This window comes from Streptomyces sp. 3330 (genome assembly GCF_031456635.1).
Classification (GTDB): domain Bacteria; phylum Actinomycetota; class Actinomycetes; order Streptomycetales; family Streptomycetaceae; genus Streptomyces.
Genome location: NZ_JAVDVA010000018.1, coordinates 1 through 216,472, shown reverse-complemented (window position 1 = coordinate 216,472; position 216,472 = coordinate 1). Strand labels below are relative to the sequence as shown.

Annotated in this window: 192 protein-coding genes, 1 tRNA gene, 1 rRNA gene and 3 pseudogenes; 79 read left to right on the top strand and 118 right to left on the bottom strand. The window is 72.5% G+C overall.

Annotated elements, in window-relative coordinates; translation table 11 throughout:
* Positions 1-77: 77 nt before the first annotated feature.
* From J2X68_RS27925 to J2X68_RS27870, 12 genes are all read right to left on the bottom strand, one after another.
* Positions 78-2,930, bottom strand: coding sequence for a DEAD/DEAH box helicase (locus J2X68_RS27925; RefSeq protein WP_310435328.1), 2,853 nt, complete (start codon positions 2,928-2,930; stop codon positions 78-80).
* A gap of 63 nt (positions 2,931-2,993) precedes the next feature.
* Positions 2,994-3,884 carry a diacylglycerol kinase gene (locus J2X68_RS27920; RefSeq protein WP_310435327.1) on the bottom strand — a complete coding sequence of 297 codons (891 nt, stop codon included), beginning with the start codon at positions 3,882-3,884 and terminating at the stop codon, positions 2,994-2,996.
* Between the two features lie 31 nt (positions 3,885-3,915).
* Complete coding sequence (gene tatC / locus J2X68_RS27915; protein WP_310435326.1) at positions 3,916-4,875, bottom strand: twin-arginine translocase subunit TatC; 960 nt, start codon at positions 4,873-4,875, stop codon at positions 3,916-3,918.
* Between the two features lie 47 nt (positions 4,876-4,922).
* Positions 4,923-5,210 (bottom strand): Sec-independent protein translocase subunit TatA, encoded by a 288-nt coding sequence (tatA, locus tag J2X68_RS27910; RefSeq protein ID WP_310435325.1) that lies wholly within the window; start codon positions 5,208-5,210, stop codon positions 4,923-4,925.
* 283 nt (positions 5,211-5,493) lie between these two features.
* Complete coding sequence (locus J2X68_RS27905) at positions 5,494-5,688, bottom strand: hypothetical protein (RefSeq protein WP_310435324.1); 195 nt, start codon at positions 5,686-5,688, stop codon at positions 5,494-5,496.
* 19 nt (positions 5,689-5,707) lie between these two features.
* Positions 5,708-5,998, bottom strand: coding sequence for a hypothetical protein (locus J2X68_RS27900; protein WP_310435323.1), 291 nt, complete (start codon positions 5,996-5,998; stop codon positions 5,708-5,710).
* Positions 5,995-7,074, bottom strand: coding sequence for a WYL domain-containing protein (locus J2X68_RS27895; protein WP_310435322.1), 1,080 nt, complete (start codon positions 7,072-7,074; stop codon positions 5,995-5,997). The genes J2X68_RS27900 and J2X68_RS27895 overlap by 4 nt, the downstream gene beginning before the upstream one ends.
* A gap of 18 nt (positions 7,075-7,092) precedes the next feature.
* Positions 7,093-8,070, bottom strand: coding sequence for a WYL domain-containing protein (locus J2X68_RS27890; protein ID WP_310435321.1), 978 nt, complete (start codon positions 8,068-8,070; stop codon positions 7,093-7,095).
* 130 nt (positions 8,071-8,200) lie between these two features.
* A complete protein-coding gene (locus tag J2X68_RS27885) occupies positions 8,201-8,572 on the bottom strand; it encodes an FKBP-type peptidyl-prolyl cis-trans isomerase (RefSeq protein WP_020128331.1) in 372 nt (123 codons plus the stop codon).
* A 62-nt stretch (positions 8,573-8,634) separates the two neighbouring features.
* Positions 8,635-9,630, bottom strand: coding sequence for an FKBP-type peptidyl-prolyl cis-trans isomerase (locus J2X68_RS27880; RefSeq protein WP_310435320.1), 996 nt, complete (start codon positions 9,628-9,630; stop codon positions 8,635-8,637).
* Between the two features lie 135 nt (positions 9,631-9,765).
* A complete protein-coding gene (gene pafA, locus J2X68_RS27875) occupies positions 9,766-11,127 on the bottom strand; it encodes a Pup--protein ligase (protein WP_057607036.1) in 1,362 nt (453 codons plus the stop codon).
* A 9-nt stretch (positions 11,128-11,136) separates the two neighbouring features.
* On the bottom strand, positions 11,137-12,396 hold the full coding sequence (locus tag J2X68_RS27870; RefSeq protein ID WP_310435319.1) for an MFS transporter: 1,260 nt from the start codon (positions 12,394-12,396) through the stop codon (positions 11,137-11,139).
* A 120-nt stretch (positions 12,397-12,516) separates the two neighbouring features.
* Here J2X68_RS27870 and J2X68_RS27865 point away from each other — a divergent pair, with 120 nt between their 5' ends.
* Positions 12,517-13,533, top strand: coding sequence for a LacI family DNA-binding transcriptional regulator (locus J2X68_RS27865; protein WP_310435318.1), 1,017 nt, complete (start codon positions 12,517-12,519; stop codon positions 13,531-13,533).
* A 58-nt stretch (positions 13,534-13,591) separates the two neighbouring features.
* Here the strand turns inward: J2X68_RS27865 and prcA are convergent, their stop codons facing one another.
* The 6 genes and pseudogenes from prcA to arc all read right to left on the bottom strand — a co-directional run bounded on the left by prcA (position 13,592) and on the right by arc (position 19,435).
* The gene (gene prcA, locus J2X68_RS27860) at positions 13,592-14,329 is read right to left on the bottom strand and encodes a proteasome subunit alpha (protein WP_310435317.1); all 738 of its coding nucleotides are present in this window, start codon (positions 14,327-14,329) and stop codon (positions 13,592-13,594) included.
* Between the two features lie 63 nt (positions 14,330-14,392).
* A complete protein-coding gene (gene prcB / locus J2X68_RS27855; RefSeq protein WP_310435316.1) occupies positions 14,393-15,238 on the bottom strand; it encodes a proteasome subunit beta in 846 nt (281 codons plus the stop codon).
* Positions 15,190-15,369, bottom strand: a pseudogene (locus J2X68_RS27850) (endonuclease domain-containing protein); the annotation flags it as partial. The pseudogene J2X68_RS27850 and the gene prcB, both read right to left, overlap by 49 nt.
* A 146-nt stretch (positions 15,370-15,515) precedes the next feature.
* The gene (locus J2X68_RS27845; RefSeq protein WP_020128324.1) at positions 15,516-15,734 is read right to left on the bottom strand and encodes a ubiquitin-like protein Pup; all 219 of its coding nucleotides are present in this window, start codon (positions 15,732-15,734) and stop codon (positions 15,516-15,518) included.
* A 188-nt stretch (positions 15,735-15,922) separates the two neighbouring features.
* On the bottom strand, positions 15,923-17,434 hold the full coding sequence (gene dop, locus J2X68_RS27840) for a depupylase/deamidase Dop (RefSeq protein WP_310435315.1): 1,512 nt from the start codon (positions 17,432-17,434) through the stop codon (positions 15,923-15,925).
* A gap of 234 nt (positions 17,435-17,668) precedes the next feature.
* Positions 17,669-19,435 carry a proteasome ATPase gene (gene arc, locus J2X68_RS27835; RefSeq protein WP_020665692.1) on the bottom strand — a complete coding sequence of 589 codons (1,767 nt, stop codon included), beginning with the start codon at positions 19,433-19,435 and terminating at the stop codon, positions 17,669-17,671.
* 243 nt (positions 19,436-19,678) lie between these two features.
* Here arc and J2X68_RS27830 point away from each other — a divergent pair, with 243 nt between their 5' ends.
* Positions 19,679-19,984, top strand: a complete 306-nt coding sequence (locus J2X68_RS27830) for a ferredoxin (RefSeq protein WP_310435314.1) — start codon at positions 19,679-19,681, stop codon at positions 19,982-19,984.
* Between the two features lie 56 nt (positions 19,985-20,040).
* Here the strand turns inward: J2X68_RS27830 and J2X68_RS27825 are convergent, their stop codons facing one another.
* The 3 genes from J2X68_RS27825 to J2X68_RS27815 form a co-directional block, all read right to left on the bottom strand.
* A complete protein-coding gene (locus tag J2X68_RS27825) occupies positions 20,041-20,619 on the bottom strand; it encodes a hypothetical protein (RefSeq protein WP_310435313.1) in 579 nt (192 codons plus the stop codon).
* Positions 20,620-20,891: 272 nt separating this feature from the next.
* Complete coding sequence (locus tag J2X68_RS27820) at positions 20,892-21,794, bottom strand: tRNA (adenine-N1)-methyltransferase (RefSeq protein ID WP_046261810.1); 903 nt, start codon at positions 21,792-21,794, stop codon at positions 20,892-20,894.
* Positions 21,795-21,846: 52 nt separating this feature from the next.
* Positions 21,847-23,442, bottom strand: coding sequence for a site-2 protease family protein (locus J2X68_RS27815; RefSeq protein ID WP_310435312.1), 1,596 nt, complete (start codon positions 23,440-23,442; stop codon positions 21,847-21,849).
* Between the two features lie 187 nt (positions 23,443-23,629).
* Here J2X68_RS27815 and J2X68_RS27810 point away from each other — a divergent pair, with 187 nt between their 5' ends.
* Positions 23,630-24,679 (top strand): RecB family exonuclease, encoded by a 1,050-nt coding sequence (locus J2X68_RS27810; protein WP_310435311.1) that lies wholly within the window; start codon positions 23,630-23,632, stop codon positions 24,677-24,679.
* Positions 24,680-24,693: 14 nt separating this feature from the next.
* Entirely contained in the window at positions 24,694-25,365 is a 672-nt protein-coding gene (locus J2X68_RS27805) for a response regulator transcription factor (RefSeq protein ID WP_020128315.1), read from the top strand.
* 109 nt (positions 25,366-25,474) lie between these two features.
* Here J2X68_RS27805 and J2X68_RS27800 read toward each other — a convergent pair whose 3' ends face one another.
* The 4 genes from J2X68_RS27800 to metH all read right to left on the bottom strand — a co-directional run bounded on the left by J2X68_RS27800 (position 25,475) and on the right by metH (position 33,538).
* A complete protein-coding gene (locus J2X68_RS27800; RefSeq protein WP_310435310.1) occupies positions 25,475-27,058 on the bottom strand; it encodes an ABC transporter substrate-binding protein in 1,584 nt (527 codons plus the stop codon).
* 66 nt (positions 27,059-27,124) lie between these two features.
* Positions 27,125-28,732 carry an ABC transporter substrate-binding protein gene (locus tag J2X68_RS27795; RefSeq protein WP_310435309.1) on the bottom strand — a complete coding sequence of 536 codons (1,608 nt, stop codon included), beginning with the start codon at positions 28,730-28,732 and terminating at the stop codon, positions 27,125-27,127.
* A 477-nt stretch (positions 28,733-29,209) separates the two neighbouring features.
* The gene (locus J2X68_RS27790; RefSeq protein WP_310435308.1) at positions 29,210-29,908 is read right to left on the bottom strand and encodes an HAD family phosphatase; all 699 of its coding nucleotides are present in this window, start codon (positions 29,906-29,908) and stop codon (positions 29,210-29,212) included.
* A gap of 111 nt (positions 29,909-30,019) precedes the next feature.
* On the bottom strand, positions 30,020-33,538 hold the full coding sequence (metH, locus tag J2X68_RS27785; protein WP_310435307.1) for a methionine synthase: 3,519 nt from the start codon (positions 33,536-33,538) through the stop codon (positions 30,020-30,022).
* Between the two features lie 373 nt (positions 33,539-33,911).
* Between metH and J2X68_RS27780 the strand changes: the two genes are divergently transcribed.
* The 5 genes from J2X68_RS27780 (at position 33,912) to J2X68_RS27760 (ending at position 39,867) form a co-directional block, all read left to right on the top strand.
* Positions 33,912-34,676 (top strand): IclR family transcriptional regulator, encoded by a 765-nt coding sequence (locus J2X68_RS27780; RefSeq protein ID WP_057602149.1) that lies wholly within the window; start codon positions 33,912-33,914, stop codon positions 34,674-34,676.
* A 411-nt stretch (positions 34,677-35,087) separates the two neighbouring features.
* The gene (locus tag J2X68_RS27775) at positions 35,088-35,882 is read left to right on the top strand and encodes an MIP/aquaporin family protein (protein WP_310435306.1); all 795 of its coding nucleotides are present in this window, start codon (positions 35,088-35,090) and stop codon (positions 35,880-35,882) included.
* A 74-nt stretch (positions 35,883-35,956) separates the two neighbouring features.
* Positions 35,957-37,495: a glycerol kinase GlpK gene (gene glpK, locus J2X68_RS27770; RefSeq protein ID WP_310435305.1), complete on the top strand. Its 1,539-nt coding sequence runs from the start codon at positions 35,957-35,959 to the stop codon at positions 37,493-37,495.
* Between the two features lie 9 nt (positions 37,496-37,504).
* Positions 37,505-39,121, top strand: a complete 1,617-nt coding sequence (locus J2X68_RS27765; RefSeq protein ID WP_310435304.1) for a glycerol-3-phosphate dehydrogenase/oxidase — start codon at positions 37,505-37,507, stop codon at positions 39,119-39,121.
* Positions 39,122-39,306: 185 nt separating this feature from the next.
* On the top strand, positions 39,307-39,867 hold the full coding sequence (locus tag J2X68_RS27760; protein WP_310435303.1) for an SMI1/KNR4 family protein: 561 nt from the start codon (positions 39,307-39,309) through the stop codon (positions 39,865-39,867).
* Between the two features lie 16 nt (positions 39,868-39,883).
* Here the strand turns inward: J2X68_RS27760 and mtnK are convergent, their stop codons facing one another.
* From mtnK to J2X68_RS27740, 4 genes are read right to left on the bottom strand one after another with little or no spacing between them, the layout of a single operon-like run.
* Entirely contained in the window at positions 39,884-41,056 is a 1,173-nt protein-coding gene (gene mtnK, locus J2X68_RS27755; RefSeq protein WP_310435302.1) for an S-methyl-5-thioribose kinase, read from the bottom strand.
* A gap of 14 nt (positions 41,057-41,070) precedes the next feature.
* Complete coding sequence (locus tag J2X68_RS27750) at positions 41,071-42,117, bottom strand: ABC transporter permease (RefSeq protein ID WP_310435301.1); 1,047 nt, start codon at positions 42,115-42,117, stop codon at positions 41,071-41,073.
* Between the two features lie 37 nt (positions 42,118-42,154).
* A complete protein-coding gene (locus tag J2X68_RS27745) occupies positions 42,155-43,690 on the bottom strand; it encodes a sugar ABC transporter ATP-binding protein (RefSeq protein WP_310435300.1) in 1,536 nt (511 codons plus the stop codon).
* Complete coding sequence (locus tag J2X68_RS27740; protein WP_310435299.1) at positions 43,677-44,774, bottom strand: substrate-binding domain-containing protein; 1,098 nt, start codon at positions 44,772-44,774, stop codon at positions 43,677-43,679. The genes J2X68_RS27745 and J2X68_RS27740 overlap by 14 nt, the downstream gene beginning before the upstream one ends.
* A gap of 543 nt (positions 44,775-45,317) precedes the next feature.
* Between J2X68_RS27740 and J2X68_RS27735 the strand changes: the two genes are divergently transcribed.
* The 3 genes from J2X68_RS27735 to mtnB are packed head-to-tail and all read left to right on the top strand — an operon-like array spanning position 45,318 to position 47,253.
* Complete coding sequence (locus tag J2X68_RS27735) at positions 45,318-45,917, top strand: cupin domain-containing protein (protein ID WP_310435298.1); 600 nt, start codon at positions 45,318-45,320, stop codon at positions 45,915-45,917.
* Complete coding sequence (gene mtnC / locus J2X68_RS27730) at positions 45,914-46,648, top strand: acireductone synthase (RefSeq protein WP_310435297.1); 735 nt, start codon at positions 45,914-45,916, stop codon at positions 46,646-46,648. The genes J2X68_RS27735 and mtnC overlap by 4 nt, the downstream gene beginning before the upstream one ends.
* A complete protein-coding gene (mtnB, locus tag J2X68_RS27725) occupies positions 46,645-47,253 on the top strand; it encodes a methylthioribulose 1-phosphate dehydratase (RefSeq protein WP_310435296.1) in 609 nt (202 codons plus the stop codon). Before mtnC ends, mtnB begins: the two co-directional genes overlap by 4 nt.
* Positions 47,254-47,331: 78 nt before the next feature.
* Here the strand turns inward: mtnB and mtnA are convergent, their stop codons facing one another.
* Complete coding sequence (gene mtnA, locus J2X68_RS27720; protein ID WP_310435295.1) at positions 47,332-48,363, bottom strand: S-methyl-5-thioribose-1-phosphate isomerase; 1,032 nt, start codon at positions 48,361-48,363, stop codon at positions 47,332-47,334.
* 377 nt (positions 48,364-48,740) lie between these two features.
* Between mtnA and J2X68_RS27715 the strand changes: the two genes are divergently transcribed.
* The 8 genes from J2X68_RS27715 (at position 48,741) to J2X68_RS27680 (ending at position 57,193) form a co-directional block, all read left to right on the top strand.
* Positions 48,741-49,796 carry a BMP family ABC transporter substrate-binding protein gene (locus J2X68_RS27715; protein WP_310435294.1) on the top strand — a complete coding sequence of 352 codons (1,056 nt, stop codon included), beginning with the start codon at positions 48,741-48,743 and terminating at the stop codon, positions 49,794-49,796.
* On the top strand, positions 49,777-51,339 hold the full coding sequence (locus J2X68_RS27710) for an ABC transporter ATP-binding protein (protein ID WP_310435293.1): 1,563 nt from the start codon (positions 49,777-49,779) through the stop codon (positions 51,337-51,339). Before J2X68_RS27715 ends, J2X68_RS27710 begins: the two co-directional genes overlap by 20 nt.
* Positions 51,336-52,382, top strand: coding sequence for an ABC transporter permease subunit (locus J2X68_RS27705; RefSeq protein WP_310435292.1), 1,047 nt, complete (start codon positions 51,336-51,338; stop codon positions 52,380-52,382). The genes J2X68_RS27710 and J2X68_RS27705 overlap by 4 nt, the downstream gene beginning before the upstream one ends.
* Positions 52,382-53,248 carry an ABC transporter permease gene (locus J2X68_RS27700; RefSeq protein ID WP_082412605.1) on the top strand — a complete coding sequence of 289 codons (867 nt, stop codon included), beginning with the start codon at positions 52,382-52,384 and terminating at the stop codon, positions 53,246-53,248. Before J2X68_RS27705 ends, J2X68_RS27700 begins: the two co-directional genes overlap by 1 nt.
* The gene (locus J2X68_RS27695; RefSeq protein ID WP_310435291.1) at positions 53,245-54,003 is read left to right on the top strand and encodes a nucleoside phosphorylase; all 759 of its coding nucleotides are present in this window, start codon (positions 53,245-53,247) and stop codon (positions 54,001-54,003) included. Before J2X68_RS27700 ends, J2X68_RS27695 begins: the two co-directional genes overlap by 4 nt.
* Positions 54,000-55,295 (top strand): amidohydrolase, encoded by a 1,296-nt coding sequence (locus J2X68_RS27690; protein WP_310435290.1) that lies wholly within the window; start codon positions 54,000-54,002, stop codon positions 55,293-55,295. The genes J2X68_RS27695 and J2X68_RS27690 overlap by 4 nt, the downstream gene beginning before the upstream one ends.
* Positions 55,296-55,396: 101 nt before the next feature.
* Positions 55,397-56,068: a FadR/GntR family transcriptional regulator gene (locus J2X68_RS27685; RefSeq protein WP_310435289.1), complete on the top strand. Its 672-nt coding sequence runs from the start codon at positions 55,397-55,399 to the stop codon at positions 56,066-56,068.
* 189 nt (positions 56,069-56,257) lie between these two features.
* Positions 56,258-57,193: a PAC2 family protein gene (locus J2X68_RS27680; protein ID WP_057602131.1), complete on the top strand. Its 936-nt coding sequence runs from the start codon at positions 56,258-56,260 to the stop codon at positions 57,191-57,193.
* Positions 57,194-57,273: 80 nt separating this feature from the next.
* On the opposite strand, the gene mshC is transcribed toward J2X68_RS27680, so the two are convergent.
* From mshC to J2X68_RS27660, 4 genes are all read right to left on the bottom strand, one after another.
* Entirely contained in the window at positions 57,274-58,503 is a 1,230-nt protein-coding gene (gene mshC, locus J2X68_RS27675) for a cysteine--1-D-myo-inosityl 2-amino-2-deoxy-alpha-D-glucopyranoside ligase (protein ID WP_310435288.1), read from the bottom strand.
* Between the two features lie 155 nt (positions 58,504-58,658).
* Positions 58,659-59,492 carry an SCO1664 family protein gene (locus J2X68_RS27670; RefSeq protein WP_310435287.1) on the bottom strand — a complete coding sequence of 278 codons (834 nt, stop codon included), beginning with the start codon at positions 59,490-59,492 and terminating at the stop codon, positions 58,659-58,661.
* Entirely contained in the window at positions 59,456-60,046 is a 591-nt protein-coding gene (locus J2X68_RS27665) for a DUF3090 domain-containing protein (RefSeq protein WP_310435286.1), read from the bottom strand. The genes J2X68_RS27670 and J2X68_RS27665 overlap by 37 nt, the downstream gene beginning before the upstream one ends.
* 111 nt (positions 60,047-60,157) lie before the next feature.
* On the bottom strand, positions 60,158-60,844 hold the full coding sequence (locus J2X68_RS27660; protein WP_310435285.1) for a histidine phosphatase family protein: 687 nt from the start codon (positions 60,842-60,844) through the stop codon (positions 60,158-60,160).
* Positions 60,845-60,906: 62 nt separating this feature from the next.
* Between J2X68_RS27660 and corA the strand changes: the two genes are divergently transcribed.
* Positions 60,907-61,902, top strand: coding sequence for a magnesium/cobalt transporter CorA (gene corA, locus J2X68_RS27655; protein WP_310435337.1), 996 nt, complete (start codon positions 60,907-60,909; stop codon positions 61,900-61,902).
* Positions 61,903-61,936: 34 nt separating this feature from the next.
* Here corA and J2X68_RS27650 read toward each other — a convergent pair whose 3' ends face one another.
* Together J2X68_RS27650 and J2X68_RS27645 are read right to left on the bottom strand one after the other, a co-directional pair.
* Positions 61,937-62,725 (bottom strand): ferritin-like domain-containing protein, encoded by a 789-nt coding sequence (locus tag J2X68_RS27650; RefSeq protein WP_310435284.1) that lies wholly within the window; start codon positions 62,723-62,725, stop codon positions 61,937-61,939.
* 373 nt (positions 62,726-63,098) lie between these two features.
* Positions 63,099-64,154, bottom strand: coding sequence for an LLM class F420-dependent oxidoreductase (locus tag J2X68_RS27645; RefSeq protein ID WP_310435283.1), 1,056 nt, complete (start codon positions 64,152-64,154; stop codon positions 63,099-63,101).
* Between the two features lie 199 nt (positions 64,155-64,353).
* Between J2X68_RS27645 and J2X68_RS27640 the strand changes: the two genes are divergently transcribed.
* A complete protein-coding gene (locus tag J2X68_RS27640) occupies positions 64,354-65,340 on the top strand; it encodes an aldo/keto reductase (protein ID WP_310435282.1) in 987 nt (328 codons plus the stop codon).
* Positions 65,337-67,688 carry an ATP-dependent RecD-like DNA helicase gene (locus J2X68_RS27635; protein ID WP_310435281.1) on the top strand — a complete coding sequence of 784 codons (2,352 nt, stop codon included), beginning with the start codon at positions 65,337-65,339 and terminating at the stop codon, positions 67,686-67,688. Before J2X68_RS27640 ends, J2X68_RS27635 begins: the two co-directional genes overlap by 4 nt.
* Positions 67,689-67,813: 125 nt before the next feature.
* Here J2X68_RS27635 and J2X68_RS27630 read toward each other — a convergent pair whose 3' ends face one another.
* The gene (locus J2X68_RS27630; protein WP_310435280.1) at positions 67,814-68,500 is read right to left on the bottom strand and encodes a hypothetical protein; all 687 of its coding nucleotides are present in this window, start codon (positions 68,498-68,500) and stop codon (positions 67,814-67,816) included.
* A gap of 47 nt (positions 68,501-68,547) precedes the next feature.
* On the opposite strand from J2X68_RS27630, the gene J2X68_RS27625 reads away from it, so the two are divergent.
* Positions 68,548-68,736 carry a DUF5703 family protein gene (locus J2X68_RS27625; RefSeq protein ID WP_005485166.1) on the top strand — a complete coding sequence of 63 codons (189 nt, stop codon included), beginning with the start codon at positions 68,548-68,550 and terminating at the stop codon, positions 68,734-68,736.
* A gap of 69 nt (positions 68,737-68,805) precedes the next feature.
* Here the strand turns inward: J2X68_RS27625 and J2X68_RS27620 are convergent, their stop codons facing one another.
* The 3 genes from J2X68_RS27620 to J2X68_RS27610 form a co-directional block, all read right to left on the bottom strand.
* Positions 68,806-69,669 carry a chaplin gene (locus J2X68_RS27620; protein WP_310435279.1) on the bottom strand — a complete coding sequence of 288 codons (864 nt, stop codon included), beginning with the start codon at positions 69,667-69,669 and terminating at the stop codon, positions 68,806-68,808.
* Between the two features lie 188 nt (positions 69,670-69,857).
* Entirely contained in the window at positions 69,858-70,091 is a 234-nt protein-coding gene (gene chpH / locus J2X68_RS27615; protein ID WP_028806602.1) for a chaplin ChpH, read from the bottom strand.
* 177 nt (positions 70,092-70,268) lie between these two features.
* Positions 70,269-71,597 (bottom strand): M20/M25/M40 family metallo-hydrolase, encoded by a 1,329-nt coding sequence (locus tag J2X68_RS27610; RefSeq protein WP_310435278.1) that lies wholly within the window; start codon positions 71,595-71,597, stop codon positions 70,269-70,271.
* A gap of 206 nt (positions 71,598-71,803) precedes the next feature.
* On the opposite strand from J2X68_RS27610, the gene J2X68_RS27605 reads away from it, so the two are divergent.
* Both J2X68_RS27605 and J2X68_RS27600 read left to right on the top strand, forming a co-directional pair.
* Positions 71,804-71,888 (top strand) — tRNA-Leu (locus J2X68_RS27605).
* 279 nt (positions 71,889-72,167) lie between these two features.
* Complete coding sequence (locus tag J2X68_RS27600; protein WP_310435277.1) at positions 72,168-74,948, top strand: SpoIIE family protein phosphatase; 2,781 nt, start codon at positions 72,168-72,170, stop codon at positions 74,946-74,948.
* 52 nt (positions 74,949-75,000) lie between these two features.
* Here the strand turns inward: J2X68_RS27600 and J2X68_RS27595 are convergent, their stop codons facing one another.
* On the bottom strand, positions 75,001-75,900 hold the full coding sequence (locus J2X68_RS27595; RefSeq protein WP_310435276.1) for an ABC transporter substrate-binding protein: 900 nt from the start codon (positions 75,898-75,900) through the stop codon (positions 75,001-75,003).
* 410 nt (positions 75,901-76,310) lie between these two features.
* Between J2X68_RS27595 and J2X68_RS27590 the strand changes: the two genes are divergently transcribed.
* The 3 genes from J2X68_RS27590 (at position 76,311) to J2X68_RS27580 (ending at position 82,171) form a co-directional block, all read left to right on the top strand.
* A complete protein-coding gene (locus J2X68_RS27590) occupies positions 76,311-80,177 on the top strand; it encodes a Pls/PosA family non-ribosomal peptide synthetase (RefSeq protein WP_310435275.1) in 3,867 nt (1,288 codons plus the stop codon).
* A 77-nt stretch (positions 80,178-80,254) separates the two neighbouring features.
* Positions 80,255-81,607 (top strand): M1 family metallopeptidase, encoded by a 1,353-nt coding sequence (locus J2X68_RS27585; RefSeq protein WP_310435274.1) that lies wholly within the window; start codon positions 80,255-80,257, stop codon positions 81,605-81,607.
* 120 nt (positions 81,608-81,727) lie between these two features.
* Positions 81,728-82,171: a YchJ family metal-binding protein gene (locus J2X68_RS27580; protein WP_310435273.1), complete on the top strand. Its 444-nt coding sequence runs from the start codon at positions 81,728-81,730 to the stop codon at positions 82,169-82,171.
* A 7-nt stretch (positions 82,172-82,178) separates the two neighbouring features.
* Here J2X68_RS27580 and J2X68_RS27575 read toward each other — a convergent pair whose 3' ends face one another.
* Positions 82,179-82,880 carry a FadR/GntR family transcriptional regulator gene (locus J2X68_RS27575; RefSeq protein ID WP_310435272.1) on the bottom strand — a complete coding sequence of 234 codons (702 nt, stop codon included), beginning with the start codon at positions 82,878-82,880 and terminating at the stop codon, positions 82,179-82,181.
* A gap of 140 nt (positions 82,881-83,020) precedes the next feature.
* Between J2X68_RS27575 and J2X68_RS27570 the strand changes: the two genes are divergently transcribed.
* Both J2X68_RS27570 and J2X68_RS27565 read left to right on the top strand, forming a co-directional pair.
* Positions 83,021-83,536 carry a gluconokinase gene (locus tag J2X68_RS27570; RefSeq protein ID WP_310435271.1) on the top strand — a complete coding sequence of 172 codons (516 nt, stop codon included), beginning with the start codon at positions 83,021-83,023 and terminating at the stop codon, positions 83,534-83,536.
* Between the two features lie 47 nt (positions 83,537-83,583).
* Entirely contained in the window at positions 83,584-84,981 is a 1,398-nt protein-coding gene (locus tag J2X68_RS27565; protein ID WP_310435270.1) for a gluconate:H+ symporter, read from the top strand.
* 93 nt (positions 84,982-85,074) lie between these two features.
* On the opposite strand, the gene J2X68_RS27560 is transcribed toward J2X68_RS27565, so the two are convergent.
* The 3 genes from J2X68_RS27560 to J2X68_RS27550 form a co-directional block, all read right to left on the bottom strand.
* Positions 85,075-85,698 carry a cytochrome b/b6 domain-containing protein gene (locus J2X68_RS27560; protein WP_310435269.1) on the bottom strand — a complete coding sequence of 208 codons (624 nt, stop codon included), beginning with the start codon at positions 85,696-85,698 and terminating at the stop codon, positions 85,075-85,077.
* Positions 85,682-86,452 carry a molybdopterin-dependent oxidoreductase gene (locus tag J2X68_RS27555; protein ID WP_310435268.1) on the bottom strand — a complete coding sequence of 257 codons (771 nt, stop codon included), beginning with the start codon at positions 86,450-86,452 and terminating at the stop codon, positions 85,682-85,684. The genes J2X68_RS27560 and J2X68_RS27555 overlap by 17 nt, the downstream gene beginning before the upstream one ends.
* A gap of 74 nt (positions 86,453-86,526) precedes the next feature.
* The gene (locus J2X68_RS27550; protein WP_310435267.1) at positions 86,527-87,477 is read right to left on the bottom strand and encodes a hypothetical protein; all 951 of its coding nucleotides are present in this window, start codon (positions 87,475-87,477) and stop codon (positions 86,527-86,529) included.
* 403 nt (positions 87,478-87,880) lie between these two features.
* Between J2X68_RS27550 and J2X68_RS27545 the strand changes: the two genes are divergently transcribed.
* From J2X68_RS27545 to J2X68_RS27530, 4 genes are all read left to right on the top strand, one after another.
* Positions 87,881-88,774 (top strand): DMT family transporter, encoded by an 894-nt coding sequence (locus tag J2X68_RS27545; protein ID WP_310435266.1) that lies wholly within the window; start codon positions 87,881-87,883, stop codon positions 88,772-88,774.
* Positions 88,775-88,812: 38 nt separating this feature from the next.
* Entirely contained in the window at positions 88,813-89,328 is a 516-nt protein-coding gene (locus tag J2X68_RS27540) for an NUDIX domain-containing protein (protein WP_310435265.1), read from the top strand.
* A gap of 68 nt (positions 89,329-89,396) precedes the next feature.
* The gene (locus J2X68_RS27535; RefSeq protein WP_310435264.1) at positions 89,397-89,789 is read left to right on the top strand and encodes a DUF202 domain-containing protein; all 393 of its coding nucleotides are present in this window, start codon (positions 89,397-89,399) and stop codon (positions 89,787-89,789) included.
* Entirely contained in the window at positions 89,786-90,112 is a 327-nt protein-coding gene (locus tag J2X68_RS27530; protein WP_310435263.1) for a DUF202 domain-containing protein, read from the top strand. The genes J2X68_RS27535 and J2X68_RS27530 overlap by 4 nt, the downstream gene beginning before the upstream one ends.
* A gap of 25 nt (positions 90,113-90,137) precedes the next feature.
* Here the strand turns inward: J2X68_RS27530 and J2X68_RS27525 are convergent, their stop codons facing one another.
* Positions 90,138-91,106 (bottom strand): NADP-dependent oxidoreductase, encoded by a 969-nt coding sequence (locus J2X68_RS27525; RefSeq protein WP_310435262.1) that lies wholly within the window; start codon positions 91,104-91,106, stop codon positions 90,138-90,140.
* A 114-nt stretch (positions 91,107-91,220) separates the two neighbouring features.
* Between J2X68_RS27525 and J2X68_RS27520 the strand changes: the two genes are divergently transcribed.
* The 3 genes from J2X68_RS27520 to J2X68_RS27510 all read left to right on the top strand — a co-directional run bounded on the left by J2X68_RS27520 (position 91,221) and on the right by J2X68_RS27510 (position 93,966).
* Positions 91,221-91,517, top strand: coding sequence for a hypothetical protein (locus J2X68_RS27520; RefSeq protein ID WP_310435261.1), 297 nt, complete (start codon positions 91,221-91,223; stop codon positions 91,515-91,517).
* Positions 91,518-91,702: 185 nt separating this feature from the next.
* Positions 91,703-92,734 carry a phosphotransferase family protein gene (locus J2X68_RS27515; RefSeq protein ID WP_310435260.1) on the top strand — a complete coding sequence of 344 codons (1,032 nt, stop codon included), beginning with the start codon at positions 91,703-91,705 and terminating at the stop codon, positions 92,732-92,734.
* 5 nt (positions 92,735-92,739) lie between these two features.
* Positions 92,740-93,966 carry an acyl-CoA dehydrogenase family protein gene (locus J2X68_RS27510; protein WP_310435259.1) on the top strand — a complete coding sequence of 409 codons (1,227 nt, stop codon included), beginning with the start codon at positions 92,740-92,742 and terminating at the stop codon, positions 93,964-93,966.
* Positions 93,967-94,026: 60 nt separating this feature from the next.
* On the opposite strand, the gene J2X68_RS27505 is transcribed toward J2X68_RS27510, so the two are convergent.
* The 3 genes from J2X68_RS27505 to J2X68_RS27495 form a co-directional block, all read right to left on the bottom strand.
* On the bottom strand, positions 94,027-94,620 hold the full coding sequence (locus J2X68_RS27505; RefSeq protein WP_310435258.1) for a TetR/AcrR family transcriptional regulator: 594 nt from the start codon (positions 94,618-94,620) through the stop codon (positions 94,027-94,029).
* Positions 94,621-94,695: 75 nt separating this feature from the next.
* Entirely contained in the window at positions 94,696-96,369 is a 1,674-nt protein-coding gene (locus J2X68_RS27500; protein WP_310435257.1) for an AMP-binding protein, read from the bottom strand.
* Positions 96,366-97,130: an SDR family oxidoreductase gene (locus tag J2X68_RS27495; RefSeq protein WP_310435256.1), complete on the bottom strand. Its 765-nt coding sequence runs from the start codon at positions 97,128-97,130 to the stop codon at positions 96,366-96,368. Before J2X68_RS27495 ends, J2X68_RS27500 begins: the two co-directional genes overlap by 4 nt.
* Positions 97,131-97,353: 223 nt before the next feature.
* On the opposite strand from J2X68_RS27495, the gene J2X68_RS27490 reads away from it, so the two are divergent.
* Positions 97,354-98,673, top strand: coding sequence for a serine-threonine protein kinase (locus J2X68_RS27490; RefSeq protein WP_310435255.1), 1,320 nt, complete (start codon positions 97,354-97,356; stop codon positions 98,671-98,673).
* Here the strand turns inward: J2X68_RS27490 and J2X68_RS27485 are convergent.
* On the bottom strand, positions 98,657-101,443 hold the full coding sequence (locus J2X68_RS27485; protein WP_310435254.1) for a penicillin acylase family protein: 2,787 nt from the start codon (positions 101,441-101,443) through the stop codon (positions 98,657-98,659). The genes J2X68_RS27490 and J2X68_RS27485 overlap by 17 nt on opposite strands.
* Positions 101,444-101,653: 210 nt before the next feature.
* On the opposite strand from J2X68_RS27485, the gene J2X68_RS27480 reads away from it, so the two are divergent.
* The 3 genes from J2X68_RS27480 (at position 101,654) to J2X68_RS27470 (ending at position 104,393) form a co-directional block, all read left to right on the top strand.
* Complete coding sequence (locus tag J2X68_RS27480; RefSeq protein WP_310435253.1) at positions 101,654-102,256, top strand: hypothetical protein; 603 nt, start codon at positions 101,654-101,656, stop codon at positions 102,254-102,256.
* Positions 102,257-102,489: 233 nt separating this feature from the next.
* Positions 102,490-103,200 (top strand): 3-keto-5-aminohexanoate cleavage protein, encoded by a 711-nt coding sequence (locus tag J2X68_RS27475; RefSeq protein WP_310435252.1) that lies wholly within the window; start codon positions 102,490-102,492, stop codon positions 103,198-103,200.
* Between the two features lie 125 nt (positions 103,201-103,325).
* On the top strand, positions 103,326-104,393 hold the full coding sequence (locus J2X68_RS27470) for an RNA ligase (ATP) (RefSeq protein WP_310435251.1): 1,068 nt from the start codon (positions 103,326-103,328) through the stop codon (positions 104,391-104,393).
* A gap of 73 nt (positions 104,394-104,466) precedes the next feature.
* Here the strand turns inward: J2X68_RS27470 and soxR are convergent, their stop codons facing one another.
* Complete coding sequence (gene soxR, locus J2X68_RS27465; RefSeq protein ID WP_310435250.1) at positions 104,467-105,060, bottom strand: redox-sensitive transcriptional activator SoxR; 594 nt, start codon at positions 105,058-105,060, stop codon at positions 104,467-104,469.
* Between the two features lie 130 nt (positions 105,061-105,190).
* Between soxR and J2X68_RS27460 the strand changes: the two genes are divergently transcribed.
* A complete protein-coding gene (locus J2X68_RS27460) occupies positions 105,191-105,652 on the top strand; it encodes a MaoC family dehydratase (RefSeq protein ID WP_310435249.1) in 462 nt (153 codons plus the stop codon).
* Positions 105,653-105,659: 7 nt separating this feature from the next.
* Here the strand turns inward: J2X68_RS27460 and J2X68_RS27455 are convergent, their stop codons facing one another.
* The 3 genes from J2X68_RS27455 to J2X68_RS27445 all read right to left on the bottom strand — a co-directional run bounded on the left by J2X68_RS27455 (position 105,660) and on the right by J2X68_RS27445 (position 107,868).
* Positions 105,660-106,286, bottom strand: a complete 627-nt coding sequence (locus tag J2X68_RS27455; protein WP_310435248.1) for a TetR/AcrR family transcriptional regulator — start codon at positions 106,284-106,286, stop codon at positions 105,660-105,662.
* A 72-nt stretch (positions 106,287-106,358) separates the two neighbouring features.
* Positions 106,359-106,646: a YiaA/YiaB family inner membrane protein gene (locus tag J2X68_RS27450; protein WP_020128241.1), complete on the bottom strand. Its 288-nt coding sequence runs from the start codon at positions 106,644-106,646 to the stop codon at positions 106,359-106,361.
* A gap of 70 nt (positions 106,647-106,716) precedes the next feature.
* The gene (locus tag J2X68_RS27445) at positions 106,717-107,868 is read right to left on the bottom strand and encodes an acyl-CoA dehydrogenase family protein (protein ID WP_310435336.1); all 1,152 of its coding nucleotides are present in this window, start codon (positions 107,866-107,868) and stop codon (positions 106,717-106,719) included.
* A gap of 100 nt (positions 107,869-107,968) precedes the next feature.
* Between J2X68_RS27445 and J2X68_RS27440 the strand changes: the two genes are divergently transcribed.
* The 3 genes from J2X68_RS27440 (at position 107,969) to J2X68_RS27430 (ending at position 110,741) form a co-directional block, all read left to right on the top strand.
* On the top strand, positions 107,969-108,601 hold the full coding sequence (locus tag J2X68_RS27440) for a TetR/AcrR family transcriptional regulator (RefSeq protein ID WP_310435247.1): 633 nt from the start codon (positions 107,969-107,971) through the stop codon (positions 108,599-108,601).
* Between the two features lie 101 nt (positions 108,602-108,702).
* Complete coding sequence (locus J2X68_RS27435) at positions 108,703-109,527, top strand: winged helix-turn-helix domain-containing protein (protein WP_310435246.1); 825 nt, start codon at positions 108,703-108,705, stop codon at positions 109,525-109,527.
* A gap of 194 nt (positions 109,528-109,721) precedes the next feature.
* The gene (locus J2X68_RS27430) at positions 109,722-110,741 is read left to right on the top strand and encodes a DMT family transporter (RefSeq protein ID WP_399040956.1); all 1,020 of its coding nucleotides are present in this window, start codon (positions 109,722-109,724) and stop codon (positions 110,739-110,741) included.
* A gap of 22 nt (positions 110,742-110,763) precedes the next feature.
* Here the strand turns inward: J2X68_RS27430 and J2X68_RS27425 are convergent, their stop codons facing one another.
* From J2X68_RS27425 to J2X68_RS27380, 10 genes are all read right to left on the bottom strand, one after another.
* Positions 110,764-111,846, bottom strand: coding sequence for a Zn-dependent alcohol dehydrogenase (locus J2X68_RS27425; RefSeq protein WP_310435245.1), 1,083 nt, complete (start codon positions 111,844-111,846; stop codon positions 110,764-110,766).
* A gap of 15 nt (positions 111,847-111,861) precedes the next feature.
* Complete coding sequence (locus tag J2X68_RS27420) at positions 111,862-113,250, bottom strand: aldehyde dehydrogenase family protein (RefSeq protein ID WP_310435244.1); 1,389 nt, start codon at positions 113,248-113,250, stop codon at positions 111,862-111,864.
* Between the two features lie 131 nt (positions 113,251-113,381).
* On the bottom strand, positions 113,382-114,719 hold the full coding sequence (locus tag J2X68_RS27415) for an ABC transporter ATP-binding protein (protein ID WP_310435243.1): 1,338 nt from the start codon (positions 114,717-114,719) through the stop codon (positions 113,382-113,384).
* A 246-nt stretch (positions 114,720-114,965) separates the two neighbouring features.
* Positions 114,966-115,682, bottom strand: coding sequence for a class F sortase (locus J2X68_RS27410; protein WP_310435242.1), 717 nt, complete (start codon positions 115,680-115,682; stop codon positions 114,966-114,968).
* Positions 115,669-116,445 (bottom strand): hypothetical protein, encoded by a 777-nt coding sequence (locus J2X68_RS27405; protein ID WP_310435241.1) that lies wholly within the window; start codon positions 116,443-116,445, stop codon positions 115,669-115,671. The genes J2X68_RS27410 and J2X68_RS27405 overlap by 14 nt, the downstream gene beginning before the upstream one ends.
* Positions 116,446-116,548: 103 nt before the next feature.
* Complete coding sequence (locus tag J2X68_RS27400) at positions 116,549-117,784, bottom strand: MFS transporter (RefSeq protein ID WP_310435334.1); 1,236 nt, start codon at positions 117,782-117,784, stop codon at positions 116,549-116,551.
* A gap of 19 nt (positions 117,785-117,803) precedes the next feature.
* Positions 117,804-119,222, bottom strand: a complete 1,419-nt coding sequence (locus J2X68_RS27395; RefSeq protein WP_310435240.1) for a citrate:proton symporter — start codon at positions 119,220-119,222, stop codon at positions 117,804-117,806.
* 141 nt (positions 119,223-119,363) lie between these two features.
* Positions 119,364-121,601: a molybdopterin oxidoreductase family protein gene (locus tag J2X68_RS27390; protein ID WP_310435239.1), complete on the bottom strand. Its 2,238-nt coding sequence runs from the start codon at positions 121,599-121,601 to the stop codon at positions 119,364-119,366.
* Between the two features lie 79 nt (positions 121,602-121,680).
* Positions 121,681-122,298: a TetR/AcrR family transcriptional regulator gene (locus tag J2X68_RS27385; RefSeq protein ID WP_310435238.1), complete on the bottom strand. Its 618-nt coding sequence runs from the start codon at positions 122,296-122,298 to the stop codon at positions 121,681-121,683.
* A gap of 93 nt (positions 122,299-122,391) precedes the next feature.
* Complete coding sequence (locus tag J2X68_RS27380; RefSeq protein ID WP_310435237.1) at positions 122,392-122,913, bottom strand: hypothetical protein; 522 nt, start codon at positions 122,911-122,913, stop codon at positions 122,392-122,394.
* Positions 122,914-123,089: 176 nt separating this feature from the next.
* Between J2X68_RS27380 and hmgA the strand changes: the two genes are divergently transcribed.
* From hmgA to J2X68_RS27360, 4 genes are read left to right on the top strand one after another with little or no spacing between them, the layout of a single operon-like run.
* On the top strand, positions 123,090-124,430 hold the full coding sequence (gene hmgA, locus J2X68_RS27375; RefSeq protein ID WP_310435236.1) for a homogentisate 1,2-dioxygenase: 1,341 nt from the start codon (positions 123,090-123,092) through the stop codon (positions 124,428-124,430).
* Positions 124,431-124,456: 26 nt separating this feature from the next.
* Positions 124,457-125,206 (top strand): GntR family transcriptional regulator, encoded by a 750-nt coding sequence (locus J2X68_RS27370; RefSeq protein ID WP_310435235.1) that lies wholly within the window; start codon positions 124,457-124,459, stop codon positions 125,204-125,206.
* 25 nt (positions 125,207-125,231) lie between these two features.
* Complete coding sequence (locus tag J2X68_RS27365) at positions 125,232-126,377, top strand: type ISP restriction/modification enzyme (protein WP_310435333.1); 1,146 nt, start codon at positions 125,232-125,234, stop codon at positions 126,375-126,377.
* A gap of 10 nt (positions 126,378-126,387) precedes the next feature.
* Positions 126,388-127,596 (top strand): CaiB/BaiF CoA-transferase family protein, encoded by a 1,209-nt coding sequence (locus J2X68_RS27360; RefSeq protein ID WP_310435234.1) that lies wholly within the window; start codon positions 126,388-126,390, stop codon positions 127,594-127,596.
* A gap of 35 nt (positions 127,597-127,631) precedes the next feature.
* Here the strand turns inward: J2X68_RS27360 and J2X68_RS27355 are convergent, their stop codons facing one another.
* From J2X68_RS27355 to J2X68_RS27345, 3 genes are all read right to left on the bottom strand, one after another.
* Entirely contained in the window at positions 127,632-127,913 is a 282-nt protein-coding gene (locus tag J2X68_RS27355; protein ID WP_310435233.1) for a hypothetical protein, read from the bottom strand.
* Positions 127,914-128,039: 126 nt separating this feature from the next.
* Positions 128,040-128,858 carry an anti-sigma factor gene (locus J2X68_RS27350; protein ID WP_310435232.1) on the bottom strand — a complete coding sequence of 273 codons (819 nt, stop codon included), beginning with the start codon at positions 128,856-128,858 and terminating at the stop codon, positions 128,040-128,042.
* Positions 128,855-129,397 carry a sigma-70 family RNA polymerase sigma factor gene (locus tag J2X68_RS27345; protein WP_062647091.1) on the bottom strand — a complete coding sequence of 181 codons (543 nt, stop codon included), beginning with the start codon at positions 129,395-129,397 and terminating at the stop codon, positions 128,855-128,857. Before J2X68_RS27345 ends, J2X68_RS27350 begins: the two co-directional genes overlap by 4 nt.
* A gap of 210 nt (positions 129,398-129,607) precedes the next feature.
* Here J2X68_RS27345 and J2X68_RS27340 point away from each other — a divergent pair, with 210 nt between their 5' ends.
* The 4 genes from J2X68_RS27340 to J2X68_RS27325 all read left to right on the top strand — a co-directional run bounded on the left by J2X68_RS27340 (position 129,608) and on the right by J2X68_RS27325 (position 136,426).
* Positions 129,608-131,116, top strand: a complete 1,509-nt coding sequence (locus J2X68_RS27340; protein WP_310435231.1) for a DUF4331 domain-containing protein — start codon at positions 129,608-129,610, stop codon at positions 131,114-131,116.
* 175 nt (positions 131,117-131,291) lie between these two features.
* Complete coding sequence (locus J2X68_RS27335) at positions 131,292-133,013, top strand: tetratricopeptide repeat protein (RefSeq protein WP_310435230.1); 1,722 nt, start codon at positions 131,292-131,294, stop codon at positions 133,011-133,013.
* Complete coding sequence (locus J2X68_RS27330) at positions 133,010-134,740, top strand: nickel transporter (RefSeq protein WP_310435229.1); 1,731 nt, start codon at positions 133,010-133,012, stop codon at positions 134,738-134,740. Before J2X68_RS27335 ends, J2X68_RS27330 begins: the two co-directional genes overlap by 4 nt.
* A 60-nt stretch (positions 134,741-134,800) precedes the next feature.
* The gene (locus tag J2X68_RS27325) at positions 134,801-136,426 is read left to right on the top strand and encodes a serine/threonine-protein kinase (protein ID WP_310435228.1); all 1,626 of its coding nucleotides are present in this window, start codon (positions 134,801-134,803) and stop codon (positions 136,424-136,426) included.
* A gap of 22 nt (positions 136,427-136,448) precedes the next feature.
* Here J2X68_RS27325 and J2X68_RS27320 read toward each other — a convergent pair whose 3' ends face one another.
* The gene (locus J2X68_RS27320; RefSeq protein ID WP_310435227.1) at positions 136,449-137,255 is read right to left on the bottom strand and encodes an SGNH/GDSL hydrolase family protein; all 807 of its coding nucleotides are present in this window, start codon (positions 137,253-137,255) and stop codon (positions 136,449-136,451) included.
* A 168-nt stretch (positions 137,256-137,423) separates the two neighbouring features.
* Between J2X68_RS27320 and J2X68_RS27315 the strand changes: the two genes are divergently transcribed.
* The 6 genes from J2X68_RS27315 to J2X68_RS27290 all read left to right on the top strand — a co-directional run bounded on the left by J2X68_RS27315 (position 137,424) and on the right by J2X68_RS27290 (position 142,707).
* Entirely contained in the window at positions 137,424-137,567 is a 144-nt protein-coding gene (locus J2X68_RS27315; protein ID WP_310435339.1) for a hypothetical protein, read from the top strand.
* Between the two features lie 497 nt (positions 137,568-138,064).
* A complete protein-coding gene (locus J2X68_RS27310) occupies positions 138,065-138,895 on the top strand; it encodes a glycosyltransferase family 2 protein (protein WP_310435226.1) in 831 nt (276 codons plus the stop codon).
* Positions 138,892-139,890, top strand: a complete 999-nt coding sequence (locus tag J2X68_RS27305; protein WP_310435225.1) for a glycosyltransferase family 2 protein — start codon at positions 138,892-138,894, stop codon at positions 139,888-139,890. Before J2X68_RS27310 ends, J2X68_RS27305 begins: the two co-directional genes overlap by 4 nt.
* Positions 139,887-140,672: a polysaccharide deacetylase family protein gene (locus J2X68_RS27300; protein WP_310435224.1), complete on the top strand. Its 786-nt coding sequence runs from the start codon at positions 139,887-139,889 to the stop codon at positions 140,670-140,672. Before J2X68_RS27305 ends, J2X68_RS27300 begins: the two co-directional genes overlap by 4 nt.
* Before the next feature lie 144 nt (positions 140,673-140,816).
* Positions 140,817-141,911, top strand: a complete 1,095-nt coding sequence (locus J2X68_RS27295; protein ID WP_310435223.1) for a DUF5925 domain-containing protein — start codon at positions 140,817-140,819, stop codon at positions 141,909-141,911.
* A gap of 16 nt (positions 141,912-141,927) precedes the next feature.
* Positions 141,928-142,707, top strand: a complete 780-nt coding sequence (locus J2X68_RS27290) for a DUF72 domain-containing protein (protein WP_310435222.1) — start codon at positions 141,928-141,930, stop codon at positions 142,705-142,707.
* Between the two features lie 165 nt (positions 142,708-142,872).
* On the opposite strand, the gene J2X68_RS27285 is transcribed toward J2X68_RS27290, so the two are convergent.
* Positions 142,873-143,241, bottom strand: a complete 369-nt coding sequence (locus tag J2X68_RS27285; RefSeq protein ID WP_310435221.1) for a GntR family transcriptional regulator — start codon at positions 143,239-143,241, stop codon at positions 142,873-142,875.
* Between the two features lie 95 nt (positions 143,242-143,336).
* Here J2X68_RS27285 and J2X68_RS27280 point away from each other — a divergent pair, with 95 nt between their 5' ends.
* Together J2X68_RS27280 and J2X68_RS27275 are read left to right on the top strand one after the other, a co-directional pair.
* Positions 143,337-144,266: a GNAT family N-acetyltransferase gene (locus J2X68_RS27280; protein ID WP_310435220.1), complete on the top strand. Its 930-nt coding sequence runs from the start codon at positions 143,337-143,339 to the stop codon at positions 144,264-144,266.
* Complete coding sequence (locus J2X68_RS27275; protein ID WP_310435219.1) at positions 144,247-144,750, top strand: DUF402 domain-containing protein; 504 nt, start codon at positions 144,247-144,249, stop codon at positions 144,748-144,750. Before J2X68_RS27280 ends, J2X68_RS27275 begins: the two co-directional genes overlap by 20 nt.
* An 86-nt stretch (positions 144,751-144,836) precedes the next feature.
* Here J2X68_RS27275 and J2X68_RS27270 read toward each other — a convergent pair whose 3' ends face one another.
* Positions 144,837-145,451 (bottom strand): class I SAM-dependent methyltransferase, encoded by a 615-nt coding sequence (locus J2X68_RS27270; RefSeq protein ID WP_310435218.1) that lies wholly within the window; start codon positions 145,449-145,451, stop codon positions 144,837-144,839.
* A gap of 140 nt (positions 145,452-145,591) precedes the next feature.
* Here J2X68_RS27270 and J2X68_RS27265 point away from each other — a divergent pair, with 140 nt between their 5' ends.
* The gene (locus J2X68_RS27265) at positions 145,592-145,726 is read left to right on the top strand and encodes a hypothetical protein (protein ID WP_107085289.1); all 135 of its coding nucleotides are present in this window, start codon (positions 145,592-145,594) and stop codon (positions 145,724-145,726) included.
* Positions 145,727-145,738: 12 nt separating this feature from the next.
* Here the strand turns inward: J2X68_RS27265 and J2X68_RS27260 are convergent, their stop codons facing one another.
* Complete coding sequence (locus tag J2X68_RS27260; protein ID WP_310435217.1) at positions 145,739-146,200, bottom strand: GNAT family N-acetyltransferase; 462 nt, start codon at positions 146,198-146,200, stop codon at positions 145,739-145,741.
* A gap of 152 nt (positions 146,201-146,352) precedes the next feature.
* Here J2X68_RS27260 and J2X68_RS27255 point away from each other — a divergent pair, with 152 nt between their 5' ends.
* Positions 146,353-147,399: a lytic polysaccharide monooxygenase gene (locus J2X68_RS27255; protein WP_310435216.1), complete on the top strand. Its 1,047-nt coding sequence runs from the start codon at positions 146,353-146,355 to the stop codon at positions 147,397-147,399.
* A 73-nt stretch (positions 147,400-147,472) separates the two neighbouring features.
* Here the strand turns inward: J2X68_RS27255 and J2X68_RS27250 are convergent, their stop codons facing one another.
* Positions 147,473-148,372, bottom strand: coding sequence for an alpha/beta fold hydrolase (locus tag J2X68_RS27250; RefSeq protein WP_310435215.1), 900 nt, complete (start codon positions 148,370-148,372; stop codon positions 147,473-147,475).
* A 174-nt stretch (positions 148,373-148,546) separates the two neighbouring features.
* Positions 148,547-148,990: a MarR family winged helix-turn-helix transcriptional regulator gene (locus J2X68_RS27245; RefSeq protein ID WP_310435214.1), complete on the bottom strand. Its 444-nt coding sequence runs from the start codon at positions 148,988-148,990 to the stop codon at positions 148,547-148,549.
* Between the two features lie 135 nt (positions 148,991-149,125).
* On the opposite strand from J2X68_RS27245, the gene J2X68_RS27240 reads away from it, so the two are divergent.
* On the top strand, positions 149,126-149,500 hold the full coding sequence (locus J2X68_RS27240) for a cupin domain-containing protein (RefSeq protein ID WP_310435213.1): 375 nt from the start codon (positions 149,126-149,128) through the stop codon (positions 149,498-149,500).
* Between the two features lie 21 nt (positions 149,501-149,521).
* Here the strand turns inward: J2X68_RS27240 and J2X68_RS27235 are convergent, their stop codons facing one another.
* Entirely contained in the window at positions 149,522-150,490 is a 969-nt protein-coding gene (locus J2X68_RS27235) for a DNA polymerase thumb domain-containing protein (protein ID WP_310435212.1), read from the bottom strand.
* A complete protein-coding gene (locus J2X68_RS27230; RefSeq protein ID WP_310435211.1) occupies positions 150,487-154,086 on the bottom strand; it encodes a DNA polymerase III subunit alpha in 3,600 nt (1,199 codons plus the stop codon). Before J2X68_RS27230 ends, J2X68_RS27235 begins: the two co-directional genes overlap by 4 nt.
* 138 nt (positions 154,087-154,224) lie before the next feature.
* Here J2X68_RS27230 and J2X68_RS27225 point away from each other — a divergent pair, with 138 nt between their 5' ends.
* The gene (locus J2X68_RS27225; protein WP_310435210.1) at positions 154,225-155,292 is read left to right on the top strand and encodes a DUF3533 domain-containing protein; all 1,068 of its coding nucleotides are present in this window, start codon (positions 154,225-154,227) and stop codon (positions 155,290-155,292) included.
* Between the two features lie 118 nt (positions 155,293-155,410).
* Here the strand turns inward: J2X68_RS27225 and J2X68_RS27220 are convergent, their stop codons facing one another.
* From J2X68_RS27220 to J2X68_RS27185, 8 genes and pseudogenes are all read right to left on the bottom strand, one after another.
* Positions 155,411-156,493: a S1 family peptidase gene (locus J2X68_RS27220; RefSeq protein WP_310435209.1), complete on the bottom strand. Its 1,083-nt coding sequence runs from the start codon at positions 156,491-156,493 to the stop codon at positions 155,411-155,413.
* Positions 156,494-156,739: 246 nt separating this feature from the next.
* Entirely contained in the window at positions 156,740-157,588 is an 849-nt protein-coding gene (locus J2X68_RS27215) for a slipin family protein (RefSeq protein ID WP_310435208.1), read from the bottom strand.
* 199 nt (positions 157,589-157,787) lie between these two features.
* On the bottom strand, positions 157,788-158,699 hold the full coding sequence (locus J2X68_RS27210; RefSeq protein WP_310435207.1) for a S1 family peptidase: 912 nt from the start codon (positions 158,697-158,699) through the stop codon (positions 157,788-157,790).
* A 1,068-nt stretch (positions 158,700-159,767) separates the two neighbouring features.
* Positions 159,768-160,009: pseudogene (locus J2X68_RS27205) on the bottom strand (F420-dependent methylene-tetrahydromethanopterin reductase); the annotation flags it as partial.
* Positions 160,010-160,212: 203 nt separating this feature from the next.
* The gene (locus J2X68_RS27200) at positions 160,213-161,286 is read right to left on the bottom strand and encodes an LLM class flavin-dependent oxidoreductase (RefSeq protein WP_310435206.1); all 1,074 of its coding nucleotides are present in this window, start codon (positions 161,284-161,286) and stop codon (positions 160,213-160,215) included.
* A gap of 43 nt (positions 161,287-161,329) precedes the next feature.
* Positions 161,330-163,114 carry an FAD/NAD(P)-binding protein gene (locus J2X68_RS27195; protein ID WP_310435205.1) on the bottom strand — a complete coding sequence of 595 codons (1,785 nt, stop codon included), beginning with the start codon at positions 163,112-163,114 and terminating at the stop codon, positions 161,330-161,332.
* 407 nt (positions 163,115-163,521) lie between these two features.
* A complete protein-coding gene (locus J2X68_RS27190) occupies positions 163,522-163,812 on the bottom strand; it encodes a hypothetical protein (protein ID WP_310435204.1) in 291 nt (96 codons plus the stop codon).
* 179 nt (positions 163,813-163,991) lie between these two features.
* Positions 163,992-165,209 carry a DUF5685 family protein gene (locus J2X68_RS27185; RefSeq protein ID WP_310435203.1) on the bottom strand — a complete coding sequence of 406 codons (1,218 nt, stop codon included), beginning with the start codon at positions 165,207-165,209 and terminating at the stop codon, positions 163,992-163,994.
* A gap of 311 nt (positions 165,210-165,520) precedes the next feature.
* Here J2X68_RS27185 and J2X68_RS27180 point away from each other — a divergent pair, with 311 nt between their 5' ends.
* Entirely contained in the window at positions 165,521-165,958 is a 438-nt protein-coding gene (locus J2X68_RS27180) for a cell division protein SepF (RefSeq protein ID WP_310435202.1), read from the top strand.
* A gap of 41 nt (positions 165,959-165,999) precedes the next feature.
* Here J2X68_RS27180 and J2X68_RS27175 read toward each other — a convergent pair whose 3' ends face one another.
* Positions 166,000-167,190 carry an acyl-CoA dehydrogenase family protein gene (locus tag J2X68_RS27175; protein ID WP_310435201.1) on the bottom strand — a complete coding sequence of 397 codons (1,191 nt, stop codon included), beginning with the start codon at positions 167,188-167,190 and terminating at the stop codon, positions 166,000-166,002.
* Between the two features lie 168 nt (positions 167,191-167,358).
* On the bottom strand, positions 167,359-168,960 hold the full coding sequence (locus tag J2X68_RS27170) for an MFS transporter (RefSeq protein WP_310435200.1): 1,602 nt from the start codon (positions 168,958-168,960) through the stop codon (positions 167,359-167,361).
* A 328-nt stretch (positions 168,961-169,288) separates the two neighbouring features.
* On the opposite strand from J2X68_RS27170, the gene J2X68_RS27165 reads away from it, so the two are divergent.
* Positions 169,289-170,485: a glycosyltransferase family 39 protein gene (locus J2X68_RS27165; RefSeq protein WP_310435199.1), complete on the top strand. Its 1,197-nt coding sequence runs from the start codon at positions 169,289-169,291 to the stop codon at positions 170,483-170,485.
* A 205-nt stretch (positions 170,486-170,690) separates the two neighbouring features.
* Positions 170,691-171,731, top strand: coding sequence for a phosphatase PAP2 family protein (locus J2X68_RS27160; RefSeq protein ID WP_310435198.1), 1,041 nt, complete (start codon positions 170,691-170,693; stop codon positions 171,729-171,731).
* Positions 171,732-171,846: 115 nt separating this feature from the next.
* Here J2X68_RS27160 and J2X68_RS27155 read toward each other — a convergent pair whose 3' ends face one another.
* The gene (locus J2X68_RS27155; RefSeq protein WP_310435197.1) at positions 171,847-172,062 is read right to left on the bottom strand and encodes an I78 family peptidase inhibitor; all 216 of its coding nucleotides are present in this window, start codon (positions 172,060-172,062) and stop codon (positions 171,847-171,849) included.
* A 359-nt stretch (positions 172,063-172,421) separates the two neighbouring features.
* On the opposite strand from J2X68_RS27155, the pseudogene J2X68_RS27150 reads away from it, so the two are divergent.
* Positions 172,422-173,954 (top strand): annotated as a pseudogene (locus J2X68_RS27150) (cbb3-type cytochrome c oxidase subunit I); the annotation flags it as partial.
* Positions 173,955-173,994: 40 nt separating this feature from the next.
* Here the strand turns inward: J2X68_RS27150 and J2X68_RS27145 are convergent.
* Both J2X68_RS27145 and J2X68_RS27140 read right to left on the bottom strand, forming a co-directional pair.
* A complete protein-coding gene (locus J2X68_RS27145; RefSeq protein ID WP_310435196.1) occupies positions 173,995-175,035 on the bottom strand; it encodes a YafY family protein in 1,041 nt (346 codons plus the stop codon).
* An 82-nt stretch (positions 175,036-175,117) separates the two neighbouring features.
* The gene (locus J2X68_RS27140; protein ID WP_310435195.1) at positions 175,118-175,825 is read right to left on the bottom strand and encodes a transglycosylase family protein; all 708 of its coding nucleotides are present in this window, start codon (positions 175,823-175,825) and stop codon (positions 175,118-175,120) included.
* A gap of 538 nt (positions 175,826-176,363) precedes the next feature.
* Here J2X68_RS27140 and J2X68_RS27135 point away from each other — a divergent pair.
* Entirely contained in the window at positions 176,364-177,146 is a 783-nt protein-coding gene (locus tag J2X68_RS27135) for a hypothetical protein (protein WP_310435194.1), read from the top strand.
* Positions 177,147-177,273: 127 nt separating this feature from the next.
* Complete coding sequence (locus J2X68_RS27130) at positions 177,274-177,675, top strand: hypothetical protein (RefSeq protein ID WP_310435193.1); 402 nt, start codon at positions 177,274-177,276, stop codon at positions 177,673-177,675.
* A gap of 64 nt (positions 177,676-177,739) precedes the next feature.
* Here J2X68_RS27130 and der read toward each other — a convergent pair whose 3' ends face one another.
* The 5 genes from der to aroH form a co-directional block, all read right to left on the bottom strand.
* Positions 177,740-179,224, bottom strand: coding sequence for a ribosome biogenesis GTPase Der (gene der / locus J2X68_RS27125; RefSeq protein ID WP_310435192.1), 1,485 nt, complete (start codon positions 179,222-179,224; stop codon positions 177,740-177,742).
* Between the two features lie 88 nt (positions 179,225-179,312).
* Positions 179,313-180,005: a lysophospholipid acyltransferase family protein gene (locus J2X68_RS27120; RefSeq protein WP_310435191.1), complete on the bottom strand. Its 693-nt coding sequence runs from the start codon at positions 180,003-180,005 to the stop codon at positions 179,313-179,315.
* Positions 179,963-180,649: a (d)CMP kinase gene (gene cmk, locus J2X68_RS27115; protein WP_310435190.1), complete on the bottom strand. Its 687-nt coding sequence runs from the start codon at positions 180,647-180,649 to the stop codon at positions 179,963-179,965. The genes J2X68_RS27120 and cmk overlap by 43 nt, the downstream gene beginning before the upstream one ends.
* 131 nt (positions 180,650-180,780) lie before the next feature.
* The gene (locus J2X68_RS27110; protein ID WP_310435189.1) at positions 180,781-181,866 is read right to left on the bottom strand and encodes a prephenate dehydrogenase; all 1,086 of its coding nucleotides are present in this window, start codon (positions 181,864-181,866) and stop codon (positions 180,781-180,783) included.
* Complete coding sequence (gene aroH, locus J2X68_RS27105; RefSeq protein WP_310435188.1) at positions 181,863-182,225, bottom strand: chorismate mutase; 363 nt, start codon at positions 182,223-182,225, stop codon at positions 181,863-181,865. Before aroH ends, J2X68_RS27110 begins: the two co-directional genes overlap by 4 nt.
* A gap of 192 nt (positions 182,226-182,417) precedes the next feature.
* Between aroH and J2X68_RS27100 the strand changes: the two genes are divergently transcribed.
* From J2X68_RS27100 to J2X68_RS27090, 3 genes are read left to right on the top strand one after another with little or no spacing between them, the layout of a single operon-like run.
* Positions 182,418-183,077 (top strand): hypothetical protein, encoded by a 660-nt coding sequence (locus J2X68_RS27100; RefSeq protein WP_310435187.1) that lies wholly within the window; start codon positions 182,418-182,420, stop codon positions 183,075-183,077.
* A gap of 22 nt (positions 183,078-183,099) precedes the next feature.
* Entirely contained in the window at positions 183,100-183,684 is a 585-nt protein-coding gene (locus J2X68_RS27095) for a DUF6529 family protein (RefSeq protein ID WP_310435186.1), read from the top strand.
* Positions 183,681-184,100, top strand: a complete 420-nt coding sequence (locus tag J2X68_RS27090) for a Rieske (2Fe-2S) protein (protein ID WP_310435185.1) — start codon at positions 183,681-183,683, stop codon at positions 184,098-184,100. Before J2X68_RS27095 ends, J2X68_RS27090 begins: the two co-directional genes overlap by 4 nt.
* A 12-nt stretch (positions 184,101-184,112) precedes the next feature.
* Here the strand turns inward: J2X68_RS27090 and J2X68_RS27085 are convergent, their stop codons facing one another.
* The 11 genes from J2X68_RS27085 to J2X68_RS27035 form a co-directional block, all read right to left on the bottom strand.
* The gene (locus tag J2X68_RS27085) at positions 184,113-185,135 is read right to left on the bottom strand and encodes an ADP-ribosylglycohydrolase family protein (protein ID WP_310435184.1); all 1,023 of its coding nucleotides are present in this window, start codon (positions 185,133-185,135) and stop codon (positions 184,113-184,115) included.
* A complete protein-coding gene (locus J2X68_RS27080; RefSeq protein WP_310435332.1) occupies positions 185,132-185,851 on the bottom strand; it encodes an NUDIX domain-containing protein in 720 nt (239 codons plus the stop codon). Before J2X68_RS27080 ends, J2X68_RS27085 begins: the two co-directional genes overlap by 4 nt.
* Positions 185,852-185,947: 96 nt before the next feature.
* A complete protein-coding gene (locus J2X68_RS27075) occupies positions 185,948-187,108 on the bottom strand; it encodes a pseudouridine synthase (RefSeq protein WP_399040932.1) in 1,161 nt (386 codons plus the stop codon).
* Positions 187,105-187,677: an SMC-Scp complex subunit ScpB gene (gene scpB, locus J2X68_RS27070; RefSeq protein WP_399040993.1), complete on the bottom strand. Its 573-nt coding sequence runs from the start codon at positions 187,675-187,677 to the stop codon at positions 187,105-187,107. Before scpB ends, J2X68_RS27075 begins: the two co-directional genes overlap by 4 nt.
* A gap of 53 nt (positions 187,678-187,730) precedes the next feature.
* The gene (locus J2X68_RS27065; protein ID WP_310435181.1) at positions 187,731-188,966 is read right to left on the bottom strand and encodes a segregation/condensation protein A; all 1,236 of its coding nucleotides are present in this window, start codon (positions 188,964-188,966) and stop codon (positions 187,731-187,733) included.
* An 18-nt stretch (positions 188,967-188,984) separates the two neighbouring features.
* Complete coding sequence (locus tag J2X68_RS27060; protein ID WP_310435180.1) at positions 188,985-189,506, bottom strand: hypothetical protein; 522 nt, start codon at positions 189,504-189,506, stop codon at positions 188,985-188,987.
* A 41-nt stretch (positions 189,507-189,547) separates the two neighbouring features.
* Positions 189,548-190,684, bottom strand: coding sequence for a ParA family protein (locus J2X68_RS27055; protein ID WP_310435179.1), 1,137 nt, complete (start codon positions 190,682-190,684; stop codon positions 189,548-189,550).
* A gap of 415 nt (positions 190,685-191,099) precedes the next feature.
* Complete coding sequence (ald, locus tag J2X68_RS27050; RefSeq protein WP_310435178.1) at positions 191,100-192,224, bottom strand: alanine dehydrogenase; 1,125 nt, start codon at positions 192,222-192,224, stop codon at positions 191,100-191,102.
* Between the two features lie 136 nt (positions 192,225-192,360).
* Positions 192,361-194,601, bottom strand: a complete 2,241-nt coding sequence (locus J2X68_RS27045; RefSeq protein WP_310435177.1) for a tetratricopeptide repeat protein — start codon at positions 194,599-194,601, stop codon at positions 192,361-192,363.
* A gap of 294 nt (positions 194,602-194,895) precedes the next feature.
* Positions 194,896-195,522, bottom strand: coding sequence for an NUDIX hydrolase (locus J2X68_RS27040; RefSeq protein WP_310435176.1), 627 nt, complete (start codon positions 195,520-195,522; stop codon positions 194,896-194,898).
* A gap of 92 nt (positions 195,523-195,614) precedes the next feature.
* Entirely contained in the window at positions 195,615-197,279 is a 1,665-nt protein-coding gene (locus J2X68_RS27035) for a CTP synthase (RefSeq protein ID WP_310435175.1), read from the bottom strand.
* A 469-nt stretch (positions 197,280-197,748) separates the two neighbouring features.
* Between J2X68_RS27035 and J2X68_RS27030 the strand changes: the two genes are divergently transcribed.
* On the top strand, positions 197,749-199,551 hold the full coding sequence (locus tag J2X68_RS27030) for a glycoside hydrolase family 15 protein (RefSeq protein WP_310435331.1): 1,803 nt from the start codon (positions 197,749-197,751) through the stop codon (positions 199,549-199,551).
* 393 nt (positions 199,552-199,944) lie between these two features.
* Positions 199,945-201,588: a PucR family transcriptional regulator gene (locus J2X68_RS27025; protein ID WP_310435174.1), complete on the top strand. Its 1,644-nt coding sequence runs from the start codon at positions 199,945-199,947 to the stop codon at positions 201,586-201,588.
* 3 nt (positions 201,589-201,591) lie between these two features.
* Here J2X68_RS27025 and J2X68_RS27020 read toward each other — a convergent pair whose 3' ends face one another.
* The 7 genes from J2X68_RS27020 to J2X68_RS26995 all read right to left on the bottom strand — a co-directional run bounded on the left by J2X68_RS27020 (position 201,592) and on the right by J2X68_RS26995 (position 207,923).
* A complete protein-coding gene (locus tag J2X68_RS27020) occupies positions 201,592-202,719 on the bottom strand; it encodes a glycosyltransferase family 4 protein (protein ID WP_310435173.1) in 1,128 nt (375 codons plus the stop codon).
* A 209-nt stretch (positions 202,720-202,928) separates the two neighbouring features.
* Complete coding sequence (locus tag J2X68_RS40335; RefSeq protein WP_399040926.1) at positions 202,929-203,270, bottom strand: hypothetical protein; 342 nt, start codon at positions 203,268-203,270, stop codon at positions 202,929-202,931.
* 32 nt (positions 203,271-203,302) lie between these two features.
* Positions 203,303-203,686, bottom strand: coding sequence for a hypothetical protein (locus J2X68_RS40330; RefSeq protein ID WP_399040924.1), 384 nt, complete (start codon positions 203,684-203,686; stop codon positions 203,303-203,305).
* A 282-nt stretch (positions 203,687-203,968) separates the two neighbouring features.
* Positions 203,969-205,687, bottom strand: coding sequence for a DNA repair protein RecN (gene recN / locus J2X68_RS27010; RefSeq protein ID WP_310435330.1), 1,719 nt, complete (start codon positions 205,685-205,687; stop codon positions 203,969-203,971).
* A gap of 157 nt (positions 205,688-205,844) precedes the next feature.
* Complete coding sequence (locus J2X68_RS27005) at positions 205,845-206,750, bottom strand: NAD kinase (RefSeq protein WP_310435172.1); 906 nt, start codon at positions 206,748-206,750, stop codon at positions 205,845-205,847.
* Positions 206,747-207,562 carry a TlyA family RNA methyltransferase gene (locus J2X68_RS27000; RefSeq protein ID WP_310435171.1) on the bottom strand — a complete coding sequence of 272 codons (816 nt, stop codon included), beginning with the start codon at positions 207,560-207,562 and terminating at the stop codon, positions 206,747-206,749. The genes J2X68_RS27005 and J2X68_RS27000 overlap by 4 nt, the downstream gene beginning before the upstream one ends.
* Before the next feature lie 55 nt (positions 207,563-207,617).
* On the bottom strand, positions 207,618-207,923 hold the full coding sequence (locus tag J2X68_RS26995) for a hypothetical protein (RefSeq protein WP_310435170.1): 306 nt from the start codon (positions 207,921-207,923) through the stop codon (positions 207,618-207,620).
* Between the two features lie 42 nt (positions 207,924-207,965).
* Between J2X68_RS26995 and J2X68_RS26990 the strand changes: the two genes are divergently transcribed.
* Entirely contained in the window at positions 207,966-208,313 is a 348-nt protein-coding gene (locus J2X68_RS26990; RefSeq protein ID WP_310435169.1) for an alkyl sulfatase C-terminal domain-containing protein, read from the top strand.
* On the opposite strand, the gene J2X68_RS26985 is transcribed toward J2X68_RS26990, so the two are convergent.
* From J2X68_RS26985 to J2X68_RS26970, 4 genes are all read right to left on the bottom strand, one after another.
* Positions 208,297-209,181: an ABC transporter ATP-binding protein gene (locus J2X68_RS26985; RefSeq protein WP_310435168.1), complete on the bottom strand. Its 885-nt coding sequence runs from the start codon at positions 209,179-209,181 to the stop codon at positions 208,297-208,299. The two genes, J2X68_RS26990 and J2X68_RS26985, sit on opposite strands and share 17 nt — an antisense overlap.
* On the bottom strand, positions 209,178-210,239 hold the full coding sequence (locus tag J2X68_RS26980; protein WP_310435167.1) for an iron chelate uptake ABC transporter family permease subunit: 1,062 nt from the start codon (positions 210,237-210,239) through the stop codon (positions 209,178-209,180). Before J2X68_RS26980 ends, J2X68_RS26985 begins: the two co-directional genes overlap by 4 nt.
* Positions 210,236-211,279 (bottom strand): iron chelate uptake ABC transporter family permease subunit, encoded by a 1,044-nt coding sequence (locus J2X68_RS26975; RefSeq protein ID WP_310435166.1) that lies wholly within the window; start codon positions 211,277-211,279, stop codon positions 210,236-210,238. The genes J2X68_RS26980 and J2X68_RS26975 overlap by 4 nt, the downstream gene beginning before the upstream one ends.
* A 117-nt stretch (positions 211,280-211,396) precedes the next feature.
* On the bottom strand, positions 211,397-212,425 hold the full coding sequence (locus J2X68_RS26970) for an HAD hydrolase-like protein (RefSeq protein ID WP_310435165.1): 1,029 nt from the start codon (positions 212,423-212,425) through the stop codon (positions 211,397-211,399).
* A 73-nt stretch (positions 212,426-212,498) separates the two neighbouring features.
* On the opposite strand from J2X68_RS26970, the gene J2X68_RS26965 reads away from it, so the two are divergent.
* Positions 212,499-213,782: a DUF1015 domain-containing protein gene (locus tag J2X68_RS26965; RefSeq protein ID WP_310435164.1), complete on the top strand. Its 1,284-nt coding sequence runs from the start codon at positions 212,499-212,501 to the stop codon at positions 213,780-213,782.
* 68 nt (positions 213,783-213,850) lie between these two features.
* Here the strand turns inward: J2X68_RS26965 and J2X68_RS26960 are convergent, their stop codons facing one another.
* The 3 genes from J2X68_RS26960 to rrf all read right to left on the bottom strand — a co-directional run bounded on the left by J2X68_RS26960 (position 213,851) and on the right by rrf (position 216,298).
* A complete protein-coding gene (locus J2X68_RS26960) occupies positions 213,851-214,693 on the bottom strand; it encodes a tetratricopeptide repeat protein (RefSeq protein WP_310435329.1) in 843 nt (280 codons plus the stop codon).
* On the bottom strand, positions 214,585-215,982 hold the full coding sequence (locus J2X68_RS26955; RefSeq protein WP_310435338.1) for a hypothetical protein: 1,398 nt from the start codon (positions 215,980-215,982) through the stop codon (positions 214,585-214,587). The genes J2X68_RS26960 and J2X68_RS26955 overlap by 109 nt, the downstream gene beginning before the upstream one ends.
* A 199-nt stretch (positions 215,983-216,181) precedes the next feature.
* Positions 216,182-216,298 (bottom strand): 5S ribosomal RNA (gene rrf, locus J2X68_RS26950).
* Positions 216,299-216,472 lie beyond the last annotated feature (174 nt).

Genomic DNA, 216,472 nt, shown 5'->3' with positions numbered 1-216,472 from the left:
GGCGGCGCGCCGCGCGTCCGCGCGCGGGCGGGGGGCCGCGGCCACGCGGCGCCCCGGCCCGCACCCCCCGGACGCGATCAGCCCACCGACGAGTAGGCGACCACACCCCGGAGCAGCTCGTCGACGGCCTTGCGCGCGGCCTTGGCCACCGTCGACCCCTCCGCGGCGGAAGCAGCGGAGATCTGCCCCAGCACGTCGATGACCTGCTTGCACCAGCGCACGAAGTCGCCGGCGGGCATCTCCGCCTCGCGCAGCACCTCGTCGAGGCCCTTGCCGGAGGCCCACATGTAGGCCGACCAGGCGAAGCCGAGATCGGGCTCACGCTGGCCCACCCCCTCGGTCTGGCTGATCCGGAAGTCCTCCTCCAGAGCGTCCAGCCGTCCCCAGATGCGCACCATCTCGCCGAGCGCGGCCTTCGCCTTGCCCGAGGGCAGCTTCGGCGCCATGGCGTCGTCCCCGGCGCGCGACTCGTAGACCAACGCCGAGACACACGCGGCCAGTTCGGCGGGGGCCAGCCCCTCCCACACTCCCGCGCGCAGGCATTCGCTCGCCAGCAGGTCGAGTTCGCCGTAGAGCCGGGCGAGCCGCTTGCCGTGCTCGGTGACCTCGTTGCCCCGGAGGTAGTCGAGCTCGGTCAGGAGCGCCACGATCCGGTCGAAGGTACGGGCGATCGTGTTGGTGCGCCCCTCGATGCGACGCTCCAGCTGCGAGGTGTCCCGCAGCAGCCGGTGGTAGCGCTCGGCCCAGCGGGCGTGGTCCTCACGGTCGGCGCAGCCATGGCAGGGATGCGCGCGGATCGCCGTGCGCAGCCGGGCGATCTCCCGGTCGTCGGCGGCCTGCGAACGCTGCTTGCGGGCCCGCTCCGGCGGGATGTGCCCGGCCTTGGTGCGCAGCGCCGAGGCGAGATCGCGGCGCGACTGCGGCGAGCGCGGGTTGAACGACTTCGGGATCCGCATCCGGTCCAGCGCCTCGACCGGCACCGGGAAGTCCATCGAGGCCAGCCGCTTGACCTGCCGCTCGGCGGTGAGGACCAGCGGACGCGGCCCGTCGTGCTGCTCGAAGCCGCGATGGCCGTTGGCCCGGCCGGCGGGCAGGCCCGGGTCGAGCACCAGCGCCAGTCCGGCGTACTTGCCGGTGGGCACGTGGATGACGTCCCCCGGCTTGAGCTTCTCCAGCGCCACGGCGGCCTCGGCGCGCCGCTGGCTCGCCCCCTGCTTGGCCAGTTCGGTCTCGCGGTCCTTGAGGTCGCGGCGCAGCCCCGCGTACTCGTCGAAGTCACCGAGGTGGCAGGTCATGGAGGCCCGGTAGCCCTCCAGCCCCTCCTCGTTGCGCTGCACCTGCCGGGAGATCCCGACCACCGACCGGTCCGCCTGGAACTGCGCGAACGAGGTCTCCAGCAGTTCGCGCGAGCGGTGCCGCCCGAACTGCTCGACCAGGTTGACGGCCATGTTGTACGACGGCTTGAAGCTGGAGCGCAGCGGATACGTGCGGGTGCCCGCGAGCCCGGCGAGGTGCTCGGGGCTCATCGCGCGCTGCCACAGCACGACGGCGTGACCCTCGACGTCGATGCCCCGTCGGCCCGCGCGGCCGGTGAGCTGGGTGTACTCGCCGGGAGTGATGTCGGCGTGCTGCTCGCCGTTCCACTTGACGAGCTTCTCCAGCACCACCGAGCGGGCGGGCATGTTGATGCCGAGGGCGAGCGTCTCGGTCGCGAAGACGGCCTTGACCAGGCCGCGCACGAAGAGCTCCTCGACGACCTCCTTGAAGGTCGGCAGCATGCCCGCGTGGTGGGCGGCGATGCCGCGCTCCAGTCCCTCGAGCCACTCGTAGTAGCCGAGGACGTGCAGGTCCTCGTGGGGGATGGCGGCGGTGCGCTCCTCCACCAGGGCGCGCACCTCGGCCCGCGCCTCCTCGTCGTTCAGCCGCAGCCCGGCGTACAGGCACTGCTGGACGGCGGCCTCGCAGGCGGCACGGCTGAAGATGAAGGTGATGGCGGGCAGCAGCCCCGCGGCGTCGAGCCGCTCGATGACCTCCGGCCGCCCCGGCGTCCACACCCGCGACCGCTGCCTGCGCTCCCGCTCGCGGTCGGCCTCGCGCATGTTCCGGCCCCGCTTGCGGTCCTGGTACGAGGGCCGGCTCGCCTCCATACGGGCCAGCCGCGTGAGGTCGGGGTTGACGGCTCTGCGCTGGCCCTCGCCCTCCTCGAACAGGTCGTACATCCGCCGCCCGGCGAGCACGTGCTGGAACAGCGGCACGGGCCGGTGTTCGGAGACGATCACCTCGGTGTCGCCGCGCACGGTGTCCAGCCAGTCGCCGAACTCCTCGGCGTTGGACACGGTGGCCGACAGCGAGACCAGGGTGACCGACTCGGGCAGGTGGATGATCACCTCTTCCCACACGGCGCCCCGGAAGCGGTCGGAGAGGTAGTGCACCTCGTCCATCACCACGTACCCGAGGCCGAGGAGGGTCTGCGAACCGGCGTACAGCATGTTCCGCAGCACCTCGGTGGTCATCACGACCACCGGGGCATCGGAGTTGACGCTGTTGTCGCCGGTCAGCAGGCCGACCTTGTCGCTGCCGTAGCGTCGGCACAGGTCGGAGTACTTCTGGTTCGACAGCGCCTTGATGGGCGTCGTGTAGAAGCACTTCTTGCCCTGCTGGAGGGCGAGGTGGACGGCGAACTCGCCCACGATCGTCTTGCCCGAGCCGGTGGGAGCGGCCACCAGGACGCCCTTGCCCGCTTCGAGTGCCCGGCAGGCCTCGATCTGGAAGGGGTCGAGGCCGAAGTCGTACATCTCGCGGAAGGACGCGAACGCGGTGGCCTGCTCGACAGCGCGCTTGCGTGCTGCCGCGTACCGCTCGGCCGGTGAGAGATCCTCTGTCATCGTGCTTTCGAGCGTACCGGGCCGCACTGACAACAGGACGATCATTATCCGGATCCGGTCCGGACAAACCTCCGTACGCCCAGCTCACAGGGGCACGGGCGGCACGTTTCAGGGGCCGATGACCCGCACCGCGCCCGGCACGCACCGCGCGGTGAGCGGCAGTTCCCCGAGCCGCTCCCCGTCCGCGTAGCCCGAGACGCCCTCGGCGAGGATCTCGACCTTCGCCGCGCGCAGCACGGTGACCTTCGGATGATCGACGTGCGTCCCCCGGTACACCTTCGGGAACACCCGTAGCAGCGTCGTCCGGCTGCAGTCCCCGACGACCGTGACGTCGAACAGTCCGTCGGTGAGGTCGGCGCCGGGGCAGATCCGCATACCGCCGCCGTAGGACGACCCGTTGCCGACGGCGACGAGGGTGGCCTCGACCTCCCGGACCACTCCGTCGTCGAGGGTGATGCGGTACGGGAACGGGCGGAACGCCGCCAGTTCGGCCAGCATCGCGAGGTCGTACCTGGCGCGTCCGACAGGCCATCGCATGCGGTTGCCCCGGTCGTTGACCCGGGAGTCGAAGCCGGAGGCGAGGACCGTGCCGAACCAGCGGTCTCCCACCCGGCCGAGGTCGACGTCGCGGATCCGGGCGCCCTTGAGGGCGTCGGCGACCAGCCGGGCCGCGGCCGCCGGATCGCGGACGGGCAGACCGAGGGCGCGGGCGAAGTCGTTGCCGGTGCCGGCGGCGATCAGGCCGAGCGGGGTGCGGGTGCCGGCGACGGCCTGGAGCGCGAGGTGGGCCAGTCCGTCACCGCCGACGGCGATCAGGGCGCCGGTACCGGCGGCGACGGCGGCACGCGCGCGGGCGAGGGCGTCCCCGGCGTGCGCGCCGAGGACCGTGTCGACCGTGTAGCCGGCCGCCCGCAACGCGGAAGCGGCCGGCGGCGCGGCGTGAGCGCCCCGGCCGCGGCCCGCGGCGGGATGGACGAAGAGGGTGATCTCGCTGGTCACGGGGATGACCTTAGGAGCTCTCCGACGTCTGTCAGGTCACGTCGTCATAACCGTTCACGCGCTCCGTGCTCGCCTGTTCCGGCAGCGCGCGGCTCGCGGTCACCGGCTCGACCGCGTCGACGGCCTCGGGCGTGAGGTCCAGCTCGGAGGCCTCGTCGTCGGCTGGGCCCAGGGCGTCGCGGCGGCGCCTGCGCCGGTCGTTCAGCAGGGAGAAGGCGGTGGCGCCGAAGTACAGGATCCAGATCGGTCCGGCGAGCGCCAGCATCGAGATGGGGTCGGTGCTGGGCGTGGCCACGGCGGCGAACACCGTGATGCCGATGATCATGGCCCGCCACCAGCCGAGCATGCGCCTGCCGGTGACCATGCCGGTGAGGTTGAGGAAGACCAGCAGCAGCGGCAGCTCGAAGGAGAGGCCGAAGACGACCACCATGCGCGTGACGAGCTGGAGCAGGTCGTCCAGCGGCAGCAGGTTGCTGACGCCGCCCGGCGTGAAGTCGATCAGCACCTTCGCGGTGGTCGGCAGCACCCGGTAGGCGAAGTAGCCGCCGCCCAGGAACAGCGGGGCGCCCATGCCGACGAACGCGTAGGCGTACTTGCGCTCGTGGTTGTGCAGGCCGGGGGCGATGAAGGCCCACAGCTGGTAGAGCCAGACCGGCGAGGCGAAGACGATCCCGGCCATCAGGGAGACCTGCAGGGCCAGCGTGAACGGCGCGAGCAGACCGTTGATCGTGATGCTCGCACACTTGTTCGTGGCGTCGCCGGAGTTGAGCTGGCCCGCGATCTCCTCGAAAGTCTTCCCGCAGCCGACCGAGTCGAGGATCGGCTTGGTGAGGAAGTTGATGATGTCGTTGTAGAAGAAGGCGGCTACGACCGTCACGACGACGATGGCCAGCATCGCCTTCGCGAGCCGGTTGCGGAGCTCACGAAGGTGATCCGCGAGGGGCATCCGCCCCTCGGGGTCCTTCTCCTGTTTGCGGGCAGGCTTCAGCAACCCACGTTCCCATCTCGTGCGGCGGGCCGGAGGTCACCGGCCCTGCGTCAGCGCTTGGTCGTGTCCGTCGGCTCGGTGACCGGACGCGAGCTGGTCACGTCGCCGGGGGCGGCCTGGATGGTGCGCTGAGCCGGGGGCTGCTCGCCGTCGTTCGGCGGGCCGGCCGGGGTGGCCGTGCCGCTGCCGTCTTCCTTCATCGCCTTCGCCTCGCTCTTGAGGATGCGAGCGGACTTGCCGAGCGAGCGCGCCATGTCGGGAAGCTTCTTGGCGCCGAACAGCAGGATGACGACGACGAGGATGAGAATGATCTCGGGGGCGCCGAGCCTTCCGAACATAAGTCTTTACCTTCTCACCGAGGCTGCGGGGGTGGGATGCCGTCCGATCGGTCGGACACCTGTCCGAACGATCGTGATGACAGCGATCGTAACGCTCAGGGGTAAACGTGAGGCAATCCCCGTGCGTACTCCCGGTCCGCGGTCCGGGCCTCGTTCTCCGATCCGCGACCAGCAGCGTACCTGTCCTCCCCGCCGGGGCGGGAGGGCGAAGTGGCCCAAAACGCATTCGGAGCAGGACTCACAGGGCGCCCACAGCACCGGGCGGGAGTCTCCACAGCGACCGTCACAGCGTGTCCACAGCGCGGGCCGCGCTCGCCGCGGCCCGTTCCAGATCCTGGGCCGCCCGGTCGATGCGGCGCGCGGACTCCGCGACCTGCCGCCCCAGAAGCCGCGCCTCCGAGAACACCCGTACGGCGAACACCGCGAGGACGGCGAGACCTGCGAAACCCATGACAACCGCGAACATCGGCCAGAACATGGGGCGAGCCTAGACCGTCCTACGGGGTGTGCAGCCGCAGGGTCCTGACCCCGCCGCCGGTGAGCAGCTCGACGATCCGCTCGCCGGCCGGCTTGCGCACGGCGGCACCGCAGTCGGGGCAGGTGAAGGAGTAGAAGGTGGTCCGGCTGGACGCGCCGATCGCCAGTCGCAGGGCACTCGCGGCCAGCTCGAAGGCGCCTCGGCAGTCGGGGCACCCGGCCCGGAAACGCACCGGACCCGCACTGCGCATCCCGGCGAACGCGGAGGCCACGGAGATGCCCCGCACACCGGACGCCGTCGACTCGTTCACAGCCCCTGCTCCCGCCCGTCGAACCGACTCCCACCCCGCTGTCCCGGCTGCTCGCCGCGGACCGCGGGCGGCCCGTCGGCCGCGCCGCGCGCCTCGAGCCCGTCGTACGCCGCGAGCGCCTCACGGGCGGCCAGGCGGGCGCTGTCGGCGAGCTCCGGCGGCGACACGATCCGGCCGTCACGGCCGAGCCGCAGCGCCAGCCGCCTGAGCGAGGCGGGTTCGGGCGTACGCAGAGTGATACGCAGTCCGCCGTCGGAAAGCTCATCGGCGCTGTCGTGCGGGTAGTACTCGGCGACCCAGCGGCCGCCCGGGCCGACCTCGACGACGACCTCCGGGTCCTCGGCGGCCGGCTGCACGAGCCCCTCCGACAGGTCCCGGAGCTCGATCTCGGGCGGCGCCGACGGCTCGTCGAGGATCTTGATCTCGGCGACCCGGTCCAGCCGGAAGGTGCGCCGCGCCTCCGAGCGGCGGCACCAGGCCTCCACGTACGTGTGCCCGACGCTGACCAGCCGGATGGGGTCGATCTCGCGCTCGGTGACCTGGTCGCGCGCGGGCGAGTAGTAGCGGATCCACAGCCGGCGCCGCTCGGAGATCGCCCGGTCGACGTCCGCGAAGACCCCGCCCTCCGACTCGAACGTCACCGACAGCCGCGCGCTCGCGCCCGCCGCCTCACCGGCCGCGGCCTCCACCTTGGCCGTCGCCCGCAGCAGCGCCTGCCGGTCGCCCTCCCGCAGACCCGGCAGCGTGGACACCGCCCGGGCCGCCACCAGCAGCGCGGTCGCCTCGTCGGCGGCCAGCCGCAGCGGTTCGGCGGCCTCCGCGCCGAGCGCGGCCGGGTTGTGCCACCAGATGCGCTCCCCGTCGGTGTCGATGTCGAGGAGGTCGCCGCCGCGGAAGCTGGTGCCGCACATGGGCAGCACGTCGAGGTCCGAGACCAGCTCGTCCTCGGTGATGCCGAACGCGCGCGCCACGTCCTCGATCCGCGCGCCGGGGCGCTCCCTGAGATACGTCACCAGGGAGAGCATCCGCCGCGTCTGGTCGATGGCGTTCGTCGGCCTGACCGGTTTGCCTGCCACTGTGTTGCTCGCTCCCCCTCAGCCCTTGGCCACGGCCCGTAGCCGGTCCACGACGTCCGCGCGCAGCTCGGCGGGATCGAGGACCACCACGTCCGGCCCGAACTCCACCAGCCAGGCGTCCAGCCCGTGCCCGTACGGAATCTCCAACTCGTCCCAGCCGTCGCCGAGTTCCCGCACCGCGGTGGCCTTCGCCCGCAAGGGGTACCCGGCGTCCGTCCGCAGCCGGATCAGCGCGCTGCGGTCGGCGGTCTCCCCCGCCCAGCTCGCGACCGTCTCACGGACGGTGACCACGTCGGGGACCGGCACGGTGAAGCTCGTCCCCCGCGAGCGCACCTTTCCGGTGATCCGTGAGAGCCGGAAGACCCGCTCGGCGCCCCGGTCGCGGTCGAATCCGGCCAGGTACCAGTGGCCGCGCCAGCACTCCAGCGCCCACGGCTCGACGTGCCGGGGCTCCGGGTGCGCGGCGGTGGCCTTGCGGTAGTCGAACATGACGGGCCGACGGTCGCGGCAGGCCAGCATCAGCGGCTCGAACGCGGCCTCGTGCACGGGGATCCTGGGCTCCAGGGCGCCGTGTGCCTCGTACGGGTCGACGTCCTCGGGGAGCCCCGCCGCGCGCAGCTTCTGCAGGGCTCCGCTCGCCGCGCCGGCCAGCCGCGCCTGCTGCCACACCTTGGCGGCCAGGCCCAGCGCCGCGGCCTCCTCGGCGTCCAGCGTGATGGGCGGCAGCCGGTTGCTGTCGCGGCGGGCGAGGTAGCCGATCTCGCCGTCCAGGCTCTCCACGGTCTCGATGACCAGGCCGAGCTCGCGAAGATCGTCCTTGTCCCGCTCGAACATCCGGTTGAAGGAGTCGTCCGAGCCCGTCCCGCCGTTGCCCGGCCGGAAGGTCTCGACATACGCCTCGATGGAGTCGCGCAGCTCACGCTTGCTGAGCGGCCGGCGCGTCCCGAGCAGACACAGCGCCAGGTTCATCAGCCGCTCGGCCTTGGCAATGGCCATCGACGCCCTTCGCCTCCCCTATGGTGCTTACGATCGACGACCGTACCGCCCCGCGGCTCCCGGGCAAAAGCCGAGGGCCCATGCCCGGGCGGGCATGGACCCCAGGTGATCAACACCGGTCGTACGACGGTCAGACCCCGAGCAGGTCCACGACGAAGATCAGCGTCTCGCCGGGCTTGATCGCCGGGGTGGGGCTCTGGTTGCCGTAGGCGAGGTGGGCCGGGATGGTCAGCTGGCGACGGCCGCCGACCTTCATGCCCTGCACGCCCTGGTCCCAGCCCTTGATGACGCGTCCGCCGCCGAGCGGGAAGCGGAACGGCGTCCCGCGGTTCCAGCTGGCGTCGAACTCCTCACCGGTGCTGAAGGCGACACCGACGTAGTGGACGCTGACGTTGTGGCCGGCCTGGGCGACCTCGCCGTCACCCTCCCAGATGTCCTTGATCTCGAGGTCCGCCGGGGGCTCGCCGCCGGGGAAGTCGATCTCGGGCTTGTCAATGCTCACGTCACTGGCTCCTGCATGTCTCACGGAAAGGCAACACGGACAGTCTTACACCTTCGCCGGCCTCACACCTTGGCGATGATGTCCACCGAGAACACCATGGTCGAGTCCTTCTCGATCCCGCTGCCGCTCGGCGGGCTGTCGCCGTAACCCAGCGACGGCGGCACGACGATGACGACCCGGCTGCCCACCTTCTTGCCGGTCAGGCCCTGCGCCCAGCCCTTGACCACCTGCTGGAGCGAGAACGAGGTCAGCGAACTGCGGCTGTACGAGGAGTCGAACTCCTTGCCCGTGTCCCAGACGACGCCCTTGTACTGCACCAGCACGGTGTCGTCCGCCGCGAGCTTCGGGCCGTCACCCTCGATCACGTAGTTCGACACCAGCTCGGTCGGCGGGTCCGACTTGGGGATCTCGATCGAGGGCGCCTTGCCGTCGGTGTTCGTCCCCACCTTCGGCACGGCGGCGTCGTCCTGCGGCACGTCCTTGCCCTTGGCCGAGCTCTTCGCGTTGAAGGTGTCCTGGATGTCGAAGACGAACACCAGCGTGTCGGTGCCCTTGATGCCCGTGTCCGCGTCGCCGTCCTTGCCGAAGGCCCAGGTCGGCGGCACCGAGAAGAGCACCCGGCTGCCGGTCTTCTTGCCCGTCAGCGCATAGCGCCAGCCGTCGATGGTGCCGCCCTGCGCGAGCTGGGTGAACAGCGGCTTCTTGGTGTCGTAGGTGTTGAGGAGGACCTTCGCGCTGTCCCAGATCTGGCCGAGACAGTTCGCCTGGATGTAGTCGTTCTCCGCGACGGTCTTGCCGCTGCCCGCGATCACCGTCTTCACGGCCAGCTGGTCCGAGGGCTCACCGGTGCCCTTGGCGACCGTCGGCTTCTGGTCGAACTTCACGCCCGCCGTGATGGCCGGCAGCGGGCCGTCGACGATCTTCGGTGGGGGCGTGGCCCCGGCGGAGGACGACGCGCTGTCGCTCGCCTTGCTCGAGTCGGACTTGTCGTCGCCGCAGGCGGCGAGAGTGACCAGTCCCGCGGGTACGGCGGCAAGGATGAGTGAGCGTCGGCGCACGATGAAGCCTCGTAATCGGTCGATCTTCTGATGGCGTGCGCGCTACCTTAGCGACGTTTGTCGACGTGCGAAGGGCGCCGTACGGGAACGTACGGCGCCCGTGTCGCGTTCCGCACCGCGTGCGGAACGCGACACTCACATTCCGGCGATCAGTTTCTCCACCCGGTCGTCCACCGACCGGAACGGGTCCTTGCACAACACGGTGCGCTGCGCCTGGTCGTTGAGCTTCAGGTGGACCCAGTCCACCGTGAAGTCCCGGCGCTGCTCCTGCGCGCGGCGGATGAAGTCGCCGCGCAACCGCGCCCGGGTGGTCTGCGGCGGCACCGACTTGCCCTCGAAGATCTTCAAGTCGTTGCAGATCCGCGCCGCTTGGCCTTTTCGCTCCAACAGGTAGTACAGACCACGACGACGGTGGATGTCGTGATAAGCGAGGTCTATCTGCGCCACCCGCGGATGCGACATCGTCATGTTGTGCTTGGCCCGGTACCGCTCGATGAGCTTGTACTTCATCACCCAGTCGATCTCGGTGCCGATCCGGTCGAGGTCCTCCGCCTCGATCGCGTCCAGCGTGCGGCCCCACAGCTCCAGGACCTGGTCGACGGTACCGGTGCGCACACCCCGGCGCTCGACGAAGTCCACGGCCTTCTCGTAGTACTCCCGCTGCACCTCCAGCGCGGAGGCCTCCCGGCCGCTGGCCAGCCGCACCTTGCGCCGGCCCGTGATGTCGTGGCTGACCTCGCGGATCGCCCGGATCGGGTTCTCCAGTGTCAGGTCCCGCATCACCGTGCCCGCCTCGATCATGCGCAGCACCAGGTCGGTGGCGCCGACCTTCAGCAGCATGGTCGTCTCGGACATGTTGGAGTCGCCGACGATGACGTGCAGACGGCGGTAGCGCTCGGCGTCCGCGTGCGGCTCGTCGCGCGTGTTGATGATGGGCCGCGAGCGGGTCGTCGCGGAGGAGACGCCCTCCCAGATGTGCTCGGCCCGCTGGCTGACGCAGTAGACGGCCCCGCGGGGCGTCTGCAGCACCTTGCCCGCGCCGCACAGCAGCTGGCGGGTCACCAGGAACGGGATCAGGATGTCCGCGAGCCGGGAGAACTCCCCGTGCCGGGCCACCAGGTAGTTCTCGTGGCAACCATAAGAGTTGCCCGCCGAGTCCGTGTTGTTCTTGAAGAGGTAGACGTCGCCCGCGATTCCTTCCTCGTGCAGGCGTCGCTCCGCGTCCACCAGGAGTCCTTCGAGAATGCGCTCGCCGGCCTTGTCGTGGGTGACCAACTCGGTCACGTTGTCACATTCCGGTGTCGCGTATTCCGGATGCGATCCCACGTCGAGATAGAGGCGGGCGCCGTTCCGCAGAAAGACATTGCTGCTTCGGCCCCATGACACGACACGGCGGAAGAGGTACCGCGCCACCTCGTCGGGAGACAGCCGACGCTGTCCCCTGAACGTACATGTGACGCCGTACTCGTTCTCCAGCCCGAAAATGCGGCGGTCCATGAGTGAACATTACGCCCGATCCCCTGAACTGAAACGGGGTTCGGCAGCACGGTTTGGATCATTTTCCGATGAAGCCGCAACGACCGCACTTCCGGCGGGAACGGCAAGTACCCGCCCTGTGGCCAGCAAAACCATCAGCGATACGGCGCCCGCGACAGCCGGCACCGTGAATCCCCACAGCGCGCCGCCGGCCTCGACGACCGGACCCGCCAGGCCCGTTCCCACCGACGCGCCGACCGTGAACGTGGTCACCAGCCAGGAGAACGCCTCCGTCACCGTCCCGCGCGGCGCGTGCCGGTCGACGATGACGAAGGCGCAGGCGATGGCGGGCGCCAGGAACACACCCGCGAGCGCCGTCAGCGCCACCATGGCCACCGCACCGGGCATCAGCGTCAGGGGCAGGTAACACACCGCCAGAAGCGCCACCAGCCCGCGCAGTCGCCGCTCCGGCGTCCCCGCCCACTGGCGCGCCCCGTACACCACGCCGCCGAGCAGCGCGCCGAGCCCGAGCGCGGCCATCAGCCAGCCGTACACCGCGTCACCGCCGTGATCGTCCGCGTACGGCACGGAGGCCACCGTGATGGAACCGAGCGCCACGCCGATGAACAGGAACGCCCCGAGGAGCGCCAGCAGGCCGGGCGACCGCAGCGCGCCCAGCCAGTGCGCCTCACGCGGGGCGGACCGCCACGCGCGCGAGGGCGGCGACATCACGACCGACAGGGCGCCCAGCACCCCGACCGCGTTCAGCGCCAGCAGGGCGCCCTGCGCCGACCACAGCGACACGCACAGGGTCACCAGCAGCGGCCCGACGGTGAACATCACCTCCTGCGCCACCGCGTCCATCGCGTACGCCGTGTGCACCTGGTCCTCGCGGCGCAGCACCGCCGGCCACAACGCCCGCAGGCCGCCCTCCAGGGGCGGTGTGAAGAGTCCGGCGGCCGCCACCGCCAGGTACGCGAGCGAGGGCGGGTCCACGCCCACGAAGGCGAAGACGGCCATGGCGAGGGCGGAGCCGAGCGCCGCGGGCAGCTGGACCCCGGGCTGTCCGTGCCGGTCGACCAGCCGCCCCAGCAGCGGCTGCCCGACGGCGTTGGCGACGCCGTAGACGGCCGCCAGCGCGCCCGCGAGGCTGTAGGTGCCGCCCTCCGCGCGCACGAACAGCACGATCGCGATGGCGGCCGTGGCGTTCGGCAGCCGGCCGACGAGCGTGCCCGTCAGCAGCCGGGCGGCGTGCTTCGCCCTGAGGATCTCCAGGTATCCCGCGGCCAATGTCCCGCCTCCGTCGGCTAGCCCGAGGCAATGGACCACCTCAAGGTTTTACGTATAACGTCTCTCGTCATACGTACCATGTGCGCTGTTCGCCAGTCCAGACGAAGGAGCAGGCCCACGGTGGCACGAGGTAGCACGCGCCCGACGAGCCGTGACGTCGCCCGGGCCGCGGGGGTCTCCCAGGCCGCCGTCTCCCTCGTCCTCGGCGACAAGTGGCGCGGCCGCGTCGCCGAGACCACCGCGGAACGCGTACGGGAGGCGGCCCGCGAACTCGGCTACCGGCCCAATCTCGCCGCCCGCAACCTGCGCCTGGGCCGCACCCGCACCGTGCTGCTCGTGGTCCCCGCGCTCACCACGGAGTTCTTCGCCGGCGTCTACACCGGCGCGGCGCGGGTCGCGGCCGAGCACGGCTTCGGGGTGGTCCTCTACCCCTCCCCCGAGGGCGTCGGTCCCGCCCGTGACCCCTTCGCCTCGGCCCAGGCCGCCCTCGACGGCGTCCTCGCCTCCTCGATGGCCGCCGACGCGCTCACCGCCATCCGCGGCGACCAGCTCCCCCTGGTGATGCTGGACAGCGACCCCTCGGGAAGCCTCGGCGCCGCCACGGTCAACCTCGACATCGCCGACGGCGTCCGCCAGGTCGCCGACCATCTGCTGGGCCTCGGCCACCGCCGCTTCCTGCACCTCGCGGCCGACATCCCGTCCTGGACCTTCGAGGTCCGCGCGCGTGAACTCGCCGCCCGGGTCGGCGCGGCGGCCGGGACCTCGCTGCGCACCGCCGCCGCCCCGATCTCCATCGACGGCGCCCTGGCCGCCGCGGCGGCGGCCCTGAGCGCTCCGGGACCCCGGCCCACCGCCGTCGTGTGCGACGACGACAAGCTCGCGGCCGGCGTCTACAAGGCCCTGCGGCGGCTCGGCCTGCGCGTCCCCGACGACGTGTCCGTCACCGGCCTGGACGACCTCGCCCTGGCCACCGCGCTGGACCCCGAGCTGACGACGGTACGACTGGACGCCGAGCTGTTCGGCGAGCGAGGCATGCGGGCCCTCCTCGCCGTCCTGGAGGGCCGCGCACCGGACGCCGGGGACATCCCCGTCGAACTGGTCGTGCGGGCCTCCACGGGGCCGCCGAACGCCTCCTGAGACGCCCTGCGCCCCGGCCGAGGCATCGACCGGGGCGCACAAGGGTGAGGGGGCGGGGCTACTCCTCCTCGGCGCTCTCCGCCTCGGTGGTCGCGCCGTCCGTCTCCAGCAGCCGGGCCAGCTGACGGCCGACGATCCGCTTGAACTTGCGCGACTGCGGCCGCGTGCGGTCCAGCACGGCCACCTCCAGACGCTCGGCGGGGATCTCCCGCTCCGTGCCGTTGGTGTCGCGCGACAGGGCCTGGACGGCCAGCTTCAGCGCCTCGGCCAGACTCATGCCGTCCCGGTGGCGCTGGTCCAGGTAGCTGCTGATCTGCTCGGCGTTGCCGCCGACCGCCACCGAGCCGTGCTCGTCGACGATCGAGCCGTCGTGCGGCAGCCGGTAGATCTGGTCCCCGTCCGGCGTGGCCCCGACCTCGGCCACCACCAGCTCCACCTCGTAGGGCTTCTCGCCCGCCGAGGAGAAGATCGTGCCCAGTGTCTGGGCGTACACGTTGGCCAGACCGCGGGCGGTCACGTCGTCCCGGTCATAGGTGTAACCACGCAGGTCGGCGTACCGGACGCCGCCGATCCGGAGGTTCTCGTACTCGTTGTACTTGCCGGCGGCCGCGAAGCCGATCCGGTCGTAGATCTCGCTGAACTTGTGCAGCGCGCGGGACGGATTCTCGCCGACGAACACGATGCCGTCGGCGTACTGGATCACAACGAGGCTGCGGCCGCGCGCGATGCCCTTGCGGGCGTACTCGGCGCGGTCGGCCATCGCCTGCTGGGGTGAGACATAGAACGGCGTCGACACCGGTTATCCGTCCCTTTCTGTCGAAGTCACGGGGATCACCTGGGATGAGAACGGGGCCGCCGGCTACAGCAGGGCGGCGCGCGGGCCGTCCGGCTGCTCCAGGCGACGCGCCAGGATCGAGCGGGCGATCTCCGACGACTCCTCGTCGGTGAGCCGGCGGAAGCCGTCCTCGGTGATCACGGTGACGATGGGGTAGATCCGGCGCGCGACATCGGGACCACCGGTCGCCGAGTCGTCGTCCGCCGCGTCGTAGAGGGCCTGGACCACCAGGGTCGTGGCCTCTTCCTCGGTCAGGTTGTTGTGGAAGAGCTTCTTCATCGCCCCGCGCGCGAAGATCGAGCCGGAGCCGGTGGCGGCGTAGTTGTGCTCCTCGGAGCGGCCGCCCGTGACGTCGTAGGAGAAGATCCGGCCGCGGTCCCGGTCCACGTCGAACCCGGCGAACAGGGGCACGACCGCCAGGCCCTGCATGGCCATGCCCAGGTTGGAGCGGATCATGGTCGACAGCCGGTTCGCCTTGCCCTCGAGGGAGAGCTGCGCGCCCTCGACCTTCTCGAAGTGCTCCAGCTCCAGCTGGAACAGTTTCACCATCTCGACGGCCAGACCGGCGGTGCCGGCGATTCCGACGGCCGAGTACTCGTCAGCCGGGAAGACCTTCTCGATGTCCCGCTGCGCGATGACGTTGCCCATCGTGGCGCGACGGTCACCGGCGAGCACGACACCACCGGGGAACGTCACGGCGACGATCGTCGTGCCGTGCGGCGCGTCGATCACACCCTGTGTCGGGGGCAGCTGCCGCATGCCGGGCAGCAGCTCCGGCTGGTGGTCGGAGAGAAAGTCCATGAAGGACGAGGACCCGGGCGTCAGGAAGGCAGCCGGTAGACGCCCGGTGCTACGAGTGTTGGCTTCCACGCGTTTCCTTCCAGATATTCGGCTGCTCGGTACACGGCTGCGGGGTCATCCCTCAACAGGCCGAGGCCGGAATTGCAGTTGAAGCACGGTATGCCACGGACCCTACCCGCCGGATGACGGTGATCAACCTGCGTGGCCGACGCTGCCGCCGCAAGGCCTCAGAGCGTGGCCGCCGACAGGAGGAGGCTGCGCGCGGCTTGATCGTCGGACCGCGCGCAGCGCTGCACACCCTCTTCGCTTCTCAACCCACGATCCCCCGATACCTTCGGATCGAAGGCTACTCGCCACCCTTCTGAACGAAGCTGCGAACGAAGTCCTCGGCGTTCTCCTCGAGGACGTCGTCGATCTCGTCCAGAACGGAGTCCACGTCGTCGCTCAGCTTCTCCTGGCGCTCCTTGAGGTCCTCCGATGCCTGCGCCTCGGGCGCCTGCTCCTCGACCTCCTCCGTGGAGCGCGTCGCCTTCTGCTGGCCGCCGCCGGTGTCCTTGGTCGCCATAACCCTCACCCCGCTCTTTCGCCCGACATGGTCGACAGGTCGGCATTCCTGCCGATCGGTGATGATCAGACCCTACAAGCCGGGTCCGACATCGGCCCCGCAGTTTCCACAACGTACGGGGGCCACCTCGATGATTCCCTCACGGGAGGCTTTCCACCCCGCCGGAGAGGTTGCGTCCGGGTGGTCGTTCAGCCGCCCGAGAGCACCTTGACCAGGTCTTCCGCCGTGCGGCAGCGGTCCAGGAGCGCCTTGACGTGATTTCGCGTTCCGCGAAGAGGTTCGAGGGTTGGGACGCGCTGGAGCGAGTCCCGGCCCGGCAGGTCGAAGATCACCGAGTCCCAGGAGGCCGCCGCGACGTCGTCGGCGTACTGCTCCAGGCAGCGGCCGCGGAAGTACGCGCGGGTGTCCTCCGGGGGCTTCGTGACGGCCCGCTCGACCTCGCTCTCGTCCAGCAGGCGCTTCATGCGGCCACGGGCCGCGAGACGGTTGTAGAGGCCCTTGTCGGCCCGTACGTCGGCGTACTGGAGGTCGACGAGGTGCAGACGGGCGGCGTCCCAGTCGAGGCCGTCACGGCGCCGGTAGCCCTCCATGAGCTCCCGCTTGGCGACCCAGTCCAGTTCGCCGGCGAGGCTCATGGGGTCGTTCTCCAGGCGGTTCAGGGTGTCCTCCCAGCGCGCGAGGACGTCCTTCGTCTGGTCGTCGGCGTCCGCGCCGAACCGCTCCTCCACGTACTTGCGCGACAGCTCGAAGTACTCCATCTGCAGCTGGACCGCGGTGAGCGTGCGGCCGCTGCGCAGGGTGACCAGCCGCTTCAGCGTCGGGTCGTGGGAGACCTGGTGGAGGGTGCGGACCGGCTGGTCGACCGCCAGGTCCACGGCGATGAAGCCGTCCTCGATCATCGACAGGACCAGGGCCGTCGTGCCCAGCTTCAGATACGTCGAGATCTCGGAGAGGTTCGCGTCGCCGATGATCACATGCAGGCGCCGGTACTTCTCCGCGTCCGCGTGCGGCTCGTCGCGCGTGTTGATGATCGGGCGCTTCAGCGTCGTCTCCAGGCCGACCTCGACCTCGAAGTAGTCGGCGCGCTGGCTGAGCTGGAAGCCGTGCTCGTGGCCGTCCTGGCCGACGCCCACGCGACCCGCGCCGGTGACCACCTGGCGCGAGACGAAGAAGGGCGTCAGGTGGCGCACGATGTCCGAGAAGGCGGTCTCCCGCTTCATCAGGTAGTTCTCGTGCGTGCCGTAGGAGGCGCCCTTGTTGTCGGTGTTGTTCTTGTAGAGGTGGATGGGCTGCGCGCCGGGCAGTGCGGCGGCACGCTCGGCGGCCTCGGCCATGATCCGCTCGCCGGCCTTGTCCCAGAGGACGGCGTCGCGGGGGTTGGTGACCTCGGGCGAGCTGTACTCGGGGTGCGCGTGGTCGACGTAGAGCCGCGCCCCGTTGGTGAGGATGACGTTGGCGAGGCCGATGTCCTCGTCGGTGAGCTGGCTGGAGTCGGCGACCTCGCGGGCGAGGTCGAAACCGCGCGCGTCCCGCAGCGGGTTCTCCTCCTCGAAGTCCCAGCGGGCCCGGCGGGCCCGGTGCATCGCCGCCGCGTAGGCGTTGACGATCTGGGACGAGGTGAGCATGGCATTGGCGTTGGGGTGGCCGGGGACGGAGATGCCGTACTCCGTCTCGATGCCCATTACTCGCCGTACGGTCATGCGGCCCTCCTTGCCCGGCGGCACCCTCGGTCGTGGGCGCCGCTCAGATACCGGTGGTGCTCCGGCGCGTGTGCGGTGCCCGTCCCCGCACTGCGCGACCCGGCGGTACGGAAGAGCCTAGAACGCCTCCGCGCTGGTGGGGAGATCATTTGCGTCATTGCCTTGCTCCAGCCGTGGCCCGGAAAAGCAGTCGGCTGCGGGTACCCGTGGTGGGCACCCGCAGCCGCCCTGGTCCTACAGGTACTGTCCGGTGTTCGCCACCGTGTCGATGGAGCGTCCGGTGTCCGCGCCCTGCTTTCCGGTGATGAGGGTACGGATGTAGACGATCCGTTCGCCCTTCTTTCCGGAGATCCGGGCCCAGTCGTCGGGGTTGGTGGTGTTCGGCAGGTCCTCGTTCTCCTTGAACTCGTCCACGCACGCCTGGAGGAGATGGGAGACCCGAAGGCCCTTCTGGTTGTGGTCGAGGAAGTCCTTGATCGCCATCTTCTTGGCGCGGCCGACGATGTTCTCGATCATCGCGCCGGAGTTGAAGTCCTTGAAGTAGAGGACTTCCTTGTCACCGTTGGCGTAGGTGACCTCCAGGAAGCGGTTCTCCTCGGATTCGGCGTACATGTGTTCCACGGCCGTCTGGATCATGCTCTGGACGGTGGTGGTCCGGTCGCCTCCGTGTTCGCCCACGTCCTCGGCGTGCAGGGGAAGGCGTTCGGTGAGGTACTTCTGGAAGATGTCCTTGGCCGCTTCGGCGTCCGGTCGCTCGATCTTGATCTTCACGTCGAGACGGCCGGGGCGCAGGATCGCGGGGTCGATCATGTCCTCACGGTTGGAGGCGCCGATGACGACCACGTTCTGCAGGCCTTCGACACCGTCGATCTCGGCGAGGAGCTGCGGGACGATGGTGTTCTCCACGTCCGAGCTCACGCCGGAGCCGCGGGTGCGGAAGAGGGACTCCATCTCGTCGAAGAAGACGATGACGGGGGTGCCCTCGGAGGCCTTCTCCCTCGCACGCTGGAAGACCAGGCGGATCTGCCGCTCGGTCTCGCCGACGTACTTGTTGAGGAGCTCGGGACCCTTGATGTTGAGGAAGAAGCTCTTGCCGGTGGCCTGGCCGGTGACCTCGGCGACCTTCTTGGCCAGCGAGTTGGCGACGGCCTTGGCGATGAGCGTCTTGCCGCATCCGGGAGGTCCGTAGAGCAGGACGCCCTTGGGCGGGCGCAGCTCGTGCTCCTTGAAGAGGTCGGGGTAGAGGTACGGGAGCTCCACGGCGTCGCGGATCATCTCGATCTGCCCGCCGAGCCCGCCGATCTGCTCGTAGCCGATGTCGGGAACCTCTTCGAGGACGAGTTCCTCGACCTCGCTCTTGGGAACGACCTCATAGACGTAGCCGGAGCGCGGTTCGAGCAGCAGGGCGTCGCCGGGGCGGATGACGACGTCGAGCAGCGGCTCGGCGAGCCGGACCACCCGTTCCTCGTCGGTGTGCCCCTGCACGAGGGCGCGTACGCCGTCCTCCAGGATCTCCTTGAGGGTGACGATGTCGCCGACGCTCTCGTACTCCATGGCCTCGACCACGTTGAGCGCTTCGTTCAGCATCACTTCCTGGCCGCGCCGGAGCTCTTCGAGCTCGACGCTGGGGCTGACGTTCACCCGGAGCTTGCGGCCCCCGGTGAAGATGTCGGCCGTGCCGTCCTCGTTCGCCGTGAGGAAGACACCGAAGCCGGCCGGCGGCTGGGCGAGCCGGTCGACTTCTTCCTTGAGGGCCACGATCTGGTCGCGGGCCTCACGGAGTGTGTTCGCGAGTCGCTCGTTCTGGGCGGACACGCCGGCCAGGTTTGTCTGTAGCTCGACGATCCGCTCTTCGAGAATCCTCGTGTGCCGCGGAGAGTCGGCGAGCTTGCGTCGCAGGACGGCGATCTCCTGCTCAAGGTAGGCAATCTGCCCGGACGGGTCGTCGGACCCTCGTCCCGGGCGGATGCCGCGGTTCATGTCGTCGTCGTGGGCTGCCACGGTCCTCACCTCCTCCAAGGGGAGCTGGACGCTTCCAGACCCTACCTGGGTGGGTGTCGATTGAAACCCCTAGATCACAAAGACTGTCGGGGTGTGTCCGATCTTCACCCTTGCGCTCTCCCTCACGCCAGGGGAATACCCACCGAACACGGTCCGGAAGCCGCCGAGGGTAGGGTCGAAGTGTTCAACACCCGTCAGAGCCTGCATGGTTCCCTTGCGGCTCGACAGTAAACGGCAGGAGATATGGGCGTGCAGCAGGAGGCCGGTGTCGGCAGCGAGGACCTCGAGGTCTGGATCGACCAGGATCTCTGTACCGGCGACGGGATCTGCGCCCAGTACGCGCCGGAGGTGTTCGAGCTGGACATCGACGGTCTGGCCTACGTCAAGGGCGCCGACGACGAACTGCTCCAGGCCAAGGGGGCCACGACCCCGGTGCCGTTGCCGCTGTTGACGGACGTGGTGGACTCGGCGCGGGAGTGCCCGGGCGACTGCATCCACGTGCGACGCGTTTCGGACAGCGTCGAGGTCTACGGTCCGGACGCGGAGTGACCCGCCGGACGCGGAATGTGAAGACTGTCTGATTTCTCACAGCTCGGCGGTCCGGATCAGACGCTGTGCGCGCCCGCCGGGGTCGAGCGGACGAACCTGTCGTCCTTCCACTGCCACTTGGCGCTCTCCTTCACGTCGGGGCAGCAACTGGGCACGTCGGCCGTGGAGTAGCCGAGGAACGTGGCGAGGACGGCTCCGTCGGCGACGGAGAGGCTCGTGACGGTGTTGCGGGCCTTGGGGTCGACCAGGGTCGCGACCACGCGCGCGCGCGTGCTGTCTGCGCCCTGGGTGAGCACGTACACGCCGTCGGGCGGGGTTCCCATGGGGGCGTCGCAGTGGACCACCGCGACGGTCTCCGGGACGCCGTCGCCGTCGAGGTCCCCGCTCGCCTTCTTGACCACGAGAGCCTGCACGGGGCCGCATGCGAGCGGGAAGTCGACGCCGGCGGTGCCGGGGGCCGCGGTGGTGGCGGGAGTGGGCGCGGCGGCCGGGCCCGCCGCCTGGGCGGCGGTCGCGGGTCCGGGCTGCAGGAGCGAGGAGAGGGCGACGACGCCGGCAACGGCGGCCGCGGTCGCGACCCAGTGGATCGGCCGGGTGTGGGTGTGTGCCAGTTCCGGGAGGACGGATTGCTGCACTGGCAGTGTCTCCTGTGGTGGCTGTGCCGGTGGGGCTGGGGGATCGGCCAGCATCGTGCCACACGTCACAGGCCGGGGGAACGGCGGGGTCCGGGATATCGGACGCGCCGTCCGGGGCCGCGCCCCACGGCGGCGGGCCGTGCCGACCGGCGCCGGACCGGCGGGCGAGGGTGTCCGGCCGCCGCCAACGACGAGGCGCCCCGACCGAGTTCCGGGTGGGTCCGGGAACTCGGTCGGGGCGCCTTGCCGTTGAACGGTGTGCTGGGGCGGCGTCAGCGGCCGCTGCCTCCGTCGGCATTGGGACCGGTGTAGTCCTCGCCGTAGGCGCCCTTGGCGGGGCGGCGGCGGCGCATCGGCGGCTCGACGCCGTCGGCGAGGCGACGGGCGGTGAGCAGGAAGCCGGTGTGACCGATCATCCGGTGGTCCGGGCGGACCGCCAGGCCCTCCACGTGCCAGTTGCGGATCATCGATTCCCAGGAGGTCGGCTCGTTGAAGGAGCCGATCTCGCGGATGGACTCGACGGTGCGCGCGAGCTGGGTGGTGGTGGCCACGTAGCAGCACAGGATGCCGCCGGGCACGAGCGCCTTGGAGACGGCCTCCAGGCACTCCCAGGGGGCGAGCATGTCGAGGATGACGCGGTCGACGTCGGTGTCGGACAGGTTGTCCTGGAGGTCGCCGACGGTGAGCTGCCAGGCGGGGTGCGGGCCGCCGAAGTAGCGCTCCACGTTCTGCTGGGCGATCTCGGCGAAGTCCTCGCGGCGCTCGTAGCTGTGCAGCATGCCCTGGTCGCCGATGGCGCGCAGCAGGAAGCTGCTGAGCGAGCCGGAGCCGACGCCGGCTTCGACGACGCGGGCGCCGGGGAAGATGTCGGCGAAGGCGAGGATCTGCCCCGCGTCCTTCGGGTAGACGACGGCAGCCCCGCGGGGCATGGACAGGACGTAGTCGGGGAGCAGGGGGCGCAGCGCGAGGTAGGCGACGTTCCCGGTGGTGCGGACAACGCTGCCCTCGGGAGCACCGATCAGTTCGTCGTGCGGGAAGGAACCCTTGTGGGTGTGGAAGTTCTTCCCGGCCTCGAGCGTGAACGTGTAGTGGCGGCCCTTGGGGTCGGTCAGCTGAACCTGGTCCCCGACCTTGAAGGGCCCGCGCCTGCGGGCGGCACCGGTCGGTTCGGACATGTGAACAGCCTACCGGGGTTTGCCGGGGCCGCCGACCACGGGGACGACCCGGCTAGGAGGGCCTGGCCATGGCCTTGACGAAGGCGCGCTCGACGTCGGCGGCGGACAGGACGCCGAAGATCTCGCCGGTCTCCTCGACCACGAGGTACTCGGTGGCGGGGGTGGCCCGCAGGACGTCGAGGAGGTCCTCCCCGGCCAGCTCGGCGGAGACCCGCATGCCCTCGGTGAGGTCCTGGGCGAGGCCGCTGACGGCGACCCAGGGGCGGCGGTGTTCGGGCACCCCGACGATGGCGGCCTCGCGGACGAGGGAGAGGGGTTCGCCATGGGCGTCGACGACGACGAGGGCGCGGGCGCCGGCGTCGTTGGCGCGGCGCAGGGCCTCGGAGAGCGGGGTGTGGGTCTCGACCGGGACGGCACGCCGGGTGAGGGTGCGGGCGCGCAGCTCGGGGAGGTGTTCGCGCAGACGGGCCATGCGCAGGCTGTTGCCGGCGCCGGTCCAGATGATCGCGGCGAGGATGGCCGCGAGGAGGGCGTCGGTGACGGTGTCCATGCCGACGCTGTCCTCGGCGCTGGAGCCGAGGGCGCCGGACTGGGTGAGCAGCGGCAGGCCGATGAGGACGGAGACGGCGAGGGCGCGGCCGACCCAGGCGGCGGCGATGGTGCCGTTCATGGGCTTGCCGGTGAGCTTCCAGACGACGGCACGGAGCATGCGGCCGCCGTCGAGCGGGAGGCCGGGCAGCAGGTTGAAGATCGCCACGATGAGGTTGGAGATCATCAGCCCGGCCAGCAGGACGCCCGGGACGGTGCCGGGCTCCACGGGCTGCAGGGCGAGGTAGAAGACACCGGCGAGGACCAGGGAGAGCAGCGGGCCGACGAAGGCGAGCCAGAATTCCCGGCCGGGGGTCTCGGCCTCCTTCTCGATCTCGGAGACGCCGCCGAAGAACTGGAGCTGGATGCGGCGGACCGGGAGCTTGAAGCGGAGGGCGGCGATGGTGTGCGCGAGTTCGTGGATGAGCACGGAGGCGTAGAAGGCGACCGCGAAGAAGAGGGAGACGAGGTAGCGCAGGGCGCCGAGTTCGGGGAGCACGCGGTCGAGCTGGTTGCCGAAGACCCAGGTGATGAGGGCGGCGACGAGGAACCAGCTGGGCGCCACGTAGACGGGGACGCCGAAGGGACGGCCCATGAGGAGGCCGCCGCGCGGCTGCTCCGGGGGGCGCTGGGGCGGCGGGCCCTTGGGAAGCGTGGGGGTGAGAGCGGGAGGCACCGGTTGCCCGGTCGCGGCCCCGCTCGTCGCGGCCCCGGCGGTCGTCCCGGATTCGCCCCCCGCCTCGGACCCGGTTCCGGCACCGGCACCGGTCCCGGCCCCGCTCTCGGTCTCGTGGTGCTCGTCCGCGTGCGCACCGGTCGCGCGGTGGTCGTCACCGGGTGCCGAGGGCGTCTGCGGTGCGCCGCCGTCGGCCTCGGCTTCGGCGGGTGCGGCCTCGCCCGGCGGCGTCGCCTCGGGCCCGGTCGGCTCGGGTTCCGTGCCGGGGGTGCCGGGGCCCGGGGTTTTCGCGAGGTCGGTGGCCGGGGACGCAGGTGTCGCGGGGTGCTCGGCCGACTCTTCGTTGTCCGGCCGCGGCCGCCCGGTCCCGCCGCTTTCCACCACGGTGTCCCCTCGTCGAAGCGTCTCCCGCTCGTACAGGGCGGAAGGGTCTCGGACCGATGGTATGCGGCGGTCGTGACGTGTTCCGCCCCGGCACCCCCCCGCGTTTCCCCGGTCGTCGCCGGTGTTCGGGGCGAGCCGGGGTCCGCGGACCGGGTCACTGTCAGTGGCGGGCCGTAAGGTCTGGGGTATGGAGAGCAGCAACGAGGGTGTCGCCCGGGCGGGCGACGGCGGTGCCGTGGAGGTTCCGGCACACACGGAGGCGAGCGCGTCGGTGCCGGTCGCTCCGGAGGCGGTCGTCGCCGAGCCGGTCGAGGCGATCGGCCCCGAGGCGGTGGAGGCGGTCGCCCCCGGAGGGGTGGCGACGGCCGTCGGGGCCAAGGCGCCCGCCTCGCTGTCGCCCTCGCGGGCCGGTGACTTCATGCAGTGCCCGCTGCTGTACCGGTTCCGGGTGATCGACCGGCTGCCGGAGAAGCCGAGCCCGGCGGCCACGAAGGGCACGCTGGTGCACGCGGTCCTGGAGCGGCTGTTCGACGCGCCGGCGGCCGAGCGGACCGCGCCGCGGGCCAAGTCGCTGATCCCGGGCCAGTGGGACCGGCTGCGGGAGACACGGCCGGAGGTCGTGGAGCTGTTCGCCGACGATCCGGAGGGCGAGCGGCTGGCCGGCTGGCTGGTGGAGGCGGAGCGGCTGGTCGAGCGGTGGTTCACGCTGGAGGATCCGACACGGCTGGAGCCTGCGGAGCGGGAACTGTTCGTCGAGGCGGAGCTGGACTCGGGGCTGCGGCTGCGCGGGATCATCGACCGGGTCGACGTCGCGCCCACGGGCGAGGTGCGGATCGTCGACTACAAGACCGGCAAGGCGCCCCGGCCCGAGTACGCCGAGGGCGCGCTGTTCCAGATGAAGTTCTACGCCCTGGTGGTGTGGCGGCTGAAGAACGTCGTCCCCCGCCGCCTTCAGCTGGTGTACCTGGGCAGTGGTGACGTGCTGACCTACGACCCGGTCCTGGCCGATCTGGAGCGGGTGGAGCGCAAGTTGCTCGCCCTGTGGGACGCCATCCGGCTGGCGACGGAGACGGGTGAGTGGCGGCCGCGGCCGACCAAGCTGTGCGGCTGGTGCGATCACCAGGCCCACTGCCCGGAGTTCGGCGGCACTCCCCCGCCGTATCCGCTCCCCGTGACACTGCCCGTGAGGGCGGCGGAGTCCGCGGACGGGGCTCAGGGCAGAATGGGGCCGGGCTAAAGAAGGAGACATACGTGGCCATCCGCGTCCTACTGGTCGATGACCAGCCGCTGCTGCGTACCGGCTTCCGGATGATCCTGGAAGCCGAGCAGGATCTCGCGGTCGTCGGCGAGGCCGGAGACGGCCTCCAGGCCCTCGACCAGGTGCGGGCGTTGCAGCCCGATGTGGTGCTGATGGACATCCGCATGCCGCGGATGGACGGGGTGGAGGCGACCCGGCAGATCACCGGGCCGGGGCGGGACGGACCGGCGAAGGTGCTGGTGCTGACCACCTTCGACCTCGACGAGTACGTGGTGGAGGCGCTGCGGGCCGGCGCGAGCGGGTTCCTGCTGAAGGACGCGCCCGCCAACGAACTGGTGCAGGCGATCCGGGTGGTGGCCTCGGGTGAGGCCATGCTGGCGCCGAGCATCACGCGCCGGCTGCTCGACAAGTACGCCACGCATCTGCCCTCCGGCGACGAGCCGGTGCCGGACACCCTGCACACGCTCACCGACCGTGAGGTGGAGGTGCTCAAGCTGGTGGCGCGCGGGCTGTCGAACGCCGAGATCGCCGCCGACCTCTTCGTCAGCGAGACCACCGTGAAGACGCACGTGGGTCACGTGCTGAACAAGCTGGGGCTGCGCGACCGGGTCCAGGCGGCGGTGTACGCGTACGAGAGCGGTCTGGTGCGCCCCGGCGCGCAGTAGCGCGGAGGAACCGCGGGAGCCGCAGGAACCGCGGTGGCCGCGGGATGTGAAGGAGCGAAGGCGCCCCCCCGGCCGGGGGGCGCCTTCGTCGCGTGCGGCTGTCAGGGCGTCAGCTCTTGCTGAGTTCCCAGAAGCGGAACACCGTGGAGGCGTCCAGGCAGCTCTCCAGGCCGTAGACGTTCTCGCCGACGACCGCGTACTGCTTGGCCTGCCAGAGCGGCAGGACGGGCACCTGCTTGGCGACGATGTCCTGGATCTCGGCGTAGTCCGCGTCGGTGGCGGTGCGGTCGCTCTGCGCGGCGGTGCGCGGGACCAGCGTGCCGGTGATGGCCGTGTCGGCGTAGTGGTTGCCCAGCACGTTGCCCTTGCCGAAGAACGGCGAGGTGAAGTTGTCGGCGTCCGGGTAGTCGGGCACCCAGCCCTTGACGTACACGCCGTACTTGCCGGCGGCGACGTCCTTCTCGTACTGGCCGTAGGCGACGGAGCGCACGTCGGCGTCGAACAGTCCGCTGGCGTTCAACTGGGCGGCGATCGCCTTGAGTTCCTGGTCGGTGGCCGGGCCGTAGCGGGTCGGCGTGGACCAGAGGGTGAGCTTCACCTTGCCGGTGATGCCCTCGTCGGCGAGCGCCGCGGCGGCCGCGGCCCGGGAGGGGCGGGCGCCGTAGCGGTCGAAGAACGCGGTGTTGTGGCCCGCGATACCGGCCGGGACGATCGAGTAGAGGGGTTCGGCGGTGCCCTCGTAGACGTCCTTGATCAGGGCTTCGCGGTCGATGAGATGGGCGATGGCCCGGCGGACGCCGAGCTTCCCGGCGACCGGGTCGTCCATGTTGAAGACGAGGTGCTGGACCTCGGCGCTGCTGCCCTCGACGACCTCGGCGCCACCGTCGGCGGTGCTCTGCTGGATGTCGGAGACGTCGGCGGCGGTGAGGCCCCGGTAGGCGATGTCGATCTCGTTCGCGAGCAGGGCCTGCTTCAGGGCCTTCTGGTCGCCGCTGAAGAACTTGAGGGTGACGCCGGTGTTCTGGGCCTCGCCCGCGCTGCCCCGGTAGTTCTCGTTGACGGAGAACACGGCCTCGTCGTCGCCGAAGGAGTCCAGCTTGTAGGGGCCGGAGCCCACGGCGGCGCCGTCGGCGCGCAGGCTGTCGGCGTCGTACTCGGCGTGGTCGACGATGGAGCCGGCGCCCGAGGCGATCTTGCTGGGGAAGGTGGCGTCGGGGACCCCGAGCCGGAAGACGACCGTCTTGGCGTCCGGTGTCTCTACCTTGTCGAGCGTGGGGAACATGACGGCCGGGCCGGCGGCGTCGTTGATCTTCAGCATGCGGTCGAAGGAGAACTTGACGTCCTCGGAGGTGAGCGCGTCGCCGTTGCTGAACTTCAGCCCGTCCTTCAGCGTGCACGTGTAGACCTGGGTCCGCGTGTCCGTGAAGGAGCATTCCCGCGCCGCGTCCGGCTCGGGTTCCGTGCCGCCCTTGGGGAAGCTCAGCAGGGACTGGAAGACGTTGTTGAACAACAGCCAGGATCCCGGGTCGTAGCCCGAGGCCGGGTCCGTGGCCAGGACGTCGTCGGACATCCCGAGGACCACGGAGGAGGCGTCACCCGCGGAGCCGCCGCTCTGGGTGCCGCAGCCGGTCAACAGGCCGGAGGCCAGTCCCGCCACGATCGGCAGGACTGGCCACTGGTTACGCACGTTCACAAAATGCCTTGTCGTCGGTTCTCTGCACACCGGGGCCGCCGTCCCGGGCCCCGGAAGGGGGGTGCGTCAGTTGCTCACGCCGCGGCCGAGCTCCCAGAGCTGCAGGGTCGCGGAGGAGTTCAGCACGTAGGCCGTGCCGGTGACGTCGTTGTTCGCGGCCACGTACTGCTTGCCCTGCCACAGCGGCAGGACCGGGACGTCCTTGGCGACGATGTCCTGGATCTTGGTCAGGTCCTTGGCGGCGCTGAGGCGGTCGGCCTCGCGGCGGGAGGACGGGATCAGGTCGTCGATGATGTCCGCGTTGGAGTACGGGGACTTGAGGAAGTTGTCCTTGTCGAGGAACGGGGCGACGAAGTTGTCGGCGTCGGGGAAGTCGGGGAACCAGCCCATCCCGTAGACCGCGTACTCGCCCTTGCGCTCGGCCGGGACGAACGCGTCCCAGGCGGTGCCCTTGATGGTGACGTCGAACAGGCCGCTGGCGTTGAGCTGCTTCTGCAGCACCTCGAACTCCTGCTTGGTGGCCGGGCCGTAGTGGTCGGTCGTGTAGTTCAGCGTCAGCTTCACCGGGGTGGTGATGTCCGAGTCCTCCAACAGCGCCTTGGCCTTGGCGACGCTCGGGTCGCCGTAGGTGTTGAAGAACGAGTTGGAGTGCGCGGTGAGCGTGGCCGGGACCAGCGAGTAGAGGGGCTCGGCCTGGGAGCCGTACACCTCGGAGACGAGCTCGCTGCGGTTGATGATCTGGGCCATCGCCTGGCGCACGGCCTTGGACTTGACCGCCGGGTCGGTGGTGTCGAAGGCCAGGTAGCGGATCTCGAGGCCGTTGAGTTCGACGAGGCTGATGTCGCTGGTCGCGGAGGCCTCGGAGAGCTTCTGGATCTGCTCCGGCGACATGGTGCGGGTCATCAGGTCGATGTCGCCCTTTTCGAGGGCGGTGCCCATGTCGTCGGCGTTCTCGTACGAGACCATGTCGACCTGGTCGTTGTTCACCGTCAGAGTCCCCTTGTAGTGGGGGTTCTTGGTGAAGACCGCCTTCGTCATCTCGTCGCCGTCGGTCTCGGCCTTGAGGGTGTAGGGGCCGGAGCCGTCGATCGAGAAGCCGTCGCGCAGCTTGTCCTTCTCGTAGTCGTCGGGGTTGACGATGCCGGCGACCGGAGTCGACAGCTTGAAGGGGAAAGTGGCGTCGGCGGTCTTGAGGTGGAAGATGACTTCGTTGTCACCCTGCGTCTCGATGGTGTCGATCGTGGACAGCAGGGCGAACACACCGGAGTCGGCCTTGATGGTGCGGGCGCGCTCGATGGAGAACTTGACGTCCTCGGCGGTGACCGCGTCGCCGTTCGCGAACTTGAGGCCGCTGCGCAGCTTGCAGGCGTAGCGCTCGTTGCCGGTGTCGGTGAAGCCGCAGCTCTGGGCCGCCTCCGGGACGGGCTCGCCCTCGCCCTTGGGCTGGATCATCAGCGTCTGCACGGTCTGGCGCAGGATGTTCCAGGTGCCGACGTCGTAGGAGTACGCCGGGTCGAGGGGCGCCGGAGCGTCCTTGGTGACGGTGAACCGGTCCGTGGTGCCCATGACGATGGCGTCCCCACTGCCGCTACCACTGTCGGACCCGCCGCAGGCGGCGAGTACGGGCGCGAGCAGACTTACCACGGCCGGCAGCACCAAAGTCTTGCGGTTCATGCTCGAGTTTCTCCAGAGCTGTCGAGTCCGTGTACCCGGCATGCAGGGGTGTCGCGGCGGATCACGGGGTTAGGGCGAGGTTCTCGCGATGAGATTAGTCCGCACCGGCACGAGGGTTGACGGTCACCGGAGTTGAAACTCCATCACGCTGTGAAACCGGCCGCGGACGCACTGAACAACCCTCAGCGGAAGGATTCGTACAGCCGCCCATCAATCGGGACACAAAGACCCGCGGAAGCCCTCCCCGGCAGGGCTTCATGCACACAGAGAGTCAACTGTCGACCCCCGGACAGGTGGGGAACGTCACACGCCGCACAGGGTTCGGACGGGGTGGAATTCGGCCGCCGCCGAGGACTGGCCGAAGATCGGAATTTCACCGCGCACGCGCGCCGAAATTCCTGGCTATCGGCGGTGCACGCTGGGTGAACGCCTATCGCATTTCCGTCATCGGGCGATCACCAATGTTCGAGATGCCGATCATCGGAGCGGCATCAGGTCCCGCAGAAATGCGAGGTCGACCTGTTCCAGCGAGGGGACGACGGTACGGCCGCGGGACGGCGTGATCGGCGCCACGGAGGGCACCGCGACCACGTGACAGCCCGCCGCCTCGGCCGAGGCCACCCCGGTCGCGGTGTCCTCGATGACGGCGCACCGGGCGGGGTCCGCGCCGAGCCCGGCGGCCGCGAACAGATAGGGGTCGGGGTAGGGCTTGGTCCGCGGGACCTCGTCGCCGGCCACGCTCAGGCGGAAGTTCTCGGCGCCGAGCGAGATCAGGACGCGGTCGATGATGCGCCGGTGGGAGGCGGAGACGAGGGCCGTGGGCACCTCGTGCTCGGCCAGTTCGGCGAGGAGCCGGGCGGCGCCCGGCATCAGGGGCAGAGCCCGGGTGATGCGGTCCTCGAACCCCTCGTTGAGCAGGACGGTGAGCGCGGCGAGGTCGATGTCGGCCCCGGTCGCCTCGATCAGGAATCCGGCGCTGCGGCTCATCGGCCCGCCGACCACGACATGGCGCCACGAGTCGTCGAGGGTGTGGCCCAGACCGGCGAAGACCTCCACCTCGACGTCCCACCAGAAGCCCTCGGTGTCCACCAGGGTGCCGTCCATGTCGAGCAGCACGGCCTCCAGGGCGGAGCCCTCGGCCGTACGGGTTACTGGCGCGGGAACCGTACTGGTCATCCACATACCTCCTGGAGGGACGAGCAGGCCGGTTCCCGCTGCGGGGAACCGGCCTTCGGTGGACCGACCAGTGTACGACTTATCCGATCAGTGTGCTCGGTGGCACACGCGTCACCGTGCGTTGAAGTACTTCGCCTCGGGGTGGTGGATCACGATGGCGTCCGTGGACTGCTCGGGGTGGAGCTGGAACTCCTCCGACAGGTGGACGCCGATCCGCTCGGGCTCGAGCATCTCGGCGATCTTGGCGCGGTCCTCCAGGTCGGGGCAGGCGCCGTAGCCGAGCGAGAAGCGGGCGCCGCGGTACTTCAGGGCGAACATGTCCTCGACGTCGGCCGGGTCCTCGCCCGCGAAGCCGAGTTCGGAACGCACGCGCGCGTGCCAGTACTCGGCGAGGGCCTCGGCGAGCTGCACGGACAGGCCGTGCAGTTCGAGGTAGTCGCGGTAGGAGTTCGACTCGAAGAGCCGCGCGGTCTCCTCGCCGATGCGGGAGCCGACGGTGACGACCTGGAAGCCGACGACGTCCGTCTCCCCCGACTCCTCCGGGCGGAAGAAGTCGGCCAGGCACAGCCGGCGGCCGCGGCGCTGGCGGGGGAAGGTGAAGCGGGTGCGTTCGTTGCCCCGTTCGTCCAGGATGATCAGGTCGTCGTCCTTGGACACGCACGGGAAGTAGCCGTAGACGACGGCCGCCTCGAGGAGGTTGTCGGTCTGGAGCTTGTCCAGCAGGCCGCGCAGCCGGGGCCGGCCCTCGGTCTCGACGAGTTCCTCGTAGCTCGGGCCCTCGCCGGTGCGGGCCTGCTTCAGGCCCCACTGGCCCTTGAAGAGGGCGCCTTCGTCGAGCCAGGAGGCGTACTCCTTGAGCTGGATGCCCTTGATGACGCGGGTGCCCTCGAACGGCGGCTTCGGGACGGGGTTGTCGGTGGCGACGTCGGAACGGACGTGGCCCTCCTCCGGGCGCTCCTCCGTCTCGACGACGGTGGCGCTCGGGCGGACCCGGCGCTGCTTCAGCTCCGGCAGCACGGCCCCGGGCACCCCGCGCTTGACGCCGATCAGGGCGTCCATCAGGCGCAGCCCCTCGAAGGCGTCGCGGGCGTAGCGGACCTCGCCCTGGTAGATCTCGTGCAGGTCCTGCTCGACGTAGGCCCTGGTCAGGGCGGCGCCGCCGAGGATCACCGGGTAGTCGGCCGCCAGCTTGCGCTGGTTCAGCTCCTCCAGGTTCTCCTTCATGATCACCGTGGACTTGACCAGCAGACCCGACATGCCGATGACGTCGGCCTTGTGCTCGACGGCGGCGTCCAGGATCGCGGAGACCGGCTGCTTGATGCCGAGGTTGACGACGTTGTAGCCGTTGTTGGACAGGATGATGTCGACGAGGTTCTTGCCGATGTCGTGGACGTCGCCGCGCACGGTGGCCAGCACGATGGTGCCCTTGCCCTCGGCGTCCGACTTCTCCATGTGCGGTTCGAGGTAGGCGACGGCGGTCTTCATGACCTCGGCGGACTGGAGCACGAACGGCAGCTGCATCTGGCCGGAACCGAACAGTTCGCCGACCACCTTCATGCCGTCCAGGAGCGTGTCGTTGACGATGTCGAGGGCCGGGCGGGTCTCGAGGGCCTCGGCGAGGTCGGCGTCCAGGCCGTTCTTCTCGCCGTCGATGATCCGGCGCTTGAGGCGCTCGTCCAGCGGCAGCGCGGCCAGTTCCTCGGCCTTGCCGGCCTTGAGGGACTTGGTGGTGGCGCCCTCGAACAGCGCCATCAGCTTCTGGAGGGGGTCGTAGCCCTCGGCGCGCCGGTCGTAGATCAGGTCGAGGGCGGTGTTGACCTCTTCCTCGCTGAAGCGGGCGATCGGCAGGATCTTCGACGCGTGCACGATCGCCGAGTCCAGGCCCGCCTTCACGCACTCGTCGAGGAAGACCGAGTTGAGCAGGATGCGCGCGGCCGGGTTCAGGCCGAAGGAGATGTTGGACAGGCCCAGCGTGGTCTGCACGTCGGGGCGGCGGCGCTTGAGTTCGCGGATCGCCCCGATGGTGGCGATGCCGTCCTGCCGGGACTCCTCCTGGCCGGTGCAGATGGTGAAGGTCAGGGTGTCGATGAGGATGTCCGACTCCTGGATGCCCCAGTTCGTCGTCAGGTCGTCGATGAGCCGCTCGGCGATGGCGACCTTCGTCTCGACGGTGCGGGCCTGGCCCTCCTCGTCGATGGTCAGCGCGATCAGCGCGGCGCCGTGCTCCCGGGCCAGCTCGGTGACCTTGGCGAAGCGGGACTCGGGGCCGTCGCCGTCCTCGTAGTTCACCGAGTTGATGACCGCGCGGCCGCCGAGCCGCTCCAGCCCCGCCCGGATGACCGGGACCTCGGTGGAGTCCAGGACGATGGGCAGCGTGGAGGCGGTGGCGAAGCGGCCGGCCAGCTCGTCCATGTCGGCGACGCCGTCGCGGCCCACGTAGTCGACGCACAGGTCGAGCATGTGCGCGCCCTCGCGGATCTGGTCGCGGGCCATCTCCACGCAGTCGTCCCACCGGCCCTCCAGCATGGCCTCGCGGAACTTCTTGGAGCCGTTGGCGTTGGTGCGCTCGCCGATCGCCATGTAGGCGGTGTCCTGGCGGAACGGGACGGTCTGGTAGAGCGAGGCGGCGCCGGGCTCGGGGCGCGGGTCACGCTCGGCGGGCGAGGTCCCGCTGACCCGCTCCACGAGCCGGCGCAGGTGCTCGGGCGTCGTGCCGCAGCAGCCGCCGACCAGGTTCAGCCCGTAGTCGCGCACGAAGGTGTCCTGGGCGTCGGCCAGGCCCTCGGCGTCGAGCGGGAAGTGGGCGCCGTCCTTGGTGAGGATCGGCAGACCGGCGTTGGGCATGCACAGCAGCGGGGTGCGGGAGTGGCGGGCCAGGTAGCGCAGGTGCTCGCTCATCTCGGCGGGGCCCGTCGAGCAGTTCAGGCCGATCATGTCGATGCCGAGGGGCTCCAGGGCGGTCAGGGCCGCGCCGATCTCGGAGCCGAGCAGCATGGTGCCGGTCGTCTCGAACGCCATCGAGACCAGCAGCGGCACCTCGACACCGGTCGCCTCCATGGCGCGCCGGGCGCCGAGGACGGAGGACTTCGTCTGGAGCAGGTCCTGCGTGGTCTCCACGATCAGGGCGTCCGCGCCGCCGGCCAGCAGTCCCTCCGCGTTGGCCTGGAAGCCGTCGCGCAGGGTGCCGTAGGCGATGTGGCCGAGGGTGGGCAGCTTGGTACCGGGGCCGATCGAGCCCAGTACCCAGCGGGTGCGTCCGTCGCGGGCGGCGAAGGCGTCGGCGGTCTCGCGGGCGATCCGGGCGCCCGCCTCGGACAGCTCGAACACACGCTCGGGGATGTCGTACTCGGCCATGGCCGAGTGGTTTGCGCCGAACGTGTTGGTCTCGACGCAGTCCACGCCCGCGGCGAAGTACTCCTCGTGCACGGAGCGGACGATGTCCGGCCGGGTGACGTTGAGGATCTCGTTGCAGCCCTCGAGGTTCTCGAAGTCCTCGAGGGTGGGCTCCTGGGCCTGGAGCATGGTGCCCATGGCTCCGTCGGCCACCACCACACGGGTGGCCAGGGCCTCTCGGAGCGCGGACACACGGGTCCGGCTGTCGGCGGAAGGGGTCGGCGGCACAGAGGCCATGAAAGGGCTCCCTCAGATGCGACGGCTGTCGGCTTTGCGTCACCTCAGGATGCGGGCAGGAAGGCTTCCCGGGACGAGCGCACGCCGTCAGGGTAGCCGGGACGGAGGCCTTATGGTCAGGGGCGTCCACGGGACGGACGGGCGCGGCGGCCTTTCACCGGCCGGTCACGAGCCGTACCCGAGCCGGGCACGACCGGGGCGCGAGCGGAGCACGAGCGTGCGACGGCCGCGTCACTCCGTGGAGGCGAATGGCGTAACACGTATCGACCGAACATTAGCGAGAGGTCGGCATGGACCGGTAGTGTTCGACATTGCCGAACGGTGGCAGAAGATGCCGTGCGTGGACGGTTCAGGGGACGGAGGCAGGGCGGCGATGGCTCGGAACATCCAGTCGGTCGAACGTGCGGCCGCGATGCTACGGCTGCTCGCCGGTGGCGAGCGGCGCCTGGGCCTGTCGGACATCGCCTCGTCCACGGGCCTGGCCAAGGCCACCGCCCACGGCATCCTGCGCACCCTCCAGCAGGAGGGCTTCGTCGAGCAGGACGACGCCTCCGGGCGGTATCAGCTCGGCGCGGAGCTGCTGCGCCTGGGCACCACCTACCTGGACGTGCACGAACTGCGCGCGCGTGCCCTCGTCTGGACGGACGACCTGGCCCGCTCCAGCGGCGAGAGCGTCCACCTGGGGGTGCTGCACCAGCAGGGCGTGCTGATCGTGCACCACGTCTTCCGGCCCGACGACAGCCGGCAGGTGCTGGAGATCGGGGCCATGCAGCCGCTGCACTCCACGGCCCTGGGCAAGGTGCTGTCGGCCTACGACCCGGTGGCGCACAGCGAGGTCCTGGAGGCCGAGCGCAAGCCGTTCACGGACCGCACGGTGTGCGAGACGGAGGCCTTCGAGCGGGTCCTCGACCTGACCCGCGCGCGGGGATACGCGGCCGACGTCGAGGAGACCTGGGAGGGCGTCGCCTCCATCGCCGCGCCCATCCACGACCGGCGGCGCATGCCCGTGGGCGCGGTCGGCATCACCGGCGCGGTGGAGCGGCTCGGCCGGGACGGCGAAGTGCGCCCCGAGCTGATCGCCGCGGTGCGGGACTGCGCCCGCGCGGTCTCGCGCGACCTGGGCGCAGGGCGTTTCTGAGCGTCCCGCCGCCCGGCCGGACGTCCGCCCCGCCGCTCGACCCACCGCTTCGCAGCACACGAGAGCAGGCCGGGACGTCCTACGACGTTCCGGCCTTCGTCATGCGCCTGGACAACCATATGAAAGCCAAGCGAAACGGTCAAAAAGGGCGAGTACGTCCGCACCGACGCGAAGATCGATAACTCGCGGCGATCAATAACGATCGCACTTTCGATAACAACACTCTTGACGCACACGTAACAGCGCGGCAAGACTCCCGTCCACCGGTCGACATTGTCGAACACCTAACGGCAATACGCGCTAGAGTGTGACAACGCCAAAGGCCGGCATCGCTCTCACCCCCGAGGGCGCTCGAACCCCCGGCGGGACCCGGGGTTCGGCTTCCCTGGACGAAGGACAAAGGAGTCGCGGGTGTCCAGCTCCGACATCTTCATCGGCGAGACCATCGGTACCGCCATACTCATCCTGCTCGGCGGTGGCGTCTGCGCCGCCGTCACGCTGAAGGCCTCCAAGGCCCGTAACGCCGGCTGGCTCGCCATCACCTTCGGGTGGGGTTTCGCCGTTCTGACGGCTGTCTACACCTCGGCGCCCCTGTCGGGCGCCCACCTCAACCCGGCGGTCACCCTCGCACTCGCGATCAAGGACGACGACTGGAGCAACGTTCCGGTCTACTGGGCCGGGCAGCTGCTCGGTGCCGCCATCGGCGCCACCCTGGTCTGGGTCGCCTACTACGGCCAGTTCCACGCGCACCTCACCGACAGGGAGATCGTCGGCGAGCCGGCGGCGGAGACCGCGAAGGCCAAGTCGGTCGAGGCGCGGGAGCCGGCCGCGGGCCCGGTCCTGGGCGTCTTCTCCACCGGCCCGGAGGTCCGGGTCGTCTGGCAGAACCTCGCCACGGAGATCATCGGCACCATCGTGCTCGTCCTCGCCGTGCTCACGCAGGGCCTGAACGACAAGGGCAACGGCCTCGGCACCCTGGGCGCCCTGATCACCGCGCTGGTGGTCGTCTCGATCGGTCTGTCCCTCGGCGGCCCGACCGGCTACGCGATCAACCCGGCCCGTGACCTCGGCCCGCGCATCGTGCACGCCCTCCTGCCCCTGCCCAACAAGGGCGGCTCCGACTGGAGCTACGCCTGGATCCCGGTGGTCGGTCCGCTGATCGGCGGCGCGATCGCTGCGGGTATCTACAACGTCGCTTTTGCTTGAGTGCACCAGCCACACCGCGTAGTCAGCAGCGCCGTACAGACAGCCCCCTCACCACGGAAACCCAGGAGCACACCGTGACCGACGCGCACACCGCCGGCCCCTTCATCGCCGCCATCGACCAGGGCACCACGTCCTCGCGCTGCATCGTCTTCGACCGGGACGGCCGCATCGTCTCCGTCGACCAGAAGGAGCACGAGCAGATCTTCCCCAAGCCGGGCTGGGTGGAGCACAACGCCACCGAGATCTGGACCAACGTCGAGGAGGTCGTCGCCGGGGCCGTCGCGAAGGCCGGCATCACCCGCGACGACATCAAGGCGATCGGCATCACCAACCAGCGTGAGACCACGCTGCTGTGGGACAAGAACACCGGTCAGCCCGTCCACAACGCCCTCGTCTGGCAGGACACCCGCACCGACGCCCTCTGCAAGGAACTCGGCCGCAACGTCGGCCAGGACCGCTTCCGCCGCGAGACGGGCCTTCCCCTCGCCTCGTACTTCGCCGGTCCGAAGGCCCGCTGGCTGCTCGACAACGTCGACGGCCTGCGGGAGCGCGCCGAGGCGGGCGACATCCTCTTCGGCACCATGGACACCTGGGTCATCTGGAACCTGACGGGCGGTGTGAACGGCGGCAAGCACGTCACCGACGTCACCAACGCCTCCCGCACCATGCTGATGAACCTGCACACCATGCAGTGGGACGAGAAGATCGCCGAGTCCATCGGCGTCCCGCTGGCGATGCTGCCGGAGATCCGCTCCTCCGCCGAGGTCTACGGCGAGATCACCGGCGGCAAGCTGGGCGACCTGCTCGGCGGCATCCCCGTCGCCTCCGCGCTCGGCGACCAGCAGGCGGCCCTGTTCGGCCAGACCTGCTTCGCGGAGGGCGAGGCCAAGTCGACCTACGGCACCGGCACCTTCCTGCTGATGAACACCGGTGAGAAGCCGGTCAATTCCTACAACGGCCTGCTGACCACGGTCGGTTACCGCATCGGCGACCAGAAGGCGGTCTACGCCCTCGAAGGGTCGATCGCCGTCACCGGTTCGCTGGTGCAGTGGATGCGCGACCAGATGGGCCTGATCTCCACCGCCGCCGAGATCGAGACCCTCGCGCTCTCGGTCGAGGACAACGGCGGCGCCTACTTCGTGCCGGCCTTCTCCGGTCTGTTCGCCCCGTACTGGCGCTCCGACGCCCGCGGTGTGATCGCCGGCCTCACCCGGTACGTCACCAAGGCGCACCTCGCGCGCGCCGTCCTGGAGGCCACGGCCTGGCAGACCCGTGAGATCACCGACGCCATGACGAAGGACTCCGGCGTCGAACTCGCGGCGATCAAGGTCGACGGCGGCATGACCTCCAACAACCTGCTGATGCAGACGCTCTCGGACTTCGCGGACGCCCCCGTGGTGCGCCCGATGGTCGCCGAGACCACCTGCCTCGGCGCCGCCTACGCCGCCGGCCTCGCCGTCGGCTTCTGGACCAGCACCGACGAACTGCGCGCCAACTGGCGCCGGGCCGCCGAGTGGACCCCCCGCATGGACGCGGAGACCCGCGACCGTGAGTACAAGAGCTGGCTCAAGGCCGTCGAGCGGACCATGGGCTGGCTCGAGGACGAGGAGTAAGAACCCCACATGACCAGTCAGACCACCCTGCAGTCCGTGCCTGCCCTGGGGACGCACCCGGCGTCCGGCTCGAACCCGAGCCGCGCCGAGACCCGGGAGCAGCTCTCCAAGGCGTCGTTCGACCTTCTCGTCATCGGCGGCGGCATCCTGGGCATCTCGACCGCCTGGCACGCCGCGCAGTCCGGGCTCAGGGTGGCTCTGGTCGACGCCGGCGACTTCGCCGGCGCCACCTCCTCCGCCTCCTCCAAGCTCCTCCACGGCGGTCTGCGCTACCTGCAGACCGGCGCGGTGAAGCTGGTGGCGGAGAACCACTTCGAGCGCCGTGCGGTCTCCCGTCAGGTGGCTCCCCACCTGGCGAACCCGCTCACGTTCTACCTCCCCGTGTACAAGGGCGGGCCGCACGGCGCGGCGAAGCTCGGGGCGGGCGTCTTCGCCTACTCCGCGCTGTCGGCGTTCGGCGACGGCGTCGGTCACCTCCTGTCCCCGGCCAAGGCCGCGCAGGACGTGCCCGAGCTGCGCACGGACAACCTCAAGGCCGTGGCCGTGTACGGCGACGACCAGATGAACGACGCGCGCATGGCGCTGATGACGGTCCGCGCGGCCGTCGAGGCGGGCGCCGTCGTCCTGAACCACGCCGAGGTCTCCGGGCTGCGCTTCACCCGGGGCCGGGTCACCGGCGCCGAGCTGCGCGACCGGCTCTCCGGTGACGAGTTCGGCGTGAGCGCCCGGCTGGTGCTCAACGCGACCGGCCCGTGGGTCGACCACCTGCGCAGGATGGAGGACCCGAACGCGGCTCCGTCCATCCGCCTGTCGAAGGGCGCCCACCTGGTGCTGAAGCGCACCGCGCCCTGGAAGGCCGCGCTCGCGACCCCCATCGACAAGTACCGCATCACCTTCGCCCTCCCCTGGGAGGACATGCTGCTGCTCGGCACCACCGACGAGGAGTTCGAGGGCGACCCGGCGGACGTGGCGGTCACCGAGAAGGACACCGCCCAGATACTCGACGAGGCCGCGTTCTCCATCCGCGACCAGCAGCTGGACCGGGATCTGATCACCTACGCCTTCGCGGGTCTGCGCGTGCTGCCGGGCGGTCCCGGCGACACGGCCAAGGCCAAGCGCGAGACGGTGGTGACCGAGGGCCGGGGCGGCATGCTGTCCGTCGCCGGCGGCAAGTGGACGACCTTCCGGCACATCGGCCGTACGGTCATGCAGAAGCTGGAGGCGCTGCCCGGCCACCCGCTGGGCGACGACTTCGAGCCGATCTCCTCGCTGCCGAAGAAGCTGCCGCTGCCCGGCGTCGCCAACCCGCGCGCGGTGGCCCACCGGCTGCTGGTCGACAACCCGGCGCCGGGTCCGCGCATGGCGGCCGACACCGCGCGGCACCTCGCCACCCACTACGGCTCGCTGGCCTTCGACATCGCGCGGCTGGCCAACGACAACCCCGAGCTGGGCGAGCGCGTCCACCCGGAAGCCCCCGAGATCTGGGCCCAGGTCGTCTACGCCCGGGACAACGAGTGGGCGGAGACGGCGGACGACGTGCTGCGCCGTCGTACGACGCTGACGATCCGCGGTCTCGCCACGGACGACGTCCGCGGCAAGGTGCAGGACCTGCTCGACAAGAAGTAGGTCCGGCCCGCCGGGCGAAGACCCTCCGCCGGCCCGCTCCCCTGACCGGGGCCGGCGTCAGGGACGGCCCCTCCGTACCGGGGCCGGAACCGGGAAGGGGCGGCTCCACCCCTATGGAGCCGCCCCTTTCGCCTGCCCGCGGACCGCGCGGTCCGGCTGTCGGCGGCGGATGTTTTCATGGGGGCGTGAACACCGAACAGGCGGACCCCGCCGAGGCTGCGGCCCTGCGCGCGGCCTTCGCCGTGGCCGACGGCGGGCAGTCCGCGCTCGGCTGGGAGGCGGTGCGCGCCTTCGAGGCGGAGCACGGGGTGGTGCTGCCGGAGCCGTACCGCACGTTCGTGGCCGAGGTGTCCGGCGGGTCGTCCCAGGGCCCGCCGGCGTACGGACTCCTGGAGCCGGCCGCGTTGCCCTCGGACTGGCCCGACGACGGCGCGGAGCGCGACCTGGCCGCGCCGTTCCCGCTCACGGCGGCATGGCTGTGGGAGGAGGACGAGGGGCCGTGGGAGGACCCCGAGGCCGTCATCGACCAGGTGTTCCGCCACGGCTCCGTCGTGCTGGGGACCGACGGGTGCGCCATGAACTGGCATCTCGTCGTCACCGGCCCCCGGCGAGGCCGGATATGGCGGGTGACCGACGTGGGCGCCATGCCGTTCGACGCGGAGTCCGGCCACACGACCTGCGCGCCCGGCTTCGCGGGCTGGGTGGCGCACTGGGCGGCCGGCAAGGAGTGGTTCGACGCCGCCTGAGGCCGCCCGAGGCCGGTCAGCCGAGCGACTCCACGAGCGCCCGTACCGCGTCGACGTCCGTCATCTCCTCGCGCCGCACGATCAGTTCGCGCCCCAGCAGCAGGGCGCGCCGGGAGGCGGGCACCGGGTCCGGGAGGGTCGTCAGGTCGGTCAGGTGGGCGAAGCCGATGATGCGGCGGACGATCTCCGTGCCCGCGTAGCCGACGGCGTCGGTCCGGAGGCGGCGCAGGAAGCGGTCGAGGTAGGCGTCGTCGAAGAAGGCGTCGACACGGGTCGGCCACAGCCGGCGGAACTCGGCCTCGAACGCCTCCCAGGAGAGGCGGACCTGGTCGGCGTGGTCGGACAGCGTGCCCAGGGCGCGTGCCCGTTCCTCGGAGACCAGCACGTTCGCCCAGTAGAGGCCGAGGTCGTAGCCGATGGGGCCGACGAAGGAGAACTCGGGGTCGAACACCCGTACCACGGGCGCGCCTTCACGCCTGCCGACCATCACGCTGCCGGTGTGCAGGTCGCCGTGGAGGAGCGCCTGGGCGCAGGTCATGAAGGTGTGGCGGAGGTCGGCGACCTCGGTGCGCAGCCGGGTGTCGGCGCGGAAGGCCGTGGCCAGGTCGTCGAGGCCGGGGTGCCAGTGGTTGTGTGCGTGCTCGACGTACGGCTCGGACAGCACGACGTCCTCGGTGATCTTGCACAGCTCCGGGCTGACGGAGGCCGCGATCAGCGCCTTGCGTTCGGCGGACGGCATGCCGAAGTCGCTCGTGGCGAAGGAGAACTGGGCGACGAACTCACCGATCCTCGCCGAGGTGTGCGGGCCGTAGGCCGCGCCGTCGTTGAGCAGCGTGCGCAGCACCTCGAGGTCGGACATGTCCTCCATGACGAGGGCGTGGTTCTCGGGGTCGTAGCCGTGCACCGCCGGGATCTTGTCCGGGGCCACCCGCGCGACCTGCGCGTAGGCGCGGGCCTCGGCGTCGGCGCGGTCGGGGTTCATCGGCCAGGAGGGCCCGGCGACACGGACCCAGGGCAGGGCCTGCTTGACGGCGAGACTGCGGGCGCCGTCGGCGGAGGAGGCCAGGAACACCCGGTTCATGTTGCCGTCCGACACCTCCCGGACCCGGATGTCCGCGAGGTCCTGCCAGTGGCCCCGCTCGACCAGGTAGGCGGGGATGTCGTCGGGCTCCAGGATGCGGTACCCCATGGTCGTGAACTCCCTTATGCGGTGCGGCGCTTGGACAGGGTGAAGCTGAAGACCAGGGCGAGGATCAGCACCGCGCCCTCGACGACGTCCTGCGTGTAGTACGGCAGGCCCTTGATGGTGAGGCCGGTGGTGATGATGCCGATGAGCACCGCGCCGAGGGCGGTGCCCCAGACGTTCGGCCGGCCGCGGCCCAGCACGGAGGTTCCGACGAGCGCCACCGCCACCGCCTCCAGCAGCTGGGAGGTGCCGGCCGACACGTCGCCCTGGCCGATCCTGGACGCCAGGATGAGGCCGCCCACCGAGGCGAGGACGCCGGAGATGACGTAGGCCAGGGCGCGGTAGGCGCCGACCCGGATGCCGGCCAGCCGGGCGGCCTCGGGGTTGGCTCCGATGGCGTAGAGGACGCGGCCCCAGCGGGTGCGGGCGAGGAAGACCCAGGCGGCGATCGTCAGACCGCCGAAGATCAGCACGGAGATCGGGATGCCGAGGACGGTGCCGCGGTCGATCTTCAGGAAGCCGTCGGTGAACCTGCCGGGCGCGGTCGATCCGTCGGACATCGTCATGCCCGGGGTGATCGACTGCCCGTCGACGAGGATCAGTTTGCTGCCCTGGATGACGAACATGGTGCCGAGCGTGGCGAGCATGTCGGGGATCTTCAGCACGACGATCAGCAGGGCGTTGAGGAGACCGGCGAGAGCGCCCGCCACCAGCACCGCGAGGATCGCGACCGTGCCGACCTGGTTGAAGACGACCATCGTCTGGGCGGCGACGGAGACGCCCAGTCCGGCGACGGCCCCGACGGACATGTCCATTCCGCCGACGGCCATGGTGAGCGTGACACCGAGACCGAGGATGGCGGCGACGGAGACGTACCGCAGGGTGTCGAGCAGGGTGGCCGACTCGCGGAAGGAGCCCTCGCTCAGCGCGAAGTACAGGAACAGGGCGACCGTCACGAAGACGAAGCCGTACTTGATCACGGCGTTCTGGACGCGGACCGGGGTGCCGGTCGCCGGCCGGATCGCCGCCTGGGCGGGGACCTCGGTGCTCTGGGTGGTGGTCATGGGGTGATTCCTGGGCCTTCGTGGGGGCGGGCCGGCGTCAGACGGACGCCGAGATGGTCTGGATCACGCGGTCGCGTTCCGCGTCTTCGCCGTAGGCGTCGAGGTGGACCTCACCGGCCGCGAGGACGACGACCCGGTCGGCCACCTCCAGGACCTCGTCGACGTCGGCGGACAGGACGAGGACGGCCGCGCCCTCGGCGGCGAGGGCACGGGCCCGGCGGCCGATGTCGCGCCGGGCGCCGATGTCCACGCCTCGGAACGGTTCGTCCAGGATGAGGACACGCGGGGTGCGGGCGAGCCAGCGGCCGACGACGACCTTCTGCTGGTTGCCGCCGGACAGTTCCTCGACGGTGCTGTGTTCGTCGCGGGCGACGACACCGAGGGCGTCGATCGTCGCGCGGCCCAGGGCGTCCTCCTTCGGCCGGTTCACGAGACCGGCCCGGGAGAAGGACGTGAGGAACGGCAGCGAGATGTTCCGCGCGACCGACCAGCCGGGCACCAGGGCGTCGGCGTGCCGGTCCTCGGGGACGAGGTGGACGCCGGCGCGGATGGCGTCGGAGGGGCGGCGGGGCGCGTAGGCCGTGCCGTCCAGTTCGACGGATCCGGTGGTGAAGAGCTCCGCGCCGAACAGGCCGCGGGCCAGCTCGGTCTTGCCCGCGCCCAGCAGGCCCACGACGCCGGTGACCTCACCGGCGCGCAGGTCGAGGTCGAGCGGGGAGCGGCCCTCGAAGAGGCGGACGCCGCGCAGCGACAGGGCGACCTCCCCCTCGGCCCCTTCCCTGACGGGCCGGGCGGTGGTGACCTCCTGAGGCTGGGCCAGCATCGCGCGCAGGGCCGCGTCCCAGTCGAAGGGCCGGGCCTGGTCCTCGGTGAGCAGACCGTCGCGCAGGACGACCAGCCGGTCGGCGAGCGCGTCGATCTCGCCGAGCCGGTGGGACACGTAGAGCACGGCGATGCCGTCCGCGCGCAGCCGCTCGACGAGCGCGAACAGCCGCTGCGCCTCGGCCGCGGAGAGCGCGGAGGTCGGTTCGTCGAGGACGAGCAGCCGGGGGCGGGTCGCCAGCGCGCGGGCCAGGATCAGCAACTGCCGGTCCGAGATGCCGAGTTCGCCGACGTCCTGCTTGAGCACCGGGTCGCTCCAGTCCAGGCCGAGGCCGGCCTGGATCTCGCGGGCTCTGGCGAGCGTGCGGCGGCCGCTCAGGAACGGGTTGCCGCGTTGTTGCGCGAGCTCCTCGAAGACCAGGTTCTCGGCGACCGTGAGGCCGGGCACGATGCCCTCGCCGATGCGCTGGTGGACCGTCTGGATGCCGAGCTGACGGGCGGCCAGCGGCGAGGCCAGGGCGACCGGCGTGCCGTCGACGCGCACCTCTCCCCCGTGGCCGGTGTGGACGCCCGAGAGGATCTTGATCAGCGTGGACTTGCCGGCGCCGTTCGCGCCGAGCAGCGCGACCACGCTGCCCGCTGCGATGTCCAGCGTCACGGAGGCGAGGACCGTCCTGCCGCCGAAGGCCATGCTGACGTCGGTGAGGCCGACCGCCGGGACGGCCTGCGAGCCGGACTCAGTGGGCGACATTCGAGATCCAGTCGGCGGTGGAGACCTGCGACAGGTTCAGCGCGGGCAGGGCCTCCCGCAGCTGGTCCATGTTCGCGATCTTCTTCTCGCGCAGGAAGTCCTGCGTGATGGCGACGGCCGGGAACTCGACGGAGGTCTTGTTCAGCTGACCGGCCAGCTCCAGCGCCGTGGTGCGGACGACGGCCGCGCCGACGGCGGACGGGTCGGTGCCCGCGGTGGCGACCCAGGGGCTGCCGGCGGCGGTCATCTGCTGGATGTCGGCGTTGGAGACGTCCGCGCCGAAGACCTTCACCTTGTCCTGGAGCTTCTTGTTCTGCACGGCGAGCACGGCGCCCTTGGCGAGCTCGTCGTAGGGCGCGAAGACGCCGGCCACGTCGGAGTGCTGGGTGAGCGCGGCGGAGACGAGGGGAACGTTGTCGGTGGCCGTGGAGTCGGTGACCTTGCCGACCTTGAACTGCTGCTTCCAGGCCTGGGCGGTGACCGTGGACCTCCAGACGGAGTCGCGCTTGTCGAGGGCGGCGTAGCCGGCGACGTTGACGTAGCCGACCTCGGCGTTCTCGCCGACCTCCTCGGCCATCACGTCGAGCACCGCCCGGGCCATGCTCGCGTCGTCCTGCTTGGTGGAGACGACACCCTCGGTGGCGGTCTCGACGTCGTAGACGACGACCTTGACGCCCTTCTTCACCGCCTTGTCGATCTCCGGCTGGATGGTCGCCGGGAAGCCGTGGTCGATGATGATCGCCTTCGCCCCGGAGTTGATCGCCGAGGACAGGTCGGTGGCCTGCTTGGCGTTGTCCGCCTGGGCGTCGTACACGGTCAGGTCGATGCCGAGCGCCTTGGCCTGGGCCTTCGCGCCGTTGCCCCACTGCTCGAAGTAGTCGCCGGCGCCGCTCTGCCGGACCAGGGCCACCTTGACCGCGCCCGCGCTGAAGGGGGCGGGCTTCTCGCCGGTGGCGGCGGAGGCCGGGGCGGCGGAGTCGCCGGTGTTCTTCGAGGCGTCCGTGGACTGCGCGCAGCCGGAGAGGACCAGGGCGCAGACGGAGGCCAGCGAGAGCGCGGCGAGCGGCAGACGGGCACGGGACATGAGGGGCTCCAGGTGCGGGGTGACGCAGAGGGGTGGGGCGCGGGAGAGGTGAAGCAGGGATGCGTGAGCCCGGAGCGAAGGACGGGAACAGGCCACCGCACGCGGCGGGGAGCGCCCCGGGAACGGGGGCGCGTCGGAGCTCCGGGAGGGGTCAGCGACAGCTGGCCGTGGTCGACCGGAGCAAGTCCACGTACAGCCGCCGCACGAGCAGCAGCGTCTTCATACGCAGATCATGAGAACGTTTCCAGCCACCCGTCAAAGGCATGGACTCCGTATCTCGATATTCGAGACAACGATTACGTCACAGGCAGGGGACGTGCTGCCGGGAGTTACCATCACGGAACCGGCATCCCACCCGGCACAGTGAGGCCCCGATGGCGAGACATCGCGCGAACGCGCTGCGCATGCCCTGTATGCGGCGCTGTCCCGGCGCGCCGTGTCGCGGCTGAGCGACCGCCCCCGCCGCCGCCTCTCCCCCTTCTCCGCCCCGTCCGATCCGTCTCGGTATCCGGACATCCCTTCCAGAATCCTGGAGTTGCTTCCATGACGCTGCTGACGACCTGGTCCGAGTCCGGCCCGGAGACCCTGGTCCGCCGCACCTCCGACCCCGTCGAGATCGCCGCGGCCCTCGCGCCGCTGGGCGTGCGCTACGAACAGTGGCCGGTCCGCGCGGACGTGCCGTTCGACGCCGAGAGCGAGACGGTGTTCGCGGCGTACGGCCCGGAGATCGAGAAGCTGAACGCGGAGGAGGGCTTCACCACCGTCGACGTCCTCGGTCTGCACCCCGGCGACGACCCGGAGTTCCCGGCGAAGGCGAAGGCGGCCCGCGAGAAGTTCCTCCAGGAGCACACCCACGACGACGATGACGAGGTCCGCTTCTTCGTCTCCGGCTCGGGCATCTTCTACCTGCACGTGAACGGCGAGGTGCACGCGGTCTTCTGCGAGAAGGGCGACCTGCTGGGCGTGCCGCGCGGCACCACCCACTGGTTCGACATGGGCACGAAGCCGTCGTTCACGGCGATCCGCTTCTTCCACGAGGAGGACGGCTGGATCGGCAGCTTCACCGGCTCCACCATCGCCGGCCGCTTCCCGGACTACGACACGATCGCGGCCGGCTACGAGGCCGACCGGGCCGCCGCGTGAGCGTGCCGGGCCCGGCGTACGACGTGGACGCCGTGGTGCTCGACATCGAGGGCACCACGAGCGCCACGGGCTTCGTGGTGGACGTGCTGTACCCGTACTCGCGCGCCCGCTTCGCCGAGCTGCTCACCGAGCGGGCCGGGGAGCCCGCGGTGGCACGGGCGATCGCGCAGGTGCGGGAGCTGACGGGCGAGCCCGGCGCCGACGCGGCCGCCATCGAGAAGACGCTGAACTCCTGGCTCGACGAGGACCGCAAGGCGACCCCGCTCAAGAGCCTCCAGGGCGTCATCTGGTCCGAGGGCTTCGCCCGCGGCGACCTCGTCTCGCACTTCTACGACGACGTCGTGCCGCGGCTGCGCGCCTGGCACGCGGCGGGGCTGCGGCTCTACGTCTACTCGTCGGGGTCGGTGTCCGCCCAGCGGGCGTGGTTCGCCAACAGCCCCGCGGGCGACCTCACCGCCCTCGTCTCCGGTCTGTACGACACCGAGAACGCCGGCCCCAAGCAGGAGCCGGAGTCGTACCGCCGTATCGCCGGGGAGACCGGGGTGCCGGCCGACCGGCTGCTCTTCCTCTCCGACCGGCCGGGGGAGCTGGACGCGGCCCGCGAGGCCGGCTGGCACGCGGTCGGGATCCGGCGGCCGGGAGAGCCGTATTTCCAGCAGGGCGTCGGCGACCACGCGCAGGCGGGGACGTTCGGCGAGATCACCGTCAGCAACTCCGGGAGCACCTCATGACCGCCGACCTCACCGCACTCGACCTGGAGGAGGCGGGGGCGGTCCTCGCCGCGGAGTCCGCCCGGTTCGCCTCCTTCGGCTGGATGCGCGGCACCTCCGGCAACCTGTCGGTGGTGCTCTCCCGCGACCCGCTGCGGCTCGCTGTCACCGCGAGCGGCCACGACAAGGGCGAACTGACGCCCGCGGACGTGGTGCTGGTCGACGGGGACGGCGCCGCCGTGCGCGGGGGCAAGCCGTCCGCCGAGGCCGAGCTGCACGCGCGCGTGGCCGCGCTGACCGGCGCGGGCGCGGTCGTGCACGTGCACACCGTGGCCTCCGTGGCGCTCGGCCACCGGCACCCCGGCGGGATCGTCTTCAAGGACCTGGAGATGCTCAAGGGCGTCGGCCAGCCCGCGCACGACATCGAGGTGACGCTGCCGGTCATCGCCAACAGCCAGGACATGAAGGTCCTCGGCGACCGGCTGGAGGCCGCCCGCGAACCCCGGATGCCGGCGGTGGTCGTGGCCGGGCACGGCCTGTACGTGTGGGGCGACACCCCGCGCCAGGCCCGTCACCACACCGAGGTCGTGGAGTGGCTCCTGGAGCTGGAGCTGACGCGGCGCTGACCGCGCAGGACGCGCGGCACGCGCAGGGCCGCGGTCAGCCGACCGTGGCCTTCGGCGTGCCCGGCGCCGCCGGTCCGCTCAGCGCAGCCGGTCCCCGGGCAACTCCCCGGCGGAGACCTCCAGCACGCCCCGCTCGGTCACCAGGCCCGTCACCAGCCGGCCCGGCGTGACGTCGAACGCGGGGTTGTGGCCGCGCGACTCGGCGGGCGCCGTCCGGATCCCGGCCCACTCCAGCACCTCGTCCTCGCCGCGGAGTTCGATGTGCACGGCCCCGCCGTCGGGCGTCGAGAGATCGACCGTGGTGGTCGGCGCCGCCACCAGGAACGGGATGCCCGCGTCGGCGCAGGCGAGGGCGACCCCCACGGTGCCGACCTTGTTGGCGGTGTCGCCGTTGGCCGCGATGCGGTCGGCGCCCACGATCGCCGCGTCGACCTCGCCGCGCAGGATGGTGCCCGCGGCGGCCCCGTCGGCCTGGACGAAGTGCGGTATGCCCTCCTGGACCAGCTCCCAGGCGGTCAGGCGGGAGCCCTGGAGCAACGGGCGGGTCTCGTCGGCGTAGACGACCTCGAGGCGTCCGCGCGCGTGCAGTTCGCGGATGACGCCGAGGGCGGTGCCCCAGCCGGCGGTGGCCAGCGCGCCGGTGTTGCAGTGCGTCAGGATCCGCAGCGGGCGGTCTCCGCCGACCCGCTTCAGCAGCCAGTCCGCGCCGAAGGCGCCCATCGCCCGGTTCGCCTCGACGTCCTCGCGCTGCACCGCGGCCGCCTCCGCCAGGACCGCGTCGAGACCCTCGTCGAAGCGGGTCATGACCCGGTCCACGCACACCATGAGGTTCACGGCGGTCGGGCGGGCCTCGCGGACGCGGGCGACGGCCGCGCGCGTCTCGCTCTCCGTCCAGCCCTCGCGCACGCCCTGGAGCAGCGCGATCGCCACGCCGTACGCGCCCGCCGCGCCGATCGCGGGGGCGCCGCGCACGACCAGCCGCTGGATGGCGTCGACCAGAGTGTCCACATCGTGGACATCGGCGGTCACGGTGCGTTGCGGGAGAGCGGTCTGATCGATCAGCGCGAGGCCGGTTCCGGTCCACTCGACGGCGCGCAGTTCCTGGGACATAACGGGACGCTCCTGGTGTTCCAATGGTGTTCGACACCGTACATGACCTGGAAGAACCGCCGAGTGGCGGTGAGCGAACCAGAGTTCGAGACACCTCGGCGGATGTCCGGAAACGAGTGTTAGAGTCCAGCACCTGCATCCGCAGGGCGATACCAGCATCCCGCAGAACGAGACGAAGGGGGAACGCATGCCGCTGCTCACCAGGCGCCGCTTCCTCGACTTCGGCCGCTGCGCCGGCGACGGCTGTCGCGGCTGAGTCCGTCCCTCGGCCCTCCCTCGCGGCCTCTGCCGCACCGAGCACCGTCGCTCACCTCACCCCGCCGTGCGCGCACCTCAGCATCGTGATGCGCCTCTCGGCACACCCGGAAGGTTCCCCGATGCCCCGCAGACACCGCCGCTCCGTGCAGCTCGCCGCCCTCGCGACCGGCACCGTGCTCCTCGCCACCGCCTGCAACGCCGCCGCGCAGAAGGACGACCCGGCCGCGAGCGCGAGCGGCGGCAGCGGCACGTCCTTCACCCTCGTCACCCCCGACGCCGTCGGCCAGAACGAGTTCCTCAAGCTCGCGGTGACCGGCATCAAGAGCGCGGCCGAGAAGCACGACGGGACCCAGAAGGTCTACGAGTCCACCGACACCGCCTCCCAGCAGCAGAACGTGCAGGCCGCGGTGGACGCGAAGCCGGACGTCATCGTCCTCGTCGGCTTCGAGTTCGCCGACCTCGTCGCCCAGCAGGCCGAGAAGAACCCGGGCCAGCAGTTCCTGATCATCGACGCGTGCACCACCAAAACCTTCAAGAACGTCAGCTGCGCGGTCTTCCGTGAGCACGAGGGCGTCTACCTCGCCGGCGCCGAGGCGGGCCTGCTCAGCAAGTCCGGCAAGGTCGGCGCGGTCGACGTGCTCGACACCCCCCAGTTCCGCCGCTACAGCGACCCGTTCGCGGCCGGCGCCGAGAAGGTCGCCGCCAAGACGGAGACGTCGACCCGCTTCGTCGGCGGCCAGTCCCCCTTCGACGACTCGGCCCGCGCCAAGGAGCAGGCGAACACCCTGCTCGCCAAGGGCTACGACCAGATCATGGCGGCCGCGGCGGCGGGCAACTACGGCGTCTTCGAGGCGGCGAAGGCCAAGGGCGCGTTCGCGTACGGCGTCGACGTCAACCAGTGCGCCTCGGCGCCCGGCACGGTCGTCGACAACGTGATCAAGCGCACGGACATCGCCGTGGAGAAGGGCGTCGAGTCGGTCCTCGGCGGCGCGACCGGCACCACCGTCTCGTACGGCCTCAAGGAAGGCGGCATCAGTCTGACCGGCCTGGAGGACGGCGTGGACACCTCGAAGTGCGTGATCGCCGACCACAAGGACGTCCTGACGAAGGTCGAGGCGCTGCGCGACCAGATCGTCGCGGGAGAGCTGAAGGTCGATGACCCGGCCGCCGGCTGAACCCGGGGGCGGCGCCGGGACCGGCGTCGCCGTCGAGCTCCGGGGGATCACCAAGCGGTTCCCCGGCACGCTCGCCAACGACGCCGTCGACCTGACCGTCCGTCACGGTGAGATCCACGCCCTGATGGGCGAGAACGGCGCGGGCAAGTCCACGCTGATGTCGGTCCTCTACGGCATGGAGCGCGCCGACGCCGGGTCGATCCGGATCGACGGGCGGGAGGTGCGCTTCACGAGCCCCTCCGACGCCATGGCGGCGGGGCTCGGCATGGTCCACCAGAGCTTCAAACTGTTCGACTCGCTGACGGTCGCCGAGAACGTCGTCTACGCGGCCGAACCGCGCCGCTTCGGCCTGGTGGACCGGGCCGCGGCCCGCAGCCGGGTGCGTGAACTGGCCGAGGAGCACGGGCTGGCCGTGGACCCGGACGCCCGGGTGGGCGACCTGCCGGTCGGGCTGCGCCAGCGCGTGGAGATCCTCAAGCTGCTGCACCGGGGCGCCCGTACGCTCATCCTCGACGAGCCGACCGCCGTGCTCACGCCGGCCGAGGCGGACGCCCTGTTCGGCGTCCTCAAGTCGCTCACCGCGCAGGGCCGCGCGGTCGTCCTCGTGACCCACAAGCTGCGCGAGGTGCTGGAGGGCAGTGACCGGGTGACGGTCCTGCGGGACGGCCGGGTCGCCGCCCGGCTGGTCACCTCCGACACGACGGCCGGCGAGATCGCCGCCGCGATGACCGGCCGCGCGGTGGAGCTGGACCGCGTCCACGCGCCGGGGACGCCCGGCGCGGCGGTGCTGCGGGTCACCGGGTTCCGCACGGATTCCGTCCACGATGTGGACCTGACCGTATGCGCCGGTGAGATCGTCGGTATCGCGGGCGTCGCCGGGAACGGCCAGAGCGAGCTGGTCGAGGCGCTGGCCGGGCTGCGCCCGGTCGCCGCCGGACAGGTCACGCTCCAGGGCGAGGACATCACGCACGCCTCCGCCACCGAGCGGCGCGCGAAGGGGCTCGCCTACGTCCCCGAGGACCGGCACGCGGTCGGCACGGCCCCCGCCGCCTCCGTCGCGGACAACCTGGCGATGGGCCACCACCGCACCACCCTGTCCACCCGGGGCCTGCTGCCGCCCGCGGCCGTCCGCGCCCACGCCCGGCACCTCGTCGAGCGCTTCGGCATCAAGGCGGCGACCACCGGGACGCCCGCCTCCGCGCTGTCCGGCGGCAACCTGCAGAAGCTGCTCATCGGCCGCGAACTCGCCCATGAGGCACCGCTGTTGCTGGTCGAGCAGCCGACCCGCGGAGTCGACATCGGCGCCATCCAGAACATCCACGACCAGCTGATCGCCTACCGCGACGCCGGTCACGCCGTCCTCCTCGTCTCGGCCGAACTGAGCGAGATCCGCGGCCTCGCGGACCGGGTGCTCGTCATGTACGAGGGCCGGGTCGCCGCCTCGTACACCAAGGGGGAGGCGGACGAACGGACGCTGGGCCTCGCCATGGCGGGCGCCCCGGTGCAGGCCACCGAAACGAACCCCGTGAACCCACTGACATGACACGCATATCCGGAGCCCTGCGCTCTCCCCTCACCTTCTCCGTCCTCGCGGGCCTGGTCATCGGCGCGCTGTTCCTGCTCGGCACCGGCGCGGACCCGGTCACCGCGTACCGGGCCGTCGTGACCGGCGCGCTCGGCGCCGACGGCATCGGTTCGACCCTGACCACCGGCACCAGCGTGCTCGGTCTGGCGCTCGCGCTCGCGATCCCGCTGCGCGCCGGGCTGATCAACCTCGGCGGCGACGGGCAGATGGTCCTCGGCGGGATCACGGCCGCGGTGACGGGTCTCTACGCGCCGCTGCCCGCCCCGCTCACCGTGGCCCTGGCCCTGCTGGCCGGCCTGGCCGCGGGCGCCGGGTACGCCGTGCTCGCCGCGCTGTGCGAGAACCATCTCGGGGTCCCGCTGCTGGTCAGCAGTCTGCTGCTCAGCTACCCGGCGGTGTCGCTCGCCTCCTACCTGGCGCGCTATCCGCTCAAGGAGCCGGGCTCCAGCCTGCCCCAGACCCGTGCGCTGCCGGACGGCGTGGCGCTGCCCGCGTTCGGCGACTCCACGGTCACCCTCGGGCTCGTCCTCGTCGCGATCGCCGCCGCCGCGTACTGGTTCGCCGACCGGCGCACCGCCGTCGGCTACGAGATCCGCATGACGGGCCTCAACCCCCGCTTCTCCGCGTACGCGGGCGTCGAACGCCGGGGTCTGACCCTGCGGTTGATGGCGCTCTCCGGGGGCCTCGCCGGACTCGTGGGCGCCATCGGGGTGCTGAGCTTCCCCTACCGCTTCGTGGACGGCTCGCTCACCGCCCCCGGCTACACCTGGACCGGACTCACGGCGGCCCTGCTCGCCGCCGCCGCTCCGCTGGGCACGGTGGTCGCCGCGTTCTTCTTCGCCGTCCTCCAGGTCGGCGGTCTGGCGATGGAGCGCACCACCGAGGTGCCCCGCGAACTGACCCAGGTGCTCCAGGCCATCGTGATCGTGTTCCTCGCCGCCCGGCTGCGCTTCCCCGGCCGCTGGTTCGGCCGCCGCAGCCGGGAAAGCGAGGCGGTGTGATGTTCCTCGACTCCGATCTCCTCATGTCGGCGCTGCGCGCGCTGACCCCGATCCTGCTGGCCGCCCTCGGCGGCGCCCTGTGCGAGCGCGCCGGGGTCTTCAACATCGGCCTCGAGGGCATGATGCTGATGGGCTGCTTCACCTCCGTGGCGACCAGCTGGTTCACCGGCAGCCCCTGGCTCGGCGTCCTGGCGGCGGCCCTCGCGGCGGCCGCGTACTCGCTGATCCTGGCCGTGGGCGCGGTCACCCTGCGCGGTGACGCGGTGGTCCTCGGCATCGCCATGAACCTGCTGGCCGTCGGCCTGACCAGCTTCCTGCTGCGCACGGTCTTCGGCGTGCAGGGCACCTTCGACGATCCCTCCCTCGCCGGGCTGCCGCTGATCGGCGGCTTCACCCCGCTCGCGTACCTGTCGTGGGCGGCGGTCGCGGTCGCCGCCCTGCTGCTCTCGCGGCATGTGTGGGGGCTCCGGCTGCGCGGGGTCGGCGAGGCGCCGGACGCGGCGGCCACCCTCGGGGTGAGCCCGGCGAAGTACCAGTACGGCGCGATCCTGCTGTCGGGAGTGCTGTGCGGACTCGCGGGCGCGCAGCTCGCCCTCGGCAACGTCACGTTGTTCACGGAGAACATGACGGCGGGCCGTGGTTGGATCGCTGTCGTGGCCGTCATGCTGGGCCGCGCCGCGCCCCTGGGCGTCCTGCTCGCCGCGCTGCTGTTCGGGCTCGCCGAAGCGGCCGGGTTCCGCCTCCAGGGTCTCGGCCTGCCGCAGCAGGCGACGGACGCCGCGCCGTACGTCGTCACCCTCGGCGCCCTGTTCCTCACGACGGCCCGCCGCCGTCGCCGCCCCCGTACCACCGGAGCCGTCCAATGACGCAGGACCTGCTGCCCGTCACCCGCATCCCGCGCACCGGTCTCCCGGCGCACGCCGTGGTCGTCGGCGACCCGGCCCGCGCCGCGGCCGTCGCCGCGCTCCTCGACGGCGCCGAGGAGGTCTCGTACCACCGCGAGTACCGGGTCTTCAGCGGCAGCTGGAAGGGCGTGCCGGTGGTCGTCGCCTCGCACGGCGTGGGCGCGCCCGGCGCGATCCTGCTGTTCCAGGAGCTGGCGGACGCCGGCGTGCGCACCTTCCTGCGGTTCGGCACGGCGGGCGCGATGAAGGCGGGCATCGGGGACGGCGACCTGGTGATCGCGGAGGCCGCCGTGCGCGACGACGGCGTCACCCATCAGCTGCTGCCCCCGGAATACCCGGCGGTGTCGGCGCCCGAGGCGGTCCTCGCCCTCCAGCGCGCCGCCCGCGGGGCCGGCGCCCCGCACCACCGGGGCCTGGTGTGGACCCGGGCCGCCTTCCAGCCGGGCCCGCTCCCGCTCTTCTCCTACGCCGGCGCCGGACTCGCCGCCATCGAGATGGAGCTGTCCGCGCTGCTGGTCACGGCCTCGCTGCGCGGCCTGGTCGCGGGCGGTGTGCTGGTGATCGACGGGGCGAACGCCGACGAACTCGTCGACGAGCAGGCGACCGGCGGCTACGACCCGCACCGGGAGGTCGTCGCGGCCGGCGTCGAGCGGGGCGCGGTCGTGTCCCTCGAAGCGCTGCGGCTGCTCGCCGGGGCGGAAGGTGCGCGGGCGTGAGCATCGACCTGCTGGTGCACGGCGGTGACGTCCTGACGATGGACGACGCCGCGACGGTCGTCCCGGACGGAGCGGTCGCGGTCCACGAGGGCGGCGTCCTCGCCGTGGGACCGGCCCACGAGCTGCGCGAGCGCTACACCGCCGCCGAGGAGATCGACGCCGCCGGCTGTCTCGTCCTCCCCGGGCTGATCAACGCGCACACCCACCTCGCGATGACGCTGCTGCGCGGCCGCGCCGACGACGTCACCCTCCAGGGCTTCCTGGAGCGGGTGCTGAAGTGGGAGGCGGAGCTGCTGGCGCCGGAGAACGTGGCGGCGGCGGTGCGGCTGGCGGTCGCCGAGAGCCTGCGGGCCGGAGTGACCTCGGCGCTGGACATGTACTGGTTCCACGAGGCGGCCGAGCGGGCGGCCCGTGAGGCGGGCTGGCGGCTGCACACCGGGCCGACCTTCATGGACGTGCCCGGGCCGCCGGACGGCATCGCGTACGAGGAGCGGCTCGGGTGGGCGCGGCGCGACCTCGCGGCGCGCGGGCCCGCCCGGCCCGGCCACCGGCCGGTCGTCTTCGCGCACTCGGCGTACACCCTCTCCCCCGGGCAGCTCACCGAAGTCTTCGCGCTGGCACGGGAGTTCGGGGCGCTGGTGCACATCCACGCGGCCGAGAACGCCACCGAGGTCGCCACCGTCGAGGTGCAGCACGGCAAGCGGCCGGTGGAGCTGCTGGACTCCCTCGGGCTGCTCGGCCCCGATGTGCTGCTCGCGCACGCGGTCGACCTCACCGGGCTCGAGATCGCGGCACTGGCCCGCACCGGCACGGCGGTCGCCCACTGCCCGGTGTCCAACCTGAAGCTGGGCTGCGGCATCGCGCCCGTGCCCCGGCTGCTGAGCGCGGGCGTGAGGGTCGGGCTGGGCACGGACGGCGCGGTCAGCTCCAACTCGCTGGACGTGCTCGGGGCCGTACGGCAGGCGGCGCTGGTGCACAAGGCGGCGGGCGATCCGACGGCGGTCGGCGCCCGGCAGGCCGTACGGATGGCGACGATCGAGGGCGCGCGGGCGCTCGGGCTCGGTGAGCAGCTCGGCTCGCTGGAGGCGGGCAAGCGGGCCGACCTGATCGTCGTCGACCTGGACGCGCCGCATCTGCGGCCGCGCCACGACCCGTGGTCGACGCTGGCGTACGCGGCGCACTCGTCGGACGTGCGGGACACGGTCGTCGACGGGCGGGTGCTGATGCGCGATCGCCGGCTGACCACGCTCGACGAGCGGGCGGTGATCGCAGACCTGGAGGCACTGCTCTGATCTGCCCCCATAATGACGCTGAGACATCCGATGTCTGACCCGGTCCGCGGGTCGGACGTCGGGATCCGATGTCTGGGCGACGAACGACAGGGAGGCCGGTCATGGCAGTCACCGACGAGGCGATCGAGAAGATCAAGGGCATGATCGTCTCGGGTGCGCTGCGCCCCGGCGACCGGCTGCCCAAGGAGAGCGAGCTGGCCGCCGAACTGGGTCTGTCCCGCAACTCCCTGCGGGAGGCGGTGCGCGCCCTGTCGCTGATCCGGATCCTGGACGTGCGGCAGGGTGACGGCACCTACGTCACCAGCCTCGATCCGCAACTGCTCCTGGAGGCGCTGAGTTTCGTCGTCGACTTCCACCGCGACGACACCGTCCTGGAGTTCCTGGCCGTGCGCCGCATCCTGGAGCCGGCCGCCACCGCGATGGCCGCCCTGCGGATCAGCGAGCAGCAACTGGACGCGCTCGACGCCCAGTTGGACAAGCTCGGGGCCGAGCCGTCGGTGGAGGAACTGGTCGCGGGCGACCTGGAGTTCCACCGGGGCATCGTGCAGAGCGTCGGCAACTCGGTGCTGTGCTCGCTGCTCGACGGACTGTCCGGGCCCACCACCCGGGCCCGTATCTGGCGCGGCCTGACGCAGGAGGACGCGGTGGCCGGCACGCTGCGCGAGCACCGGGCGATCCTGGCGGCCCTGCGCGACCGGGACGCGGAGGCGGCGCGGTCGTGGGCCACGGTGCACATCGCGAGCGTGGAGCAGTGGCTGCGCTCGACGCTGTGAGTCCGCGGCGCCCGACCCTGTGCGCCACCTGTGGGTCGATGCCGTGAGTCGGGTCCGGCCGGGGGTGTCCGGGGGTGGCGAACGGGGCAGTGATCCGTTCACTCCCCCGTGCAAGGGGGCTGCGAGCGCTCCCGCGGAACGCCGTAAGGTTGGGTGGTCAAGCGAGGGCACGTCGGAAGGAGGCGCTGGGTGATCGAGCTCGAGGGGGTTCCCGAGCTGATCGACCCGGTCATGGTGGCCGCGTTCGAGGGCTGGAACGATGCCGGCGACGCCGCCTCCACCGCGGTCGGGCACCTGGAGCGGGAGTGGAAGGGCGAGGTGTTCGCGGCGCTGGACGCCGAGGACTACTACGACTTCCAGGTGAACCGCCCCACGGTGTGGATGGACGCCGGCGTGCGCAAGATCACGTGGCCGACGACAAGGTTGTCGGTCGTCCGGGTCGGCGGCGACAAGCCACGCGATCTCGTGCTCGTGCGCGGCATCGAACCGTCCATGCGCTGGCGCTCGTTCTGCAACGAGCTGCTGGGTTTCGCGCACGAGTTGGGCGTGGAGCTGGTGGTCATCCTGGGCGCCCTGCTCGGTGACACCCCGCACACCCGACCGGTCCCGATCAGCGGGACCACGTCCGACGCGGACCTGGCGCAGCGGATGGACCTGGAGGAGACCAAGTACGAGGGCCCCACGGGCATCGTCGGCGTTCTCCAGGAGGCGTGCACGCATGCGGGGGTGCCCGCGGTGAGCCTCTGGGCGGCCGTGCCGCACTACGTCTCGCAGCCGCCGAACCCGAAGGCGACGCTGGCCCTCCTCAACCGCCTGGAGGACCTGATCGACGTGCGCATCCCGCTGGGCGAGCTGCCCGAGGACGCGCGGGCCTGGCAGGTGGGCGTGGACCAGCTGGCCGCGGAGGACAGCGAGGTCGCCGAGTACGTGCAGACGCTGGAGGAGGCGCGGGACACCGCGGAGCTGCCGGAGGCGTCGGGTGAGGCGATCGCCCGCGAGTTCGAGCGCTATCTGCGGCGCCGGGACGGCGGCGGCCCGCCGGACCCCGGGGAGCGGACCCGGCCCCCGAAGCCGCCGAAGCCGAGCGGCGACGCCTCCGACGACAGCGATTCCTCGGAGGACTAGGACGGCGGGACAGAGGAGCGAGAGGGGCGGTGCGCCGAAGCGCACCGCCCCTCGTCGTGCCCGTGCACGGACGCCCTCGGCTAGAGCGCCACGCCCAGCAGCGCGTCCACGGCCCGTGAGACGACCCCGGGGGCCCCGATGTCCGTACCGCCCTGCTCCTGCTGGAGCGCCGCCCAGCGGTCGACGGCGGCGAGCGCGGCCGGGGCGTCGAGGTCGTTGCCGAGCGCCTCGCGGATCTCCTCGACGAGCGCCTCGGCGGGCGGCCCGTCGGGCCGGGAGACGGCGGCGCGCCAGCGCCCGAGCCGGGCCTCGGCGTCCGCCAGGACCTGGTCGGTCCACTCCCAGTCGGCCCGGTAGTGATGGGCGAGGAGGGTGAGCCGGATGGCGGCGGGGTCGACGCCGTCCTGGCGCAGCTTCGAGACGAAGACGAGGTTGCCCCGGGACTTGGACATCTTCTCGCCGTCCAGGGCGACCATGCCCGCGTGGACGTACGCCTGCGCCATGGGGAACTCGCCGGTCAGCACCTGGGCGTGCGAGGCGCCCATCTCGTGGTGCGGGAAGGCCAGGTCGGAGCCGCCGCCCTGCACGTCGAAGCCCATCCCGAGGTGGTCCAGGGCGATGGCCACGCACTCGATGTGCCAGCCCGGCCGGCCGCGGCCGAGCGAGCCGCCGTCCCAGCTGGGCTCACCCTCGCGGGCCGCCATCCAGAGCATCGGGTCGAGCGGGTTCTTCTTGCCGGGGCGGTCGGGGTCGCCGCCGCGTTCGGCGGAGAGCAGCCGCATGGCGGCCGCGTCCAGGCCCGAGACCCGGCCGAAGTTCGGGTCGGACTCGACGGAGAAGTAGATGTCGCCGTCGAGCTCGTAGGCGGCGCCGGCGTCCCGCAGCCGCTCGACGAGCGGGACGATGCCGGGTATCGCCTCGACGGCGCCTATGTAGTGCCGCGGCGGCAGCATCCGCAGGGCGGTCATGTCCTCGCGGAAGAGCGCCGTCTCCTTCTCGGCGAGGGCGACCCAGTCGACGCCGTCGCGTTCGGCCCGCTCCAGGAGCGGGTCGTCGACGTCGGTGACGTTCTGGACGTAGTGAACCTGCCGCTTGGTGTCGAGCCACACGCGCTGAACGAGGTCGAACGCGTTGTAGGTCGCCGCGTGACCGATGTGGGTCGCGTCGTACGGCGTGATGCCGCAGACGTAGATACGGGCGACGGGACCGGGGTCGAGGGAGACCGGGCCGCCGGTCGCGGTGTCGTGGATCCTCAGGTCGCGGCCCTGACCAGGCAGGGCGGGGACCTCGGAAGCGGGCCAGGCATGCATGTCATGAGCCTAACCGGACGGAAGTTGCGTATACGAACCGGAGCAGGCCAGATGGCCGGGAAGGCCCTCTTGTGCGATTCCGTCCGGCATGCGTCCCGGCGTGCGGGCGCCGGCCGGCCCGGGGGGGGGCGGACGGCCAGACCCGGGCCGGCCGGTCAGACGGGGGGCCAGGGGATGGCGGGCCAGTCGCCGCTCGGCTCCGGGTGCTTCCCGCTCGCCAGCAGCGCGTCGGCACGCGCGCGCGTGGCGTCGACCTCGGCGGGGGTGATGAGCCCGGCCAGGGTGACCGCCAGCCGCCCGCCGGGCTCCAGCGCGCCTCTGAGGGCCTTGAGCACGTCGACGGCCTCCCCGGTCAGGGGCTCGCCCGCCCAGCCCCACAGGAGCGTGCGCAGCTTGTTCTCGGCGTTGAAGGTGACCCCGTGGTCGATGCCGTACAGCCGGCCGTCGGCGGTGGGCAGCAGGTGGCCGCCCTTGCGGTCGGCGTTGTTGATCACCGCGTCGAGGACGGCGAGCCGGCGCAGCCGTTCGTCGTCGGCGTGCACGAGCAGCGCGGTACGGCCCTCGCCGGCCTCGGCGAAGCCGATCGCCCTCCAGCCGGGCCCGGGCTCCTCCGCGTCCACCAGGGCGAGCAGCTCCGTCTCCGGGGCCGTCTCGATCCACAGCTGGCACATGCCCTCGCCGTACGGCCCCTCCCGCAGCACGGTGGGCGGCACCAGGCCCCAGCCGGTGGCCTCGGAGACCTCGTAGGCGGCGACCTCGCGCTGGGCGAGGGTGCCGTCGGGGAAGTCCCACAGCGGCCGCTCCCCGGCGACCGGCTTGTAGACGCAGGCGGCCTCGCGGCCCTCGTACGCGACGGTGCAGTACAGGGCCGCGTTGGAGGCGTCGCGGATGCGGCCGCGGACGGTGAGCTCGCCGCGCGCGAGGAGTGCGGCGGCGGCCGGGTCGGTGGTCGTCACGCCCCCCGGCGGTATCCGTTCTGGCGCGGACATACGTGTCCTTCCGGATCGAGCGGCAGGCTGCACAGCGGGCACGGCGGACGGCCCGCGTTGACGACGTCGAGGGCGCGCTTGGCGAAGGCCCGGGCCTGTGCGCCGGTGAGCCGGACCCGCAGCATCGGGGGCCCGTTCTCCTCGTCCTGCAGGAGCTTCTCCTCGGCCTCGGCGAGGTCCTCCTCGGAGTCCGCCTCGAGCTCCACGAGGGCCTGCGCCTCGACGATCATGCGCTGTTCCTCGCCGTCCCAGGCGAGGGCCATGGTGCCGACCCGGAACTCCTCCTCGATCGGCGTGTCGAGGGGGGCCGTGTCGGTGTTCTCGGCGGGCGACATCGCGGGCACGGGCGCGCTGCCGCCGCTCCGGCGCACGACCTCGTCCAGCAGTTCGTCCATGCGCTCGGCGAGCGCGGCGACCTGGGTCTTCTCCAGGGCCACGCTGGTCACTCGGGAGCCGGCGGTGGCCTGGAGGAAGAAGGTACGGCGCCCGGGCAGTCCGACCGTACCGGCCACGAAGCGGTCCGGGGGGTCGTAGAGGAACACCTGACGGGACACGTCCTGTCTCCATGGGAATCGTGGGTCATCGTGGGCCGGGGAACGCGTGGGGGAACGTCCCTGCGGGTACGCGCGCGTTTGCGGACCGCTTCACCCTACTGCGGCCGACGATCACGGTGCGCCCGCACCACCCCCGACCGTCGCGTCCCCGGCCGGCGGCTCCTCGCGCGGGGCGAGCGACGCGAAGTCGCCCGTGTCGCCGAGGCGCACGAGAAAGGGGCGCAGCCGGGTGTAACGGATCGCGGTGACGGAACACGGTTCCACAGAGATCCGCTGGAAGAGGTCGAGATGAAGCCCGAGGGCGTCCGCCACGAGCGACTTGATGATGTCGCCGTGCGAGCACATCAGATAGACGGCGTCGGCGCCGTGGTCGCGTTCCACGCGCGCGTTCCACTCGCGCACCGCCTCGGCGGCGCGGGTCTGCATGGCCCGCATGGACTCGCCGCCGGGGAACGCGGCGGCGGAAGGGTGCGCCTGCACGACCTCCATCAGGGGTTCGTCCATCAGTTCGGCGAGCTTGCGTCCGGACCAGTCGCCGTAGTGGCACTCCCCGATCCGCTCGTCGGTGTGGGCGCGCAGGCCGGGGCGGGCGGCGAGGAGCGGCCGGATCGTCTCCTGGCAGCGCTGGAGGGGACTGGCGACGACCTCGGCGATCGGCAGCGCTTCGAGCCGCCCGGGCAGGGCGGCGGCCTGCGCGGCCCCGCGCTCGTCGAGGGCTACGCCCGGCGTCCAGCCGGCGAGCAGTCCGGAGGTGTTGGCGGTGGACCGGCCGTGCCGGACGAGGATCAACGTGGGCATGCCGCCCAGGGTAGGCGCACGCGGGCGTGCGCCGGTGAGGGTGCGAAGGGAGGATGCGCCGAGTGATCGTCGACTGCGCGGTCTATCGCGACGGGCGCCGCACGGAGGGCCCGGAGGACTTCTCGGACGCGCTGGCCGAGGCACGGGCCGCGGGCGGTTTCGTGTGGATCGGGCTCCACGAGCCGACCGAGAAGGAGTTCGACCACGTCACGCAGGAGTTCGGGCTGCATCCGCTCGCCGTCGAGGACGCCCTGAAAGCGCACCAGCGGCCGAAGCTGGAGATCTACGACGACTCGCTCTTCCTGGTGTTCAAGCCGGTGGTCTACGAACAGGAGAGCGACGCCGTCTCCTCCGGTGAGGTGATGGTCTTCCTCGGCGACGGCTTCGTGGTGAGCGTCCGGCACGGCGAGGGCTCCCCGCTGGCCGCCGTGCGGCGCCGGATCGAGCACGAGCCGGAACTGCTCGCCAAGGGCCCCACGGCGGTGGTGTACGCGATCGCCGACGCCACGGTGGACCACTACCTGGACGTGGCGACGGAACTCCAGACGGACCTGGAGGAGCTGGAGGCGGAGGTGTTCTCGCCGGACGGCGGCGGCTCGCGGCACACCGCGTCGCGGATCTACCGGTTCAAGCGGCAGATCCTGGAGTTCCGCCGGGCCACCGGCCCGCTGGCTCCTCCGCTGTCCCGACTGGCCCGCACGAGCGCGTCCGCCCCGGGCGTGCCCTTCATCGACGACCGGGCGCGGCCCTTCTTCCGCGACGTCAACGACCACCTGATGCGGGTGAACGAGTCCGTCGAGGGGCTGGACCGGCTGGTCACGGACATCCTCTCGGCCCACCTGGCGCAGATGAGCGTCCGGCAGAACGACGACATGCGGAAGATCTCGGCGTGGGCGGCGATGGCCGCGGTCCCCACGATGATCGCGGGGATCTACGGGATGAACTTCGAGCACATGCCGGAGCTGCGGTGGGTGTGGTCGTACCCGGCGGTGATCGCGCTGATGGCCGTGCTCGAAGTGCTGCTGTACCGGTTGTTCAAGCACCGGGGATGGCTCTAGGGGCCGGTTCCCGGACCCGTCCCGCGCCCTGCTCTCAGGCGAACTCGGGAGCCGGGACCGCCGGACCGCCGAGCGCGTCGCGGCGCTCGGGCATCTCCAGGGTGACCATCCGACGCCAGCCCGCGAACCGCTCCCAGGCGTACACGGCGCGGACGCCGGCCGCGAGGAGCGCCGCCCGGCCCTTCGACCAGCCGAGGATGTCCCCCATGTGGGCCATGACGGCCAGGCTCACGTCGCGGTAGATCCGGATCTCGGCGAGCGCACACGCGCGCAGGGTCCGGTGGATGGCGCGGCCGTGTCCCGCGCGGGCGAGGCGGAGCAGTTCCTCGTGGCAGTAGGCGAGGTGGTTGTCCTCGTCGTCGGAGATCATCCTCACCGCGCGGCCGAGGTCGGGATGGTCGGCGAAGTGCCTGCGCAGCAGTTCCATCTGCTCGGAGGCCCGCTGTTCGGTGACCCGGCTGTGCGCGAGGTAGGTGACGATGTCGTGCACGGTCAGCGGGTGGTCGGCCCGGAGCCGGTCGTGCGCGAGGCCGATGCCGGCCTGCTCCAGGAGCATCGTGTAGTCCGTGTCGCGCGGGACGGGCACGGGGGTCAGTCCGCGCTTGCGCATCAGGGCGTTGAAGATCCGCCCGTGCTTGTCCTCGTCGGCGCCGTGCCGGGCGATCTTGGGAGCGAGGTGGCGTTCGCTCTGCGGGACGAGCGCGGCGATCCGGCCGTTCTCCCAGCCGCCCTGCGACTCGCCGCCTGCGGCGATGGAACAGAAGAGAGCGAAGGATTCGTCGTTGTCGATGATCTCCTGGAACAGACTCTTGGCCGAAAGCATCGTGGGGGCACCTCTCCGCATCGCGCAGGATTCCGCAGCATTCCGCAAGGAACGAGTCAAATGCGGCACGCGGGGCGGTGCAACAGCTGTGTCGGACAACTGCGCCGAAAGAGGGATGCCCGGAGTCGGTCCTGAGGCGTAACCGCGCGCCGGGTGGCGCGTTGTTCCGCATGACGGCCGTGGCGGGGAAGACCCCCGAGCCCCCACCACGGCCGCTGTCATTCCCGGAATCCCGGCCCGGAGATCCCCCGTCCCGGCCTCAGGTCCCGGTCGGCCTCCGGTCCCGGCCGACCACCACCCGGTCCCGGCCGACCACCACCCGGTCCGGGCCGCCCATCCGGACCCGCCGGACCGACCCGACCGGCCGGACCGGCTAGCCCAGGCCGGCCAGCTCGGCGGCCTGCACGCCGGCCCGCAGCGAGGCGAGGCGCTCGTCGAGGGTGAAGCCCGCCGGGGCGAGGGTGAGCGTGGTGACGCCGGCCGCCGCGTAGGCCTTCATCCGGTCGGCGATCCGCTCCACCGAGCCCAGCAGCGTGGTCCGGTCGATCAGCTCGTGCGGCACGGCCGCCGCGGCGCCCTGCTTGTCGCCGGAGAGGTACTTGTCCTGGATCTCGTCGGCGGCGGCCTCGTAGCCCATGCGGCGCGCGAGCTGGTTGTAGAAGTTCTGCTTGCGGCTGCCCATGCCGCCGACGTACAGCGCGGTGTAGGGCCGGAAGGTGTCGGCGAGCCGCTCGACGTCCTTGTCGTCGCCGAGGGCCAGCGGCAGGGTCGGACAGACGTCGAAGCCCTCCAGGGTCTTGCCCGCCTTCTCGCGCCCGGCCCGCAGGTGCTTGATCGCGGTGTCCTCGAGGTGCTCGGCGGACGGGAAGATGAGCAGGGCGCCGTCGGCGATCTCGCCGGTCTGCTCCAGGTTCTTCGGACCGATGGCGGCGATGTACAGCGGGATGTGCTCGCGCTCCGGGTGCACGGTCAGCTTGATCGGCTTGCCCGGGCCGCCCGGCAGCGGCAGCGTCCAGTGCTCGCCGTCGTACGACAGCCGCTCGCGCGTCATCGCCTTGCGGACGATCTCCACGTACTCGCGGGTGCGGGACAGCGGCTTGTCGAACTTGACGCCGTACCAGCCCTCGGAGACCTGTGGTCCCGACACGCCGAGGCCGAGGCGGAAACGGCCGCCGGAGAGCGAGTCGAGGGTGGCGGCGGTCATCGCGGTCATCGCCGGCTGGCGGGCCGGGATCTGGAAGATCGCCGAACCGACGTCGATGCGCTCGGTCTGCGCGGCCACCCAGGTGAGCACGGTGGCCGCGTCGGAGCCGTAGGCCTCGGCGGCCCAGCAGACGGCGTAGCCGAGGCGGTCGGCCTCCTGGGCGACGGCGAGGTTGTCGCCGTCCATTCCGGCACCCCAGTAGCCGAGGTTGATCCCGAGCTGCATGGCCGATCCCCTTACTGATCAGTAACGACGCTGTTGCGGAGACCATAGCGCGGGCGCCGCGGGGCCGGGAGTGCGGTGTGGCGAGGGTCGCGGCGGACGGATCCGGGGTCCCGGCCTGCGGAACTCGGTTCCGCGTCCCGGAAATTCGGTTATCCACAGGCAACCCACCGCCCAGTTATGGCCAGTAATCTCGGCGTTCATGGAGCAGAGGCATCTCGGCCGCACCGGCCTGCGTGTGTCCCGCATCGGGCTCGGCACCCTGACCTGGGGCCGCGACACCGACGAGCACGACGCCGCGGACGTCCTGAAGACGTTCTGGGAGGCGGGCGGGACCCTCGTCGACACGGCCGACGTGTACGGCGACGGGGACGCCGAATATCTGCTGGGACGCCTGCTGGAGGGCCTGGTTCCGCGCCGGGACCTGATCATCTCGACCAAGGCGGGCAGCGTCCCCGACCCGGACCGCCGCTACGACGGTTCCCGGGGGCACCTCCTCGCCGCCCTGGACGCCTCACTGGCCCGGCTGGGCACGGATCACGTCGACCTGTGGCAGGTACACGCCTTCGACCCCGACACCCCGCTGGAGGAGACCCTCCAGGCCCTCGACATCGCTGTCGCGAGCGGCCGCGCCCGCTACGCCGGGGTCTCCAACTTCTGCGGCTGGCAGCTCGCCAAGGCGGCCACCTGGCAGCTCGCCGCGCCGGGGGCGCGGACCCGGCTCGCGGCGACACAGATGGAGTACTCGCTGCTGCAGCGCGGTGTCGAGCGCGAGGTGCTGCCGGCCGCCCTGGATCTGGGCATCGGCCTGCTGCCCTCCTCTCCGCTGGGCCGCGGCGTCCTCACCGGCAAGTACCGGGGCGACGCCCTGCCGCCGGACTCGCGCGGCGCCTCGGACCACTTCGGGCTCTTCGTCGAGCCCTATCTCGACGACACCGCGAGCCGCATCGTGGACGCCGTCTCGACCGCCGCGGACGGCCTGGCCGTGACCCCGCTCCAGGTCGCCCTCGCCTGGGTCCGCGACCGGCCGGGGGTGGCCGCCCCGATCGTCGGCGCGCGCAACGCGCAGCAGCTCACGGCCGCATTGTCAGTGGAGGCCCTTAGTCTTCCTGACGAGATCTGCCGGGCCCTCGACGACGTGTCGGCGCCCGTGCACCGCTATCCCGATCACGACTGGAGCACGCTGTGAGCACGGAGTCGGTTCCCCCGGAGAGCACCGAGAACGCCGGACCGGCGACACCGGAGGCCGCCGCGGAGCCCGGGACCCCGGACGACACCGCGACGGCACAGCCCGGGCCGGCGGCCGACAGCGCTTCGACGAGCGACGACGAGACCCCTGCCGCACGCGAGGACGCGGACGGCGCGCGCGACTGCGAGCAGCCGGCCGCCGTGAAGGCGGCCGCGGCAGCCGAAGCAGGCACGGAGGCCCGAACAGAAGCAGAAGCAGGAGCAGAGGACGGCAAGGCCGACGCCGCCGAGGCGGCCGCGCAGCTCTCCGAGGCGCAGGCCGAGCTCGCCGCGCAGAAGCTGGAGCGGGAGCGCATCGAGCGGCGCCGGGCCGAGAAGGCGGAGCCCATCGAGAGCGGGACCAAGCTGAGCGGGAAGGCCGCCGACCTGCTCGCGGCGGTGCGTGCGGTGGAGGGCGGGGCGAAGCCCCCGGCCACGGTGTTCGCCGATCCGGCGCCCGCCCCGCGCCGTCCCGCGCCGGAGCAGGTCCGCCGACCCCAGCCGGCCCCCGTACCGGCGGCGGCCGCCGCACCGGCCCCCGCGGCGCAAGCCGTCGAGGGCGTGCGGCGCGTGCTCGGCGCCGGTGGCGCGCCGGAGACGCTCGCGCCGCAGGCCGCCGCCACGCTGGGCGAGGGCGCCGAGGATCTGCTGCGCGAGGACCCGTGGCAGCTGCTGCGCGTCCCCGGTGTGCGTCCCGAGCAGGCCGACGGGTTCGCGCGGGCGCTGCTCGGACCGGAGTGCGCGCCCGACGACGAGCGACGCGGGCGCGCGGTGACGGTCTGGCTGCTCGAGCAGGCCGCCGTGGCCGGGCACACCGCCCTGGAGCTGCCGACGCTCACCGCCGCTCTCGTCCGGCAGGCGGTGCCGGACGCCGAGGCGGCCGTGCAGAGCGCGCTGGCCGAGGGCGAGGCGCTCGTGTTCCAGGACGCCCTGGACTCCGTGGACGCCGCCCGGACCGGTCGGCCCGAGGGGACGGCCGAGAACGGCGGGCAGGAGAGCGGGGAGGACGGCGAGGAGTCCCGGCCGGTCCGGGTCCTGGTGGGCCTGGAGCGGTACGCGCTGGCGGAGGAGAGCCTTGCCGACGCGCTGGCCCGGGTGGTCAACTCGCCGGCCAAGGAGGCCTCCGCGCGATGGGAGCCGGTGACGGCCGACGCGTCCGGCAGCACCGCCGAGCTGCTGCGCGCCGTCGCCGGACACGGCCTGGTGCTGCACACCGGCGGCGAGGCGTCCCGCGCCGAACCGGCGGCGCTGCTCACCGCGGCCCTGGCCGTGGGCCTGCGCGCGGTCGCGGCCTGCCACGCGCCGGACAGCCGGCGGCGGTTCGCGGCGCTCCTCGGCGAGCGGGCGGCGGACGGCGCCGTCGTCACCGTCCCGGGGCTGCTGGCCGGCACCGAGGGTCCCGGGCGGGACGCGGACGGTGCCTTCGCCCTCGATCTGCTGGTCGTGCTCGACGCGCCGCAACTGGACGTGGAGAGCGCCGCGTTGCTGGCGGAGTCGCTGCCGGACGGGGCGCGGCTGGTGCTCAGCGGTGATCCGGCGGTGCTCTGGTCGGCGGGCCCGGGCCGGGTCTTCGCCGATCTGCTCGCGGCGCGCGCGTGTCCGCAGGTCGCCTCGCGCACGCCCGACCCGGGGCCGATCGGCGAGCTCGTCTCCGGCGTCGGCATCGGCGAGCTGAACCAGGTCGACGCGCCCGGCAAGGAGATCGTGATCGTGCCGGTCCGGGAGGCGGGCGAGGCCGTGCACCGGACCGTGCAGCTCGTCGCCGACTCGGTGCCGCGGGCCTTCGGGATCACCCCCGAGGAGACGGTGGCGATCACCCCGGGCCACGGCGGTGCGGCCGGTACACGCGCGCTCAACGCCGCCCTCAAGGAACGGCTCAATCCCGGCCCCGGCCGCTTCGGCGGCTTCGACCCCGGCGACCGGGTCGCCTACGCGCCCGCCCCGGGCCGCACGATGCCCGGCCGGGTGGTGACGGCCGACGCGGAGGGGCTGCACCTGTCCTGCGCCGACGGTCCGGTGGTCGTGCCGAGGGACCGGGTGGAGCAGGCCGTGCGGCACGGGTGGGCGCTGACCGCGCACCAGGCCGTGGGCAGCCGGTGGCCCGCGGCGGTCGTGGTCCTGCCGGGCGACGCCGCGCAGGTTCTCTCACGCCCCTGGGTGTACACGGCGTTCGGCCGGGCGGAGCGCCATCTGTCCGTGGTGCACGGCGTCGAGCAGGCTCTGCCGAAGGCCGTCGCCGAGGTGCCGGCGAAGCCCCGCACGACCCGCCTGCCGGCGCTGCTGCGCACGCAGCTCCCGGCGGCCGAGTAGCGCGGACGGCGGCGGTCCCGAGGGGGTTCCCCCGGGACCGCCGCCGTGCGTCGGCCTCGCAGGCTCCGCTTCCCGCGTCCTCCCGTGCGCCGCCCACCGGTGGCGGCCGGCGGTCGGCGGTGCGCTCAGCGGTCCGCGTCGAGCGGCTCCAGTTCCTCGTCCTCGATGTCGTCCACGAGGTCCTCGTCGTCGGCGTCGTCACCGTCGTCGAGGTCGTCGAAGACCGAGCTCACGTCGAAGCGGCAGATCACCCGGCCGGGATCGGCCTGCTCGAACGGCGCCTCCAGCCACTCGCCCGGCTCGGCCTGTTCGTCGGCAGCCAGCACCCACAGCGTGGAGTCGCCCTCCTCCAGGCCGAACTCCTTGTGCCGGGAGGCGATCTCGTCCGGCTCGAACTCGCCGAAGAGGATGCCCAGCGCCCCGTGCACCGTGTCCGAGACGGCCCCGCCCGCTCCCTCGTCGTCCGCCGCCTCGATCCGCTGGGCCTGCGCCAGCAGCCGCGGCGGCTCCGCGACGGCGTAGTCGCGGCGGATCAGCACGCTCAGGGCGTTCGGCTCCTCGGGACCCGCGTACGGCGGCAGGGAGTCCTCGGCGCCGGGGATCTCGAAGGGCGTGACCTCGTCGTACCGGTCGTAGAGCAGTTCGTCGTAGACCTCGGCGGCCGCGGCCAGCTCGTTGAACGCCTCGTAGACAGCCGGGTCGTCCTCCCCCGTCCTGCGTTCGACCGCGGCCAGGTGGCGGTCGAGCGCGGTCTTGACCGCCTCGGCGGCGGCGCGTACCTCGGCAGCGGTGGGCTGCGCAGCATCAGACATAGTGCAGACGCTATCCGTACCGGACCCCAGACCGCACAATAGATGCGATGCCGGAATACGAATTTGTCGACGTCTACGTACCGCGCGGGGTCTCCCGCAAGGACGCGACCCGACTGCTGACCGACCATGCCGAGTACGGACACTGGGAGTTGGACCGCCTGAGCCTGCTGCGCGACGGCAGCCGCCGGGTGCGGCTGCGCCGGCGGATCATCCGCCAGGTGCGGGCCACGTGGTGAGGTGAGACGACAGAAACGGAGCGGGCCCCGCCGAGGCGGGGCCCGCTCCGTCGTGGGCTCACCCGGGGCTCACGCGGAGGCGCGCGCCTTGCGGTAGAGCACCGCGCCCGCGAGCAGCGCGCCCGCGCCGGCCGGCAGGACCAGGCCCATCGGCAGCTCGCTGCCGGTGTGCGCGAGCTGCGCGGCGGGACGGTGGACGGCTGAGGCGCCGACCGGGGTCACGTGGTTCGAGGTGGACGGCACACCCCCGGGGCGGGACGGGCTGGAGTGGCCGCCGGGCTTGCCGGGGACGTGCTCGGAGGGCTTGCCCGGCGTCTCGTGGCCGCGGGAGGGAGGCGTGCGGACGCCGTTGCCGCTGTCGTTGGCGCAGTCGTTGCCGAAGGACGGGTTGAGGATCCCGACGACGTCGATGCTGTTGCCGCACACGTTGACCGGCACGTCGATCGGTGCCTGGACGTGGTTGCCGGAGCCGACACCGGGCGATCCGCCGGTGTGCCCGCCCGCGTGCGCGCCCCCGGAGCCGCCGTGCGCGCCGGAGCCGCCATGGCCGCCGCCGTGGTTCCCGCCGTGGCCTCCACCGTGGCTTCCGCCCCGGCCGCCACCGCTGCCCTGGTGGTCGCCGTAGCCACCGCCGTGGTGGCCGGAACCGCCGCCGCGCTGGTCGCCGTAGCCGCCCGACCGCGCGCCGCCGCCCTTGTTGGCGCAGGAGTTGCCGAAGGTCGGGTTGAGCGCCCCGACGACGTCGACGGTGTTGCCGCAGACGTTCACCGGAACGTTGACCGGTGCCTGCACCGAGTTGCCCGACAGGACGCCGGGCGAGTCCGTGGCGGCGCCGTTCGCGCCGGAGTCGGCATGGGCGTAGCCGCCCGCGGCGGCGATCACCCCCGTCGCCGCCGCCACGGTCATAAGGCTTTTGCGGGTGACCTGTCGCATTGCTGAATCCCTGCTTTCGATCTCGTCATTCGTCCCGAATTCGCTGGCATCATGGCAGCTGTTCGATTCATTTCGGGATCTTCGACTTCTTCGGCTTTTCCTTCGGAGAAAGACCGGTCGGCCCCGGAGCGCATGGCGCGCGCTCCGGGGCCGACGGTACGGACGGACGACCCCTCAGCGGGTCGACGTCACTTGTTGATGCAGGTGTTGCCGAAGGCGGGGTTCAGCAGCCCGATCACCGAGATCGTGTTGCCGCAGACGTTCACCGGGACGTGCACGGGCACCTGGATCACGTTGCCGGAGGCGACACCCGGGGAGTGCACGGCAGCACCCTGGGCACCCGCATCGGCAACAGCCAGACCCGCGCCCGCGAGAACCAGCCCACCAGTGGCAGCCGCAGCAGCGACGACCTTCTTGATCATTATTCCTCCTTGTTGGCAATGCGATCCCAAGCAGCGGATCGCATCACCAGTAACGAGGGGGAATTAATGAGGCTACGCGCTTATCGGCGCATTCACTCTTCCCAGTCGCGCCCGTACAGGCGGCCGATTTTCTTCGCCCGTTCTCCGCCCGAGGAAATCGCGTTCCACCGGGACGATTCAGGACGCGTCGATGAACCGGTCGAGCACGCGCACCCCGAACCGGAGCCCGTCCACCGGGACCCGCTCGTCGACGCCGTGGAACATCCCGGCGAAGTCCAGCTCCGGCGGCAGCTTGAGCGGGGCGAAGCCGAAGCCGCGGATGCCGAGGTCGTCGAAGGACTTGGCGTCGGTGCCGCCGGACAGCATGTAGGGGATGGCCTTGGCGGTCGGGTCCTCGGCGAGCAGCGCGGACTGCATCGCCTCGACCAGCGGCCCGTCGAAGGAGGTCTCCAGCGCCTTGTCGGAGTGCACGTCCTCGCGGCGCACCTTCGGGCCGAGGATCCGGTCCAGGTCGGCGAGGAACTCGTCCTCGTGCCCGGGCAGGAAGCGCCCGTCGACGTGTGCGGTGGCCTCGCCCGGGATGACGTTGACCTTGTAGCCGGCGCCCAGCTGGGTCGGGTTGGCCGTGTTGCTCAGGGTCGCGCCGATCAGCTTGGCGATCCCGCCCAGCCGGGCCAGGGTCGTCTGCATGTCCTCCGGGTCCAGCGGGGTGCCGAGCGCGTCGCCGAGCTCGTCGAGGAAGGCGCGGGTCGTCTTGGTGACCCGTACCGGGAAGGTGTGCCGGCCGAGCCGGGCGACCGCCTCGGAGAGCTCGGTGATGGCGTTGTCCCGGTGGATCATCGAGCCGTGTCCGGCGGTCCCGGCCACGGTCAGCTTCATCCAGTGCATGCCCTTCTCGGCCGTCTGGACGAGGTAGAGCCGCCGCTCCTCGCTCACGGTGAACGAGAACCCGCCCACCTCGCTGATCGCCTCGGTGACGCCGTCGAACAGGTCGGGGTGGTTGTCGACGAGGTGCCGGGCGCCGTAGGTGCCGCCCGCCTCCTCGTCGGCGAGGAACGCGAGCACGATGTCGCGGGGCGGCCTGCGCCCGGAACGCAGCCGGTCGCGGACGACCGCCAGCGTCATCGCGTCCATGTCCTTCATGTCGACCGCGCCCCGGCCCCACACACATCCGTCGGCGACCTCGCCGGAGAAGGGGTGGTGGGTCCAGTCGACCGCGTTGGCCGGCACGACGTCGAGGTGACCGTGGATGAGCAGCGCGGGCCTCGACGAGTCCTCGCCCTCGATGCGGGCCACCGTGGAGGCGCGGCCCGGGTGCGACTCGAAGATCTTCGGTTCGAGCCCCACTTCGGCGAGCTTCTCGGCGACCCACTCGGCCGCCTTGCGTTCACCCGGACCCGAGTGGTCGCCGTAGTTGCTGGTGTCGATCCGGATCAGCTCGCGGCAGAGGTCCACGACCTCGTCCTCGCCGGTGACGCTCCTGGCCGTGCCGTCGGTCGCGCTCACGCTGGTTCCTCCCGCTGTCACTGCTGGTGGGTCCCCCTCATCCTCCCTCTCCCCCGCTCCCGGCCCAAGGCCGGTCCCGGCCCGTCACACGCCGTTCACGCGGGATGCGGCATCCGGCGGGGCGACCGCCCGTGATCGGGCACCCCGGAAAGCCTGGTAATGTTTACGACGTCGCCGCGGGGGAAACCCCGCACGACATACACCTTGTCCGGGTGGCGGAATGGCAGACGCGCTAGCTTGAGGTGCTAGTGCCCTTTATCGGGCGTGGGGGTTCAAGTCCCCCCTCGGACACAGAAGAACCGGGTCGGGGCCTTCGCGAGATCGCCTTCGACACGTTCACCGAGTGCCGGTGAGTCGGAAGACTCACCGGCACTTCGTCGTTCCCGGGGCCTTCGAGTGCCGCAGCCGGGTCCCGGCGGGGACGGCTCCCCGGCTGCCGCGACGCCGACCCGACCGCGCCGACCCGACCGCGCGGGCCCGACCGCGCAGATCCGATCGCGCAAGTCCGACCGTGCAGGTCCGGGCCCGTCCTGGGCCGCGCCCGCCGGGCCGGTCACTGATACTGGGGAAATGGGCAAACTAGGGCAACAGGCCCCAGCGAGCCGACGGACCGACCGCGTGCCACCGGAGGGCGGGCCGCAGAAGGCCGGCCCGAAGGCCCGTCACCACGCGGCCGGCCGACGTCTGCTGTCGTTGCGGAAACCGCGCAGCGTCGCCGGTCAGGTCTTCCTGCTGCAACTGGTGGTCGTCCTGCTGCTCATCGCCACGGCCGTGGTGGTGCTGGTGCTCCAGGACCGCAACCGCGCGATCCAGGAAGCCGGCGACCGGTCGCTGGTGGCGGCCGAGTCGTTCGCGAACGCCCCGGGCACCGCCGAGGCGATGCAGAGCGACGACCCGACGGCGGCGCTCCAGCCGCATGCCGAGGCGGTGCGCAAGAGGACCGGCGTCGACTACGTCGTGGCGCTGAGCCCGTACGGCTTCCGGTGGACCCACCCGGACCCGGACCAGATCGGGAAGCACGTCTCCACCTCGTACGGCCAGGCGCTCGAGGGCGAGCCCCACCAGACCACGTTCGACAGCAGCCTGGGGAAGGCGGTCGACTCGACGGTGGCCGTCTTCGACGAGAAGGGGACCGCGGTCGGTCTCGTCACCGTGGGAGTCACGGTGGACAAGGTGACCAGTGTCGTACAGCACCAGCTGCCGGTGATCTTCGCCGCCGGCGGTGTCGCGCTGCTGCTGGCCGCGGGCGGTTCGGCCCTGGTCAGCGGGCGGCTGCGGCGCCAGACCCGGGGCTTGGGGCCGGTGGAGATGACCCGCATGTACGAGCACCACGACGCGGTGCTGCACGCGGTCCGCGAAGGCGTGCTCATCCTGGACGGCGACGGACGGCTGCTGCTCGTCAACGACGAGGCGCGCCGGCTGCTCGCCCTGCCGCCGGAGGCCGAGGGCACGCCGGTCACCGGACTCGGGCTGAGCCCGGCGCTGGCCGGGCTGCTGGCCTCGGGCCGGGCCGCCACGGACAAGGTCTTCCTGGCCGGGGACATCCTGCTCGCGGTCAGCCTGCGGCAGGTGGGCTCGCAGGGGGGCTGCGTGGCCACCCTGCGCGACACCACGGAGCTGCGCGCCCTCGCGGGCCGGGCGGACGTGGCGGGCGGGCGTCTGCAACTGCTCTACGAGGCCAGCACACGGATCGGCACCACCCTCGACATGGAGCGCACCGCCGAGGAACTGACCGAGGTGGCGGTCCCGCGCTTCGCCGACTTCGCCACCGTCGAGTTGCTGGAGCCCGTGCTGGGAGGAGGCGAACCGACGGGGGCGAGCGGGGAGATGCGCCGCGTCGCGGCCGCGGGCATCCGGGACGACGTGCCGCTGTACCCCGTCGGGAGGCGCATGCACTACGCGCCCGGCAACCCCGTGGCCACCGGCATGACCACCGGCCGGCCGATCCTGGTGGCAGACCTCTCGCTGGCCGACGGATGGCGCGTCCAGAACCCGGAGCGGGCCCGGAGGGTCATCGAATTCGGCATCCGCTCCATGATCTCGGTACCGCTCCAGGCCCGCGGCCAATTGCTGGGCGTCGTGGAGTTCTGGCGTTCGGAGCAGGACCCCTTCGAGCCGGACGACCTGTCCCCCGCCGAGGAGCTCGCCGCCCGGGCGGCCGTGTGCATCGACAACGCGCGGCGCTACACCCGCGAGCACACCACGGCCGTCACCCTCCAGCGCAGCCTGCTGCCCGGCACGCTCCCCGAGCTGTCCGCGCTGGAGGTCGGGCACCGGTACCTGCCCGCCCAGGCGGGCGTGGGCGGCGACTGGTACGACGTCATCCCGCTGCCGGGGGCCCGGGTGGCACTGGTGGTCGGCGACGTCGTCGGACACGGTCTGCACGCCGCCGCGACGATGGGCCGGCTGAGGACCGCGGTGCACAACTTCGCCGCCCTCGACCTGCCGCCGGACGAGCTTCTCGCGCACCTGGACGATCTGATCGCGCGGATCGACCAGGACGCGGCGGCCGAGGGCAACACCGAGGCCGTCACCGGGGCCACCTGCCTGTACGCGGTCTACGATCCGGTCTCCGGGCGGTGTGTTCTCGCCCGGGCGGGCCATCCCGGTCCGGCGCTGGTCTCTCCCGACGGCTCCGTGACCTTCCCCGACATCCCCGTCGCCCCGCCGCTCGGCGTGGGAGGAGGTCTGCCGGTCGAGACGGCCGTGCTCCGGCTCCCGGCCGACAGCCGGCTGGTCCTCTACACGGACGGCCTGGTCGAGTCCCGCGGCCGTGACATCGACACCGGGCTCGGCATGCTGCGGCAGGCGCTCTCCCGTACGGACGGCACCACCCCGGACGACACCTGCCGCGCGGTGCTCGACGCGATGCTGCGCACCAGGTCGAGCGACGACGTCGCCCTGCTCGTCGCGCGCACCCGGCTGCTCGACCCGGAGCAGGTCGGGGAATGGGAGGTGCCCGACGATCCCGCGGCCGTCTCCCGGATCCGCGCCGAGGCCACCCGCAAGCTGGAATCCTGGGGGCTCGGCGAGAACGCCTTCACGACCGAGCTGATCCTGAGCGAACTCGTCACGAACGCCATCCGGTACGGAGCGAGCCCCATCAGTCTGCGGCTGCTGCGCGACCGCGACAGTCTGATCTGCGAGGTCGCCGACGGCACCAGCACCTCTCCGCACCTGCGCCGCGCGGCCTTCACCGACGAGGGGGGCCGGGGGCTGTTCCTCGTCGCGCAGATGTCCCGCCGCTGGGGGACCCGGTACACCGACCGAGGCAAGATCATCTGGGCCGAGCAGGCGCTCGGCGCCGGAGCCGCCGGAGATCTGAGCGATCTGCTGGCGGCGGAGCTGTGAAGCGGCACGGGAGCCGGTCCGCCGACGGGGGGCCGGCGCGCGCCCGGTGCGTTCAGGAGCCGCCGCCGACCGTGAAGTACGGGATCTTGGCCGGGTCCTGGCCGAAAGCGGCCCCGAGATAGACGGCCGAGAGCTTGGTGAGTGTTCCGTCGTCGATCAGCTGCCTGATGATCCGGTCCAGCTCGTCCTCGTCGGGCGACCCCTTCGGATACAGGGCGCCGTACCCCTGGTCGGTCCTGTACTGGCCCACGAGCCGCACCTTGCCCTCGCGCTTCTGGGGGTAGGCCAGCAGGATCGTCGTGTCGTGGACGACCGCGTCGATCCGTCCCTGCTCCAGCGCCGTCACCATCTCCGGGTCGTTGGGGTAGGCGGTGACGGGCTTGGCCGGTTCGAGGCGCTTCTCGACGAACTCCTCGCCCGTGGTGCCCTCGGCCACCCCGATGCGCACGTCACGGATGTCCGCTTCGCCGATCTTCTCGTCGTCCCTGATCAGCACGCCCAGGGTCGAGGAGAGGTAGGGCGGGGAGAAATCGGCGACCTTGCTCCGTTCCGGGGTGATCGTGATCTGTGCGAGGGCCAGGTCGAAGTCCTTGGTCCGGCCGGACACGACCTCCGGGAAGGGGGCGTTCTCGACCTTCACCCGGTCGAGCCCCGACCGGTAGGCGATGTTGGCGGCCATGCAGTACTCGTAGCCGCTCTTGATGGAGTCCGGCGTGGCGCCGTTCCACCAGCCGGGCGCGGGCAGGGTCGTCTTGACGGTGAGGGCGCCCGCCGTCTCGGGCGAGATGTGGAACTCCCCGTAGTGTCCCGAGACCGGGCAGTCGCCGTAGTGGACGTTCGGCGCCTGCGACCCGCCCTGGTCGCAGGCCGACGTCGCGACGATGAGCGCCAGGCCGACGGACAGAGAGCCGATCGCTGCCGCGGCGCGCATCATGACCTCCGGTAGGGGCATGCTCCTTGATTCACCATAAATCACCACAGACCATACGACTGCCGGAGCCACGGGGAGGACTCCGGGGCGCGGGTCGGGCCACCCGTCCTCCCGCCGCGCCGGAACGCCCCGGCCGGGAGCGCGAGCCGTCTCCGGGCGCGCGCACCGCAAACCGGGACATCAGGTCGGCGAAGGCGTCCTTCCCTCCGATGTGGGGCAAGTCTCGCCGCCGCGCGAAGCCTCCAGGTCAGAGCGGTGCTGTTGATCTTCCTCGGCCCCCTGGACGGCCTCCCCGAGTGGCCGGGCCCCCACGGCGAACCTAGCGTCGTACTAAAATTTCCGGCTTGTTACGGAGCTGGACGGACAACCCCAGGCAGACCTGCGGGCCCGCCGGCGCCCCGGAGGCTTCCGGGATCGAGACGCGAGGACCGATGGCAGCCATCGACGAGAGCAGCGCTCTCGGCCTGCTCGACGAAGAAATCCGCGCACAGCTCGGCGACACCGCCCGCTTCTCCGGCGGCCCCGCCGCCTCTCCCCGCACCCTCGTCGACGTCTTCGACGCGTCCGTGCGGTCGTTCCCGGACGAACTCGCCCTGGACGACGGCAGCACGCCCCTGACCTACCGCGCCCTCGCCGTCGAGGTGGAGAACCTCCGGCGCGGGCTCGCCGCCGCCGGGGTCGGGCTCGGCGACCGGGTCGGGGTCCGCGTCCCGTCCGGCACCAACGACCTCTACGTGGCGATCCTCGCCGTCCTCGCCGTCGGCGCGGCCTACGTGCCGGTGGACGCGGAGGACCCGGACGAGCGGGCCGAGCTGGTCTTCGGGGAGGCGCAGGTGCGGGCCGTCCTCGGCGCCCGGCACGAGATCACCGTCCACGGCACCCCCGCCTCGGCCGCCGGGCGACCGGGCACGGAGCACGACGCCTGGATCATCTTCACGTCCGGCTCCACCGGCAAGCCCAAGGGCGTCGCCGTCAGTCACCGCAGCGCCGCCGCCTTCGTGGACGCCGAGGCCGCCCTGTTCCTCACCGAGGAGCCGATCGGGCCGGGCGACCGGGTCATGGCCGGACTCTCCGTGGCCTTCGACGCCTCCTGCGAGGAGATGTGGCTGGCCTGGCGCTACGGGGCCTGTCTGGTGCCCGTGCCCCGCTCCCAGGTCCGCAGCGGCGCCGACCTGGGGCCCTGGCTGGTCGAGCAGGAGATCACGGTCGTCTCCACGGTGCCCACGCTGGCCGCGCTGTGGGAGCCGGAGACCCTCAACGACGTACGGCTGCTGATCTTCGGCGGTGAGGCCTGCCCGCCGGAGCTGGTGCAGCGGCTGGTGACGGAGGGGCGGGAGGTCTGGAACACGTACGGACCGACCGAGGCCACCGTCGTCGCCTGCGCCTCCCTGATGTCCGGCGCGGAGCCGATCCGGATCGGGCTGCCGCTCAGGGGCTGGGAGCTGGCCGTCGTGGACGAGGCCGGGGAGCCCGTGCCGCTGGGCGGCAGCGGCCAGCTGGTGATCGGCGGGGTCGGGCTCGCGCGGTATCTCGACGCCGAGAAGGACGCGGAGAAGTACGCGCCGCTGAAGTCGCTGGGCTGGGAGCGGGCGTACCGCAGCGGCGACCTCGTGCGCGCCGACGCCGAGGGGCTCGTCTTCCTCGGGCGGGCCGACGAGCAGATCAAGCTCGGCGGACGGCGGATCGAGCTGGGCGAGGTGGACGCGGCGCTCCAGGCGCTGCCGGGTGTCGCGGGGGCCGCCGCCGCCGTACGGACCGCCCGCGGCGGCAACCAGCTGCTGGTCGGGTACGTCGTGACGCAGGACGGCTGGGACCGGGCGGCGGCCGTGCGGCGGCTGCGCGCCGAGCTGCCCGCCGCCCTGGTGCCGCTGCTCGCGCCGGTGGACGACCTGCCGACCCGCACCTCGGGCAAGGTCGACCGCAACGCCCTGCCCTGGCCCCTGGCGGGCGTGGAGCCGGGCGGCCCGGCCGAGCAGCTGTACGGCACCGAGGCCTGGCTGGCCGAGCAGTGGACCGAGGTCCTCGGCGTCCCCGTGGGCGGCGCCCGCGACGACTTCTTCGCGATCGGCGGCAGCAGCCTCGCCGCCGCCCAGCTGACGACACGGCTGCGCACCCGCTACCCCAGCGCCGCCGTCCTCGACATCTACCAGCAGCCCACCCTGCGCAAGCTGGCCCGGCATCTGGAGAGATCGGCGCAGGACGACGGGGCGACCCGCGTCGTCGCCCCGGTGCCCGCGCGCGCCGGAGTGGTCCAGACGCTGCTGCTCGTCCCGCTGTTCACCCTGCTGGGGCTGCGCTGGACGGTGCCACTGGCCGCGCTCGGCAACCTGCTGCCCGGCTACGCCTGGCTGCCGACCGCCCCCTGGTGGCTGGTCGGCTCGGCCGCCCTGCTGCTGTTCAGCCCGCCCGGACGGCTCGCGATCGCCGCGGGCGGGGCGCGGCTGCTGCTGCGCGGTGTGCGGCCGGGACGCCACGCGCGCGGTGGCGGCGTCCATCTGCGGCTGTGGACGGCGGAGCGGCTGGCCGAGTTCAGCGGGGCGACCTCGCTGACCGGGGCCTGGCTGGAGCGCTACGCGCGAGCCCTCGGGGCCAAGGTCGGGCCGGAGGTGGACCTGCACTCGCTCCCGCCGGTGACCGGCATGCTGAAGCTGGGCCGGGGTGCGGCCGTGGAGTCGGAGGTGGACCTGTCCGGCTGGTGGCTGGACGGGGACCGGCTGGAGCTCGGGACGGTCAAGGTGGGCGCGCACGCCGTCGTCGGCACGCGCAGCATGCTCTTCCCCGGCGCCCGGGTCGGCAAGCGGGCCGAGGTCGCGCCGGGGTCGGCGGTCACCGGTCAGATTCCCACCGGTCAGCGGTGGGCGGGCGCGCCCGCGGCCAAACTGGGCAAGGCCAAGCACAACTGGCCCAAGGAGCGGCCGGCGCGCGGCGCGTCCTGGCGTGTGCTGTACGGCCTCTCCGGCTCCGCGCTGACCGCCCTGCCGGTGCTGGCGGCCGGGGCGGCCCTGCTCGTGGCGAGCCGTTTCGTGCCCCCGGGCGGCGGGCTCGGCGAGGCCCTGCGGGGCGCCGCGCTCGCCCTGGTCCCGGCCACGCTGGCCTTCGGTCTGGCGTACGCCGCGCTGCTGCTGGTCGCCGTACGGCTGCTGAGCGTCGGCCTGCGCGAGGGCACGCATCCCACGCACAGCAGGATCGGCTGGCAGGCGTGGACCGTCACCCAGCTCATGGACCGCTCGCGCGAGACCCTCTTCCCGCTGTACGCGGGGCTGATCACGCCGGTGTGGCTGCGGCTGCTCGGGATGCGGATCGGCAAGGGCGCCGAGGTGTCGACCGTCCTCGCGCTGCCCAGCCTGACCACGGTCGGCGAGGGCGCGTTCCTCGCCGACGACACGCTGACCGCGCCCTACGAGCTGGGCGGCGGCTGGATGCGGATCGGGCGGGCGGAGATCGGACGGCGGGCGTTTCTCGGCAACTCGGGGATGACCGCGCCGGGGCGGAGCGTGCCGGACGGCGGCCTGGTGGGTGTGCTGTCAGCGACGCCGAAGAAGGCGAAGAAGGGCAGCTCCTACCTCGGGCTTCCGCCGGTGAAGCTGCCGCGGAACACGGCCGGCGGCGACCAGAGCCGGACGTACGAGCCGCCCGCGCGGCTGCTGTGGGCGCGTGCCCTGGTGGAGCTGTGCCGGATCGTGCCGGTGTTCTGCTCGGCGGGGCTGGCCGTGCTGACGGTGGCCGCGCTGTGCGCGCTGGGCGTCCGGGCGCCGCTGCTGGCCGGGTTCGTGCTGCTCGGGGCGGGCGGTGCGGCGGCCGTCGTCTCGATCGCCGCCAAGTGGCTGCTCGTCGGGCGCCATCGCGGCGGTGAGCATCCGCTGTGGTCCGGCTTCGTGTGGCGCAACGAGCTGGCGGACACGTTCGTGGAGGTCGTGGCGGTGCCGTGGCTGGCGGGCGCGGTGCCGGGCACGCCGGTGCTGACGGCCTGGCTGCGCGGGCTCGGCGCCCGGATCGGCAAGGGCGTGTGGGTGGAGAGCTACTGGCTGCCCGAGTCGGATCTGGTGACGCTCGGGGACGGGGCGACGGTCAACCGCGGGTGCGTCCTGCAGACTCACCTCTTCCACGACCGGATCTTGCGGACGGATACTGTGGTCCTCCGTGAGGGTGCCACGCTGGGCCCTGGCGGGATCGTGCTGCCCGGCAGCACGATCGGGGCCCGGACGACCCTGGGTCCCGCGTCGCTCGTCATGGCCGCGGAGTCCGTCCCGGACGACACCCGCTGGCTCGGCAACCCGATCGAGGCATGGCGTCCCTGAGAAGGGGCTACTCGGAGTCGGTGGGCGGTGCACCGGCGGCGGGTGGTTCGAGCACAGGTCAGGGAGCGGACGGGGACGTGGCAGTTCAGCAGGCGGTCGGGCCGGATCCGTATTTCCCGGCGAACGGTGATTCCCGTTACCGGGTGCACCGCTACGAGCTCACGCTGGACTACCGGCCCGGCCCGAACCGGCTGTCGGGCGCGGCGCGGATCAACGCCATCGCGGGACGCTCGGCGCTGCCGGAGTTCCAGCTGAACCTGGCCGACTTCAAGATCGGCCGGGTCCGGGTGGACGGCCGGCCCACGCACTACACCCACCGCGGCGGCCGGCTGCGCGTCCGGCCGGCCAAGCCGTTGCGCGCCGGGGCCGCCTTCACCGTCGAGGTGCACTGGTCGGGCAACCCCAAGCCGGTGAACAGTCCCTGGGGCGGCATCGGCTTCGAGGAGCTGGACGACGGGGCGCTGGTGGCGAGCCAGCCGGTCGGGGCGCCCTCCTGGTACCCGTGCAACGACCGGCCCGCGGACAAGGCGTCGTACCTGATATCGGTGACGACGCCGTCGGCGTACGCCGTGGTGGCGGGCGGCCGGCTGCTGACGCGGACCACGAAGGCCTCGACGACCACCTGGGTGTACGAGCAGGCCGCGCCGACGTCGAGCTACCTGGTCGGTCTGTCGATCGGGAAGTACCAGACCGTCCTGCTGGGCGACCCGGGGCTCGGGGGCATCCCCCAGCACGGGCACATCCCGGCGGAGCTGCTGGCGGAGTTCTCGCGGGACTTCGCGCGGCAGCCCGGCATGATGCACCTCTTCCAACAGCTCTTCGGGCCCTACCCGTTCGACGAGTACGCGGTCGTGGTGACCGAGGAGGAGCTCGATGTCCCCGTCGAGGCCCAGGGGTTGTCGCTGTTCGGCGCCAACCACGTGGACGGCGCGCGGGGTTCGGAGCGGCTGGTGGCGCACGAGCTGGCGCACCAGTGGTTCGGCAACAGTGTGTCCATCGCCGACTGGCGGCACATCTGGCTGAACGAGGGGTTCGCGAAGTACGCGGAGTGGCTGTGGTCGGAGCGGTCGGGCGGACGCAGCGCGCAGCAGCTCGCCGCGATCGCGCACCGGTCGCTGTCCTCGCTGCCGCAGGACCTGCGCCTCGCCGACCCCGGCCGCAAGTCGATGTTCGACGACCGGCTCTACGAGCGCGGCGGGCTCACCGTGCACGCGCTGCGCTGCGCGCTGGGCGACGACGCGTTCTTCCGGATGCTGCGGGCCTGGCTCGGGCTGCACCGGGGCGGATCGGTGACGACGTCGTCGCTCGTCGCGCACACGGCACGGTTCGCGCCGGAGCCGCTGGACGACCTGTTCGAGGCGTGGGTGCACGACACGGCGCTGCCGCCGCTGCCGGTCCCCTCGGTGGACCGGGGCGCGGAGTCGGCGTAGGCGCTCCGCCGTGCCCGCGTGACGAGCCGGCCGGTGGTGGACCGGCGCGGCGCCTGCGGGCCGGTGCGGGGCCGTGACGCGGTTCCCGGCGCCCTTCGGGGGGGCGGGCACAATGGGGCCATGGCCCGACGCACCGCCCGCCCGCGACAGCGCGGCTCCGCCGCCGTCCGCAGCTCCGCGACCGCCCCCGCCGGCTGCCCCTGCGGGCTGCCCGCCGTCTACGAGGACTGCTGCGGGCGCTATCACTGCGGGGCCGAGGCCGCGCCCGGGGCCGAGGCGCTCATGCGGTCGCGGTACAGCGCCTTCGTGCGGGGTGACGCGGGGTATCTGCTGCGGACGTGGCATCCGCGGACGCGGCCGGAGCGGCTGGAGCTCGATCCGGGGATGCGGTGGACGGGCCTGGAGATCCTCGGGACGGCCGACGGCAGCGCCTTCCACACGACCGGGACCGTGGAGTTCCGGGCCTCCTACCGGGGCGGCGCGCTGCACGAGCGGAGCCGGTTCGAGCGGGTGGCCGGGGCGTGGGTGTACGTGGACGGGGAGTTCCCGGAGGGCTCCGCGTAGCGCGCCGCTAGGGCGCCAGGATGTCCAGTTCCTGGAGGGCGCCGACCGTGATCTCCCGGGTCAGCTCTTCCGCGCGGGCCGCGTCGCCCTCGCGGACCGCCTCCGCGAGCTGCACGTGCAGGGTGACGGCGGCCGGGTCGGGGTCCTCGAACATGACCTCGTGATGGGTGCGGCCCGCCAGGACCTCCGCGACGACGTCGCCGAGGCGGGCGAACATCTCGTTGCCCGAGGCCGCGAGGATCACCCGGTGGAAGGCGACGTCGTGGAGGAGGTACCCCTCCAGCCGGTGGCCGCGTGAGTTGGCCACCATGCCGAGCGCGCACTCCGTGAGTTCGGCGCACTGTTCCGCCGTGGCGTGCTTCGCCGCCAGGCCCGCCGCGACCGGCTCGATCGCCGAGCGCAGGACGGTGAGCGAGCGCAGCTGGTGCGGGCGGTCGGCGCCGGCCAGCCGCCAGCGGATGACCTGCGGGTCGTAGACGTTCCACGCGGACCGGGGGCGGACCGTCACGCCCACGCGGCGGCGGGACTCGACCAGATGCATGGACTCCAGGACGCGGACCGCCTCGCGCATGACCGAACGGGAGACGTCGAAGCGCTGGGCCAGTTCGTCGGTGCGCAGAACACTGCCCGGCGGGTACTCCCCCGCGGTGATGGCGGGGCCCAGCGCGTCCAGTACTTGGCCGTGCAGACCCCGGCCCGGAGTGGTCATGCACTCAGAGTACGGGGTAGATCACGGAGCCAAAAAGTCAGACTTATTTGTCACAGACACTTGAATTCGTCGTACCTAATCGGTTTCAGTGTCGTCGGCGCCCGTCGGCGCCGGATGTCGAGGCAGACAGCGAGGCAGAGATGCGTACCCCCCACGTCGTCGTGGTGATGGGCGTCGCCGGCACGGGCAAGACCACCATCGGTCCCTTGCTCGCGGCCCGGCTGGGCGTTCCGTACGCCGAGGGCGACGACTTCCACCCGCAGGCCAACATCGACAAGATGTCGGCCGGCACCCCGCTCGACGACGACGACCGCCGGCCGTGGCTCGACGCCATCGGCGGCTGGGCGGACGCGCGGGCCGGGCTCGGCGGAGTCGTCAGCTGCTCGGCGCTGAAGCGGTCGTACCGCGACCGGCTGCGGGCCGCGGCCCCCGGCGTCGTCTTCCTGCACCTCGCGGGCGACCGCGCGCTGATCGAGGACCGCATGGCGCACCGGCAGGGCCACTTCATGCCGACCGCGCTGCTCGACTCGCAGTTCGCCACGCTCCAGCCCCTCCAGGCGGACGAGGCGGGCGTCGCCGTCGACGTCTCCGGCAGCCCGGAGGACATCACCGGGCGGGCCGTGAGCGCGCTCGACGCGCTTCCTCAGCCTGCCTGACCACCCCGCGTTTCCTTCCCCCTCCCATACCTGCAAGGGAATCACCCGTGACCAGACTCAGTGTCGAGATGCTGGCAGCGGACACCGTCGAGCCGATCACCTCGGCCGGCCACGCGCAGCTGGGCATCGCCGTTCTGGCGGGCATCGCTGTGATCGTCCTGCTCATCACCCGGTTCAAGCTCCACGCCTTCCTGGCCCTGACCATCGGCTCGCTCGCGCTGGGCGCCTTCGCCGGGGCGCCGCTCGACAAGGTCATCGCCTCGTTCACCACCGGACTCGGCGCCACCGTCGCGGGGGTGGGCGTGCTGATCGCGCTCGGCGCGATCCTCGGCAAGATGCTCGCGGACTCCGGCGGCGCCGACCAGATCGTGGACACGATCCTCGCCAAGGCGGGCGGCCGCTCGATGCCGTGGGCGATGGTGCTGATCGCCTCCGTCATCGGTCTGCCGCTGTTCTTCGAGGTCGGCGTGGTGCTGCTGATCCCCGTCGTGCTGATGGTCGCCAAGCGGGGCAACTACTCGCTCATGCGGATCGGCATCCCGGCGCTGGCCGGTCTGTCGGTGATGCACGGTCTCGTCCCGCCGCACCCCGGTCCGCTGGTCGCGATCGACGCGGTCGGCGCCAATCTGGGCGTCACCCTGGCGCTGGGCGTGCTCATCGCCGTCCCGACGGTCGTCGTCGCGGGTCCGCTGTTCTCACGGGTCGCCGCCCGCTGGGTCGACGTGCAGGCCCCCGACCGCATGATCCCGCAGCGGCCCTCCGAGGACCTGGAGAAGCGGCCCGGCTTCGGCGCCACGCTGGCGACCATCCTGCTGCCCGTCTTCCTCATGCTGTCCAAGGCGCTGGTCGACATCGTGGTGGACGACCCCGAGCACACCGTGCAGCGCGTCTTCGACGTCGTCGGATCCCCGCTGATCGCGCTGCTCACCGCCGTGCTCGTCGGCATCTTCACCCTGCTGAGGCCCGCCGGGTTCGCCAAGGACCGGATCTCCGGACTGGTGGAGAAGGGGCTCGCGCCGATCGCGGGCATCCTGCTGATCGTCGGCGCGGGCGGCGGCTTCAAGCAGACGCTGATCGACTGCGGCGTGGGTCAGATGGTCCTGGACATCTCGAAGGACTGGTCGATCCCGGCGCTGCTGCTGGCCTGGCTGATCGCGGTGACCATCCGGCTCGCGACCGGTTCGGCGACCGTGGCGACGATCTCCGCGGCCGGCCTGGTCGCGCCGCTCGCGGCCGACATGTCGACCACGCACACCGCCCTGCTGGTGCTGGCCATCGGCGCCGGCTCGCTGTTCTTCAGCCATGTCAACGACGCGGGGTTCTGGCTGGTGAAGGAGTACTTCGGGCTCACCGTCGGCCAGAACATCAAGACCTGGTCGGTCATGGAGACCATCATCTCCGTGGTCGCGGGCGGCCTGGTCCTGCTCCTCTCACTGGTCATATAGGCACGGCGGCGGGAGCACGGGGGACGTCACGGGGGGGGGCGGCCCACCGCCGGTGGACGAGGCGACCGGACGGTGGGACCGGGGTGAGGCCGGCTAGGGGCGCCACAGGCGGTGTTCCCGGCGGGCCCATTCCCGGCTCACCGAGCCCGTGCGCATCCCGCGGCGGGCCTCCGGATCGCCCAGAGCCATGCCGATGTGGCCGGCCAGGACGACGCCGATCGTGAGGGCGAGCCAGTCGTGGACGAAGGTCGCGCTGGTGCGCCACATGATCGGGGTGAGATGGGTGAACCACATGAGCAGGCCGGTGCCGAGCATCACGAGGGTCGCCCCGGCGATCCAGGCCGCGTAGATCTTCTGTCCGGCGTTGAACTTGGCCGCCGGACGCGACTCCCGGCGCTTGTCCCGGCGCAGGGCGGCGCGCAGCCAGCGGCGGTCGTGCGGGCCGAAGCGGTTCAGGTGGCGCAGGTCGGCGCGGAACGCGCGGGAGGCGAGGCCGGCCAGGACCGGGACGGGCAGGGCCAGGCCGGCCCACTCGTGGACGCGGACCACCAGCTCGCGGCGGCCGACGAGCTGGGCGAACTCGGGGATGTACAGGGCGCCCGCCGTCACCACGCACACGCCCATCAGCAGGGCCGTGGTGCGGTGCACCCACCGTTCGGCGCGGGTGAAACGGGGGATCTCCGTGGTCGCCGGCGGCGCCTCAGCTCGTAGGCTCATCGTCCCGTCCGTTCGACCGGCCGACCCAGGCGTCGACGTCGTAGCCTCGCTCCTCCCAGTAGCCCGGCCTCACCTTCTCGGTGACGGTGATGCCGGAGAGCCACTTGGCGGACTTGTAGAAGTACATGGGCGCCACGTAGAGGCGGACGGGACCGCCGTGGTCGTGGCCGAGGTCCTTGTCCTGCATGCGCAGCGCGACCAGGACGTCGGAGCGGCGGGCCTGAGCGAGGGTGAGGCTCTCGGTGTAGGCGCCGTCGAAGCAGGTGAAGCGGACCGCGCCGGCCCCCTCCCGCACGCCCGCCGCGTCGAGCAGGGCGGACAGCCGGACGCCCTCGAAGGGCGTGCCCGGCACCCGCCAGCCGGTGACGCACTGGACGTCCTTGACCAGCCGGGTCTGCGGCAGCGCCTTCAGATCGGCCAGCGTGTAACGGGCGGGCCGGTCGACCAGGCCGTCCACGGTGAGGCGGTAGTCCGTGGCGCTCTTGTGCGGGACCGAGGACGTCACCGAGTAGTAGCGGAAGCCGCCCCCGTTGGGGAGCAGCCCGGTCAGGCCGGTGGGGTCCTTGTCGGCGGCGCCGCCGAGGAAGGCCTCCATGCCGCGCTGGAGCGGGGGCGCCGCGACGACCCCCAGGGCGCCGAGGGCGAGCGTGCCGAGGAAGACCCGCCGGCCGACGGGTGCGCCTCGTTCCGCGGGCGCCGCGTCCGGGCCGGCTGCCTCGGGTGTCTCGGCCGGCTCGGATGGTTCGGGGTTCACCCTTCCATTCGAGCACCCGGGGGCCCGCCGGGGCCAGGGACGGCGGGCGGCCGTCAGACTTCCGTCATCACTTCTCACCCTGCTCTCAGACCGAGCGCGGCCGCACGGGCCGCGTGGAAGGCCCGGTGGGGGTCGCGGTCCGGGTAGGACCAGGGCTCGGAGGTGGCGTGCCGGCCGATGCGGTGGAAGAGGGCGGCGGCCTCGGCGCCCCGCCCCTCCAGGACCTTGGCGTGGGCGAGGAAGTTCAGGTCGATCAGGTGGCGGGGGTGATCATCGCGCTCCCACTCCAGCCACCAGTCGAAGGCGGCCTTCATCGCGCCCCGGGCCCGGTCGTCCCGCCAGTGCCCCGAGGCGGCGGGGTCGGCGGGCGCGAAGCCGCGGGCGGCCAGGACGCGGTAGCGCTCGGCGTGCGCGACGACCGGGAGGATCGCCAGCGGGGAGTCGGCGGGCGCCTGTTCGGCGGCCCAGGCGGCGAAGTCGTACACCTCGTGCAGCGGGTCCGGGCCGCCGTCCGCCCGGCGCTCGGCGAGCCGGGCGACCATGAGGTGGTGGGCGTGATGGTGGTCGCGGTGGCGGGACCTGACCTCCTCGAAGATCCGCACGGCCTCGGGTCCGCCGTCCCGCTCCAGCTGGAGCAGACCGAGCCAGGGGGTGGGGTCGGCGGGCGCGAGCGCGGCCGCCGAGCGGCAGGCGGCCCGGGCGGGAGCGGCGTCCTCCTTGCCGCGCAGGGTCCGTCGGACCTGGGCGAGGGCGAGCAGGACGGCGGCGTCGGCGCTGCCGGGTTCGGCGAGCAGCCACTCGTGCGCCCAGGCGGCCGCGTAGGGCTCGAGGGCGAGGACCGCGGTCCGGTGGGCGCGGCGGTCCCAGTCGGCGCCGGTGCGGGCCAGCAGGGCGCGGGCGGGCTGCCGGCGGCCCTGCGCCAGCGCGGCGCGGGCGAGGCCGAGTTCGACGTCGTCCAGGGCCGGGTCGAGGGCCTGGGGGACGCGCTCGTGCTCACGGCCGGGAGGGGGCGGGGGTAAGGGCACCGCGGGACTTCCTCATCTCCCTCGGCGGCGGCTCTGACATCGGCCTGCGATCGGCCGATCACGCACAGCCAATCCCTAGGCAACAGTCACCGTCAAGGGCCGGGAGCGCGTGACGCGGGCCGGCCCCGCGCCGCCGGAGGGAATCAGGGGGCGGAGTGCCGCTGGTGGGACCCCCTGCCGCCGGGTGTCCCGACGTCCTGGTGTGGCGTACGCCATGGCGCGGCCCGGCCGGAGCCCACACCATGGCCATAGGGCCGCACCTCGTTCCCGGCCCCGTTCCCGGACGCCGCGGCCGGGGCGACCGCCCGGTTCCGGGTACTCGAGGCGCCGAGGGCGCTGGAACGCTACAGTCGGCCACTACGCATCCCGTCCGTGGTCCGACCGGATGATCGAGGTAGGCAGCGTGTCGGTTCTGGTTCTGGTTCTCGCCGTGAGCGCCGCCTGCTGCCTGGGCTTCGGCTTCGTGCTCCAGCAGAACGCGGCCCAGCGGGCGCCGCTCGGCGACTTCCTCTCCCCGCGCCTGCTGCTCGACCTGATGAAGGTGCCGCGCTGGCTGGGCGGCATCGGTCTCATGGTGGTGGGCATGGCGCTCGGCGCCGTCGCCCTCGGCCAGGGCGAGCTCTCCCTGGTGGAACCGCTGCTCGCGACCAACCTGCTGTTCGCCCTCGCGCTCTCCCGGCACCAGACGAAACAGCCGCTCGGCCGTCAGGGCTGGGCGGGCCTGCTCCTGCTCGCCGGCGGGGTGACCACCTTCATCGTGGCGGGCGAGCCGCGCGGCGGCACCGCGGTCACGGATCCGCTGCGGCACTGGCTGATCATCGGGGTGATGGTCGGCGTGGCCCTGCTGCTGACCACCTACGCCAAACGCTCCCGGCTGAGCTCCGGCCCGGTCCTGCTGTCCCTCGCGGCCGGTCTGCTGTACGGCGTCCAGGACGCGCTGACCAGGGTCAGCGGGCAGCGGTTCTCCGCGGGCGGCCTCGGTGAGCTGCTGGCCGGCTGGCAGCCGTACGCGGTGCTCGCCCTCGGCGTGACGGGCCTCGTGCTGGTCCAGAGCGCGTTCGAGACGGCGCCCCTGCGGATGTCGCTGCCCGCCCTGACCGCGGCGCAGCCGCTCGCCGGGATCATCTGCGGGGTCGGCTTCCTCGGCGACCGACTGCACACCGACACCGGCGCGCTGGCCTGGGAGGCGGCGGGGCTCGCGGCCATCGTGGTGGGCATCGTGCTGCTCGGGCTGCACCCGGCGATGCCGCGCGGCACGGCGCCCCGGGAACGGGTCCCGGACCTGCAGCCCCAGTAGCCGCCCGGCGCCGGCGGCGGGCCTGCTTGGATGGGCCCATGAGCGCTGCAGACGAGATCCTCGACATCGTCGACGAGAACGACCGGGTGATCGGACAGGCACCTCGCGGGCGGGTGTACGGCGAGGGCCTGCGGCATCGCTGCGTCTTCGTCCGGGCCAGGGACGCCGAGGGCCGGGTCTTCGTCCACCGCCGCACCCCGACCAAGCTGGTCTTCCCCTCGCTGTACGACATGTTCGTCGGCGGGGTGGTGGGCGCGGGCGAGTCGTACGACGACGCCGCGCTGCGCGAGGCCGAGGAGGAACTGGGCGTCAGCGGCCTGCCCCGCCCGGAGTTCCTCTTCAAGTTCCTGTACGACGCGGGTCCCGGCGGGAGCTGGTGGTCTGCCGTCTACGAGGTCCGCTGCGAGCTGCCGGTCCACCCTCAGGTGGAGGAGGTGGCCTGGCACCGGTTCCTCCCCGAGGAGGAGATCGCACAGCGGCTGTCCGAGTGGGAGTGGGTGCCGGACGGGCTGGCGGCCCACGAGCGGCTGAGGGCGCACCGGGCGACCGGCTGAGCGGGGCGGGAACGGCCGCGGCGGGCACCGGGCCGGGCGGACCGACGGCGGCGGGTAGGGTCCTGCGGGTGATCGAGTTCGTACGCAACGTCCGGTTGTGGTTCGCTCCCGAGCAGGTCCGGGAGGAAGGGCGCACACCCGACTACCGGTTCTCGCTGGCGAACGAGCGCACGTTCCTGGCCTGGCTGCGCACCGCGCTCGCGCTGATCGGCGGGGGCTTCGCGGTGGATCAGTTCCTGCCGGATCTGCGCTGGGGCTGGCGGGTGGGGCTGGCGCTCGCGCTGCTGGCCGCCGGCGTGCTGTGCTCCCTGCGCGCGGTCAACCACTGGATGCGCTGCGAGCGGGCGATGCGCCGGGGCGAGGACCTGCCCGCGTCCCGCTTCCCCGCCCTGCTGGGCGTGCTGATCGCGGTGGTGGCCCTGGCGATGGCCCTGGTGGTGCTGGTGGGGTGGGAGGGGTGAGCGCCGGGGTCCGGCCGGTGCGTGACCCCGGCCTGCAGCCCGAGCGGACCCGGCTCGCCTGGCGGCGTACGACGCTGGCGAGCACGGTGGCCGCCGTGCTCGCCGTGAAGGCGGCGCTGCACGGCGGGGTGTCGGTGTCCGGGGTGCTCGCCTGCGCGCTGTGCTGCGGCCTGTGGCTGGCCTTCCTGCTGCTCGCGCACCGCCGGATCCACGCCCTCTCCGCCACGGCGAGCCCCGCCGCCCTCACCCCGCGGCACGCCACGGCGGCCGCCCTGTGCGCGGTGGCGACGGCGGTGTGCGCCGCGGCGCTGGTGGTGCTCTAGAACCCCGTCGGCCGCCCCGCCGCTCTCACCGCTGCGCGCCCTCGGCGGTGTCCTCGGCCTCGTCGGCCCAGTCCACCGTCACCACGATCTTGCCCCGGGTGCGGCCCTGTTCGTTGAGCCGGTAGGCGTCCGCGGCGCGCTCCAGCGGGAACGTGTCGGAGACGTGCACGGAGACCACGCCCTGTTCGGCCAGTTCCGACAACCGGGTGAGGTCCTCGGTGTCGGGCCGGACCCAGCAGTACCGGCCGCCGTACCCGACGACGTCCCCGTCGGCGATCGAGGCCAGGCGTCCCTCGGGGGACAGCAGATCGGCCGAGACCCGCAGCGTGTCGCCGCCGACCGTGTCGAAGGCCGCGTCCACGCCCTCGGGGGCCAGCCCGCGCACCCGCTCGGCCAGTCCCTGGCCGTACGTCACGGGCTCGCCGCCCAGCGAGCGCACGAAGTCGTGGTTGGCCTCGCTCGCCGTGCCGATCACCCGGGCGCCCAGATGGCGGGCGAGCTGCACGGCGACGGAGCCGACACCGCCGGCGGCCGCGTGGACGAGGACCGTCTCGCCCCGCTTCACCTGGAGGGCCCGGTACAGCACCTGGTAGGCGGTGAGCCCGGTCAGCGGCAGGCCCGCGGCCTCCTCCCAGGTGAGGTTGCGCGGCTTGCGGGCGAGGGTGCGCACCGGAGCGCCGACGTACTCGGCGAAGGTGCCGCGGGAGAGGAAGTCCTCGCGGACGTAGCCGATCACCTCGTCGCCGACCGCGTACTCCGCGACGGACACTCCGAGCTGCACGACGACCCCCGAGACGTCCCAGCCGGGGATCACCGGGAAGACCGCGTCGAGCATCGGGTCCAGATAGCCCTCACGGGCCTTCCAGTCGACGGGGTTCACGGCCGCCGCACGGACCTTCACCAGCACCGAGTCGGGTCCGATCTTGGGCTCGCGGACGTCCCCGTACGTGAGCGTCTCGGGGCCGCCGTAGCGGGAGTAGCTGATCGCCTTCATGGGTCCGACCCTCCGGGGTACCCGGACGCCACGCAAGCCGGATGACCCGATATGCGGAGTTCGCGTGGCACCCTGTGCGACGTCACCACCCCTGCGGCTTCGAAGGTGAGCAGCATGACCACCCTCCATCCCGAGCACTCCGCCCACACCCACACGCACGGCCCGGACTGCGGGCACGCCGAGGTGCGGCACGGCGACCACGTCGACTACGTCCACGACGGGCATCTGCACCGGGCGCACGGCGGCCACTGGGACGAGTGCGAGCCTGGCGGGCACGTGGAGCACGACGGACACGAGCACCGGCACGGCGAGGACTGCGGGCACGCGCGCGTGCGGCACGGCGACCACGTGGACTACCTGCACGACGGGCACCGGCACGCCGAGCACGACGGACACTGGGACGACCACTGACCCCACCGCGGGACGACGGCCCGAGCGGCCGGGAACCGCCTTGCGACGGCTCCCCGGGTACTCCCCGGGGAGCCGTCGTCCTATCGTGGCCCCGATCACGTTGGGCGTGACCACTGGACGGCATACCGACCGGTCGGCATCATGGTGCGCATGCTGATTTCCCGTCCCGTCCGCAGGAGCTGCGCATGAGCCCCGACCACCCGCCCGGACTCGACCTCGACCGCCTGCGCGCCCTGCTGGAGCGCGAGCGGCCCGGCCTGGTCGACGGCCCCCTCACCGGCCGGCTGATCGAGGGCGGACGGTCGAACCTCACCTACGCGGTCTCCGACGGCACCGCGAAGTGGGTCGTGCGGCGCCCTCCGCTCGGGCACGTCCTGGCCACCGCGCACGACATGCGGCGCGAGCACCGGGTGATCAGCGCACTGCACCCGACGAGCGTGCCGGTGCCGCGCCCGGTGCTGCTGTGCGAGGACCCCGGCAACGAGGCGGCGCCCGGGGCGCCCTTCTACGTCATGGAGTTCGTCGAGGGCACCCCCTACCGCACCGCCGGCGAACTCGCCCCGCTCGGTGAGCGGCGCACCCGGGACGCGGTGCTCTCGCTGGCGGACACGCTGGTGGAGCTGCACGCGGTGGACCCCGCCGCGGTGGGCCTGGCGGACTTCGGCCGGCCCGAGGGCTTCCTCGACCGGCAGCTGCGCCGATGGGGCAAGCAGCTGGACGCCTCACGCAGCCGCGACCTGCCCGGGATCGACGAGCTGCACGCGGCGCTCGGCCGCGGGCTGCCGGACTCCCCCGCCCCGGCGGTCGTACACGGCGACTACCGGCTCGACAACGTCCTGATCGGGCCCGACGACACGATCCGGGCGATCCTCGACTGGGAGATGTCGACGCTCGGCGACCCGCTGACCGACCTGGGGCTGCTGGTGATGTACAGCGTGCCGCTGGAGCTGCCGAACTCGCCCATCACCACGACCGCCTCCGCCCCCGGGCACCCCTCGCCCGCCGAGCTGATCGAGCGGTACGCGACCCGCTCGGGGCGCGATGTCTCGGCGGTCTCCTGGTACACGGCGTTCGCCTGGTTCAAGCTCGCCGTGATCCTGGAGGGCATCCACTACCGGTACACGCTGGGCCAGACGGTCGGGCGCGGCTTCGACCGCATCGGGGAGCTCGTCCCCGTCTTCATCGAGCACGGACTGACCACTCTCCAGGAAGGCTGACCGGAATGGACTTCGCGTTCGACGCACGCACGGAGGAGCTCCGCGCCGAGCTGCTCGCCTTCATGGACGAGTACGTGTACCCGGCCGAGCCCGTCGCCGAGGAGCAGCGCGCGCAGCTCGCCTCGCCGTGGGACACCCCGGCCGTGGTCGAGGAGCTGAAGGAGCGGGCCCGCGGCCTGGGCCTGTGGAACCTGTTCCTCCCGGACGCCGAGCACGGCGCCGGTCTGACGAACCTCCAGTACGCGCCGCTGGCCGAGATCACGGGCCGTTCCCCGCAGCTGGCGCCGACGGCCCTCAACTGCGCGGCCCCGGACACCGGGAACATGGAGGTGCTCGCCCAGTTCGGTGACGAGCGGCAGCAGAAGCAGTGGCTGGAGCCGCTGCTGGCCGGGGAGATCCGCTCGGCGTTCGCGATGACCGAGCCGGAGGTGGCCTCCTCCGACGCCACCAACATCACCACGCTCATCGAGCGGGACGGCGACGAGTACGTCATCACCGGGCGCAAGTGGTACATCTCAGGGGCGATGAACCCGGACTGCAAGATCTTCATCGTGATGGGCAAGACGGACCCGGACGGCTCCGACCCGCGCCGCCAGCAGTCCATGGTGCTGGTGCCGCGCGACACGCCCGGCGTCACGGTCACGCGCGCCATGAAGGTGTTCGGCTACGAGGACCACTCCCACGGCGGTCACGCCGAGGTGGTCTTCGAGCAGGCACGCGTGCCGGTGACGAACCTGATCGGCGAGGAGGGCGGCGGTTTCGCCATCGCCCAGGCCCGGCTCGGCCCCGGCCGCATCCACCACTGCATGCGCCTGATCGGCATGGCGGAGCGGGCCATCGAGCTGATGTGCCGCCGGGCGGTCTCCCGCGACGCCTTCGGCAAGGCGCTGGCCCAGCAGGGCGTGGTGCACAACTGGATCGCGGACGCGCGGGTGACGGTCGAGCAGCTGCGGCTGCTGGTCCTCAAGACCGCGTGGATGATGGACACCGTCGGCAACCGGGGCGCCCACACGGAGATCCAGGCCATCAAGATCGCGACGCCGCGTGCGGTCGTCGGCATCCTCGACCGCGCGATCCAGCTGCACGGCGCGGGCGGCGTCAGCCAGGACTTCCCCCTGGCCGAGCTGTACGCCGGCGCCCGGACCCTGATGATCGCCGACGGCCCGGACGAGGTCCACCAGCGCTCGCTCGCCCGCCGGGAACTCAAGAAGTACCTCGGGGCCGGTTCCTAGGTCACGCGGTGCGGGGCGGCCGCCACGGCGACCGCCCCGCACACCCGTGTGCCCGCCCGGTCAGGGGCGCAGCGCGCGCAGCAGCAGATCCGCCAGGTGATCGGCGACCTCCTGCGGCCCCATCGAACCGTCCGGGCGGTACCAGGTCGACAGGTGGTGGACCGAGCCGAAGTGGTAGTCCACGACCAGGTCGGCCGGGGTCGCCGTGGAGAACACGCCGGCCTCCTGGCCCTCCTCGACGAGGGCGCGGAAGCGTTCGTGGTAGCGCCGGCGCTCGGCCCGCACCTGCTTGTTCTTCTCGGGGCTCAGGTGGTGCATGGAGCGGAAGAAGATCGACGCGTCGTCGAGGTTCTCGATCGTCGTGACGACGACGTCCGCCGCCGCGCCCCGCAGCCGCTTGTCGATCGGCTCGTCGGCGTTCGCGAAGGCGTCCAGACGCTCCTGCTGCACGCGCAGCACGCGCGCGTACACCTCGTGCAGCAGGTCGTCCTTGGAGCCGAAGTAGTGGTAGAGCGCGCCCTTGGTGACGCCTGCCGCCTCGACGATCTCCTGCACCGAGGTCCGGTCGTAGCCCTGCTCGGCGAAGAGCCGGGTGGCGGCGGCCAGCAGCCGCTGCGGCACGGGTGTCCCGTCACCGTCCGTCGTCCTGGGCACTGCCGCCACCTGCCTTCCTCTATGCCGCATCGGCGAGCCGTACCGGCTGTCTCACTGCTGACGTGCCGCTGATTGTCACTGACTGTCCTGTGGACGGGAGCGGAGCTCCCGACGGAGGATCTTGCCACTCGCCGTCTTGGGCAGGTCGGGCAGGATCTCCACCTGGCGCGGATACTTGTACGCCGCCAGCCGTTCCTTGCAGTAGGCCGCGAGCGTATCCGCATCCGCGTCGGCGCCGGGACGCAGGCTGATGAAGGCCTTGACGGTCTCCCCCCGGTAACCGTCCGGCACCCCGACGACGGCCGCCTCGCGTACCGCCGGATGCGTGTACAGCACGTCCTCGACCTCGCGCGGCCACACCTTGAAGCCGGAGGCGTTGATCATGTCCTTCTTGCGGTCGACGACGTACAGCCAGCCCTGTTCGTCCATGAACCCGATGTCGCCGGTGCGCAGCTCGCCGTCGGGGAAGGTCTCGGCGGTGGCCTCGGGGCGGCGCCAGTACCCGGGGACCACCTGCGGCCCCCGCACGACGATCTCGCCCTGCTCGCCGAAGGGCACCTCCGCGCCCTGGTCGTCGACGATGCGGACGACCGTGTCGGGCCCGGGCACGCCGACGGCGAGGGTCCCGGAGGCCGGGTCGACCGGCGCCTCGAGCTGGGGCGGCACGGAGGCGCAGGGCGCGGTGCACTCGGTGAGTCCGTAGCCGTTGCGGATGTACGGCCCGAAGCCCGCCCGGAACTTCTCCACCAGGGCGGGCGGCACCGGCGCGCCGCCCGAGGAGATGTTCACGAAGGACGCGAAGTGGTCCCGGGTGACGTCGGGGTGGGCCGCCAGCGCCATGAAGGCGGTGGAGGGGCCCACGGTGTAGTGCGGCTTGTGCTCGGCGAACGCCTCCAGCACCAGGCCCGCCTCGAAGCGGTACGTCAGGACGAGCGTCCCCGCGCTGTTCAGACAGGCGCCGAGCTGGCAGACCATGCCGGTGATGTGGAAGAGCGGCGCGAGCGCGTAGTAGACGGGCGCCTCGGGCAGGCGCAGCCCGGTGCGCTGCCGCTCGGCGTTCACCATGATGTTGCGGTGGGTGTTGGTGGCGCCCTTGGGGGCGCCGCTCGTGCCCGAGGTGTAGCTGATCAGGGCGATGTCGGCGGGGGCGGCCTCGCGGCCCTCGGGAGCCTTGTGGCCGGCGCGGGCGACGGTGGTGAGGTCGTCGGCGTCCGCCGCCTGCGGGAGCCGCTCGAAGGCCAGCACCCGCGCGTCGCCCCGGGTCTGGAAGTCCAGCTCGCAGCCGGTGAGCACGATCTTCACCGGCGAGTCGGCGGCCGTCTCCCGCAGATACGACTCCCAGGCCCGGTCGGAGCAGATCAGCGCGGTGACCTCGCCGTCCCGCAGGACGTGGGCCACCTCGCCCGCCTTGTACATCGGGTTGACGGGGACGACCGTCGCGCCGGCCTTCCAGGCGCCGAGCAGGGCGAGGACGAAGAGCGGGGAGTTCTGGAGCAGCACGGCGACCCGGTCGCCGGGCTCCAGGCCGCGGGCGGCGAGGTGTCCGGCCACGGAGTCGCTGAGCTCGTCCACCTCGCGGTAGCCGAGCCGCCCGTCGAAGTAGGCGAGACAGGTGCGCTCGGGGGCCTCGGCCACGGACCTGCGGAAGGCGTGCACGAGGGAGTCGGCGGGGTCGATCGGGGCGCGCTGGGCCTCGTCGAGGAGGGCCACCCAGGGCTGGGCCGCGTAGCGGGAGGCGGGCGCGGTCATCCGGCGGTCTCCCACTTCTGCTGGAGGTGGTTCATGTTGCCCAGCCAGCGGTCGGGGTCCCCGGCCCGCAACTGGTAGTACCCGGCGACCTCCGGGTGCGGCAGGATCAGGAAGCGGTCCTCGGCGATGCCCTTGAACAGGGCGTCCGCGACGTCCTGCGGCTCGATCGCGGTCGGCTTGAGCACCAGGTCGCCCGCGCTGCCGGTGGCGTCCAGCATGTCGGTGCGGACGCCCTGGGGACAGATCGCGTGGACCTTGATCCCGCGGTGCCGGTAGGTCAGCGACAGCCACTCGGCGAAGGCGTACGCGCCGTGCTTGGTCACGCTGTACGGGGCGGCGCCGATCATCGTGAGCAGCCCGGCGGCGGACACGGTCGAGACGAACCGGCCCCGGCCGCGCTCCAGCCAGTCCGGGAGCAGCGCGTGGGCCGCGCGGACATGGGCCATGACGTTGACGTCCCAGGCGAGCGCCCAGACGGCCTCCTCGGCCGACTCCGAGCCGCCCGAGGCGACGCCGGCGTTGGCGCAGTACACGTCGACGGTTCCGCCGAGCGCCTCCCGGGCCCGGTCGACGATCCCGGAGGCGTCGCCGGGGACCGCGATCCCGCCGATCTCGTCGGCGACGGCCTGCGCCCGGTCCGCGTCCAGGTCGTTGACGACGACCCGGGCTCCCTCGGCGGCGAAACGGCGGGCCAGCGCGGCCCCGATACCGCCTCCCGCTCCGGTCACGACCACTCCGGCATCCTGCACGGCTTCCACCATCGGTCTCCTTCGACGCGACTGCGGCACGAATCGGCTCTACCGTCAGACTAACCAGTCGGTATGTTGCGGCGGAAGGGGTGCCCCGGATCCGCACGGACCTCTTCCGGCGGACGGGACGGGATTGCCTCTTGTACGGATGTGCCGTGACGTATGGCCAATTGACCCCGTTCGCAGGACGATGCGCGCACCTGGCGCACCGCTTCGGGGGACGAGGGGGCCTGTCATGGCGGATCCGGCGATGAGCGTGACTCCCTACTGGGAGCTGACCTTCGACGCCGACGGTGACGTCGACGGCGCGCGGCGGGACCGGCTGCTGACCGGGGTGAAGCGGAGCGGCGTGCGGGATCTGATCGTCTTCTCGCACGGCTGGAACAGCGACCGCTCCGGCGCGACCCGGCTCTACAGCCGCTTCTTCGCCCCGATCCCCGCGCTGGCCCCGGCGGCACGCATCGGCTACGTGGGCGTGGTGTGGCCGTCGATGCGGTTCTCGGACGAGCCGATCCCCGACTTCCCGCACTCCGTGACGGCGGCGGAGACCCGGCGCCCGGCCCTGGACGGGGACACCCGGCACGCGCTGCTCGAGACGTTCCCCGGCCGGGCCACGGTGGTCGACCGGATCGCACGGCTGCTGGAGCAGCGGCCGCCCGAGGAGGCCGAACTGGAGGAGTTCGGCCGGCTGGTGCGGCTGCTGGTGGACGTGGTGCCGCCGGGACCGCAGGCCCTGTTCGGCGCGGACACGCTGGCCGAGGGGGTGCCGCAGGACGAGCCGGAGATGTTCGCCTGCCCGACGGCGGTGGCCTGCGAGCGGTTCGCGCGGGCCCTGTCCGGCCCCGATGGCCCACCGGGGGCCGGGGAGTTCGCGCTGCCCGGCCCGTGGGACGGGGCGCACGAGCTGCTGCGGCAGGCGACGTACTACGCGATGAAGCGGCGTGCCGGGACGGTCGGCGAGCGGGGACTCGGGCCGTTCGTCGGGCGGTTGGCGGCGGTGGCGCCGGCCGTCCGGGTGCATCTGGTGGGGCACAGCTTCGGCGGGCGGCTGGTGTCGTTCGCGCTGCGGGGGCTGCCGGACGGGGTGCGCACGGTGAAGTCGGTGACGCTGCTCCAAGGGGCCTTCTCGCACTACGCGTTCGCGCCGCGAGGAGTGCTCCAGGGCCAGCAGAACCGGATCGACGGTCCCCTGGTGTGCTGCTACTCGCGGTTCGACCGGGCGCTGAGCACGATGTACCCGCTGGCCTCGCGGATGGCGGGGGACGCGCGGGGGCTCGTCGGGGAGGCGCTGGGGGCCGAGTGGGGCGCTCTGGGGCACGACGGGGTGCAGGCCGTGCCGGGCACGCACGCGTGCGCGCTGGCCGACGCGCTGTCCGGGCCGCTGCCGCGGTCGGGGTGCGTGAACGTCGACGCCGCGGCGGTGGTCCGGCGCGGCGGGGCGCCGGCCGGGGCGCACAGTGACATCGTGCACCCCGAGCTGGCGCGGCTGGTGCTGGCGGCAGGCCGGATCCGCTGGAACCGGCCCGCCGCCGCGGGGACTAGCGGTGCGAGGTGAACTCCACCACCTGCTGGAAGGTGGGCCGGTTCTGCCAGCTGATGTTGCCGTGCTTGATGCCGCCCAGGGTCCGCTGGACGATCGAGTCGGCGCACCACTGGTTGCCCGCCGCGCACAGGGTGTCGCCGGGGTAGACCTGGGCCGCCGTCTTTCCGGCCGCCGTCTTCAGGGTGCTGATGAGGATGTCGCGGCAACTGCTCACCGTGCCGCTGCCGCAGTACTTCCGGGGCAGCGCGCCCTGCACCGACTCGCCGAGCACGGCCCGGATGTCCTTGTCGACATAGCTCCACCAGCCGTACTGGAAGGAGCTTCCGGCGTGTGCCCCGGTGGGGCCGTGGGCGGCCGAGGGAGCCTCGTCGATCGGCAGGTTCGCGGTGAACGCCGTGTACAGGCCGGTACCGAGGCCGGGTTCGAACTCGGCCTTCACCAGCAGCGGCCACCAGGCGTCCAGGATGCGGATCGCGTCGGCGTCGGCGTACGTCCTGGACCCCGCCGCCGTCTCCGTCCGTCTGCCGCCGGCCGTCAGCCAGGTCTGGAGCTTGGTCACCGCGGCCGCGGCCGTGGAGTCGGTGACCGTGGCGCTGTTGATCACCTTCAGCAGGTCGGGCAGGACGTCCTCGGCGCGCAGGTCGGCGAGGGCCGCGTCCGCCATCGCCTTCGTCAGGGAGGCGCGCGTGACGCCGCCGGCCGCGACCAGCTTCTTCACCCGGTCCTCCAGCAGGTTGCCGCGGTGCACGGACCCGCCACCCCAGGAGGCCGTCGAGTAGTCCTTGGCCTGCTTGTTGTTCCAGGAGATGTAGTAGTCCTGGTCGACGGACCGGGGGTGCGCCGAAGCGGGCGTGTACTCGGCCGTGTTGGTGGCCGGCGCCCAGCTCTTCCAGTCGTACGCCGCCTGCGCCCACACCGGGAACTCCGGGTCGACGCCGCTCGCCCGCACCGGGTTGTCGCCGCTGTTGTAGTAGGCGGTGTGCGCGGAGTCGGCGTAGAACCAGTTGAAGGTGTAGTTGATGTGCTGCACCGCGCTCTGGAAGGTCTGCGGGCTCTGCACGTAGTCCGGGTCGTTGAGCATCTGGAAGCCGATGATCGAGTCGGCCTCGTGCATGAAGGACGAGCGCAGGGTCGTGTAGGCGACCTTCTTGCCGCCCACGGTCGCCCGGTACTCCACGGGACCGTACTTGGTGCGGTACACGCGCATCGTGTAGGAACCGGCGGCCGTCCCGTCGGCGGTGGTGGGCTTCCAGGCGTTCTTCTGCTCCACCACGTCCATGGCCGTGCAGGCGCCGTGGTACAGGTAGTGGTGGTCGTCCTGGCAGAGCTCGACCGCGTAGGTGTCGATGATGTCCTGGCCGGAGGTCGTGGCGCTCCACGCGTAGTCCTGGCCGCGGCCCAGCTCGACGTACATGCTCAGCCCCGCGAAGGAGGCGCCGCGGGCGCTGATGCCCGGGCCCTGGATCTCCTGGAGCATGAGCAGCTGCGGGGCGAAGTAGCCGGTCTGCGGGCCGAAGACGGCGATCGGGTGACCGCTCGCGGTCGACCGGCCGCTGACGACCAGGGCGTTGGACATGCCGCGCCTGGCCGAGCCGAGGGCGGCCGCGGTCGCCGTGGCGGAGGCCGCGCCGGCCTCGGCGTCGCCCCCGGTGCCGGTGGCGTCGTGGATCAGCGGCTCCGTGGTCACCGAGCCGGGGTCGGGAAGGGCCCCGCCCTGCGGGCTCGCGGGCTTGGTGGCGTACGGGAAGCTCTGGCCGTCGTGGACGGTGAGCACGGCCTCGGGGTCGTTGCGCTCACGGAACGCCTCCCAGACCTGGGTGCCCGCCTCCACCCCGTACTTCTCCTGCGCGGCCAGCAGCGACACCGCGTTGTCGACCTCACCGCCGCCGCCCGACCCGAAGAGCGCGCCGATGACCGAGGCGAGCGCCACCAGGTCGGTGATCTTGAAGTGGTCGATGGTGCCCGCGTTGGTGATTGAGTCCTTGTGACCGGTCAGGACGTATTCACCGGGGAAGTAGCGGCCGCTGTCGGAGGCGTCGATGTAGGCGTTGACGCCGGCGAGGTAGGCGTTGGCGTCGGCGAGGGCCTGCCGGCCGCGGGCGCCGTTGCCGGCCACGGCATTGTCGATCTGGGCCTGGAGGTCTGCCTCGGTGTACGGAGCGTTGCGCCAGAACTGCTGTTCAAGACCCTGGTTGGAGGGGTCGCCGCCCGCGAAGGCGGTGAGCTGGCCACGGCCGACGTGCCGGAAGACGTCCATGAGCCACAGCCGGTCCTGGGCCGCCGCATACCCGGCGCCGAACTCGGTGCCGTATCGGGTGGTACCGGTGATGTGCGGCACACCGGTCTTCTTGTCGCGGACGATCGTCACGTCGCTGCGGCCCGCGGGGCTCAGGGTGGAGGCGACTTGATCGGCGGCGACACCGAACGACGCGTCGTTGAAGAACGTGTTGATCGTGGCGTTGGTCAGCGTCGGGTAGCCCTTGGCCAGGTTGGCGTAGGGGCCGAGCTGGTCCTCGGCGTGGTCGGGCTGGGTGCCGAAGGCCTGGTTGAGGAGGATCTGCGCCAGCGTGGCGTTGCCGTTCTCGCCGGGCGGCAGGATGTCGGAACACTGGCCGCCGCAGTAGTCGTTCGCCGCCGTGACCTCGGCGGCCGCCGCCACTTGGGAAAGCGGCGACAAAAGACCGGCAATCAGGGCGCATACGGAGGCTGTCTTCAGGAACCCGGGGAATCTGCCGGGAGTTCTCAGTCTGTCGAGAGTGAAGCGGGGGGTTCGCCGTGGCATCGGCTGCTCCTAGCGACGGGGGGGTCGGCGGAAGGTTACCGCCGGTATCCCCGGGATTGAAGATGAACATGCGTCAAGTTTTCGGCAGCGGGAGGTCCTCGGAGATCGGATGGAGCCGAATCGCATGTCGATACGTCTATTCGACGACGTCCGTACGACGACGCCGAAGTGACCGAAGTGCAGATGCAGATGTGACGGAGGTGCAAGGCGATGGCCGGTTTCCGGAGTCTGGCGAGACAGGTGCGAGACCCCCGGTGCGATCTGGCACTGCGGCGGTACTCACTGCGCAAGTGCCTCGAACGGTTCGCCCCCTACGGACACCGCGCGACCTGGGACCACCTGTGCTCCCGGGCCGGGTTCGGTCCTGAGGACCGCTCCCCCGATCCGGCGCGGCTCGTGGCCGCGTTGGACGAGCTGGAGGAGGCGCGGGCGGTATGGCTTGCCTACGAGGTCGAGTTCGCCGAGCGCCGCAAGAAGGAGAAGCACGACGGGCTGCGCAGGCCCGGCACCGTGGACGACTGGCACCGGCTGACCTGGGGCGGTTTCGGTGTCGCCTGGTGCGACGACCCGCGGCTTCACCCCCGTGAGCCGCTGGCCGGCGTGCTGCGCAAGCTGATCGCCGCGCTGGAGCGCGCGCCGGGTACCGGCTGCCCGGTGTGCGGCGGCGAACGGCTGCCGTGGAAGTACGACCTGGATCACGAACCGTCGGCCGGCCCGGTCTGCGCGGACTGCGGCATTCTCGTACCGCGCCCCGTACTCACCCCGGAGGCCCTGGCGTACGCCAGGAACGGACGACTGCTGGTGTCGGCCTGACACCGGCCTGAGCTCTGCCCGAGGTCGGCCCGCGGCCGGCCTGAGAGCACGGCGGGGGTGCGCCGGGGATGCCGCACCCCCTGTTCCGGCCGGCGGACCGACGCCGTCGACCGACGGCCCCCACCGCTGCCGTGGCCCGAGGGCGTGGTTCGGGGCGGGCGTCCGAGGCTGTGGCCCCCTGCCCAATTCCGTGGTCCGAGGCCGTTGTCGGTGGCGGGTGTCACCATCGGGGCATGGTGCAGGTCTGTCTCAACGGAGCGCGCGGCGCCGCGGACGGCGCGAACGTGCCGCTGACACCCGAGGCGATGGCGCAGGCGGCGGCCGAGGCCGTCGCGGCGGGGGCCACGGATGTCCATGTCCATCCGAAGACACCGTGCGGCCGGGACACCCTGTCGCCCCGCCTGGTCGCGGCGACCCTCGACGCGATACGCGCGCGGGTGTCGGTGCCGATCGGTGTGACGACCGGAGCCTGGGCGCACCCGGACCCGGCGGACCGGCTCGCCCGGGTGCGGGACTGGACCGTGCTGCCGGACCACGCCTCCGTCAACTGGCACGAGCCCGGCGCGGAGGAGCTGGCCGCCGCCCTGCTGGAGCGAGGCGTGGGCGTGGAGGCCGGCGTCTGGTCGGGTACGGACGGGGCGGCCCGGTTCGCCCGCTCCCCCCTCGGCCCCCGGACGCTGCGGGTACTCGCGGAGGTGACGGACACCGCCCCCGACACGGCCGGGTCGACCGCGCTCGCTCTCCTGACCGAGCTCGGCGCCGCGTTCGGCCGTCCGGTCCTGCTGCACGGGGAGGACGGCGGCGCGTGGCCGGTCCTGCGGCTGGCGGCGCGGCTGGGCCTGGCGACCCGCGTGGGCCTGGAGGACACACTGGCCCTGCCGAACGGCGAACGGGCCCCTTCCAACGCCCGGTTGGTGACGGAGGCGCTCGCCCTGCTCGGGTGAGCGGCACGGTCGAAGGGGCGACGCTACCAGCCGCAAATCCGGTCGCTCCACCGCTTTGCGGCGGGGAAGGTCGGGGGTGATGAAACCCGACCGAGCCCTGCCTCTCAGTCCTTGAAGGAGCCCGCATGTCGACGCTGCGCGTCACCGCCGAAGTGCTGACCGTCCACGCACACCCGAACGCCGACGCCCTCGAACTGGCCCAGGTCGGCCTGTACCGGGCCGTCGTCCCCAAGGGCGTGTACCGCACCGGCGAGGCGGCCGTGTACATACCCGAGCAGTCGGTGCTCCCCGCCGGGCTGGTCGAGGAGCTGGGGCTGACCGGTCGGCTGGCGGGCAGCAGGTCGGACCGGGTGAAGGCGGTGCGACTGCGCGGCGAGCTGTCGCAGGGGATCGTGTGCCGGCCCACGGCGCTGGCGGACGTCGACCTGGCGCTGGCCGCGGCGCGGGGCACGGACTTCGCGGAGCGGCTGGGCATCGTCAAATGGGTGCCGCCCGTCCCGCCGACGATGAGCGGCGACGTCGAGCCGGCGCCGGATCTGCTGCCCTGGGTCGACATCGAGAACATCCAGCGCCACCCCGGCATCTTCGAGCCCGGCGAGCCGGTCGTCCTGACCGAGAAGCTGCACGGCTCGGCCTGTCTGCTGACGTATGTCGCCGACGAGGGGCGGGTGTACGTCTCCTCCAAGGGCTTCGGCTCCAGGTCCCTCGCCCTGACGGAGGATCCGAGGAACCTGTACTGGCGGGCCGTACGCGGCCATGGCGTCCCCGAGGCGGCGGCGCGTCTCGCCGAGCGGCTGGGCGCGCGCCGGATCGGCGTCTTCGGGGAGGTGTACGGAGCGGGTGTGCAGGACCTGACGTACGGCGCCGACGGCCGGCGCGACACCCTCGGGTACGCGGTGTTCGACGTGTCCGCGGAGATCGACGGCGTGGTCCGCTGGCTGGACGCGGCGGAGCTGCTGGACGGCGAACTGCCCCTCGTGCCGCGCCTGTTCGAGGGCCCGTACGACAGCGAGCGGGTCCTGGAGATCGCGACCGGCCGCGAGACGGTGTCCGGACGCGGGCTGCATCTGCGCGAGGGCGTGGTGATCCGGCCGGCCGTCGAGCGGCACAGCCCGGTGACCGGGGGCCGGGCGATCGCCAAGGCGGTGAGCGGCGCCTATCTGACCCGCAAGGGCGGAACCGAGTACGAGTGAGCCGCCCGGCGGGGGCGGGCAGGGGACGCGCCGGGCGCACCGGCACGCGGGCGCACGGACCCGCCCGGGGCGTTCAGCAGCAGCCCGGCGCCGTCTCCTCGCCCACCCGCCGATCGTCCACCGGCCGTTCCCCCACCGGCCGCACCCCCGCCCGCTGCTCGCCCACCCTCCCACCGCCCGCGCTCCCGCCGTCCGGGCCCTTCCCGCCCGGGCTCCGGTCCACCAGCAGGCGTGAGCCGGAGGCGCGTTCGCCGAAGGCGTCGTCGGGGTTGGACAGGACGCAGGTGGCGAGGGACAGGCAGCCGCAGCCGATGCAGTCGGTGAGGTGGTCGCGGAGCCGGTTGAGCTGCTTGATGCGCTCGTCCAGCTCCGCGCGCCACGCCGCCGAGAGACGGGCCCAGTCCTCACGGGTCGGGGTGCGTTCCTCGGGGAGCTCGGCGAGGGCCTCGCGGATCGTGGCCAGCGGGATGCCGACGCGCTGGGCGGCGCGGACGAAGGCGACGCGGCGCAGCGTGTCGCGGTGGTAGCGACGCTGGTTGCCGGTCGTGCGGCGGCTGCTGATCAGCCCCTTCGTCTCGTAGAAGTGCAGGGCGGAGACGGCGGCACCGCTGCGCGCGGCGAGTTGGCCGACCGTGAGCTCGTGGATCTTCTCGGGAATCTGGGGCACCCCTCGAAGCCTACCCATCGCCTCGCCCCCGGGTCCGTTGACATCGGCCCGGCGCCCGACCATGCTAAGCAGTCGCTTAGACCTATGGCACGGTGACATGGGCAGCTAGTGACGCGAGAGGGCCGCAGACATGGCAGAGCCGAAGATCTTCACGTCCGCCGACGACCTGAAGGCGGCGGTGGGCGAGCAGTTGGGCTACACCGACTGGCTGGAGGTCGACCAGAAGCGGATCGACCTCTTCGCGGAGGCGACCGGGGACCACCAGTGGATCCACGTCGACCCCGAGAAGGCGGCCGCGGGCCCCTTCGGCACCACGATCGCGCACGGCTATCTCACGCTCTCCCTGCTGCCCCTCTTCGGACCGCAGCTGATCAAGGTCGAGAACGTGAAGATGGGCGTCAACTACGGGACGAACAAGGTCCGCTTCCCCTCCCCGGTGCCCGTCGGCTCGCGGGTGCGCGCCACCGCGACGATCACCGGCGTCGAGGACGTCACCGGCGGTGTGCAGGTGGCCGTCGCCTTCACCGTGGAGCGCGAGGGCGGGGACAAGCCCGTGTGCGTCGCCGAGTCGGTGGCCCGCTACTACCTCTAGGCGGCCGCTACTTCGCCGCGCCCACCATCCGCAGCACGAGGTCGGCGTACAGCGCGCCGACCTCGTCGGGGGTACGGGGGCCGTCCACGTTGAACCAGCGGGCCACGTCGATGCAGAGGGACAGCACCGCGAGGGTCGTGCCGTGCACGTCCAGCACGGCGAACTCGCCGCTCGCCACCCCGTCCTCGATGATCCCGCGCACCTCGGCGTCGACCTGCCGGCGCAGGTCGAGGATCTCGGCGCGGGCGTCGGGACCGAGCGCGTCCAGTTCGTACTGGACGACCCGTGCCGTGGTGCGCCGGCCGGCGTGCCAGCGGACGAAGGAGCTCACCGCGTCCGCGAGACGCGCCGTGGCGTCGCCCTCGCCGGCGGCCGCCGTGCGCAGAATGGCCAGCGCCCGGTCGTGACCGATCCGGCTGATGCGGTGCAGCAGCTCTTCCTTGGTCTTGTAGTGGATGTACAGAGCGGCCGGGCTCATGCCCGCGCGGCCCGCGATGTCGCGGGTCGTCGTCGCGTGGTACCCGCGCTCGGCGAAGGCCTCCACGGCCGCGACCAGCAGGCGCCGGGCCGCGTCAGGGGTGACCTCTTCCCACGGCTCGACCTCGCCGCCGGTCGTCTCCTCCGCCGTACTCATCGCTCGTTCGCCCCTCTCGGTACAGGAGCTCCACCATACCGCCGAAGGTGAGCGGCCGCTTAGCGTGCCTGCTCAGATCTTCTCGAAGGGGTCGTGGTCGGCGAGGAGCTTCTCGAGGCGGGCCTGGTCCACCCGGCTCACGATCTGCCCGGCCTCCTGGCGGTCGCGGATCACCTTCGCCAGCGTGAAGGCGGAGGTCACCAGGTACAGGACGGCGATCGCCAGGAAGCCGCGCACCCAGGCGTCGGTGTGGAGGTTGTAGATGCCGATGGCGGTGGCCGCGATGGCGATGCCGAAGGAGGCGACGGCCTGTCCGTAGAACGCCGCCGTGCTCTGCTGCTTGACCGGTGTGTCACTCATGGGGACAAGCTTCGGCGGAGGCGGGCCGCGTCACATCCGCGCACCTACTCAGAGACGTACTCAGGTGGCCTCAGAACGCCGACACCCCCGTCAGCGCCCGCCCGATGAGCAGTTTCTGGATCTGGCTGGTGCCCTCGTAGAGGGTCATCACGCGGGCGTCGCGCAGGAGCTTGCCCGCCGGGTACTCGTCGATGTAGCCGTAGCCGCCGAAGACCTGGAGGGCGTTGTTGGCGGCCCGGACGGCGGCCTCCGAGGCGAAGAGCTTGGCCTTGGAGGACTCGGTGGCGAAGGGCAGGTCCCGGTCGATCAGATCGGCGACCCGCCAGGTCAGCAGCCGGGCCGCGTCCACGTCGACCGCGATGTCGCTGATCAGTTCCTGGACCAGCTGGTGGTGGGCGATGGTTCTGCCGAACTGCTCGCGCTCGCCCGCGTGGCGCACCGCCGCGTCCAGGGCGGCCTGGGCGATGCCGACGCAGCCGGCCGCGACCGACATACGGCCCTTGGCCAGCGCCGACATCGCGACCGAGAAACCCTTGCCCTCGGGCGCCAGCATCGCGGAGGCGGGCACCCGGACGCCTTCCAGGACCAGCTCGGCGGTCGCCTGGCCGCGCAGGCCGAGCTTGCCGTGGATCGCGCGGCGGCTCAGGCCCGGGGTGTCCGTGGGAACGAGGAACGCGGAGACGCCCTTGTGGCCCGGCGCGTCCGTCGAGCGGGCGAAGAGCAGCACCACGTCGGCCCAGGTTCCGTTCGTGATGAACATCTTGGTGCCGTCGATGACGTAGGAGTCGCCGTCGCGGACCGCGCGGGTGGCGAGGCTGCCGGCGTCCGAGCCGGTGCCGGGCTCGGTGAGCCCGAAGCAGCCGACGTACTCGCCGGACGTCAGCCCCGGCAGCCAGCGCCGCTTCTGCTCCTCGCTCCCCCAGGCCGCGACGGTCTTCGCGACCAGTCCGAGGGAGACGGACACGATCCCGCGCACGGACGAGTCCCCGCGGCCCAGCTCCTCCGTGACCAGGCAGTACGCGAGGTGGTCGCCGCCCGAGCCGCCGTACTCCTCGTCGATCGTCAGGCCGAGGAAGCCGACCTCGCCGAGCTTCTTGACCAGGGACCGGTCGACCTCCTCGGCGCGGTCCCAGGCGACGACGTGCGGGGCCACCTCGCGGTCCACGAAGTCCTTGGCGAGCCGCCGGACGGCCTCCTGCTCCTCGTCGAGCGCCAGATTCACCACGAGATCACCCCACAGAGGAAGGCCTTCAGGACCGCTTGACGACGGCCCATTTAATTAGCACTGCTAGTTTTAGCTGTGCAGCCCTACTATGTGCGCCATGGCCCGACCGCGCAAGCCCCTTCTCAGCACCGACCGGATCGTCGAGACCGCACGGACGCTCGTGGACGCGGAGGGCCTGCCGGCCGTCTCCACGCGGCGGCTCGCCGCCGAGCTGGGGGTGAGCGGGCCCTCGCTGTACAACCACTTCCGCACGAAGGACGAGATCCTGGAGGCCGTCGCCGACTCGGTGAGCGCGCAGGTCGACCTGTCGATGTTCGAGGACGGCCGGGGCTGGCGGACCGCGCTGCGCGACTGGGCCGTCTCCTACCGCGCCGCGCTGCGCGACCACCCGAACATCGTCCCGGTGCTGGCCCAGGGACCCGGGCGCCGCCCCGCCGGGCTGCGGCTCGCCGACGCGGTGTACGGCGCGATGGTCCGGGCCGGGTGGCCGCCCGCGCAGGCCACCTCCATCGGCGCGCTGATGCGGTACTTCGTCATGGGCTCGGCGCTCGGCTCGTTCGCCGGCGGCTTCGTCGACGACGTGAGCGCCTACGACCCCGCCGACTACCCGCACCTCGGCCAGGCCCACCTCCTCGCCGAACAGCAGGACAAGATCGACGAGCGGGCCTTCGAGACCGGGCTGACGGCGCTGCTGGACGGGCTCTCCCAGCAGTTCGAGCAGCTGCCCTAGGGCGCGTCCGCGCACGGGCGCCGACGGCACGGAGCAGCCGGGGCGGGACGTCACGGGCCCGGGCCGACACGGTTCGGCGTTCGCCGAAGCGTCCGTCGCGCATGCTGGACGGTGTGAGCATCACGGACACCGGGAACGACAGGGACGTGCGGGCGCCCGGGCTGGCGGCACTCGCCGGGCTCGTCGCCGACGAGACGCGGGCCGCCTGTCTGCTGGCGCTGCTCGACGGGCGGGCGTGGACCGCCGGTGAGCTGGCCCGGCACGCGGGCGTCGCCCCGTCGACGCTGAGCGAGCACCTGGGCAAGCTGGTCGCGGGCGGGCTGCTGACCGAGGAACGGCAGGGGCGGCACCGGTACGTACGGCTCGCCGGCACCCGGGTCGCGCAGCTCGTGGAGGATCTGGCCGGCCAGGTCGCCCCGCGTCCCGCCCACCGGCCGCGCACCCTGCGCGCGGCGAGCGCCGGATCGGCGATGGCTCGCGGCCGGACCTGCTACGACCACCTCGCCGGCCGGCTCGGCATCGCCGTCACCGACGCGCTCACCGCTCGTGGACTGCTGAGTGCGGCGGGCGGGCCCGGGGAGCTCACCGGCGGGGCGCAGGCGGGCCCGGGGGCGGGTGGACCGACGCCGTCGGCGTCCGGGGAACGGGCCACCGGCTTCGTCCTGACCCAGGCCGGGCTGCGGTGGTTCGAGGGCAGCGGCATCCCGCTCGACCGCGCGACCCGGCGGCCGCTCGCCCGCGCCTGCCTCGACTGGACCGAGCGGCGCCCCCATCTGGCGGGTGCGGCGGGCGCGGCCCTGTGCCGGCACGCCCTCGACGCGGGCTGGTGCGTGCGGATCGGCTCCGAGCGGGCCGTGAAGGTGACGGCGGCGGGCGAACGGGCGCTCGGCGAGCTGCTGGGCATCGAGACGGCTGCGCTGCGCTGACCGCACCCACGGACCCCCGCGCCGCAGCAGGACCTCCGACGCGGGCGGCCCCGCCGCTCTCCGGCCTCCTGCCGCTTCGCCCCCCGGCCTCCGGGCCCCTCTCCCCCGCCCCCGTCCCCGGCCGTTCCCCGACCCCGGCCCCTCGTCCGAAATCCGCGAGCTTTCCCACCGCACTTCTTCCTAGCCTGAGGAGCATGATGAACAGCCCCCGGCGTGCCGAACGTCGTACAGAGTTGCTCGCCGCCGGTGCGGCCGCCGTGACCGTCGTGCTGTGGGCCTCGGCCTTCGTGTCGATCCGCAGCGCGGGCGACGCGTACTCGCCGGGGGCGCTGGCCCTCGGGCGGCTGGCCTCCGGGGCGCTGGTGCTGGGGGTCATCTGCGCCGTACGGCGCGCGGGGTGGCCGCCGAGAGGCGCCTGGCGCGGGATCGCCGTGTCGGGCGTGCTGTGGTTCGGCTTCTACATGGTGGTGCTCAACTGGGGTGAGCAGCAGGTGGACGCGGGGACGGCGGCCCTGGTGGTGAACATCGGGCCGATCCTCATCGCCCTGCTCGGCGCACGGCTGCTCGGGGACGCGATGCCGCCGAGGCTGCTGGCGGGGATGGCCGTGTCCTTCGCGGGCGCGGTCGCGGTCGGACTGTCGATGTCGGGCGAGGGCGGCTCGTCGGTCCTCGGGGTGGTGCTGTGTCTGCTCGCCGCCTTCGGCTACGCGGGCGGGGTCGTCGCGCAGAAGCCCGCCCTGGGCCGGGCGACGGCGCTCCAGGTGACGACGTTCGGCTGCGTCATCGGGACGGTGGTGTGTCTGCCGTTCGCGGGGCAACTGGTCCACGAGGCGGCCGACGCGCCGGTCTCCGCCACGCTCAACATGGTCTACCTGGGCGTCTTCCCGACCGCGCTGGCCTTCACCACGTGGGCGTACGCCCTGGCCCGGACGACCGCGAGCCGGATGGGCGCGACCACGTACGCGGTGCCCGCGCTGGTCGTCCTGATGTCGTGGCTGGCGCTGGGCGAGGTGCCGGGGCTGCTCACGCTGGCCGGCGGCGCGCTGTGCCTGGCGGGTGTGGCCGTGTCGCGGTCGCGGCCGCGCACGTCGCGCACGCCGTCGGCACGGGAGGCGGAGGCGGCGCGGGAGGCCGGGGCGGCGGCGCAGGGCGTGGAGGCGGCGCCGGCGGACACGCCGGGACCCGACCGGGGGGTAGGCCCCCGGACGGGCTGAGACGGCCGGCGCGGGGCCGCCGTCAGAACACCACCAGCGCCCGCCCTCCCTTGCCCGCCAGCATGTTGTCGAAGGCCCCCGGGATGTCCTCCAGCGCGATGCGCTCCGTCACCAGGCCGCTGAGGTCGAGACGGCCCGCCCGGACGTGGTCGGCGAGGACCGGGAGGTCCCTCGCCGGGTCGCAGTTGCCGTAGACGCAGCCGGCGAGGGTGCGGCCCCAGTGGAAGATCTCCAGGGCGTTGAAGGTGACCTGCTGGTCCTTGCCGCCGATGCCGACGACCGTGGTGCGGCCGCCGCGCCGGGTCGACTCCCAGGCCGCCCGGATGGTGACCGCGCGGCCCACGCACTCGACGGCCACGTCGACCCCCTGCTTGCCGGTGAGGGCGCGGATCTCGCGGGCGGTCCTCTCGGAGGCGACCACGTACTCGGTGGCGCCGGCCGCCCGCGCCAGCTCCTCCTTCTCCGGGGAGACGTCGACGGCGACGATCGTCGAGGCGCCGGCGATCCGGGCCGCCTGCAGGGTGGCGAGGCCGACCCCGCCGACGCCGAAGACGGCGACCGTCTCGCCGGGGCGGACCCGCGCGGAGTGGTGGATCGCGCCGTAGCCGGTGAGGACGGCGCAGCCGAGGAGGGCCGCGTCGGTGAGCGGGATGCCGTCCGGCAGGGGCAGCACGCAGTCGGCCGGGACGACGGTCTCCTCGGCGAAGGCGGCGACGTTCAGCCCGGGGTGGAGGTCCCTGCCGTCCGTCGTACGGGCGTACACCTCCGACGCCCCGTTGAGGGCGTTGACGCACAGCCACACCTCGCCGAGCGTGCAGGGGTGGCAACGCCCGCAGGACGGGGCCCAGTTGAGGATGACATCGGCGCCGGGCGCCAGGTGTTCCACCCCTTCGCCGACGGCGACGACCGTGCCCGCGCCCTCGTGGCCCAGGACGGTCGGGACCGCCACCCTCATGGTGCCGTCGGACAGGGACAGGTCGGAGTGGCAGACCCCGGCGGCGGCGAGCCGGACGCGGACCCGGCCGGGGCCGGGGTCGGGCAGGTCGATCTCCGTGATCTCCAACGGAGCGCCGATGGCGGGGAGTACGGCGGCGCGGACAGCCATGTTCGGTTGACTCCTCTAGAACTGGAGGGACTTGGTCTGGAGGTACTCGGCGAGGCCGTGGGCGCCGAGCTCACGGCCGACCCCCGACTGCTTGTAGCCGCCGAACGGCGCGAGCGGGTTGAAGCGGCCGCCGTTGATGTCGACCTGGCCGGTGTCCATCCGGCGGGCGAAGGCCACCGCCTCCGCCTCGTCGGCCGCCCAGACGGCGCCCGCGAGCCCGTAGACGGTGCCGTTGGCGATCCGCAGGGCGTCCTCCTCGTCCTCGTAGCGCAGAACGGACAGGACGGGGCCGAAGATCTCCTCCTGGGCGATGGCCATGTCGGGGGTGACCTCGGAGAAGACCGTGGGGCTGACGAAGTAGCCCTGTGCGCGCGGGGACTCGGGACCTCCCGCGACGAGCCGGGCGCCCTCGGCGACGCCCTTGTCGATGTAGCCCCGCACCCGGTCCCGTTGTGCGGCGTTGACGACGGGGCCGATGCGGTCGGCGTACTTGGCGGCCGCCGCGGCGGCGAGCCCGACCGCCTCGTCGTACCGGTCGCGGTGGACGAGCATCCGGGTCCAGGCGCTGCACGTCTGGCCGGAGTTGGACATCACGTTGGCGACGCCGACGTTGACCGCTCTGGCGAGGTCGGCGCTCGGCAGGATGACGTTGGCGGACTTGCCGCCGAGTTCCAGGGCCACCTTCTTGACGGCCGCGCCCGCCGCCGCCGCGATCCGCCGGCCCACGGCCGTGGAGCCGGTGAAGGACACCAGGTCGACGCCGGGGTGCTCGACGAGGGCCTGGCCCGCGACCGGACCGAGGCCGGTCACGAGGTTGAAGACCCCGGCCGGGACGCCCGCCTCGTGGACCGCCTCGGCGAACAGCTGGGCGGTCAGCGGGGTGTCCTCGGCGGGCTTGAGCACCACCGTGCAGCCCGCGGCGAGGGCCGGGGCGACCTTGGCGACGATCTGGTGCAGCGGGTAGTTCCACGGGGTGACGGCGCCGACCACGCCGATCGGCTCGTGGAACACTGTCGAGTTGCCGACCCGCTCCTCGAAGGGGTGGGTCGCGGCCAGCTCGGCGTAGGAGCCCGCCACCGCGATCGGCACCGCCGCGTGGACGGCCCGGGAGAAGGCCAGGGGCGAGCCGAGTTCGGCGGTGACCGTCTCGGCGATCTCGTCCTGGCGGGCCTCAAGGACGTCCCGCAGGGCGGTCAGCCGGGCCGCGCGCCCGGCGGGCGGCGTCGCGGCCCAGCCCGGCAGGGCGGCGCGGGCCGCCCCCACGGCGGCGTCGACGTCGGCGGCGTCGCCCGCCGGGACCCGGGCGATCACCTGCTCGTCCACCGGGTCGACGACCTCGATCACGTCCCGGCCCGCGGCCGGGCGCCAGGCGCCGTCGAGGTAGATGCCGTCATGTGCCTTCATCGCGTTCCCTTCGGCGGGCCTCGTCGTCCGCGACCTAAACTAGCGTTGATAGTTTTCTGGCACCAGAGGCCGAGGGACGAAGGCGGGAGAACGCGGGCGACGCCGGACCGCGGGCGTCTCGGGACGCCTCCTCACTCGTCGAGGTCCGGCAGCCGGTCCGGAGCCGGGCTGATGCGCTCGCCGTGCTGGTCGAAGACGAACAGATGGGCGATGTCGACGAGGAGGGGCACCTGCATCCCGTGCCGGAGGTCGAAGTCGGGGGTGGTGCGCACGACGAGGTCGCCGAGGGGCCGGGCCTCCGGGGGCGCGAGCGGCCGCTCCTGCGCCGGCGGCTCGTCCAGGACCTCGACCGCACCGGAACGCAGGGCGCCCGCGCTCTTCCGCAGCCGCTCCAGGACCCCGCCCTCGCGGCGGCGGCGCCGGGGCGGCCGCCGGACGGGCCGGGGCGCCTCGAGCTCCGGCACGACCGCGAGCCGGGAGCCGGTGTTGAAGTGGACGAGCACCTCGTGCCCCTGGAACTCCACGTGCTCCACCAGACCGGTGATGTGCGTCTCGCCGGGCCGGGCCTCGGCGGGCGTGGCGATGCGGACCGCCTCCGAGCGCAGCCCGACGATCACCTCGCGGCCCTGCTGCACGCGCAGCAGCTTGTGGTCCAGGGAGTGGGGCTCGGGCAGCCGCAGCGCCTGCTTGCCGAGGTTGATCGTCATGGCTCCGTCGAGCGGGGCGCGGACCTGGCCGCGCAGGAGGTTGATGCGCGGGGTGCCGATGAACGCGGCGACGAAGACGTTGCGCGGCAGGGCGTAGACGGACCGCGGGGTGCCGACCTGCTGGAGGACCCCGCCGCGCAGCACGGCGACCCGGTCGCCGAGCGACATGGCCTCGGCCTGGTCGTGCGTGACGTAGAGCGTGGTGACGCCCAGATGCCGGGTCAGCTTGGATATCTCGGCCCGCAGATGGTTGCGGAGCTTGGCGTCGAGGTTGGACAGCGGCTCGTCCATGAGGAAGGCGGACGGGTGCCGGGCGATGGCCCGCCCCATGGCGACGCGCTGGCGCTCGCCGCCGGAGAGCTGCCCGGGGAACCGGTCGAGCAGGTCCTCGATGCCGAGCATCCGGGCGGTGGCGTCCACACGGGGGCCCGGGTCGGCGCCGGGGGCCTCGATGCGCAGCGGGAAGCCGATGTTGTCGCGGCCCGTCATGTTCGGGTAGAGCGCGAAGTTCTGGAAGACCATCGCGATGTCCCGCCCCGAGGGCGCCAGGTCGTTGGCGTACGCGCCGTCGAGCCGTAACTCGCCCTCCGTGATGTGCTCCAGGCCGGCGATCATGCGCAGCACGGTCGACTTGCCGCAGCCCGAGGGGCCCAGCAGGACGAGGAACTCGCCGGGCGCGATGTCCAGCGTCAGCCGGTCCACGACCCGGACGCCTCGGGCGTGGACCTTGCTGACGTCGTGCAACGAGATGGCGCGTGTCATGAGAAGCGTCCCCGGGGACTCGTGTGCCGGGCCGGGCCGGCCGGTGCTCCGCTGTCCGACCTGCCCCGTGCGGGTCGAACGGGGCTTGTGAGTCACGGAAGTTAACGGACAGTGCGCACCCGGGGGAAGAGACTCGCCCGGATCGGACGCCGCCGTCCGACAGGTGAGAAACCGGACTGCCGGATTCAGCGGGCCGTGGCCCCGGGGCCGCGGCCGCCGGCGCGGTCACCGCGACGGGCCGGCGGGTCAGCGGGTCGCCGTCAGATGGGCGAAGACGACGACGTTGCTGGTGTACCCGGTCGCGTGCCGGAAGAGGCCCCCGCAGGTGAGGACGCGCAGCTCGGGGCGGCGGGTCGGGCCGTACACCTCCTTGTCGGGGAAGGTGGCCTTGTCGAAGACGCGCACCCGGTCCACCGTGTAGACGGCGGTGCGGCCGTCGGCCCGCCGGGCCTCGATCCTGGCGCCCCGGGCCACGCGCGCGAGGCCGGCGAAAACCGCCGGGCCGGTCCTGGTGTCGCGGTGGCCCACGGCGATGGCGGTGCCCCGCTCCCCCGGGGTGGGCCCGCCCGCGTACCAGCCGACGAGCTTGGGCCGGTCGAGCGGGGGTGTCCCGAGATGCCGGTCCGGGCCGAGCCGGAGCGGGACGATCGGCGCGTCGATGCCCAGGGAGGGCACGCGCAGGGTGGTCGCCGGGGACCGGGGCAGCGGACGCGGCGGGGGCCCCGGGCTCGCGGACGCCTTCTTCCGCGCCGGGCGGCCCTCCTCGTCGGCGTCGCCCCCGGAGGCCGGGGCGGCCTGCGCCCCGCCGGACGCCACCTCCCCGGCCCGGGCCGTGGCCGGGCCGTCGTGCCCCCCGCACCGGACCCCGACCGTCACCAGGACGACCGCGAGGACGGCCGTCCTGGTGAGGCGGTAGGCGCGGGTCCGGTGCCAGGGCCTGCGTGCGCGCCTACGCGGCACCATGGGTACGCCGGCGGATCAGGCGGAAGTAGGCGACTCCGCCGACGGCGACCAGGCCGACGGCCGCCGCTCCGGCCAGCGGGGTGAAGGCCTGCGAGGTGTCGGCGAGGCCGCCGCCGCCCGCGTGCACGCCGCCCTCCGGGCCGCCCTTCTCGCCGTTCCAGGCGGAGCCGCCCTGCGTGCCGCCTTCCCGGCCGCCGCCCTGCGCGGTGCCTTCCCGGCCGCCGCCCTGCGCGGTGCCGTTCTGGCCGCCGCCGTTCTGGCCGTTCGGACCGCCGACCTCGCGACCGTCGTCCGTGATCGGCCGGTTCGGGCTCCCGTTGCCCTCGCGCTGGCCGTCGGGGCAGTTGATCTTGAAGACCTTCACCTTGGGCGAGGGGACCGGAACGTCGCCGGGGATGGTCCACTCGAGCGTGTACGAGCCCTCGGCCAGCCCCAGGGTGTCGGTGTGGCCGGCGCCCTGGGTCAGGGTGATGGTGCCGGTGACGGTGGCGGTGTCGGGGGCCGGGGGCCGCGCCTTGATGGTGTACCCGACGGACGGCAGTTCGCCGAAGTTGGCGGCGTCGAGGTAGAAGCGGCAGGCCACCGGGTCGTCCTTCGAGACGCCCGGGGGGACCTGCTCGCGGTGGATCCTGATGTCACCGGCCTCCCCGACGGCCACGGCGGACGGTGCCGAGAGGCAGGTGAACCCCGCCGCGGCGAGCACCGTGAGGGCCGTGACGCCGAGGCGGGAGCCGAGGGCGGACGGGAGCGTCGAGCTGGACATGCGCATTCCTCCGAGTCAGGACGATTTTCATACAAATCGTTCTTGCACCTGACTCTCTTTCACATCGACGCCCGCGACTGTGGGAGCGCCGCCCGACGCGCCGTCAGACATCGCTCGACCGGCGCAACCCCGTTCCGGACCGGCGCCCGGGCGCCGCCGTCCGCGCCCCCGCGTCCCCGCGCGAGCGCACCGCAACGCCCGACGACAGCAGCAGGAGCACCCCCAGCATCACGAACGGCGCGGCCACCCCCGCGACCCCGGCCACCAGCCCCGCGGCGGCGGGCGCGGCGACCTGGCCCAGCCGGTTGCCGGTGAGGCGCAGCGCGAGCGCGGTGGAACGGGCGCCGTCGGGCGCGGCCTGGACGACGGTCGTCATGGACAGCGGCTGCCCGACCCCGAGGCAGAAGCCGAGCAGCGCGAGGATCACGCCCAGCCCCCGGACCGGCACCGGCAGCGCGATCCCGGCGCACAGCAGGGCCGCCAGCAGACAGGTCACGGTGAGCAGCAGGGTCCGGCCGACCAGCCGCAGCAGGGGGGTGAGCACGAGCCGGCAGGCGATGGAGGCCGCCGCGCGGACGCTGAGCAGCACGCCGATGACGGACGGCGCGATGCCCCGGTGCTCGCCGACCACCGGCAGATAGGCGGTGAGGATGTCGGTCGCGGACAGCACGGACAGGCTGACGAGGATGCCGGCGGGGACGCCCCGGGCGCGCAGGATGCGGCCGACGGGGACGCGTGCGCCCTGCTCCGTACGGGACTTGGGCGCGGTGTCACGGTGTTCGATGCGCCACAGCGAGGTGAACGCGACCGCGCAGCCGGCACCCGCGACCAGCAGGGCGAGCGCGCTGCCGTCCGCCATGTCGTCGCCGCCGATCAGCGCTCCGGCCGCGATCGGGCCGACGAGCTGGCCGAGGGAGGCGCCGATGGTGAAGTGGCCGAAGTTGCGGTCCTGTTCGTGCGGGGCGGACTGCCGGGCGACGAGCGACTGGGAGCCGATGACGAAGCAGAGATGGCCGAGGCCCATCACCCCGCTCCACAGGGCCATCGTCCAGAGGGAGCCGGCGACTCCGCTCAGCACACAGCCGCCGGAGATGAGCACCACGCCGACGGGCAGCAGCGGCGCGCAGCGGCCGTGGTCGGTGCGGCGGCCGAGCGGCACGGCGGCGAAGAGCGGCAACAGCGCGTACACACCGGCGATGACGCCGATCGCCCGTTCGTCCGCGCCCAGCGCGAGGGCCCGGTAGGAGACGGCGGGCCGGGCCATCGACACCGCCCCCTGCGCGAAGCCGAAGGCGATGACGAGACGGAGCAGCCAGCCGCGGTTCCCGCCGGGCCTCACGAGTTCCTCCATGGTCGGCTCAGACGATCCCGAACAGGATGCCCGCGCCCAGGATCGCCAGGCAGGTCAGGGCGGCCCACTTGACCACGAACCGTGTGTGGTCGCCGAACTCGACCTTCGCCATGCCGACGAGGACGTAGACGGCCGGGACGAGCGGGCTCGACATGTGCAGCGGCTGGCCGACGAGCGAGGCGCGGGCCATCTCCAGCGGCGAGACGCCGTGCGCCGCGCCGGCCTCCGCGAGGACCGGCAGGACGCCGAAGTAGAACCCGTCGTTCGACATGAAGTAGGTGAGCGGAAGGCTCAGGACGCCGGTGACGAGGGCCATGTGCGGGCCCATGCCGGCGGGGATGACGTCCACCATCCAGGTGGCCATGTGGTCGACCATGCCGGTGCCCTGGAGGACGCCGGTGAAGACGGCGGCGGCGAAGACCATGCCGGAGACGTTGAGGACGTTGTCGGCGTGGGCGGCGAGGCGGGCCTTCTGGTCCGGGATGTGCGGGAAGTTGACGCTGAGGGCGAGCGCGGCGCCGATCAGGAACAGCACCGGGATCGGCAGCCACTCCATGATCATGGAGGTGAGCAGCGCGACCGTGAGCAGCGCGTTGAACCAGTAGAGCCGGGGGCGCAGGGTGGCGCGGTGCGGGTCGAGGCCCTGGAAGTCGTCGTCCTCGTCGTCCCGCGCGGCGGCGGCCGCGTCGGCGCCCGAGCCCGAGCCGGAACCGCCCTTGCGGACCGGGGACTTGCCGTCGCCGGAGCCGCCGGCGCCCACCAGGACCGTCTCGGTCTCCTGCTGCTCGACCAGCACCTCGTCCAGCGTCAGCGTGCCCAGCCGGGCGCGCTCGCGGCGGCCGAGGACGTAGGACAGGGCGATGACGAAGAGCAGGCCCACGGCCAGGGCCGGGATCATCGGCACGAAGATGTCGCTGGCGTCGAGCTTCAGCGCGGTGGCGGCACGGGCGGTCGGGCCGCCCCAGGGCAGCGTGTTCATCACGCCGTTGGCCATCGCCGCGACACCGGTCATCACGACCAGGCTCATCTTCAGGCGCTTGTACAGCGGGTACATCGCCGAGACGGTGATCATGAACGTGGTGGAGCCGTCGCCGTCGAGGGAGACGATCGCGGCGAGCAGCGCCGTGCCGACGACGATGCGGAGCGGGTCGGCCTTGCAGAACTTCAGGATGCCCCGCACGATCGGGTCGAAGAGGCCGACATCGATCATCACACCGAAGTAGACGATCGCGAACATGAGCATCGCCGCCGTGGGGGCGAGGCCGGTGACGCCGTCGATGACGTAGTCACCGAGCTCGGCGCCCTTCCCGACGAAGACGCAGAACAGTGCCGGGATCAACACGAGCGCCGCGATCGGCGACATCTTCTTCAGCATGATCAGGACCAGGAAGGTCGCGATCATGGCGAAGCCGAGGATGGTCAACATGAATGGATACCTAACGTTCGCCCTTGAACATCCCACCTGGGGGTCGGCGGTGGGTCGACGTTAGGTCCGTCCGAACAGTGTTAACAAGACGTTGACGTGCGAGCAATAAGCGCAAAACTCCAGGTCACAGCTTTGCTCAGCTCAGCGGGCCGCCGCAGGGGCGACGTCCACGGGCACTCCGTTGAGCACCGCGTTGCCCGACAGCGGGTCCAGCAGGCTGCCGTCGAGGAGCTGGTTGACGTTGACGCCGGGGTCGGTGGCGGCGTGCCGGAGGCGGGTGCCGGGGCGGTCGTGGCCCCAGCCGTGCGGCAGGCTGACCACGCCCCGGCGCACGGCGTCGGTGACCTCGGCCGGTGCGATCACCTCTCCCCCGGCGCCCTTGACGCGTACCGGCGCGCCGTCCCGCACGCCGAGCCGTTCGGCGTCCTCGGGATGGATGTGCAGGGTGCAGCGGTTGGTGCCGCCGGTGAGCGCGGGGACGTTGTGCATCCAGCTGTTGTTGGACCGCAGATGGCGCCGGCCGACCAGGACGAGTGCGTCGGGCCGCCGTTCGAGTCCCTCCCGCAGCCGCGGGAGATCGTCGGCGATCGGCTGCGGCAGCAGCTCGATCCGCCCGCTGCGCGTCTTCAGCGGCTGGGGCAGGCGCGAGCGCAGCGGCCCGAGGTCGATGCCGTGCGGGTGGTCGAGCAGCCGGGCGAGCCCGAGTCCGTCCGGGCGGGCGCCGAAGCCGTCGCCGTAGGGGCCGAGGCGCAGCATCAGGTCGAGCCGCCGCTCGGGACCGGTCTCGCCGGTCAGCTGTGCCGCGAGTTCGCGCGGGTCGCGGCCGTGCACGGGCGAGTGGGGTTCCTTCACCGCCTTGCCGAGGGTCTGGTCGATGACCAGGTCGTCCACGGCGGACGGCTCGGCGCCGTGCATGCCGGTGGCGGCCAGGGTCAGCCGGGCCAGGATCTCGGTCTCGGCCATCCGGCCGGGTTCGAGGGGGACGGCCGGGCGGCTGTAGCGGACCTGGTTGCGCACCGCGAGGGTGTTGAAGGCGAAGTCGTGGTGCGGGCTCTGCGAGGGCGGCGGCGGGGGCAGCACCACGTCGGCGTGCCGGGAGGTCTCGTTCAGGTACGGGTCGACGCTGACCATGAAGTCGAGGGAGCCGAGCGCCTTGTCGAGCCGGTCGCCGTCCGGGGCGGACAGGACGGGGTTGGCGGCCACGACGACGAGCGCGCGGACCGGCTCGCCCTCCTCCGTCGTGGTGTCCATCTCCTCGGCGAGCGCCGACAGCGGGAGTTCCCCCTTGGCCTCCGGATGCCGGCTCACCCGGGAGTGCCAGCGCGCCAGCCGGAAGCCGTGGCCGGGGCCGGCCGGCCGGGGCGTGCGGTCGGTGGCGGCCTGCGGGAAGAGCGCGCCGCCCGGCCGGTCCAGGTTGCCGGTGAGGATGGTGAGGACGTCGACGAGCCAGCTGGCCAGGGTGCCGTAGGGGACCGTGCAGCTGCCGATGCGGCCGTAGACGGCGGCGGTGGGGGCGGCGGCGAGTTCGCGGGCCAGGGTGCGGATGAGCGAGGCGTCCACGTCACACGCGGCGGTGACCGCTTCGGGGGTGAAGTCCGCCACGGCTTCCGCGAGTTGCGCGAGGCCGTCGAGATGCGGGGCCGACGCGCCGGGATCGACGAGGTGTTCCTCGAAGAGCACCTGGGCCATGGCGGCGAGCAGCAGCGCGTCCGTGCCCGGCCGGATGGCGATGTGCCGGTCCGCGAGCTTCGCGGTGCGGGTGCGGCGCGGGTCGATGACGGTGAGGGTTCCGCCGCGGGCCTTGAGCGCCTTGAGCTTGCCGGGGAAGTCGGCGGCGGTGCACAGACTCCCGTTGGACTCCAGGGGGTTGGCGCCGATGAGCAGGAGATGGTCGGTGTGGTCCAGGTCCGGCACGGGGATCGCGTTGGCGTCGCCGTACAGCAGGCCGCTGGAGACGTGCTTGGGCATCTGGTCGACCGTGGAGGCGGTGAAGAGGCTGCGGGTACCGAGGCCGGCGATCAGCACGGGCGGGTAGAGCGCGCCGGCCATGGTGTGCACGTTCGGGTTGCCGAGGACGACTCCGACGGAGTGCGCCCCGTACCGCTCGACGACCGGCCGGATCCCGGCGGCCACGGCGTCGAAGGCCTCCTCCCAGGTGGCCTCGCGCAGCTCGCCGTCCCGGCGCACCAGGGGCGTCCGCAGCCGGTCGGGGTCGCCGTCCACGGCGCCGAAGGAGGCGCCCTTGGGGCAGATGAAGCCCTTGCTGAAGACGTCCTCCCGGTCGCCGCGGGCGCCGGTGACCTTCGTCCCCTCGATGGTGAGCGTCAGCCCGCAGGTGGCCTCGCACAACGGGCAGATTCGCAGGGCGGTGCGGGACACGGGTCCTCCTGGGGGCGGCATTGCCATCTCCCGGCGAGCATACCGAGCGGTATGCCCGATGGGGAGGGGGCGGCGGCCGTCAGTCCAGAGTCCGTGCCAGATACGCCCGCAGCAGCAGCCGCGCCTCCTCGATCACTTTCGGATCGCCCTCCGGATCCACCCGGAAGGCCAGCTGGACGAGGGTGTCCGCGGTCTCCACGGCGATCAGGAAGACGCGGCGCAGATCGTCGTCCGGTTCGCGGACCAGGTAGTCGCCGAGCAGCTCGGTGAGGCGGTCGGCGACCCGGTGGTTGGGTTCCGCGTGCCGGGCGCCGACCGGGATCTGGTTGCCGAAGTCGACGAGCGAGAACCCGGGCGCGGTGTGCTTCATGGCCAGGTACTCGTCGAGCACGGCGTCCATGGCGGCCCGCCAGTCGCCCCGGCGGGCGCTCTTCAGCCGCTCGGTGACGCGCTCGGAATAGCGTTCGAGGTTGCGCTGCGCCAGCGCGTCGGCCATCTGCCGCTTGTTGCCGAAGAAGCGGTAGACGGAGCCGATGGGGACACCGGCGCGCTCGGCGACGGCCCGGGTGCTCAGGCCGTCGTAGCCGACCTCGTCCAGCAGGTCGGCGCAGGCGTCGAGGATTCTGGTCAGCCGTTCGGCGCTGCGCCGCTGCACGGGCGCACGACGGAGCGATGTCGCTTGGGGCACGGAGCTCATGATGCCTTTCCGTCGCGTCGGGGTGAACCTCACCCCTCGGTACGGAGAAAGATGCCTGATGCACTCAACGGGGGCCGCCACGGCGGGAGGCGCTCAGGGGGAGGGCGCCGACGCCGTGATGAACGCCGTGCTCTCCACCGGCTTGCCGTCCACCGCCCACACCGTGCCGTCGTCCGCGCACAGCCGGGCGGTGACCTGGTGGGTGCCGTGCGGGAGGTAGCCGGCCGGGATGCGGTAGGACGGGGTGCGCAGGTCGGCGACCGGCTGGTCGTCGACGTAGAGCCGGGCGGCGCCGCGGCCGTGGGCCGCCCCCGCCGTCGCCGGGGCGGGCGTGAACCGGAAGTTCTGCACCTTCAGGCGGACGTCCCAGCTCCCGTCGGCCTCGGGCTCCACCTCGACACCGACCTCGGGTGCCCCCTTCTTCTCCACCTCGCGGTAGTGCCGCCCTTCGTCGTCCGTGTCCTTCAGGATCCTGCCCACCGGCGAGGGGGAGACGGACGCCGTGCTCGACGCGTCCCCCCGCTCGGGGGAGTCACTGGTGCCGCAGCCCGCGGATCCGGTCAGCAGCAGGACACAGACCGCGGGCACGGCGAGGCTTCCGCGCGTCCACGACATGCGGGGGAGCGTAGAACAACGGACCGACACGCGGATCCCCCTGGAGTCTGGTTCCGGCCGTCTTGATCGTCCTTCAGGAGGAGGACCGGCGCACCTCTTGCGCCGGGGAAATCGCAATCCTACGGTGATGCATAGGAATCAGCAGGCGCACCCGCGGGGCGCCGGAGGGAGCGAACATGAGCAGCGGGGACGCACGCAAGACGGCCGAGGGCCTGACCTATCTCTCCGGGTTCGGCAACGAGCACGCCTCCGAGGCCGTGCCGGGGGCCCTGCCCGACGGCCGCAACTCACCGCAGCGCGCGCCCCTCGGCCTGTACGCGGAACAGCTCAGCGGCACGGCGTTCACCGAGCCGCGCGCCCACAACCGCCGCTCGTGGCTCTACCGGATCCGTCCGTCGGCCGCGCACCCCGCGTTCACCCGCGTCGACGACGGCGCGCTGCGCACCGGGCCCTTCGCCGAGACGGTCCCCGACCCGAACCGGCTGCGCTGGGACCCGCTGCCCGAGCCGCCGGCCGGCACGGACTTCCTGGCCGGCCTGTGGACCCTCGGCGGCAACGGCGACGCCACCCAGCGCACCGGCATGGCCGTGCACCTGTACCACGCGAACGCCTCCATGGACCGCGTGTTCAGCGACGCCGACGGCGAGCTGCTGATCGTCCCGGAGGAGGGCGGGCTGCTGCTGCGCACGGAGTTCGGGCGGCTGCACGCCGAGCCCGGCGAGGTGGTGCTGATCCCGCGCGGGATCCGCTTCCGCGTCGACCTGCTGGACGCCTCGGCCCGCGGCTACGTCTGCGAGAACTACGGCGCCGCCTTCCGCCTCCCCGACCTCGGCCCGATCGGCGCCAACGGCCTCGCCAACCCCCGTGACTTCCGCGCGCCCGTCGCCGCCTTCGAGGACGTCGAGGGCCCGGTGGAGGTCGTCAACAAGTACTGCGGCCACCTCTGGAGCGCCACGTACGACCACTCACCGCTCGACGTGGTCGCCTGGCACGGCAACCATCTGCCGTACGTCTACGACCTGCGCCGCTTCAACGTCATCGGGACCATCTCGTACGACCACCCGGACCCGTCGATCTTCACCGTGCTGACCGCCCCGACCGACACCCCCGGCCTGGCCGGCGTCGACTTCGTGGTCTTCGCCCCGCGCTGGCTGGTCGGCGAGGACACCTTCCGGCCGCCGTACTTCCACCGGAACGTGATGAGCGAGTACATGGGCCTGATCGAGGGCGCCTACGACGCCAAGACGGCCGGAAAGGGCGGCTTCGTGCCGGGCGGCGGCTCGCTGCACAACATGATGTCGGCGCACGGCCCGGACCGGGAGACCTTCGACCGGGCGAGCGCCGCCGAGCTGGGCCCGCAGAAGATCGACGACGGGCTGGCGTTCATGTTCGAGACCCGCTGGCCGATCGCCCTCACCCCGCACGCGGCCGGGGCGGACCACCTCCAGCGGCGCTACGACGACGTCTGGCAGGGCCTGGAACGCCACTTCCGGCCGTCCGGCGGAACATTGCACTGAACGGTGCCGACCGGTACGGATAGCCCGTGACCTCTTTCGCCCCGGACTCGATCGTCCTCACCCGAAAGCTGCCGCTCTGGTACCAGGTGTCGCAGTCGCTGCGCGCCTCGATACTCGGCCGCTCGCCGCAGGACCCGCTCCGACTGCCCACCGAGGAGCAGTTGGCGGGTCACTACGGGGTGAGTGTGCTGACCATGCGGCAGGCGCTGAAGGAACTGGAGGACGAGGGGCTGATCAGCCGGCACCGCCGGCGGGGCACGTTCATCGAGCCGAGCGCGCGGCGCGGCGCACCGGTCCGCCTGCTCGGCTCGGTCGACGCGATCGTGGCCCAGCAGTCCGCGATGACGACGGAGCTTCTCGACCACGGCCGTTCGGCCGTCCCCGCCGAAGTCGCCGAGCACTTCCCGGACCTGGCCGAGGTGGCGACCTACCACCGGCTGCGGAGCGACGAGAACACGGGCGAGCCGACCAACCACGCCCGCAACTACGTCCGTCCCGAACTCGCCGCCCGGATCGACCCCGACGACCTGGTCCGCCGGCCCATGACGAAGGTGCTGCGGGACCTCGTGGGCGTGGAGATCAGCCGGATCACGGACACGGTCGAGGCCCGGCTGGCGGACCCGGAGACCGCGCAACTGCTCCGGGTCCCGCTGCTCAGCCCGATCCTGCACTACACGGGCGTCATCTACGACCCCGCAGGCCAGGTCCTCGACGTGGCCGTCATCCACTACCGGGGCGACCGCTTCTCCTTCACGGTCACCCTCGACGCGACGTGACGGGCCGCGGGTGAGCCGTCGTACGATGCCCGGCGTGACGCCCGACGACGCTCCGCCGCTGGCGGACCTCATGCCGTGGTCCGTCGCACCGCCGCGGCTCGGCCGGGGGTGGCCGACGGACCCCGACCCGGCTTCCCTGAAAGCCCGCTGGAACGCCCTGCTGAAGGCCGAGGGCGCCGACCGCGAGGCCCTCTTCGAGCCGACCCGCGCACGCACCCTGCACACGGCGGTCGGGCAGTTGCCCGGCCGGCCCGGCGGCACGGAGAGGCTCGCCCGCGCCTCGGGCCCCTGCCCGGCGCCGGTACGGGTGCTGACCGGCCCCTTCGACGAGCACTGGCTCATCCCCGACCACCGGCTGATCGACGCGGCCCGCCCGGAGCTGTGGCGGGTGGCGGACGAGCACCAGGTCTTCGTGGTGGAGACGCCGTCCCCGCCGGGGCCGCCGCTGCTGGCGACCTCCCTGATCCCGCTGGCCCGCCCCGGCCGGGTCCGCCCGCTGTACCGGCGTCCCGGCGGCACGGAACCCAACCTGGCGCCGGGCCTGCTGGAGCACCTCGGCCACTCCCCCGATCCGGTGGACTTCCTGGCCTGGACCCTGACCGCCGTCCGGCCCGACCTCACCGTCCCGCTCCCCCGGGACCCCGGACTCTGGGCCCGGGGCGTGGAGCTGGGCCGCCGCGCCCTGTGGCTCCTCCGCCGCGACGGCGAACGCCCCCGGCTCCCGGGCGGCCGGCGCCCCTACGTCCGCGCGCCGCTGCCCGACCGGCCCCTGACGCTGCACTACGACCGCGACGAGGAGACCCTGCACCTCGACGGCGGCCGTGTCTCCCCGGTCCCGCCGGCCGCCTGGGACTTCGCGGCGGGCGGGGTCCGCGTCCTGGAGCAGTGGTTCGCGGCCCGGACGGCGGAGCCCGGGCCGGGCACGCTGGCCGCGATCCGCCCGACGGCCTGGCCTCAGGCCTGGACCTCCGAACTCCTCGAACTCATCACGGTGCTGGCGCTGTTCGCGGAAGCGCGCGCACAGCAGGAGGCTTTGACGGTGCCGGACACGATCACGGCGAAGGAGCTGCGCGCGGCGGGGGTCCTGCCGGTCCCGGACGGCGCACGCCACCCGGCGACGGTCCTCGACCACCACGAGGAGGGCCCGGAGGGCCAGTTCGCGCTGATCTAGCATCCACTGCATGGACCAGAGCCCCCCGCCGCTGCCGCCGCCCCTGGAGGGCCTCACCGTCGTCGCCGTCGAGCAGGCCGTGGCGGCCCCGTTCGCCACCCGGCAGCTCGCCGATCTCGGCGCCCGGGTGATCAAGGTGGAGCGGATCGACGGAGGTGACTTCGCCCGCGGCTACGACACGGCCGCAGGCGGTCTCGCCTCGCACTTCGTCTGGTGCAACCGGGGCAAGGAGTCCATCGCGCTGGACCTGAAGGACCCGCGCGGCCTGGACGTCGTACGGCGGCTGATCGGCGACGCGGACGTGTTCGTGCAGAACCTCGCGCAGGGGGCGGCGGCCCGGCTGGGCCTGGACGCGGCCACCCTGTGCGCGGCGCATCCAAGACTGGTCGCCGTCGACATCTCCGGGTACGGGGCGAGCGGCCCGTACGCGGACAAGCGGGCGTACGACATGCTCGTCCAGTGCGAGGCGGGGCTGGTGTCGGTGACCGGGACGCCGGAGCAGCCGGTGAAGGCGGGGATCCCGGCGGCGGACATCGCGGCGGCCATGTACGCCTTCTCGGGGGTGCTGGCGGCGCTGGTGCGGCGGGGCACGACCGGGCGCGGCGGACCGGTGGAGGTGTCGATGCTGGAGGCGCTCGCGGAGTGGATGGGGCATCCGCTGCACCACACGATGCACGGCGGAGCCGCCCCGGCCCGCACCGGCCTCGCCCACGCGGTGATCGCGCCCTACGACGCCTACCCCACCGCCGACGGCGGACGGGTGCTGCTCTCCGTGCAGAACGACCGGGAGTGGCGACGGCTGGCCGAACAGGTCGTCGGCCGGCCCGAGGCGGGGGCGGATCCGGCGTACGCGACGAACGCGGCAAGGGTGCTGAACCGGGACCGCACGGACGCGCTGGTGGCCGGAGCACTGGGCGCCCTGGACACCGACGAGGCGCTGGCGCGGCTGGAGGGCGCGGGCATCGCGTGCGCACGCCTGAGGGATCTGCACGAACTGGCCGAGCATCCGCAGCTGGCGGCCCGTGAGCGGTGGCGGGAGGTGGGGACGCCGGTCGGACCGCTGCGGGCGCTGCTGCCCCCGATCACGCTGCCGGGCGGGGCGGAGGCACGGATGGGAGACGTGCCCGCGCTCGGGGAGCACACCGAAGCGCTGCTGCGTGCCGTGGGGATGACGGACGAGGAGATCGCAGCGCTGCGCCGGGACGGTGTGGCCGCCTGAGCGCGGGACTCAGCGAGTGAGGACGCGCCGGCCGGTCAGTGCTTGTTGCCTCCGAACAGCGAACGCCGCAGTCGGCGCAGCGGCGCGAAGAGCGAGACGCGGCTCACCCGTGCCCGCGTCGTCCTGGGCCCGTGGCCACGCGCGGGTTCACGCGCGGTCAGCTCCCGCATGAGCGAGGTCGCCTCGAGCGTCTCGCGCTGCGGTATGGCGGGTCCTGCCAGCACCGAGAGATGGCGGTCGAGGCGCGAACTGGTCGCACTGCTCCCGCAGGTGATCGCAGGGACCCTCGCCCTGCTGTGCATCGTTATCTGTTCCATGTCACTCCCCACCCGTACGAGTCCACCCGGCCCGGGCAGGGTAACCCTATCGCCCCGTCGAGGCACACATGTATCGAGCTCACAGGATTCACCTTCCCCGTAAGGGGGTTGACGACTCCTTCCCGATTACTCTCCGAATCCAACCGATTTCAGGGTGAGTTGGACAAGTGGCTGCGTAGTGGGCTGTGGTGATCCCCCGTCGGGCTCGACCGTCACAGCGAGTGACGTCGCGACCTTGTCGAGACCGGTGGCGACCAAGGGCGTGTCGCCCTCGAAGAGCCCGAGGGAGCGCGGTTGCGCGTCGGGGCGCATGAGCCACAGCTGATGCACCTGTCCGGTGGGCAGCTCGCCGTATCCGCTCAGGGTGACCACCGCCTCTCCCTCCGCGGCGGAGGCGACCACTCCGATACTGCGGCCCTGCGCGTCCTTCCCGGCGCTCGCCCGTGCGTCGGGAGCTGCGAGAACGTGGGCGATCTCACGCGCCCGGGCCCGCTCGGCGTTCAGTTCGTCCTGGGCGCGGCCGGCCTGCACGGCGAAGAGCGAGGCGACGACGAGGGCCGCCGCCGCGGTGGCCGTCGCGAACGGCACGAACAGCGGTCGGCGCGCGCGGGGCGCACGGGAGCGTCCGGGCGGCGGCTGCGTGCCCCAGACGTGCGGCGGCAGTTGGGGCGCGCGCTCCCTGCCCGGCGCGCGGGAGGGCTCCTGCGGCGTCCTCTGCACGGCCGCCAGAACCCGGCTGCGCAGGTGGGCCGGCGGCTGCGCGGCCTGGGACCAGGCGAGCCGGACGGCGTCCTCGGCCAGCTCCCGCACCTCGGCGGAGCAGCGGTCGCAGCCCGTCAGATGCTTCTCGAAGCGGCGGCGTTCGTCGGGTTCGAGGGCGTCCAGCGCGTAGGGGGCGGCCAGCGAGTGCAGGTCCTCGCGGCGGAACAGGCCGAGCACACTCATGCGGCACCTCCCAGGCAGTCGCGCAGCCGCGTGAGTCCGTCACGCATCCGGGTCTTCACCGTGCCCAGCGGCAGCGACAGCCGGTCGGCCACCTCACGGTACGTGTAGCCGTCGTAGTAGGCGAGGGTGACGGACTGACGCTGGAGCGCGGTCAGCCGGTCGAGGCAGCGGCGGACCAACTGGCGTTCCAGGCCCGCCTCGACCTCCTCGGCCACCTGGTCGAAGGCGGGGTCGTGATAGCGCGACGCCTCGCGCTGCTCCCGGTCCACCGCCGCCCGCGCGCTGCGCACCCGGTCGACGGCCCGGCGGTGCGCGAGGGTGAGGATCCAGGAGAGGGCGCTGCCCCGGCTCGGGTCGAAGCGGCCGGCCGAGCGCCAGGTCTCCAGGAGCACCTCCTGGGCGACCTCCTCCGACTGTGCGGGATCCCTGACGACCCGGCGCACGAGCCCGAACACGGGCCCCGACACCAGTCCGTAGAGCTGTTCGAATGCGCGCTGGTCGCCCCCAGCCACGAGCACCATGAGCTCGTCCGCCTCCATGCGGTCCCCCTCCCTGCGGCCGCCACACCCGGGCCGCCCCGTCACACCAGGCATTCGCAACGAACACACCTCCGGATGGGGGGTACGTATCGAAGGGCCGAAAACGCGGGTGAGCAGGAAAGAAAAAGTTTTTGGGATTCGACCAATCCGAAACCACCCACCGCTCCGTATCACTGTCCGTCAGGCAACTTGGCACAGAGGACGGACGGCATGACAGCTTTCTCCAGGAGCGGCAACGGACGCAGGAGCGTCGCGACCCTCGTCTGCGGTGCGTTGGCCGCCGGGGGGCTCGCTGCCGCCGGCGTGGCCACGCTGGTGCCGGGGGCGGCCTACGCCTCCAGCCACCGCGAGGCCCCCCTCATCTCGGGCACCCCCCAGTACGACAACACCGACGTGTACGCCTTCGTGAGCCCGGACCACCCGGACACGACGACGATCGTCGCCAACTGGATCCCCTTCGAGGAGCCGGCCGGCGGTCCCAACTTCTTCCCGTTCGCCGAGGACGCCCAGTACGACCTGCACATCGACAACAACGGTGACGCGAAGGAGGATCTGACCTTCCGCTACACCTTCAAGACGCACGTGAAGAACAAGAAGACGTTCCTCTACAACACGGGCGTCGTCGAGAGCCTCGACGACGCCGACCTGAACGTCACGCAGACGTACGACCTCGAACTCATCAAGTCGAAGAAGGGGAAGGTCGAGCACGAGACGAAGATCGCGGACGACGTGCCGGTGGCGCCGTCGAACGTGGGCAAGGCCTCGATGCCGCACTACTCGAAGCTGCGCGACCAGGCGATCTACAAGCTCTCCAGCGGCGCCAAGACCTTCGCGGGTCAGGCCGACGACCCGTTCTTCCTGGACCTGCGCGTCTTCGACCTGCTGTACGGCGGTGACCTCTCCGAGGTCGGCAACGACACGCTCAAGGGCTACAACGTCAACTCGATCGCGCTGCAGGTCCCGAACGACATGATCGCCGAGTCGGAGCACCAGCCGATCGTCGGCATCTGGTCGACGACCCAGCGCGAGAACGCCCAGGGCCACTACTCGCAGGTCTCGCGGCTCGGCATGCCGCTGGTCAACGAGGTCGTCAACCCCATCAAGGACAAGGACAAGTTCAACGCGTCCGAGCCGAAGGACGACGGGCAGTTCCTCAAGAACGTCACCAACCCCGAGCTGCCCAAGCTCATAGAGGCGATCTACAAGATCAAGGCGCCGGCCGAGCCGCGCAACGACCTCGTCGACGTGTTCCTGAAGGGCGTCAAGGGGCTCAACCAGCCGCCGTACGTGACGCCTTCGGAGGAGCTGCGCCTCAACACCTCGATCAAGCCGACCGCCAGCCCCAAGCGGCTGGGCGTCCTCGACGGTGACAACGCGGGCTTCCCGAACGGCCGTCGCCTCACCGACGACGTGATCGACGCCTCGCTCCAGGTCGTCGAGGGTGAGCTGGTCGGTTCCAAGAACGACCTCGGTGACGCGGTCGACAAGAACGACAAGTCCTTCGAGAAGGCCTTCCCCTACGTGGCCCTGCCCACCGAGGGCTCGCGCGGCGCGACCGCCAAGAGCGGCGCCGACGTCCGCAGCCAGCTCGGTGACGCCCTCACGGGCTCCGACAGCAACACCACGCTGATCGCGTCCTCCGCGGGCGCCGGCGCGGCGGGCATCCTCCTCATCGGCGGCGGCCTGATGTGGTGGCGCGGGCGGCGGCGGGCCTACTAGGCCCTCCTCCCGGACGGGGCCCCACCGGCCCCGTTCCCGAGCGGGCCGGGGAGAATCCTGCGCTCCCCGGCCCGCCTCACAGACTGGCGCGGCCCGCGTACTCATCCCCCACGGCGCGGGCCGCGCCATCCCCACGCGAGCAGGCTGAACGACCCCAGGCGACCTAGGAGAGGGCATGTCCCCGCGGACGAACGACGGCGAACCGGAGCCCACCCGACCGGCCTCCGCCCGACCGGCGCCGGCCTCCGGCACACCGGACTGCGGCACACCGGCTTCCGACGGACCGCTCGCCGACGCACCGGTCACCGACGGACCGCTCGCCGACGTACCGGTCACCGACGCAGCGGTCACCGACGGACCGCTCGCGGGCCCGGAGTCCGGAGCCGACGCCGGGGCCGGAACCGACTCCGCAACCGTCGTCCGTCCCGAGGCGGATGCCGATGCGGCTGCCGGTGCCGATGCGAATGCGGCTTCTGGTGCCGAGGCAGGTGACCGTGACGGTGGCGGGCTCACCGCCGGTGGTGACGAACGGGTGGCCGCGGTACGGCGTGCCGGGGCCGCCGGGCGCCGGTGGCGGGCCGCTCAGCTCAGCGCCTGCGCGGCCATGCTGGCCGTCGCGCTCACCGCCGGGGCGGTCGCCCTCGGAGCGGTGCGGGACGGACAGGACATCCCCGTGTCGACCGCCGCGGCGGTCTCCCCCGGGCTGCTCGCCGGCGGGAACCTCGACTCGGCCATCACCGCGCTCCAGACCCATCTCCGGTCGCAGCCGAAGGACTTCGGCGGCTGGGCCACCCTCGGGCTCGCCTACGTCGAGCAGGCCCGCACCAAGGGCGACCCCTCCCGCTACCCGCAGGCCGAGCAGGCCCTGAAGCGCTCCCTGTCGCTGCGCGCCGACAACGACCAGGCGCTGGCCGGCCGGGCCGCCCTCGCCGCCGCCCGGCACGACTTCGCCGAGGCCCTGGCCCTGGCCGACCGGGCGCTGGCGCAGAACCCCTACAACGAGCGGGCCCTGTGCTCCCGCGTCGACGCCCTGGTCGAACTCGGCCGCTACGACGACGCCGAGGAGGCCGCGCGGACGGCCGACGAACGGCGGCCCGGCGTACCGGTGTTCACCCGCTACGCGTACGTGCACGAACTGCGCGGCGACGTCACCACGGCCCGCCGGGTCCTGGAGCGGGCCCTCGCCGCGTCGACAGCACCCGGCGACATCGCCTACGTGGCCGCCCAGCTCGGTCAACTCGCTTGGAACCAGGGCGACTACGCCACCGCTCTCACCGACTACGCCCGTGCGCTCGCCGCCGACGAGAACTACCTCCCCGCGTTGGAGGGCCGGGCCCGCGCCCAGGCGGCGAGCGGCCGGCAGGCCGAGGCGGTCGAGGGGCTGGAGCTCATCGTCGCCCGCTATCCGCTCCCCGGACCGCTGGTGGAGCTCGGCGAGCTGTACGAGGCCCGGGGCGGCGAGGGCGACACGGCGAAGGCCGAGAACCAGTACCTCCTCGTCGACGCGTGGACGGCCATCGCCCGCGCCAACGGCGTCAACGCCGACCTCGACACCGCGCTCGCCGCGGCCGACCACGGCGACCGGGCGACGGCCCTGCGCGCGGCCCGCGACGACTGGTCCCGCCGCCACACCGTGCACACGGCGGACGCGCTCGCCTGGGCCCTGCACGTCAACGGCAAGGACGCCGAGGCCCTCCCCTACGCGCGGCAGGCCACGGCCACCGGCTATCGCAACGCGTCCTTCCTCTACCACCGCGGGATGATCGAGAAGGCCGCAGGACATCCCGCCGACGCCCGTACCCACCTCGCCGCCGCCCTGAAGCTGAACCCCGGCTTCTCCCCGCCGGGCGCCCGCGAGGCCCGTACGGCACTCGGGACGCTGGAGGCGGGCAAGTGATCTCCCGTCGTCTGCTGGCCTCCTGCGCGGCCGTGTTCACGGCCGGGTGCGCGCTCGCGCTGGTCCCTTCCGCCGACGCGAGCGCGCATCCCCTCGGCAACTTCACCGTCAACCGCTACGACGGACTCGTCGTGGCCCCCGGACAGCTCCGCGTCGACCACGTCGAGGATCTCGCCGAGATCCCGGCGACCCAGGCGAAGCCGGACATCGAACGGCTCGGGATGACCGAGTGGGCCCGGCAGCGCTGCGCGACGGCCGCGGCCGGCAGCAGGCTCACCGTCGACGGCCGGGCCGTGACCCTCACGGCCGGCGCCGGCAAGGCGGTCGTACGGCCCGGTCAGGCGGGGCTCGACACGCTGCGCGTGGAATGCCGGCTGACGGCTCCGCTGCCCGCCACGTCCGGCGAGGACACCGTCTCTCTCGCCTTCCACAGCGAGGGCGCCTCCTCCGGGCCCGGCTGGCGCGAGATCACCGCGCGCGGCGACCGGATGACGCTCGCCGGATCCGACGTGCCGAAGAAGTCGCTCTCGTCGGAACTCACGAGCTATCCCAAGGAGTTGCTCTCCTCGCCCGCCGACACCTCGACGGCTTCGGTACGGGTGCGTCCCGGGGGCGCGGCGCTCGTGGAGGAGGACCGGGACGCGCCGGCCGCCTCCGTGCTGCCGCGGGGCGCCGACCGCTGGACCCGGGCGCTGGACGACCTGGTCGCCCGGCAGGACCTGACCGTCGGCTTCGCCGCGCTGGCCCTGGTGATCGCCGTCGGCCTCGGCGCGATGCACGCGGTCGCCCCGGGGCACGGCAAGACCCTCATGGCCGCGACGGCCGCCGCCCGGGGCGGCAGGGCCCGGATGAAGGACGTCCTTCCGCTGGCCGCCTCCGTCACGGTCACCCACACCCTGGGCGTCGTCGCCCTCGGTCTTCTCGTCACCGCCGGTTCGGCCGCGGCGCCTTCGGTGATCGCCTGGCTGGGCCTGGCGAGCGGCGCGCTGGTGCTCTTCGCGGGCGCGACCCTCGCACGCCGGGCCTGGCGCGGCCGGGGCCCCGGCACTCCGCACGGACACACCCACCCGCATCCGCATCCGCACCCTCATCCACACCCGCACCCGCACCCGCACGGCGGCGGCCCGCACGCCCACGAGCCCGCGCAGGCCCTCGACCGTCAACTCGCCCTGGTCGGCGCCCCCACCCCGCACACCCATGCCCATCCGGACCCCGGGCACGACCACGACCACGACCACGACCACGACCACGACGGCGACCGTCGACACCAGCACGATCACGATCACGGCCACGACCACGACGAGGACCACGGCCACCGGCACGCACACGGTCGCCCCCTCACGCACACCCACGGCGGCCACACCCACACCCACGCCGTCGCCCCGACGCTGCGCGGCACGCTGCTCCTCGGCTTCGCCGGCGGCATGGTCCCCAGTCCGTCCGCCGTGGTCGTGCTGGTCGGCGCGGCGGCGCTCGGGCACGCCTGGTTCGGGCTGCTGCTCGTCGTCGCGTACGGCGTAGGGCTCGCGCTGACTCTGACCGCCGCCGGGTTCGCCGTCGTCAGGCTGGGCGCGGGCGCGACCCGCCTGCTGGACCGGCGGCCGCGCTGGACGGCCCACCCGGTGGTGACGCTGCTGCGCCGCAACCTGCCCCTGTGGTCCGCGTTCCTCGTCGTCGCCCTCGGCGCGGGACTGGTGCTCAAGGGGGCCGCATCCGTACTCGGCTGAGCTACGTTTGTGGGGTTGCGGAGGTTTTCGCCCGGATACGAAGAGCGAAATGGGGGCGCGGTGTCCGAAGAACCGGGCAGTGAACGTCTGATCGCGGGCCGCTACCGCCTGCTGACCCCGCTGGGCGAGGGCGGCATGGGCACGGTGTGGCGCGCCCGTGACGAGGTGCTGCACCGCGAGGTCGCCGTCAAGGAGGTCCGTGCCCCGCACGGACTGGCGGCCTCGGACGTCGAGCGGATGTACGCACGGCTGGAGCGCGAGGCCTGGGCCGCGGCCCGGGTCGCGAACCGGAACGTCGTCACGGTGTACGACGTGGCCACGCAGGACGGGCGGCCGTGGATCGTCATGGAGATCGTGCGCGGGATCTCCCTCGCCGAGCTGCTGGACGCCGAGGGCCCGCTCGAACCGGCACGGGCCGCGCACATCGGCGCCGAGGTGCTGTCCGCGCTGCGGGCCGCGCACGAGGCCGGGGTGCTGCACCGCGACGTGAAACCGGCGAACGTGCTGATGTCGAACGACGGCCGGGTCGTGCTCACCGACTTCGGGATCGCGACCGTCGAGGGGACCTCGGCGCTGACGATGACCGGCGAGGTCATCGGCTCCCCCGAGTTCCTCGCGCCCGAGCGGGCGCTGGGGCGCACACCGGGGCCCGAGTCGGACCTGTGGTCGCTGGGCGTGCTGCTGTACGCGGCGGTGGAGGGCAACTCGCCCTTCCGCCACGACACTCCGCTGAGCACCCTGCGCGCGATCGTCGACGAGGAGCTGCCGCCGCCGCGCCGGGCCGGGCCGCTCGCGCCCGTGATCGAGGGGCTGCTGCGCAAGGATCCGGCCGAGCGGCTGCCCGCCGACCGGGCCGAGCAGGACCTGCGGCTCGTCGCCGCGGGCGGCGCCCCGCACGGCGACACGCTGCGTTCGACGCCACCGGCGCCGTTCGCGCCGTATCCGCCGACGGTCTCGACCCCGGCCGAGCCGTTCCGCCAGCAGCCGTCGGACCCGACGCCGCCCCGGTCCTGGTCGGCCGCCCCGGCGACGACCGGCCGCTCGGAGCCGCCGGACCGGAGCCGGCGCGCCGGTGTGGTCCTCGTCGCCGGCGTGGTGGTGCTGGCGCTGGCCGTCGCCGGGCTGACGTACGGGCTGCTGAACGGCGACGACGACGGCGGCGACGCGGGCGGCGGGGTCACCAACAGCGCCACGGACGTGGTGAGTTCGCCGGCGACGCAGCCGGAGACGAGCAAGGAGGCGAGCGCGTCGCCGAGCCCGAGCCCGAGTCCGAGCGAGAGCGAGAGCTCCGAGGCCCCGGCGCAGACCGTCTCGGTCAGCGTCGCCGGCTCGCACACGGACTACTCCGGCAGCTGTCCGCCGCCGGACGGGGACGCGCCCGCCTTCACCGCGACGATCACGGTGGGGCGGCTGCCCGCGACGGTGTCCTACCGCTGGGTGTCGAAGGACGGCGAGCTCTCCGGGCAGACCTGGAAGACGCTCGACTTCTCGTCCGGTGGCGGGAAGTCCCGGCAGGACAAGGTGATCGTGTCGACGTACGCCGAGAGCGGGACGTACGAGAACGCGATCTCCGTCGAGGTCCGGGACCCGGTGCGGACGACGTCCAACTCGGTGCCGTTCTCGGTCACCTGCGCGACGGAGACCCCGCCGGACGGGGCCTCCCCCTCGCCTTCTGTCTCGGAGTGACGGAGCTGACGGAGCCGGTGGATCAGGCGGCGCTGTTCAGGACCGGCAGGTAGCCACCCGACTGGCCGGACGCGGTCGGGTGGTACGACTCACCGATGTTCAGCCAGTTGAGGCTGTGCAGCCAGGAACTGCCGGAGCAGATCTCGTGGCCGCTGAACGGGGTGCGGACGTCGCCGAAGACGAAGCCGTGGGCGGCGGCGCGCCTGGCGGTCGCGGCGTCGAGGTAGTCGGCCGCGTTGTTGATGGCGGAGCGCTTGGTCTCGGACAGGCCCAGGCAGACCGTGCCGAGCTGGTAGAAGCGGGGGTAGCCGATGACGACGACGCGTGCGTTGGGCGCCTTGGCGCGGATCGAGGAGTAGACGGTGTCGAGCCGGCCGGGGAGCGTCGAGTCGACGTAGGCCCTGGCCGTGTTGATGCGGGACAGACAGGTGCTGTCGGAGCCGGTGACGCAGGTCGTCATGACGTCGGCGAAGCCCGCGTCGTTGCCGCCGACGGTGATGGAGACCAGGCCGGTCGAGGAGTTCAGGCCGCCGAGCTGACTCGCCAGAACTTCATCCGTTCGCGCGCCGGAACAAGCCGCGAAGGTGAACGACGAGGGGCCGTGGGCGGCGTTCCAGAGGTACGGGTACGCCTTGGTGCTGCGCTTGCAGTTGCCGCTCGAGCTGATGTAACTGCCCGCGCCGACACCGGAGGAGTAGGAGTCCCCCAGCGCCACATAGCCGCCTGGGGCGGCGAGTTGGGCGCCCTGCGCCGAGCCCGCCCCGGTGAGGGCGGCGCCGATGGCGAGGAGGAGTGAGCTCACGAATACGACAAGTCGGGAACGTCTCATGGAACCTCCCTTAGCAGGATCTCTGCCACAACGTTCGTAGCAACTACGCGTATTGACGGGAAGTGTCCATGCCAAGACTTTCTGGCTCCTGACGGGATCGTTCACACCTCCTTCGCGGGGTGGATGTTGCGTGCTCATGTCAAAACTGTTGACAACCCCTCAACTCCCGTGCTCTCCGCACGTGGGCGGCCGAGGCTCCTGTCGGCCACCCCGGCCGAGGTGACCACGGCCCTGGTGAACGGCGCGACCCCGAACGTGGTCACCGGGCCGGGCACCGGCTCACCGAACAAGCTCCTCAAGATCGTCCCCTGACCCGAAGGCACCTGCGGCACTGATCCGAACCACCGTTCCCCGGAGGCTCCGCGGCCTCCGGGGAACGCTTTTGTTCGCACTCGTGTCCGTTCTTGCGCCGGTTCCTTTCGAAGGGACGCATCATTCTGTAACGGTCAAACGAACAAAAAGGTGAGGCAGGCACCAAGGGCTTGCCATCCGGGCGTAATCATCAATACCGTCATACATCTCACTCGCACCGGACCGTCGGCAACGGCTCCAGGGGAGGGCTCAGGGACCGCGGCGGTATCGGGGCGGGAGCGCGGTAGGGGGGTGCCGAGCTCGGTGACCGCACTGGTGGCCGGGCCGTGCCGCGCGGTCGGCTGCCGTCCTTCGACGGCGGCCGGTCAGTTCTGCCAGCTCACCCGTGTCTGCGCGGAGGCCACTCCGCCATGGGTGAGAAACCCCCCTTTCGAACCGGACGTGAATTCCGGGCCGCCCAGGGGCGGGCGGCTCACCGGACGAGAGGGACCAGACGCATGAGTTCCGTTCTGCAACCGGCGACACCGGGCCAGGATCTCGAGGACCCGTCGACCGTCGGCAAGTACCGGCCCATCTCCTCTCACCTGGCCATCGCGCCGCCGGTGAGCGTGGTCATCCCCGCGATGAACGAGGCCGAGAACCTTCCGTACGTGTTCAAGACGCTGCCGGACTGGATCCACGAGGTGGTCCTGGTCGACGGCAACTCCACCGACGACACCGTGCGGGTCGCGCGTGGCCTGTGGCCCGGCGTCAAGGTCGTCGGGCAGCAGGGCCGCGGCAAGGGCGACGCCCTGATCACCGGCTTCGAGGCGTGCAGCGGCGACATCATCGTGATGGTCGACGCGGACGGCTCGGCCGACGGCAACGAGATCGTCTCGTACGTCTCCGCCCTCGTCTCCGGCGCGGACTTCGCCAAGGGCTCCCGCTTCGCCAACGGCGGCGGCACCGACGACATGACCTTCGTCCGCATGCTCGGCAACCGGGTCCTGTGCGCCATCGTCAACCGCAAGTTCGGCGCCCGCTACACCGACCTCTGCTACGGCTACAACGCGTTCTGGCGGCACTGCCTGGACAAGATCGAGCTGGACTGCACCGGCTTCGAGGTCGAGACCCTGATGAACATCCGGGTCGTCAAGGCCGGCCTGAAGGTGCAGGAGATCCCCAGCCACGAGTACCTGCGCATCCACGGCGTCAGCAATCTGCGCGCCGTCCGCGACGGGCTGCGCGTGCTGCGCGTGATCCTCCGTGAGCGGTCCAACCGGCGTGCGCTGCGCCGGGCGGCCCGCCGTTCGCCGATGCTCGACTCGGCCCGGGGGGAGACGTCTTGAGCACGATCGGCGTATCCGTCGTCATCTGCGTGTACACCGAGGACCGCTGGGCGGACATCCTCGCGGCGGTCGCCTCGGTGCGGGCGCAGACCCACCCGGCCCTGGAGACCCTGCTCGTCGTCGACCACCACCCGGTGCTCCTGGAGCGGCTGCGGAGCGAGTACAAGGAGACCGAAGGGGTGCGGGTGCTGCCCAACGCGGGCCCGCGGGGGCTGTCGGCCGGCCGCAACACCGGCATCGCCGCCTCCCGGGGCGAGGTCGTCGCCTTCCTCGACGACGACGCCGTCGCCGAACGGGACTGGCTGCGCAGGTTCGCCGACCCCTACTCCGATCCCCGGGTGCTGGCCGTGGGCGGCCGGGCGGTGCCCGTCTGGTCCTCCGGACGGCGGCCCGCCTGGTTCCCCGAGGAGTTCGACTGGGTGGTGGGCTGCTCCTACCGGGGCCTGCCGCCCGGCCGGGTCCGGGTCCGCAACATCCTCGGCGGGAACGCCTCCTTCCGGCGTACCGCGTTCGACGTCGTGGGCGGCTTCGCCACCGGCATCGGACGCGACGGCAGCAAACGCCCGATGGGCGGCGAGGAGACGGATCTGTGCATCCGGCTCAGCCGCGCGAGACCCGACGCGATCCTGCTGATGGACGACCGCGCGGTGATCCACCACAAGGTGCCCGAGGCGCGCGAGCACTTCGGGTACTTCCGCACGCGCACCTACGCCGAGGGCCTCTCGAAGGCCCTCGTCGCGCGCAGCGTCGGTGCCGGCAAGGGGCTGGAGTCCGAACGCCGTTACACCACCCGGGTGTTGCCGGCCGGTGTGGCCCGCGGACTGCGCGACCAGCTGCTGGCCCGGCCCGGCGGGGCCCGGCGGGCCGCGGCGATCGTCGCCGGGGTGCTCACGGCGGCCGGCGGGTACCTGGTCGGCAGCGCGCGGGCGCGCCGGACGGGGACGACGTTCGCCGTGGTGCCGATCCGGGTGGACCAGGTGGAGCGGGCCGCATGACGGGGGCGCGCGTGCCGATCCTCATGTACCACGCGGTGGCCGCCGACCCGAGCCCGGCCACCCGCGCCCTCTCGGTCACGCCCGAGGCGTTCGCCGAGCAGATGGCGGTGCTCGCCGACCGGGGCCGGACCCCGCTCACCACCGCCGGACTGGCGGCCCGTTGGCGGTCCGGCCGGCCGCTGCCGGCCCGCCCGGTCCTGATCACCTTCGACGACGGCTACCGGGGCGTGCACCGGCACGCCCTCCCGGTGCTGGCCGGGCACGGCTTCCCGGCCACCCTGTTCGTCACCACCGGCTGGCTCCGGGGCGGCTACGACACCGGGGGCGCCCCGGACGCCATGCTCGACTGGCCGCAGGTGCGCGAACTGGCGGACAACGGGGTGGAGATCGGCGGCCACAGCCACACCCATCCGCAGCTCGACCAGCTCGACGACGCCCGGCTGTGCGCCGAGCTGACCGGCTGCCGGGACATCGTCGCGGGCGAACTGGGGGCGCCGCCCGTCTCGTTCGCCTACCCGTACGGCTACTCCACCCGCCGGGTGCGCACAGCGGTCCGCGGGCACGGGTTCGCCCAGGCACTCGCCGTGGGCAACGCCCTCGCCCACCGCGCCCAGGGTCCTTACGCCCTGCGGCGGGTGACGGTACGGCGCGGCACGGACGCCGAGGAGTTCGAACGGCTCGTCGACGGCCGGGCGGTCGGCCGGACGTTCGCGAGGGACCGGGCGCTCACCCAGGGGTACGCCCTGGTGCGGCGGGCCCGGCGACTCCGGCGGGCGGTCTGAGGGGTGGCCCCGGCCGAGCGGGCCGGGGCCTCGCCCACCCGGCGGGGCCGGTTCCCGGCGTCCGGCACACCCGACACACCGGGCGTACCTCGCGCACTGCGGAAACCGGGTGCGGACGAGGCTCTTGTGCCGGATCATGGCGGCATGTCCGTACCCCCGCACGACGCACTGCCGATCCGGCTCAACGTCGACGACTCCGACTCCCCGTCCGATGTCGTCGACGCGCTGTTCCTCGGCCGCTTCGCGACGGGCGAGCAGCCGTACTCGCACGCGGTGAACATCGACCGCGTGCGCTCCGGCGCGACCCTCCTGCCGCCGCACGCCCGCGTGCTGCGGGTCGCCCGCGACGAGGACCGCAGCGCCACCCTGGCCGAGGGCGACGGCTGGACACTGCTGGTCTCCCGCTGGAACCGCGGGGCCGACGTCACGGTCACCGCGACCACCGCCGAGCTGGCGGCGCAGGTGCTCGACCAGGCCACCGACGGCGCGGCGGACGAACCCGAGCCGCAGCCGGAGAACGTGACCATGGGCTTCTGGTACGTCTCCCCGCGGCGCGGCCCGCACCGCACCACCCGGCAGATCTCCGCCGGCACCTGGGACGAGGTGCGCCCCAACTACACGGCGCCCGTGGCCGAGGCGATGGACGGCCTGATGGGGACGACCCCGCAGGACATCGCCGGCCGGCTGCTCCTGCTGCACGGCCCGCCCGGCACCGGCAAGACGTCGGCGCTGCGCACGCTGGCCCGCTCCTGGCGGGAGTGGTGCCAGGTCGACTGCGTCCTGGACCCCGAGCGGCTCTTCTCCGACGTCGGCTATCTGATGGACATCGCGATCGGCGAGGAGGACGGCGCCGGCAAGGGCCGCTGGCGGCTGCTGCTCCTGGAGGACTGCGACGAGCTGATCCGCGGCGAGGCCAAGCACACGGCGGGCCAGGCCCTGTCCCGGCTGCTGAACCTCACCGACGGCCTGCTCGGCCAGGGCCGCAACGTCCTGGTCGGGGTCACGACCAACGAGGACCTGGAGCGCCTGCACCCCGCCGTCGTCCGCCCCGGCCGCTGCATGGCCCGTATCGAGGTCGGTCCGCTGACCCGGCGGGAGGCCGTGGACTGGCTCGGTACGGAGGAGGGGGTCGGCCGCGAGGGCGCGACGCTCGCGGAGCTGTACGCGCTGCGCCGGGGCACCTCCCCGACCTCGCTGCCGGAACCCCGGGGGCGGTCGGACGCGGGACTGTACCTGTAGGTGTTCTGATGGAGGTATGACGCTGTACGTCGGCACCTCCGGCTGGCAGTACAAGGACTGGCGGGGCGTCCTGTACCCGGAGGGCGTGCCCGTGCGGCGGTGGCTGGAGGAGTACACCGGGCACTTCGCCACCGTCGAGATCAACAACGCCTTCTACCGGCTGCCGTCGCGGGAGACGTTCGCGTCCTGGGCCGGGCGCGTCCCGCCGGACTTCGTGGTCGCGGTGAAGGCCAGCCGCTATCTGACCCACATCAAGCGGCTGAAGGACCCCGGGGAGCCGGTGGAGCGCCTGATGGGCCACGCGGCCGGCCTCGGTGACCGTCTCGGCCCGGTGCTGCTCCAGCTGCCGCCGAACCTGCGGGCCGACGCCGGGCTCCTGGACGCCTGTCTGTCCTGCTTCCCGCCGGGTACGCGGGTCGCGGTGGAGCCACGGCACGCGTCGTGGTGGACGCCCGAGGTGCGGGAGGTCCTGCGGGGCCGGGGCGCGGCTCTGTGCTGGGCGGACGCCGGATCCCGCCCGGTCACCCCGCTGTGGCGCACCGCCGACTGGGGGTACGTCCGCTTCCACCAGGGCCGCGCCCGGCCCTGGCCGCACTACGGCCGCCGGGCCCTGGAGACCTGGCTGGACCGCATCGCGACGACCTGGCCGGCCGACGGCGGAAACGACGTCTACGCCTACTTCAACAACGACCCCGGTGGTGCGGCGGTGGAGGACGCGGCGCTGTTCGGGAGGACTGCGCGGCGGGCGGGGCTGCGCGTGACCCGCACGCCGGGCGCGCTCGCCGCACACCGCTGATCACCGCCGGCCGCACACCGCTGACGCCGTTCACCGACGGCCACCGTGCGCCGCTGATCGCCGTCCGCCGACGGCCAGCGCTCGCGGCTGCTCGCCGGTCACGCACACCCCTGCTCGCCGGTCACCGACGACCACCGTGGGACGGGGATCACCCCGCGTCGCCGGTCACCGCCCGTAGGCCGCCCGCAGGGCGTCCCGGACGGCGGCCGACGCCTGGTCCTCGGTGAGTCCCAGCCGCACCACGCGCTCGGCGTAGGCCTGCGCGGCGCCCGCCGCCTCCCGCTCGGCCGCCGGTCCGGCCGCGGCGACGAACGTGCCGTTGCGCCCCCGGGTCTCGATCACCCCGTCCCCCTCCAGCGCCCGGTACGCCTTGGCGACGGTGTTCGCGGCGAGGCCGAGCGACTCGGCCAGCCCCCGCACCGTCGGCAGGCGGTACCCGACCGGCAGCGCTCCCGACCGCGCCTGCTCGGCGATCTGCGCCCGCACCTGCTCGTACGGCGCGGCGCTCTCATCGATGTGGATCTTCAAGGTCACGGGCCGATTGTCCCGCACCCGCCGGGCGACGGGGGCGCGGGCGGAGCCGAAAATGGGAGGCGGCCCGGCGCCGCCCGACCGTAGCGTGCGCTCACATGACCGTCATCGTGCGCGACCTGCGCCCCGAGACGCCCGCCGACCTCGAGGGTTTCGTCCGGGTCCGGCACCGCGCCCTGCCCTATGTGTTCTTCAGCCCCGCGTCCGTGCTGCACGGCCTGTCGCTGTCCCGTCCCGGCGCCCACGCCCGCAAGCTGGTCGCCGTGCAGGACGGCGAGATCATCGGCACCGCCCAGGTGGGCCTCGCCCAGGACAGCCCGGAGCCCGGCCAGGGGTCCCTCAACGTGTACGTGGACCCCGCGCGCACCCGGCGCGGCGCGGGCGCCCTGCTGGTCCGCGCCGCCGAGGAGCATCTGGCGGCCCACGGGGCGTCGAAGCTGTTCGCCTGGGTCCTGGACGAGCCGGCCGACCGCGCCTTCGCCGAACGGCACGGCTACCGGCCGAGCCGCTCCGCGCACTTCCTCCGCCTGGACCTGGCCGGAGCGGCGCTGCCACCGCTCCAGGACCCCCCGCCCGGCGTCGAGCTGCGTACGGCCGCCGACTTCGCCGACGATCCGCGCCCGCTGTTCGCCCTGGACGCGGAGGCGGGCTCGGACGAACCCGGCGACATCGCGACCGAGTTCACGGACTACGCGGCCTGGGTCGAGGAGTACTGGAACCATCCCCACCTGGACCGGGAGCTGACGTCGGTCGCCGTGGCCGACGGCCGCCCCGTCGCCTTCAGCGTGGCCCACACCCACGGTGCCGGGCGGTACTCCACGGGCATGACCGGCACCGCGCGCGCCCACCGCGGCCGGGGCCTGGCCAAGCTCGTCAAGAACGACTCGCTGCACCGGGCCCGCGCCGCGGGGTACACGGAGGCGTACACGGGCAACGACGCGGACAACGCGCCGATGCTCGCGGTCAACAAGTGGTTCGGCTACGAGATCTGTGCGACGGAGGTACGGCATGTCCGTGAACTCGGCTGAGCCGGCGCGGTCGGTGGAGGTCGTCCTGGTCAAGGGCGGCCGGACGAAGATCCGGTACGCGGCCGAGCTGCTGTCCGACGACGGCACCCGGATCGCCGTGCGCGCCCCCTGGGCCGGGGACGCCGTACGCGACTTCGGCTTCGTCCGCTTCGAGGCGGGTGACGTCTTCACCGAGTACTACTGGCGGGACCGCTGGTACGCGGTGAAGGAGGTCCGCGACGCGACGGGCGCCGTGAAGGGCTGGTACTGCGACGTCACCCGCCCGGCCACGCTGTCCGGGGGCGAACTGGTCGTCGAGGATCTCGACCTGGACCTGTGGCGCTCCGCCGACGGGACGGACGTACGGCGACTGGACGAGGACGAGTTCGAGGAGAGCGGGCTGGCGCGGCGGGACCCGGCGGCCGCGGCCGCCGCGGTGACCGCGCTCGACGACCTGGAGGCGCTGGCCACCGTCGAGGGCGGCCTGGAGTCGCTGCTGGAGTGAGGCGCCGTCACCCCGGGCGTCCGCACCCCGGTTCCTCCCCGGCCGCCGCGCCGCGCCGTCCCCGCCCCACCGCCGCACGGGCCGTCTCACACCGTCGCCACCACCGCGTACCGGTCGTCCGCCACAGCCCCGCCCCACAGCTCCGCGTCCTGCGACAGCGGCTCGACGCGCGCGTCCCCCGTCAGCGGGGCCAGCAGGGCGGTGAGCCGGTCCGCCGGTATGCCGACCGGGGCGACGGTCCCCCACACGCCCTCGACCAGCACGAGCCGCCCGCCGGGGCGCACCAGACCACGCCAGTGCCGCAGGGCCCGGGCCGGGTCGGGCAGCGTCCACAGCACATGCCGTACCAGCAGGGTGTCGAAGCGCTGCTCGCCGACCGGCGGCGCCGCCGCGTCACCGAGGAGGAACACCGCGTCACGCCCGGCGAGTTTGGCGCGGGCCAGGTCGATCATGGCCCGGGACAGGTCGACCCCCGTCACCCGGTGGCCCTGTTCGGCCGCGAGGAGCGACAGGCTGCCGGTGCCGCAGCCGAGGTCGAGGAGGTCGCCGCCGCGCTCCGGCAGCCAGGCGCGCAGCCGCCGGGCCCAGGCGGCGCGCACCCCGGGGTCGCGCAGGCCGTGGTCCGGCTCCTCGTCGAAGGCGGCCGCCGCCGCGTCCCAGTCGACACCCGGCGCGATCGCTTCGTCACTGTTTTCCCTCATGTGCCCAAGAGTGACACCCACCACTGACAATCGAATCGTGACAACCGCCACTGACAGAAGGGGGGCCGATGAGGAACCCTCCCCCCAAGGGTCTACCTCCGTGCGAACGCGGAACCCGGTAGCTCCTGAAGGAGGCAGCCATGCGCCGTACGACCGTGCAGAAGCCCCTGAAGAAGACGGATTCCCGCCGGATCCGTGACGAGGTCGAGGAACGGCCCGCCGGACGCCCCGAGGTGCGCAAGGACATCGCACGCACCTGGTGGCCGGACGGCTGAGCGCCGCCGCCTTCAGTCCAGCCGCTTGCGGTAGTGGACGCGGTCGTACGGCCCGTCCGTGCGCCGCTCCCCGCGCACGTAGCCGTACTTCGGGTAGATCTCCTGGTTCTCCCACATCAGCGCGTGGGTGCAGAGCCTGATCTCGGACAGGCCCAGCGCCCGCGCGTGCGCCTCCACGAAGTGCAGCAGCCGCCGCCCGACGCCCTTGCCGTGGGCGTCGGGGCGGACGGCGATGCTGTCGAGGAACAGGTGGTCGGCGAACGCCTCGACCACCACGAGACCGACCACCGCGCCGCCGTGCGGGTCGCCGGTCACGAACACCTTGCCCGCGGCCACGTCGGCCGCGTGGTCCGCCTCCATGGGCTGCGGCGCCTGCCCGATCCGCTCGATGTAGCGCGTGTACGCCGCGTCCGTCACGGCCTTCACGGCCGGCACGTCGGCCGCCGTGGCGGGCCTGATCTCCTCGCTCGTCATGCCCTGAACGCTACCTACCTGATCCCAGTCTCAGCGCTTCCTTAAGGCGGCCCTAAAGATCGCCGGGGACCGCCCCGAGCAGGCGATTTCGCGGTTTCTTGGTTCCGGCACACATCAGGCCACCACCTGTTCCGGTCCCGAGGAGTCCTCCCATGCCCGCACGCCGCAAGGCCGCCGCCGTCGCCTCCGCCGCCTCCGTCGGACTGATCCCGGCGGCCCTGACCCTGCTGTCCGCCGCGCCCGCGGCCGCGCACGGGTCGATGGGCGACCCGGTGAGCCGGGTCGCCCAGTGCTACGCGGAGGGCCCGGAGAGCCCGAAGTCGGACGCGTGCCGGGCCGCGGTCGCGGCGGGCGGGACGCAGGCGCTGTACGACTGGAACGGCATCCGCATCGGCGACGCGAACGGCCGCCACCAGGAGCTGATCCCGGACGGCAGGCTGTGCAGCGCGAACAACGACGAGTTCAAAGGCCTGGACCTGGCCCGCGCCGACTGGCCGGCGACGAGCGTCGACAGCGGTGCGTACACGTTCAAGTACCGCGTGACCGCCCCGCACAAGGGCACCTTCAAGGTCTACCTGACCAAGGCGGGTTATGACCCCGCCGGGACGCTGGCCTGGTCCGACCTCGATCTGGAGCACCCGGTGGCGACCGCCACCGACCCGGTCGCGTCGGGCGGCTTCTACTCCTTCTCCGGGACGCTTCCCGAGCGTTCGGGCAAGCAGCTGCTGTACGCGGTCTGGCAGCGCTCGGACAGCCCGGAGGCGTTCTACTCCTGCTCGGACGTGACGTTCCCGGGCGCGGGAGCGGGAGCGGGTACCGGCGCCGGTGCCGCGCCGTCCGCCTCGGCGCCCTCCGAGGAGCAGATCGAGGACGGCGCCGACAAGTCGACGGTCGAGCACCACGGTCACGGGGACGACGACGCCGCCACGACCACGGACCCGACCACGGACCCGACGAGCGACGCGGCGACCGTGACGTCGGCCACCGCCGAGCCCTCCGCCGCGGCCGGGACTCCCTTGGCGGCCGACGGGCCGAAGGCGGCCGGCGCCGGATCGGGCGAGAGCCTCGCGGAGACCGGCGGTGACGGCAGCGCCCCCTCTCTCGCGGTGGGCGGCGCCGCCGTCCTGGCGCTGGGGGCCGCGCTGCTGTTCGGGTCGGTACGCCGGCGGGCGGTGAGCGGCGGACGGCACGGCCGCTGAGCCGCCGCTCCTCGATGCTCCGGGGCCTGACCGGCGGCTCAGGTCGGACAGGCCCCGGCGGAACACCTGCGCGTCAGCTGAAGACGGACGCGCAGGTGGTGGCGGTGGCGTGGGCCGGGTCGAGCGCGTTGGCCACCTCATGGAAGGCGATCCGGTCGAGCAGACCGATCGCCACGTGCTCGGAGAGGTCCACCGGGCACAGGTCCTGGAGCAGGACGTTGCGCACGTCGGATCCGCTGAGGTACTGGGTGCGCCACGGTGTGACCACTTCGTCGTACTTGGTGGCGATGACGGTGTAGCGGACGCCGGGGACGGTGTCGCCGCCCGCGTTGAGCTTGGTGAGGAAGGCGGACCCGGCGACCTGGTCGGCGAGGCCGGGGGTGGCGGCCGAGAGCAGGTCCTCGGCGCCCGGGAAGTAGGGCAGCAGGTGGGCGAGCCCGCTCAGGGTGGTGCCGTGGTTGTCGGGGGCGATGCCGACGAGCGCGTTGACCTTCGCGGCGCCGCCGAGGAACTTGAGGTAGTAGCGCGGCATCATGCCGCCCTGTGAGTGGCCGACGAGGTCGGCCTCGGCGGCGCCGGTCGCGGCGAGCACCTTGTCGACGAAGGCGGAGAGCTGCGCGGCCGACTTGTCGATGGGGCCGAGGCCGTTGAAGAGCGGGACGCCCGGCAGCTGGCCGTAGTCGACGGAGAAGACGCAGTACCCGCGGACCGTGAGGTAGGGCGCGAGGGCCAGCCAGTTGTCGATCGAGTTGCCGAACGTGCCGTGCACGAGGACGACGGGGCGGGGGTGGGCGGCCGAGGGCTTGCAGCGGTAGTCGTTCCAGCCACTCGATGCGGCGGTGGCGGTGGCGCCGGTGGCAGTGGCGCCGGCGGCGGCTGAGTCGGCGTGGACGGCGGAGGCGGGGACGGTGACCGCCGCGGCGGCCAGCAGCAGTGCGGCGAGTGGTCTGAGCGCGCGTTTCCAGGGCAGCATCGGGTGATCTCCTTGCGGCTCAAGGGAGGTGCGATGTCCTTACGCCCTGTGACCCGGATCACGAGGATGCTGTTCACTCGTCAAGTTACGGGCGAGTAGCTGAACTGTGAAGTTACGCGTCAGTAAAAACTTCCAGTGGTAGCCACGGCCGCCCGGGATCGCTGATATATGCCGTCACCAAGCGGGCTTGATGGGGCCATGCGGGGCGATTCGCGACAATCGGTCGCGCAGCACGCGCACTTCCCCCTCGCCGAGCACGTCGACCCACGCCCGCACCGCCTCGGCGGCGGCCTCCTCCGCCGCCCTGGTGCACTCCCAGCCCCGCTCGGTGAGCACGATCAACCGGGCCCGGGCGTCCTCGGGGTGCGGCCGGCGTTCGACGTACCCCTTCCGCACCAGCTCCTCGACGAGCTGACTCGCCGCCTGCTTGGTGACCCCGAGATGGGCGCCGAGCTCGGTGACCGTGGCGCCGCCCGGGGCGAGCCGGGTGAAGGCGAAGCCGTAGGCGGGGCGCCCCTCGAACCCGCGGGCGACGACGCCGTCGTTGATGCGCCGGGTGAGCTCGCCGGCGGCGGCGAGCAGGGCGGCGCTCAGGGCAAGGGCTTCGGAGTTCTGCACGTCTGCATTGAAACATTCTTGACAGATTGGTCAAGGAGCTTGACCATGGATCCAGATAGTCAAGCTGCTTGACCAATCTCGGACGCCCGTCCACCGGAGGCGTCCGGCAGCAGCCGAAACCGACAGGAGACGCCCATGCCCGTCATCCGCTCGTCCGACGCCGTCACGCACGAGATCCACGGCGCCCGCTTCGTCTCGTACGCCGCCCCCCGCACCGGCAGCAAGGAGCTGTGCGCCTGGAGAGGGGAGATCCCCGCCGGGACGAAGGCGCCCGCGCACACCGTCAGCCGGGAGGAGATCTTCCATCTGCTCGTCGGCGAGCTGATCCTCACCCTCGACGGCCGCGCCGAGCGGATCAGGGCCGGCGACACGGTGATCGTCAACCCGGGGGCGACCCTGGCCGTCGAGAACCCGACCGATCACACCGCGCTCTCCTGGGTGACCACGTCCATCGGCCTGGAGGCGGAGCTGTCCGACGGGACCCGGATCACTCCCCCGTGGGCCAACTGAGCGCGTTCCGGGCGTTGTTCGTCACGCCGCCAGCGTCCCGGGCTTCACCGCCCCCGGCCCGAACTTCGCCCGCACCCGGTCGGCCACCTCCTCGATACGGCGGACCTTCTCGTCCACGGGATCGAAGGTGAGCTGGTGGGAGGCCTGGCCGGCGGGGCCCAGGGCCTCGGCGCGCAGGACGATCGCGCGGACCCGGGCCCGCTGGAGACCGAGCGCCTCGTACAGGCCGTACGCCGTCCTCGTCAGGGCCGGCGAGTGCGCGGTCGGCTCCCCGAGGGTGCGGCTTCGGGTGGTGGAGGAGCGGTCGGCGTAGCGCACCGTGAGGGTCAGGGTGCGGCAGACCTTCTCCACGGCGCGCAGCCGGGCGCCCAGTTCCCCAGCGGCCGACAAAAGCGCGCGCCGATGCCGGGCGGGGTCCAACTCGTCGCGCCCGAAGGGGCGTTCGGTGGCCAGCGAGCTGGACACGGCGTTCGGCACGACCCGGCCGCGGTCGACACCGTTCGCCTTGTCGTGCAGTTCCCGGCCCGCCTTCGCGCCGACCAGGCGCTGGAGCGTGGACAGGGGTGCGGCGGCGACCCGGCCGAGGGTGTCGAGGCCGTACTCGCACAGGGTGCGGGCGGTCGCCGCGCCGACACCGGGCAGCGCCACGACGGGCTTCCCGGCGAGGAACTCCCGTACCCCGTCCTCCGGGACCGCGCACGTCACCCCGGGCCGGGCGCCCCGCAGCGCCATGCGGGCGGACATCGGGCCGGGGCCCGCGCCGATCACGCAGTCGACCCCGTGCAGCGCGAGCGCGCGCACCCTGATCACCGACGCCAGCTCGACCGCGCTGCGCCCGAAGTACCGTTCGGCGCCGCGCAGATCGACCAGCGCGCCGTCCGGCGGCAACGCCTCGACGACCGGCGTGAACTCCTCCAGCAGTCCGAGCAGCCCCGGCAGGGCGGCCTCGTCCGTCGAAGGCAGCTGGAAACGTACGCAGAGGATGGTCATCCCGCACTCCCCGGACTCTGGTGCCACAACTTCCTTCCCACCGCGGGCCCTTCGCCCGCGGGGCGCAGATCGGACCAGGGGTGCATCTCGTACCCCGTGGACATGCGGATGCGACGCTGTTCCGGCGCGTCCCGGGCGGCCGCACCCGCCGGCGCGGGCGACTCCTGCGACCCGGCCGTCCGGCCGTGCGCCGGGCCGTCCCCGTCGCCGTCCGCGCCGGGAGCGTCCGTGTCCGGAGCGCCGCCGGGTTCGGCCAGCCGGGCCGCGACCCCTTCCAGCCCCTCGTCCCGGCGCACCTCCAGCAGGTCGGCGAGGTTCCAGGCGGCGGCGCCCACCACGCTGAGGCTGCGCGGGCCGCGCCGCTGCACCACCCCGCGCACCAGCAGCAGCCAGGAGTGGAAGACGGTGTGCGCGCAGGCGTCGTGCGAGTCGTCGAAGAAGGCGAGGTCGACCAGGCCGGTGCCGTCGTCCAGGGTCGTGAAGATGACCCGCTTGCCGGACCGGATCGGCGGTGTCTGGGTGGCCGCCTTGGCGCCCGCCACGAGGACCGTCTCGCCGTGCCGGGCCTCGCGCAGCCGGCGCGCCGACAGCACGCCCAGTTCGGCGAGGAAGCTCCGGTGGTCGTCCATCAGATGGCGCGAGGCGTCCATGGACAGCACGCCCAGTTCGGCGCTGAGCCTCTCCTCGGAGGACAGGTCGGGCAGGCCGGCCGGGGTGGTCTTCCGCCCGCCGGCCAGCGGGAGTTGACCGCCGCCCGCACCCCGGGCGCCCCGGTGCAGTTCGGTCAGGTGCAGTTGCAGATCGCGTCGGTTGGCGCCGAACGCGTCCAGCGCGCCGACCTGCGCGAGCCGCGCGGCGAGCGGACGGCTCGGCCGCGCCCGTTCCCAGAAGTCCAGCAGCGAGGCGTACGGCTGCCCGTCCGCGATCCGTGCCGCCTCGGCCTCGGTGATGCCGTACACGTCGGAGAGGGCGAGCCGCAGTCCCCATACCCCTGGACCAGAAGGACCAGAGGGACCAGAGGAGCCGGGGGAGCCGGGGGAGCCGGGGGAGCCGGAAGGGCCCGGCCCTGAATCAGACACCAGTTCGATACGGTGAGCGACCGCCGACCGGTTCACGTCCAACGGCAGCACCGGCACCCCCCGCCGCCGCGCGTCCGCCAGCAGCAGCCGCTTCGGGTACATCCCGGGATCATGGGTGAGCAGCCCGGCGTAGAAGGCGGCCGGGTGATGCGCCTTCAGCCACGCCGACTGGTACGTCGGCACGGCGAAGGCGACCGCGTGCGCCTTGCAGAAGCCGTACGAGCCGAACGCCTCGACGATCTCCCAAGTCCGCTGAATCGTTTCTGCGTCGTAGCCGCCGTCCGCCGCGCGCTGGGCGAACCACACCTTGATCCGCCCCTGCGACTCCGGGTCCGACAGCCCTCGCCTGACCCGGTCCGCCTCACCGCGCCCGCAGCCGGTCATGACGGCGACGATGTCGATGATCTGCTCGTGGAAGACGACCACCCCGTAGGTGTCCCGCAGCGACTCCGTCAGATCCGGGTGCGGATAGCGGACCGGCGCCCGCCCGTGCCGCGCCTCGATGAACGGCCGCACCATGTCGGCGGCGACCGGGCCGGGCCGGAAGAGGGAGATGTCGACGACGAGATCGTGGAAGGTGGCCGGCTGCAACCGCCCCACCAGGTCCCGCTGTCCCGGCGACTCGATCTGGAAGCACCCCAGCGTCTCGGTGGACCGGATGAGCCGATACGTCGCCGGGTCGCCGCCCTCCAGCGTGTCCAGGTCGATCCGCTCCCCCGTCGCCCGCTCCACCTCGCCCACCGCGTGCGCCATCGCCGACTGCATCCGCACGCCCAGCACGTCCAGCTTGAGCAGCCCGAGGTCCTCGACGTCGTCCTTGTCGAACTGGGCCATGGGGAACCCCTCGCCGCTGGTCGGCATGACCGGCGTACGGGAGAGCAGGGAGGCGTCGGAGAGGAGCACCCCGCACGGATGCATGGCGACCCCGCGCGGGAGGGCGTCGAGAGCCTCGACCAGCTCCCAGAACCTCCCGTACCGCTCCTTCTCCTCCGCCAGCGACCTGAGTTCGGGCAGCTCCGCCAGCGCCGTCCGGGCGTCGCGCGCCCGGATGTGCGGGAAGGACTTGGCGATGCGGTCGATCTCGGCCGGATCCATGGACAGGGCCGCGCCGACGTCCCGGACGGCGTGGCGGACCCGGTACGTCTCCGGCATCGCGACCGTCGCGACCCGTTCGGTGCCGAACCGTTCGATGATCGCCCGGTAGACCTCCAGCCGGCGCGCGGACTCCACGTCGATGTCGATGTCGGGCAGCACGACCCGCTCCTTGGACAGGAAGCGCTCCATCAGCAGCCCGTGCTCGACCGGATCGGCGTTCGCGATCCCGAGCAGGTGGTTCACCAGCGATCCCGCGCCGGAGCCGCGGGCCGCGACCCGGATGCCCATCCCCCGCACGTCGTCCACGACCTGGGCGACCGTCAGGAAGTACGAGGCGAAGCCGTGGTGGGCGATGATGTCCAGCTCCCGGTGCATCCGCTCCCAGTAGGCGCGCTTCCCGGAGTGGCCGCGCAGCACCATCCCGGCCGCCGCCCGGGAGGCCAGCGTCCGCTGGGCGGTGCGGCGGCCCGCGCCGACGAGATGCGGCTCGGGGAAGTGGACGGCGCCCATCCCGAGGTCGTCGTCGGGGTCGACCAGGCACTCGGCGGCCGTCGCCCGCGTCTGTTCCAGCAGGCGGTGCGCGGTGTCGCGCCGGTAGCCCGCGGCCTCGACGATCCGCTCCGCCGCGCGCAGCATCGCGCCCGCGTCCTTGAGCCAGGCCTCCCCGGAGTCCAGCCCTTTCGCCGGGTCGACCGGGACCAGCCGCCGGGCGGCGTCCAGCACGTCGGCGACCGGACCCTGACCGGGGTCGGCGTACCGGACGGCGTTGCTGAGGACGGGCCGGATCCGCTGGTCGGCCGCGAAGCCGACGGTACGGGCGGCCAGCCGCAGGGAGCCGGGGCCGGTTCCGGTGCGGCCGTGCCAGACGGCCTCCAGGCGCAGGGCGTCGCCGTACACCTCCCGCCAGGGGGCGAGGAGCTTCGCCGCGCGGTCCGGCCGGCCCGCGGCGAGCGCGCGGCCGACGTCGGAGGCCGGGCCGAGCAGGACGGTCAGCCCCGCGCCGTGGTTCCCGGCCCAGGGCAGCGACGCGGCGCCCTCGCCCTCGTGCGCGGCCGTGACGATCCGGCACAGGTCGCCCCAGCCCCGGGCGCCGTCGCGGGCGAGGAAGGTGACGCGGGGCGCCGACTCGTCGACGAAGGCGCCGCCGCGCACGGGGGCGCGGGGCCTGTCCCGTCGTACGGACGCGCCGCCCTGCGGACGCTCGGGGGCCGCCACCGCCAGATCCACTCCGAACAGCGGGCGCACGCCCGCCCTGGCGCAGGCCTTGGCGAAGCGGACCGTGCCCGCGAGGGTGTCGCGGTCGGTGAGGGCGAGGGCGTCCATCCCCCGCTCCGCGGCGCGCTCGGCCAGCCGCTCCGGGTGCGAGGCGCCGTAGCGCAGGGAGAACCCGGAGACGGTGTGCAGATGCGTGAACCCTGGCATCCGCACCACCTCCCGCGAATCGAACATCAGTTCCCAACTCTCCCACCCCCACCATAGACCAATTTCCGAACGTCTGTACGACAGCCGTTCGGACGCCTCCCACCTGCGGAAACACCCCGCACCCCGGACCGTGGGGACATGACATCGACCACCGGCGCCGTCGGGCCCCGCGACTCCGCAGGTGCCCCCTCCCCCGGCTCCTTCCTCGACGAGGTGAAGGACGCCGTCACCCCCCGGGCCACCCTGCTGGTGATCGGCGTCGTCGCGCTCCATCTGCTCTTCATCGCCTCCTACGTGGGGGCGCTGCACGACCCGAAGCCCAAGGACGTGCCCTTCGGCGTCGTCGCGTCCCCGGCCGCCGCCCGGCAGGCGGTGGCCCGGCTGGAGAAGCTGCCCGGCGATCCCCTCGACCCGCGCGCGGTGGCCGACGCGGCGACGGCCCGGAAGCAGATCCTGCACCGGGAGATCGACGGCGCCCTGATCGTCGACGGGTCCGGCACCACCGACACCCTCCTGGTGGCATCCGGCGGCGGGAAAGTGCTCGCGACCACCCTGGTGGCGCTCACCGGCACCCTGGAGAAGTCCGAGGGGCGCACCCTGCGGACCCTCGACGTGATCCCGGCCGACACCCAGGACGCCAACGGGCTGTCGTCCTTCTATCTCGTCGTCGGCTGGTGCGTGGGCGGCTATCTGTGCGCGTCGATCATGGTGATCAGCTCGGGGGCCGCCCGCTCCACCCCGCGGCGCGCCGTGATCCGGCTCCTCGCCATGGCCGCCGTCGGGATCGTCGGCGGACTCGGCGGCGCCCTGATCGTCGGCCCGGTCCTGGACGCCCTGCCGGGCGGCATCGCGGCCTGCTGGGGGCTCGGCGCACTGATCATCTTCGCGGTCGGCGCGGCCACGCTCGCCTGCCAGGGCGTCTTCGGGCTCGCCGGCATCGGGCTGGCCATCCTGCTCGTGGTGATCCTGGGCAACCCCAGCGCGGGCGGCGCCCTCCCGCCTCCGCTGCTCCCGCCGTTCTGGAAGGCGATCGGTCCGGCACTGCCGCCGGGCGCGGGGACCTGGGCGGCGCGCTCGATCGCCTACTTCGAGGGCAACGACATGACCTCGTCGCTGCTGGTGCTGTCGGCGTGGGCGGCCGCGGGGACCGTCGTCACCCTGCTGGCGGCGGCCCTGCGCTCGCGCCGCGCGCCGCGCACGCCGTGAGCCGGGCCGCGGCGGTCGGCGACCAGGGCGCAGGACCGCGCCGCGCGGACACGCGCGAAGTCCCGCCCCTCGCGCGCGGGGCGGGACTTCAGCCGTTCCTAAGGGTGCCGCGGGACCGTCAGCCGATCTGCGTCCCCGTCGCCGAGAGCGCCTCCGTCACCGGCTGGAAGAACGTTTCTCCACCGGAGCTGCAGTCGCCGCTGCCGCCCGAGGTCAGGCCGACGGCGCTGCTGCCCGAGAAGAGGGAGCCGCCGCTGTCGCCGGGCTCGGCGCAGACGTCGGTCTGGATGAGACCGTTGACGACGTCGCCGTTGCCGTAGTTCACCGTGGCGTCCAGGCCGGTGACCGTGCCGGAGTGCACCTGGGTGGTCGAGCCGCTGCGGGTGACCTTCATGCCGACGGTGGCCTCGGCGGCGCCGGTGATCTGCTGGGCCGAGCCGTTGTAGAGGTCGACCTCGCTCGGGTGGTCGACCTCGGCGGTGTACTTGACCAGGCCGTAGTCGTTGTCCGGGAAGCTGGACACCTCGTTGGCGCCGATCTGGGTGCCGGAGGAGTCCGACCAGGTGGAGATGGCGTCGGTGCAGTGTCCGGCGGTCAGGAAGTACGGCTCGCCGCCCTTGACCACGTTGAAGCCGAGGGAGCAGCGCCCGGTGCCGCCGGTGATGGCGTCGCCACCGGCGATGAAGGGCTTGAACTCCCCCTTGGTGCGCTGGAGTTCGGCCACCTGGCCGAGCCCGTCGACGACCTTGGTGAGCTTGGCCCACTCGGCGTCGGAGACCGTGCGGTCGGCCGTGACGACGACCTTGTTGGTGGTCGGGTCGGTCACCCAGGCGGTGCCCGGGACGGACGCGTCCGCCGCGAGCGTCGTACGGGCGCCGGTCAGTTCGGCGAGGGAGTTCTCGACGATTCTGGCCTTGGCGCCGGCCGCCTCGACGGTCTTCGCGGCGGCCACGTCGAGGACGTTCACCACGAGGCTCTTGCTCTTCGCGTCGTAGTACGTGCCCGCCGCGTCGGCGCCGAGGTCCTGGCCGAGCGTCGAGGCGAGCTTTCCGGCCGCGAGGGCCGAGAGGGGGGCGGGCTGCGAGGTCTTCGCAGGCTCGCTGGCGTTCGCAGTCTGGAAGGTGACTCCGGCTGCGACGAGCGCGGCGATGCCCGCGCCCGTCATGGCGATCCGCCGCCCGGGTATGCGTCGGTGCTTCAACTCGCGTCCTCCTGTGGGGGGTCGACCCGGGCGGTCATGGGGACAGCTCCGGGCCGGAAGGCTGGTTGACGGGCGACCACTCTTCCGGCACCCACAGGGAGCACACAAGGTCGACTTCAGGACGCGCACAGGGTGAGCACCGCGCGCCCTCCGCGCCTTCACCGCTTCGGGACATCCCCTGGACGCCACAGGGGAATTCGCTCTGCAAACGCTACGCGTGAGTAACCACTCACGCGGCGCTGAGGTCTAGTCCTGGCCGGAACCCGACTCCGCCTCGGGCGGCGGAGGTGCGGAAGTCGTCGGGGGTGTGGAGGACGTCGGGGGAAGCGGTTGCTGCTGCTGGGCCCGCTCCAGGAACCTCAGCAGTTCCACCGGGAACGGCAGCACCAGCGTGGAGTTCTTCTCGGCGGCGACCGCCACCACCGTCTGCAGCAGCCGCAGCTGGAGCGCGGCCGGCTGCTCGGACATCTCCTTCGCGGCCTCGGCGAGCTTCTTGGACGCCTGGAGTTCGGCGTCGGCGTTGATGATCCGGGCCCGCCGCTCACGGTCGGCCTCGGCCTGCCGGGCCATCGACCGCTTCATCGTCTCCGGCAGGGAGACGTCCTTGATCTCCACCCGGTCGATGGTGACGCCCCACTCCACGGCCGGGCTGTCGATCATCAACTCCAGCCCCTGGTTCAGCTTTTCGCGGTCCGACAGCAGATCGTCCAGGTCGCTCTTGCCGATGATGGACCGCAGCGAGGTCTGCGCCATCTGCGAGACGGCGAACCGGTAGTCCTCCACCCGGACGACCGCCTCGGCCGGCGAGGTCACCTTGAAGTAGACGACGGCGTCCACGCGCACGGTGACGTTGTCCCGGGTGATGCCCTCCTGCCCGGGCACCGGCATCGTGACGATCTGCATGTTGACCTTCCGGAGCCGGTCGATGCCCGGAAGGATCAGGGTGAGCCCGGGCCCGCGCACCTGGGGCCTGAGTTTCCCGAGCCGCAGGACCACGCCCCGCTCGTACTGCTTGACGACCCGCGCCGCCGCCGCCACGTAGACCGCTCCGGCGGACACCAGCGCGACGCCCGCCACCATCAGCTCCTCGACCATTGCCGGCCCCCAGGGGTCCACAGCACTGCCCGCGCATCACTGCCTGTACCCCGACGGTAACCCCGCCCTCCGGCAAGAGCGAGCCCCCGCACGCCGGTTGCGTATGGGGGCTCGCCTGCGAGCGGTCACAGGCCGGGTGGAGCGGTCCCGCGTGAGGATTCCCGGGTGCGGGCTCCCGCGCGGGACTCCCTCGCGAGGACTAGAAGACGCTGACGCCGTAGCGGCTCAGGGCCTCGGTCACGGGCTGGAAGAAGGTCGTGCCGCCCGAGGTGCAGTTGCCGCTGCCGCCGGAGGTCAGACCGAGCGCGACACCGCCGGAGGTGTAGAGCGCTCCGCCGGAGTCGCCGCCCTCGGCGCAGACGTTCGTCTGGATCATCTGGTAGACCACGTCACCGCCGCCGTAGTTGACCGTGGCGTTAAGAGCGGTCACCCGGCCGGTGTGGATACCGGTCGTGGAGCCGTCCCGGATGACCGACTGGCCGACGGTGGCGTTGCCGGCGCTGGTGATGTCGGTGTTGCCCGCGGTGCCCGCCTTGGCGACCGAGGTGTTGGTGTAGCGGACCAGCGCGTAGTCGTTGGTCGGGAAGCTGTAGCCGGAGTTCGTGCCCAGCACGGTGGTCTGACCGGAGTTGGAGTACCAGGTCGAGGCGACCTCGCCGCAGTGCCCGGCGGTCAGGAAGTAGTAGGTGCTCCCGCTGACGACGTTGAAGCCGAGCGAGCAGCGGTAGCCGCCGCCGTAGATGGCGTCGCCGCCGCCGATCAGCTTGTTGAACTTGCCCGGCGTGTGCTTGATCGTGAGCGCGCCGGCGTTGCTGCCCGCCTGCTCCTTGATCTGTGCGATCTCGGCGTCCGAGACCGTGCTGTCGACGGTCACCAGAAGCCGGTTGGTCTTGCTGTCGACCGCCCAGGCGGTACCCGGGATGTCCGCCTCGAGCACCGAGTCGCCGGCGCTCTTCAGCTGGGCGCTGCTGAAGGTGGCGGTGTCGGCCGCGCTCGCGTGGGGGATGGCGATCGCGGCGGCGGCCACGAGCCCGGTCGCCACGGCGGTCAGCCGGGTCCGTCTCGAGATGCCGCTCGTGGGGGTGGTGGGGGTGGTGCGCTTGATCCTCACGTTTCGTTCCCTCCCAGGGGAAGTCGGGGGCCCGTGGTGTGGGGTCGGGGCCCGTGAGGCGCAGCCGGGGACCGGCATGCGTCCGGATTTCGGACACGCCGTGACCCTGACAAGCGCTGAGGGGGAGTATTCGGCCGAACGGCCGGTCGGCGCAAGGGCGCCTTTCGGCCGTCAGACCTTCAACGAACTGCGTGAGTTGAGCCCTCTTGCAGTCTCTTGCCCCAGCTCAGACCGGGTTGCGCTCTCCTGCCTCGACCGCCACGTCCTATGTCTTCCCCGGCGGCGGGACGGGACGGAGGAAAGCATCCGCAAGGCGCACGGGGGCAGTACGTCCCGGAGGAGGTCGACCGTGCGCGTCCGTCCGCGCCCGGGTGCGCCGGAGCGCGGGAACCGGGACCGACGGCCGCTCACCCGGCCTGCGGCATCGGGGAACAGGAGCCGCGGCGCGCCGCCGCCCCGCCCGCTCCCCCGGAGGGCGAGCCGCTGCCCGGCCAGGACGAACGCCGGTTCGCCGCCTGCCCCGGGGCCGAACGCACGTCCGTCGGCGTCCGGCGCCGGAGCGGTACGGCCACCGGCGCACGGTTCTCGCCCCGTACCGCGCGGACCGTACGGCCCGGCGTGCGCCCCGGGGGTCGTGCGGACGCCCGGCGACCGGCCGCCGGTCGGGAGTCCGGGCCGAAGACGCCCGCCCCCAGGGACTCCTCGGGCACCGGCACGACCGGCCGCCGCGCGCCGCGCGCGCCCCCGGGCCGGAGCCCCCGGTCCGGTGCCGGCGCCGAACCGCGCCTCCCCGCGGCACGGCTTCCCGTCCGTGGTCAGACCGCCGGGGCCGGTCGCCCCGAGCGCCTCGGCGTCCTCTTCGGCCCCCCGGATCCCTGGGGTGTCCGGAAGTCGACCGTCCGGAAAGCCCCCGGGCCGGGGGCTCCCCGGGCCGTCTCAGGACACGCGCGAGGGTGCCCGAGCGCGAGCGGCCCGCGGGGCGCCGAGACCGGCTCACCTCGCTCCGTCCTGCCGTCGTACGGGGTGTCGTGCGGATCGCCCTCGGGGGCGCGGTCGCCGTACGGGCCGTCAAACGGCCTGCCCGTCCCCCGCCGGGGCGGGCAGGCCCAGGTGGGAGCGCAGGGTGTGTCCCGCGTACTCCGTACGGAAGACGCCGCGTTCCTGAAGCAGCGGCACCACCCGGTCGACGAACTCGTCGAGCCCGTCGGGCGTGCGTTGCGGCGCGAGGACGAAGCCGTCGGCGGCGTCCTCGCGCACGAGTTCCGCCGGCTCGGCGGCGACCGTCTCGGGCGGCCGATGAAGGACTGACGGGCACGCCGCAGCCCCACGGCGAGGAGGAAGAAGTCGAACAGACCCCGTTCGGCGGTCCTGGCGAGGTGCTCGAAGGAGGAGAAATCGACCGGCGACCTCGCGTCGGGGCCGGTCCAGACGGTGGTGGTGTCGACGCCGGGGAAGGACGCGGCCAGGTGACAGTGCCGGCCGGGCGGCCGGTGGCCGTGGGGATCCCGTCCGCTCATGCCGTTCCCTCCGCGTACCGGCCGGCGGGCCGGGCCAGCCCCAGGTGCTCGCGGAGCGTGCTGCCCGGATAGAAGGTGCGGAACAGACCACGGTGCTGGAGCAGCGCGACCGTGCCGTTGACCAGCCGCTCCAGATCGCGGAGCGGTTCGACCGGGACGAGGTGGAAGCCGTCGGCGGCGCCGTCCTTGTGCCAGGAGGCGATCAGGTCGGCGAGGTCGACGGGGCCGCCCCGGTAGAGCGGGCCCTGAGGCGTCTGCCGGGGGCCGCCTCCGCCGTGGCCGGGTGCGGCGGCGTGCTCGCCGTCCCCGAGGTCGATCAGCAGACTCACGAGGACGAGCAGGGAGTCCGGGTCGCGCCCCGCCGCGGCCGCGTCGGCCCGCAGCCGGTCCCGGACGGTGCGGGCCTGCGCGGGACTGGCCGCGCGCACGAGGGCCACGTCCGCGTACCGGGCGGCGGTGGGCCCGGCGTGTCCCTCGGTGGCGTCGACCACGCGCACCGGGTGTCCCTGCGGAGGTCTGGGCGCCGGGGCGGGGCCGCGCACCGAGAAGGCCGCGCCGGTGACGTCGACCTGGTGCAGCTTGCCGCGGTCGAGGAAACGGCCGGTCGGCGCGTCCCGCACCGCGGCGCCGTCCTCCCAGCGGTCCCACAGCTTCGCCGCCGCGTCGGCGACTTCACCGGCCTCCTGCCACAGCGCAGCCGGCGGGGCGGAGTGCCTGCGGCCGAGGAGGCGGGCCTCCCCCTCCGTGCTGGAGACGTCGATCCGCCAGCCGGCCCGGCCCCTGCTGACCCGGTCGAGCGTGGCGACCGCGGCCTGGAGGTGGAAGGGCTCGGTATGGGCGGTGGTGAGGGTGGGCACCAGTCCGACGCGGTGCGTGGCGGGCGCCACCCGGGCCAGCACGGCCGACGCGTCGGGCCCGGGCCGGGCGAAGGCATCGTCCAGCGTCACGAAGTCGAGGCCGCCCCGCTCGGCGAGCCGCGCCAGCTCGACGTACGGGCCGGCGTCGTACACCCCCGGCCGATCGACGGCCGCCGCCAGGTGCAGCAGGCCCCGGCCCTGCGATGAGGTCATGGGGGAGAACCCTTTCTTCCGTGACGCTTCGAAGGGGAGCGGTTCACCCGACGGCATCGGCGCCCAGATCCCGCAGGAACACCAGGGCGGCCCGGGCGGTGGCGTCGTTCTGGCGGAACGCGGGGCCGCCGGTGCGCGGCCGGGTGAAGGCGCCCGGCGTACGGCCGTCGGTGTGCGGTCCGAGCGCGAAGCGCCGGGGGTGCGGCCGGCCGGCCCGGTCCAGGACCCGCCCGTCGGCGCGGTCCACCCGCAGCAGCCCGTCGGGAGTCCCGCCCGCGCCGTCGGCGTGCAGGTCCCGCAGCAGCGGGTCGAGGGCGCGGCGGAGCGTCGGCTCCGGCAGCCGGGCCTCCACCAGGGCCCGCGCCTCGACCGAGAAGCCCGGCACGGAGGCGCTCGACGCCCGGAACACCCCGCCTCGCGCCTGTACGGCCATGTCGGCGCCGAGGAACCTGAGCACCCCGGCCCGGGACAGCGCGAGCAGCTGTCTGAGCCGGGGGCCGGGCGGTCCGGAGGCGAGGCAGCTGAAGAAGCCGTGCCACCAGGAGCCGATGTCGCCGAGCCGGACCAGTTGCCCGTAGACGGAGAGCAGCCCCAGGAACACGGCCAGGTCGGTGCTGTGCGCGGCGTCGTGACGGCGGCTCAGGTCGTCCTCCACATAGCCGCGCAGCCCCTCCTGGAACTCCTCGAAGGACCCGTACGTCACCCCGTCCAACGGCCGGTCGAGGGCGGCCAGGTCGAGCCGGTCCCGCGGGTCGGGCACGGCGGACGCCACCAGCGCCTCCCGTTCGGCGCCCCCGGACGCGGCCCCGTACTTCTCCTCGAAGTCGGCCCAGGCCATCGCGGTCCGCTCGGCGTGCACCGTGAACAGGCGGTGGTAGTGGGCGAAGCCCAGCTCCTTCTCCACCAGCGGCCACACATCGCGCCGGAAGTCGAAACCCCCGGGCCGCGCGAGCAGCCCGTCGATCTCGGCGGGCCCGAGGAACCGGGGCAGCGGCGGCCGCTCGCCGGTCCAGTCGTAGCCGATCTTCGAGTGGTACGGCACACCGCGCCGCGAGCCGACGTACAGCACCGGTTCCCGCCCCGAGGGCACATAGGAGTCCCCCTCGTACCGACCGCCGCGTCCCTCGGTGAGGAGCACCATCAGGTCGACGAAGGCGAGTCCGAAACCCCGCACCAGCACGGGTTCGCCGGCCGGCAGTGCGGACAGGTCGGTGTCGGCCGTGAAGTCCGGCGGCAGGTGGACGAGCCCGTGCCGCTCCGCGTGGGCCGCCAGTTCACGCTGCTCCTCGTCGAGTTCGGCGTCCAGATGGCCGAGCGCGAGGACCACGAGATCGGCGGAGAGGGGCTGGTCCCGGCCCTCCAGCCGGACCTGCTGGCGTCCCGTGCGGGGACCGCTCACCCGCAGCGCGCGCGCCGGATGGTGGTGGACGGTGATCTGCGGTGGCAGGGCGGCGACCGCCTGCTCGTGCACCCAGCGCAGATAGGCGCCCTGGAGCCGGCGGTCGGCGAAGGTGCGTCCGTCGATGCCCGCCCACTCGTGCAGGGTCGGGCCGGGCCGCACCGGCCCGGCCATCTCCACCGTCTCGTCGGTGAACATGGTGACGTCCTCGGCGTGCGAGTTCATCCACAGCAGCGGCGACTGGGCGGCGCGCCAGATGCGTCCGGCGCCCGGCGGATGCGGGTCGACGAGATGGATCTCGAGCCCCGAACCGGCGTACAGCTCGGGTGCGTTGGCGGCGATCCGCTCGATGAGACCGGTCCCCCGCGGCCCGGCCCCGACGATCACGAGGGTGGCGGGCGCTTCGGGGTCGAGGGTTTCGGAAGGCATGCGAAGGCTCCGTGACAACGGGAAGGGAACACGGGTAGGTGCCTTCACACACCGGATGGGGCGCGCCGCGCGGCGCAGATACGGCCGAGCCCCTCAGCAGGGCCGTGCAGCGAGAGTACGTGGGCGTTTCGGCTCACTGTCAAGGCCGTCCACACTGTGAGCCGTACATCTCAAGTCGGTTGACGCGTAACCGGAGACCTGTTCCACTTGGCCCATGCATCCGCAGCAGTGTCTGGTCACCCGCTCCCACATCGACTTCGGTCGCGTGTGGTCCTGTTCCTGTTGAGCTGACCCACTGCGGCCCCCGCTTCCGGGGCGCCCTCTTCGCGTTCTCCTCTCACGCCGCTCCGCCTTCACCTCCGCGCTCTCCCCTCGGTACGCGCCTTTTCCACCGTTTCCTCCGCGTCTCACGCCTGCCCGACGGCGGTCAGCGCCCCGACCGTGCTGCGGCCCGGAGCGGTGCGAGGCCCGACGACCCGTTCCATCAACGCCCCCAGCACATCTCGTACGGAACCGCCTTCGCGCGCGTCGCACTCCAGCACGGGCACCTCGGCGCTCCGCCCTGACGCCGCCCGCACCTCCTCCGGTTCGAGGCGTTCGGCCCCGCCGAAGCGATTCGCCGTGAGGACGAACGGCGCGCCCCGGGCCTCGAAGCAGTCGACGGCCGGGAAGCGCTCCTCGATCGGGAGCGCTCGCAACGGTGGTCCTCGTGGCCACCCGGCGGCCCCGGGTGGCCGTATGCGAACGGCCCGGCCGCCGGTCCCATGGACGGCCCCGCGCCGTCCGCGTCCTCGACCGGAGATGCGGCCCGGAGACGCCCGCCGCTCACCGCGGCGCCCCCGCACCGGGCGCCGCGAGCCGAGACGGTGACGCCGCGTCAGCAGTCGCAGGAGCAGCACTCACAGCACTGGCAGCACTCACACCCGTCGCAGCAGTCGCAGCCGTCACAGCCGTCGCTGCACCAGCCCTCCCGCTTCTTCCGCGACCAGGGCCCCTCGAACTCGTCGGCACAGCACACCTGGCAGGTGCAGCACAGCCCGATCGCGACCGCGCATCCGGCCCAGAAGCCGCGCTTCCCGGGGCGCGGCGGCTCACCGCCGAAGGGGTTGCCGCCGCCGGGGGCGCCGGGCGCGTAGGGGTTGCCGGGCGCGTGCGGGTCCACCGGCCCCCGAGGGGCGTACGGGCCGGTCGGCGGCCCGAAGGAACCCTCCGGCGAGGGCGCGTTCCGACACGACTGCGTCCCGAACGCCCGGTCGACCGACCGTTCCAGCTCGTGCGCCAGCAGGAGGTGCGCGAGCCTGCCGTCCGCGAACTCGACGTCGCGCAGCGCGAGCCGGATGCCGTGCAGGGCGTCGTCGGCGAGCCGTCGGGCCTCGGCGAGCGGGGTGCCGGTGGCCGTCAGCGGGTTCCAGGCGCCGGCCGCCGCGTCGGCCTCGCGGTCCTCGACCGCGTCCAGCAGATGCGCCAGCCGCCCGAAGAGACGGCCGGCCTCGGCGAGCGGGGCCGCGTTGCCCGGCCGGCCCGCCAGCACCGCGGTGTGCGCGAAGGCGGCCGCGGTCGCCGTCTCGGTCGGCTCGGTGACGGCCGTCAGCGAGGTGCCGGGCCCGGCGAGCGCCTCGATGCCGACCTGGCGGTCCACGGCGTCGACGAGGACGGCGGTGTCGAACCCGACGGCGGCCCCGCCGCGTTCCCCGGCCCGGCCCCAGCTCGCGGCGACCCTGCGCGCGGCGACGGCGACGGGCCGCCGCGCCAGCAGCCCGTCCCCGTCGGCGACGTGGTCGCGCACCTTGGCCGAGGCGAGCACCAGCGAGACGGCGGCCGCGAGCCGGGCGCCCTCACCCCGCGCGACGGACGCGGTCCGCATCCCGCGCAGCGGGCACGGTCCCGCCGTCCGCCGCCCTCCGCCGGCCGTGCCCCGGGGGGCCTGAGCCTCCGTCAGAACCGATATGAGCAGGCCGTCGTAGTTGGTGACGACCCGCGCGAACTGCCCGTGGTCGCCGCGCAGCGCGAGACACAGCCCGCACAGGTGGGCCATCCACTGGGCCTTGAGGCCCTCTCCGAGCCGATGACTGCATGGCCTGACCATTCCGAACACGGCAACCCCCGTCACCCTTGGGACATTGAGTTGCGCATGCTATCGACCGATTGTCATGCCGGATCGGGGGCACCCGGTTCACCCGGACGCCCCGTGCGTCACTCATTCGCCATGAAGAATCATATTTCACTCACAGTCAGCAGCCGTATGCGGTACGACCCTTGGGAGACGCGGGCTCTCGACGTATTCGCTGTGCACCAGTACCGTCACAAACCCCCCGCGCGGCGTCTATCCACTTGGCGCGACATCCGCATCATGGACGACCATGGGGAATGCGGAAAGCAGAAAGACCGCTGTGAGAGGAGGCGTCCATGGGATCGGTGCGCAAGGCGAGTGCCTGGCTTGGCCTCGTCGACGACAACGATGACGAGCGTTACTACGACGACGACTATTCCGAGGGGACCGACTCCGGCGACGCCTGGGTCACCGACCCCCGCGTGAAGGTGGCGACGGACACGGCCGAGGAGAAGGGCCGCCGGATCGGCACCGTCACCCCGGACAGCTTCCGGGACGCGCGGGCGATCGGTGAACTGTTCCGCGAGGGCGTGCCGGTCATCATGAACCTCACGGCCATGGAGGCCGGGGACGCCAAGCGCGTCGTCGACTTCGCGGCCGGGCTGATCTTCGGCCTGCGGGGTTCGATCGAGCGGGTGTCCACCCGGGTGTTCCTGCTGTCCCCCGCCAACACGGAGATCGTCAACGGAGATCCGTCCGCGCACCGGACGGACGGTTTCTTCAACCAGAGCTGAGGCAGGGCCGCTCACCGGCCCTGCCCCGGCCCCCGGCCGGGTCAGCGGAAGGCGTCGAGTCCGGTGAGCGCCTTGCCCAGCACGAGCTGGTGCATCTCGACGGTGCCCTCGTAGGTGAGCACCGACTCGAGGTTCGTCGCGTGCCGCATGACGGGGTATTCGAGCGAGATCCCGTTCGCGCCGAGGACGGTGCGGGCGGTCCGGCAGATCTCGATCGCCTCCCGTACGTTGTTGAGCTTGCCGAAGCTGACCTGCTCGGGGCGCAGGCGGCCGGCGTCCATGCGCCGCCCCAAGTGATGGGCGAGCAGAATCCCCTTGTGCAGCTCGACCGCCATGTCGGCGAGCTTGGCCTGGGTGAGCTGGAAGCCCCCGATGGGCCGCCCGAACTGCTCGCGGGTCTTCGCGTACTCGACGGCGGTCTCGAAGCAGGAGCGGGCCGCGCCCATCGCCCCCCACACGATGCCGTAGCGCGCGTGGGACAGGCAGCTGAGCGGTCCGCGCAGTCCGGTGACCTCGGGCAGGACGGCGTCGGCGGGCAGCCGCACGTCGTCGAGCACCAGCTCGCTGGTCACGCTGGCCCGCAGCGACCACTTGTGCTTGATCTCGGGCGCGGAGAAGCCCGGGGTGCCCGCGGGCACCACGAAGCCGCGGATCCCGTCGTCGCTCTGCGCCCAGACGACGGCGACCCCGGCGACGGTGCCGTTGGTGATCCACATCTTGCGGCCGTTGAGCACCCAGTCGGAGCCGTCCCGCTTGGCGTAGGTGCGCATGCCGGCCGGGTCGGAGCCGTGATCGGGTTCGGTGAGCCCGAAGCACCCGATGATCTCGCCCGCAGCCATCCCCGGCAGCCAGGTCTGCTTCTGCTCCTCGCTGCCGAAGCGGTGCAGGGCGTACATGGCGAGGGAGCCCTGCACGGAGACGAGGGACCGGATGCCGGAGTCGGCGGCCTCCAGTTCGAGACAGGCGAGGCCGTACTGCACGGCGCTGGCGCCGGCGCACCCGTAGCCGCTGAGCGACATCCCGAGCGCCCCGATGGCGCCGAGCTCGCGCGCCAGCTCCCGGATCTCCGGCAGCTCCCCGCGCTCGTACCAGTCGGCGACCCGGGGCAGCACCCGGTCCGCGGCCCAGATCCGCACGGTGTCGCGGATCGCGAGATCCTCCGGCTCCAGCAGATCGTCGATCCCCAGCGGGTCGGCGGGGTCGAAGGGCGGCAACGTCGAGGACGCGGACATGAGAGAGCCTCCGAAAAACTAGCACCGCTAGTCACACCATCGCCCGAGACGTTACGACGCGTCGTCCCGCACGTCCAGTACGGGCGCGCGCCGCGAGCGCGGCGTCCCCCCAGGAAACGCCCGCCCCCGGATCGACGGCAACCGGCCAGCGCGCGGGAAGAGCGGCGCTCAGGCGGAGACGCGGGTCTGCGCGACCTCCCGGGGCGAGGGAAGCTCCACCTCCGCCGGCGGCGCCTCGCACTGCATGACCCGCGGCAGGCGCACGGCCATCACGGCCCCCAGCAGCAGCAACCCGGCACTCACCAGCAGCGTGACGTGCAGTCCGTGCACGAAGCTGTCCCGCGCGACCTGCCGCAGCGCGCTCCCGACCGGCCCGCCCAGCTGCCCGGCGACCTCGTACGCCTCGCCCAGCGAATGCCCCGCCGCGTCCGACGCCGACGCCGGCACCCCGGGAACGGACTTCAGTCCCGGCGCGTACGCGGCGTTCATCACGCTTCCGAGCAGGGCGATCCCGATGCCCGCACCCAGCTGGTACGACGTCTCGCCGATGGCCGCAGCCCCGCCCGCCTGGTCCGGCGGCGCCTCGCTCAGCATCGACTCGTACGCCGCGAACAAGGTCGTCTCCAGGCCGAAGCCGAGCAGCAGGAACCCGAACAGGAGCAGTCCCGTGTTGTCCGAGCCGCCCATCGCGGTCAGCGTCAGCACCGCCAGCGCCGTGAGGACGAACCCGCCGCACACCATCCGGCGCGGCCCGAACTGCCGGAGCAGCCGGGCCCCGGCCAGTCCGGCCGCCATCGCGGCGAAGGTCAGGGGCAGCAGCCGCAGGCCCGTCTCCAGGGGAGACAGCCCCAGCACCAGCTGCAGATACTGTGCCGCGATCAGCTCGAGACCGACCAGTGCCAGCATCGCCAGCACGATGCACCCGACGGACGTGCTGAACGCCGGACGACGGAACATGCCGAGGTCCACCAGCGGGTGCAGACGACGCCGCTGACGGCGGACGAACAGCGCGATCAGCAGCGCCCCCACCAGCAGTGGCGCCACCGTGAACAGCCCGAGTTCGCCGCCGCCCAGCCGCTTCACGCCCAGCACGACACCGAACAGGCCGGCCGCCGCCATCAGCGCGCCGACCACGTCCCAGGGGCCGTCCGCCGCACCCCGCGACTCGGGCAGCAGAAGCCGCCCCACCGGCAGGCTGACCAGCATCAGCGGGATGTTGACGAGGAAGACCGAGCCCCACCAGAAGTGCTCGAGCAGGAAGCCGCCCAGGAGCGGGCCGACCGCCGCGCCCACCGCGGCCACGGCGCTCCAGATGCCGATCGCGAGCGCCCGCTCGCGCCGGTCGGGGAACACCTGCCGCAGGATCGACAGCGTCGCGGGCATGATCATCGCGCCGCCCACGCCCAGCAGCGCACGCGCCACGATCAGCGTCTGCGCGCTGTCCGCGAACGCCGCCAGCGCGGAGGCGACGCCGAACAGGGCGTAGCCGAGCAGCAGGATCCGTCTGCGGCCCACCTTGTCGCCGAGCGTGCCGAACAGGATCAGCAGCGAGGCGCAGACCAGTGGATAGGTGTCGACGATCCAGAGCAGCTCGATGGCGCCGGGCCGCAGGTCCTCGGTGACGGCGGGCACCGCCACATGCAGCACGGTCGCGTCCACGGCGACCAGGAGCAGGCTGACGCACAGCACCACCAGGACGACCCAGCGGTTGGCACCGGCCCCGGCCGCCCGACGGCGCAGCCCAGCGGCGGCCGTGGTCGTCCCGGACATGTACGTACCTCCCAGGTGATCCCCCGGTTCGGCGGGCTCACGGGGTGGGGACTCCCCGCGGCTCGGCCGGAGAGGAGCGGTGTCTCCGGCCCGCGCAAACGAACACGAGTGGAACGCAGCGTACGCGAGTTCGCGCCAGGGCCACGTGGCGGACCTCTCACCACCCCCGGGCAACCCGTGTGGCGTACGCCACTCCCGTGCCATGCGCCGGCCACCCCCCGTACCCCTCCCGGCGCTACCTCGGGAGCTGTCTCCGGGGCTGTCTCCCGGAGCGGTCCGGTCGCCCCGGCGGACCGGGGCGCCGGGCGGGCCGTCGATAATCGAGCCCGTGACCGATCTTGAGACACGCGCGACGCCCCCCGGCTCCGCGACCCTGCGCCGGGCGGCCCCCGCCCTCCTGGGGTACGCGGCCGTGCGTGCCCTGGGTCTGCTCGCCCTGGTGCTGTGGGGCGCCGCCCGCGACAAGAGCGCGTACACGCTCCTGACCGCCCGCTGGGACGCCCTCTGGTACACCAGGGTCGCCGAGCGGGGATACGGCTACGAGGTCCGTCTGCCGAACGGCGACGTCCACTCCGACCTCGCCTTCTTCCCGCTGCTGCCGTGGCTGGAAAGGCTGCTGCACGCGGTGACCCCGCTGTCGTACGCCGACGCCGGTTTCCTCGTGTCCCTGCTCGCCTCGCTCGCCGCGGCCTGGGGGGTCTTCGCGGTCGCCGACCGGGTGTACGGGCGGCGGGCCGGAGTCTGCGCGGTGCTGGTGTGGGCCGCCCTGCCGGTCGGGATCGTGCAGTCGATGGCGTACAGCGAGTCACTGTTCACGGCGCTGGCCGCCTGGTCGCTGTACGCGGTGCTCACCGGCCGGTGGGTGACCGCGGGGGCGCTGGCGGCGCTGGCCGGTCTGACCCGCCCGGTGGGGCTCGCGGTGGTCGCGGCGGTGTGGGCGGCGGGCGTGGCGTCCCTCGTCCGCGACCGGAGGGCGCCGGGCGGCGACGTCCGTGCCGGGCGCGGGGCCGGGGCGGCCGCCGCCCGCGTCGCGCCACAGGTCCTCGGCATGCTTCTCGCGCCGCTCGGCGCCGCCGGGTACGTCCTGTGGGTCGGCCACCGCACCGGCCGGGGCCCGCTCGGTTACCTCCACGTCCAGGCGGGCTGGCGCAACGGCTTCGACGGCGGCTACGCCTTCGCCCGCTTCGTCGCCGACAAGTTCACGTCGTTCCCGTCGGCCCTCGCCGGTGCCGGGCTGATCGCCGGCGTCGCCCTGCTGCTGTGGCTGTACGTCGTCTGTGTGCGCCGGCGTCAGCCGCTTCCGCTGCTGGTGTACACGGGCACGGTCCTGGCGCTCGCCCTGTGCGCGTCGAGCTACTTCGGCTCCAAGCCGCGTCTGCTGCTGCCCGCCTTCCCGCTGCTGCTGCCGCTCGCGCAGGCCCTGGCCCCGCCGCGGACGTCCAGGTCGGCGCTGGTGGTCGGGTGCCTCGCGGCGGCGTCGGCCGTGTACGGCGCGTGGTGGCTGAACGGCAGCGGTCCGCCGTAAGAGATTCCGGCTTTCCGGTGAACCCTTTCATACGTTCCCTAAAACTATCTCTTGGAATGATCAAAGGAATTGAAGGGAACACTGTTCGACCATTAGCGATTCCATAGGAATAAGAGCCCTTCTGAGAGCAATCCCACATCACATCGTCATCACAAACCCGCGGAATCGGCCGGGTCCCGAGCTCACTCGCTGTAACGTCGTTTAGGTGCGTACCGAACAAAACCTCACCCGTCTGGACCGGGTGTTCGCCAGGCTCGACCGGGAGCCGGAACGACCGGCCCACATCGATGTGCCGAAGATGAGCAGGCACAGGGTCGCGCTGTTCCTGGCGACCCTGGCCTTCTATCTGGCGATCGTGTGGCTCGTGGTGATCACCTCGTGGCTGGTCCGCCTCGACTGGCTGGTCATGTTCTTCCGGCCGTACCAGCAGTGGTCGGGCATCCACTGGTTCGTCGACTACTACGTGGTCCTCGGCCAGCGTGGTCCGACCGCCGTGATGGTCGCCGCCTGGCTGGGCTGGAGATCGTGGCGGCAGCACACCCTGCGCCCGCTGCTCACGCTCGGCGCCTCGCTGCTGCTGCTGAACCTCACCGTCGGCGCCGCCAAGCTCGGCATGGGCCGGCTCGGGCCGCACTACGCGACCACCATCGGCTCGAACGAGATGGGTCTCGGCGGCGATATATTTCCCAGCGGCCATACCGCCAACGCGGTCGTGACCTGGGGAATCCTGGCGTATCTGGCCTCCACGCCGAGAGCGCGCCGCTGGCTGTCCGCGCTCTCCGCGGTGACCTCGCTCGGGGTCGGCCTCGCCACGGTGTACCTCGGCACGCACTGGCTCAGCGACGTGGTGCTCGGCTGGGCCGCGGGGCTGCTGATCCTGCTGGCGCTGCCCTGGTGCGAGCCGCTGATCGCGCGCGCCGAGGTCGCGATCTTCGATCTGCGCGACCGCTGGCGCGACCGCCGCGCCGGCACGGCCCCCGCGCCCGCCCCGGCTCCGGCCGCGCCCGTCGCCGTGCCCGTGCCGTTCGCCTCGGGCGCACCGGCCCCGGAGGAGGCCTCCGCGCTCCAGGAGCCGGCGCCACCGGCCCGTGCGCCGCGCGCGCCGGTCTATCTGGCGCCGGGCCCGCACACGACCCGCTCGGAGCGCACGCCGGTCACCCCGGTCGGCAGCCGCCGGCCACCGCACGCCGACCGCCTGCCGCGCGGCGCCGCGACCTCCGCGGCCCGCCCGCTCACCGGCGGCTGACCGCCCCCGACGGCGGGACCACGGTACGCACCACCCGGTTCCGCGCCCGAAGGCCCCGGTTCCCGACGACGGGAACCGGGGCCTTCGCCGTGCCCGTCCGGCCTCCCCGGACGCCTCAGCCCTTCCAGGCCCGAGTCACGAGCCCGTCGCGCACCTCGAAGTTCAGCCGCCCGAAGCGGTACTCCATGGTGACGATCGTCCCGGGGGCCAGCTCACGCACCGTCGACCACCCCCGTTCGCGCGCGAGCCGCTCGGCCCGCGCGGCCTCGAGGCCGACGTATCCGTCCGGATTGTCCTGGGGCTCCGCTGGCGGAGCGGGATTCGGTGCCATACCGCCACGCTAGGCGGCCGGCCGGGCCCCGGGAACCCCGGACCGGCGATACGGATCACTCCGGTCACACTTCTGTCACAGGATCACGACACGCGTTTCGGTCGAACTCACTCACACGTACGAACGGTTTCGTGCACCTTCCGCGCGAATTCGAACGCCATTTCCGCGTGTCGTCCGGCCGCCTCGAATACCCCGGCGGAAAATACACGGAGAACCGTTCCCCGACCCCACCGCATTCCGATTCCGTGCGGGATCGCGGGAGCTGACCGCTCATAGGAAATACACGGCTCCCCCACACATCCTCCGTACGCACCCGGGGCGTCGGCGGGCCCGGGACAGGGCGAACGAAGGGGCGAGTGATGGGGACTCAGACCGTGGCGACGGCACGCACCGCGGGCACCCGGCGCAGCGGGCGGGGCCGGGTGGTCGTCGACTGGCTGACCACCACCGACCACAAGAAGATCGGCCACCTCTACCTGATCACGTCCTTCGTCTTCTTCCTCGTCGGCGGGATCATGGCACTGCTGATGCGGGCCGAACTCGCCCGGCCGGGGATGCAGATCGTCGACAACAACCAGTTCAACCAACTGTTCACGATGCACGGCACGATCATGCTGCTGCTGTTCGCGACCCCGTCCTTCGCGGGTTTCGCCAACGAGCTGATGCCGCTCCAGATCGGCTCCCCGGACGTGGCCTTCCCCCGGCTGAACATGCTCTCGTACTGGCTGTTCCTGTTCGGCGGGCTGACCGTGCTGGGCTCGCTGCTGACACCGGACGGCCCGGCGGCGTTCGGCTGGTTCGCCTACGCGCCGCTGAACAGCGAGCGGTACTCCCCCGGGATCGGCCCCGACCTGTGGATCATGGGCCTGGCGCTGGCCGGCTTCGGCACGATCCTCGGCGCGGTCAACTTCGTCACCACGATCATCGGCATGCGCGCGCCCGGCATGACGATGTTCCGCATGTCGATCTTCACCTGGAACACGCTCTTCACGTCGATCCTGATCCTGATGGCGTTCCCGGTGCTGGCGGCCGCCCTGCTGGTGCTGGAGGCGGACCGGCGGTTCGGCTCGCAGGTGTTCGAGGCGGTCAACGGCGGGGCGCTGCTGTGGCAGCACCTGTTCTGGTTCTTCGGGCACCCCGAGGTCTACATCATCGCGCTGCCGTTCTTCGGGATCATCACGGAGATCATCCCGGTCTTCAGCCGCAAGCCGATCTTCGGCTACCTGACGCTGGTCGGCGCGACGATGGCGATCACCGGGCTGTCGATCGTGGTGTGGGCGCACCACATGTTCGTCACCGGCGCGGTGCTGCTGCCGTTCTTCTCCCTCCTGAGCTTCCTGATCGCGGTCCCCACCGGCGTGAAGTTCTTCAACTGGACCGGGACCATGATCAAGGGCTCGATCTCCTTCGAGACCCCGATGCTGTGGGCGACCGGGTTCCTGGTGACGTTCCTGTTCGGCGGCCTGACCGGGGTCATCCTGGCGTCGCCGCCGATGGACTTCCACGTCTCCGACTCGTACTTCGTGGTCGCCCACTTCCACTACGTCGTCTTCGGCACGGTCGTCTTCGCGATCTTCGCCGGCTTCTACTTCTGGTGGCCGAAGTTCACCGGGAAGCTGCTCGACGAGCGGCTGGGGAAGATCCAGTTCTGGACGCTGTTCGTCGGCTTCCACACCACGTTCCTCGTGCAGCACTGGCTGGGCGCCGAGGGGATGCCGCGCCGGTACGCCGACTATCTCGCCGCCGACGGGTTCACCGCGCTCAACACCGTCTCCACGATCGGCTCGTTCCTGCTCGGCCTCTCCACCCTGCCGTTCCTCTACAACGTCTGGAAGACCGCGCGGTACGGCACCAGGGTCGGCGTGGACGACCCCTGGGGCTTCGGCCGTTCCCTGGAGTGGGCGACGTCCTGCCCGCCGCCCCGGCACAACTTCACGGCGCTGCCGAAGATCCGCTCGGAGTCCCCGGCGTTCGACCTGAACCATCCGCAGTACGCGGCCGAGACGCCGCAGCCCGAGCCAAAGCGCCATCAAGCCGGTCACGGGCCGTCCTGATCGCCTCGATCAGTTCCACCGGCTCCAGCACCTCGAACGCGAAGCCCGTCATCATCACGTGGATCACCATCACGTCGAGGCTCGCGGCGCCGGTGCGCAGCAGACAGGCCCGGTCGCCGTCGGGCTCCAGCGTCCCGGCCGACGGCGAGATCCGTTCGGCGGCCTCGGCCTGCGGCACGAACAGCCGGACGGTGGCCCGGGTGGCGTACGCGCGCGTGGAGACGCCCTGCGAGACGTAGGCGGCGAGGTCCCCGGCGGGCGGTTCGCGCGGTGCGAAGCGCGGCCCGTGCGGTGGCCTCGGCGTGAGACGGTCCACCCGGAACGTCCGCCAGTCGGCGCGGTCGAGGTCCCAGGCGACCAGGTACCAGCGGCGCTCGGTGCACACCAGGCGGTGCGGTTCGACGGTGCGGCGGGTCTGTGTGCCGTCGTGCCCCCGGTAGTCGCAGCGCAGGCGTTCGGCGTCCCGGCAGAGGTGGGCGAGCTCGGTGAGGACGGCCGGGTCGACGGCGGAGGAGCCCGGTTCGCGCAGCATCGGCACGGTGAACGCGTTCAGGGCGCCCACCCGGCGCCGCAGCCGGTGCGGCAGCACCTGCTCCAGCTTCGCCAGGGCCCGTACGGAGGTCTCGCCGATGCCCTCGATGCCCTGTCCGGCGGCGGTCCGCAGCCCCACCGCGACGGCGACGGCCTCGTCGTCGTCCAGCAGCAGCGGCGGCAACTCGGCGCCGGCGCCCAACTGGTAGCCGCCTCCGGTGCCGGGGCTGGCGTTGACCGGATAGCCCAGCTCGCGCAGTCGGTCCACGTCCCGGCGCACCGTGCGGGAGGTGACTCCCAGCCGGTCGGCGAGTTGGGCGCCCGACCACTCGCGGTGGGCCTGCAGCAGGGACAGCAGGCGCAGCAGTCGGGCGGAGGTCTCCAGCATGCGCCCAGTGTGTCTCACGAGGCGGGGGCCCCACCCGGCCGTCCCGCCGGATGGGGTCACCGTGTCCCGGAGGCGGAACGGCTCAGAGCGTGAGGCGCTGTCCGGGCACGATCAGGTCGGGGTCGCCGCCGACGACGGCCCTGTTGGCGGCGTAGACCCGCTGCCAGGTCAGCCCGTTGCGGGCCGCGATGGTGCTGAGGGTGTCGCCCTCGCGGACGGTGTAGTCACCACGGCTCGTGCCGCGGGAGGTCTGGCCCGTCGAGCGCTCCGGCGCCTGCGAGGCGCCCGACCGCGAGGAGTTCGAACTGCCGGAGTTCGAGCTGCCCGACTTCGCACTGCCGGACTTCGTGGACCCGGACTTCGTGGAGCCGGACCTGGCGGAGCTCGACTCGGCCGAGGACGATCCGGCCCCCGGTGCGCTGCCGGACGCTCCGGCGCGCGCCGAGCAGGTCGGCCACGCGCCCCACCCCTGGGCGTTCTGCACCTTGGTGGCGACGGAGATCTGCTGTGCCTTGCTGGCCTTGTCGGCGGTCGACGCGTAGGCGGTGCCGCCGTACGCGCGCCAGGTACCGGCGGAGAACTGCAGCCCGCCGTAGTAGCCGTTGCCGGTGTTGATCGACCAGTTGCCGCCGCTCTCGCACTGGGCGATGCGGTCCCACACCCCGCTGTCGGCGGCCGTGGCGCTGCCGGTCGCGGAGAGCAGTCCGAGAGGGGCGAGCAGGATCGCCCCGGCGAGGACCGCCGTCTTGCGCGACGAGGTGCGGGTGTGGATATCGGCACATTCGGACATGTAGATCCCTCTCTACGTACCCGGGCTCCCCCTGGCCGGGGCGTGCCGGCCGCGCGGGAACGCGGTCGTCACGCCCGGCCCGTCCGTCGGCGGTGGTGCTGCGCGGTGTCTGGCTCTGCGCGGCCGGCGGACGTACCCGAGCGGTGCTCGTTGCACACGGCGGAGCAATCTAGGCAGCTGACGGGCTGTTATCAACCAACTCCCCGTCGTCCCAGGCCAGTTCATCGTTACCGCAGGTAGCAGCGAATTCCGGCCACCTACTTCGCTCCATCATTTCCTGATTTGTCGACCAGGCTCCCGCGCGGACTGTGAGTCAGCTCACCGGATCAACTTCCGTGACCTCTCCGTTACTTGGCATGGAGTGGCGGATTCCGTACACATCGTGACCGTGCGCGCAGGATGGTTCGATTCCGTTCGCCGTCCAGCGTGACCCTGGCCACAGATCGCCCGTTGTCTTCTTCATGAGCCGGGGACCCACCCGGACCACGAGCCGGGAGCCACCCGCCTCGCCCACGCACCGCATCCGAGGGAGTCACCCGTGCCGCGCATGCTCGACGTCAGCGACGAGGTACGCGCCGAGATCGGCGACGAAGAAGCCGACCGGCTGCTCGCCGGAGACAACGCCCCGGGCAGTTACGACTGCACGTCCTGCCGCACCCCGGGCGACTCCGAGAACGAGCGCACCAGCACCGTCCTGTTCATCGGGGACGAGACCGCCGTCCTCGCCTTCGCCCACTCCACCTGCCTGCCCTCGCAGGTCGTCCAGGTCACCGAGGAGCAGCTCCAGGGCGCGGTCCGCTCCATCAGCGGCGACACCGTCGACCTGGACCCCGACAAGGTCGCACCCGAGCAGGCGGTGCTCGGCGTCACCAGCGGACTCGTGCTGATCGCCGGGGAGTTGCACCCGGCGCTGGTCGTCGAGCCGACCGCGCCCATCGTGCGCCCCGGCACGACCGGCGCGGGCGACGACTTCCTGCCGCTCCTCATCGAGCAGGGGTTCATGCCGCTCTCCCAGCTGGCCGAGGTGCCGCCGGTGCAGCACGGCTGGTCCGTGCTGCTCGCGATGGGCCAGCTGCACGCGGTGCTCCAGCCGTCGGCGAACGGCGGGCAGCCGGTGGCCTGGTGGCAGGCGCACCAGCCGTTGCAGGTGACGGAGGGCTGGCGGGCCGCCGCCAACAAGCACCAGCAGGTGCTGATGTTCGCGGCGCCGGTCGGCTCCATCGGGCGTCAGCCCCGGGAGGACCTGCTGCGGGACGCGCTGGACAAGGCCGCGGCCAACGGGCAGTTGGTCGGGGCGGCGCTTCCGCTCGCCGGCACCTGAGTTCGCCCACCGGGCGGGGACTGCGGCCCTGCGGCGACCGAGACGCCGTCCGCGGACGCAGCCCCGCGCCCTCGTGAGGACGCCCGCCGAGCCGCATCTCTTCCGGTGCCGCGTCGTTTGGACATACGTGCACACCTACGACGTTCCCCGCCGCCCGTCCTTCCAGTCGATCCCGTCCGCGCGACCGGCCCAGGACGCGTCCGGCGGCCCCTCGGCCACCCCGATCTACGACGCGCTCTACGCCGAGTACGTCAAGACGTTCCGTTCGCTGCCGGGCGACCGCAGCGGCGAGGACGAACTGGGGTTCACCGCCTTCGGGAACATCCCGCACCACACGAGCTCCTACCCGGCGCCCCGCCCGGGGTCGTTCAGCAGCTCCTACAGCGCCTACAGCGCGGGGGCGCAGAGCGCGCGGGTCGGACAGCAGTCCCAGTGGCAGCGGGTCGGGCAGCTCGGCCAGTCGGCGGCGCCGACCGCGATGCAGCACGTCCCCGCGGCGCTCCCGCCGGCCCCCCGCAGGGCCTTCTGAGCGCCGAGCACGACCGGAGGGCGGCACCCGTCTCGGGTGCCGCCCTCCGGTCGTGCCGCCGCTTCTACTTCTTCTTGTTGGCGCCGCGCTTCTCGCGCACCCGCACCGAGATGTGGATCGGGGTGCCCTCGAAGCCGAACTCCTCGCGCAGACGGCGCTCGATGAAGCGCCGGTAGCCCGCCTCGATGAAGCCGGAGGCGAAGAGGACGAACCGCGGGGGCTTGGTCCCGGCCTGGGTGCCGAACAGGATGCGCGGCTGCTTGCCGCCGCGGACCGGGTGCGGGTGGGCCGCGACCAGCTCGCCCAGGAAGGCGTTGAGACGGCCCGTCGGGACGCGGGTCTCCCAGCCGGCCAGGGCGGCCTCGATGGCCGGGACCAGCTTCTCCATGTGCCGGCCGGTGCGCGCCGAGACGTTCACCCGGGGCGCCCAGGCGACCTGGGCGAACTCGGTCTCGATCTCCCGCTCCAGGTAGTAGCGGCGCTCCTCGTCGAGGGTGTCCCACTTGTTGTAGGCGATGACGAGGGCGCGGCCCGCGTCGACGGCCATGGTGACGATGCGCTGGTCCTGGACCGAGATGGACTCGGAGCCGTCGATCAGGATGACCGCCACCTCGGCCTTCTCGACGGCGGCCGCGGTGCGCAGCGAGGCGTAGTAGTCGGCGCCCTGCTGGAGGTGGACACGCTTGCGGATGCCCGCCGTGTCGACGAACTTCCAGGTCACGCCACCGAGTTCGATCAGCTCGTCGACCGGGTCACGGGTCGTGCCCGCGATCTCGTTGACGACGACACGGTCCTCGCCCGCCACCTTGTTCAGCAGCGAGGACTTGCCGACGTTCGGACGGCCGATGAGCGCGATGCGCCGCGGGCCGCCGACCGCGGTGCCGAAGGTCTGCGCGGGGGCGTCCGGCAGCGCCTCCAGGACGGCGTCCAGCATGTCGCCGGTGCCGCGGCCGTGCAGGGCGGAGATCGGGTGCGGCTCGCCGAGGCCCAGGGACCACAGGGCGGCCGCGTCGGCCTCGCCGCTCAGTCCGTCGACCTTGTTGGCGGCGAGCACGACGGGCTTGCCGGCCTTGCGCAGCAGCCGTACGACCGCCTCGTCGGTGTCGGTGGCGCCGACCTTGGCGTCGACGACGAAGACGACGGCGTCGGCGGCCTCGATCGCGTACTCGGCCTGCGCGGCCACGGAGGCGTCGATGCCGAGGACGTCCTGCTCCCAGCCGCCGGTGTCGACGAGCTTGAAGCGGCGGCCCGACCACTCGGCCTCGTAGGTGACGCGGTCGCGGGTGACGCCCGGCTTGTCCTCGACGACGGCCTCGCGGCGGCCGATGATGCGGTTCACCAGGGTCGACTTGCCGACGTTCGGGCGGCCGATGACGGCGAGGACCGGCAGCGGCCCGTGGCCCGCGGCCTCGATCGCCCCCTCGACGTCCTCGACGTCGAAGCCCTCGACGGCGGCGAGCTCCATGAACTCCGCGTACTCGGCGTCGCCGAGCGCCCCGTGATCGTGCTCGAAGGCGTCCGAGCCGTCGGGCTGGATGTGGTCGTTCATGAAGTCCGTACCTCGTCGTTCATTCGTGGTGATCGGTGGAACAGCCGTTATTGTTCGGATTGATCCACTACTCGGTATTCAGTGTCGCTCAGCGCCCGGTCAGGCGCCTGGCGTTTTCCAGGTGTGCGGCCAACTGCTTCTGGATGCGCTCGGTGGCCGCGTCCAGCGCCTTGCGGGTCCGCAGCCCGCTGCCGTCGCCCGCGTCGAACGGTTCACCGAAGACGACGTCGACGCGCGAGCGCAGCGGGGGCAGTGCCTTTATCAACCGTCCGCGCCGTTCGGAACTTCCCAGCACGGCGACGGGCACGATCGGGGCCCCGCCGCGCACCGCGAAGTACGCGAGTCCGGCGCGCAGGGCGGCGAAGTCGCCCTCGCCACGGGTGCCCTCGGGGAAGATGCCGAGGACCCCGCCGTTCTCCAGCACGCCCAGCGCGCGGGTGATCGCCCCGCGGTCGGTGGTGTCGCGGTCGACCTTGAGCTGGCCGATGGCGGTCAGGAACGGGTCGAGCGGGCCGATGAACGCTTCCTTCTTGATCAGGAAGTGCGTCGGCCGCGGCGCCACGCCCATCACCATCGGGCCGTCGACGTTGTGCGAGTGGTTGATCGCGAAGATCAGCGGGCCGTCGGCCGGCACCTTCCAGGCGCCCAGCACCCGCGGCCTGAACAGGCCGTACATCAGGCCGACGCCGATGCGCCGCCCGACCTCGGCGCCCTTCTCGGAGGGCGCGGACCCGGTGCTCACTTCGCGGCCCGCTTCTCCTCGACGAGGGTGACGACGCATTCGATGACCTGGGCCAGCGTCAGCTCGGTGGTGTCCACCTCGACGGCGTCGTCGGCCTTGGCGAGCGGGGAGGTCTTGCGGGAGGAGTCGGCGGCGTCCCGCTTGATCAGCGCCTCCCGGGTGCTCCGGACGTCCGCGCCCTTCAGCTCGCCGCTGCGCCGGGCGGCGCGGGCCTCCGGGGAGGCGGTGAGGAAGATCTTCAGGTCGGCGTCGGGCAGGACGGTCGTCCCGATGTCCCGGCCCTCGACGACGATCCCCTTCTCGGTGGAGGCCGCCAGCGAACGCTGGAGCTCGGTGATCCGCGCCCGCACCTCGGGTACGGCGCTCACGGCGCTGACCTTGGCGGTGACCTCCTGGGTGCGGATCGGACCGGAGACGTCGACGCCGTCGACCGTGATCGTCGGGGCGGCCGGGTCGGTGCCGGAGAGGATCTCCGGCTTGCCGGCGACGGCGGCGATCGCCGTGGGGTCCTCGATGTCGATCCCGTTGGTCACCATCCACCACGTGATCGCCCGGTACTGGGCGCCGGTGTCCAGGTAGCTCAGCCCGAGCTGGGCGGCCACGGCCTTGGACGTGCTCGACTTGCCCGTGCCCGAAGGGCCGTCGATGGCGACAATCACGGGCTGGGCGGCGCCGTTTTCCACGGGGGGACACCTTCCTGGTGCGAGGCGGTGGGTGTGCGGGACGCGACCGCGCCCCGCACAAGGTTACCGGCCGCGCGTCACTCGTCCGGCCGGTGCCCGGTCCACACCGGGCTCCCGGGCCGCGGGACGCCCTACTGCCGGATCGCCCAGCCTCTCTCGCGCAGCGCCGAGGACAGCACCACGGCGGACTTCGGCTCGACCATCAGCTGCACCAGACCCGCCTGCTGCCCGGTCGCATGCTCGATGCGCACGTCCTCGATGTTGACGCCCGCCTGTCCGGCGTCGGCGAAGATGCGGGCCAGCTGACCGGGCTGGTCGTCGATGAGCACCGCGACGACCTCGTACGCCCGCGGAGCCGCGCCGTGCTTGCCGGGGACGCGGACCTGGCCCGCGTTGCCGCGCCGCAGGACGTCCTGGACGCCGTCGGCGCCCTCGCGGCGCTTGTCGTCGTCGCTGGACTGGAGGGCGCGCAGCGAGCGGACCGTCTCCTCCAGGTCGGCGGCGACGTCGGTGAGCAGGTCGGCGACCGGGCCCGGGTTCGCCGACAGGATGTCGATCCACATGCCGGGGTCGGAGGCGGCGATCCGGGTGACGTCCCGGATGCCCTGCCCGCACAGCCGTACGGCTGCCTCCTCGGCGTGCTCCAGACGGGCCGCGACCATGCTGGAGACCAGGTGCGGCATGTGGGAGACGAGCGCCACCGCGCGGTCGTGGGCGTCCGCGTCCATGACCACCGGGACGGCACGGCAGTGCGAGACCAGCTCCAGGGCGAGGTTCAGCACCTCGGTGTCGGTGTCCCGGGTCGGCGTCAGCACCCAGGGGCGGCCCTCGAACAGGTCACCGGTCGCGGCCAGCGGGCCCGACTTCTCCCGGCCGGACATCGGGTGGGTGCCGATGTACGCCGACAGGTCGAGGCCGAGCGCCTGCAGCTCGCGGCGCGGCCCGCCCTTGACGCTGGCCACGTCGAGGTAGCCGCGGGCCACCCCGCGGCGCATCGCGTCGGCGAGGACGCCGGCCACGTGCGCGGGCGGAGCGGCGACGATCGCGAGGTCGACCGGGCCCTCGGGCTCCGCGTCGGTGCCGGCGCCGAGCGCCGCCGCCGTGCGGGCCTGCCCGGGGTCGTGGTCGGCCAGGTGCACGACGACGCCCCGCTGGGCCAGGGCCAGCGCGGCGGACGTGCCGATCAGCCCGGTTCCGATGACGAGCGCGGTCCTCACTGGGCGATGTCCCTGCGCAGGGCGGCCGCGGCGCCGAGGTAGACGTGGGTGATGTCGGCGCGCGCCTGGTCGGTCTCGACGTGCGCGAGGATGCGCACGACCCGCGGCATGGCGCCCGCGATGTCGAGTTCCTGGGCGCAGATGAGCGGCACGTCGACGATGCCGAGCTTGCGGGCCGCGGCCGCCGGGAAGTCGCTGTGCAGGTCGGGGGTGGCCGTGAACCAGATGCTGATGAGGTCGTCGGCGCCGAGCGAGTTCCGCTCCAGGACGGCGGTGAGCAGGGCTCCGACCTGCTCGTCCATGTGGCCGGCCTCGTCCCGCTCCAGTTGGACGGCTCCCCGGACCGCTCGTACCGCCACGGTGCTGCTCCTTGCTGACGTACCGACTGCCGACTACGGCTCCTGACGCAGCCAGCCTAGTCAGCCCGCGCCGGTCCGGTGCGCGCCGCCCGCGTGCCGAGACGGGAACGCCTCCGTACGCCCTTTACTGCGGGTGAGGCCTGCGCTCTCATGGCTCTGACGGCAGGACACCCGCATCGGGGAAGGCCCGACATGAAGCGTCCAGGACCTTTGCTCACCCTTCTCGCGGGACTGGTGCTCGGCCTGTTCCTGCTGACGCTCGACGCGACGACCGGGGCGAAGACCGCCTCGTCCTCGTACGAGGAGACGTCACCGGGCCCGGCCCCCGCCCGGAGCACCGCCCCGGCCGCGTCCGCCCCGGCTCCCTCCCCCTCCCGCGTCCCGGCCACCGACGCCGACTACGCCGGCCGCACGGACGACGACGCGGCGTCGATCGCCGTCACCGTCCGCGACGGCAAGGCGATCGCGTACTACTGCGACGGCCGCGCCGAGGAGTCCTGGCTCAAGGGCGACGTCGAGGACGACGGCGCCCTGCGGCTCACCGGCGAGCACGGCGCGACACTCGACGGCACGCTCCGGGACGGCAAGCGCGTCGACGGCACGGTCACCGTGGGCGGCGGGCGGCACGCCTTCTCGGCGGACCGGGCGAAGAAGCCGTCCGGGCTGTGGCGGGCGACGGCCACGGTGCGCTCCGCGAAGATCGACGGCGGCTGGATCGTGCTGAAGGACGGCACCCAGGTCGGCGTCCTCACCCGGGACGGCAAGCCCTCCCCCGCGCCCCGCATCGACCCGGAGACCGGCGCGGTGACGGTCGACGGACAGCAGCTCACAGCCCGCCCCGCCACGCCCTGACCCCTTCGAGCAGGGAGCCCCCATGACCGTCGACCCGAACGCCGCCACCCAGGGCTTCCCCGGCCCCGGTCCCGCCGGGCGCGGCCCGCACCCCGCCCGCTATCTGGTCCCCGCGCTGGTCGCCGCCGCCGTGGCGCTCGCCCTGGGCGTGTACGGCAAGGTCCACGACCCGGCCGGGACGGCCTTCAATCTGGCCGGCTTCAGCAGCACGGGGGCGGTCAAGTCCTGGCTGGCGACGGCGGCGATGTCCTGCGCGCTGGTCCAGGTCGTGTCGGCCGCGATGCTGTACGGCAGGCTGCCGGGTCCGGCCTGGTCCGGCACGCTGCACCGCTGGTCGGGTCGCGCGGCCTTTCTGCTCGCGGTCCCGGTTGCGGTGCACTGCCTGTACGCGCTCGGCTGCCAGACCTATGAAATGCGCGTTGTGTGGCATTCCCTCCTGGGTTGTTTCTTCTTCGGCGCATTCAGTGCCAAGATGCTGCTGCTCCGTTCGGAGCGACTCCCGGGCTGGCTGCTGCCGGTCGTCGGCGGGCTCGTCTTCGCCCTGCTCACGATCGTCTGGCTGACCTCGGCCCTCTGGTTCTTCCGCACGTTCGGAGTGACGACATGACCCTCCCCGCGACACGGCGCACGGTTCTCCTGGCGACGGGCGGCGCGGCAGCCGCGCTCGCCACGGGCTGCGGCGAGTACGGCAACGAGGACGACTCCTCGTCCCAGCAGTCCCCGAAAGCCTCCGCCGGCCAGGAGCTGGCGAAGACGACCGACATCCCCGTCGGCGGCGGCAAGATCTTCGCCGAGGAGAAGGTCGTCGTCACCCAGCCGGCGAAGGACGACTTCAAGGCGTTCTCCGCGGTCTGCACCCATCAGGGCTGCACCGTCGGCAGCGTCGCCGACGGCCTCATCCACTGCCCCTGCCACAAGAGCGAGTTCCGTATCGCCGACGGCTCGGTGGCCGGCGGCCCCGCGACGAAGGCGCTGCCCGCGGAGCAGATCACCGTCGAGGGCGGCGCGATCAAGCTGGCCTGAGGCCGGGGCCGGTCACTGGTCCCAGAGCGCCCCGAGCGTCACCAGCTCCCCCTGGTGCTCGATGCGGTCCGCCCACGCCGTCGGCCAGGCGTCCGCCCCGGCGTACGCGCCCGCGAAGGCGCCCGCCAGACAGGCGATGGAGTCGGAGTCCCCGGAGGAGCAGGCGGCCCGGCGCAGGGCGGTCACCGGCTCGTCGGGGAAGAGCAGGAAGCACAGCAGACCGGTCGCCATGGCCTCCTCGGCGATCCACCCCTCCCCCGTGGCCAGGCACGGGTCGTCCTCGGGCGCCGGGTCGCGCAGCGCCTCCTGGAGGCGGTCCAGCACACCGAGGCACTCGTCCCAGCCACGGGCGATGAAGTGCTCCGGGCCGGGGTCCTGGCTGCGGGTCCACAGGTCGCCGAGCCAGCGGTGGTGGTAGCGGGAGCGGTTGTCGACGGCGTAGGCCCTCAGGAGGCCGATCAGGGCCGCGGGCTCGGCGCCCTGGGTGAGCAGGCGTACGGCGTGGGCGGTGAGGTCGGAGGCGGCGAGCGCGGTGGGATGGCCGTGGGTGAAGGCGGACTGGAGCTGCGCGGCGCCGGCACGCTGCTCCTCGCTGAGCCCGGGCACGAGTCCGACGGGGGCCACCCGCATGTTGGCGCCACAGCCCTTGGAACCGATCTGGCTGGCGTCCCGCCAGTCGCGTCGCTCGTCCTTGAGCAGGTTGCACGCCGTCAGGCAGGTCCGCCCGGGGGCCCGGTTGTTGTCCGGCGACTGGTACCAGTCCACGAACTCCTCGCGCAGCGGGCGCGCGAGCGACGCCGGCACGAGCAGCCCGCGGTCCATGGCCGTCCGCAGGGCCCGCCCCACGGCGAGGGTCATCTGGGTGTCGTCGGAGACGAACGCGCGCTTCGGCAGCTCCATCTCCCGCCAGGGCCCGCACTTGGCGAGGATCGACGGGACGTCATGGAACTCGGTGGGGAACCCGAGCGCGTCCCCGAGCGCGAGACCCAGCAGGGACCCGGTGGCGCGCTTCCTGACGGTGGTCGAGGTGGTCATGCGGTTCGTCCTTCCCGGGGCGGTCGCAGCAGGGGCGGGTGGAGCGCGGTGGCCGCGCCCGCCCGGTAGAGGGCGGCGGGCTTGCCGCGGCCGCCGGTGAGGCGCGCGCCACCGGGCACGGGCTCGACGAAGCCCGGGGTGGCGAGCACCTTGCGGCGGAAGTTGGGCCGGTCGAGGCCGGTCCCCCACACCGTCTCGTAGACCTGCCGCAGCTCGCCGAGGGTGAACTCCGGCGGGCAGAAGGCCGTGGCGAGGCAGGTGTACTCGAGCTTGGCGCCGACCCGGTCGTGGGCGTCGGCCAGGATGCGGTCGTGGTCGAAGGCGAGCCGCTCCGCGTCGTCGTACGGCAGCCAGCGCGCCTGGGCCGCGTCGCCGCCGCCCGTCGGCTCGGGGGCATCGGGCAGCAGTGCGGCGAACGCGACGGACACGACCCGCATCCGGGGGTCGCGGTCGGGTTCGCTGTAGGTGCGCAGCTGTTCGAGGTGCAGTCCGGAGACGTCCTTCAGGCCGGTCTCCTCGGCGAGTTCCCGCCGGGCGGCGGTCTCCGCGGACTCGTCGGGCAGCACGAAGCCGCCCGGCAGCGCCCACCGGCCGGCGTACGGCTCCTGGCCGCGCTCGACGAGCAGGACGTGCAGGCCGCCCGCGCGGAGCGTGAGGACGGCGAGATCGACGGTGACGGCGAAGGGTTCGTAGGCGTACTTGTCGTATCCCCGCACGACGAACACCCCCTCTTAATAGTCATCACGACTATAAAAAGGGGGTGCGGTCGGGCACAAGCCCCGGGAGTCTCGGAAGTCCCCGGAGTACGGCTCCTAGAGCTCGACTTCCTTCATCAGCATGCCGACCTCGGTGTTGGACAGCCTTCGCAGCCAGCCCGACTTCTGGTCGCCCAGGGTGATCGGGCCGAAGGCGACGCGGACCAGCTTGTCGACCGGGAAGCCGGCCTCGGCCAGCATCCGGCGCACGATGTGCTTGCGGCCCTCGTGCAGGGTCACCTCGACCAGGTAGTTCTTGCCGGTCTGCTCGACGACCCGGAAGTGGTCCGCCTTCGCGTACCCGTCCTCCAGCTGGATGCCGTCCTTCAGGCGCTTGCCCAGGTCACGCGGGATGGGACCCACGATGTGGGCGAGGTAGACCTTCTTCACGCCGTACTTGGGGTGGGTCAGCCGGTGCGCCAGCTCGCCGTGGTTGGTGAGCAGGATGACGCCCTCGGTCTCGGTGTCGAGCCGCCCGACGTGGAACAGCCGCGTCTCGCGGTTGGTCACGTAGTCGCCGAGGCACTGACGGCCCTCGGTGTCCTCCATCGTGGAGACGACGCCGGCCGGCTTGTTCAGCGAGAAGAACTGGTACGACTGCGTGGCGACCGTCAGACCGTCGACCTTGACCTCGTCGTTCTCCGGGTCGACGCGCTTGCCCTGCTCCAGGACGATCTCGCCGTTGACCTCGACCCGCGCCTGCTCGATCAGTTCCTCGCAGGCGCGCCGGGAACCGTAGCCCGCGCGCGCGAGGACCTTCTGCAGCCGCTCGCCCTCCTGCTCGGCGCCCGGGAAGGTCTTGGGCAGCTTGATGTCCTTCTTGCCTGCGTACCGGTCCCGGTTGCGCTCCTCGGCCCGCGTCTCGTACTCGCGGGAGCGGGCCGGCTCCGTGCGGCCGCCGCGCTGCTGGCCCTGCTTGGGGCCGCCCTTGGCGCCGCCCCGGGCGGCACCGCCGCGCCCGGCCTTCGGGCCCTCGTGGGTGGCGCCGGGGCCTACGTCGTAGCGCCGCTCCTCGGGACGGGGCTTGCTCGGACGCTTCGGCCTGTCGTCACGGCCCGCCGCACCCGTCGGCCTGTCGTCACGGCCTGCCGAGCCGCCCCTGGGCCTGTCGTCACGGCCTCCCGCGCCGCCCCTCGGCCGGGAACCGCCCCCGCCGGTCCCCCGGGGCTTGCCGCGCCCGTTGTTCCTGCCACTGCCGCTGCCACTGCTTCGCATCAAAGTTCCGTCGTCGTCGTGTCGTCTGCATCTGCATCCGGTGCGTCCGGATCGAACGACGGGACCCCTTCCAGCATCTCGGCCTCGATCGCCTCCGCCTCGGGGAGAAAGGGCGCGAGCTCCGGGAGCTCGTCCAGACCGCGCAGGCCCATCCGCTCCAGAAAGTAGTTCGTCGTCACGTACAGGATCGCACCTGTTTCGGGTTCCGCGCCCGCCTCCTCGACCAGACCGCGCTGGAGCAGGGTGCGCATCACGCCGTCGCAGTTCACTCCGCGCACCGCGGAGACCCTGCTGCGGCTCACCGGCTGGCGGTACGCGACGACCGCCAGGGTCTCCAGCGCCGCCTGGGTCAGCCGGGCCTGCTGGCCGTCCAGCACGAAGCCCTCGACGGCCGCCGCGTACGCGGGCCGGCTGTAGAACCGCCAGCCGCCCGCGATGAGCCTGAGCTCGAAGCCGCGCCCCTGGACGGTGTACTCGTCGGCCAGCTCGCGCAGCGCGTCCGCGATCTTGCGCCGGGGCCGCTGGAGGATCTTCGCGAGGTGCTCCTCGGTCGCGGGCTCGTCGACGACCATCAGGACGGCCTCCAGGGCCGGCTTGAGGTCGAGTGCGGCGACGGTCTCCTCGGTCACGTCTTCGTCTCCTTCTCGGGCTCCTCGGGCGGCCGGTCGAACTCGTCCGTGACCCTCGGCTGCGCGTCCCCGTCGCCGCCGGTCCAGCGCACCAGCAGCTCGCCGAGCGCGGTCTCCTGGTCGAGGGCGACCGCCTTCTCGCGGTACAGCTCCAGCAGCGCCAGGAAGCGGGCCACGACGGTGAGGGTGTCCTCGGTGTCCGCCACCAGCGTGCGGAAGCTGGTCTCGCCGAGCTCCCTGAGCCGTGCGACGACGATCCCGGCCTGTTCCTGCACGCTGACCAGCGGCGCGTGGATGTGGTCGACGTACACCTGCGGTTTCGCCCGGGGCTGCATCGCCTTGACCGCGAGCCGCGCGAACCCCTCCGGGCCGATGCTGATGACGACCTCGGGCAGCAGTTCCGCGTGGTGCGGTTCGAGACCGACGGTACGGGGGTAGCGCCGGGCCTCGCTCTCCAGCCGCTGCGTGAAGATGTCGGCGACCCGCTTGTAGGCCCGGTACTGGAGCAGCCGGGCGAACAGCAGGTCCCGGGCCTCCAGGAGGGCCAGGTCGGCCTCGTCCTCGACCTCGGCGGCGGGCAGCAGACGGGCCGCCTTGAGATCGAGCAGCGTGGCGGCCACGACCAGGAACTCGGTCGTCTGGTCCAGGTCCCAGTCGGGACCCATCGCCCGGATGTGCGCCATGAACTCGTCGGTCACCTTGGACAGCGCGACCTCGGTGACGTCCAGCTTGTGCTTGGAGATCAGCTGGAGCAGCAGGTCGAAGGGCCCCTCGAAGTTGGCGAGGCGGACCTTGAAGACGCCGTCGGCAGCCTGCTCGGCCTCCGGAACGGCTTCCGGACCCCCGGAAACCGGTACACCCGGTTCCGCCGCCGCCCCGGACCCGACGGACTCCGGGCTCACGGGCTCGGGGTCCAGGGATTCCGGGCTCACGGGCTCCGGATCCACGGGGGCCACGGATTCCGGGGCCACGGACTCCGAGTCCTCCTCGGGTTCCGGCACACCGGGTGCCGGTCCGACCGGGCCCGGCACAAAGGAAGCCGGTCCGACCGGGTCCGCGACCACGGGATCCGTGTCGCGCGGGTCCGGTACGACGGGATCCGGGGCCGGTTCCGCCGCCGGCCCGGAGTCCGGCTCGGCGGGGACCGGGGCCGTCCCGGGCCCCCGGCCCAGCGCACGCCGACGGCCGGCTGCTGCGCCGGAGCCGGGGACGGGAGCGTCGTTCGAGGTCATGGCCCCCGCAGGCTACCGCTACCGCCCGCGAAGTCGTCGTACGAGGATGCTGGCGTCCCCGCGGCTCTCCAGGTCGGCGAGGACCACGGCGACCGCCTCGCGGACGATGCGCCCCCGGTCCACGGCCAGCCCGTGCTCGCCGCGGAGCACCAGCCGGGCGTGCTCCAGATCCATGAGCTCCTCGGCGGAGACATAGACGGTGATCTTCTCGTCGTGCCGCTCGCGGCCGCTGGGCCTGCGGGACGCCTGCCGGCCGCGCTTGCGCGACTGGCCGTCGGCGGAGGCAGAACCTTCCTGCGGGCCCTGGCGCCGCTCGGGGCGCTCCCCCGGGGCGCCCCGGGTGCGGGACTCCCCGGCGTCGCCCTGGCCGGCGTCGGCCGCCGCGTGCTCGGCGCCCTCGCCGTCACCGCCCTGCGCGGGCACCGCCTGCGGCGCGTCCTCCGCGCCGCCGGCCGCCACCGCGTCGCTCTCGCCGGCCGGCGCCGGAACCCGGGCCTCGCCGTTGGCGGGGCGCCGGGGCGCGGACGGCTGAAGCGCCATTCCCCCTGTCGTACGGAAGAGTTCGTCGGCCCCCGGCAGACTCACTCGGCGTGACACCGGGCGAGCACCTCCCTGGCGAGCTGGCGGTAGGCGGCGGCGCCGACGGAGTTGGAGGCGTACGTGGTGATCGGCTCACCGGCGACCGTGGTCTCCGGGAAGCGGACCGTGCGCCCGATGACCGTGTGGTAGACGTGGTCGTCGAAGGCCTCGACGACCCGCGCGAGCACCTCGCGGCTGTGCACCGTGCGCGAGTCGTACATCGTGGCGAGGATCCCGTCGAGTTCCAGTTCCGGGTTGAGCCGTTCCTGGACCTTCTCGATGGTCTCGGTCAGCAGCGCCACACCCCGGAGGGCGAAGAACTCGCACTCCAGCGGCACGATCACCTTGTGAGCGGCCGTCAGGGCGTTGACGGTGAGCAGACCGAGCGAGGGCTGGCAGTCGATGACGATGTAGTCGTAGTCGTCCATCAGCGGCTTGAGCGCACGCTGGAGCGTGGACTCGCGCGCGACCTCGGAGACCAGCTGGACCTCGGCGGCCGACAGGTCGATGTTGCTGGGCAGCAGGTCCATGTTCGGGACCGCTGTCTTCAGGAGCACCTCGTCCGCCGCCATGCCCCGCTCCATGAGCAGGTTGTAGACGGTGAGGTCGAGCTCCATCGGGTTGACGCCCAGACCGACCGACAGCGCGCCCTGCGGGTCGAAGTCCACGAGCAGTACGCGCCGACCGTACTCCGCGAGTGCGGCGCCCAGGTTGATGGTCGACGTCGTCTTGCCCACGCCGCCCTTCTGGTTGCACATCGCGATGATCGTCGCGGGGCCGTGCTGGGTCAGCGGGCCCGGGATCGGGAAGTACGGCAGCGGGCGTCCGGTCGGACCGACGCGCTCACGGCGCTGTCGGGCCGCGTCGGGCGCGAGCGTGGCCGCGTACTCCGGATCCGGCTCGTACTCGGCGTCGGGGTCGTAGAAATGCCCTTCGGGCAGTTCGTCGTAGTCGGCGAAGTGGTTGCGGGGCGCGCCACTTCCGTCGCCGGCCATGGCGTTCACGTGATGGCCATCCATGCTCTGGTGTGCTGACAGAGCCATATGGGGGCTGCGCTGGCTCTGGTGGGCTGCGAAGGTTCGGACAGCGACGGAGCCGACAGCCTCTGGCCCCGCGGAGACCTGGGCCCGCGTCGGCATTCCTGGTTGACCACCCCCGGGAGCAAATGTCGACTCATTCACAAGTCGTCTTACCTCCTTGGTGACCAGGAAACTTCTAGACAAGGTCAGCGTGGCACCATGCCGACGGTTGGCGACTCTATGGCGTGTCGGGCGTCCGCAGCAACACAATCCGCCGGACCCGGCCCGATGTGTCGGCAATGAAACATCCCGCTGTCAAGGGCGTACGGCCGTCGCACGGCAGGTTTCGCCGGTGTACGAATCGGTCGAAGCGTTGCGTTCGAGGCGAGTTGGCCGAGAGCCGCAAAGTGACCATACACACATCCGGCCGGACCTTGTCGGGCAAGGTCCGGCCGGGTGTGCGGGGTTGACGACCTGTGTTGACGTATCGCCTTTTCCCTGGGCGTGACTTGGCCGATCGGGTCGGCGCGGGGGCTCAGCCGAGCAGCTGGTCCAGCTCCACGTGCTCCAGGCCGTGCGCCTCCGCGACCTCACGGTAAACGACCTTGCCGTCATGGGTGTTGAGGCCCTTGGCCAGCGCGGCATCGCGGCGCAGCGCCTCCACCCAGCCCTTGTCGGCGAGTTCGACGATGTACGGCAGCGTGGCGTTGGTGAGCGCGTAGGTGGAGGTGTTGGGGACCGCGCCGGGCATGTTGGCGACGCAGTAGAAGACCGACTCGTGGACCGGGAAGGTCGGCTCGGCGTGGGTGGTCGGACGGGAGTCCTCGAAGCAACCACCCTGGTCGATCGCGATGTCGACAAGGACACTTCCGGGCTTCATCCGGGACACGAGCTCGTTGGTGACCAGCTTGGGGGCCTTGGCGCCCGGGATGAGGACCGCGCCGATGACGAGGTCGGCCTCGAGGCAGGCCTTCTCCAGTTCGAAGGCGTTGGAGACGACCGTCTGGATCTTCGTACCGAAGATCTTGTCGGCCTCCTTGAGCTTGTTGATGTCGCGGTCGAGCAGCGTCACGTGGAAGCCCATGCCGATGGCGATCTGCGCCGCGTTCCAGCCGGAGACGCCGCCGCCGATGACGACCGCCTTGGCGGCCAGCACGCCGGGCACACCGCCGGGCAGCACACCGCGGCCGCCGTTGGCGCGCATCAGGTGGTAGGCGCCGACCTGCGGGGCCAGCCGGCCCGCGACCTCGGACATCGGGGCCAGCAGCGGCAGCGCGCGGCCGGGAAGCTCGACGGTCTCGTAGGCGATGGCCGTGGTACCGGACTCCACCAGGGCGTCCGTGCACTCCTTCGACGCGGCCAGGTGCAGGTAGGTGAAGAGCGTCTGGTCCTTGCGGAGGCGGTGGTACTCCTCGGCGATGGGTTCCTTGACCTTCAGCAGCAGGTCGGCGGTGGCCCACACCTCGTCGGCGGTCTCGAGGATGCGCGCGCCGGCGGCCACGTACTCCTCGTCCGTGATGGACGAGCCGACACCGGCGTTGCGTTCGACGACGACCTGGTGGCCGTGGCGCACCAGTTCGTGCACGCCGGCCGGGGTGATGGCCACCCGGAACTCGTTGTTCTTGACCTCGCGGGGGATGCCGACCTTCACGTGGATCACGGTCCTTGGCTCGATAGGTGTGGGGGCACAGCAAAGACATACCCGGAGATACAGGGCACACCGGGATGCACCGCAGGAGAACGAGCGGCAGAGCCAGTCTAATGAAGGCGTTCCTGCTGTCTAGCCTTTCATTGCATCAATCTTCAGCGGATGTACTACGGATTTCGCAGGTGTTAGCGCGGTGTTCCGGGAGATCAGGCCGTTCTGGCCCTGCCGTCGGCCCCTGCCCGGGCCCTGGCTCCGGCCCCGACTCGGGCTGCGAGTCCGGTTCCGGCGCCGCTTCCGGCCTCGGCGCCGGTGCCGCTTCCGGCCTCGGTACCGGTGCCGCTTCCGGCGCCGGTGCCGACGCCGACGACCGCGGCTCCGGCTCCGGATCCGGCTCGCGGCCCGGGGGCTCCTCTCCCAGGATGCGCTCGGCCGCGCTGCGGTGCAGGCCGGCCGCCACCGGGTCGCCGAGGTGCTCCAGGGTGTCGGCCAGCCTCAGCTGCACCGCGGCCTGCAGACGCGTGTCCTCGGCGCGCCGGGCCCACTCCACCGCCTCCTCGCAGGTGCGCAGCGAGTCCTCGGGGCGCCCCGCGTACTCCTGGACCCGGGCCAGCTCGCTCAGCGCCCGCGCGTGCGCGCCGACGTCGCCGTTCTTGCGGTGGCCGGCGGCCGCGGCCCGCCAGGCCCGCTGCGCCTCGCCGTAGCGGCCCGCGTAGGTGTGCGCGGTGGCGATCCGGCCGTAGAGCCGGGCGGCGTCCGCGCGCTCGTCGCGGGCCAGCCGCTGGGCGAGGGCCCGTCCGAACCAGTCGGCGGCCCGGTCGTAGTCCCCGAGCTCGAGATGCGCGCCGCCTACGGATTCCATCGCGCGACCGATCGCATACGGGTCGCCGGCCTCGCGTCCGGCGTCCAGAGCGGCCCGGTAACGCACCAGGGCCTCCGCCGTACGGCCGGTCCTGGCGTCCACGTCGGCCAGGTTCAGCAGCGCGGCCGCCCTCTCGCGGGGCAGGTTCCGCCGCTCGGCCACGTCCAGGACCAGCTGATGGACGCCGTACAGGTCGGGCGCGGCGGCCTGGGTGCCGAAGTGCGCGACCATCGCCCTGACCAGCTGGGACATCAGACGGCGGGCCAGGGTGTCCAGCTCGCCGTCGGCGACCGCCAGCCGGGCCGAGGCGAGCAGGGCGGGCCGCCGGACCCGCAGCCAGTCGGCGGCCGCGCGCGGGCCGGGGAAGCGCAGGGCGCTGGGCATGCCCTGGAGCTTCTCGCGGGCCTGGGGGTTGTCGGTCTCGGTGACGGCCCGGCAGGACTGGAGCAGCCGCACGGTCCGCTCCAGCATGCGGGCGCGGGCCAGCTGGAGCTCGGCCGGGCGGTCGTGGGTCTCCGCGGCGGCCCGCAGCAGGGGGTGCAGACAGGCGGGCACCTCGTACTGGGGCAGCGGGGAGTCCAGGACCCGCAGCAGGCCCAGGGCGGCGAGGTCGTCCAGGGTGGTGCGGGCGGCGCCCACCGAGCAGCCGGCCAGCGCGGAGGCGGTGTGCGGGTCCGCCAGGCCCGCCGGGGCCAGGCAGAGCAGTCGCAGTATCCGGGCTGCGGGGGCGGGCAGCCCGGCGTGCACGAGCCGGAAGACCCGGCTGAGCGGGGAGCCCTCGTCGCCCTCCGTGTGGAGCTGCTTGGCGAGGTCGGCGACGGCCGCCTTGGGGCGGGCGGCGAGCCAGCCGCCCGCCAGGTTCAGCGCGGCCGGCTGGCCCTGGCAGGCCTCCACGAGAGCCTCGGCGGAGCGCGGGTCGACCGTGATGCGGACCGAGCCGGTGTACCGGCTCAGCAGTTCGAGGGCGGACTTGGTGTCCAGGCCGCCCAGGGTGCAGGGCCGGACGTCCGCGATGCCGGTGAGCGGTCCGGCCGAGACGGCGACGAGGAGGCACCGGGGGGTGTCCGGGAGCAGCGCGTCGACCTGTTCGGCGCCGGCCGCGTCGTCGAGCAGGAGCAGCACACGGCGCTCCGCGAGGCTCTGGCGCAGAAGGGCCGCGAGATCGTCCTCGTCGGCGCCCGGCGGGGTCGGCACGTCCAGCGCGGTGAGCAGTTCACGGGCGGCCCGCTCGACCGGCACGGGTGTGCCGTCGGGTTCGGCGAGGCGGGCGCGCAGAACGCCGTCCCGGTAGCGGTCGGCGACCTGCCTGACGAGTTCCTCGGCGAGCGCCGTACGCCCGGAGCCGGGCCGCCCGGCGATGAGGAGCACGCGCGCGCGGGGCGCCTTCTTCCCCGAGATGGTGTCCAGCCCGGCGCGCTCGATGTCGGCGCGCAGTTCTTTCAACTCGCGGACTCTGCCCAGGAAATGGCCCTCTGTCGCAGCGTGTCCCGACAGCTGCACGCCGCCTGTGTCCACTGCCTGATCCGTCACGGGCCACACTCCCGTCCCACCGCACGCGCAAGCCCGCCGGGACTCCGGATCGGGCGATTCCAGAGCCTAGTTCACGCTCTGCGACGTTCCGGGTGGAGTACGGCGGGCAGGGCCGGGACATCCCCCGATCGGATCAGCCGATCGTCACACCGGGAAGGCCCGGGATGGCTCGGGAAGGCTCGGGAAGGCTCGGGAAGGGACGCGCCGAGGCGGCCGTCCTCGGGCGGAAGGCCCGGAGCGGACCCCGGGGCGGGCGGGCTCAGGACGGCGGGCGCGGGACGCCGGCGGAGGACGTCACGCCTCGAACGGGCGCGCCGGCCAGGGCGCCTCGGCCGGGCGCAGCGCGTCGAGTCCGTCGCCGTTGCGCGCGGCGACCAGGGAGAGCACGCCGACCACGAGGCAGTTGCTGTGCAGATCGCCGGCGAGCACGCCGCGGACGAGCTCGTCCAGCGGCACCCGCGCGTGCTCCATGTCGGCCTCCTCGTCCTCCACCGCGAAGCGCTCCCCGTCGGCCTCGGACAGGTCGCGGGCCAGGAAGACGCGCACCGACTCGTCGCAGCCGCCCGCCGTGGGGTAGACGTCGGTCAGCACCCTCCAGTCCTCGGCCTTGACGTGCGCCTCCTCGTACAGCTCGCGCTGGGCGGCGTGCAGCGGGTTCTCGCCGGGCACGTCGAGCAGACCGGCCGGGATCTCCCACAGCTTCTGCCCCACCGGGTGGCGGTACTGCTTGATGAGCAGGACACGGTCCTCCTCGTCGAGGGCGAGGACGCCCACGGAACCCGGGTGGACCTGGAAGTCCCGGCGGACCACCGAGCCGTCGGGCATGACCACCTCGTCCGTGCGGACGGAGGTCTTGTTGCCGACGAAGGGGGTCTCGGTCGACCGGACCTCCCACGCCTCGGGGGTGTCCTTGATCGTCATGCCATGCGTCCTTCCACGTGCCACGTGCGCAAACGAAAACCGGGGTGCCCACCCTTGAAGGTTTGCACCCCGGCCACCGTACAACTGGTGTGTTACTTAGACGTCTTCTCCACCTCGAGGGTCCGCTGGACCGCGGCCTTCACCAGGCCGGCGAACAGCGGGTGCGGACGCGTGGGCCGCGAGCGCAGCTCGGGGTGGGCCTGCGTGGCGACCAGGTACGGGTGGACGTCACGCGGGTACTCGACGTACTCGACGAGCTTGCCGTCCGGCGAGGTGCCGGAGAACAGGATGCCCGCCTTCTTCTCGAGCTCGGCGCGGTAGGAGTTGTTCACCTCGTAGCGGTGCCGGTGGCGCTCCTCGACGTACTCCTTGCCGTCGTACACCTCACGGACGATGGAGCCCTCGGCCAGCTTGGCCGGGTACATGCCCAGGCGCATCGTTCCGCCCATGTCGCCCTCGCCGGCCACGATGTCGAGCTGCTCGGCCATGGTGGAGATGACCGGGTGGCCGGTGGCCGGGTCGAACTCGGTGGAGTTGGCGTCGCCGATGTCGGCCAGGTTGCGCGCGGCCTCGATCACGATGCACTGCAGGCCCAGGCACAGGCCGAGCAGCGGGATCCGGTTCTCCCGGGCGTAGCGGATCGCGCCGACCTTGCCGAGCACACCGCGGTCGCCGAAGCCGCCGGGGATGCAGATGCCGTCGACGTCCTCGAGCTGCGCCTTGGCGCCCGCCGGGGTCTTGCAGTCGTCCGACGTGACCCACTTGATCTTGACGCGGGCCTTGTTGGCGAAGCCGCCGGCGCGCAGCGCCTCGGTGACCGAGAGGTAGGCGTCGGGCAGGTCGATGTACTTGCCGACCAGGGCGAGGGTGACCTCGTGGTCGGGGTTGTGGACGCGGTCGAGCAGGTCGTCCCAGGTCGTCCAGTCCACGTCGCGGAACGGCAGGTCCAGCTTGCGGACGACGTACGCGTCCAGGCCCTCGCCGTGCACGGTCTTCGGAATGTCGTAGATCGAGCGGGCGTCGGGGCAGGCGACCACCGCGTCCTCGTCGACGTCGCACATCAGCGAGATCTTGCGCTTGATCGCGGTCGGCACCTCGCGGTCGCAGCGCAGCACGATCGCGTCCGGCTGGATACCGATGTTCCGGAGCGCCGCGACCGAGTGCTGGGTCGGCTTGGTCTTCAGCTCACCCGAGGGGCCGATGTACGGAAGGAGCGAGATGTGCACCACGAAGACGTTGTCCCGGCCCACCTCGTGACGGACCTGGCGGACCGTCTCCAGGAACGGCAGCGACTCGATGTCGCCGACCGTGCCGCCGACCTCGGTGATCACGACGTCGACCTCGTCCGTGGCCATCCGCCGGATGCGGTGCTTGATCTCGTTGGTGATGTGCGGGATGACCTGCACGGTGTCGCCGAGGTACTCGCCGCGCCGCTCCTTGGCGATCACCGTCGAGTAGATCTGGCCTGTAGTGACATTGGCGGAGCCGTCCAAGTCACGATCGAGGAAGCGCTCGTAGTGTCCGATGTCCAGGTCGGTCTCGGCGCCGTCGTTGGTGACGAACACCTCACCGTGCTGGAAGGGGTTCATCGTGCCCGGGTCGACGTTCAGGTACGGGTCGAGCTTCTGCATCACGACGCGCAGACCCCGCGCCTTCAGCAGCATGCCGAGGCTGGAGGCCGTCAGACCCTTGCCGAGCGAGGAGGCGACACCCCCGGTGACGAAGATGTGCTTGGTCGTCGTGGATTTGGGCGTCATGGCCAAGAGGGGGCTCCCGTGGTCGCGATTCGTAGGTGCGGTTCGGGGGCTTCGAGACCACCGGTCCACGGGCTACCAGGGTATCAGCGCCTCGGGGAGATGGCTTCCGGCCACGCTCCGCGCACGGGCCGACACGGGCGGCCCCCGCGCACCGGTTTCTCACCCGCTGCTCACCCGTTCGGCCCACCCGCGTTGTCCGGAGCGGCACGCAGATCATCTACGTGCGTCGTATCCTGCTCGGACACTCGCTGCCGAGCCCGGTCGGCAAGACGGCACACCCCAGTCCGTATCCCCACCGGAACAACGAGAGCTCGTCAGTTCGTTGAGCAGAAATCAGCGTTTTGCCTAGATGGCTGAGCGGCTGCTTTGCTTCAGCGCTCAACGACGCATTACAAACGACCCCTTGACCGCACTAGCGACAGCCCCCGTTCCGCATGGGGGTGACGTGGCCGTTCGACTGGAGTTGCACGTGGCCGGGCGCATCGAAGATTACGCACTCATCGGAGACATGCAGACCGCCGCGCTGGTCTGCCGGGACGGCACAGTCGACTGGCTGTGCCTGCCCCGCTTCGACTCGCACGCGATCTTCGCAGGTCTGCTCGGCACCGAGGAACACGGGTTCTGGCGCCTCGGCCCCGCGCACGCCTCCGACGCACCGCCGCCGACCGCGGCCCGGCGCACCTACCGGGGCGACTCGCTCATCCTGGAGTCCGAGTGGGACACCCCGCGCGGCACGGTCCGGGTGACCGATTTCATGCCCCCTCGTGACGGCGCGCCCCAGCTGATCCGGATCGTCGAGGGCGTCTCGGGCCGCGTCCCGATGCGCTCCGCGCTGCGGATGCGGTTCTCCTACGGCCGGGTCGTGCCGTGGGTGCACAAGCACGAGGGCCGCACGGTGGCCGTCGCGGGCCCGGACTCCGTGTGGTTCGACACCGAGTGCGAGACCTACGGAAAGTCGCTGACCACGTACGCGGACTTCACGGTCGCGCCGGGTGACCGGATCGCGTTCACGATCTCGTGGGAGCCCTCGCACAAGGAGCCGCCGGCGCTGCCGGAGCCCGAGCAGTCGCTCCAGGCGACCGAGGACTTCTGGCGCGAGTGGGTCGAGCACTGTACGTACCACGGCCCCTACCGCGAGGCCGTGATCCGCTCGCTGATCACGCTCAAGGCGCTGACCTACGGCCCGACCGGCGGCATCGTCGCCGCGCCCACCACCTCCCTGCCCGAGGACATCGGCGGCGTCCGCAACTGGGACTACCGCTACACCTGGCTGCGCGACGCGGCCATCACGCTGTCCTCGCTGCTGCGCACCGGCTACCGCGAGGAGGCCCGCGCCTGGCGCGAGTGGCTGCTGCGGGCCGTCGCCGGCGACCCCGAGAACCTGCAGATCATGTACGGCATCGCGGGTGAGCGCGAGCTGGGCGAGGCCGAGCTGGACTGGCTGCCCGGCTACGAGAACTCCGGCCCGGTCCGGGTCGGCAACGGCGCCGCGCACCAGCTCCAGCTGGACGTCTACGGCGAGGTCACCGAGGCCCTGCACCTGGGCCACATGACGGGTCTGGCCCGCAACGACTACGCCTCCCTGCTCCAGCTCAAGCTGATCCGCTACCTGGAGCAGCACTGGGACGAACCGGACGAGGGCATCTGGGAGGTGCGCGGTCCGCGCCGCCACTTCGTGCACTCCAAGGTCATGGCCTGGGTCGCCGTCGACCGCACGATCAAGCTGATCGAGTCCGGCGACGCTGACGGCCCGCTGGAGAAGTGGCGCGAGCTCCGCGACGACATCCACCGGGACGTGTGCGAGAAGGGCTACGACAAGGAACGCAACACCTTCACGCAGTCCTACGGCTCCAAGGAGCTGGACGCGTCCCTGCTGCTCATCCCGCAGATGGGCTTCCTGCCCCCGGACGACAAGCGCGTGATCGGCACCATCGAGGCGATCCAGCGCGAGCTGTCCACCCCGGACGGCTTCATCCTGCGCTACCCCACCTCGGGCGGCGACGAGGGCGTCGACGGCCTGCCCGGCGACGAGGGCGCCTTCCTGGCCTGCTCGTTCTGGATGGCGGACGACCTCGCGATGATCGGCCGGGTGGACGAGGCTCGCAAGCTCTTCGAGAAGCTGCTCTCCCTGCGCAACGACCTCGGTCTGCTCGCCGAGGAGTGGGACCCGCGCCTCCAGCGCCAGGTCGGCAACTTCCCGCAGGCCTTCAGCCACGTCCCGCTGATCGACACGGCCCTGCGTCTCACGGCGTCGGGGGCGTACGGCGGCTGACGAAGCCGCCGCGGGCCCGCCCGGGCCTCTCCGGCCGGTCTCGTCGCGTCCGCGGCACGACCGGCCGGAGAAGGCCGTCCCGGGCCGGGAGCCCACAGCCCCGTGCCCGACGTGTTCCGCGCCCGGGGTCGGGCCGACGGGCACGAAGGCGTCCGGGGCCGGTCTCCCACCCGCCCGCACCGCCCGGTGGCCGAGCCGGTCCGCGAGCCGCCGCGACCCGCAGCGGCTCCTCCACGGGGCTGTCGTCCGCACGGGCCACAGCCGCCACGCGGCCACCACGCGGAAGTCCCCGGTCACCGCACCGAGGTCCGTGGTCCGCCGCCGGCCGGCGCCGCGGACCCCCTGCCGGGACGGAAGTGTCACCGGGACGTCCGCGCAGGTAGCGTCCGCTGCATGGACAGCCGCACGGACCCCCGTTTCGACAGCCAGAGCGCCGGCATCACCGTGCGACGCGCGCTGGAGCTGCCCGGCCTGCGCAGCGGGCTCCCCGAGATCCTCGCGGGCGCCGACCGGCTGGGCCGCACGGTGCGCTGGGTGCACGCGGGCGAGGTCCCGAACATCGCGTCGCTGCTCAAGGGCGGCGAGCTGCTGCTGACCACGGGTTACGGCCTCGGCACCCGTCCCGCCGAGCAGCGGGCGTTCGTCCGCACGCTGGCCGAGCGGGGCATCGCGGCCCTGGTGATCGAGCTGGGCCCGCGCTTCACCCGTCTGCCCGCCGCCCTGGTCGAGACGGCGCGCGCGACCGGGCTGCCCCTGGTCCAGCTGCACCGCGAGGTGCCGTTCGTGACGGTCACCGAGGAGATCCACACCGAGATCGTCAACGGGCACTACGCGCTGCTCCAGCAGGCCGAGGAGGTGCACCGGCGCTGTACCGAAGCGCTGCTCGGCGGGGGCGGGATACCGCAGGTCCTGGGCATCCTGGCGGACTTCAGCGGCAACCCCGTCTTCCTGGAGACGACCGAGGGCCAGCTCCTGTACGCCGCCGGAGCAGGCCCCGAGGGCGCGGACCCGCTCCAGGTGTGGGAGGGCCTGCGCGGGCCGCACAAGGACGCGCCGCCGCCCGCCGGCTCGGTGCTGGTGAACGTGCCCGGGGGCGGGCCGGGGGCGGGTTCGGTACGCGCCCGGCTCGTGCTGCTGCCCGTGCGCGCCCCTCTCGCACCGGTGCACCGGATCGCCGCCGAGCGGGCGGCCGGGATCCTGGCCGTGGTGCTGATGCAGGCCCGCCAGGAGGAGGAGCTGGCGGCACGCGGCCGGGGCGACTTCCTCACCGACCTCGCCGAGGGGCGGATCGCCGCGGAGGACGCTCCGGCGCAGGCGCGCGTCCTCGGCTTCAAGCCCGGCGCCAGCCCGCTGCTCCCGGTCGTCATGCGGCTGGGCGACGGTCTCTCCCCCGGCGGCGGCTGGGCGGTGCTGGCGCGGGCGGTCGCGGAGGAGCTGGCCTCGGTGGGTGTGCCCGTGCTGCTCGGTGTGCGTCCGGTGGAGGGCCGGGTGCCGTTGCTGCTGGGCCTGCGGTCGGAGTCGGAGCGCGCGGCGGTGGCGGACCGGGTCGCGGCGGCGCTGCGGGCCGGGGTGGAGCGGGCCGGGATGCAGCGGCCGGGGGCCCAGCCGCCGGTCGTGGTGGTCGGGGTGGCGGGCGGCTGGGCGGCCGCCTCGGCGGGCCTCAGACACGCGGCGGAGACGGCGACCGCCGCCCAGGGCCTGTCGGACCGCCCCTGGTACGACGCCCGCCGGCTGGACATCGACCTTCTGCTGTGGCGGCTGCGCGAACACCCCGACCTGGCCGCCTTCGTGGACCGCGCGATCGGCCCGGTCCGCGATCACGACCACCGCTCCAAGCCGCCCCTGCTGCCCACCCTGGAGACCTACCTGGCCCACGCCGGCCGCAAGGCGGAGACGGCCCGCGAACTGCATCTGAACCGCCAGACGCTGTACAACCGCCTGGCCCGCATCGGCGAGTTGCTCGGCACCGACCTCGACGACCCGCAGACGGTCCTGGCGTTGAGCCTGGCCCTGCGGGCCCGACGCCACGTGGCGTGAGGATCAGATCATCGGCTGGGGCTGCGTCAACTCGTCGTAGACGCTGAGCACCTGGGCGACCGTCTCGTCCTCGGTGGGCCAGCCGGCCGCCTGCCGGGTGCCCAGGTCCCTGAGGCGTTCGGCCCGTGCGGGGTCGTCGAGGAGGCGTACGGCGGCTGCGGCGAAGGCCGCCGGGTCGTGCGGCGGGACCAGTTCGGCCGCGTCGCCGACGAGTTCGCGGATGCCGCCGGTCAGCACGGCGACGAGCGGCACGCGCGCGTGCAGGGCCTCCTGGGCCAGGACCGACCGGGACTCCTCGCCGCCGGGCAGCAGCGCGAGGTCGGCGGCGGCGAGCAGCTCGCTCACGTCGTCACGGAGCCCCAGCAGCCGGACGGGCAGCTCCTCGTCCTCGATGCGGCGCTGGAGTTCCGCCCGCTGCGGCCCCTCCCCCGCCACCGCGACCAGCGGCACGGGGTCGAGGCCGCGCCAGGTCCGCGCGGCGTCCAGCAGCAGACCGTGTCCGCGGTGGCGGTCCAGTGAGCCGACGGCCATGAACAACGGGCGTCCCATGGCGCCGAGTTCGGCCCGGAGCTTCGAGGACGGCCGCTCGGACTCCTCGGTCCCCTCGGTCCGGCGGGGCCGGGGCAGCGCCACGGCGGCGAGCCGGGCGTCGCGCGCGCCGGTCCCGCGGGCCCGGTCGACGAGGTCGGAGGTGGTGCCGAGGACCACGGTCGCCGTTCGCGCGACCCGCCGTTCCAGCAGCCGCAGCAGATGGGCGCGGGCCCCCTCGGCGTGCGCGCGGTTGTGCCAGGTGACGACGAGCGGGGTGCGCCGGCCGCTGAGCGCGAGGACGGCCCGGAACGAGGCGTGCAGTCCGTGCGCGTGGACGAGGTCGGCGTCCGTGCAGGCCGCGCGGAGCGCCGCCACGGACCCCGGATCGCTGCTGCGCGGCACGTGCACGTGTTCGGCGCCGGCGCCCGTGAAGTCGTAGGTGTCATCGGCCTCGCCGGGGGCGCACACCGTCACCCGCACGCCCCGCGCGACGAGCCCCGCGGCCAGGGAACGCACGTGCGCGCTGCTGCCGGCGTTGCCGCCGCCCAGCACCTGCACGGTGCGCAGCGACGACTGGCCGTGCGGTGAGTGGCTGCTCACGTGGCCGGGGCTCCTGGTTCGGCGTCGGACGGTCACGAAGAAACGTACAGAAGGACCGGGCGGAGGGGTGGACCGCTGGCGTTCCTCCACGCACTACGCCCAAGGATGCCAGCACGTACGGGTGTTCCGTGCCGCCGAGCGCCCTGACACCCGGTCACAGGGGCCCCCGCGCCACCCACACGGGTGAGACAACTCGGGGTTCCGTTCGATTACCCGAGCGCCGACCACACCGCTTCGCTCACCCGCTCCCCCCACACCGTCGCGGCCACCACGGCGGCGGCGTGCGCGATCAGGCCCGCACGGCCGTCGCCGGCCACCACCACCGCCCCGAGCAGCGCGCCGAGCGCGTGTGCCCGCTGTCGCCGAGCATCTCCCGCCCACAGATCCTCGGGCAGAACGGCGGCGGCGGCGCCGACCGCCGCGGCGGACAGCTCTCCCGCCGCCCCCGCGCGCAGCAACCCCGGTGCGCCCAGGGCGAGAACGGCGCCCGCGGCCCGTCCGGGACGCACGTCGACGAGGTTGACGAAGTGCGCGGCCCCGGCGATCACCACCCCGGCCAGCACCTGGTCCGGGAGCCGTTCCTTCAGCAGCGCCCCGCGACCAGCCCGGCCGCCGAGATCCCGAACAGCTGCACGGCCCCGCTCGTGACCTCGCCCTCGCGCAACGCGCCCAGGTGGGCCCGGAAGCCCCGCCGCGCGTCACCGGCGCCGACGACGTCGTCGTACGCCCCGCAGACCCCGGCGGCGGCCACGGCGAGCGCGGCGGCCGGGGCCGTCCGCCCGGCCTTGAGCGCGGCCGCCAGGCCGACGGCGGGGCCGGAGTACAGCCCGACCGTCCGCCCCGCGTGGTTCTCGCGCTCCCGGCGTGCGCGCCCGCCCGGCGCCGCGGCGCGCAGCGCCACGGTCGTCCCCCGGGTCAGCCCGGCCGCCACGGCGAGCGCCGGACCCCGTGCCCTCAGTGTGAACATGCCCTCACCCCAGGGAAGGGCGGGCGGCCGCCCGGCGGGGGGGGGCCGGGCGGGGCCGCGGCGCCCCCCGCGCCGGGGCCGCCCCCCCCCCGGGCCCCCGGGACCGCGGCGGGGCCCCCGCGCGCGAGGGGGGCACCCGGGCCGCCGGGCCACCCGGGGCGCCCCGGGGGCCCCCGGGCCCGCCCGGCCCGGGGCGCCGGGGGGCCCCCCCCCCCCCCCCCCCGGGGGGGGGGGGGGGCCCGGGGGGGGGGGGGCGCGGGGGGGCGGCGCCCCCCCCCGCCGCTAGGCGTCCGCGCGCGCCGTGGCCAGCAGTTCCTCGGCGTGCGCCCGGGCCGTCTCGGAGTCCTCCTGGCCGGCGAGCATCCGGGACAGCTCCCGGATACGGTCCTCGCCCTCCAGGACCTTCACGCCGGACCGGGTCACCGACCCGTCGTTGGTCTTCTCGACCAGCAGCTGCCGGTCGGCGAAGGCGGCGACCTGCGGAAGGTGGGTGACCACGATGACCTGGGCGGTCTTGGCGAGCCGGGCCAGGCGCCGCCCGATCTCGACCGCCGCCTTGCCGCCCACCCCGGCGTCGACCTCGTCGAAGAGATATGTCGGCACCGGATCCGTGCCCGCGAACACGACCTCGACGGCCAGCATCACGCGCGACAGCTCACCGCCGGACGCGCCCTTGGCGATGGGCCGCGGCGGCGCGCCCGGGTGCGGGGCGAGCAGCAGCTCGACCTCGTCCGCACCGGCCGGCCCGTAGGCGACGGTACGCCCGCCGACCTCGACGCCCTCCGGGTCCTCGGTCTGCCGGATGTCGAACGACACACGCGCGTGCGGCATGGCGAGCGAGGCCAGCTCGGAGGTCACGGCGGCGGCGAACCGCTCGGCGGCCTCCGTGCGCGCGTCCGTGAGCGCCTGCGCCAGCCCGCCGAGTTCGCCGCGCAGCGCGTCCCGCTCGGCGGTCAGCTCGTCGATGCGCTCGTCGTCGCCGTCCAGCTCGGTGAGCCGGGCGGCGCTCCGCTCGGCCCAGACGAGCACGGAGTCCACGTCCTGCCCGTACTTGCGGGTGAGGGCGGTGAGCGCGGCCCGCCGCTCCTCCACCGCCGACAGCCGCAGCGGATCGGCGTCGAGGTCGTCGGCGTAGCCCGCGAGCTCGCCCGCCACGTCGCCGAGCAGGATCCCGATCTCCCCGATCCGGTCGGCGAGCGCGGCCAGCGCCGGATCGTGCGACCTGACGGCCTCCAGGGCCCGCTGCGCGCCCGCGACGAGCGTGGTGGCCTCGATGCCCTCGGGGTCCTCCGGGTTGCCCGCGAGGGCGGCGTGGGCGGCCGTGGCGGCGGACGACAGCGCTTCCGCGTGCCCGAGCCGCTCGGCCTCCTCCGCCAGCTCCACGTCCTCCCCGGCGCGCGGTTCGACGCCGGCGATCTCGTCGAGCCCGAAGCGCAGCAGGTCGGCTTCCTGGGCCCGCTCACGCGCGCGCGTGACGATCTCGTCCAGCTCGACCGCGACGGACCGCAGCCGCCGGTAGGCCTCGGTGTACTTGGCGAGCGGCACGGCGACCGCGTCGCCCGCGTACCGGTCGAGGGCCTGTCGCTGCCGGGACAGCTTCAGCAGTCCCTGCTGGTCCGTCTGCCCGTGGACGGCGACCAGCTCGTCGGCGAGCTCGGCGAGCACGCCCATGGGCACGCTCCGCCCGCCCACGTGCGCCCGCGACCGCCCCTCGGCGGAAACGGTACGGCTGATGAGCAACGCCCCGTCGTCGAGCTCGGCCCCGGCCTCCTCGGCCCGTACCACCACCGGGGCGTTCGGGGGCACGGAGATCCGCCCCTCCACGACCGCCTTCTCGGCGCCGATCCGCACGAGCGCGGGATCAGCGCGCCCGCCCAGCAGCAGCCCGAGGCTGGTGACCACCATGGTCTTGCCCGCGCCCGTCTCACCCGTGACCGCGGTGAAGCCTGGCGACAGCTCGACGACCGCGTCGTCGATGACTCCGAGCGACCGTATCCGCATCTCCTCCAACACGGACAAGACCTTACGAGGTCGGGGGGAGGAAGTGCGACGCCCCCCGGCCCCGTAAGGGGAACCCGCAGGTGAAGAATGTGTATCGACGGCGCCATGTCACCCGGGTGAGTGGAGTTGCGCCCGGGGCGCCGGGCCGTGCGCACCGCTAGTGACGGGCCCCTCGCCATCCGGAGACGGGCAGCGCGAACTTCGCCACCAGGCGGTCCGTGAACGACGCGTGATGCAGCCGGGCCAGCCGGACCGGCACCGCGCCCCGCCGCACCTCCACCCGGGCGCCGGCGGGCAGCTCCACGGTCCGCCGCCCGTCGCACCACAGGACGCCCGGCGGAATGTGCGGCAGCACCTCCACCGCGAGCACGGAGTCGGGCGAGGTCACCAACGGCTTCGCGAACAGCGCGTGCGCGCTGATCGGCACCATCAGCAGGGCCTCGACCTCGGGCCACACCACGGGCCCGCCCGCCGAGAAGGCGTAGGCGGTCGACCCCGTCGGCGTGGACAGCACGATCCCGTCGCAGCCGAACCCGGTGACCGGCCGCCCGTCGATCTCCAGCACGACCTCGAGCAGCTTCTCCGCGCCCGCCTTCTGCACGGCCGCCTCGTTGAGCGCCCAGTCGGTGTGCACGATGTCCCCGTTGCGATGCACGACGACGTCGACGGTCATCCGTTCCTCGACCTCGTACGACTTCGTCACCACCCGGTCGACGACCTTGTCGAGGTCGTCGCGCTCGGCCTCGGCGAGGAAGCCGACGCTCCCCAGGTTGACGCCCAGCATCGGCACCCCGGACGCCCGCGCGAACTCCGCGCCGCGCAGCAGCGTGCCGTCGCCGCCGAGGACGATGAGCAGCTCGCACCCCTCCAGGCACTGCGGGGTGGCCTCGGAGACCAGCTCCACCTCCTCCGGGAGCGGCAGGTCGGCGGCCTCGTACTCCAGGACGCGCACCCCGATGCCCTCACGCAGCAGGCCCTTGACGACCAGCTCGGCGCTGCGGATGGCCGCGGGCCGCCCGGTGTGGGCCAGCAGGAAAACAGTACGAGCTCGGTTCTGAGTCAACGCGGCCCCTCCGCAACTGCACGGTCAACGTCGGCCGGGTCGAGGGCAGGCGCCCCGGCCCTGAGCCACAGAAAGTACTCGACATTGCCCGAAGGCCCGGGCAGCGGGCTGGCGGTGACGCCCTTCACCCCGAGCCCCAGGTCCCACGCCTTCCGGGCCACGCCCCGCACCGCTTCGGCCCGCAGCTGCGGACTCCGGACGACACCCCCGCTGCCGAGCCGTTCCTTCCCCACCTCGAACTGGGGCTTGACCATCATCACCAGGTCCGCGTCCGGCGCGGCGCAGCGTGCCAGGGCGGGCAGCACCAGCCCCAGCGGGATGAAGGACAAGTCCCCCACGACAAGATCCACAGGCTCCCCATCGATCGCTTCAAGCGTCAACTCGCGTACGTTCGTACGGTCCTTGACGGTGACGCGTTCATCGCTCTGCAGAGACCACGCGAGTTGTCCGTAGCCGACGTCCACGGCGACCACGTGCGCGGCGCCCGCCCGCAGCAGCACATCGGTGAAACCGCCGGTCGACGCGCCGGCGTCCAGCGCCCGGCGTCCCTCCACCAGGAGCCCCTGCGGCACGAAGACGGCCAGCGCGCCGGCGAGCTTGTGGCCGCCCCGGGACACGTAGTCGGGGTCGTCGCCGTCGACGGCGACGACGATCGCGGCCGCCGTCTCGACCTGGGTGGCGGACTTGGTCGCGACGGTCTTGCCGACGGTGACCCGCCCGGCGGCGATCAGCTGGCCGGCATGCTCACGCGAACGCGCGAGCTTGCGGCGGACCAGCTCCGCGTCCAGACGGCGTCGTGCGACTCCTGCCACGTTCGGTTCAGCTCCTAGTGCGGTGCGCCATTCGAAAGGTGGGACCCGAAGGGTCTCATCGAGGGGCGGTGGTCGGGTTGCGGGCGGGGACCGGAGGTCCCTGGCGGGCGTCGAGCGCGGTGAGCGCGTCGCGCAGCCCCCGGTGTACATCCTCGTACACCTCGACGTGTCCGTCGGTGGCGAGGTGGTCGGCGTCCGCCAGCCGGTCCAGCAGCGCGTCCGCCTCCGGGTTGCCCGTGGGCGTCCGCGGGACGCCCAGCGGGGCGGGAGCGGCGGGATCCTGCTCCTGCTCCTCGGGCACGGTCTCCGGGGCACTCTCCGGGGCGGTCCCCGTCCCCGTCTGCGGCGCTGTGTCGCTCATGCGAAGACGCTACCCCGAACGCCTGGGGTACCGTCGGTCGCGATGGCCACGATCGAGGAGTGCCACGCCGCACTCGAGAAGCTCTCGGACACCATGCGCAGCGCCACGGGGGACGTCCGCACGGCAGCCGCCCTGGACCGTTCGGTGAGTTGCCGGATCACCGACCTGGACGTGACGTTCGTCGGCAGGATGACGGACGGCCGGATCGTCGTGCAGGACACCCTGCAGGGGCCTCCGGCGGAGAAGGCCCAGATCAGGCTGACCATGACGGGCGACGACCTGGTCGCGCTGGTCGCGGGCGAGCTGAACTTCGCGAAGGCCTGGGGCTCGGGACGGGTGAAGCTCGAGGCGGGGCTGCGCGACCTGTTCCAGCTCAGGAGACTTCTGTAGCGACCGCCCGCTCGACCCGTGCGCGCGCCTTCCGCGCCGCCGGGACCACCAGCGGGGTTCCGGTCTCCGGGTCGTCGATGACCTGGCAGCGCAGCCCGAAGACCTCCTCCACCAGAGCGGCGGTGACGATGTCCTTCGGCGCGCCCTGCGCGATGACCTCGCCGCCCTTCAGCGCGATCAGGTGGGTGGCGTAGCGGGCCGCGTGATTGAGGTCGTGCAGCACCGCGACGAGCGTGCGCCCCTGCTCCTCGTGCAGCTCCGCGCACAGGTCCAGCACGTCGATCTGGTGCTGGATGTCGAGGTAGGTCGTCGGCTCGTCGAGCAGCAGCAGCGGGGTCTGCTGGGCGAGGGCCATCGCGATCCACACGCGCTGGCGCTGACCGCCGGACAGCTCGTCGACATAGCGGTCGCCGAGCTCGGCCACCCCGGTCTGCGCCATGGACTCCCGTACGATCCGTTCGTCCTCGGCCGACCACTGGCGCAGGATGCCCTGGTGCGGATAGCGGCCACGGCCCACCAGGTCGGCGACGGTGATCCCGTCGGGCGCGATCGACGACTGCGGCAGCAGTCCGAGCGTGCGCGCGACCTTCTTCGCGGGCAACGACTGGATGACCTGCCCGTCGAGCAGCACCCGGCCCTGACTCGGCTTCAGCATCCGTGACAGCGCCCGCAGCAGCGTCGACTTGCCGCAGGCGTTCGGGCCGACGATCACCGTGAAGGAGCGGTCCGGTATCTCCACCGACAGCTGTTCGGCGATGACCCGCTGGTCGTAGGCGAGGGTGACGTTCTCGGCGGACAGGCGGTTCACGGTGCTCCTTGGATCGTTCCGGTCGGCCGGGCGGTCTTTCTCGTCGGTCGCGCCGCTCATATCCGGCCCGCCCTGCGCTCGGTGACGAGGAGCCACAGCAGGTACACCCCGCCCAGCACACCGGTGACCACGCCCACCGGCAGCTGTCCGTCGCCGAAGAGCCGTTGCGCGGCCCAGTCGGCGGTGACCAGCAGGGCGGCGCCCATGCACAGGGACGGCACGAGGTTGGGCCCGGGCGAGCGCGTCAGGCGCCGGGCGAGCTGCGGGGCGGTGAGCGCCACGAAGCTGACGGGCCCGGCGGCGGCGGTGGCGGCCGCGGTGAGCAGCACGGCGCAGACCATCAGCACCAGCCGGACGCGCTCCACACGCACCCCCAGCGCGTGGGAGACGTCGTCGCCCATCTCCATCATCCGCAGCCCGCGCGCGTTGGCGAGCACGAGCGGCACGAGCACGCACGCCAGCGCGAGCAGCGGCCAGACCTGCTTCCAGTCCCGGCCGTCGAGGGTGCCGGTCATCCACACGACCGCGCGGGCCGCGTCGACGAAGTCGGCCTTCGTCATCAGATAGCCGTTGACGGCCGTCGCGATCGCCGAGACGCCGATGCCGACGAGGACCAGCCGGTACCCGTGGACGCCCTGTCGCCACGCCAGCAGATAGATGAGGGCCCCGGTGACCAGGCCGCCCACCAGCGCGCCGACGGTCACCTGGGCGGCGCTGCCGGAGAACAGCACGATCATCACGAGAGCGCCGGCCGTCGCGCCCTGTCCGAGCCCGAGCACGTCGGGGCTGCCCAGCGGGTTGCGGGACACGGCCTGGAAGAGCGCGCCGCCGAGCCCCAGCGAGGCCCCGACGAGCAGACCCACGAGGACCCGCGGCAGCCGCAGCTCGTTGACGATGAACTCCTGGCCCGCGTCGCCGTCCCCGAGCAGCGTCCTGACGACGTCCCCGGCCGGGATCGGGAAGTCGCCGGTGCCGATCAGCAGCACGCTCGCGGCGAGCGCGACCACCACCAGCGCGGCGACGGCGACCAGCGCCCGCGGCTCCACCCGGACGGAGAACCCGCCCGGGGTGCGCAGCGCCCGGGGACGGCGACGGGTGATCTTCTGCGCGGTCCTCACAGCTGGGCCGTCCTCCGCCGTCGTACGAGAAAGATGAAGACCGGGCCGCCGATGATCGCGGTGATGATGCCGACCTGGACCTCCGAGGGCCGGGCGACGACCCGCCCGACGACATCGGAGACCAGCAGCAGCACCGGCGACAGGACGGCCGCGTACGGCATGATCCAGCGCAGGTCGGGACCGGTGAACGAGCGGACGATGTGCGGCACCATCAGCCCGACGAACACGATCGGCCCGCAGGCGGCGGTCGCGGCCCCGCACAGCACGGTCGCGGCCAGCATCGCCAGCGCCCGCGTGCGGTTGAGGTGGGCGCCGAGCGCCTTGGCGGTGTCGTCGCCCATCGCCACGGCGTTCAGCGGCCGGGCGAGGACGAACGCGAGGAGCGTGCCGACGACCAGGAAGGGCAGCACCTGCCGGATGGTCCCGTCGGTCGCCGTGGACAGCGAACCGACCGTCCAGAACCGCATCCTGGCGAGCGCCGCGTCATCCATGATCATCACGGCCTGGAGATAGCCGTACAGCGCGGCGCTGATCGCCGTGCCGGCGAGCGCGAGCCGCACCGGCGTGGCTCCCCGGCTCCCGCCGAGGAACCAGACCAGCGCACCGACGGCGGCCGCCCCGAAGAAGGCGAACCACACATAGCCGGTCAGGCTCGTGACGCCGAAGTAGGTGATGGCGGTGACGACGGCCGCCGACGCGCCCGCGTTGATGCCGAGCAGCCCCGGATCGGCCAGCGGATTGCGCGTCAGCGCCTGGAGGACGGCCCCGGACAAGCCGAGCGCGGCCCCGACGAGCAGCCCCAGCACGGTCCGTGACAGCCGTTCGTCGACCACGACGTCCGCGTAGGTGCCCGAGTCCTGGAACAGCCCGTGCAGAACCTGCGCCACGGACAGTTCCTTGGCCCCGACGGCGATGCTCGCCACCGCCACCAGCAGCAGGACCGCCACGGCGGCGAGCAGCCCGACGGAACGTATCGCCCGGCGTCGGGGCGGCGCGGGGGCGGTCTCCGCGCGCTGTTCGGGAACACTGTCGACCAACACGCAGTTAGGTTAGCCTACCCTGCCAATGCGTCTCGATCCCTGGTCACGGCCCGTGCCGGCGTTCACCACATCACCCCGTCACGGTCGCAGCGCCCGCGCCTCTTCCGGCGCTCCGGTTCACCACCCCAGCCGCGCCAGCGCCTTCTCCCCGTCCAGCTCACACGTGCCCTCACCGGCGGCCGTCCAGGCCGCCGCGCACAACGCCCGCAGCCCGTCGACGGCTTCGCCGTCCCCGGCCAGCTCCAGGCTTTCCGCCCCCGCGCTCGCCGTCCAGCCGCCGCACCGGAAACCGTCGCCGTCCACGGCGACCTCGGGCTGACCCGTGAGCATGCCCCGCAGATCCCTGTCGACGTACGTCGGCCGGTGCTGCGGCGGCGCGGTGAGCAGCTGCGCCCCGTCGGTGACACCGGTGAGGACGAGCAGCGAGTCGACCTCGCCGTTGAACGCCCCCTCGATATCGGTGTCCAGCCGGTCCCCGACGACCAACGGCCGCTCGGCGCCGGTCCGCAGGATCGTCTCCCGGTGCATGGGAGGCAACGGCTTCCCCGCGACCTGGGGCTCGGCACCGGTCGCGATCCGCACGACCTCCACCGCCGCGCCGTTGCCCGGCGCGATGCCACGCCCGCTGGGAATCGTCAGATCGGTGTTGGAGGCGAACCACGGCACCCCGCGTGCGACGGCGTACGACGCTTCCGCGAACCGTCCCCAGGGCAGATCGGGCCCGCCGAATCCCTGCACCACGGCCGCCGGATCGTCGTCGGCGGACTCCACCGGCTCGAGCCCGCGCTCGCGCAGTGCGACCCGCAGCCCCTCGCCGCCGATCACCAGCACCCGCGCGCCCGCCGGCACCTGCTCACTGATCAGCCGCGCGACCGCCTGCGCCGAGGTGATGACGTCGTCGGCGCCCGTCGGTATCCCCAGCTCCGTCAGGTGACCGGCCACCGCGTCCGGCGTCCGCAGCGCGTTGTTGGTGACGTACGCGAGGCGCATCCCGCCCGTCCGCGCGGTCGCCAGCGACTCGACGGCGTGCGCGATCGCGTCGCCCCCCGCGTACACCACCCCGTCCAGGTCGAGCAGCGCCGTGTCGTACGCCTCGCTCAGGGCCTGCCCACTGCCCTCGGGCCTCGTCCTGACGCTCCGGCTCATTCCACATCGCTCCTCGTTCGCTCGGCTTTCCCCCGATCATCCCGCATGCCACCGGCGGACGTACGATGCCGGGATGAACTCAGCAGGTCACTCGGAAGCGACGGCGCCCCGAGGCCTGGAACTCACCCCGTTCCGAGGCCTGCGCTACGACCCCGACCGGGTCGGCAGTCTCGCCGCCGTCACCTCCCCGCCGTACGACGTCGTGGTCCGCCCCGACGGCCTGCACCACCTCCAGGACGCGGACCCGTACAACATCGTCCGCCTGATCCTGCCCCAGGCCACCACGCCCGCCGCCCGCAACGAACAGGCCGCCGCCACCCTGCGCGGCTGGCGGTCCGAGGGCGTCCTGACCGCGGACCCCGAACCCGCCCTGTACGTCTACGAACAGCGGCACGCGGACGGCATGCTGCAGCGCGGCCTGATCGGCGCCCTGCGCGTCTCGGAGCCCGCGGAGGGAGTCGTCCTTCCGCACGAGGACGTCATGCCGCACGTCGTGGCGGACCGCGCGGCCCTGATGCGCGCCACGCACGCGAACCTCGAACCTCTCCTGCTCACCTATCGCGGCAACGGCGTCGCGGCGGAGACGGTGGACCGCGCGGCGGAACGCCCCCCGCTCCTGTCCACCACCACCGAGGACGGCTACAGCCACCGGCTCTGGGCCATCACCGACCCCGCCGACACGGCCCGCGTCCTCGAGGACCTCGCCCACCACCAGGCCCTCATCGCCGACGGTCACCACCGCTGGGCGACGTATCTGCGTCTACGCGCGGAGCACCCCTCCCCCAGCCCCTGGGACCACGGGCTGGTCCTCCTGGTCGACACCGCCCGCTACCCCTTGCGCGTCCGGGCCATCCACCGCCTCCTGCACGGCCTGCCGGTCGCCGACGCCCTCGCCGCGCTCGACGGCAGGTTCCGCGTCCGACGCCTGGACCTCCCCCTCGCGCAGGCCCTCGACGCCCTCGCGGACGCGGCCTGCGCGGGCAACGCGTTCCTCCTCGCGGGCGACGGCGCCTTCCACCTCGTCGACCGACCGGACCCGGCGCTCCTGGACCGCACGATCCCGGCCGGCTTCCCCGAGGCCTGGCGCACCCTGGACGCCACGGTCCTGCACGCCACACTCCTCGACCACGTCTGGCACATCCCCGAGGACGACCCCACCCGCATCGCCTACATCCACGACACCGCCGCGACGGTGCGCAAGGCGGAGCGCGACGGCGGTACGGCGGTCCTCCTGCACCCCGTCCGCGAGGAGGTCGTGCGCGATCTCGCCCGGCAGGGCGTCACCATGCCCCGCAAGTCGACGTCGTTCGGCCCGAAGCCGGCCTCGGGCCTGGTCCTGCGCGCACTCGACCTCTGAAACGCACGAAGGGGCGGGATCCGGTGGCCACCGGATCCCGCCCCTTTCGCCGCTCCTAGCGGTGTACGTCAGTCCTCGTCACGGTCGGCGCGCTCGGCGTCGCCCCGCGCGGCCGAACCCTCGACCGAGTTTTCGGCCTCGTCCGCTTCCGCCGCCTTCTCGACGACCCCGCCGGACTCGGAGTCAGACACGACCTCGTGCCCGGTCTCTGTGTCGTGCTCGGTCTCGCTCTCGTCCAGGGCGTCGACGAAGTCCACCCCGTCCATCTCGGCGAGCCGGTCGGAGGCGTCCGTGCTGCCGTCCCGGTCGGCCTCGAGGGCCTTGGCGAACCACTCGCGTGCCTCGCCCTCACGCCCGGCGGCGAGCAGCGCGTCGGCGTACGCGTACCGCAGCCGCGCGGTCCACGGCTGGACGGAACCGGCGGCGAGCTCGGGGCTCTGCAACGTCACGATGGCCGCGTCGAGCTGACCCATGTCACGCCGGGCGCCCGCCGCGACGAGCCGCATCTCCACCTGGCCGGCCTTGTCGAGCTTGTTCACCTCGGGAGCGCCGGCCATGTCGAGCGCCTTCTCCGGCCGCCCGAGCCCACGCTCGCAGTCGGCCATGACGGGCCACAGCTCGACACCGCCGTTCATCCGCCGCGCGGCCCGGAACTCGGCGAGCGCCTCGCTGTACCGCTGGGTCGCGTACGCGGCGAACCCGCCGGCCTCCCGTACGGCGGCGACGCGCGAGGCGAGCCGCAGGGCCACCTTGGAGTACCCGTAGGCGCCCTCGGGGTCCTCGTCGATCAGCCGGGCGACCATCACCAGGTTCTTGGCGACGTCCTCGGCGAGCGTCTTGGGCAGGCTCTGGAGCTCCTGCCGTACGTCCTTGTCGATCTCGTCGCCGGTGACGTCCTCCGGGATCGGCAGCCGCTTGATCGGCTCGCGGTCCCGGTCCCGCTCGTCACGGAAACGAGGCCCGCCACCACGCCGGTCGTCCCGACGGTCGTCCCGCCCGTCACGACCCCGGAACGAGCCGGACCCGCCGGGCCGTCCACCACGGTCGTCCCTGCGGGGACCGCGGGAGCCCCGGTCGTCCCGGGGCCCACGGAAGCCACCGCGCTCCCCCCGGCTGTCGTCACGCCGCCCGAAACCACCACGGTCGTCACCACGCCGGTCGTCGCGGCGCTCGTCCCGCCGGTCATCGCGACGGAACGGAGGACGCTCACCCCGGTCGTCCCGACGGTCGTCGCGCCGGTCGTCCCGACGGAATGCGGGGCGCTCACCCCGGTCGTCACGGCGATCGTCGCGCCGGTCGTCCCGACGGAACGCGGGGCGCTCACCCCGGTCGTCACGCCGGTCGTCCCGCCGGTCATCGCGACGGAACGCGGGGCGCTCACCCCGGTCGTCGCGGCGATCGTCGCGCCGGTCATCGCGACGGAACGGAGGACGCTCACCCCGGTCGTCCCGACGGTCGTCGCGCCGGTCGTCCCGACGGAAGGCGGGGCGCTCACCCCGGTCGTCACGGCGGAACGGCGGACGCTCACCGCGGTCGTCGCGACGCGGCCCACGGTCACCGCGGTCATCGCGCTGGAACGCCGGACGAGAACCGCGGTCACCCTCACGGCGGTCGTCCCGGCGGTCGTCCCGGCGGAAGGCCGGACGGTCACCCCGGTCGTCGCGACGCGGCCCACGGTCACCGAACCCACCACGGTTGTCGTCGCGCCGGAAGCCGCCACCACGGTTGTCGTCCCGCCGGTCATCGCGACGGAAGGGAGGACGCTCACCCCGATCGTCACGACGGTCATCGCGCCGGTCGTCACGACGGAACGGAGGACGCTCACCCCGGTCGTCCCGACGGTCGTCGCGCCGGTCGTCCCGACGGAACGCGGGGCGCTCACCCCGGTCGTCACGGCGGAACGGCGGACGCTCACCGCGGTCGTCGCGACGCGGCCCACGGTCACCGCGGTCATCGCGCTGGAACGCCGGACGAGAACCGGAACCACCACGGTTGTCGTCGCGCCGGAAGCCGCCACCACGGTTGTCGTCACGCCGGTCGTCCCGACGGAAGGGAGGACGCTCACCCCGATCGTCACGACGGTCATCGCGGCGATCGTCACGACGGAAGGCGGGACGGTCACCCCGGTCATCGCGCCGGCCGGAACCGCCGCGGTCGTTGTCGCGGCTGAATCCGCCACGGTCTCCGCGGTTACCGCCACGGTTGTCACGGTCCCCACTGTCCCGTCGCCGCTGGTCGCGCTCCGGTCGATCGTCGGGAGAGTTGGTGGACATCGGGTGACTCCTGTCTTCGGTACCGCAAACATTCTCGCGCACCCGGGTACCCGGCGCGCTCCAGAAAAACAAAAAGGACCCCTGGTCCCCAGCTGAACGCTGGGACCAGGGGTCCTTCCAAAGATTGTTCGGCGGTGTCCTACTCTCCCACAGGGTCCCCCCTGCAGTACCATCGGCGCTGTGAGGCTTAGCTTCCGGGTTCGAAATGTAACCGGGCGTTTCCCTCACGCTATGACCACCGAAACCCTAATGGTTTCGAGCGAACAAGCACACTTTTTACTTGTTTTCAGCTCTAGCCGGCAACAGTCGTTGCCTCAGAACTAACACAGTGGACGCGAGCAACTGAGGACAAGCCCTCGGCCTATTAGTACCAGTCAGCTTCACCCATTACTGGGCTTCCACATCCGGCCTATCAAC

What these genes read in the sequence shown, in the direction of transcription:
- J2X68_RS27925 (WP_310435328.1), bottom strand. Translation starts at nt 2,930, where the DNA reads ATGATCGTCCTGTTGTCAGTGCGGCCCGGTACGCTCGAAAGCACGATG.
- tatA (WP_310435325.1), bottom strand. Translation starts at nt 5,210, where the DNA reads ATGTTCGGAAGGCTCGGCGCCCCCGAGATCATTCTCATCCTCGTCGTC.
- J2X68_RS27905 (WP_310435324.1), bottom strand. Translation starts at nt 5,688, where the DNA reads ATGTTCTGGCCGATGTTCGCGGTTGTCATGGGTTTCGCAGGTCTCGCC.
- J2X68_RS27890 (WP_310435321.1), bottom strand. Translation starts at nt 8,070, where the DNA reads ATGGCCATTGCCAAGGCCGAGCGGCTGATGAACCTGGCGCTGTGTCTG.
- pafA (WP_057607036.1), bottom strand. Translation starts at nt 11,127, where the DNA reads ATGGACCGCCGCATTTTCGGGCTGGAGAACGAGTACGGCGTCACATGT.
- J2X68_RS27845 (WP_020128324.1), bottom strand. Translation starts at nt 15,734, where the DNA reads ATGGCGACCAAGGACACCGGCGGCGGCCAGCAGAAGGCGACGCGCTCC.
- dop (WP_310435315.1), bottom strand. Translation starts at nt 17,434, where the DNA reads ATGACCGTACGGCGAGTAATGGGCATCGAGACGGAGTACGGCATCTCC.
- J2X68_RS27830 (WP_310435314.1), top strand. Translation starts at nt 19,679, where the DNA reads ATGGGCGTGCAGCAGGAGGCCGGTGTCGGCAGCGAGGACCTCGAGGTC.
- J2X68_RS27820 (WP_046261810.1), bottom strand. Translation starts at nt 21,794, where the DNA reads ATGTCCGAACCGACCGGTGCCGCCCGCAGGCGCGGGCCCTTCAAGGTC.
- J2X68_RS27810 (WP_310435311.1), top strand. Translation starts at nt 23,630, where the DNA reads ATGGAGAGCAGCAACGAGGGTGTCGCCCGGGCGGGCGACGGCGGTGCC.
- J2X68_RS27795 (WP_310435309.1), bottom strand. Translation starts at nt 28,732, where the DNA reads ATGAACCGCAAGACTTTGGTGCTGCCGGCCGTGGTAAGTCTGCTCGCG.
- J2X68_RS27790 (WP_310435308.1), bottom strand. Translation starts at nt 29,908, where the DNA reads ATGACCAGTACGGTTCCCGCGCCAGTAACCCGTACGGCCGAGGGCTCC.
- metH (WP_310435307.1), bottom strand. Translation starts at nt 33,538, where the DNA reads ATGGCCTCTGTGCCGCCGACCCCTTCCGCCGACAGCCGGACCCGTGTG.
- J2X68_RS27780 (WP_057602149.1), top strand. Translation starts at nt 33,912, where the DNA reads ATGGCTCGGAACATCCAGTCGGTCGAACGTGCGGCCGCGATGCTACGG.
- J2X68_RS27765 (WP_310435304.1), top strand. Translation starts at nt 37,505, where the DNA reads ATGACCAGTCAGACCACCCTGCAGTCCGTGCCTGCCCTGGGGACGCAC.
- mtnK (WP_310435302.1), bottom strand. Translation starts at nt 41,056, where the DNA reads ATGGGGTACCGCATCCTGGAGCCCGACGACATCCCCGCCTACCTGGTC.
- J2X68_RS27750 (WP_310435301.1), bottom strand. Translation starts at nt 42,117, where the DNA reads ATGACCACCACCCAGAGCACCGAGGTCCCCGCCCAGGCGGCGATCCGG.
- J2X68_RS27745 (WP_310435300.1), bottom strand. Translation starts at nt 43,690, where the DNA reads ATGTCGCCCACTGAGTCCGGCTCGCAGGCCGTCCCGGCGGTCGGCCTC.
- J2X68_RS27740 (WP_310435299.1), bottom strand. Translation starts at nt 44,774, where the DNA reads ATGTCCCGTGCCCGTCTGCCGCTCGCCGCGCTCTCGCTGGCCTCCGTC.
- J2X68_RS27735 (WP_310435298.1), top strand. Translation starts at nt 45,318, where the DNA reads ATGACGCTGCTGACGACCTGGTCCGAGTCCGGCCCGGAGACCCTGGTC.
- mtnB (WP_310435296.1), top strand. Translation starts at nt 46,645, where the DNA reads ATGACCGCCGACCTCACCGCACTCGACCTGGAGGAGGCGGGGGCGGTC.
- mtnA (WP_310435295.1), bottom strand. Translation starts at nt 48,363, where the DNA reads ATGTCCCAGGAACTGCGCGCCGTCGAGTGGACCGGAACCGGCCTCGCG.
- J2X68_RS27715 (WP_310435294.1), top strand. Translation starts at nt 48,741, where the DNA reads ATGCCCCGCAGACACCGCCGCTCCGTGCAGCTCGCCGCCCTCGCGACC.
- J2X68_RS27710 (WP_310435293.1), top strand. Translation starts at nt 49,777, where the DNA reads ATGACCCGGCCGCCGGCTGAACCCGGGGGCGGCGCCGGGACCGGCGTC.
- J2X68_RS27705 (WP_310435292.1), top strand. Translation starts at nt 51,336, where the DNA reads ATGACACGCATATCCGGAGCCCTGCGCTCTCCCCTCACCTTCTCCGTC.
- J2X68_RS27700 (WP_082412605.1), top strand. Translation starts at nt 52,382, where the DNA reads ATGTTCCTCGACTCCGATCTCCTCATGTCGGCGCTGCGCGCGCTGACC.
- J2X68_RS27695 (WP_310435291.1), top strand. Translation starts at nt 53,245, where the DNA reads ATGACGCAGGACCTGCTGCCCGTCACCCGCATCCCGCGCACCGGTCTC.
- J2X68_RS27685 (WP_310435289.1), top strand. Translation starts at nt 55,397, where the DNA reads ATGGCAGTCACCGACGAGGCGATCGAGAAGATCAAGGGCATGATCGTC.
- mshC (WP_310435288.1), bottom strand. Translation starts at nt 58,503, where the DNA reads ATGCATGCCTGGCCCGCTTCCGAGGTCCCCGCCCTGCCTGGTCAGGGC.
- J2X68_RS27670 (WP_310435287.1), bottom strand. Translation starts at nt 59,492, where the DNA reads ATGTCCGCGCCAGAACGGATACCGCCGGGGGGCGTGACGACCACCGAC.
- J2X68_RS27660 (WP_310435285.1), bottom strand. Translation starts at nt 60,844, where the DNA reads ATGCCCACGTTGATCCTCGTCCGGCACGGCCGGTCCACCGCCAACACC.
- J2X68_RS27650 (WP_310435284.1), bottom strand. Translation starts at nt 62,725, where the DNA reads ATGCTTTCGGCCAAGAGTCTGTTCCAGGAGATCATCGACAACGACGAA.
- J2X68_RS27645 (WP_310435283.1), bottom strand. Translation starts at nt 64,154, where the DNA reads ATGCAGCTCGGGATCAACCTCGGCTACTGGGGTGCCGGAATGGACGGC.
- J2X68_RS27640 (WP_310435282.1), top strand. Translation starts at nt 64,354, where the DNA reads ATGGAGCAGAGGCATCTCGGCCGCACCGGCCTGCGTGTGTCCCGCATC.
- J2X68_RS27630 (WP_310435280.1), bottom strand. Translation starts at nt 68,500, where the DNA reads ATGTCTGATGCTGCGCAGCCCACCGCTGCCGAGGTACGCGCCGCCGCC.
- J2X68_RS27625 (WP_005485166.1), top strand. Translation starts at nt 68,548, where the DNA reads ATGCCGGAATACGAATTTGTCGACGTCTACGTACCGCGCGGGGTCTCC.
- J2X68_RS27620 (WP_310435279.1), bottom strand. Translation starts at nt 69,669, where the DNA reads ATGCGACAGGTCACCCGCAAAAGCCTTATGACCGTGGCGGCGGCGACG.
- chpH (WP_028806602.1), bottom strand. Translation starts at nt 70,091, where the DNA reads ATGATCAAGAAGGTCGTCGCTGCTGCGGCTGCCACTGGTGGGCTGGTT.
- J2X68_RS27600 (WP_310435277.1), top strand. Translation starts at nt 72,168, where the DNA reads ATGGGCAAACTAGGGCAACAGGCCCCAGCGAGCCGACGGACCGACCGC.
- J2X68_RS27595 (WP_310435276.1), bottom strand. Translation starts at nt 75,900, where the DNA reads ATGCCCCTACCGGAGGTCATGATGCGCGCCGCGGCAGCGATCGGCTCT.
- J2X68_RS27590 (WP_310435275.1), top strand. Translation starts at nt 76,311, where the DNA reads ATGGCAGCCATCGACGAGAGCAGCGCTCTCGGCCTGCTCGACGAAGAA.
- J2X68_RS27580 (WP_310435273.1), top strand. Translation starts at nt 81,728, where the DNA reads ATGGCCCGACGCACCGCCCGCCCGCGACAGCGCGGCTCCGCCGCCGTC.
- J2X68_RS27575 (WP_310435272.1), bottom strand. Translation starts at nt 82,880, where the DNA reads ATGACCACTCCGGGCCGGGGTCTGCACGGCCAAGTACTGGACGCGCTG.
- J2X68_RS27570 (WP_310435271.1), top strand. Translation starts at nt 83,021, where the DNA reads ATGCGTACCCCCCACGTCGTCGTGGTGATGGGCGTCGCCGGCACGGGC.
- J2X68_RS27560 (WP_310435269.1), bottom strand. Translation starts at nt 85,698, where the DNA reads ATGAGCCTACGAGCTGAGGCGCCGCCGGCGACCACGGAGATCCCCCGT.
- J2X68_RS27540 (WP_310435265.1), top strand. Translation starts at nt 88,813, where the DNA reads ATGAGCGCTGCAGACGAGATCCTCGACATCGTCGACGAGAACGACCGG.
- J2X68_RS27525 (WP_310435262.1), bottom strand. Translation starts at nt 91,106, where the DNA reads ATGAAGGCGATCAGCTACTCCCGCTACGGCGGCCCCGAGACGCTCACG.
- J2X68_RS27520 (WP_310435261.1), top strand. Translation starts at nt 91,221, where the DNA reads ATGACCACCCTCCATCCCGAGCACTCCGCCCACACCCACACGCACGGC.
- J2X68_RS27515 (WP_310435260.1), top strand. Translation starts at nt 91,703, where the DNA reads ATGAGCCCCGACCACCCGCCCGGACTCGACCTCGACCGCCTGCGCGCC.
- J2X68_RS27510 (WP_310435259.1), top strand. Translation starts at nt 92,740, where the DNA reads ATGGACTTCGCGTTCGACGCACGCACGGAGGAGCTCCGCGCCGAGCTG.
- J2X68_RS27500 (WP_310435257.1), bottom strand. Translation starts at nt 96,369, where the DNA reads ATGACCGCGCCCGCCTCCCGCTACGCGGCCCAGCCCTGGGTGGCCCTC.
- J2X68_RS27495 (WP_310435256.1), bottom strand. Translation starts at nt 97,130, where the DNA reads ATGGTGGAAGCCGTGCAGGATGCCGGAGTGGTCGTGACCGGAGCGGGA.
- J2X68_RS27490 (WP_310435255.1), top strand. Translation starts at nt 97,354, where the DNA reads ATGGCGGATCCGGCGATGAGCGTGACTCCCTACTGGGAGCTGACCTTC.
- J2X68_RS27485 (WP_310435254.1), bottom strand. Translation starts at nt 101,443, where the DNA reads ATGCCACGGCGAACCCCCCGCTTCACTCTCGACAGACTGAGAACTCCC.
- J2X68_RS27480 (WP_310435253.1), top strand. Translation starts at nt 101,654, where the DNA reads ATGGCCGGTTTCCGGAGTCTGGCGAGACAGGTGCGAGACCCCCGGTGC.
- J2X68_RS27475 (WP_310435252.1), top strand. Translation starts at nt 102,490, where the DNA reads ATGGTGCAGGTCTGTCTCAACGGAGCGCGCGGCGCCGCGGACGGCGCG.
- J2X68_RS27470 (WP_310435251.1), top strand. Translation starts at nt 103,326, where the DNA reads ATGTCGACGCTGCGCGTCACCGCCGAAGTGCTGACCGTCCACGCACAC.
- J2X68_RS27460 (WP_310435249.1), top strand. Translation starts at nt 105,191, where the DNA reads ATGGCAGAGCCGAAGATCTTCACGTCCGCCGACGACCTGAAGGCGGCG.
- J2X68_RS27455 (WP_310435248.1), bottom strand. Translation starts at nt 106,286, where the DNA reads ATGAGTACGGCGGAGGAGACGACCGGCGGCGAGGTCGAGCCGTGGGAA.
- J2X68_RS27450 (WP_020128241.1), bottom strand. Translation starts at nt 106,646, where the DNA reads ATGAGTGACACACCGGTCAAGCAGCAGAGCACGGCGGCGTTCTACGGA.
- J2X68_RS27440 (WP_310435247.1), top strand. Translation starts at nt 107,969, where the DNA reads ATGGCCCGACCGCGCAAGCCCCTTCTCAGCACCGACCGGATCGTCGAG.
- J2X68_RS27435 (WP_310435246.1), top strand. Translation starts at nt 108,703, where the DNA reads ATGCTGGACGGTGTGAGCATCACGGACACCGGGAACGACAGGGACGTG.
- J2X68_RS27430 (WP_399040956.1), top strand. Translation starts at nt 109,722, where the DNA reads ATGATGAACAGCCCCCGGCGTGCCGAACGTCGTACAGAGTTGCTCGCC.
- J2X68_RS27425 (WP_310435245.1), bottom strand. Translation starts at nt 111,846, where the DNA reads ATGGCTGTCCGCGCCGCCGTACTCCCCGCCATCGGCGCTCCGTTGGAG.
- J2X68_RS27420 (WP_310435244.1), bottom strand. Translation starts at nt 113,250, where the DNA reads ATGAAGGCACATGACGGCATCTACCTCGACGGCGCCTGGCGCCCGGCC.
- J2X68_RS27415 (WP_310435243.1), bottom strand. Translation starts at nt 114,719, where the DNA reads ATGACACGCGCCATCTCGTTGCACGACGTCAGCAAGGTCCACGCCCGA.
- J2X68_RS27410 (WP_310435242.1), bottom strand. Translation starts at nt 115,682, where the DNA reads ATGGTGCCGCGTAGGCGCGCACGCAGGCCCTGGCACCGGACCCGCGCC.
- J2X68_RS27405 (WP_310435241.1), bottom strand. Translation starts at nt 116,445, where the DNA reads ATGTCCAGCTCGACGCTCCCGTCCGCCCTCGGCTCCCGCCTCGGCGTC.
- J2X68_RS27395 (WP_310435240.1), bottom strand. Translation starts at nt 119,222, where the DNA reads ATGTTGACCATCCTCGGCTTCGCCATGATCGCGACCTTCCTGGTCCTG.
- J2X68_RS27385 (WP_310435238.1), bottom strand. Translation starts at nt 122,298, where the DNA reads ATGAGCTCCGTGCCCCAAGCGACATCGCTCCGTCGTGCGCCCGTGCAG.
- J2X68_RS27380 (WP_310435237.1), bottom strand. Translation starts at nt 122,913, where the DNA reads ATGTCGTGGACGCGCGGAAGCCTCGCCGTGCCCGCGGTCTGTGTCCTG.
- hmgA (WP_310435236.1), top strand. Translation starts at nt 123,090, where the DNA reads ATGAGCAGCGGGGACGCACGCAAGACGGCCGAGGGCCTGACCTATCTC.
- J2X68_RS27365 (WP_310435333.1), top strand. Translation starts at nt 125,232, where the DNA reads ATGCCCGGCGTGACGCCCGACGACGCTCCGCCGCTGGCGGACCTCATG.
- J2X68_RS27360 (WP_310435234.1), top strand. Translation starts at nt 126,388, where the DNA reads ATGGACCAGAGCCCCCCGCCGCTGCCGCCGCCCCTGGAGGGCCTCACC.
- J2X68_RS27355 (WP_310435233.1), bottom strand. Translation starts at nt 127,913, where the DNA reads ATGGAACAGATAACGATGCACAGCAGGGCGAGGGTCCCTGCGATCACC.
- J2X68_RS27350 (WP_310435232.1), bottom strand. Translation starts at nt 128,858, where the DNA reads ATGAGTGTGCTCGGCCTGTTCCGCCGCGAGGACCTGCACTCGCTGGCC.
- J2X68_RS27345 (WP_062647091.1), bottom strand. Translation starts at nt 129,397, where the DNA reads ATGGAGGCGGACGAGCTCATGGTGCTCGTGGCTGGGGGCGACCAGCGC.
- J2X68_RS27340 (WP_310435231.1), top strand. Translation starts at nt 129,608, where the DNA reads ATGACAGCTTTCTCCAGGAGCGGCAACGGACGCAGGAGCGTCGCGACC.
- J2X68_RS27335 (WP_310435230.1), top strand. Translation starts at nt 131,292, where the DNA reads ATGTCCCCGCGGACGAACGACGGCGAACCGGAGCCCACCCGACCGGCC.
- J2X68_RS27320 (WP_310435227.1), bottom strand. Translation starts at nt 137,255, where the DNA reads ATGAGACGTTCCCGACTTGTCGTATTCGTGAGCTCACTCCTCCTCGCC.
- J2X68_RS27310 (WP_310435226.1), top strand. Translation starts at nt 138,065, where the DNA reads ATGAGTTCCGTTCTGCAACCGGCGACACCGGGCCAGGATCTCGAGGAC.
- J2X68_RS27300 (WP_310435224.1), top strand. Translation starts at nt 139,887, where the DNA reads ATGACGGGGGCGCGCGTGCCGATCCTCATGTACCACGCGGTGGCCGCC.
- J2X68_RS27295 (WP_310435223.1), top strand. Translation starts at nt 140,817, where the DNA reads ATGTCCGTACCCCCGCACGACGCACTGCCGATCCGGCTCAACGTCGAC.
- J2X68_RS27290 (WP_310435222.1), top strand. Translation starts at nt 141,928, where the DNA reads ATGACGCTGTACGTCGGCACCTCCGGCTGGCAGTACAAGGACTGGCGG.
- J2X68_RS27280 (WP_310435220.1), top strand. Translation starts at nt 143,337, where the DNA reads ATGACCGTCATCGTGCGCGACCTGCGCCCCGAGACGCCCGCCGACCTC.
- J2X68_RS27275 (WP_310435219.1), top strand. Translation starts at nt 144,247, where the DNA reads ATGTCCGTGAACTCGGCTGAGCCGGCGCGGTCGGTGGAGGTCGTCCTG.
- J2X68_RS27270 (WP_310435218.1), bottom strand. Translation starts at nt 145,451, where the DNA reads ATGAGGGAAAACAGTGACGAAGCGATCGCGCCGGGTGTCGACTGGGAC.
- J2X68_RS27265 (WP_107085289.1), top strand. Translation starts at nt 145,592, where the DNA reads ATGCGCCGTACGACCGTGCAGAAGCCCCTGAAGAAGACGGATTCCCGC.
- J2X68_RS27260 (WP_310435217.1), bottom strand. Translation starts at nt 146,200, where the DNA reads ATGACGAGCGAGGAGATCAGGCCCGCCACGGCGGCCGACGTGCCGGCC.
- J2X68_RS27255 (WP_310435216.1), top strand. Translation starts at nt 146,353, where the DNA reads ATGCCCGCACGCCGCAAGGCCGCCGCCGTCGCCTCCGCCGCCTCCGTC.
- J2X68_RS27250 (WP_310435215.1), bottom strand. Translation starts at nt 148,372, where the DNA reads ATGCTGCCCTGGAAACGCGCGCTCAGACCACTCGCCGCACTGCTGCTG.
- J2X68_RS27240 (WP_310435213.1), top strand. Translation starts at nt 149,126, where the DNA reads ATGCCCGTCATCCGCTCGTCCGACGCCGTCACGCACGAGATCCACGGC.
- J2X68_RS27235 (WP_310435212.1), bottom strand. Translation starts at nt 150,490, where the DNA reads ATGACCATCCTCTGCGTACGTTTCCAGCTGCCTTCGACGGACGAGGCC.
- J2X68_RS27230 (WP_310435211.1), bottom strand. Translation starts at nt 154,086, where the DNA reads ATGCCAGGGTTCACGCATCTGCACACCGTCTCCGGGTTCTCCCTGCGC.
- J2X68_RS27225 (WP_310435210.1), top strand. Translation starts at nt 154,225, where the DNA reads ATGACATCGACCACCGGCGCCGTCGGGCCCCGCGACTCCGCAGGTGCC.
- J2X68_RS27215 (WP_310435208.1), bottom strand. Translation starts at nt 157,588, where the DNA reads ATGGTCGAGGAGCTGATGGTGGCGGGCGTCGCGCTGGTGTCCGCCGGA.
- J2X68_RS27200 (WP_310435206.1), bottom strand. Translation starts at nt 161,286, where the DNA reads ATGACCTCATCGCAGGGCCGGGGCCTGCTGCACCTGGCGGCGGCCGTC.
- J2X68_RS27195 (WP_310435205.1), bottom strand. Translation starts at nt 163,114, where the DNA reads ATGCCTTCCGAAACCCTCGACCCCGAAGCGCCCGCCACCCTCGTGATC.
- J2X68_RS27180 (WP_310435202.1), top strand. Translation starts at nt 165,521, where the DNA reads ATGGGATCGGTGCGCAAGGCGAGTGCCTGGCTTGGCCTCGTCGACGAC.
- J2X68_RS27175 (WP_310435201.1), bottom strand. Translation starts at nt 167,190, where the DNA reads ATGTCCGCGTCCTCGACGTTGCCGCCCTTCGACCCCGCCGACCCGCTG.
- J2X68_RS27170 (WP_310435200.1), bottom strand. Translation starts at nt 168,960, where the DNA reads ATGTCCGGGACGACCACGGCCGCCGCTGGGCTGCGCCGTCGGGCGGCC.
- J2X68_RS27155 (WP_310435197.1), bottom strand. Translation starts at nt 172,062, where the DNA reads ATGGCACCGAATCCCGCTCCGCCAGCGGAGCCCCAGGACAATCCGGAC.
- J2X68_RS27145 (WP_310435196.1), bottom strand. Translation starts at nt 175,035, where the DNA reads ATGCTGGAGACCTCCGCCCGACTGCTGCGCCTGCTGTCCCTGCTGCAG.
- J2X68_RS27140 (WP_310435195.1), bottom strand. Translation starts at nt 175,825, where the DNA reads ATGTCCGAATGTGCCGATATCCACACCCGCACCTCGTCGCGCAAGACG.
- der (WP_310435192.1), bottom strand. Translation starts at nt 179,224, where the DNA reads ATGAACGACCACATCCAGCCCGACGGCTCGGACGCCTTCGAGCACGAT.
- J2X68_RS27120 (WP_310435191.1), bottom strand. Translation starts at nt 180,005, where the DNA reads ATGCGTCGTCACCCTCGTCGAGGAGAAGCGGGCCGCGAAGTGAGCACC.
- J2X68_RS27100 (WP_310435187.1), top strand. Translation starts at nt 182,418, where the DNA reads ATGAAGCGTCCAGGACCTTTGCTCACCCTTCTCGCGGGACTGGTGCTC.
- J2X68_RS27095 (WP_310435186.1), top strand. Translation starts at nt 183,100, where the DNA reads ATGACCGTCGACCCGAACGCCGCCACCCAGGGCTTCCCCGGCCCCGGT.
- J2X68_RS27090 (WP_310435185.1), top strand. Translation starts at nt 183,681, where the DNA reads ATGACCCTCCCCGCGACACGGCGCACGGTTCTCCTGGCGACGGGCGGC.
- J2X68_RS27085 (WP_310435184.1), bottom strand. Translation starts at nt 185,135, where the DNA reads ATGACCACCTCGACCACCGTCAGGAAGCGCGCCACCGGGTCCCTGCTG.
- scpB (WP_399040993.1), bottom strand. Translation starts at nt 187,677, where the DNA reads ATGGTCGTCGACGAGCCCGCGACCGAGGAGCACCTCGCGAAGATCCTC.
- J2X68_RS27065 (WP_310435181.1), bottom strand. Translation starts at nt 188,966, where the DNA reads ATGACCTCGAACGACGCTCCCGTCCCCGGCTCCGGCGCAGCAGCCGGC.
- J2X68_RS27060 (WP_310435180.1), bottom strand. Translation starts at nt 189,506, where the DNA reads ATGGCGCTTCAGCCGTCCGCGCCCCGGCGCCCCGCCAACGGCGAGGCC.
- J2X68_RS27055 (WP_310435179.1), bottom strand. Translation starts at nt 190,684, where the DNA reads ATGCCGACGCGGGCCCAGGTCTCCGCGGGGCCAGAGGCTGTCGGCTCC.
- J2X68_RS27040 (WP_310435176.1), bottom strand. Translation starts at nt 195,522, where the DNA reads ATGACGATCAAGGACACCCCCGAGGCGTGGGAGGTCCGGTCGACCGAG.
- J2X68_RS27035 (WP_310435175.1), bottom strand. Translation starts at nt 197,279, where the DNA reads ATGACGCCCAAATCCACGACGACCAAGCACATCTTCGTCACCGGGGGT.
- J2X68_RS27025 (WP_310435174.1), top strand. Translation starts at nt 199,945, where the DNA reads ATGGACAGCCGCACGGACCCCCGTTTCGACAGCCAGAGCGCCGGCATC.
- J2X68_RS40330 (WP_399040924.1), bottom strand. Translation starts at nt 203,686, where the DNA reads ATGTTCACACTGAGGGCACGGGGTCCGGCGCTCGCCGTGGCGGCCGGG.
- recN (WP_310435330.1), bottom strand. Translation starts at nt 205,687, where the DNA reads ATGCGGATACGGTCGCTCGGAGTCATCGACGACGCGGTCGTCGAGCTG.
- J2X68_RS26995 (WP_310435170.1), bottom strand. Translation starts at nt 207,923, where the DNA reads ATGAGCGACACAGCGCCGCAGACGGGGACGGGGACCGCCCCGGAGAGT.
- J2X68_RS26990 (WP_310435169.1), top strand. Translation starts at nt 207,966, where the DNA reads ATGGCCACGATCGAGGAGTGCCACGCCGCACTCGAGAAGCTCTCGGAC.
- J2X68_RS26985 (WP_310435168.1), bottom strand. Translation starts at nt 209,181, where the DNA reads ATGAGCGGCGCGACCGACGAGAAAGACCGCCCGGCCGACCGGAACGAT.
- J2X68_RS26970 (WP_310435165.1), bottom strand. Translation starts at nt 212,425, where the DNA reads ATGAGCCGGAGCGTCAGGACGAGGCCCGAGGGCAGTGGGCAGGCCCTG.
- J2X68_RS26965 (WP_310435164.1), top strand. Translation starts at nt 212,499, where the DNA reads ATGAACTCAGCAGGTCACTCGGAAGCGACGGCGCCCCGAGGCCTGGAA.